177 protein-coding genes, 1 tRNA gene, 2 pseudogenes and 2 riboswitches (1 of these 182 only partly in view) are annotated in these 179,765 nt (G+C 72.5%); of the genes and pseudogenes, 97 read left to right on the top strand and 83 right to left on the bottom strand.

Features of this window, described 5'->3' with window-relative positions:
- Positions 1 to 171: 171 nt before the first annotated feature.
- Entirely contained in the window at positions 172 to 915 is a 744-nt protein-coding gene (locus JL106_RS02700; protein WP_205259138.1) for a DedA family protein, read from the top strand.
- Here JL106_RS02700 and JL106_RS02695 read toward each other — a convergent pair whose 3' ends face one another.
- The gene (locus JL106_RS02695; protein ID WP_205259137.1) at positions 916 to 1,167 is read right to left on the bottom strand and encodes an SCO4848 family membrane protein; all 252 of its coding nucleotides are present in this window, start codon (positions 1,165 to 1,167) and stop codon (positions 916 to 918) included.
- Between the two features lie 152 nt (positions 1,168 to 1,319).
- On the opposite strand from JL106_RS02695, the gene JL106_RS02690 reads away from it, so the two are divergent.
- The 6 genes from JL106_RS02690 (at position 1,320) to JL106_RS02665 (ending at position 9,363) form a co-directional block, all read left to right on the top strand.
- Positions 1,320 to 3,812: a Tex family protein gene (locus JL106_RS02690; RefSeq protein ID WP_205259157.1), complete on the top strand. Its 2,493-nt coding sequence runs from the start codon at positions 1,320 to 1,322 to the stop codon at positions 3,810 to 3,812.
- Positions 3,813 to 3,890: 78 nt separating this feature from the next.
- Complete coding sequence (locus JL106_RS02685; protein ID WP_236006527.1) at positions 3,891 to 5,141, top strand: cation:proton antiporter; 1,251 nt, start codon at positions 3,891 to 3,893, stop codon at positions 5,139 to 5,141.
- An 11-nt stretch (positions 5,142 to 5,152) separates the two neighbouring features.
- Positions 5,153 to 6,790 carry an ABC-F family ATP-binding cassette domain-containing protein gene (locus JL106_RS02680; protein ID WP_205259135.1) on the top strand — a complete coding sequence of 546 codons (1,638 nt, stop codon included), beginning with the start codon at positions 5,153 to 5,155 and terminating at the stop codon, positions 6,788 to 6,790.
- A gap of 198 nt (positions 6,791 to 6,988) precedes the next feature.
- Positions 6,989 to 7,255, top strand: a complete 267-nt coding sequence (locus tag JL106_RS02675; protein ID WP_236006525.1) for a helix-turn-helix domain-containing protein — start codon at positions 6,989 to 6,991, stop codon at positions 7,253 to 7,255.
- 217 nt (positions 7,256 to 7,472) lie between these two features.
- Positions 7,473 to 7,913, top strand: coding sequence for a hypothetical protein (locus JL106_RS02670; protein WP_205259134.1), 441 nt, complete (start codon positions 7,473 to 7,475; stop codon positions 7,911 to 7,913).
- A 130-nt stretch (positions 7,914 to 8,043) separates the two neighbouring features.
- Complete coding sequence (locus JL106_RS02665) at positions 8,044 to 9,363, top strand: ABC transporter substrate-binding protein (RefSeq protein ID WP_205259133.1); 1,320 nt, start codon at positions 8,044 to 8,046, stop codon at positions 9,361 to 9,363.
- Positions 9,364 to 9,372: 9 nt separating this feature from the next.
- Here JL106_RS02665 and JL106_RS02660 read toward each other — a convergent pair whose 3' ends face one another.
- The 4 genes from JL106_RS02660 to JL106_RS02645 form a co-directional block, all read right to left on the bottom strand.
- Positions 9,373 to 9,936 (bottom strand): TetR/AcrR family transcriptional regulator, encoded by a 564-nt coding sequence (locus tag JL106_RS02660; RefSeq protein ID WP_205259132.1) that lies wholly within the window; start codon positions 9,934 to 9,936, stop codon positions 9,373 to 9,375.
- 103 nt (positions 9,937 to 10,039) lie between these two features.
- Positions 10,040 to 12,913 (bottom strand): aconitate hydratase, encoded by a 2,874-nt coding sequence (locus JL106_RS02655; protein WP_205259131.1) that lies wholly within the window; start codon positions 12,911 to 12,913, stop codon positions 10,040 to 10,042.
- Positions 12,914 to 13,122: 209 nt separating this feature from the next.
- Positions 13,123 to 14,838 carry a hypothetical protein gene (locus JL106_RS02650; protein ID WP_205259130.1) on the bottom strand — a complete coding sequence of 572 codons (1,716 nt, stop codon included), beginning with the start codon at positions 14,836 to 14,838 and terminating at the stop codon, positions 13,123 to 13,125.
- Between the two features lie 152 nt (positions 14,839 to 14,990).
- On the bottom strand, positions 14,991 to 15,524 hold the full coding sequence (locus JL106_RS02645) for a hypothetical protein (RefSeq protein ID WP_205259129.1): 534 nt from the start codon (positions 15,522 to 15,524) through the stop codon (positions 14,991 to 14,993).
- A 473-nt stretch (positions 15,525 to 15,997) separates the two neighbouring features.
- On the opposite strand from JL106_RS02645, the gene JL106_RS02640 reads away from it, so the two are divergent.
- The 8 genes from JL106_RS02640 (at position 15,998) to JL106_RS02605 (ending at position 24,199) form a co-directional block, all read left to right on the top strand.
- Positions 15,998 to 17,689 (top strand): C40 family peptidase, encoded by a 1,692-nt coding sequence (locus tag JL106_RS02640; RefSeq protein ID WP_205259128.1) that lies wholly within the window; start codon positions 15,998 to 16,000, stop codon positions 17,687 to 17,689.
- Between the two features lie 47 nt (positions 17,690 to 17,736).
- A complete protein-coding gene (locus JL106_RS02635; RefSeq protein WP_205259127.1) occupies positions 17,737 to 18,351 on the top strand; it encodes an NTP transferase domain-containing protein in 615 nt (204 codons plus the stop codon).
- 170 nt (positions 18,352 to 18,521) lie between these two features.
- On the top strand, positions 18,522 to 19,601 hold the full coding sequence (locus JL106_RS02630) for an AAA family ATPase (protein WP_328841076.1): 1,080 nt from the start codon (positions 18,522 to 18,524) through the stop codon (positions 19,599 to 19,601).
- 68 nt (positions 19,602 to 19,669) lie between these two features.
- On the top strand, positions 19,670 to 20,677 hold the full coding sequence (locus tag JL106_RS02625; protein WP_268927952.1) for a DUF58 domain-containing protein: 1,008 nt from the start codon (positions 19,670 to 19,672) through the stop codon (positions 20,675 to 20,677).
- Positions 20,674 to 21,741: a VWA domain-containing protein gene (locus JL106_RS02620; protein WP_205259125.1), complete on the top strand. Its 1,068-nt coding sequence runs from the start codon at positions 20,674 to 20,676 to the stop codon at positions 21,739 to 21,741. The genes JL106_RS02625 and JL106_RS02620 overlap by 4 nt, the downstream gene beginning before the upstream one ends.
- 90 nt (positions 21,742 to 21,831) lie before the next feature.
- Positions 21,832 to 22,563: a beta-ketoacyl-ACP reductase gene (gene fabG / locus JL106_RS02615; protein WP_205259124.1), complete on the top strand. Its 732-nt coding sequence runs from the start codon at positions 21,832 to 21,834 to the stop codon at positions 22,561 to 22,563.
- 129 nt (positions 22,564 to 22,692) lie between these two features.
- Positions 22,693 to 23,508, top strand: a complete 816-nt coding sequence (gene fabI / locus JL106_RS02610) for an enoyl-ACP reductase FabI (protein WP_205259123.1) — start codon at positions 22,693 to 22,695, stop codon at positions 23,506 to 23,508.
- 7 nt (positions 23,509 to 23,515) lie between these two features.
- Entirely contained in the window at positions 23,516 to 24,199 is a 684-nt protein-coding gene (locus tag JL106_RS02605) for a sirohydrochlorin chelatase (RefSeq protein ID WP_205259122.1), read from the top strand.
- Between the two features lie 12 nt (positions 24,200 to 24,211).
- Here JL106_RS02605 and JL106_RS02600 read toward each other — a convergent pair whose 3' ends face one another.
- Positions 24,212 to 24,979: a hypothetical protein gene (locus tag JL106_RS02600; RefSeq protein WP_205259121.1), complete on the bottom strand. Its 768-nt coding sequence runs from the start codon at positions 24,977 to 24,979 to the stop codon at positions 24,212 to 24,214.
- 88 nt (positions 24,980 to 25,067) lie between these two features.
- Here JL106_RS02600 and JL106_RS02595 point away from each other — a divergent pair, with 88 nt between their 5' ends.
- The 9 genes from JL106_RS02595 (at position 25,068) to JL106_RS02555 (ending at position 34,642) form a co-directional block, all read left to right on the top strand.
- Complete coding sequence (locus JL106_RS02595) at positions 25,068 to 25,925, top strand: DUF3097 domain-containing protein (RefSeq protein ID WP_205259120.1); 858 nt, start codon at positions 25,068 to 25,070, stop codon at positions 25,923 to 25,925.
- A 119-nt stretch (positions 25,926 to 26,044) separates the two neighbouring features.
- Positions 26,045 to 26,473, top strand: coding sequence for an NfeD family protein (locus JL106_RS02590; protein ID WP_205259119.1), 429 nt, complete (start codon positions 26,045 to 26,047; stop codon positions 26,471 to 26,473).
- Positions 26,474 to 26,507: 34 nt separating this feature from the next.
- Positions 26,508 to 27,797 carry an SPFH domain-containing protein gene (locus JL106_RS02585; RefSeq protein WP_205259118.1) on the top strand — a complete coding sequence of 430 codons (1,290 nt, stop codon included), beginning with the start codon at positions 26,508 to 26,510 and terminating at the stop codon, positions 27,795 to 27,797.
- Positions 27,798 to 28,165: 368 nt separating this feature from the next.
- Positions 28,166 to 29,698, top strand: a complete 1,533-nt coding sequence (locus tag JL106_RS02580; protein ID WP_205259117.1) for an ABC transporter substrate-binding protein — start codon at positions 28,166 to 28,168, stop codon at positions 29,696 to 29,698.
- Positions 29,699 to 29,756: 58 nt separating this feature from the next.
- Complete coding sequence (locus JL106_RS02575; protein ID WP_205259154.1) at positions 29,757 to 30,707, top strand: ABC transporter permease; 951 nt, start codon at positions 29,757 to 29,759, stop codon at positions 30,705 to 30,707.
- Entirely contained in the window at positions 30,704 to 31,564 is an 861-nt protein-coding gene (locus JL106_RS02570; protein ID WP_205259116.1) for an ABC transporter permease, read from the top strand. Before JL106_RS02575 ends, JL106_RS02570 begins: the two co-directional genes overlap by 4 nt.
- Positions 31,561 to 32,418, top strand: coding sequence for an ABC transporter ATP-binding protein (locus JL106_RS02565; protein WP_328841072.1), 858 nt, complete (start codon positions 31,561 to 31,563; stop codon positions 32,416 to 32,418). Before JL106_RS02570 ends, JL106_RS02565 begins: the two co-directional genes overlap by 4 nt.
- Positions 32,415 to 33,326 (top strand): ABC transporter ATP-binding protein, encoded by a 912-nt coding sequence (locus tag JL106_RS02560; RefSeq protein ID WP_205259115.1) that lies wholly within the window; start codon positions 32,415 to 32,417, stop codon positions 33,324 to 33,326. The genes JL106_RS02565 and JL106_RS02560 overlap by 4 nt, the downstream gene beginning before the upstream one ends.
- Positions 33,323 to 34,642 (top strand): P1 family peptidase, encoded by a 1,320-nt coding sequence (locus JL106_RS02555; protein ID WP_205259114.1) that lies wholly within the window; start codon positions 33,323 to 33,325, stop codon positions 34,640 to 34,642. The genes JL106_RS02560 and JL106_RS02555 overlap by 4 nt, the downstream gene beginning before the upstream one ends.
- A 78-nt stretch (positions 34,643 to 34,720) precedes the next feature.
- On the opposite strand, the gene JL106_RS02550 is transcribed toward JL106_RS02555, so the two are convergent.
- Positions 34,721 to 35,917 (bottom strand): TerC family protein, encoded by a 1,197-nt coding sequence (locus tag JL106_RS02550; protein ID WP_205259113.1) that lies wholly within the window; start codon positions 35,915 to 35,917, stop codon positions 34,721 to 34,723.
- Positions 35,918 to 36,101: 184 nt separating this feature from the next.
- Between JL106_RS02550 and JL106_RS02545 the strand changes: the two genes are divergently transcribed.
- The 9 genes from JL106_RS02545 to JL106_RS02505 all read left to right on the top strand — a co-directional run bounded on the left by JL106_RS02545 (position 36,102) and on the right by JL106_RS02505 (position 42,668).
- Positions 36,102 to 36,377 carry a DUF2277 domain-containing protein gene (locus tag JL106_RS02545; RefSeq protein ID WP_205259112.1) on the top strand — a complete coding sequence of 92 codons (276 nt, stop codon included), beginning with the start codon at positions 36,102 to 36,104 and terminating at the stop codon, positions 36,375 to 36,377.
- The gene (locus tag JL106_RS02540) at positions 36,374 to 37,021 is read left to right on the top strand and encodes a nucleotidyltransferase domain-containing protein (protein WP_205259111.1); all 648 of its coding nucleotides are present in this window, start codon (positions 36,374 to 36,376) and stop codon (positions 37,019 to 37,021) included. Before JL106_RS02545 ends, JL106_RS02540 begins: the two co-directional genes overlap by 4 nt.
- 60 nt (positions 37,022 to 37,081) lie before the next feature.
- Positions 37,082 to 37,807, top strand: coding sequence for a DUF998 domain-containing protein (locus tag JL106_RS02535; protein ID WP_205259110.1), 726 nt, complete (start codon positions 37,082 to 37,084; stop codon positions 37,805 to 37,807).
- 127 nt (positions 37,808 to 37,934) lie between these two features.
- A complete protein-coding gene (locus tag JL106_RS02530) occupies positions 37,935 to 38,198 on the top strand; it encodes a hypothetical protein (protein ID WP_205259109.1) in 264 nt (87 codons plus the stop codon).
- Positions 38,199 to 38,562: 364 nt separating this feature from the next.
- Entirely contained in the window at positions 38,563 to 39,894 is a 1,332-nt protein-coding gene (locus JL106_RS02525; protein WP_236006522.1) for an NAD(P)/FAD-dependent oxidoreductase, read from the top strand.
- 142 nt (positions 39,895 to 40,036) lie between these two features.
- On the top strand, positions 40,037 to 40,573 hold the full coding sequence (locus JL106_RS02520) for a MarR family winged helix-turn-helix transcriptional regulator (RefSeq protein ID WP_205259107.1): 537 nt from the start codon (positions 40,037 to 40,039) through the stop codon (positions 40,571 to 40,573).
- Positions 40,574 to 40,578: 5 nt separating this feature from the next.
- Positions 40,579 to 41,337, top strand: coding sequence for a hypothetical protein (locus JL106_RS02515; RefSeq protein WP_205259106.1), 759 nt, complete (start codon positions 40,579 to 40,581; stop codon positions 41,335 to 41,337).
- 67 nt (positions 41,338 to 41,404) lie between these two features.
- On the top strand, positions 41,405 to 41,863 hold the full coding sequence (locus tag JL106_RS21890) for a DUF5709 domain-containing protein (RefSeq protein WP_205259105.1): 459 nt from the start codon (positions 41,405 to 41,407) through the stop codon (positions 41,861 to 41,863).
- Positions 41,864 to 41,906: 43 nt separating this feature from the next.
- Entirely contained in the window at positions 41,907 to 42,668 is a 762-nt protein-coding gene (locus JL106_RS02505; protein WP_205259104.1) for a sulfite exporter TauE/SafE family protein, read from the top strand.
- A gap of 111 nt (positions 42,669 to 42,779) precedes the next feature.
- Here JL106_RS02505 and JL106_RS02500 read toward each other — a convergent pair whose 3' ends face one another.
- The 6 genes from JL106_RS02500 to JL106_RS02475 all read right to left on the bottom strand — a co-directional run bounded on the left by JL106_RS02500 (position 42,780) and on the right by JL106_RS02475 (position 47,875).
- Positions 42,780 to 43,115 carry an antibiotic biosynthesis monooxygenase family protein gene (locus tag JL106_RS02500; RefSeq protein ID WP_205259103.1) on the bottom strand — a complete coding sequence of 112 codons (336 nt, stop codon included), beginning with the start codon at positions 43,113 to 43,115 and terminating at the stop codon, positions 42,780 to 42,782.
- Between the two features lie 49 nt (positions 43,116 to 43,164).
- A complete protein-coding gene (locus tag JL106_RS02495; protein WP_205259102.1) occupies positions 43,165 to 43,494 on the bottom strand; it encodes an NHLP leader peptide family RiPP precursor in 330 nt (109 codons plus the stop codon).
- Between the two features lie 89 nt (positions 43,495 to 43,583).
- Positions 43,584 to 43,898 (bottom strand): hypothetical protein, encoded by a 315-nt coding sequence (locus JL106_RS02490; protein ID WP_205259101.1) that lies wholly within the window; start codon positions 43,896 to 43,898, stop codon positions 43,584 to 43,586.
- A gap of 19 nt (positions 43,899 to 43,917) precedes the next feature.
- Positions 43,918 to 44,265, bottom strand: a complete 348-nt coding sequence (locus JL106_RS02485; RefSeq protein ID WP_205259100.1) for an NHLP leader peptide family RiPP precursor — start codon at positions 44,263 to 44,265, stop codon at positions 43,918 to 43,920.
- Positions 44,266 to 44,326: 61 nt separating this feature from the next.
- Positions 44,327 to 44,665 (bottom strand): NHLP leader peptide family RiPP precursor, encoded by a 339-nt coding sequence (locus JL106_RS02480; RefSeq protein WP_205259099.1) that lies wholly within the window; start codon positions 44,663 to 44,665, stop codon positions 44,327 to 44,329.
- Positions 44,666 to 44,923: 258 nt separating this feature from the next.
- A complete protein-coding gene (locus JL106_RS02475) occupies positions 44,924 to 47,875 on the bottom strand; it encodes a DUF4135 domain-containing protein (protein WP_205259098.1) in 2,952 nt (983 codons plus the stop codon).
- 128 nt (positions 47,876 to 48,003) lie between these two features.
- Here JL106_RS02475 and JL106_RS02470 point away from each other — a divergent pair, with 128 nt between their 5' ends.
- The 3 genes from JL106_RS02470 to JL106_RS20610 are packed head-to-tail and all read left to right on the top strand — an operon-like array spanning position 48,004 to position 53,898.
- Complete coding sequence (locus tag JL106_RS02470; RefSeq protein WP_205259097.1) at positions 48,004 to 48,876, top strand: hypothetical protein; 873 nt, start codon at positions 48,004 to 48,006, stop codon at positions 48,874 to 48,876.
- Positions 48,877 to 48,880: 4 nt separating this feature from the next.
- Complete coding sequence (locus JL106_RS02465) at positions 48,881 to 51,154, top strand: cysteine peptidase family C39 domain-containing protein (protein ID WP_205259096.1); 2,274 nt, start codon at positions 48,881 to 48,883, stop codon at positions 51,152 to 51,154.
- Entirely contained in the window at positions 51,151 to 53,898 is a 2,748-nt protein-coding gene (locus JL106_RS20610; protein ID WP_205259095.1) for an ATP-binding cassette domain-containing protein, read from the top strand. The genes JL106_RS02465 and JL106_RS20610 overlap by 4 nt, the downstream gene beginning before the upstream one ends.
- Before the next feature lie 62 nt (positions 53,899 to 53,960).
- On the opposite strand, the gene purU is transcribed toward JL106_RS20610, so the two are convergent.
- Entirely contained in the window at positions 53,961 to 54,902 is a 942-nt protein-coding gene (gene purU, locus JL106_RS02455; protein WP_236006518.1) for a formyltetrahydrofolate deformylase, read from the bottom strand.
- A gap of 168 nt (positions 54,903 to 55,070) precedes the next feature.
- Here purU and JL106_RS02450 point away from each other — a divergent pair, with 168 nt between their 5' ends.
- Entirely contained in the window at positions 55,071 to 55,751 is a 681-nt protein-coding gene (locus JL106_RS02450; protein WP_205259093.1) for a lysophospholipid acyltransferase family protein, read from the top strand.
- Between the two features lie 6 nt (positions 55,752 to 55,757).
- Here JL106_RS02450 and JL106_RS02445 read toward each other — a convergent pair whose 3' ends face one another.
- The 3 genes from JL106_RS02445 to JL106_RS02435 all read right to left on the bottom strand — a co-directional run bounded on the left by JL106_RS02445 (position 55,758) and on the right by JL106_RS02435 (position 58,811).
- Positions 55,758 to 56,744, bottom strand: a complete 987-nt coding sequence (locus JL106_RS02445) for a sugar phosphate nucleotidyltransferase (RefSeq protein ID WP_205259092.1) — start codon at positions 56,742 to 56,744, stop codon at positions 55,758 to 55,760.
- Positions 56,745 to 56,852: 108 nt separating this feature from the next.
- A complete protein-coding gene (gene glpX, locus JL106_RS02440; protein ID WP_205259091.1) occupies positions 56,853 to 57,851 on the bottom strand; it encodes a class II fructose-bisphosphatase in 999 nt (332 codons plus the stop codon).
- A 180-nt stretch (positions 57,852 to 58,031) separates the two neighbouring features.
- Positions 58,032 to 58,811, bottom strand: coding sequence for an enoyl-CoA hydratase-related protein (locus tag JL106_RS02435; protein WP_205259090.1), 780 nt, complete (start codon positions 58,809 to 58,811; stop codon positions 58,032 to 58,034).
- Positions 58,812 to 59,011: 200 nt separating this feature from the next.
- Between JL106_RS02435 and pgi the strand changes: the two genes are divergently transcribed.
- Complete coding sequence (pgi, locus tag JL106_RS02430) at positions 59,012 to 60,727, top strand: glucose-6-phosphate isomerase (protein ID WP_328841059.1); 1,716 nt, start codon at positions 59,012 to 59,014, stop codon at positions 60,725 to 60,727.
- A gap of 83 nt (positions 60,728 to 60,810) precedes the next feature.
- On the opposite strand, the gene JL106_RS02425 is transcribed toward pgi, so the two are convergent.
- Positions 60,811 to 61,353 (bottom strand): glutathione peroxidase, encoded by a 543-nt coding sequence (locus JL106_RS02425; protein WP_205259088.1) that lies wholly within the window; start codon positions 61,351 to 61,353, stop codon positions 60,811 to 60,813.
- Between the two features lie 447 nt (positions 61,354 to 61,800).
- Positions 61,801 to 62,000, top strand: a riboswitch (cyclic di-AMP (ydaO/yuaA leader).
- A gap of 3 nt (positions 62,001 to 62,003) precedes the next feature.
- Between JL106_RS02425 and JL106_RS21885 the strand changes: the two genes are divergently transcribed.
- Complete coding sequence (locus JL106_RS21885) at positions 62,004 to 62,735, top strand: transglycosylase family protein (RefSeq protein ID WP_205259087.1); 732 nt, start codon at positions 62,004 to 62,006, stop codon at positions 62,733 to 62,735.
- A 168-nt stretch (positions 62,736 to 62,903) separates the two neighbouring features.
- Here JL106_RS21885 and malQ read toward each other — a convergent pair whose 3' ends face one another.
- Complete coding sequence (gene malQ / locus JL106_RS02415; RefSeq protein WP_328841056.1) at positions 62,904 to 65,096, bottom strand: 4-alpha-glucanotransferase; 2,193 nt, start codon at positions 65,094 to 65,096, stop codon at positions 62,904 to 62,906.
- A 133-nt stretch (positions 65,097 to 65,229) separates the two neighbouring features.
- On the opposite strand from malQ, the gene JL106_RS02410 reads away from it, so the two are divergent.
- Complete coding sequence (locus tag JL106_RS02410; RefSeq protein ID WP_205259086.1) at positions 65,230 to 65,520, top strand: hypothetical protein; 291 nt, start codon at positions 65,230 to 65,232, stop codon at positions 65,518 to 65,520.
- Positions 65,521 to 65,529: 9 nt separating this feature from the next.
- Here JL106_RS02410 and JL106_RS02405 read toward each other — a convergent pair whose 3' ends face one another.
- The 4 genes from JL106_RS02405 to JL106_RS02390 all read right to left on the bottom strand — a co-directional run bounded on the left by JL106_RS02405 (position 65,530) and on the right by JL106_RS02390 (position 68,237).
- Entirely contained in the window at positions 65,530 to 66,489 is a 960-nt protein-coding gene (locus tag JL106_RS02405; protein WP_205259085.1) for an alpha/beta fold hydrolase, read from the bottom strand.
- Positions 66,474 to 67,223, bottom strand: coding sequence for an SDR family oxidoreductase (locus tag JL106_RS02400; RefSeq protein WP_407940071.1), 750 nt, complete (start codon positions 67,221 to 67,223; stop codon positions 66,474 to 66,476). Before JL106_RS02400 ends, JL106_RS02405 begins: the two co-directional genes overlap by 16 nt.
- A 79-nt stretch (positions 67,224 to 67,302) precedes the next feature.
- On the bottom strand, positions 67,303 to 67,467 hold the full coding sequence (locus JL106_RS02395; protein WP_205259083.1) for a hypothetical protein: 165 nt from the start codon (positions 67,465 to 67,467) through the stop codon (positions 67,303 to 67,305).
- A 167-nt stretch (positions 67,468 to 67,634) separates the two neighbouring features.
- Positions 67,635 to 68,237, bottom strand: a complete 603-nt coding sequence (locus JL106_RS02390) for a YceI family protein (RefSeq protein ID WP_205259082.1) — start codon at positions 68,235 to 68,237, stop codon at positions 67,635 to 67,637.
- Positions 68,238 to 68,359: 122 nt separating this feature from the next.
- Here JL106_RS02390 and JL106_RS02385 point away from each other — a divergent pair, with 122 nt between their 5' ends.
- From JL106_RS02385 to JL106_RS02370, 4 genes are all read left to right on the top strand, one after another.
- Positions 68,360 to 68,710 carry an HNH endonuclease gene (locus JL106_RS02385; protein WP_407940070.1) on the top strand — a complete coding sequence of 117 codons (351 nt, stop codon included), beginning with the start codon at positions 68,360 to 68,362 and terminating at the stop codon, positions 68,708 to 68,710.
- A gap of 173 nt (positions 68,711 to 68,883) precedes the next feature.
- Entirely contained in the window at positions 68,884 to 69,216 is a 333-nt protein-coding gene (locus JL106_RS02380; protein ID WP_205259080.1) for a PASTA domain-containing protein, read from the top strand.
- 126 nt (positions 69,217 to 69,342) lie between these two features.
- Positions 69,343 to 70,335, top strand: a complete 993-nt coding sequence (locus JL106_RS02375; RefSeq protein WP_205259079.1) for an IS481 family transposase — start codon at positions 69,343 to 69,345, stop codon at positions 70,333 to 70,335.
- Positions 70,336 to 70,409: 74 nt separating this feature from the next.
- Complete coding sequence (locus tag JL106_RS02370; protein ID WP_205259078.1) at positions 70,410 to 71,330, top strand: RluA family pseudouridine synthase; 921 nt, start codon at positions 70,410 to 70,412, stop codon at positions 71,328 to 71,330.
- Between the two features lie 17 nt (positions 71,331 to 71,347).
- On the opposite strand, the gene JL106_RS02365 is transcribed toward JL106_RS02370, so the two are convergent.
- A complete protein-coding gene (locus JL106_RS02365; RefSeq protein ID WP_236006514.1) occupies positions 71,348 to 71,695 on the bottom strand; it encodes a DNA polymerase ligase N-terminal domain-containing protein in 348 nt (115 codons plus the stop codon).
- Positions 71,692 to 71,955, bottom strand: a complete 264-nt coding sequence (locus JL106_RS21880; protein ID WP_205259076.1) for a DUF2316 family protein — start codon at positions 71,953 to 71,955, stop codon at positions 71,692 to 71,694. The genes JL106_RS02365 and JL106_RS21880 overlap by 4 nt, the downstream gene beginning before the upstream one ends.
- Positions 71,956 to 72,192: 237 nt before the next feature.
- Here JL106_RS21880 and trxA point away from each other — a divergent pair, with 237 nt between their 5' ends.
- Both trxA and JL106_RS02350 read left to right on the top strand, forming a co-directional pair.
- Complete coding sequence (trxA, locus tag JL106_RS02355; RefSeq protein ID WP_205259075.1) at positions 72,193 to 72,561, top strand: thioredoxin; 369 nt, start codon at positions 72,193 to 72,195, stop codon at positions 72,559 to 72,561.
- A 43-nt stretch (positions 72,562 to 72,604) separates the two neighbouring features.
- Complete coding sequence (locus tag JL106_RS02350; protein WP_205259074.1) at positions 72,605 to 73,162, top strand: hypothetical protein; 558 nt, start codon at positions 72,605 to 72,607, stop codon at positions 73,160 to 73,162.
- Positions 73,163 to 73,182: 20 nt separating this feature from the next.
- Here JL106_RS02350 and eutC read toward each other — a convergent pair whose 3' ends face one another.
- From eutC to JL106_RS02295, 11 genes are all read right to left on the bottom strand, one after another.
- Entirely contained in the window at positions 73,183 to 73,995 is an 813-nt protein-coding gene (gene eutC, locus JL106_RS02345) for an ethanolamine ammonia-lyase subunit EutC (protein WP_205259073.1), read from the bottom strand.
- Positions 73,992 to 75,395 carry an ethanolamine ammonia-lyase subunit EutB gene (locus JL106_RS02340; RefSeq protein WP_205259072.1) on the bottom strand — a complete coding sequence of 468 codons (1,404 nt, stop codon included), beginning with the start codon at positions 75,393 to 75,395 and terminating at the stop codon, positions 73,992 to 73,994. The genes eutC and JL106_RS02340 overlap by 4 nt, the downstream gene beginning before the upstream one ends.
- A gap of 26 nt (positions 75,396 to 75,421) precedes the next feature.
- Complete coding sequence (locus JL106_RS02335) at positions 75,422 to 77,770, bottom strand: penicillin acylase family protein (RefSeq protein ID WP_205259071.1); 2,349 nt, start codon at positions 77,768 to 77,770, stop codon at positions 75,422 to 75,424.
- A 60-nt stretch (positions 77,771 to 77,830) separates the two neighbouring features.
- A complete protein-coding gene (locus tag JL106_RS02330; protein WP_205259070.1) occupies positions 77,831 to 78,874 on the bottom strand; it encodes an ABC transporter permease in 1,044 nt (347 codons plus the stop codon).
- Positions 78,871 to 80,391, bottom strand: a complete 1,521-nt coding sequence (locus JL106_RS02325; protein ID WP_205259069.1) for a sugar ABC transporter ATP-binding protein — start codon at positions 80,389 to 80,391, stop codon at positions 78,871 to 78,873. The genes JL106_RS02330 and JL106_RS02325 overlap by 4 nt, the downstream gene beginning before the upstream one ends.
- A 96-nt stretch (positions 80,392 to 80,487) precedes the next feature.
- Positions 80,488 to 81,558: a sugar ABC transporter substrate-binding protein gene (locus JL106_RS02320; protein ID WP_205259068.1), complete on the bottom strand. Its 1,071-nt coding sequence runs from the start codon at positions 81,556 to 81,558 to the stop codon at positions 80,488 to 80,490.
- A 76-nt stretch (positions 81,559 to 81,634) separates the two neighbouring features.
- Entirely contained in the window at positions 81,635 to 82,477 is an 843-nt protein-coding gene (locus tag JL106_RS02315; protein WP_205259067.1) for a polysaccharide deacetylase family protein, read from the bottom strand.
- A gap of 53 nt (positions 82,478 to 82,530) precedes the next feature.
- Positions 82,531 to 83,268, bottom strand: a complete 738-nt coding sequence (locus JL106_RS02310; protein ID WP_205259066.1) for an SDR family NAD(P)-dependent oxidoreductase — start codon at positions 83,266 to 83,268, stop codon at positions 82,531 to 82,533.
- Positions 83,265 to 83,984, bottom strand: coding sequence for an SDR family NAD(P)-dependent oxidoreductase (locus JL106_RS02305; protein ID WP_205259065.1), 720 nt, complete (start codon positions 83,982 to 83,984; stop codon positions 83,265 to 83,267). The genes JL106_RS02310 and JL106_RS02305 overlap by 4 nt, the downstream gene beginning before the upstream one ends.
- Before the next feature lie 126 nt (positions 83,985 to 84,110).
- A complete protein-coding gene (locus JL106_RS02300) occupies positions 84,111 to 85,907 on the bottom strand; it encodes an ABC transporter substrate-binding protein (protein ID WP_205259064.1) in 1,797 nt (598 codons plus the stop codon).
- 248 nt (positions 85,908 to 86,155) lie between these two features.
- On the bottom strand, positions 86,156 to 86,953 hold the full coding sequence (locus tag JL106_RS02295) for an SDR family oxidoreductase (RefSeq protein WP_205259063.1): 798 nt from the start codon (positions 86,951 to 86,953) through the stop codon (positions 86,156 to 86,158).
- An 83-nt stretch (positions 86,954 to 87,036) separates the two neighbouring features.
- Positions 87,037 to 87,147, top strand: a riboswitch (SAM riboswitch).
- Positions 87,148 to 87,373: 226 nt separating this feature from the next.
- Between JL106_RS02295 and JL106_RS02290 the strand changes: the two genes are divergently transcribed.
- Genes JL106_RS02290 through JL106_RS02280 form a run of 3 tightly spaced genes read left to right on the top strand, consistent with a single transcriptional unit; the run spans position 87,374 to position 90,658 of the window.
- Positions 87,374 to 88,216 carry a DUF1684 domain-containing protein gene (locus JL106_RS02290; RefSeq protein WP_205259062.1) on the top strand — a complete coding sequence of 281 codons (843 nt, stop codon included), beginning with the start codon at positions 87,374 to 87,376 and terminating at the stop codon, positions 88,214 to 88,216.
- A 10-nt stretch (positions 88,217 to 88,226) separates the two neighbouring features.
- On the top strand, positions 88,227 to 89,609 hold the full coding sequence (locus JL106_RS02285) for a M20 family metallopeptidase (RefSeq protein WP_205259061.1): 1,383 nt from the start codon (positions 88,227 to 88,229) through the stop codon (positions 89,607 to 89,609).
- Positions 89,606 to 90,658 carry an ATP-grasp domain-containing protein gene (locus JL106_RS02280; RefSeq protein WP_205259060.1) on the top strand — a complete coding sequence of 351 codons (1,053 nt, stop codon included), beginning with the start codon at positions 89,606 to 89,608 and terminating at the stop codon, positions 90,656 to 90,658. Before JL106_RS02285 ends, JL106_RS02280 begins: the two co-directional genes overlap by 4 nt.
- Here JL106_RS02280 and JL106_RS02275 read toward each other — a convergent pair.
- Complete coding sequence (locus tag JL106_RS02275; protein ID WP_205259059.1) at positions 90,633 to 92,270, bottom strand: flavin-containing monooxygenase; 1,638 nt, start codon at positions 92,268 to 92,270, stop codon at positions 90,633 to 90,635. The two genes, JL106_RS02280 and JL106_RS02275, sit on opposite strands and share 26 nt — an antisense overlap.
- A 206-nt stretch (positions 92,271 to 92,476) precedes the next feature.
- On the opposite strand from JL106_RS02275, the gene JL106_RS02270 reads away from it, so the two are divergent.
- Positions 92,477 to 94,264, top strand: a complete 1,788-nt coding sequence (locus JL106_RS02270; protein ID WP_205259058.1) for a thiamine pyrophosphate-requiring protein — start codon at positions 92,477 to 92,479, stop codon at positions 94,262 to 94,264.
- Between the two features lie 52 nt (positions 94,265 to 94,316).
- Here JL106_RS02270 and JL106_RS02265 read toward each other — a convergent pair whose 3' ends face one another.
- On the bottom strand, positions 94,317 to 95,573 hold the full coding sequence (locus JL106_RS02265) for a serine hydrolase domain-containing protein (RefSeq protein ID WP_205259057.1): 1,257 nt from the start codon (positions 95,571 to 95,573) through the stop codon (positions 94,317 to 94,319).
- A gap of 97 nt (positions 95,574 to 95,670) precedes the next feature.
- On the opposite strand from JL106_RS02265, the gene JL106_RS02260 reads away from it, so the two are divergent.
- From JL106_RS02260 to JL106_RS02245, 4 genes and pseudogenes are all read left to right on the top strand, one after another.
- Entirely contained in the window at positions 95,671 to 95,916 is a 246-nt protein-coding gene (locus tag JL106_RS02260) for a hypothetical protein (RefSeq protein WP_205259056.1), read from the top strand.
- Positions 95,917 to 96,194: 278 nt separating this feature from the next.
- Positions 96,195 to 96,557, top strand: coding sequence for a DUF6907 domain-containing protein (locus JL106_RS02255; RefSeq protein WP_205259055.1), 363 nt, complete (start codon positions 96,195 to 96,197; stop codon positions 96,555 to 96,557).
- 95 nt (positions 96,558 to 96,652) lie between these two features.
- Positions 96,653 to 96,841 (top strand): annotated as a pseudogene (locus tag JL106_RS02250) (response regulator transcription factor); the annotation flags it as partial.
- 76 nt (positions 96,842 to 96,917) lie between these two features.
- Positions 96,918 to 97,277: a hypothetical protein gene (locus tag JL106_RS02245; protein ID WP_205259054.1), complete on the top strand. Its 360-nt coding sequence runs from the start codon at positions 96,918 to 96,920 to the stop codon at positions 97,275 to 97,277.
- A gap of 8 nt (positions 97,278 to 97,285) precedes the next feature.
- Here the strand turns inward: JL106_RS02245 and JL106_RS02240 are convergent, their stop codons facing one another.
- The 14 genes from JL106_RS02240 to JL106_RS02175 form a co-directional block, all read right to left on the bottom strand.
- Positions 97,286 to 97,474, bottom strand: coding sequence for a hypothetical protein (locus tag JL106_RS02240; RefSeq protein WP_205259053.1), 189 nt, complete (start codon positions 97,472 to 97,474; stop codon positions 97,286 to 97,288).
- Between the two features lie 110 nt (positions 97,475 to 97,584).
- Positions 97,585 to 98,205, bottom strand: coding sequence for a hypothetical protein (locus tag JL106_RS02235; protein ID WP_205259052.1), 621 nt, complete (start codon positions 98,203 to 98,205; stop codon positions 97,585 to 97,587).
- Positions 98,202 to 98,363: a hypothetical protein gene (locus JL106_RS02230; RefSeq protein ID WP_205259051.1), complete on the bottom strand. Its 162-nt coding sequence runs from the start codon at positions 98,361 to 98,363 to the stop codon at positions 98,202 to 98,204. The genes JL106_RS02235 and JL106_RS02230 overlap by 4 nt, the downstream gene beginning before the upstream one ends.
- Positions 98,360 to 98,650 (bottom strand): hypothetical protein, encoded by a 291-nt coding sequence (locus JL106_RS02225; protein WP_205259050.1) that lies wholly within the window; start codon positions 98,648 to 98,650, stop codon positions 98,360 to 98,362. The genes JL106_RS02230 and JL106_RS02225 overlap by 4 nt, the downstream gene beginning before the upstream one ends.
- 37 nt (positions 98,651 to 98,687) lie before the next feature.
- Entirely contained in the window at positions 98,688 to 99,161 is a 474-nt protein-coding gene (locus JL106_RS02220) for a DUF7426 family protein (protein ID WP_205259049.1), read from the bottom strand.
- A 1,497-nt stretch (positions 99,162 to 100,658) separates the two neighbouring features.
- Positions 100,659 to 102,287, bottom strand: a complete 1,629-nt coding sequence (locus JL106_RS21875; protein WP_205259048.1) for a phage tail tape measure protein — start codon at positions 102,285 to 102,287, stop codon at positions 100,659 to 100,661.
- 40 nt (positions 102,288 to 102,327) lie between these two features.
- Positions 102,328 to 103,062 (bottom strand): hypothetical protein, encoded by a 735-nt coding sequence (locus JL106_RS02210; protein ID WP_205259047.1) that lies wholly within the window; start codon positions 103,060 to 103,062, stop codon positions 102,328 to 102,330.
- Complete coding sequence (locus tag JL106_RS02205; RefSeq protein ID WP_205259046.1) at positions 103,059 to 103,838, bottom strand: terminase large subunit domain-containing protein; 780 nt, start codon at positions 103,836 to 103,838, stop codon at positions 103,059 to 103,061. Before JL106_RS02205 ends, JL106_RS02210 begins: the two co-directional genes overlap by 4 nt.
- Complete coding sequence (locus JL106_RS02200; protein ID WP_205259045.1) at positions 103,835 to 104,368, bottom strand: hypothetical protein; 534 nt, start codon at positions 104,366 to 104,368, stop codon at positions 103,835 to 103,837. The genes JL106_RS02205 and JL106_RS02200 overlap by 4 nt, the downstream gene beginning before the upstream one ends.
- A gap of 3 nt (positions 104,369 to 104,371) precedes the next feature.
- Positions 104,372 to 104,554 (bottom strand): hypothetical protein, encoded by a 183-nt coding sequence (locus JL106_RS02195; RefSeq protein WP_205259044.1) that lies wholly within the window; start codon positions 104,552 to 104,554, stop codon positions 104,372 to 104,374.
- A 3-nt stretch (positions 104,555 to 104,557) separates the two neighbouring features.
- Complete coding sequence (locus JL106_RS02190) at positions 104,558 to 104,788, bottom strand: hypothetical protein (protein WP_205259043.1); 231 nt, start codon at positions 104,786 to 104,788, stop codon at positions 104,558 to 104,560.
- A 475-nt stretch (positions 104,789 to 105,263) separates the two neighbouring features.
- Positions 105,264 to 106,292: an AAA family ATPase gene (locus tag JL106_RS02185; protein ID WP_328841041.1), complete on the bottom strand. Its 1,029-nt coding sequence runs from the start codon at positions 106,290 to 106,292 to the stop codon at positions 105,264 to 105,266.
- Positions 106,289 to 106,654, bottom strand: coding sequence for a hypothetical protein (locus tag JL106_RS02180; RefSeq protein ID WP_205259041.1), 366 nt, complete (start codon positions 106,652 to 106,654; stop codon positions 106,289 to 106,291). Before JL106_RS02180 ends, JL106_RS02185 begins: the two co-directional genes overlap by 4 nt.
- An 18-nt stretch (positions 106,655 to 106,672) precedes the next feature.
- Positions 106,673 to 106,870 carry a helix-turn-helix domain-containing protein gene (locus JL106_RS02175; RefSeq protein ID WP_205259040.1) on the bottom strand — a complete coding sequence of 66 codons (198 nt, stop codon included), beginning with the start codon at positions 106,868 to 106,870 and terminating at the stop codon, positions 106,673 to 106,675.
- Positions 106,871 to 107,031: 161 nt separating this feature from the next.
- Here JL106_RS02175 and JL106_RS02170 point away from each other — a divergent pair, with 161 nt between their 5' ends.
- The 3 genes from JL106_RS02170 to JL106_RS02160 are packed head-to-tail and all read left to right on the top strand — an operon-like array spanning position 107,032 to position 109,063.
- Positions 107,032 to 107,589 (top strand): helix-turn-helix domain-containing protein, encoded by a 558-nt coding sequence (locus JL106_RS02170; protein ID WP_205259039.1) that lies wholly within the window; start codon positions 107,032 to 107,034, stop codon positions 107,587 to 107,589.
- Positions 107,586 to 108,830: a tyrosine-type recombinase/integrase gene (locus tag JL106_RS21870; RefSeq protein WP_205259038.1), complete on the top strand. Its 1,245-nt coding sequence runs from the start codon at positions 107,586 to 107,588 to the stop codon at positions 108,828 to 108,830. The genes JL106_RS02170 and JL106_RS21870 overlap by 4 nt, the downstream gene beginning before the upstream one ends.
- A gap of 2 nt (positions 108,831 to 108,832) precedes the next feature.
- On the top strand, positions 108,833 to 109,063 hold the full coding sequence (locus tag JL106_RS02160) for a hypothetical protein (RefSeq protein WP_205259037.1): 231 nt from the start codon (positions 108,833 to 108,835) through the stop codon (positions 109,061 to 109,063).
- An 86-nt stretch (positions 109,064 to 109,149) separates the two neighbouring features.
- On the opposite strand, the gene JL106_RS02155 is transcribed toward JL106_RS02160, so the two are convergent.
- A tRNA-Leu gene (locus JL106_RS02155) sits at positions 109,150 to 109,232 on the bottom strand.
- Positions 109,233 to 109,382: 150 nt separating this feature from the next.
- Here JL106_RS02155 and JL106_RS02150 point away from each other — a divergent pair.
- A complete protein-coding gene (locus tag JL106_RS02150) occupies positions 109,383 to 110,720 on the top strand; it encodes a M20/M25/M40 family metallo-hydrolase (protein WP_205259036.1) in 1,338 nt (445 codons plus the stop codon).
- A gap of 369 nt (positions 110,721 to 111,089) precedes the next feature.
- Here JL106_RS02150 and JL106_RS02145 read toward each other — a convergent pair whose 3' ends face one another.
- A complete protein-coding gene (locus JL106_RS02145; protein ID WP_205259035.1) occupies positions 111,090 to 111,404 on the bottom strand; it encodes an AzlD domain-containing protein in 315 nt (104 codons plus the stop codon).
- Positions 111,401 to 112,177, bottom strand: a complete 777-nt coding sequence (locus tag JL106_RS02140; protein ID WP_328841036.1) for an AzlC family ABC transporter permease — start codon at positions 112,175 to 112,177, stop codon at positions 111,401 to 111,403. The genes JL106_RS02145 and JL106_RS02140 overlap by 4 nt, the downstream gene beginning before the upstream one ends.
- A gap of 138 nt (positions 112,178 to 112,315) precedes the next feature.
- Between JL106_RS02140 and JL106_RS21465 the strand changes: the two genes are divergently transcribed.
- The 3 genes from JL106_RS21465 (at position 112,316) to JL106_RS02125 (ending at position 114,385) form a co-directional block, all read left to right on the top strand.
- Positions 112,316 to 112,633, top strand: coding sequence for a DUF5703 family protein (locus JL106_RS21465; RefSeq protein ID WP_205259158.1), 318 nt, complete (start codon positions 112,316 to 112,318; stop codon positions 112,631 to 112,633).
- 50 nt (positions 112,634 to 112,683) lie between these two features.
- Positions 112,684 to 113,988 (top strand): cytochrome P450, encoded by a 1,305-nt coding sequence (locus JL106_RS02130; protein ID WP_205259034.1) that lies wholly within the window; start codon positions 112,684 to 112,686, stop codon positions 113,986 to 113,988.
- Between the two features lie 67 nt (positions 113,989 to 114,055).
- On the top strand, positions 114,056 to 114,385 hold the full coding sequence (locus JL106_RS02125; protein ID WP_205259033.1) for a DUF3349 domain-containing protein: 330 nt from the start codon (positions 114,056 to 114,058) through the stop codon (positions 114,383 to 114,385).
- Between the two features lie 11 nt (positions 114,386 to 114,396).
- On the opposite strand, the gene JL106_RS02120 is transcribed toward JL106_RS02125, so the two are convergent.
- The 4 genes from JL106_RS02120 to JL106_RS02105 form a co-directional block, all read right to left on the bottom strand.
- On the bottom strand, positions 114,397 to 116,391 hold the full coding sequence (locus JL106_RS02120) for an AAA family ATPase (protein WP_205259032.1): 1,995 nt from the start codon (positions 116,389 to 116,391) through the stop codon (positions 114,397 to 114,399).
- Positions 116,388 to 117,440: an alcohol dehydrogenase catalytic domain-containing protein gene (locus tag JL106_RS02115; protein WP_205259031.1), complete on the bottom strand. Its 1,053-nt coding sequence runs from the start codon at positions 117,438 to 117,440 to the stop codon at positions 116,388 to 116,390. Before JL106_RS02115 ends, JL106_RS02120 begins: the two co-directional genes overlap by 4 nt.
- A 7-nt stretch (positions 117,441 to 117,447) precedes the next feature.
- Positions 117,448 to 118,500: a zinc-binding dehydrogenase gene (locus JL106_RS02110; RefSeq protein WP_205259030.1), complete on the bottom strand. Its 1,053-nt coding sequence runs from the start codon at positions 118,498 to 118,500 to the stop codon at positions 117,448 to 117,450.
- Positions 118,501 to 118,591: 91 nt separating this feature from the next.
- Entirely contained in the window at positions 118,592 to 119,518 is a 927-nt protein-coding gene (locus JL106_RS02105; protein ID WP_205259029.1) for an aldo/keto reductase, read from the bottom strand.
- Positions 119,519 to 119,660: 142 nt separating this feature from the next.
- Here JL106_RS02105 and JL106_RS02100 point away from each other — a divergent pair, with 142 nt between their 5' ends.
- The 7 genes from JL106_RS02100 to JL106_RS02070 all read left to right on the top strand — a co-directional run bounded on the left by JL106_RS02100 (position 119,661) and on the right by JL106_RS02070 (position 125,957).
- Positions 119,661 to 120,488: an undecaprenyl-diphosphate phosphatase gene (locus JL106_RS02100; protein WP_205259028.1), complete on the top strand. Its 828-nt coding sequence runs from the start codon at positions 119,661 to 119,663 to the stop codon at positions 120,486 to 120,488.
- Positions 120,489 to 120,691: 203 nt separating this feature from the next.
- The gene (locus JL106_RS02095) at positions 120,692 to 121,471 is read left to right on the top strand and encodes a histidine phosphatase family protein (RefSeq protein WP_205259149.1); all 780 of its coding nucleotides are present in this window, start codon (positions 120,692 to 120,694) and stop codon (positions 121,469 to 121,471) included.
- 55 nt (positions 121,472 to 121,526) lie between these two features.
- Positions 121,527 to 122,096: a DUF3090 domain-containing protein gene (locus JL106_RS02090; RefSeq protein WP_205259027.1), complete on the top strand. Its 570-nt coding sequence runs from the start codon at positions 121,527 to 121,529 to the stop codon at positions 122,094 to 122,096.
- Between the two features lie 46 nt (positions 122,097 to 122,142).
- On the top strand, positions 122,143 to 122,940 hold the full coding sequence (locus tag JL106_RS02085) for an SCO1664 family protein (protein WP_205259148.1): 798 nt from the start codon (positions 122,143 to 122,145) through the stop codon (positions 122,938 to 122,940).
- Positions 122,937 to 123,698, top strand: a complete 762-nt coding sequence (locus tag JL106_RS21865; protein ID WP_205259026.1) for a matrixin family metalloprotease — start codon at positions 122,937 to 122,939, stop codon at positions 123,696 to 123,698. The genes JL106_RS02085 and JL106_RS21865 overlap by 4 nt, the downstream gene beginning before the upstream one ends.
- 33 nt (positions 123,699 to 123,731) lie before the next feature.
- Positions 123,732 to 124,946, top strand: a complete 1,215-nt coding sequence (gene mshC, locus JL106_RS02075; RefSeq protein WP_205259025.1) for a cysteine--1-D-myo-inosityl 2-amino-2-deoxy-alpha-D-glucopyranoside ligase — start codon at positions 123,732 to 123,734, stop codon at positions 124,944 to 124,946.
- Between the two features lie 54 nt (positions 124,947 to 125,000).
- Positions 125,001 to 125,957 (top strand): TIGR03560 family F420-dependent LLM class oxidoreductase, encoded by a 957-nt coding sequence (locus tag JL106_RS02070; RefSeq protein WP_205259024.1) that lies wholly within the window; start codon positions 125,001 to 125,003, stop codon positions 125,955 to 125,957.
- A 73-nt stretch (positions 125,958 to 126,030) separates the two neighbouring features.
- Here the strand turns inward: JL106_RS02070 and JL106_RS02065 are convergent, their stop codons facing one another.
- Positions 126,031 to 126,852 carry a PAC2 family protein gene (locus JL106_RS02065; protein ID WP_236006584.1) on the bottom strand — a complete coding sequence of 274 codons (822 nt, stop codon included), beginning with the start codon at positions 126,850 to 126,852 and terminating at the stop codon, positions 126,031 to 126,033.
- Positions 126,853 to 126,924: 72 nt separating this feature from the next.
- Between JL106_RS02065 and metH the strand changes: the two genes are divergently transcribed.
- Genes metH through JL106_RS02045 form a run of 4 tightly spaced genes read left to right on the top strand, consistent with a single transcriptional unit; the run spans position 126,925 to position 132,081 of the window.
- Positions 126,925 to 130,533 carry a methionine synthase gene (gene metH / locus JL106_RS02060; protein ID WP_205259022.1) on the top strand — a complete coding sequence of 1,203 codons (3,609 nt, stop codon included), beginning with the start codon at positions 126,925 to 126,927 and terminating at the stop codon, positions 130,531 to 130,533.
- Positions 130,520 to 131,230 (top strand): HAD family hydrolase, encoded by a 711-nt coding sequence (locus JL106_RS02055; RefSeq protein WP_236006508.1) that lies wholly within the window; start codon positions 130,520 to 130,522, stop codon positions 131,228 to 131,230. Before metH ends, JL106_RS02055 begins: the two co-directional genes overlap by 14 nt.
- A gap of 18 nt (positions 131,231 to 131,248) precedes the next feature.
- Positions 131,249 to 131,653: an SRPBCC family protein gene (locus tag JL106_RS02050; RefSeq protein ID WP_205259021.1), complete on the top strand. Its 405-nt coding sequence runs from the start codon at positions 131,249 to 131,251 to the stop codon at positions 131,651 to 131,653.
- Positions 131,654 to 131,697: 44 nt separating this feature from the next.
- On the top strand, positions 131,698 to 132,081 hold the full coding sequence (locus JL106_RS02045; protein ID WP_205259020.1) for a hypothetical protein: 384 nt from the start codon (positions 131,698 to 131,700) through the stop codon (positions 132,079 to 132,081).
- 137 nt (positions 132,082 to 132,218) lie between these two features.
- On the opposite strand, the gene JL106_RS02040 is transcribed toward JL106_RS02045, so the two are convergent.
- The 6 genes from JL106_RS02040 to glgX all read right to left on the bottom strand — a co-directional run bounded on the left by JL106_RS02040 (position 132,219) and on the right by glgX (position 142,497).
- Positions 132,219 to 133,598, bottom strand: a complete 1,380-nt coding sequence (locus JL106_RS02040) for an HNH endonuclease (RefSeq protein ID WP_205259019.1) — start codon at positions 133,596 to 133,598, stop codon at positions 132,219 to 132,221.
- Between the two features lie 461 nt (positions 133,599 to 134,059).
- Positions 134,060 to 134,314: a hypothetical protein gene (locus JL106_RS02035; RefSeq protein WP_205259018.1), complete on the bottom strand. Its 255-nt coding sequence runs from the start codon at positions 134,312 to 134,314 to the stop codon at positions 134,060 to 134,062.
- A 61-nt stretch (positions 134,315 to 134,375) separates the two neighbouring features.
- Positions 134,376 to 135,920, bottom strand: coding sequence for a cryptochrome/photolyase family protein (locus tag JL106_RS02030; protein ID WP_328841015.1), 1,545 nt, complete (start codon positions 135,918 to 135,920; stop codon positions 134,376 to 134,378).
- Between the two features lie 13 nt (positions 135,921 to 135,933).
- Positions 135,934 to 137,733, bottom strand: a complete 1,800-nt coding sequence (gene treZ, locus JL106_RS02025) for a malto-oligosyltrehalose trehalohydrolase (RefSeq protein WP_205259017.1) — start codon at positions 137,731 to 137,733, stop codon at positions 135,934 to 135,936.
- Between the two features lie 32 nt (positions 137,734 to 137,765).
- Entirely contained in the window at positions 137,766 to 140,084 is a 2,319-nt protein-coding gene (treY, locus tag JL106_RS02020) for a malto-oligosyltrehalose synthase (protein WP_205259016.1), read from the bottom strand.
- Positions 140,085 to 140,175: 91 nt separating this feature from the next.
- Positions 140,176 to 142,497 carry a glycogen debranching protein GlgX gene (glgX, locus tag JL106_RS02015; protein WP_205259015.1) on the bottom strand — a complete coding sequence of 774 codons (2,322 nt, stop codon included), beginning with the start codon at positions 142,495 to 142,497 and terminating at the stop codon, positions 140,176 to 140,178.
- Positions 142,498 to 142,696: 199 nt separating this feature from the next.
- Here glgX and uvrC point away from each other — a divergent pair, with 199 nt between their 5' ends.
- The 9 genes from uvrC to JL106_RS01970 all read left to right on the top strand — a co-directional run bounded on the left by uvrC (position 142,697) and on the right by JL106_RS01970 (position 152,119).
- Positions 142,697 to 144,994 carry an excinuclease ABC subunit UvrC gene (gene uvrC / locus JL106_RS02010; protein ID WP_205259014.1) on the top strand — a complete coding sequence of 766 codons (2,298 nt, stop codon included), beginning with the start codon at positions 142,697 to 142,699 and terminating at the stop codon, positions 144,992 to 144,994.
- Between the two features lie 8 nt (positions 144,995 to 145,002).
- The gene (rapZ, locus tag JL106_RS02005) at positions 145,003 to 145,935 is read left to right on the top strand and encodes an RNase adapter RapZ (protein WP_236006507.1); all 933 of its coding nucleotides are present in this window, start codon (positions 145,003 to 145,005) and stop codon (positions 145,933 to 145,935) included.
- Positions 145,932 to 146,912 carry a gluconeogenesis factor YvcK family protein gene (locus tag JL106_RS02000; protein ID WP_205259013.1) on the top strand — a complete coding sequence of 327 codons (981 nt, stop codon included), beginning with the start codon at positions 145,932 to 145,934 and terminating at the stop codon, positions 146,910 to 146,912. Before rapZ ends, JL106_RS02000 begins: the two co-directional genes overlap by 4 nt.
- A 260-nt stretch (positions 146,913 to 147,172) precedes the next feature.
- Entirely contained in the window at positions 147,173 to 148,153 is a 981-nt protein-coding gene (gene whiA / locus JL106_RS01995; protein ID WP_205259012.1) for a DNA-binding protein WhiA, read from the top strand.
- Positions 148,154 to 148,297: 144 nt separating this feature from the next.
- Complete coding sequence (gap, locus tag JL106_RS01990; protein ID WP_205259011.1) at positions 148,298 to 149,305, top strand: type I glyceraldehyde-3-phosphate dehydrogenase; 1,008 nt, start codon at positions 148,298 to 148,300, stop codon at positions 149,303 to 149,305.
- Between the two features lie 109 nt (positions 149,306 to 149,414).
- Positions 149,415 to 150,620, top strand: a complete 1,206-nt coding sequence (locus JL106_RS01985; RefSeq protein ID WP_205259010.1) for a phosphoglycerate kinase — start codon at positions 149,415 to 149,417, stop codon at positions 150,618 to 150,620.
- Between the two features lie 3 nt (positions 150,621 to 150,623).
- The gene (tpiA, locus tag JL106_RS01980) at positions 150,624 to 151,415 is read left to right on the top strand and encodes a triose-phosphate isomerase (protein WP_205259009.1); all 792 of its coding nucleotides are present in this window, start codon (positions 150,624 to 150,626) and stop codon (positions 151,413 to 151,415) included.
- 91 nt (positions 151,416 to 151,506) lie between these two features.
- Entirely contained in the window at positions 151,507 to 151,746 is a 240-nt protein-coding gene (gene secG, locus JL106_RS01975; protein WP_205259008.1) for a preprotein translocase subunit SecG, read from the top strand.
- Between the two features lie 25 nt (positions 151,747 to 151,771).
- Entirely contained in the window at positions 151,772 to 152,119 is a 348-nt protein-coding gene (locus tag JL106_RS01970) for an RNA polymerase-binding protein RbpA (RefSeq protein WP_205259007.1), read from the top strand.
- A gap of 9 nt (positions 152,120 to 152,128) precedes the next feature.
- On the opposite strand, the gene JL106_RS01965 is transcribed toward JL106_RS01970, so the two are convergent.
- A complete protein-coding gene (locus JL106_RS01965; RefSeq protein WP_407940069.1) occupies positions 152,129 to 152,746 on the bottom strand; it encodes an amino-acid N-acetyltransferase in 618 nt (205 codons plus the stop codon).
- 110 nt (positions 152,747 to 152,856) lie between these two features.
- Here JL106_RS01965 and rimO point away from each other — a divergent pair, with 110 nt between their 5' ends.
- The 4 genes from rimO to JL106_RS21860 all read left to right on the top strand — a co-directional run bounded on the left by rimO (position 152,857) and on the right by JL106_RS21860 (position 156,193).
- On the top strand, positions 152,857 to 154,374 hold the full coding sequence (rimO, locus tag JL106_RS01960) for a 30S ribosomal protein S12 methylthiotransferase RimO (RefSeq protein ID WP_205259006.1): 1,518 nt from the start codon (positions 152,857 to 152,859) through the stop codon (positions 154,372 to 154,374).
- Complete coding sequence (gene pgsA, locus JL106_RS01955) at positions 154,374 to 155,000, top strand: CDP-diacylglycerol--glycerol-3-phosphate 3-phosphatidyltransferase (RefSeq protein ID WP_205259005.1); 627 nt, start codon at positions 154,374 to 154,376, stop codon at positions 154,998 to 155,000. The genes rimO and pgsA overlap by 1 nt, the downstream gene beginning before the upstream one ends.
- Before the next feature lie 26 nt (positions 155,001 to 155,026).
- On the top strand, positions 155,027 to 155,536 hold the full coding sequence (locus JL106_RS01950) for a CinA family protein (RefSeq protein WP_407940068.1): 510 nt from the start codon (positions 155,027 to 155,029) through the stop codon (positions 155,534 to 155,536).
- A gap of 249 nt (positions 155,537 to 155,785) precedes the next feature.
- Complete coding sequence (locus tag JL106_RS21860; RefSeq protein WP_205259003.1) at positions 155,786 to 156,193, top strand: helix-turn-helix domain-containing protein; 408 nt, start codon at positions 155,786 to 155,788, stop codon at positions 156,191 to 156,193.
- Between the two features lie 73 nt (positions 156,194 to 156,266).
- Here JL106_RS21860 and JL106_RS01940 read toward each other — a convergent pair whose 3' ends face one another.
- The 4 genes from JL106_RS01940 to JL106_RS01925 are packed head-to-tail and all read right to left on the bottom strand — an operon-like array spanning position 156,267 to position 160,139.
- Positions 156,267 to 156,794 carry a dihydrofolate reductase gene (locus JL106_RS01940; protein WP_205259002.1) on the bottom strand — a complete coding sequence of 176 codons (528 nt, stop codon included), beginning with the start codon at positions 156,792 to 156,794 and terminating at the stop codon, positions 156,267 to 156,269.
- A gap of 40 nt (positions 156,795 to 156,834) precedes the next feature.
- Positions 156,835 to 157,629 carry a thymidylate synthase gene (locus JL106_RS01935; RefSeq protein ID WP_205259001.1) on the bottom strand — a complete coding sequence of 265 codons (795 nt, stop codon included), beginning with the start codon at positions 157,627 to 157,629 and terminating at the stop codon, positions 156,835 to 156,837.
- A gap of 9 nt (positions 157,630 to 157,638) precedes the next feature.
- A complete protein-coding gene (locus JL106_RS01930; protein WP_205259000.1) occupies positions 157,639 to 159,378 on the bottom strand; it encodes an alkaline phosphatase D family protein in 1,740 nt (579 codons plus the stop codon).
- Positions 159,375 to 160,139 carry an SAP domain-containing protein gene (locus JL106_RS01925; RefSeq protein WP_205258999.1) on the bottom strand — a complete coding sequence of 255 codons (765 nt, stop codon included), beginning with the start codon at positions 160,137 to 160,139 and terminating at the stop codon, positions 159,375 to 159,377. Before JL106_RS01925 ends, JL106_RS01930 begins: the two co-directional genes overlap by 4 nt.
- A gap of 426 nt (positions 160,140 to 160,565) precedes the next feature.
- Here JL106_RS01925 and JL106_RS01920 point away from each other — a divergent pair, with 426 nt between their 5' ends.
- From JL106_RS01920 to JL106_RS22340, 3 genes and pseudogenes are all read left to right on the top strand, one after another.
- Positions 160,566 to 161,069, top strand: coding sequence for a DnaJ family domain-containing protein (locus JL106_RS01920; protein WP_205258998.1), 504 nt, complete (start codon positions 160,566 to 160,568; stop codon positions 161,067 to 161,069).
- A 60-nt stretch (positions 161,070 to 161,129) separates the two neighbouring features.
- Entirely contained in the window at positions 161,130 to 162,002 is an 873-nt protein-coding gene (locus JL106_RS01915; RefSeq protein WP_205258997.1) for an LLM class F420-dependent oxidoreductase, read from the top strand.
- Between the two features lie 68 nt (positions 162,003 to 162,070).
- Positions 162,071 to 162,880, top strand: a pseudogene (locus JL106_RS22340) (cation diffusion facilitator family transporter); the annotation flags it as partial.
- A gap of 132 nt (positions 162,881 to 163,012) precedes the next feature.
- Here JL106_RS22340 and JL106_RS22335 read toward each other — a convergent pair.
- On the bottom strand, positions 163,013 to 163,537 hold the full coding sequence (locus JL106_RS22335; protein ID WP_407940067.1) for a helix-turn-helix transcriptional regulator: 525 nt from the start codon (positions 163,535 to 163,537) through the stop codon (positions 163,013 to 163,015).
- 1,033 nt (positions 163,538 to 164,570) lie between these two features.
- On the opposite strand from JL106_RS22335, the gene JL106_RS01900 reads away from it, so the two are divergent.
- The 4 genes from JL106_RS01900 (at position 164,571) to JL106_RS01885 (ending at position 169,347) form a co-directional block, all read left to right on the top strand.
- Positions 164,571 to 165,227 carry a SipW-dependent-type signal peptide-containing protein gene (locus tag JL106_RS01900; protein ID WP_205258995.1) on the top strand — a complete coding sequence of 219 codons (657 nt, stop codon included), beginning with the start codon at positions 164,571 to 164,573 and terminating at the stop codon, positions 165,225 to 165,227.
- A 652-nt stretch (positions 165,228 to 165,879) separates the two neighbouring features.
- Positions 165,880 to 166,812, top strand: coding sequence for a hypothetical protein (locus JL106_RS01895; protein ID WP_205258994.1), 933 nt, complete (start codon positions 165,880 to 165,882; stop codon positions 166,810 to 166,812).
- A gap of 13 nt (positions 166,813 to 166,825) precedes the next feature.
- Positions 166,826 to 168,589 (top strand): choice-of-anchor G family protein, encoded by a 1,764-nt coding sequence (locus JL106_RS01890; RefSeq protein WP_205258993.1) that lies wholly within the window; start codon positions 166,826 to 166,828, stop codon positions 168,587 to 168,589.
- 74 nt (positions 168,590 to 168,663) lie between these two features.
- Positions 168,664 to 169,347, top strand: coding sequence for a class I SAM-dependent methyltransferase (locus tag JL106_RS01885; protein ID WP_205258992.1), 684 nt, complete (start codon positions 168,664 to 168,666; stop codon positions 169,345 to 169,347).
- Between the two features lie 44 nt (positions 169,348 to 169,391).
- Here the strand turns inward: JL106_RS01885 and JL106_RS01880 are convergent, their stop codons facing one another.
- Complete coding sequence (locus JL106_RS01880; RefSeq protein ID WP_205258991.1) at positions 169,392 to 169,823, bottom strand: VOC family protein; 432 nt, start codon at positions 169,821 to 169,823, stop codon at positions 169,392 to 169,394.
- A 312-nt stretch (positions 169,824 to 170,135) separates the two neighbouring features.
- Between JL106_RS01880 and JL106_RS01875 the strand changes: the two genes are divergently transcribed.
- The 3 genes from JL106_RS01875 to JL106_RS01865 all read left to right on the top strand — a co-directional run bounded on the left by JL106_RS01875 (position 170,136) and on the right by JL106_RS01865 (position 172,617).
- The gene (locus JL106_RS01875) at positions 170,136 to 171,119 is read left to right on the top strand and encodes an aldo/keto reductase (protein ID WP_205258989.1); all 984 of its coding nucleotides are present in this window, start codon (positions 170,136 to 170,138) and stop codon (positions 171,117 to 171,119) included.
- Between the two features lie 107 nt (positions 171,120 to 171,226).
- Positions 171,227 to 172,177: an AEC family transporter gene (locus tag JL106_RS21855; protein ID WP_205258988.1), complete on the top strand. Its 951-nt coding sequence runs from the start codon at positions 171,227 to 171,229 to the stop codon at positions 172,175 to 172,177.
- Positions 172,174 to 172,617, top strand: a complete 444-nt coding sequence (locus JL106_RS01865; RefSeq protein WP_205258987.1) for a PPOX class F420-dependent oxidoreductase — start codon at positions 172,174 to 172,176, stop codon at positions 172,615 to 172,617. Before JL106_RS21855 ends, JL106_RS01865 begins: the two co-directional genes overlap by 4 nt.
- Before the next feature lie 20 nt (positions 172,618 to 172,637).
- Here the strand turns inward: JL106_RS01865 and JL106_RS01860 are convergent, their stop codons facing one another.
- The 3 genes from JL106_RS01860 to JL106_RS01850 form a co-directional block, all read right to left on the bottom strand.
- Complete coding sequence (locus tag JL106_RS01860; protein ID WP_205258986.1) at positions 172,638 to 172,979, bottom strand: hypothetical protein; 342 nt, start codon at positions 172,977 to 172,979, stop codon at positions 172,638 to 172,640.
- Between the two features lie 9 nt (positions 172,980 to 172,988).
- A complete protein-coding gene (locus tag JL106_RS01855) occupies positions 172,989 to 173,468 on the bottom strand; it encodes a potassium channel family protein (protein WP_205258985.1) in 480 nt (159 codons plus the stop codon).
- Positions 173,469 to 173,577: 109 nt separating this feature from the next.
- Complete coding sequence (locus JL106_RS01850; protein WP_205258984.1) at positions 173,578 to 174,627, bottom strand: intradiol ring-cleavage dioxygenase; 1,050 nt, start codon at positions 174,625 to 174,627, stop codon at positions 173,578 to 173,580.
- Between the two features lie 58 nt (positions 174,628 to 174,685).
- Here JL106_RS01850 and JL106_RS21450 point away from each other — a divergent pair, with 58 nt between their 5' ends.
- A complete protein-coding gene (locus tag JL106_RS21450; protein ID WP_268927921.1) occupies positions 174,686 to 174,817 on the top strand; it encodes a hypothetical protein in 132 nt (43 codons plus the stop codon).
- 39 nt (positions 174,818 to 174,856) lie between these two features.
- Complete coding sequence (locus tag JL106_RS01845) at positions 174,857 to 175,087, top strand: hypothetical protein (protein WP_205258983.1); 231 nt, start codon at positions 174,857 to 174,859, stop codon at positions 175,085 to 175,087.
- 117 nt (positions 175,088 to 175,204) lie between these two features.
- On the opposite strand, the gene JL106_RS21445 is transcribed toward JL106_RS01845, so the two are convergent.
- The 7 genes from JL106_RS21445 to JL106_RS01815 all read right to left on the bottom strand — a co-directional run.
- Positions 175,205 to 175,336, bottom strand: a complete 132-nt coding sequence (locus tag JL106_RS21445; RefSeq protein ID WP_268927920.1) for a hypothetical protein — start codon at positions 175,334 to 175,336, stop codon at positions 175,205 to 175,207.
- Between the two features lie 77 nt (positions 175,337 to 175,413).
- A complete protein-coding gene (locus JL106_RS01840; protein WP_205258982.1) occupies positions 175,414 to 176,397 on the bottom strand; it encodes an SIMPL domain-containing protein in 984 nt (327 codons plus the stop codon).
- A 270-nt stretch (positions 176,398 to 176,667) separates the two neighbouring features.
- Positions 176,668 to 177,141 carry a class I SAM-dependent methyltransferase gene (locus JL106_RS01835; protein ID WP_236006558.1) on the bottom strand — a complete coding sequence of 158 codons (474 nt, stop codon included), beginning with the start codon at positions 177,139 to 177,141 and terminating at the stop codon, positions 176,668 to 176,670.
- 129 nt (positions 177,142 to 177,270) lie between these two features.
- Positions 177,271 to 178,155: an RNA polymerase sigma-70 factor gene (locus JL106_RS01830; protein WP_205258980.1), complete on the bottom strand. Its 885-nt coding sequence runs from the start codon at positions 178,153 to 178,155 to the stop codon at positions 177,271 to 177,273.
- The gene (locus JL106_RS01825; protein ID WP_205258978.1) at positions 178,152 to 178,769 is read right to left on the bottom strand and encodes a carboxymuconolactone decarboxylase family protein; all 618 of its coding nucleotides are present in this window, start codon (positions 178,767 to 178,769) and stop codon (positions 178,152 to 178,154) included. The genes JL106_RS01830 and JL106_RS01825 overlap by 4 nt, the downstream gene beginning before the upstream one ends.
- A gap of 164 nt (positions 178,770 to 178,933) precedes the next feature.
- Positions 178,934 to 179,605 carry a class I SAM-dependent methyltransferase gene (locus tag JL106_RS01820; RefSeq protein ID WP_205258977.1) on the bottom strand — a complete coding sequence of 224 codons (672 nt, stop codon included), beginning with the start codon at positions 179,603 to 179,605 and terminating at the stop codon, positions 178,934 to 178,936.
- On the bottom strand, positions 179,602 to 179,765 hold the end of the coding sequence (locus tag JL106_RS01815) for an NAD(P)/FAD-dependent oxidoreductase (protein WP_205258976.1). The gene runs 850 nt beyond the window's last position; the window shows 164 of its 1,014 coding nt (coding positions 851-1,014); its start codon lies beyond the right edge, outside the window; its stop codon occupies positions 179,602 to 179,604. The genes JL106_RS01820 and JL106_RS01815 overlap by 4 nt, the downstream gene beginning before the upstream one ends.

The raw sequence follows: 179,765 nt of genomic DNA, 5'->3' as shown, positions 1-179,765 counted from the left end.
CCCCCCCGCCCCCCGCCCCCCCCCCCCCCCCGCGCCCCCCCCGGGGGCCCCCCCCGGGGGGGGGGGGGGGCGCCCCCGTCCCGGGTCATCCCTGACGAACCCCCGAGATCACCCTGGACGTCGTACGGACATCACTCGTGCTGGACATTGCGGCCCGTACCGTGGACGGCAATGTCTGCCATCGCGTTGCTGTCGACCGCCCGGCCCCTCGCCGCACCCGCGACGGGCTCGGCGGACGTCGGCGGCATCGCCGGGTGGGCCGTCGACCTGATGGAACAGCTCGGGGTCCTCGGCGCCGGGCTGGCCATCGCCCTGGAGAACCTGTTCCCGCCGCTGCCCAGCGAGGTCATCCTGCCGCTGGCCGGGTTCACCGCCAGCCTGGGCACCTTCTCGCTGGTCTGGGTCATCGTCGCCACCACGCTCGGATCGCTGGTGGGCGCGCTCGCCCTCTACACCCTCGGCCGCACCGTCGGTCAGGCGCGGCTACGGGCCATCGCCGAGCGCCTGCCGCTGATGGACGGCGACGACGTCGACAAGACGGTCGCCTGGTTCCACCGGCACGGCAGCGCTGCGGTGTTCTTCGGACGGTTCATCCCGCTGTTCCGCAGTCTCATCTCCATCCCGGCCGGGGTGGAGCGGATGCACGTGGTCAAGTTCACCCTGCTCACCACGGCCGGCAGCCTCATCTGGAACACCGTCTTCGTGCTCGCGGGCTACCTCCTCGGCCAGAACTGGCACTTCGTCGAGGGCTGGTCGGGCGTGCTGCAGTGGGTCGTCATCGGGCTCGTCGCCGTCGCGCTGACCGTGTTCGTGATCAGGCGGGTCCGCCGCAACCAGGCCCGCGCCCGGGAGATCGACGAGGTCACCGCGGACCTCACCGAGAACGTCGCCGGACCCGACCGCGGCCCGGCCTGATCAGACGCCGGCGGTCCGGCGGGACCGCACCAGGGTGAGTCCGCCGAGCACGCCCACCCCGAGGCCGATGGCCATCGCCGACACGATGAGCACGGCATGCACCCAGAGGAAACCGGTCGGGCTGGACGACCCGATCGGTCCGGACCAGGCCCGCTCGTCGTTCCAGATCGCCACGCCGAACCGCGGCCAGATGGCCACATTGAACACCCCGGCCAGCACCAGGAACACCGACCACCCGCGCGGAAGCTTCACCGGTCCAGTATCGCCGGGCCGGCTCCCCGCTCGGGCCCCCCGGTTCCGCCGATCGAGCACCCCGCCGGGGCATGATGTCGCGCGTGATGCAGCCGTCCAGCCCGCCCGGTGTCCCCGCTCCCGCCCGTCCGACCGTGCCCACCCCGCCGGTGATGCCGACCGTTCCGCCGGTCGCCGAACGCATCGCACAGGAGCTGGCCGTCGCCGCCCGGCAGGTGCAGGCCGCGGTCGACCTGCTGGACGGCGGGTCGACGGTGCCGTTCGTCGCCCGGTACCGCAAGGAGGCCACCGGCGGTCTGGACGACGCCCAGCTGCGGACCCTGCAGGAGCGGCTCACCTACCTGCGTGAGCTCGACCAACGACGTACCGCCGTGCTCGAGTCGATCACGGCCCAGGGCAAACTCACCGCCGAGCTGGCCGCCGCGCTGGGCGCGGCCGACACCAAGGCCCGCGTCGAGGACATCTACCTGCCGTTCAAGCCGCGCCGCCGGACCAAGGCCCAGCTGGCTCGCGAGGCGGGTCTGGGACCGCTGGCCGAGCGGCTGCTCGCCGACCCCGGACTCGACCCGCGGCAGGCCGCGGAGGCGTTCGTGACCGGGCCGGGCGACGACGACACCCCCGGCGTCGCCGACGTGGACGCGGCCCTGGCCGGCGCGCGGGCCATCCTGACCGACACCTTCGCCGAGGACGCCGACCTGGTCGGCGAACTGCGCGAGCTGTACTGGCGGCAGGGCCGCATGGTCAGCCGACCCGCCGGCGGCGCCACCACCGGGGCTCCGGGCGACGCTGCGGACAAGTTCCGCGACTACCTGGAGTTCCAGCAGCCGCTGCGCGACCTACCGTCCCACCGCGTGCTGGCGCTGCTGCGCGGTGAGCAGGAGGGCGCGCTCGCCCTCACCGTCGACCCCGAACCCGACGACAGCGCTGCCGCCGCGTCCGGACCGTCCGCGATGCCGAGCCGGTACGAGGGCCGGATCGCCGCCCGGTTCGGCATCGCCGACCGCGGCCGGCCGGGGGACCGCTGGCTGGGCGAGACCGTCCGTTGGGCGTGGCGCACCCGCATCTCCGTCACCCTCGGCCTGGACTGCCGAGCCCGGCTGCGTGAGCAGGCCGAGCAGGACGCCGCCGCGGTCTTCGCGGCCAACCTCAAGGACCTGCTGCTGGCCGCGCCGGCCGGGGCGCGCACCACCATGGGACTCGACCCGGGACTGCGCACCGGCGTCAAGGTCGCCGTCGTCAGCCCAACCGGCAAGGTGCTGGCCACCGACACCGTGTACCCGCACGTCCCGGTGCGTCGCCGGGCGGAGGCGCTGGCCACGCTGGAGCGGCTGGTGCGCCGGCACCGGGTCGAGCTGATCGCCATCGGCAACGGCACCGCGTCCCGGGAGACCGACGAGCTGGCCCGCGAACTGGCCCGGACGGTGCGCGCCGGCGCGGACACCGTCGACGTGACGCCGGTGGTCGTCTCGGAGGCGGGCGCCTCGGTCTACTCGGCGTCAGCGCTGGCCGGTGCGGAACTGCCCGGCATGGACGTCTCGCTCCGGGGCGCCGTGTCGATCGCGCGCCGGCTGCAGGACCCGCTGGCCGAACTGGTGAAGATCGATCCGAAGTCGATCGGGGTCGGGCAGTACCAGCACGACGTCACCCCGTCGCTGCTGGCCCGGACCCTGGACGCCACCGTCGAGGACTGCGTGAACGCGGTCGGGGTCGACGTGAACACCGCATCGGCCCCGCTGCTGGCCCGGGTGTCGGGCATCGGCACCACGCTGGCCGAGAACATCGTCACGCACCGGGACACGTCGGGCGCCTTCGCCTCCCGGCAGGACCTGCTCGCCGTGCCGCGACTGGGTCGCAAGGCGTTCGAGCAGTGCGCCGGCTTCCTGCGGATCACCGGCGGCACCGACCCGCTGGACGCGTCCGGTGTGCATCCGGAGTCCTATCCGGTGGTCCGCCGCATCCTGCAGCGCGTCGGCAGTACCCCTGGCAGCACCCCCGGCAGCACCCCCGGCAGCAGCAGCACCGGCCCGGCCGCGATCGACATCCGTTGGCTGCTGGGCAACACCGCGGTGCTGTCCCGGCTGCGCCCGCAGGAGTTCACCGACGACCGGTTCGGTCTGCCCACGGTGACCGACATCCTGGCCGAGCTGGACAAACCCGGCCGGGACCCACGACCCGAGTTCGTCACCGCCGTGTTCGACGCGGCCGTGCAGACGGTCGGTGATCTGCGACCGGGCATGGTGCTGGAGGGGATCGTCACCAACGTGGCCGCCTTCGGCGCCTTCGTCGACGTCGGCGTGCACCAGGACGGCCTGGTGCACGTGTCCGCGCTGGCGGACACGTTCGTGCGGGATCCCCGCGAGGTGGTGCGGTCCGGTCAGGTCGTCCGGGTCAAGGTCCTGCAGGTCGACGTCGATCGCAAGCGGATCGGACTGACCATGCGGCTGGACGACCCGGTCGAGGGTGGGTCGGGACAGGACCGAGGTCGCGGGCAGAGCCAGGACCGGAGCGGCAACCAGGGCCGCGGCCAGGGCCAGGGTCGGGACCGCGGGCGGGGTCGGGACCGCGGGCAGGGTCGGCCGGAGCGCCCGGCCGGCGGAGCGCTGGCCGACGCGCTGCGATCAGCGGGGTGGACCTCCCAGGAATGATCGTCCGGATGCGATGATCCGCTCGGCCGGCCGGAGGGGTCCGGGGCGTCGGCCGACGGGGGAACGCGGGGGACTGTCATGGACGTGACCGGGGTCGACCTCGTGCTGGTGGTCGGCGCGGTCGCGGTCGCGCCCGTCCTGGCCCGGCTGGTGGGACGGGTCATCGAACTCCCGCTCATCGTCGTCGAACTGCTGCTGGGCGTGCTGATCGGCCCGGCGGTGCTGGGCTGGGTCGATCCCAGCCAACTGCTCGACTTCCTGGCCGAGTTCGGCGTGGTGATGCTGTTCTTCCTGGCTGGGTACGAGATCGACTTCGGTCGGATCCGCGGGCGGCCGCTGCGCAGGTCGGTGCTCGGCTGGCTGCTGTCCCTGGTGCTGGGCGTCGGCGGCGCGCTGCTGCTGGCCCCGGACCCGGCGACCGGCGTCTTCGTCGGCATCGCGCTGACCAGCACCGCGCTCGGCGCGCTGGTGCCGATCATGCGGGACGCCGGGTTGCTGGGGGCACCGTTCGGGTCCGCCGTGATGGCGGTGGGCGCCGTCGGTGAGTTCGGCCCGCTGGTGGCGATCGCACTGTTCCTGTCCGGTCGGAACCCGGGCACCGCCGCCGTGGTGCTCATCGGCTTCGTGGTCCTCGCGGCGGCCGCCATCCTGCTTGCCGCCCGGGGGACCCACCTGCGGCTGCACCGGCTCATCGCCGCCACCCTGGACACCAGCGGCCAGTTCGCCGTGCGCATCGTGCTGTTCGTGGTCGCCGTGCTGGTGGCGGTCAGCATGGTGCTCGGGCTCGACCTGCTCATCGGCGCCTTCACCGCCGGCGTGCTGGTCAAGATCATCTTCAACGGAGCGCCGCTGGACCACGTCCACCGGGTCGAGTCCAAGCTCGACGCGGTCGGGTTCGGGTTCCTGGTACCGCTGTTCTTCCTGAACACCGGGCTGACCTTCGATCTGCGCGCGTTGCTCGCCGACGGCGGCGCCATGCTGCTGGTCCCAGGCCTGCTGGTGGCATTGCTGTTGGTCCGCGGGCTCCCGGCGCTGCTCAGCGCGCCGGTCGGGTCGTCGCCCGGCGACCGCGGCGCGCTGGTGCTGCTCGGTGCGACCGGCCTGCCGATCGTGATCGCGGTGACCCAGATGGGGCTGGACGAGCAGGTGCTGACGCCGAGCCTGGCGGCGGCCCTCGTCGCCGCCGGGTTGCTGTCGGTGCTCATCTACCCGCTGGCGGGACTGGCGCTGCGCCGGCGGCTCGCAGGCTCCCGGTCCACGACCGCGGCACAGCCAGCGAGTCCGGAATCACCCGGCGACGCAGCCGGTCAGCCGCCGGTCGGCCGGTAGACTCGATCCACGTGATCACCGCAACCGGCCTGGAACTGCGGGCCGGGACCCGGATCCTGCTCGCCGACACCACGCTGCGCGTCCAAGCGGGCGACCGCATCGGCCTGGTCGGCCGCAACGGCGCCGGCAAGACCACCACCATGCGGGTGCTGTCCGGAGACGGCGCGCCCTACGCCGGCGCCGTGACCAGCTCCGGACCGGTGGGCTACCTGCCGCAGGACCCCCGCGAGGGCGACCTGGAGATGTCGGCGCGCGACCGGGTGCTGTCCGCCCGCGGCCTGGACGTGCTGCACGCCGAGCTGGCCAAGGTGCACATCCAGATGGCCGAGCTGACCGGCAAGGCGCTCGACGACGTCACCGCGAAGTACGGCCGACTCGAGGAGCGGTTCTCCGCCCTCGGTGGGTACGCCGCGGAGGCCGAGGCGGCGCGGATCTGCTCGAACCTGGGCCTTCCCGAGCGGGTGCTCGTGCAGCCGATGAAGACGCTGTCCGGTGGTCAGCGCCGCCGGGTCGAGCTCGCCCGGATCCTGTTCGCGGCCGCGACCGACGACGGCAGCAGCGGGGCCGCCGGGGTGGGCGCCACCCAGCTGCTGCTGGACGAGCCGACCAACCACCTGGACGCCGACTCGATCACCTGGCTGCGGGACTTCCTGAAGTCGTTCCAGGGCGGCCTGGTGATCATCTCGCACGACGTCGAGCTGCTCGAGGCCGTGGTCAACAAGGTCTGGTTCCTGGACGCCGTCCGGGGCGAACTCGACGTCTACAACATGGGCTGGAAGCGGTACCTGGACGCGCGGGCCACCGACGAGCAGCGTCGCCGGCGGGAGCGGGCGAACGCCGAGAAGAAGGCGTCCGCGTTGATCAGCCAGGCGGCCAAGCTGGGCGCCAAGGCGACCAAGGCCGCCGCCGCCCACCAGATGGTGCGGCGCGCCGAGCAGATGCTGTCCTCGCTGGACGAGGTGCGGGTGGCCGACAAGGTCGCCAAGATCCGCTTCCCGGCCCCGGCCGCCTGTGGGCGCACGCCGCTGACCGCGGCCAACCTGTCGAAGTCGTACGGCTCGTTGGAGATCTTCACGGGGGTCGACCTGGCCATCGACCGGGGCAGTCGGGTGGTCGTCCTGGGCCTGAACGGCGCGGGCAAGACGACCTTGCTCAAATTGCTCGGCGGCATCGAACGGGCCGACACCGGCGGGGTCGAGGCCGGGCACGGGCTCAAGCTCGGGTACTTCGCGCAGGAGCACGACACCATCGATCCGGACGCCACCGTGTGGGAGAACATCCGGCACGCGGCGCCGGACACCGGCGCCCAGGAACTGCGGAACCTGTTGGGCACCTTCCTGTTCACCGGTGAGCAGCTCGATCAGCCGGCCGGGACGCTGTCCGGCGGCGAGAAGACGCGGCTGGCCCTGGCCGGACTCGTGTCGTCCGCGGCGAACGTGCTGTTGCTGGACGAGCCGACCAACAACCTGGACCCCGCCAGCCGCGAGCAGGTGCTGGACGCGTTGCGCCGGTACGCGGGCGCCGTGGTGCTGGTGACGCACGATCCCGGCGCGGTCACCGCGCTGCAGCCGGAGCGGGTCATCCTGCTGCCGGACGGGACGGAGGACCACTGGTCCGCCGACTATCTCGACCTGGTCGAACTGGCCTGATCCGCGCGAGGACCGTGGATCGCGCCGATCTCCGGCGGCCGATCAACTCCGTGCGCTCCACGTCGTGTCTCGGGTGGCGCCCGGCGCGCCGGTGGCCAATCATGAACTGCAAGCAGACGTCGGTCAGCGCTGTCGCCGAGTGAACACCATTCGCCGCCGCGCCCGGATGCCGACGGACGGCTCGGAAAGGGCGGGAACATGGCCGCGGAGACCGGACCCAACGGGGCAGGCAAGCCCGGACGGAACAGCACGAAGACGGCGCCGCTGAAGAAGGGCGCTCGGATCACCGGGGTGGCGCGCGAGAAGCTCGCGGCGGAGCTGAGCAAGAAGTACGAGAAGGGGCAGAGCATCCGGTCACTCGCCGAGGCGACCGGCCGCTCCTACGGATTCGTGCATCGACTGCTGCTGGACTCCGACGTGACCCTGCGCGGACGGGGTGGCGCGACCCGGTCGAAGAAGAAGTAGGTCGATCAACACCGACGTCGGCGGCGGTTGTCACGCATCGTGTGTCGATGGCGACTGCGTCGAACCGGGGGCGGTCGAACCGGGGGGTCGATCACGGGACCGAGTTCGCGGGTCCGGGGGGCTTGACCGGGCGGCGACGGGGTATCTGTTTCACTGGGAGTCCGTCGCTCGTCCGTCAGCACCCCGGGTCTCCGGGGTCGATCCGTGGGAGGTCCTCGTGTCCTTCGCCGCCAAGCTCCGCCGTGCGCCGCTGCGCCTGACCGCCGGGGCGTACATCCTCAACTCCGGCATCGGCAAGCTGAAGGCCGACGAGCAGACCGCCGGCTACCTGCACCACGAGGCCGTCAAGACCGTCCCCGCGGTCAGCAAGGTCAAGCCCGCGGTCTTCACCAAGGGACTGACGTACGCCGAGATCGCCGTGGGCGGCGCGTTGCTGGCTCCGTTCGTGCCGGCCGGTCTGGCCGGGTTGGCGCTGACCGCGTTCGCCGGCAGCCTGGTGGCGTACTACGTGCGGTCTCCCGAGGCGCACGACGACAAGTACCGCCCGGTCGGTCAGGGTGTCGCGCTGGCCAAGGACGTCTTCCTGCTCGGCATCGGCACCGCCCTCGTGGTCGACGCTGCACTCAGCGAGTCACCGATCACCAACACGGAGTCATGAGAGTCGCTGAACGGCACCGTCACCCGACTCCGCTGACGATGATCATGCTTTGATGGGTGACCGGAGCGACGCCGGGTCCAGCTCGGCGCCGCTCCGGTCCCATCGGTCGAACAGCAGCCTCGGGGTGATCATGACGGATCGTCGTGCGCGCTCGCGTGCCGCGATCGGTCGGCGCACCCTGCTCACCGGCGCCGGAGCCGCTTGGCTGCTGACTGCGTGTGACGCCGGGATCGCCGCGGACGCCCCCGTCACCAGGCCCACCACCCGGGCCTCCGACGGACGTCCCCTGTTGTCGCAGTGGTACCACGAGTACGGCGAGGTCGGGACGGAGGCCGCTGCCCGCTGGTACGCCGAACAGTTCCCGGACGCCGCCGTGACCGTCGACTGGCGGACCGGTGACTACGAGAACGCCGTGACCACCGCGCTCGCCGCCGGCGACGGACCGGACGTCTTCGAGTACGCCAACGGGCCGACCGTCGAGCTGATCCGGTCCGGCCAGGTCGTGGAGCTGACCGATCTGATCGCCGATGTCCGCACCGATTTCAACGCCGCCATCCTCGACCGGATGACCTTCGAGGGGAAGCTCTACGCGATCCCGCAGGTGATCGACACCCAAGTGCTGGTCTACCGGCCGAGCATGCTGCGCGCCGCCGGTCTGGCGCCACCGAAGACCACCCTCGATCTGGTCCAGGCCGCGATCGCGCTGACCACGCAGGATCGGGCCGGGATCTTCGTCGGCAGCGACGGTGGGGTGGAGACTCTGATCGGGCCCACCCTGTGGTCGGTGGGGTGTGACTACCTCACCTCGGACACCGCGCCGGACGGTCCGGGCGTCGGCTTCACCGATCCTGCGGTGGCGGCGGCATTCGGTGCGCTGCGCGAGCTCTACCTCAGCGGGGCGATGCTGCTCGACGCGCCCGCCCACTGGGCGGAGCCGTCGGCGCTGGTCCAAGGACGCTGCGCCATGCAGTGGACCGGGTTGTGGACCTTCCCGACGCTGACCGCCGCGCTCGGCGACGACTTCGGCGTGCTGCCCTGGCCCCGGTTCAGCGACACCACCGGGGCCCCGTCCGTGCCGATCGGTGCCTACGGCGCGGTGGTGAACGCGGCCGGTGCCGACGTCGACCTGGCCCGTGAGTACGTGCGGTGGTTGTGGGTCGCCCAGACCGACCTGCAGTTGGACTGGGCGCAGTCCTACGGGTTCCACATCCCGGCCCGGCACAGCCTCAGCGCCGACGCCGACGCGCTGGCCGCCGAGCAGCCGGCGGAGGTCGTCGAACTGGTCGGGCTCTACGGGCATCCGCAGACGCCGTTGTGGTGGACGGCCGGGTGCGGCACCGCGTTGCGGGCGGCGGCGAGCCGGATCATCACCGCCGGAGCCGACGCGTCGACCGAACTGGCCGCCGCGGCCTCCGAGGTGACCGCCGAACTCGACCGCGTCCGCGGCTGATCCCCGGGATCAGCCGTGCGCCCGGACGGCGCCCTCCACCACATCCAGTACCGGGGTGATCCGGTCGGCGGGCAGGCCGGCGGCCAGGTGCGACATCAGGCCTTCCAGCACGAGTTCCAGGAACGCGGCCAGCACCTCGAGGTCCACGTCGGTGCGCAGCGCGCCACTGTCGAGCTGTCGGCGCAGCCGCCGGCGGACCGCGGCGGAGACCGCCTCGGTCCGGGACTGCCACCCGGCCCGGAAGGTCGGGTCGGTGCGTACCCGGCGGGAGATCTCCAACTGGGTGCCCAGCCAGCCCGGATCCGGGTCCGCGATGAGGTCCCGCATCACCTGCACCAGGCCCTGTTCCGCCACGGTGTCGGCCATCCGCTCGGCGTCCTCGACAGCGAGCGCGATGAACAGCGCCTCCTTGTCGGGGAAGTGGTGGAAGATCGCCCCGCGGGACAGGCCGATCTCCTCCTCGAGGACACGCACGGTGGCACCCTCGTACCCGAACCGCGCGAAGGCGGCCCGTGCGCCGTCCAGGATCTGCCGTCGGCGCGCCAGCAGGCGGTCGGGGCTCACCTTGGGCACGAGGACACCTCGAACCTCACCGCGGGCCGCCCCGACGCGGACGCCGCCCGGCGCGGGAGTGCGCACACTCCCGGCCGGGCGGACGTCGCGTCATCGGGCTCGATCAGTTGGTGCCGGCCAGCAGGTTCCGCAGCACGTACTGCATGATGCCGCCGTTGCGGTAGTAGTCGGCCTCGCCGGGGGTGTCGATGCGGACCACCGCATCGAATTCAACGACAGCACGAGACCCCGCCGAATCCTCCTTGGTCGCGGTCACGTGCACGGTCCGCGGCGTGCGGCCCTCGTTCAGCTCGGTGATGCCGCTGATGTCGAAGGTCTCGGTGCCGTCCAGGCCGAGCGACTCGGCGTTCTCGCCCGCCGGGAACTGCAGCGGGATGACGCCCATGCCGATCAGGTTCGACCGGTGGATGCGCTCGAACGACTCGGTGATGACGGCCTTGACGCCCAGCAGCGCGGTGCCCTTGGCCGCCCAGTCACGCGAGGACCCCGAGCCGTACTCCTTGCCGCCCAGCACCACCAGCGGCACGCCGGCCTCGGCGTAGTGCTGGCAGGCGTCGTAGATGAAGGCCTGCGGGCCTCCCTCGGCGGTGAAGTCACGGGTGTATCCGCCGGAGACGCCACCCGGCACGACCGCGTCGAGCAGCCGGTTCCGCAACCGGATGTTGGCGAAGGTGCCGCGGATCATCACCTCGTGGTTGCCGCGCCGGGACCCGTAGGAGTTGAAGTCCTTGCGCTCGATGCCGTGCTCGGTCAGGTACTGCCCGGCGGGGGAGTCCGCCTTGATGGAGCCGGCCGGCGAGATGTGGTCGGTGGTCACGCTGTCGCCCAGCAGCGCCATCACCCGCGCGCCCGAGATGTCCTGCACCGGCTCGGGAGTCGCCGGCATGTTCTCGAAGTACGGGGGCTTGCGGACGTAGGTCGACTCCGGGTCCCACTCGAAGGTGGTGCCCTCCGGGGTGGGCAGTGACTTCCACCGCTCACCGCCGTCGAAGACGTCCTTGTAGCTGGCCGCGAACATCTCCTGGTTGATCGCCGAGCCGATCGTCTGCTGGATCTCCTGCGGCGACGGCCAGATGTCCTTCAGGTAGACGTCCTGACCCTGCTCATCGGTGCCCAGCGGCTGGGTCTCGAAGTCGAAGTCCATGGTGCCGGCCAGTGCGTAGGCGATGACCAGCGGCGGGGACGCCAGGTAGTTCATCTTGACGTCCGGGTTGATCCGGCCCTCGAAGTTGCGGTTGCCCGAGAGCACCGAGACCACCGTCAGGTCCGCCTCGTTCACCGCGGCCGAGATCTCGTCCGGTAGCGGGCCGGAGTTGCCGATGCAGGTGGTGCAGCCGTAGCCGACCAGGTTGTAGCCCAGCTTGTCGAGATACGGCCACAGACCGGCCTTCTCGTAGTAGTCGGTGACGACCTGCGAACCGGGCGCCATGGTCGTCTTGACCCAGGGCTTGACCGACAGACCCCTGTTCACCGCGTTGCGGGCCAGCAGTGCGGCGCCGAGCATGACCGACGGGTTCGAGGTGTTGGTGCAGGAGGTGATCGCGGCGATCACCACGGCGCCGTGGTCCAGGTCGAAGGTGCCGTACTCGGCGGACTCGACCCGGGTCGGCTTGGACGGCCGGCCTTGGGCCCCGACCGCGGCGGAGTGCACGACCTGGGGCTCCAGCTCGTCGGCGTGACCGTTGGACACCGAGATCGGGTCGGAGGCCGGGAAGGTCTCCTCGACCGCCTCGTCCAGGCGGGTGGTGCCCTCCTCCGCGTCATCGGTGCCGACGTAGTCGACTACGGCGGCGCGGAACGCGTGCTTGGCCGCGGACAGCTCGATGCGGTCCTGCGGGCGCTTCGGGCCGGCGATCGACGGCACCACGGTGGACAGGTCCAGCTCGAGGTACTCGGAGAACTCCGGCTCGCGGGACGGGTCGTGCCACAGCCCCTGCGCCTTGGCGTACTGCTCGACCAGCGCGACCTGGGCGGCGGACCGGCCGGTCAGCTTCAGGTAGCCGATGGTCTCGTCGTCGATCGGGAACATGGCGGCGGTGGAGCCGAACTCGGGGCTCATGTTGCCGATGGTGGCCCGGTTGGCCAGCGGGACCTTGCCGACGCTCTCGCCGTAGAACTCGACGAACTTGCCGACCACCCCGTGCTTGCGCAGCATCTCGGTGATGGTCAGTACCACGTCTGTGGCGGTGGTGCCGGCGGGGATCTCGCCGGTCAGCTTGAAGCCGACGACGCGCGGGATGAGCATCGACACCGGCTGGCCCAGCATGGCCGCCTCGGCCTCGATGCCGCCGACGCCCCAGCCGAGCACGCCGATGCCGTTGACCATGGTGGTGTGCGAGTCGGTGCCGACGCACGAGTCGGGGTACGCGATCCCGTTGCGCAGCATGACGGTGCGGGCCAGGTGCTCGATGTTGACCTGGTGCACGATGCCGGTGCCCGGCGGAACGACCTTGAACTCGTCGAACGCGGTCTGGCCCCAGCGCAGGAACTGGTAGCGCTCGCGGTTGCGCTCGTACTCCAGCTCGACGTTGCGCTCGAAGGCGTCCGCGCGGCCGAAGACGTCGGCGATGACCGAGTGGTCGATGACCATCTCGGCCGGCGCCAGCGGGTTGATCCGGTCGGGGTTGCCGCCCAGCTCCACCATGGCTTCGCGCATGGTGGCCAGGTCGACGACGCAGGGCACGCCGGTGAAGTCCTGCATGATCACCCGGGCCGGGGTGAACTGGATCTCTGTGTCGGGCTCAGCGTCCGGCTTCCAATTGGCCAGGGCCAGGATGTGGTCCTTGGTGATGTTCGCGCCGTCCTCGGTGCGGATCAGGTTCTCGAGCAGGACCTTGAGCGAGTACGGCAGTCGGTCGGCGCGTTCCAGGCCGGCCACGCCGGTGATCTTGTAGATCTCCACCTGCTGGGTGGACCCGTCGTCAGCGGTGACGGTCAGGTTCTCGTGGGCCTTGAAGCTGTCCAGACTGGCTGGCACGGCACTCTCCTTCGTTGGCGGCGCGGCGGTGGGTGGTGCAGTCGGCGGGGCGGCCGGCGGGGTGGACCGGTGCTCAGAAATAACAGTACGCGTGTCCTGTTAGGCGGGCAATCCAAGGGTCGGCGCGGCGCGCGAGCGGTCCCGGACGCGCACCGCCCCGGTCCGGACGAAGCCGGACCGGGGCGGTGTGGGGGTCGCTCCGGAATGCGTCAGTTGCCCTGCAGCATCTCCAGGAAGAAGTCGATGTCGGCCGGCTCCATGCCGCGCATCAGCTGCAGCAGCACGTCGCCGCCGGAGCGCAGCGGCGACACGTACCACTCACCGTCGACCTCGACAGTGACGAACCCGATGCCCAGCAGCTGCTTGAACTCCCGCTTGATCAGATCCTGCAGCTGCGCCGGCAGCTCCTCGCCCTCGGCCAGCTCCGCGATGAAGGTGTCGATCGACGCGTCGTCCAGGGTGATGGTCGGCTGGCCGGGGATGCCGCTGATCTGCAGCGTCTCCGCCTCGACGTCGCGGCGCAGGCTCAGCGTGTCGCCGGCCCGGCTGATGTCGGCGGAGACCAGGGTCACCTTGCGGCCACCGGTCACGTCGACCACGTCCCATTCGGTGTTGGTGATGGCGAAGCCCTCGAGCTCGTCCAGGTCCTCCTCGGCACCGGCCCGCTGGGCCTCACGCAAGATGAGTCGGCCGTAGTCGTGCAGCACGCCCATCTCGTCCGGCGGCAGGATCGAGATCGCGCCCTCCCAGTCGCCCTTCTCCAGTGCGATCAGGAGCGCATCGACCGCCTCGGTCTCCGAGCCCGCACCGCGCGCCGGGATGATGTCCGCCGCGGTCGGATCCGGCAGGCGTGCGGCCTGGGTGGCCAGACCGGCCAGCGTGTAGAACATGCTCGCGTACCACTCGCCGTCCCGGTTCACCACGCCGACGCGGAGCGGCTGACCGAGCTGCTGGGTGATCTCCGCGACCTGCACGGTCTGGGTGACCGGCTCCTGGGTGGTCAGTCCGCCCATCGTGGCGTTCAGCGCGTCATTGATCTTGTCCGTGTACGGCACGCTCGACGGGTCGCTGGTGATCGTGATGGTGCCGCCGGTCAGCTGCACGAAGGCCAGGTGGCCCGGCATGGTCTCGGTGACCGAGCCGTAGGTGATGTCGGACATGGTGATCCGGCTGCCGGTGACGGCGTTCGGGTCGACGTCCGGCTTGATGATCTCCAGCCGCTCCAGCTCGCTGAGCAGGTCGTCGCTGAAGTCCTGGTACAGCGCCGCCTCGGCCGGATCCAGGGTGCTGGCCGCGCCGACCGGATCGGAGTCGTTCAGCGCCGACACCAGCGAGACCACGGCCTCCTGTGGGCTCGCCTGCCCCGAGGCGGTGCTCGTCTCGCGATCGGCCAGGAACCACACCAGGCCACCGGCCACCAGCAGGACGACCACGGCGGCCGCGGTGATCAGCAGGGGAGCCGAGCGCTTGCGCGCCGGGGTGTCGCCCGGCGGCGGACCACCGGGAACCGCGAACTGGGCGGTGCCGGACGGGCTGAACTGCTGGGGAGCGCCCTGGGGGTGCCCCCACGGCTGCGGCTGGCCCGGCGGCTGCCCCCACTGCTGCTGCGGCGGCTGCCCCCACTGCTGCGGCTGTTGCTGGCCCCACTGCTGGGGCTGGCCGTACTGCTGGGGCGGGCCGTACTCCGGCTGACCGTGCGGTGGCTGACCGTGCGGTAGCTGCTGGTTCCACGGCTGGGGCTGGCCGTACTGGGGCTGGCCCTGCGGCTGGCCGGGCGCGGCGTACCACTGACCGCCGACCACCTGCTGCGGGCCGGTCGGGGCGTCGGACCCACCCGGGGTCCCCCCGGACCGGTGCGCTCCGGTCGGCGGTGTGGGTCCGGGGCGGGCGCCCGGCTGGTTCGGGTCGCCCCCGTGCTCGGTCATCGACTCCTCCATCGTGGTCAGGGCTGTCGTCCGGGCTGTCGCGTGAGCCCGGCAGGTCGGCGGCGCTGGTCGGCGGCCGGCGATGGCTGCTGTGGGGAAATGGCTGCTGTGGGGAAGCTGTCAGCACCGAGCCTGCCACAGCAGACGGATCTTCAGCGGTGCCCGGTTGCCCGATCCGGGTGAACTTCGGCTGTCCGGTTCGACCGGATGGCGCCCCGCCGGCGGAGGGTGAGGACACCGGCCGTGACCATGATCGTCCCGACGACGGCCAGCAGCACGGGTCCCGGCAGTGCGACCCGTACACCGAACACCGACCGTCCCGCCAGGGCGAGCACGCCGACGGACGTCCCGAGATGCAGGACGCCGAGCGCGACGGCGGCGACCGCCGCGCTGCTCACCCGGCCCAGTACGACCAGCAGCACCGGCACCACCGACGCCGCGACCAGGACCGGCCACGCGGTGGCGACGACCTCGGGCCACGCCTGCAGCGGCCGGAGCCGGACGATGCCACGGATGGCTCGGTAGCTGTTGCGGTCGACCTCACCCGACGACAGCCAGGGCAGGAAGGACGCCAGCACGACCAGGGCCGCGGTCGCCGTGGTGGTCATGCCGAGGGCGAGCCGGGCGGTGCAGGACCGGTCGGCGGACAGGCGCAGCGGTTCGGTCACGGGATCGGGGCCGGTCACGCCGACCAGTGTCCCGCGCGGCCCGGGCGCCCCGGCGGCCAGCCGTGCAGGAGGACCGGCGTTCGTTCACGCCGACCCGCAGCGGCGCGCCAGGAGGACGCCTGGTTGCGCGGCGGAGCCGGCTGTGATCGCGGTCGTTCGATCGAGTGATGTGACCGGTACTACGGAGCGAAATCGGACGATCACGTCCGGTATGCCCGATTTGGTGTCTGTGTGACGGCAGAGGCGTCTGGTCAATCTGTGACGGCGGTGGCATGGTGCTCGCGGTGGTGACGCCGTCGGGCGTCGGCGCAGCTGGGGACGCAAACGTGATCGGGGGCCGGCCAGGCCGGCCGGCGAGCGAGGGGACGGATGCGGTGACGGGGGACGAGCACACGCGCGGGTCCGGGGCGACGGCCCGACGGCCGGTCGTCCACGGCGGACCGCGTCCGCGGCGGTGGACGCGGTCGGGTCGCGCCGTCCGGCGGGCCTCCGTGCGGCCGCTGGGCACACTGCTGATCGCCGTGCTCGCCGCCGGCGTCGCCCTGGTCGGTGTCCCGGCCGCAGCGGTCCCGCCGCCGCCGGACAACCCGTCCGACCAGGAGATCGCTGACAGTCAGAGCGAGGCCCAGTCGGCGGCCGCCGAGGTCGGCCGGATCGACGGTCTGGTCACCCGGACCGAGGGGGACATCGAACGGCTCCAGCAGAACCTGGAGATCAAGGCCGAGCTGGCCAACAAGGCACGGGTCGACCTGGACGTCGCCGAGGCCGATGCGCAGGCCGCCCAGTCGGCCGCCGACCAGGCCCAGCGCGACGCCCAGCAGGCCGGCAGTGACATCGACGACGCGCGAGCCGCGGCCCAGAGGTTCGCCGCGGCGTCCTTCCGGCAGGGCTCGGTGCTCGGATCGGTCTCCGCGTTCCTGGATGCGCAGAGTGCCACCGACCTGCTGCAACGCGACCAGCTCCTGCAGCAGGTGTCGTCCAAGCAGCTGAACGTGCTCGACCAGCTCGAGCGCACCCGGACCCAGAAGTCGAACCTGGATTCCGTGGCCCGGGCGTCCCTGGACGCCGCGACCGAGGCGCGGCTGCGCGCGGACGAGGCGCGGGTGGCGGCCGACCAGGCCCGGGCGGAGGCGTCGGCCGCCTTCGACGACGGTCAGGCGCAGCTGGCGTCGCTGCAGGCGCAGCTCGCCCAGCAGCAGGACGACTACCGCGCCGCCCTGGACCACGCCGCGACCCTGCAGGGTCAACGCGAGGAGTACAACCAGTGGCTCGCGGCCAAGCAGGCCGAGGAGGAGGCAGCCCGCAAGGCGGCCGAGGAGGCCGCGCGCAAGGCGGCCGAAGAGGAAGCGGCCCGGCAGGCCGCGGAGGCGGCCCGCATCGCCGCCGAGCAGGCCGCCGCCGCCGAGGCCGCGCGGGTGGCCGCTGAGCAGGCAGCCGCGCGGGCGGCCGCACAGGCAGCGGCCGACGCTGCGGCCGAGCAGGCCCGGGTGAGCGCCGCCCGGGCGGCGCAGGCCGAGCAGGCCGCGTCCGCGGCGGCCCGCACCCGGTCCGAGACGTACTACGCCAGCTGTGACGACGCCCGGGCCGCCGGCCGCGGTCCGATCGCCCGGGGCGAGGACGGTTACCGCGCCGCGCTGGACCCGAACAGCAACGGCGTCGCCTGCGAGGGTCAGGCGCAGGCCGCCGCTCCGGCGCTGACCTCGAACGAGACGGGCGCCGGATCGTCCCCGCCGAGCAGCGCCGGCTCGCAGAGCCGGGGGCAGCGTGTCGTCGACGCGGCCCTGCGCTGGGTCGGCACCCAGTACGCCTGGGGCGGCGGCAACGCCAAGGGGCCGACCCTGGGCATCCGGGACGGCGGGGTGGCCGACCAGTACGGCGACTACGCCAAGGTGGGATTCGACTGCTCCGGCCTGGCCCTGTACGCCTGGGCACAGGTCGGGGTGTCGCTGCCGCACTACTCCGCGTACCAGTACAGCGGCCAGCCGAAGGTCTCCAAGAGCAACCTGCAGCCCGGCGACCTCGTCTTCTTCGCCTACAACACATCGGACCCGACCACGATCCACCATGTGGCCATCTACATGGGGAACAACCAGATGGTCGAGGCGCCGAACTCCGGCTCGTACGTCCGGGTGGTGCCCCTGCGGACCAGCGGCTACATCGGAGCGACCCGCCCGGGCTCGTGACCGCCGGCCCTCCTCCGGCCAGGACACCCCGCGGATCGGGGGAGCGCATGGACCCACGGGTCGGCGCGGCCGTGGTGCTGGCCGGTGGCGCAGGCCGCCGGTTGGGTGGGGTGGACAAGCCGGGCCTGATCGTCGGCGGCAGCACATTGCTCGAGCGGGTGCTGGCCGCCGCCCGGGCCGCCGGCGCCACCGACCTGGTCGTGGTGGGCCCGGCGCGCCCGATCGCTGCGGACGTGCGTCAGGTGCAGGAGCGTCCCGCCGGCGCGGGGCCGGCCGCCGGGCTGGCCACCGGGCTGGCAGCCCTGGGTGCCGGCGAACACCCCGACGAGCTGGTCGCCGTGCTCGCCGCGGATCTGGTCGCACCGGCCGCTGACACCCTGCGCCGACTGGCCGCCGCCGTGCTCGACGATCCGAGCCGGGCGGACGGAGCGGTGCTGGTCGATCCGGACGGCCGCCCGCAGTGGCTCATCGGGGTGTGGCAGCGGACGACGCTGCACTCGGCCGTGCTCCGGCGCGCGGACTGGGCCGGGATGCCGGTCCGCGCCGTCCTCCCGGACGCGGTGGTCCTGGTCCCGGGTTCCGGTCCCGACGTCGCGGACATCGACCTGCCGGACGACCTGCACCGGTGGCCCGTCCGGCTGCCCGACGAACCCTCGATCTGAGGTTGAGGCTTTGCCAGGGTGACTCTCAACCAGAGGTCGAGGGTTCCGGTGCTGCAGAGGATCCGCCCCCGGTGCCTCCGGCATGATGGCAAGCGCGTTGCGCCGTCCACCGACCACCGACCGGCGACGGGCGGCCGGCGTCCGACGACCCAATCCACCAGGAGGAACGGGTGCCCGACCCGAACCACGGCCCGTACCCGGCACCGCACCAGCAGGGAGCGCCGGAGCGACCGGTTCCTCCGGCGACCGACGGAGCCCTGCTGGAGCGCACGCTGTTCGAGGTCAAGCGGGTGATCGTCGGGCAGGACCGACTGGTCGAACGGATGCTGGTCGGTCTGCTGGCTCGCGGGCACCTGCTCATCGAGGGTGTGCCGGGGGTGGCCAAGACGCTGGCCGTCGAGACCTTCGCCCGGGTGGTGGGGGGCAGCTTCTCGCGGATCCAGTTCACCCCCGACCTCGTGCCGGCCGACCTGCTCGGTACCCGCATCTACCGGGCCGGCCGCGAGCAGTTCGACACCGAGCTGGGTCCGGTCGTGGCCAACTTCGTCCTCACCGACGAGATCAACCGAGCTCCGGCCAAGGTCCAGTCGGCGCTGCTCGAGGTGATGGCCGAGCGGCACGTCTCCATCGGCGGTACGACTTTTCCGATGCCCGATCCGTTCCTGGTGCTGGCCACCCAGAACCCGATCGAGAACGAGGGCGTGTACCCGCTGCCCGAGGCGCAGCGCGACCGGTTCCTGTTCAAGCTCCAGGTCGGCTATCCGTCCCCGGACGAGGAACGGGAGATCGTCTACCGGATGGGCGGTAGCCCGCCGGTGGCCAGCCAGGTGCTGCCGTTGGCCGAGCTGGTCCGGCTGCAGCGGGTCGCGTCCGGGGTGTTCGTGCACCACTCGCTGGTCGACTACGTGGTGCGGCTGGTCTACGCGACGCGGACCCCGGCCGAGCACGGGCTGACCGACGTCGCCGCCTGGCTGGCCTACGGCGCGTCACCCCGCGCGTCGCTCGGGCTCATCGCCGCCTCCCGGGCGCTGGCCCTGGTCCGCGGTCGTGACTTCGTGGTGCCGCAGGACGTGCTGGACGTGGCGCCGGACGTGCTCCGCCACCGGCTCGTGCTGTCCTACGACGCGCTGGCCGACGCCGTGCCGGTCGAGGCCATCCTGGGCCGGCTGCTGCAGGCCGTGCCGCTGCCGCAGGTCAGCCCGTTCGCCGGGGCGGGCGCGCCTGGACCGGGTGGGGCGGGCAGTCGGTGACCACACCCGATCCGGGGACGCCGGATCCGGGGACGCCGGATCGGACCGTGGGACCGGGCACCGCGCATCTGGTGCCCGGGCACGACCTGCCGTCGACCGCGGACCCGGCGGCGCTGGACGCGGCGCTGACCACGCTGGAGCTGGTGGTGCGACGCCGGCTGGACGGCGTGCTGCAGGGCAACCACCTGGGCCTGCTGCCCGGCCCGGGGAGTGAGCCGGGGGACGCGCGGACCTACTTCCCGGGTGACGACGTGCGCCGGATGGACTGGTCGGTGACCGCCCGCACCACCGAGGCGCACATCCGGCAGACCGTGGCCGACCGGGAGCTGGAGACCTGGCTCGCCGTCGACCTGTCCGCCTCACTGGACTTCGGCACGGTGCACGGGGAGAAGCGCGACCTGGTCGTGGCCGCGGCCGCCGCCGTCGGTCATCTCACCTCCGGCGGCGGCAACCGGATCGGCGCGGTCGTCGCGGACGGCGCCGGCACCACCCGGGTGCCGGCCCGCAGCGGCCGAGCCCACCTGCGCCACCTGCTCCGCACGCTGGCGTCCAGCCCACGACGGTCACCGGCGGAGGCGACGGATGGCGGCGACCTCCCCGACACCGTCCGGGGGGACGTCGCGGCCGCGTTGGACCAGTTGCGGCGCCCGGCCCGCCGCCGCGGTCTGGTCGTGGTGCTGTCGGACTTCATCGGCCCGCTGGACTGGGAGCGGTCCCTGCGGGCGCTCGCCGGTCGGCACGAGGTGCTGGCCGTGGAGGTGCTCGACCCGCGCGACCTCGAGCTGCCCGCCGTCGGCGCCGTCACCCTGGTGGACCCGGAGACCGGGGCGAGCGCCGAGGTGCAGACCACCCGCGGCCTGCGAGCCGCTTTCGCCGACGCCGCGGCCGCCCACCGCACCCAGGTCGCGGCCGCGCTGCGCCGTTCCGGGGCCGCCCAGCTCACCCTGCGCACCGACCGGGACTGGATCGCCGATGTGGTCCGCTTCGTCGTGGCCCGCAAGCGCGGCTGGACCGGCGCTCGCGCCGACGCTCCCCGCAGCGCCGGTCCCGGTGCGGCCGTGGCGGGTGCGTCGTGACCTTCACCCATCCCTGGTGGTTCGCCGGCGGCGCCGCGGTGTTGGCCCTGGCCGTGGGCTACTGGTTCGCGCACCGGCGGCGGGTCCGGCACACGGTGCGGTTCGCCAACCTGGCGCTGCTGCGGTCGGTGGCGCCCAAGCGGCCCAGCCGGTGGCGGCACGCCCCGTTCGCCGTGATGCTGCTGGCCCTGATGGTGCTCACGGTGGCGCTGGCCGGGCCGACCGCGCAGGTGCGGGTGCCGCGCAACGAGGCCACCGTGATGCTGGCCATCGACACCTCGCTGTCCATGCAGGCCGCCGATGTCTCGCCGAACCGGCTGGTCGCGGCCCAGCAGGCGGCCACCCAGTTCGTCGACGACCTGACTCCCGGGGTCAACCTGGGCATCGTCTCGTTCGCCGGCATCGCCTCGGTGCTGGTCGCGCCGACCACCGACCGGGAGGCGGCCAAGCAGGCCATCAGCAGCCTGCAACTCGACGAACGGACCGCGACCGGGGAGGCGGTCATCTCCGCACTGCAGGCCATCGAGGTGTTCTCCCGGACGCTCGACCCCGCCGCGGCGACCGCCGGGTCCGACACCGGCACCGGCAGCGCCGGCGGGGACGTCCCCGAGCCCGGCAGCCAGGACGGCGGGCAGGACGGCAGCCAGAACGCCGATGAGCAGCAGGCCCGGTCGCGGGTGCCGGCCCGCATCGTGCTGATGACGGACGGCAAACGCACCGTCGGTCGCACCGAGGTGGAGGCGGCCGAGCGGGCGGCCCAGGCCGAGGTGCCGGTCTCGGTCATCGCCTTCGGCACCGACCACGGCTCGATCAACTTCGACGGGTCGCCGATCCCGGTGCCGCTGGACACCGCGGCCATGCAGGACATCGCCGAGATCTCCGGCGGCGACTTCCACACCGCGGCCTCGGCCGAGGAGCTGCGCGCGGTCTACTCGCAGCTCGGCGAGCAGATCGGGTACGAGACCAAGGACGAGGACGTGTCCCGGCCGTGGGTCATCGCCGGGACCGTGCTGCTGCTGGTCGGCGCGGCGGGCGCGCTCGCGTTCGGCGGTCGTATCCCGTGACGGGTCGTCCGGCCCGCTAGGGTCTGCTCCGGGCCGATCGGAGCGTCGGCGCCGTGCCCGACCCGTCCGCAGCCTGTGGAGGCCCCCACCGTGAGCAGTGCCAGCGTCCCCGATCAGCCGTCCCGGTCGGTGCTGGTCACCGGCGGCAACCGGGGGATCGGCCTGGCCATCGCGCGCAGCCTGGCCGCCGCCGGCCACCGGGTGACCGTCACGCACCGCAGCGGCCCGGCCCCGGACGGCCTCACCGGCGTGCCGTGCGACGTCACCGACGCCGCCTCCGTGGACGCGGCGTTCAAGCAGGTCGAGGCCGACCAGGGGCCCGTCGAGGTGCTGGTGTCCAATGCCGGCATCACCGACGACGGGCTGCTGCTGCGGATGAGCGAGGACTCGTTCGACAAGGTCGTCGACGCCAACCTCACCGGCGCCTACCGGGTGGCCAAGCGCGCGTCGTCCGGCATGCTGCGCAAGCGCTGGGGCCGGATGATCTTCATCGGTTCCGTGGTCGGGCTGACCGGTGGTGCCGGCCAGGCCAACTACGGCGCGTCCAAGGCGGGTCTGGTCGGCTTCGCCCGGGCCGTCGCGCGGGAGCTGGGCTCCCGCAACATCACCGCGAACGTGATCGCCCCCGGGTTCGTCGACACCGAGATGACCCAGGTGCTCAGCGACGAGCGCCGGGCCCAGATCGTGGGCCAGGTGCCGTTGGGTCGGTACGCCCAGCCCCAGGAGGTGGCCGCCGCTGTGGCGTTCCTGGCCTCCGACGCCGCCGGGTACATCACCGGGGCGGTGCTGCCCGTCGACGGCGGTCTCGGCATGGGCCACTGAACCCCTGCCCCGTCCGTCATCCGTCCCTGCCCAGTCCGTGATCCGTCCCTGATCAGTCCACACCCGGTCCCCGGCGATCCGGTCCGCTCGTTCCCGCAGTCCATCTCGTCCCCTCGGAGGCATCCGTCCATGTCCGGACAACTCGGCCGCGACCTGCTCGCCGGCAAGCACATCCTCGTCACCGGCGTGATCACCGAGGCCTCGATGGCCTTCCACACCGCGCGGCTGGCCCAGGAGCAGGGCGCGCAGCTCGTGCTCACCGGCTACGGGCGGCTGTCGCTGGTGGAACGGATCGCCAAGCGGCTGCCGCAGGAGGCGCCGGTGGTCGAGCTGGACGTCACCGACCAGGCCCAGCTGAACTCGCTGGCCGACCGGGTGAGTGCGCTGGGCCTACCGAAGCTGGACGGGGTGCTGCATTCCATCGGATTCGCTCCGGCCACCGCCCTCGGCGGCGTCTTCCTGGACACGCCGTGGGAGGACGTGGCCACCACGGTGCACACCTCGGCGTACTCGCTGAAGTCCCTGGCCATGGCGGCGCTGCCGCTGATGACCGACGGCGGCAGCATCGTCGGCCTGGACTTCGACGCCCGCCAGGCATGGCCCGCCTACGACTGGATGGGGGTGGCCAAGGCGGCCCTGGAGTCCACCTCCCGCTACCTCGCCCGCGACCTCGGCCCCAAGGGCATCCGGGTCAATCTCGTCTCGGCCGGCCCGATCCGGACCATGGCGGCCAAGTCGATCCCCGGCTTCGGCGCGCTGGAGGACGCCTGGTCGACCCGCGCGCCCCTGGGCTGGGACACCTCCGACCCGACCCCGGTCGCCCGCGGCTGCGTCGCGCTGCTGTCCGATCTGTTCCCGGCCACGTCGGGATCGATGGTGATGGTCGACGGCGGGTTCTCCGCGGTCGGGTTCGGCACCGGCGAGATCGCCCAGCCGGGGCAGTGACCCGGGCGTGAGCCGCGACCCGCTGGTGCTGACCGTCGCGCACGGCACCCGCCGGGCGGACGACAACCGGGTCGCCGCCCGGGTCACCGAGCTGGCCGGACACCGGCTCGGGCTCGAGACCCGCTGCTCGTACGTCGAGCTCGCCCAGCCGCTGTTCGCCGACGTGGTGGCGTCGCTGGACGGACGTGCCGGCGGCCCGGTCGTGGCCGTGCCGTTGCTGCTGTCCACCGGCTTCCACGTGCGGCACGACCTGCCCGCGATGATCGGCGACCGCGCTGTGGCATTGGGCCAGGCGCTCGGGCCGGACGCGCTGCTGGCCGCCGCCCAGGTGGCGCGCCTCGTCGAGGCGGGCGCCCAGCCCGGGCAGCCGCTGGTGATGATCGCGGCCGGCTCCAACGACCCGGCGGCGACCGCCGACCTGGAGGACGCGAGCGGGCTGCTGGTGCAGGCATGGTCGGGCCCGGTCCGATGGGCCACGCTGACCGGGCTGGGGGAGCGACCGGAGCTCGTCGTCCGGCCCGGCGACGCGGTGTCGCCGTACCTGCTGGCGCCGGGCTTCTTCGCGGACCGGGCGGCCGGTCTGGCCCGGGACGCCGGGGCGACGGTGGTGGCCGACGTGCTCGGTCCGCATCCGGACGTGGTCGAGCTGGTCGTCCGGCGTGCCACCGCGCTGCTCGATCCGGCGGCCTGAGCCAGGCCCGGGTCAGGAGCGGGAACCGACCCCTGAGCCGGTCAACTGCGCCACCGCGGCACCCACCGCGGCCCGCCGGCCGTGTCGGACGGCGGAACCCAGCGGCCGCAGCGCGTCGTCGACGGCGGCCAGTTCGAAGTTGTTCACCGCGGACGTCTCGTGGCCGTCGGCCACCGCCAGCACGGCCTGCAACGAGATGGCCTTGGCCAGCAGCGCCGACGCGGCCGCGGGCGTGCCGGGCGGACAGTCCACCGCCTCGGCCAGCATCAGCTGCCGGATCTGCTCCCGGACCTCGGGCGCGGACCGGGCCACGTCCAGGCGGGTCAGTTCCGCGGTGGCCAGTTCCATCGCCTCGGTGAGTTCCCACTGCGCCTGCCGCAGCGACGGCACCGGGTTGCCACCCGGACAGAAGTGCGCCCGCCACTGCCCGTCCACCGGGACCAGACCGATCCCGCGGCCGGGCAGCACGACCACGGCACCGGCGTCCAGCGCGGGCAGCACCACCGCGCCGCGCACCGGCAGCCCGCGCAGGTCACCGGGGGTGGGCATCAGCAGTTCGACCGGGCCTGGCCGCAACAGCGGCAACAGGGCGGCCGACCCGGCGCTGGAGGAGCCCGGTCCGGGCAGACCGGTCGCCTCGGCAACCTCCTCGGAGGCGGCCCGCACGCCGGCCCGGTAGCCGGTCCCGTCCAGCGCGGTCAACACGTCGTCGGCGTTGCAGCCACCCTGGAAGGCGGCACCCCACAACGCCAACGTGGTGGCGGCCCGGACGCTCGACATGGCCGCCACCGTACGTGACCCCGGGGGCCACGCCCGGGCCCCGCGTGGCGGCTTCGCCGGGGCGGGCGGCACCCGTAGCGTCCGGCCGGTGAGCACGCGACCCGGATCGTCCCGTCCCGCCGACCCGTACGGCCGGGACGTGCTGGCCGGGCGCGGATCGGACGGGCGGCGCGCCCGCCCGGCCCCGCAGCGGGTGGCAGCCACGGCCGAGGTGGTCGCCGAGGACCCGTTGTCCGGGTTCGTCGGCGCGGTCGTCGCCTGCACCTCCAGCGCGGTCACCCTGGAGGACCGGCACGGCCGGCGCCGGGTGTTCCCGCTGGACGACGGCGCGTTCCTGGTGGACGGGCAGCCGGCCACGCTGGTGCGCCCGACCGCCGCGCCGGCCGGCCCACAGCGGTCCGCGTCCGGCTCCGTGCACGTGACCGGCCTGAAGGCCCGCACCGCCCGTGCCTCGCGGATCTGGGTCGAGGGCATCCACGACGCTGCCCTGGTGGAACGGGTGTGGGGGCACGACCTGCGCGTCGAGGGCGTGGTGGTGGAGCCGCTGGACGGGCTGGACCTGCTGCCCGACGCGCTGGCCGAGTTCGGCCCCGGGCCGGGGCAGCGGGTCGGCGTGCTGGCCGACCACCTGGTGCCCGGGTCCAAGGAACAGCGGATCGCCGACGCCGTCGCCGCCGGACCGTGGGGCGCACACGTGCTCGTCACCGGGCACCCGTACATCGACATCTGGCAGGCGGTGCGACCGGCCGCGGTCGGGATCCGGGCCTGGCCGGTGGTGCCGCGCGGTCAGGACTGGAAGACCGGCGTGTGCCGCGCGCTCGGAGTGAGCGATCCCCGGACCATGTGGGGACGGATCAACGGAGCGGTGAGCAGCTACCGCGACCTGGACACACCGCTCATCACCGCGGTGGAACGGCTCATCGATTTCGTCACCGAGAGTTCCTGACTTCCGGGTCGGCGCGGCGCCGAGCATCCCTCCGTATGCGTGTCACGACTCGGTCACGAGGCCGCGCGGATGCCGTCGACCACGCACCGTGACGAAATCCCTCTGGCAGGATGGCAGTCATGGCTGCCTGGATCTGGCTGAGCGGAGCGGTCCTGCTCTCCGTCGCCGAGGCTCTGGGCGCCGAGTTCGTGTTGCTGATGCTCGGGGGCGGCGCGCTGGCCGCGGCGCTCAGTGCCGTCTTCACCGACTCGCTGATCATCCAGCTGGTGGTCTTCGCGCTGACCTCGGTCGCGCTGGTGGTCGGGCTGCGGCCGCACCTGCTGCGCCGGTTCAACCAGCGGCCGTCCATCGCCACCGGCATCGACGCTCTGATCGGCAGCCGGGCCACGGTGATCTCCACCGTGGACGCGACCGGGGGTCAGGTGAAGATCGGTGGCGAGGTGTGGTCGGCGGTCGGCGTGGACGGGCACCGCCCGATGCCGCCGGGCACGTCGGTGACCGTGGTGGAGGTCCGCGGCGCCACTGCCGTGGTGATCTGGGGACCGTGACGGCCGCAACGGCCGGGACAGGACAGGACGGGGTATGGAGTTCGACTACGCGTTACTGATCGTGGCGGTCCTGGTCGTGGTGCTGGTGGTGACGCTGATCGTCCGCTCGGTCAAGGTCATCCCGCAGGCGCAGGCCGCCGTGGTGGAGCGGCTGGGCCGGTTCAGCAAGACCAGCAACGCCGGCCTGCTCTGGCTGGTGCCGTTCATCGACCGCATCCGGGCCCGCGTCGACCTGCGCGAGCAGGTGGTGTCCTTCCCGCCGCAGCCGGTGATCACCGAGGACAACCTGACCGTGTCCATCGACACCGTCGTGTACTTCCAGGTCACCGACCCGCGGGCGGCGGTCTACGAGATCGCCAACTACATCGTGGCCGTCGAGCAGCTGACCACCACCACGCTGCGCAACGTGGTCGGCGGGATGAACCTGGAACAGACGCTGACCAGCCGCGACGCCATCAACGGCCAGCTGCGCGGCGTGCTCGACGAGGCCACCGGCAAGTGGGGGATCCGGGTGGCCCGGGTGGAGCTCAAGGCCATCGACCCGCCGCCGTCCATCCAGGACTCGATGGAGAAGCAGATGCGCGCCGACCGGGACAAGCGCGCCATGATCCTGACCGCCGAGGGCACCCGGGAGTCCGCCATCAAGACGGCCGAGGGCAACAAGCAGGCCGCGGTGCTCACCGCCGAAGGCGCCAAGCAGGCGTCCATCCTGGCCGCCGAGGGCGAGCGCCAGTCCCGCATCCTGCGCGCTCAGGGCGACCGGGCCGCCCGGTACCTGCAGGCCCAGGGCCAGGCCAAGGCCATCGAGAAGATCTTCGCCGCGGTGAAGGCGGGCAAGCCCACCCCGGAGCTGCTGGCCTACCAGTACCTGCAGACCCTGCCGCAGCTCGCCCAGGGTGACGCGAACAAGGTCTGGATGATCCCGAGCGAGTTCTCGAACTCGCTGGAGGGCTTCGCCAAGATGCTCGGCGCCAAGGGCGAGGACGGCGTCTTCCGGTACGAGCCGCCGAAGCCGGACCCGGCCGACGCCGCGGTGCGGCCGGGCGCCGACGATGAGGACGTGGCCGACTGGTTCGGCGGCACCTCCGCCGAGGAGGTCGCCCAGGCGGTGCGAGCCGCGGAGCAGGAGGCCGCGCTGACGGTGGCCGACCAGGACGCCGAGCGCGCGGCCCAGGTGCGGGCCGAGGTGGAGGCGCGGATGCAGTTCCCGCCGCAGCCCGGCATCGGCGCCCTGCCGCCCGGCGTGCAGGCTGCGGTCGACGACCCGGCGGTGCTGGATCCGGCCCGGCTCGACCCGGGCCCGCCGCCGCCGGCCGGGCCCTGAGCCCGGCCGAGCGGCACCCCGGGGCAGCGGCAGACCGGGGGCACGGCGACCCGCACGATCCGGAACACCGCCGGACATCCGGCGACATCGAGGTGAACAGCAGTCGACGCGCCGGTGTGAGTTCGATCGCCCCCGGCGCCCGGAAGGCCGGTCGACGGGCTCCGGTCGGGCAGGCTGTGCAGCGGCCTGACCAGCGGGCCGCAGGATGAGGCCGCGTGCGCCGTCCAGGCGTGCCCGGACCGTCCGGCGAAGATCACCGACCGGGTCGGCGCGGCCCGGGTACGAGAGGACCGACGCTCGAGATGACTGCGCAGGGCACGACGACGCACCGACGGGTCGTCCGGGCCGGCTCCCGGCGGAGCGGACGGATGCTGACCGGGATCGCCGCGATCACCGCGGGCGTGCTGCTGGCCGGCTGCTCGGCCGGGGCCTCGACGCAGAGCTCCACCACCGCGACGTCGGGCGCCACCACCAGCACCGGCGCGGGGACCGGCAGCGGCACCGACTCACTGGCCATCGGGTTCGTGCTGGAGCCGGTCAGTCTCGACTTCACCCAGGCCGACGGGGCCGCCATCCCGCAGGTGCTGCTGGACAACGTCTACGAGACGCTGGTGACACTGGACGACGACGGCGCGCTGGTGCCCGCGCTGGCCTCGTCCTGGGAGGTCAGCGCGGACGGGCTCACCTACACGTTCACGCTGCGGGACGGGGTGACCTTCTCCGACGGTGCGCCGTTCACCGCCGAGGATGCCGCCTTCTCGATCGACCGGGTGAAGACCGCCTGGAAGCCGTCGATCAAGGCCGGCATGGACGTGGTCGGGTCCGCGACCGCCACCGATCCGACCACGCTGACCGTGACGCTGAACCGGCCGAGCAACTCGTGGCTGTACGCGATGACCGGCCGGATCGGCGCGATGTTCTCGCGGACGGGCGTCGACGACCTGGCCAACACGCCGATCGGGACCGGCCCGTACACGTTCGCCGACTGGACCCGCGGGAACTCGATCACCCTTGAGCGCAATCCCGAGTACTGGGGTGAGGCACCGGCGTTGGCCTCGGTGACCTACCGGTACTTCCAGGACCCGACGGCGATGAACAACGCGCTGCTCACCGGCGGTATCCAGGTGATCTCCACCGTGCAGACCCCCGAGACGTTGGGCCAGTTCTCCGATTCCGCGAAGTACCAGATCGTGGAGGGGACGACCAACGCCGAGGTGATGATGGCGCTGAACAACAGCCGGGCGCCGTTGGACGATGTCCGGGTCCGGCAGGCGATCAACTCCGCCCTGGACAAGCAGGCCATCCTGGACGGCGCCTGGGACGGGTACGGCACCGTCATCGGCTCGCACGAGGCGCCCACCGATCCCTGGTTCGTCGACCTGTCCGGCGAGTACCCGCACGACGTGGATCGGGCGAAGGCGTTGCTGGCCGAGGCCGGACAGCCGAACCCCACGCTGACCCTGACCCTGCCGCCCGTGCCGTACGCGCAGGCCGCGGCGCCGATCATCGTCTCCCAACTGGCCGAGGCCGGCATCACGGTGAACGCCACCACGGTGACGTTCGATGTGTGGCTGGACCAGGTCTTCGGCAACGCCGACTACGACATGACGATCATCGCCCACGTCGAGCCGCGGGACCTGGCCACCATCTGGGGCAATCCCGGCTACTACACCCGCTACGACAACCCACAAGTGCAGCAGTTGCTGGCCGAGGGCGATGCCGGCACCCCCGAGGAGTTCGTGGCCGACTACCGCGAGGTCGTCGAGCTGCTGGCCCAGGACGCCGCGGCGGTCTGGTTGTGGTCGCTGCCGAACCTGCTGGTGGCCGACGCCGACGTGCACGGGCTGCCGCAGAACTACCTGGGTGAGTCCTTCGACCTGGCCGACCTGTCGGTGGAGTGACCTCCGACGGAACGTCCGTCCCCGGTGGTGACGGCTCGGCATGACGGCGGGAGGCGCGATGGCCTGGCAGGTGCTGCGTCGCTGCGGCATCTTCCTGCTCAGCGCGCTGGCCGCATCGGTCGTCGTGTTCCTCCTGCTGTCGGTGCTCGGCGACCCGGCCCGGACCGCCCTGGGCACCGGGGCCACCGACGAAGCGGTCGCGGCGCTGCGGGTGCAGATGGGCCTGGATCGGTCGCTGCTCGTGCAGTACCTGGACTGGATCGGCGGCGCGCTGCACGGCGATTTCGGGACCTCGTACGTCACCCGCGCCCCCATCGGCCCGCAACTGGCCGACCGGCTGTCGGTGACGCTGTGGCTGGTCGTCGGGGCGATGGTGCTGGCTGTGCTCATCGCGGTGCCGCTCGGCGTGCTGGCCGCGGTGAAGGCCGGCCGGCCGGCCGGGAACGTGCTGTCCGCGGTCAGCCAGCTGGGTGTGGCGGTCCCGGCCTTCCTGGCCGGCCTGCTGCTGGTCAGCGTGTTCGCGGTCGGGCTGGGCTGGCTGCCCGCGAACGGCTACGTGGTGCCCGCGGACGACCCGGGCGGCTTCCTGGCCCACATGCTGCTGCCCTGGGTCTCCCTCGGCGCCATCCAGGGCGCAGTGCTGACCCGGTACGTGCGCAGCGCTGTGCTCGACGAGCTCGGCAAGGACTACCTGCGCACCGTCCGGGCCAAGGGGCTGACCCGGACGCAGGCCGTGCTCCGGCACGGGCTCCGCAACGCGGCGGTGCCGGTGCTGACCGTCCTGGGCGTGCAACTGGTGACCATCCTGATCGGTGCGGTCGTGGTCGAGTGGGTGTTCGTCATCCCGGGCGTCGGCTCCTGGCTGGCCGACTCGGTGAGCCGCCGGGACCTGCTGGCCGTGCAGGCCATCGTGCTGACCGTGGTGGTGCTGGCGCTGCTGGTCTCGTTCGTCGTCGACGTGCTGGCCAGCGTCGTCGACCCGCGGCTGCGGACGGACCGGACGGCATGACCGGCCCGGGAGCCCTGACCGCGTTGCCGGCGGTGCAGCCGCGGCGCGTGCCCGCGACGGTGTGGATCGGCGGCGCGGTGGTCGCCGTCATCGTGGCCGCGGCACTGGGCTCGTTCGTCTGGACGCCGTGGTCGCCGCTCTACACCGACGTCGCGCACCGCTCCGTCGGGCTGTTCACCGCCGGCCACGTGCTGGGCACCGATCTGCGCGGACGGGACGTCCTGACCCTGCTCATGGTCGGCGCCCGGACCACCCTGTGGGTCGGCGTCGTCGCCGTCGGTATCGCCGCGGTCGTCGGGACGCCGCTGGGCATCCTGGCCGGGATGGCCCGCCGTGGGCCGGCCGAGTTCCTGATGCGGGTCACCGACCTGTGGCTGGCCTTCCCGGCGTTGCTGATGGCGCTGATCCTGGCCGCCGTGTTCGGCGGCTCGGTGACCACCTCCATGGTGGCGATCGGCGTGGCCACGGTGCCGGCCTTCGTCCGGGTGGTGCGGGCCGGGACGCGCCAGGTGATGACGAGCGAGTTCGTCGCCGCGGCGCGGGTGGCCGGCCGGTCCGGCCCGGCCATCGCGGTGCGGCACGTGCTGCCGAACGTGGCGCCGCTGGTCATCGTCCAGGCGTCGGTGGCGTATGCGATCGCCATCCTGGCCGAGGCGTCCCTGTCCTTCCTCGGGCTCGGCGCCGGCCCGACCACTCCGTCCTGGGGCCGCATGCTCTACGAGGCCCAGCCGGCGCTGAGCTTCCAACCGTGGATGATGCTGTGGCCGGGCCTGGCCGTGCTGGCCGCCGTGCTCGCGTTCAACCTGCTCGGCGACGGGCTGCGCGACCGCCTCGATCCCCGGTTGGCCGGCCGGTGAGCGACCCGGAACAGCACCCGGTGCTGCGGGTCGAGGACCTGACGATCCGGACGGGGGACCGCGCCGGCGAGCGGGACCTGGTCCGGGGCGTCAGCTTCGCCGTCGGGACGGGGGAGCGGGTCGGGATCATCGGCGAATCAGGGTCGGGCAAGACGCTGACCTGCCTGGCCGCGGCCGGGTTGCTGCCGGACGGCCTGACCATGACCGGCTCGATCGCCGTGCGGGGGTCCGACCGCGATCTGGTCAGCGCCGGCGAGCGGGAGCTGGCCCGGCTGCGCGGCGAGCTGGTCGGCATGGTGTTCCAGGAGCCGATGACCGCGCTCGACCCGACCATGCGGGTGGGCCGGCAGGTGGCCGAAGCGATCCGGTTGCACGCCCGCCGCACCTCGGCTGCCGGCGGGACACGTCGGGTCCGGGGCGCCGATCCGCGGGTGCTGGCACTGTTGGCCGAGACCGGCCTGGACGATCCGGACCGGGTGGCCCGCGCCCACCCGCACCAGCTGTCCGGCGGGCAGCGGCAACGGGTGGTGCTGGCCATGGCGCTGGCCGGCCGTCCCGGTCTGCTGGTGTGCGACGAGCCGACCACCGCCTTGGACGTCACCGTGCAGGCCCGGGTGCTCGATCTCATCGACCGGCGGGCGAGGGAGGTGGGCGCCGCGGTGCTGTTCATCTCCCACGACCTGGCCGTGGTCGCTTCGTTGTGCGACCGGGTGCTGGTGCTGTACCGCGGGGAGCTGGTCGAGCAGGGACCGACCGTGCAGGTGCTCACCGATCCCCAGCACGACCACACCCGGCGGCTGCTGGCCGATTCCGACCTCACCGGCCCGATGCTGGACGGCGGGCCGGTTCGATGAGCGTGCCCGAGCCGGTACCGGCCATCGAGGTGCGGGACGTCTGGCGGCGGTTCCCGCAACGCCGGACGTCGCTGCGGGGCGGGCGTCCGGCCCCGGTCGACGCGCTGGCCGGGGTGAGTCTCACCGTGCCCCGCGGCGGCCGGTTCGGCATCGTCGGCGAGTCTGGCTCCGGCAAGAGCACGCTGCTGCGCATCCTGGCCGGGCTGGACCGGCCGACGTCCGGGACGGTGCTGTTCGACGGCTCCCCGACCGGCTCCCCGACCGGTGACGCAGCGCGCGGCCCGGTCGGCCGGGTGCAGATGGTCTTCCAGGACCCCATGGGCTCGCTGGACCCCCGGATGCGGATCGACGCGGTGGTGGCCGAGCCGTTGCTGGCCCAGGGGCGCCGCGACGTGGCCGAGCCGGTCGCGGCCGCGCTGGCGGCGGTCGGCCTGGACGCCGACGCCGGCCGCCGGTACCCGCACCAGTTCTCCGGCGGTCAGCGGCAACGGATCTCGCTGGCCCGGGCTATCGTCGGCGACCCTGCCGTGCTGCTGGCCGACGAGGCCGTCTCGGCCCTGGACGTCACCGTCCGCGCGTCGGTGCTGGCGCTGCTCGACCGGCTGGTGACCGAGCGCGGACTGACCCTCGTGTTCGTCTCGCACGACCTGTCGGTGGTCCGGCGGGTGTGTCAGGAGGTGATGGTGCTGCGGTCCGGCGAGGTCGTCGAACACGGTCCCACCGACCGCGTCTGGGCCGATCCCCAGCACCCGTACACCCGGGAACTGCTCGCCGCGGTGCCCACTCTGGCCCGGTCCCTGGAGCTGGCCCGAGACCGCGCCGACCGGCAGGCCCGGGCCGGCAGCCGCGCCGATACCCGCGTCGATACCCGCGCCGATATTGATCACCAGCAGGAGGAACGCGAGTGAGCGAGACCAGCACCGGAGCCGAACGGCAGGTGGCAGATCGGGCGTCGCGACCCGGGCCGACCAACTCGCTGGCCGACGTGGCCGGCATCCGGGTCGGGCACGCCACGCTCGTCGGCGACGGCCACCTCACCGGCACCACCGTCGTGCTCGCCCCACCGCCGGCCGACCCGGCCGATCCGCGACCGGTCGGCGGCATGGTCGCCGGCGTCGACGTCCGGGGTGGCGCTCCCGGCACCGTCGAGACGGATCTGCTCGACCCGAGCGCCTTGGTCGAGCAGGTGCAGGCCATCACCCTGACCGGTGGCAGCGCCTACGGACTGGCCGCCGCGGCCGGGGTGGTCGGGGCGCTGGCCGAGCGGGGCTGCGGGCTGTCGGTGGGGACCGCGCCGGACGAGGTGGTGCCCATCGCCCCCGGCGCCGTGCTGTTCGACCTGGGTCGCGGCGGCCGGTTCACCGCCCGGCCGGTGGCCGCCGCCGGCGCCGAGGCCGTGGCCGCCGCCCTGCGGGACACCGATCCCGTCCTGGGTGCGGTCGGCGCCGGCACCGGCGCAGTGGCCGGCGGGCTCAAGGGTGGCGTCGGACAGGCGTCGACCGTGGTGGAACTGCCGGACGGTCCGGTCACCGTGGCCGCGCTGGTCGTCGTCAACGCAGCCGGCTCGCTCGTCGCGTCGGAGACCGGGGCACTGTGGGGGGCGCCGCTGCTGCAGCCCGGTGACGTGCCGGGCCTGGTCGGCCCCCCGTCCACGGCGGACCGGGACCGGTTGCTGCGCCTGGCCTCCGGGGCCATGGAGCCGACCGACGACCCCGCCGATCCCGATCCGGTGCACCCGGCCGGGGCCGATCTCGGCCACTCGGCGCGGCCGCTGCCCCGGGTGGGTCCGCAGGACCGTGGTCCGGGGATCCCAGCCGGTCCGGATCCGAACGCACCCCGGCACACCACGCTGGCGGTGCTGGTGACCGACGCCGCGCTGACCAAGGCCCAGTGCCACCGTCTGGCCACGCTCGGCCACGACGGGATGGCCCGGGCGGTGAACCCGGTGCACACCCTGTTCGACGGCGACGTGGTCTTCGCCGCGGCCACCGGAACGAGGACGCTGTCCGGGCGGGCCCGGGCGCTGCCCGGCAGCCGGGCCGGTGACCCGGCCGAGACGCACCCGGCCGACCCGATGAGCTGGCACCGGCTGCTCACCGCGGCGGGCGACACGGTCACCCGGGCCACCGTGCGCGGGGTGACCGAGACCGAGGGCGTCACCACCGCGGCGGGACGCTGGTGGTCCTACCGGCAGGCCGCGCCCAGCGCGTTCCGCGCTGACTGACCCGGCACCCACGCGGTCCGACCCGGCCGACCCACGGAGCGGGTCGAGCGGGCCGGATCAGGCTGGGGCGGTCGGGCGTCAGCCGGCGGCGACGGCCTCGTCGTGCCGGCGCCGGGCCTCGGCGATCTGCTGCTCCAGGCCGGGCTCGTCCTTGACCAGGACGTGGTACTTGGCGTCCATGGAGTGCAGCTGATCGGTCTCGATCTGCATGCGGCGGAAGACCCGCTCCCGCTCGGCCAGGTCGGCGGTGTACTCCAGGTCCAGGTACTCGTGGGTGTGCCGGCGCAGGTTGGCGATGGTGGTCCTGGCCTTGCCCTTGGGGCTGATCAGCGACGCGACCACGGTCACCAGCAGCACGCCCATGATGACGCCCAGCGAGAGTCCGGTGCTGATCTCGGGGACCGTGACGTGCTCCCCGCCGTTGATGAACGGCAGCGTGTTCTCGTGCAGCGCGTGCAGGACCAGCTTGACCCCGATGAACCCGAGGATGACCGCCAGCCCCCACGACAGGTAGATCAGCCGCTCCAGGAGCCCGTCGATCAGGAAGTACAGCTGCCGCAGGCCCATGAGCGAGAACGCCGTGGCGGTGAAGACGATGAACGTCTCCTGGGTCAGCCCGAAGATGGCCGGGATCGAGTCCAGGGCGAAGAGGATGTCGGTGCCTGCGATGGCCACCATGACCAGCAGCATCGGGGTGAGCACCCGCGTGCCGTTCTCGATGGTGAACAGCTTGTCGCCGTCGTAGTGCTCGGAGGTGTTGAACCACCGGCGGGCCAGTCGGACCACGAAGTTCTCGCCGTCGTCGTGCCCGCCGCCGGAGAGTTGGCCCTTGACCAGGTTCGCCGCGGTCAGGATCAGGATCAGCCCGAACAGGTAGAACACCCAGGCGAAGGAGTTGATCAGGGTCGCGCCGACGAAGATGAACGCGGTCCGGGCGAACAGCGAGAACACGATGCCGAACAGCAGCACCTTCTGCTGGTCCTCCCGGGGCACCGCGAAGCTGCTCATGATGATCAGGAAGACGAACAGGTTGTCGACGCTGAGCGCTTTCTCGGTGACATAGCCGGCGAAGTACTCGCCGCCGAAGGTCGGGCCCGCGAAGACCAGCACGCCCAGCCCGAACAGGATCGCGATCCCGACGTAGACGGCGGACCAGACGGCCGCCTCACGCAACGTCGGAACGTGGGCCTTGCGGACGTGGAAGACGAAATCGAAGATCAACAGCAGTACGATCCCGGCCACGGTGACCAGCCACACCCAGGTGGAGACGTTCACCAGTGCTCCTTGCGACTCGGCGCGGACTCGGACGACGGGGTCGGTCGACGAGTGACACCGGTCGCCACCCCGTGAGGTGTACGAACGATGCCACCGGATGGTTCCGGCCGGTCCGGACGCGATCACTGGCAGTGATGGTCCGGATCCGCCCGCGTTGGTCACGGAACTGTGCCAGGCTGGCCTCATGTGTCGGAACATTCGTGTGCTGCACAACTTCGACCCGCCCGCCACGGACGACGAGGTCCACGCGGCTGCTCTCCAGTACGTCCGCAAGGTGGCCGGGACGGCCAGGCCGTCCGCAGCCAACCAGCAGGCGTTCGACGCCGCCGTGCACGAGATCGCCCACATCACGAGACATCTGCTCGAGGATCTGGTGACCGCGGCGCCGCCCAAGGACCGGGAGGTGGAGGCGGCCAAGGCCCGCGCCCGCAGCGCGGCCCGGTACGCCGGCATCCGATGAGCAGCGACGGCACTGCCCAGCGCCGGGCGGACCATGCGGGACCGGCGGCCGACCAGGACCACCGGCTCACCGCCGAGGACGTGGTCGAGCTGGTCGGCTGGTGGCAACGGGCCGACGTCCGTTTCTGGCTGGACGGCGGCTGGGGCGTCGACGCCCTGCTCGGCCGGCAGAGCCGACCGCACACCGACATCGATGTGGTGGTCGAGCACCAGGACCTGGCCGCGTTCGCGCAGGTGATGGTCGAGCACGGCTTCCGCCGGGTCGGCGACGACGACGCCTTCACCCACCGGCTGTGCGACGGCACCGGCCGACGGGTGGTGGTCGCCCTCGTCGACCTGGAGGTGCCCGTGCTGCAGGAGCCGGACGGCACCCGGGTGTACGGCGGCAACGGCCTGGCCTACGAGGAGGGCTCGCTGGCCGGCACCGGCACCGTCCTCGGCGTCACCGTGCCCTGCACCACGCCCGAATTCCAGATCCGCGCCCGGACCGATGCCGCCCGCGTCGATCTCGGCCGGCTGGCCCGGGTCGACCCGACCGGCGCGGTCGATCGATCCGAGCGGGCCGAGGCCGTCTCGGCCGCGTCGCGCTCCGACATCGCCCTGCTCGCGACGCGCTTCGGGCTGGCCCTGCCGACCGGACTGTGACCCACCGCCGGATCGGCGGCCCGGAGCCGACGGGGTGACGCCGCCGGGGAGAATGAGCGGGTGCTGCCGATCAACGACTCGCCAGGAGCGACCGTCCGGTCCGGTGCCCGCCGCCGCTGGGTGGTCGCGTCGCGGGTGTGCACCGCGGCGATCTGGGTCGGCTGGCTGATCATGCAGCTGGTCTCGGGGGACTGGCTGACCCCGGAGATCTCCATGTCGCAGTACGGCGTCGGGTCGGCGGGCTGGATCTTCTCGGTGTGGTCGGCCGCCCTCGGCATCACCGTGATCGTCCTGGTGCGCGCCAGTCCGGGCGTCTCCCGGATGACCCGGGTCGTGGCGTGGCTGGGGCTCGCCGGAGCCCTGGTGATGGCCGTGGTGCGCACCGATCCCGGCGGCGCCCAGGACTCGCTGCAGGCCAAGGTGCACGCGGTCGGTGCCACCGTGGCGTTGGTCGCGCTGCTCGTCGCCTGTGTGCTGTCGCTGGACCGGACGCGACAGCCGTGGCGCGCGGCCGGCTGGACCCTGGGACTCGTCTCGCTGGCGGCGGTCGCCTTCGTCGGGGTGACCGCGTTCGGCGTCGACCTGTTCGGCCAGGACTCGCACGCAGCCTGGGCGTTCTGGCAGGGCGTCTCGGTGATCGTCGACCTCGTGCTGATGGTGATCTGGGCGACCGCGGTCGGCCGGCCCGACCGGTGGCGGACGTTCGCGACGTCGCGCGCCGGCCGGGCGGACCGGTTGGGTCGCACCGGTCCGCCGGAGCGAGATCACACCGCGCTGCCCTCCTGACCGCGGCCGGGTCCCGCTGCTCGCACGGTGAACTCGTCCACCGGACGATGCGGCGACGTCCGCGGCCTGCGCCGCACGGCGCGGGGCGTCCGGCCACCAGCGACCCGCCAGCGCCCGAGGACCAGCCGTGACCCGCCCCGACCGTTCGACCAGCCGCACCGTGGTGCTCGGCCTGGTCGTGGTCACCGTCCTCATGGCGCTGTTCCCGCTGGCCGTGCGGACCCCGGTGACCGCGGCGCTGGCGGTGCTGTGCATCGGGGCGGTGTCGGCGGCGATCGTCCCGGCGCTGCAGGCCCGCTGCTGGACGTGGGTGGCCTGGTCATCACCACCGGGCTTGGCTGTTCCGGGACCGGCGTGGTCGGCGGGGTGCTGGCCGCGATGGGACTGGTGATCGCGGTGATCTCGTTCCGCCGGCCGGTTCCGGCTCCGGGCGCGTGCGACGTCGCGATCGCGGCCGGGACGGCCTCCACCCGGGAGTAGGCTTCGCGGGCCGGACGACGCCGTCCGACCGGACCGGCCGCGAGCCGGTACCGATTCCGGAGCGCCGGCGTCCTGCGCCTGCGGTCGCGAACCCGGCAGACCCACGCTGAGCATGGGCTGCGCATGTTTCCGGCCGGTTGCACGGGGCCGTCGGGATGCGACTACCGTTCGTGTTCGAGTGCCGCGTCAGATCCGGAACCGGTTCCGTCGTCCCGGTCCGATCGATGTGGGTACCCCATCCTCTGGCAGCAGTCCGATGTGAGTGAAGGATGACGATGAGCCAAACCAGCCCCGCCGTGCCGAGCACCTCGCCGGCCACCGCCCGTCGACGGCCGCACGTGGTCATCCTGGGTGGAGGATTCGCGGGTCTGTCCGCCCTGCGCGCGCTGCAGAAGTCGGACGTGGACATCACCTTGGTCGACCGGCACACCTACAACGCCTTCCAGCCGCTGCTCTACCAGGTGGCGACGGCCGGCCTGAACCCCGGCGACGTCACCTACTTCCTGCGGGCCGCCCGGATGCACCAGCGGAACGTCAGCTTCCGCCAGGGCCTGGTCGTGGACGTCGACCCGAACGAGCAGGTCGTCTCGTTCCAGGACGGCGAGCGCATGCGCTTCGACTACCTGATCATCGCCGCCGGTGCCACCACGAACTACTTCGGTACCAAGGGCGCGGAGGCCAACTCGCTGGCCATCTACACCCGGGCCCAGGCGCTGACCCTGCGCGACAAGATCTTCACCAACCTCGAGCACGCCGCCGCCTCGAACACCGGCGAGGACGTCGCCGTGGTCGTGGTCGGGGCCGGCCCGACCGGCGTCGAGATGGCCGGGGCGCTGGCCGAGCTGCGCAACGACGCCATGGCCGCGATCTATCCCGAGCTGGATCCGCGGCGCACCCACATCGTGCTGGTCGAGATGACCGACAAGGTGCTGGGCCCGTTCGCGCCGCCGCTGCGCGAGTACGCGGCCAAGGCGCTGCGCGAGCGCGGGGTCGAGCTGCGGCTGAACACCTCGGTGGCCGAGGTCCGCGAGGACGGCGTGCTGTTCGGCGACGGCAACTTCCTCAAGGCCGGCGTGGTCATCTGGGCCACCGGTGTGGCCGTGCCGAAGATCGTCGGCGACTGGGGCCTGCCGCAGGGCCGGGGCGGCCGGATCACGGTCGACGCCGATCTGCGGGTCACCGGCTTCCAGAACATCTTCGCCGTCGGCGACGTGGCGCTGACCCCGGAGCCGTTGCCGCAGCTGGCCCAGCCCGCGCTCCAGGAGGGCAAGCACGCCGCCCTGCAGATCGCGGCCCTGGTCACTGGGCGCGGCACCACGCCGTTCCACTACAAGGACAAGGGCACGATGGCCACCATCGGCCGGCGCTCCGCGGTGTGTGACATCGCCCTGCCCAAGGGCCGGTCGCTGAAGCTGACCGGCACGCTGGCCTGGCTGGTGTGGCTGTTCATCCACATCATCATGTTGCTGGGCAACCGGAACCGGCTGGCCACCTTCGTGAACCTGCTGACCAAGTACCTGGCGCCGTCGCGCCGGACCAACCCGATCGTGGGCGACGTGCCGGTGTTCGAACACCAGCGGGTGGACCAGCGGCCGCTGGACCGCTGACGTCCGACAAAGCTGACGTCCGACAGAGCTCAGGCCCGACAGAGCTGACGTCCGACAGAGCTGAGGCCCGACGTGTCGGGCGCCGCCGGTGGCCACACCGAAGCGCCTGACACGTCAACCATTCCCTGGGTAGGATGGACGCGTGACCGACGCGCAGACTCCCTGGCTGACCCCCGAGCAGTTGCGTGCCTGGCGGAACCTGCAGTACCTGCGGGGGCCGTTGGCCGCCGTGCTGAACCGACAGCTGACCCAGGACAGCGGCCTGTCCACGGCCGATTACGAAGTGCTGGTGGTGCTCTCGGAGTCCGACGAGGGCATGCTCCGGGCCGGTGAGCTGGGCCGGTTGACCGGCTGGGAGAAGAGTCGGCTGTCCCACCACATCAAACGGATGCAGACGCGCGGCCTGGTCAGGCGCCGCGAGTGTCCGACCGACGGCCGCGGCGCCTTCGTCGAGCTGACCCCGCAGGGCCGGGAGACGATCGAGGCGGCGGCCCCCGGGCACGTCCGGGCTGTCCGTCGGCACGTCATCGACCGGCTCACCCCTGAGGAGCTGCGGGTGCTCGGCGACATCGGCGAGAAGGTGGCTGCCGGGCTGGAGTCCGAGTGCACGGCCGCGTGCCAGGAGATGGACGCAGACGAGGTCACCGATCGACGCGTCCCCGTGCCGACTGCCGGCTGACCGCCGTGACCGACCGACCGGATCCGTCGCGGCCCGCCGCCGGGGGGCTGAGCGGCGATCACACCCCGGAGGCAGGGCTCGAGATCCCCGGCGCGCCGCCGCGGTCGCGCATCGGCCGCGCGGTCGACGCGGTGGCCGCCGGACGCGACCGGTCGGCCGAGGCGCTGGCCCGGGTGCTGGCCCCCACGGTGCGACTGGCCGGCAGGGCCCTGGCCGGGCTGGTCCTCGTGCACCTTGTGCTGCTGATCGGCCTGCTGGTGGTGGCCGCGCTGCCCGGTGGCTTCGGCTGGTTCGCGCTGCTGCTGGCCGGGCCCGCGCTGGTGCCGGTGCTGGCCCTGGTCGGGCAACGCCGTCAGTTGGTGCGCCGGTCCGGTGACGCCGCAGCGCTGCGCGCCGACCTGATCGCCCTGACCAGCGGGGCGCGGCTGTGGCGGGAACTGCGCGGCAACCTGCAGCTCGCGGCGACCGCGGCGACCTCCGACGCCACCACGGACGTCCCCTCGACCGTGACGCCCGAGCCGTCGGGCGGCGGCCGGGTGGGCGCCGTCCGGGCCTGGCGGCTGCTGCGCGGGCTGTGGACCGGCGTCGGGGCCGGCACGGCCCTGCTGGAGGCGTTCGCGGAGCGCCCCGCGCTGGCCCCGCTGCTGCCCGGCCGGTTGCGGTTGCTCGGGCTCACCGTCGTCGTCACCGCGATCGTGGCCGGGGTGCTGCTGGTCGCCGACGTGCTCGGACTGCTGGCCGTGCTGTCCTCGGCCGTGCTCTGACCGGCTCGACCGGGTCCTAGGGTGGTCGGTGAGCCCCTGCCAGGTGTTCGGAACCGAGAGGACTGACGTGAGCAGCAGCAATCCGTTGGAGCAGCCGGAGCAGATCGACGAGACCGTGCCCGGCACCGAGTACCACGGCGCGGACGGGGTCGCCGAACAGCTCACCGAGGGCGACACCCTCAACCCGAGCGGTCTGGACGACCAGCTGGACGAGGGCTACAACCCGCCCGACCGTGAGCCGCGGATCGACGTGCCCACCGAGGCCGAGGAGGCCCGCGGGGCGAGCATCGAGACGCTGCTGGCGGCCGAGACCCCCGAGGTGTGGGACGAGGACGAGCGGCAGTCGTTGTTCGACGAGACCGGCAACGAGGTCGGCGGCCGGCGGTCCGGTCGGCTGGTCGATCCGGACTACGGCGACGGCGAGGACACCGAGAGCGAGCTCCTGGCCGAGGACGTCGGCATCGACGGCGCCGGCGCCAGCGCGGAGGAGGCCGCCGTCCACATCGTGGACGAGGAGGACGTCTGACGCGGAGCACCGTCGGTCGGCCGGTCGCTGATCGGCGCCGTCGGTGAGTGGCTGGGACTTCGTCCTGCTGGTCGTGGCCGGCGTCGGTGGCGGTCTGACCGGCAGCATCGCCGGGTTGGCGTCGTTGTGCACCTACCCGGCGCTGCTGGCGGTCGGCCTGCCGCCGGTCACCGCCAACATGGCCAACACCGTGGCACTGCTGTTCGGTGGGATCAGCGCGACCGCGAGTTCCCGGCCCGAGCTTGCCGGCCAGGGACCCCGGTTGCGGCGCTGGTGCGCCCTCGGGCTCCTCGGCGGTGTGGTCGGCGCCGTGCTGCTGCTGCTCACCCCGGCGCAGGGGTTCGAGCGGCTGGTGCCGTTCCTGATCGCGTCGGCCTCGCTGACCATCCTGATCCCGCGCCGCCGGCCGGTGGGGGACGAGGCGCTGGCGGCTCGCCCCCGCCGGACCACCGTGCTGGTGTCGGTGGGCGTGTTCGCGGTCGCCGTGTACGGCGGGTACTTCGGCGCCGCCGCGGGCGTGCTGATGCTGGCCATGCTGCTGTTCATCGACGGCGACACGCTGCCCCGGGCCAACGCGGCCAAGAACGCGATCCTGTTGTGCGCCAACGGGATCGCCGCGGTGTGGTTCATGGTCGCGGGCGACGTGCAGTGGAGCGCGGTGCTCCCGCTGGCCATCGGTGCGATGACGGGGTCGTGGATCGGCCCCAAGGTGGTCCGGCGGGTGCCGGCGAAGCCGCTGCGTGCCGTCATCGGCGTGCTCGGCATGTTGCTGGCCGTGCGGCTGGGCGTCCAGGCCTTCGGCTGAGCGGGCTTCGGCGGAGCGGCGTGCAGCGGGGCGGCGCCGACGCCGGACGCCCCGCCGGTCCGGTCGGACCGACGGGGCGTCGGGGGTGGAACGATGTCGGATCGGGCGGTCTCAGACCCGGTTGCCGGCCGAACCACCGGCCGGCACGTAGGACCACAGCTCGCTGGACACCCCGACGTGGGCCTGCGGGGCACCACCGGACCGCTCGCTCTCGGACCGGTGTCCGTGGGAGAACGCCGGCGAGCTGACCCAGGCCTGGAACGACTCCTCGTCCCGCCAGCGGGTGACCACCAGCCAGGTGGTGCGCTCGTCGGTGGGCTGCAGCAACTCGAATCCCTCGAAACCGTCCTGGTCGTCGACCGCGCCGGCCCGCGCGGCGAACCGCTTGGCCAGCTCGTCGCCGCTGTCCGAGGGCACGGTGATGGCGTTGATCTTGACGATGCTCATGGCCCGATTCTGCCCGACGTGCCGCGGGCCGGGCACCTGTCCGGGCGACTCAGATGTGCTTGACCAGCTCGAAACCGCCGACGATGCCACCGGCGGCGGCCACCCCGGAACCCAGACCCCACAGCAGGGTGGGAATGAGCAGCGGGCCGGTGCCGGCCGACGCCTGGGCCAGCGCGTCGTCGTCCAGTTCCAGGTCCTCGGGCAGGGCCGGCGGGACGGCCAGCACGAACTCGGTGGGAGTGGACTCCTCGATGCGCACCTCGACGTCGTCGGGCAGCGTGATCCCGTGTTCGGTCAGGACGGCCTTGGGGTCGGCCAGCAGCGCGGCGCGGAAGGCGGGATCGGTCGCGCTGCGGATGATGATCTCGTTGGTGTCCACGAGGGGCCTCTCGGCTGGGGCCGACCCGGACGGGCCGGCGGGTGGGGATGGACTCGGAACGGGCGTGGGCGGACCGGGGGCCGCTCGGATCAGAAGATCTTGCCGAGGACGAAGCCGACGCCCACCGCGGCCGACGCCCCGAGCGGGACGATGCTGGTGAACGTCACCGGCGTGGTGCCGCCGGAGGCGGCGGCCAGCGCGTCGTCGTCCAGCGGCACGTCGTCGGGAACGACGGGTGGGATCGCCAGCACGAATTCGGTGGGGGTGGACTCCTCGACGGTGATGGTGATCCCGTCGGGGACCTCGACACCGAGCCCGGCGAACACCGCGCGCGGATCGTCGAGCAGGGCAGCGCGGAAGGCCGGGTCCGTGGCGGACCGGATCTGGATGTCGCTCAGGTTCATGGCGGGCTCGTTCCCGGACTCAGAGGATGTTGGTCAGCTTGGCTGCGCCGAAGCCGAGGCCGACGCAGGAGCCGTAGAAGATGATCGGCAGCACCGGGGTGGTCCCCCCGGAGGCGTCGGCCAGGGCGTCCTCGCTCAGCTCGACGTCATCGGGGAGCGCCGGCGGCAGCGCGATCCGCAGGTCGGTGACGGTCGACTCGACGACCCGGACGGAGACCTCGGCGGGCAGCTCGAGGCCGAGCTCGGCCAGCACCCTCCTGGGGTCGGCGAGCAGCGCGGCTCTGAACTCCGGGTCGGTCGCAGCCCGCAGGTTGAGGTCCTCCAGCGTCGCGACGGGCGGGGTGGCGGCCGGTGTGTGGTCGGTCATCGGGTACCTCCGGGCAGCGGGCGGATCGGTGGGTCGGTCGGGCGGAGGCGCAGCGCGGGAGTCACTTGGCCCAGCGGTCGTAGGCGCCGTAGCCGGCGCCGCCGAGGATGCCCAGGCCGCCGGCGATGCCGAGCCACTGCAGCCCGAGGGCGACGGGGAACGCCGGGGTGGTGCCGCCGGAAGCTCCGGCCAGTGCGTCCTCCCCGAGCTCGACGTCCTCGGACACCGGGGCCGGGATGGACAGCACGACCTGCTGGGGGGTGCTCTCGACCACGCGGACGGTGAGGTCGTCGGGCAGCTGGATGCCCTCCGCGGCCAGGGCGGCCCGCGGATCGGCGAAGAGAGCGGCCCGGAACTCCGGGTCGGTGGCGGCCTTGACCTGCAGATCGGTGACGTTCACGTGCGGGTGCCCTTCGGACGGGGACGGACTGGGACGGGCCGGCTCCGGTGGACCGGATCGGAGCCGGACCGCCGGGTCGGTCAACGGTGGTGCCGGACCGTGGTTGTCGCGGACGCGGATGCTGGCCGGTGGCGATCGGGATGCGGCGCCGGAGACTGCGGGCGACCCCCCATCGGCAACGGTAGGACTCAATACTCTGCGTGCGCAATCACTACGAAGAGTGATCAAGTGCACCGGTCGGCGGTCGCCCTCCGTCGCTCAGTGATCACCCGCAGGACGCGGCCGCGGTGGCTGCGCCGGGTCCAGCAGCGGACCCACCACGTCCGGTAGGGAGTCACCCAGCAGGACGAGCCCGACGCCGGCCAGCCCGTCGCCCAGGCCGCAGACCAGCCACGGCGCCACCTGCGGACCGATCAACCGCAGCCGGTCGACCGGGGTGAGCAGCATCGCGGTCAGGTCGTGGACCGGTGCCGGGGCCGATCCGCTCCCGGTTCCGGACGGGTGATGGGTCGCCGTGGTGCGGGCCAGGTCGAGCCAGCCGGCCACACCCCGCCGCAGGCCGTGCTCGGCGGGGGCGGCCGGCTGCCCGGACGCGACAGCTCCGGGTGGGGCGGTGTGCAGGGCCCGGGCCGCGTGGCCGACGGTGACCAGCGCCCGGGCGGTGTCCAGGTCCGGGACTGCTCCGGCCGACCGCGCGGGTGTCGATCCCCACCGTGTCGCGGAACCCGCCACGACAGCGGTGATCTCGTCCCGCAGGCCGGGTGTGACCTCCGCGGCTCCGGCGAGCGCCCGGAGGATGCCGGCCTCGTCGACGAGCGACCCGGGCCGGGACGTGCGGTCATCGCCGTCGGCGCCGCGGCTCAGCAGCGCCCGGGTCAGCGTGTCGACCAGCGCGGCGATCCCGGAGTCGGCGGCAGAGCCGGTCGCGGGGGTCGGCCCGTCCGCGGCGACGGCGAGGGCGGTGGTGCGGGCGAGCTCGGTCAAGCCGGTGATCAGGCCGGCGATGCCGCCGGCCGCGTCGGCGCGGACCCGGCTCAGGTCGGTCCGGACCACCGCGGCGGCCGCCAGGTCGGCGGCGGCTCCGACGAGCCGGTGTCCGTCGGCGGTGTCCAGGCGTCGGGCGATGCGGGCCAGGGTCCACACCACGCCGCCGATGCCGTCGTCCAGGCCGAGGTCGATCGGCGCCCCGGTGTCCGGTGCGGACGGACCGAGCAGGAACCGCGTCCCGTCGAGCACGGCGGTGATCGCGCCGTCGCGGCGGTCGTGCCATCGTTCGGTGCGCAGTGCGTGCCCGGCCTCGGTCAGGAACAGGGCGATCCCGGCGCCACCGTCGAGCAGTCCGCAGCCGGCGGGACCGGCCGCGGTGGTGGAGGTCAGCGGGTCCCGGCGCACGGCCAGCCACGCCGTGCGGCCGGCCGCGGTCACGCCGGCGCCGTCGATGACGTCGGCGAGATCGGCGACCCGACCGTCGATCTCCGCGGCCGTGCGATGACCGGGCCGCGCCGCGACCACCGGGAGGGCGCCGGTCCACGGGGCTGTCAGGGTCGCGCGCAGCAGCTCGGTCTGCCGGATCAGGTGTCGGTCGTCCCAGTCCTCCAGCCGGTTCCTGGACACGGCCGCGGGCGCTGCGGTCAGCTGCACCGCGGCGGGCTCGTGGCCGGGGTCCGCAGCCCCGGTCCCGTGCGCCGTGTCCACCGCCGTCCGTTCGGGGTCCGCCGTGAACAGTGGAACGTCCAGCTGCTGCAGCGCGTCCAGCTCGGCCGTCCGCAGCGCTGCGGACGCCGGTGCCGCATCCAGGCCGAGACGGTCCTGCAGACCGGCGGTGCGGACCGCGCCGGAGCGCAGGAACCGGCGGCCGGTGGTCCGCCGGAGCGCCGCGGCGTAGGTGGCGGTGTTGCGGGGCACCACCCGCACCCGGGTGGCCCGCAGCTCCGCCAGCACCCCACCGGCGGACTCCCAGGCGTTCCGGTGCCGCAGCAGGGCGGCCGCCGCCGCCCGGAATCCGTCCTCGACCTGCTCGCGGGCTTCGTCGGCGGTGTGCACCCGATCGTCGAGTACCGGCAGGTTGCCACCCCGGGCTCGTCGGACGGCGACCACCTCCCGCCGCAGCGTGGCGCCGCTGCCGGTCCAGGCCAGTCCGGGCTGGGTCCCGAGGTCGATCGGGCCTAGCCCGCCGAGCTGGACGACGTGACCGGACCGCTCGAGCCGTTGGCGGTGCACCGGGATCCAGCGGGGGAGCAGCCCGGTGCCCAGCACGGTGGCCGGGTAGGCCTCGGCCGCCGGATCGAGCCCGGCCCCGGGCCGGCCGAGACAGACCGCCGGCAGGAGGGTCTCGGCGTCGATGACCACGGGCCGGTCGCGCCGCGCGATCACGTTCTCGGAGTGCAGGTCGTCCATCCCGATCGCGTGCGCCGTGGCCAGCAGCATGCCGGCGCGGCGGAAGAAGCGGTCGACGTCGGCCGGTGCGGTCGCCGGCAGGGCCTCGACGAACTCCATCCAGCCGGCGTCGGCGAGGTTGCCGGTGTCCAGCGCGACGACCGGGTCCCAGCCCGGATCGCCGGCGGCCAGGGCGACCGCGTGCAGCAGCGCCTCGAGCACTCGTTCCGGCCGGACGGAGCGGGGCTTGGCCACCACCCGGCGGCCCGAGCCGAAGGTCAGCAGCACCACGGTGCGGCCGCCGCGGTGGCTGTCGCCCGCGCCGGCCCGCAGGTCCACCAGGGGGTCGTCGGCGGCGATGCCGAAGCCGGCCGCCAGCTGCGGCCGCGCCGAAGCCAGGCGCTCGTGCAGCTCGACGGCCGCGGCCGCCGCGTGCCCGGCCAGGACGCCGACCAGTCGGGCCGCCTCGGGGTACCGGCGAGTCAGCCACGCCGGGTCGTCGGTGAGCACGTGCGCGGTGAACCCCGCCAGCAGGCGGGTCTCGGCGGCCGGGCCGGTCCCGGCGAACGGGCCCCGGACGGCGCACCAGGCGGTGAACTCACCGGCCAGCACCTCCTGGAGCAGGTCGTGGACACGGCCGGCCAGCAGATCGGCCCACCCGCGGACGGCGGCGTCCGCCCCGGCCGGGTCCAGGTCGTGCAACCGCGGCGCCAGCCGTCGCGCGGTCGGCTCGACCAGGGCGGCCAGGACCGGTGCGAACGGCGGCATCGTCGGGTCGGCCGGAGGTGCGGTGGCGGGATCAGCGCGCTCGCCGGAGGGCTCGGATACGATCACTTGCGTACTCACCGTGACGAAGACTAAACGCTGTGTCACGATCTTGCCGAGGCCCTCCCGCCGCGCTCGTCGCGCTGAGGGAGTGTGCCGTTCCGACCTCCCCGTGCCCGGCCACCGAAGAGGAACCCATGTCGACCCCCACCACGTCGCCCGGACCGACCGGTCCGGCCCCCGGCGGGCTCTTCCGGCCGGAGGCCGTCGCGCAACTGGACGCGCAACGACGGCTGGACAGCAGTCTGACCGTGGCGCCGCCGCGGTCCTGGCTCGCCCTGATCGTGGTCGGTCTGGTCGCGGTGGCCGCGGTGGTCTGGGCAGTGTTCGGCCGGGCCCCCGTCACGGTCGCCGGGGCCGGGATCCTGCTCCCACCGGAGGGTCTGGTCGCCGTGACCGCTGCCGCGGGCGGCGTGGTGGCCGACGTCCCCGCCATCGACGACGCCGACCCGACCATGCCCGGCGTGACCGTGCAGGCCGGTCAGCGGCTGCTGACCGTCCGGACCCCCGACGGGGGCACCAGCGACGTCACCGCCCAGGTCGATGGCGTCCTGGTCGCCCGGACCCCGCTCGCCGTCGGCACCCCGCTGACCGCCGGTGCCGTCGTCGGACAGCTGCTGTCCTCGGCCGAGCGGTCGGTGGCGTTGCTGTTCATCGATCCATCCGCCGGGTCCAGGGTGCTCCCTGGCATGCCGGTGCGGCTCACCCCGTCGACCGTGTCCGCCAGCGCCTGGGGGGAGCTGCGCGGCACGGTGCGCTCGGTCGACCCGTTGCCGTACGACCGGGCCGACTTCGTCCAGCTGGCCGGGGGCAACACCCAGCTGGCCGCCTCGTTGGGCGGTGTCGGGTCCGTCCGGGTGGTGGTGGACCTGATCCGCGCCGACACAGCGTCCGGCTACGCCTGGACCTCGGACGACGGGCCGCCGTTCGCCGTCGCGCCGACGACCTCGCTGACCGGATCGATCGAACTCGGCACGCGCGAACCGCTCAGCTACCTGCTGGGCGGCTGAGGCGATGACGCGAGCCGCGACCGTGCCCCGCGGGACGCCCGTCGGCGACGCACCGGCGTCGACACCGGCCGAGCCGGCGGTGCCGGAGCGGATCCGCGTCCGGTGTCCCACCGTGCTGCAGATGGAGGCCGTCGAGTGCGGCGCCGCTGCCCTGGGCATCGTGCTGGCCCACTTCGGGCGCTGGGTGGGCCTGGAGGAACTGCGGGACGCCGTGGGCGTCTCGCGCGACGGCAGCAACGCCCGCTCGGTGCTGCGGGCCGGACGGGCGTACGGGCTGCAGGTCAAGGCGTTCCGGCGCACGCCGCGCACGGTGCGACGCACCACGGTGCCGTTCATCGTGTTCTGGCGGATGGACCACTTCCTGGTCGTCGAGGGCTGGAAGCGCGGCACCTGGTACCTCAACGACCCGGCGTCCGGTCCGCGGGAGGTCGACGACGCCGAGTTCGACCGGTCGTTCTCCGGCATCGTCCTGGAGTGCACGCCGGGCCCGGAGTTCGAGCCGGGCGGCCGACGTCCCGGGCTGCGCCGGGCCCTGCTGAGTCGGTTGCAGCCGTTCCGGTGGGCCCTGCTGCACGTGGTGCTGGCCAGCCTGGTCCTGCTGGTGCCGGGACTCGCGGTGCCGGCCCTGTCGCGGGCCTTCGTCGACGGCTTCCTGGTCGGGGGGCGCACCGGCTACCTCCCGGTCATCCTCGGGGGCATGGCCGCCGCGGCGGTCGTCCAGCTGACCATGACGTGGTGGCAGCAACGGGTCATCAACGGGCTCCGGACCGCGCTGACCAGCGGCATCTTCGCCGCCCAGACCCAGCGCATCCTGAGGCTGTCGATGCGGTTCTTCGGGCAGCGCGCCGCCAGCGACGTCGCCTACCGTGCGGGCCTGGGCACGGCGGTGGCCGGACTGCTGTCGGGGCCCCTGGTCTCGGCGCTGCTGAGCACCACCGTGGCGGTGGTCTACCTGGTGGTCATCGTCGTCATCAGCCCGGTCCTGGGCGGCATCGTGCTGCTGGCCGCCGCGGCCGTGCTGCTGCTGCTGCGCTGGACGGGGCGACGGCAGCGGGACCTGAGCACCCGGCAGATGCGCGACCAGATCGACGCCGCGGTGGTGCAGTCCGGATCGCTCAACCTGATCGAGTCGATCAAGGCCCAGGGTGGCGAGGAACAGGCGGTGCTGACCATCAGCGCGGCCCGGAGCCGGCTGCTGGCCGTCCGGCAGCGGCAGGACCTCGCGCTGCTGCCGCTCACCGTCATCCCCACCGCGCTCACCAGTCTCGGCACGCTGGCCCTGTTGTCCGTCGGTGCGGTACTGGTCATGCAGACCGACCTGTCGCTGGGCGGGCTGCTGGCCGTCCAGGTGCTGATGGGCAGTGTGCTGGCCCCGCTCAGCCTGCTGGCCGCGCTCGGTGGTCAACTGGAGGCGCTGTCGGCCACCGCGGTGCGGTTGCAGGACGTCGACCGGGCCGCGGTCGACCCGGAGATCGCAGCGTCGCTGGCCCGCTCCGCCGGTGGGGCCACCGTCCGGGACCGGTGCGAGCGGAACAGTTCCGAGCCGGACCGGGTCGAGCCGGTGCGTGGCCGGATCACGCTTCAGCAAGTCGATTTCGGGTACGCCCCGTTGGAACCGCCGCTCATCCGGGACCTGGACCTCGACCTGGCCCCGGGGTCGCGGGTCGCCGTGGTCGGGGCCAGCGGCAGCGGCAAGTCCACCGTCGCCCGGCTGGTCGCCGGACTGCAGCAGCCGACCGCGGGTCGGGTGCTGGTGGACGGCCGCCCGCGGTCGGACTGGGACCGTCGGCTGCTCACCGACGGCATCGGGTTCGTGGACCAGGACGTGTGCCTGTTCGAGGCGAGCATCCGCGACAACATCACGCTGTGGGATCCGACCGTGCCGGACGAGGCCGTGGTCCGGGCCGTGGCCGACGCCGGTCTCACCGAGGTCGTCACCGCCCGACCCGGTGGGTACGACAGCCTGCTGGGCCCGAGCGGTCTGGGGCTGTCCGGCGGTCAGCGGCAGCGGGTGGAGATCGCCCGGGCGCTGGTCCGGGATCCGGCGGTGATGGTGCTCGACGAGGCGACCAGCGCGCTGGACACCGTGACCGAGCAGCGCATCGACCTGGCCCTGCGCCGGCGCAACTGCACCTGTCTGATCGTGGCCCACCGGCTCAGCACGGTGCGCGACGCCGACGAGATCGTGGTGCTGGACGCGGGTGTCGTGGTGGAACGCGGCGCCCACGGCGAGCTGCTGGCGCTCGACGGCGCCTACGCCCGGCTGGTGCGCTCGTGACCGCCGTGTTGCCCGCCGGCCACGCCGGAGGCCGTGGCACCAGGACGGTGGCCGCCGGCTCGGCGTGGCTGCTGGTCACCGGCGGCCAGGCGTTGGTCCGGTTGGCGCCTCCGGAGGTCCCGGTCGGCGCACCGCCTGAAGCAGCGCTGGACCGACCGGCCGACCGGCCCGCGGTGGCCGTGCTGGACGCCGGGGACCTGCTGGTGCCGCCGACCGGCCGGGCACTGGTCGTGGACCCGGTCGGGACTGTGCGACTGACCCCGTTGCCGGACCCGGACCCAGGGGATCCGGCCACCGCGGCCGCCCTGGAGCGCTGGTTCGCCGCCCTGGCCGAGGCGGCCGACCTGGTGATCGACCCGACCGAGCCGACCGACCCGACCGAGCCGACCGAGCCAGCGGCGTCGGGCGGGACGACGGGGTCCGTCGAACGGGTCCGCCGGCACACCGACGAACTCATCGAGGCCGTGGTCGAGCGACAGGCCGGGCGGGCCGAGCTGCGGCGCCGGCCCCCTGCGCTCCCCCCGGGGGGCACCGCGGTGGTGGACGCCGAGGCCATCGACGAACTGGCCGCGGCGGTGCCCCGGTTGCGTGCCCGGACCGGCGCGGCGGTCGTGGACCCGGTGCGGGCCGTGCTGGCCCGGATCGGTGCACCCGTGCCCGCGCTGGACCCGGCGCCGGTCGGCCCGGCTCCGGTCGGGACCGATCCGCCGACGGCGGGCGCGGTCCCGGCGCACACCGACCTGACTGCCCGGGCCCGGGCCGCCGGTCACCTGGTGCGCACGGTCGACCTCGGCCCGGATTGCCGGCGGAACCTGCTCGGTCCGGTCGCGGCCGAGCTGGCCGGCCGCCCGGTCGCGCTGGTCCCGCGCCTGCGCGGCACGCTGTTGATCGATCCCACCGCCGCGGTCGAGCGGCGACTCACCCACGAGGATCTGGCCGGGCTGGCGCCCACCGCGGTCGGCGTGATCGCGGAACTGCCGGAGCGCGCCGGCTGGCGCGCGCTGGGGCGGCTGGCGGTCCGCGGGGTCCGGCCGGACCTGGGCCTGCTCGGGCTGATCGCCCTGGTCGCGGGCCTGGCGTCGCTGCTGCTGCCGTTGGCCGGGGAGGCGATCTTCGGCTCGATCGTGCCGGGCAACCAGCCGGACCGGCTGGCCGCTCTCGTCGCGGCCCTGACCGGTGTCATCGCGGCCACCGCGGTGCTGACCCTGCTGCAGGGACGGATCGCGGCCCGGGTGCGCACCCGGCTCGACGCCGCGGTCGGCGACGCCGTGTGGGCCCGGCTGCTGCGCCTGCCCGCCGCGTTCTTCAACCGGCACGGCAGCGGCGAGCTGCTCATGCGGGCCTCGGTCGTCGACACGCTCCGGCAGGTGGTGGCCGACTCGCTGGTCTCGGCCACGGTGGCCGGGGTGAGCGTGCTGGTCAGCCTGGTGCTCATCCTGCTGCAGAGCTGGCAGGCCGGCCTGCTCACCCTGCTGGTGGTGGCGGTGCAGGCCGCGGCGTTCTGGTGGGTGGTGCGCCGGTGGCGGCCGCTGGTGCAGCAGCAGGTCACCGAGCAGCAGCAGCTGGCCGACCTGACGCTGCAGACGATGCAGGGCATCGCCCGGATCCGCGCCTTCGGGGCGGAGGAGCGGGCCATGCGGCAGCTCACGGCCCGGTTCGCGCCGTTGACCGACACTTCGTTCCGGTCGGCGACCTGGTCGTCGGTGCTGAGCACCGGGTTGGCCGCCTGGCAGACCCTGGGCACGCTGGCCATCACGGCCGGTGTGGTGCTGGCCGGTGGGGACACCCTGTCCGGGACCGGCCCCGGCACCGCCGCACAGTACGTCCTGCTCACCACGGCCCTGGGCCAGGTGCTGGGCGGGACGTCGTCGCTGGTCACCACGGCGGCCCAGCTGGTCGGCGTCGGTCCGCAGCTGCGGCAGCTGACGCCGATCCTGGAGGCGGTCCCGGAGAGCGTGCACGACCGGGCGGGTGGACGACCGGGGGCGGGCGGCGCGTCGGGGGCAGGGCTGCGGCTCCGGGGCGCGGTCGACCTGTCCTCGGTCACCTTCCGGTACACGCCGGACGGCCCCGACGTGCTGCGCGGTGTCTCGCTGACCGTTCGTCCCGGTGAGTTCGTCGCGGTGGTCGGGCCGTCCGGGTCGGGCAAGTCGACGCTGGTGCGACTGCTGCTGGGGTTCGAGCGGCCACAGCAGGGCGTCGTCGCCTACGACGGGGTCAGCCTCGACCGGTTGGACGTGCGGGAGGTGCGCCGCCGGATCGGCACCGTGCTGCAGTCGTCACCGCTGTTCCCGGGCAACCTGGCCGACAACATCCGCGGCTCCCGCCCGATGACCCAGCAGCAGGTCTGGCGGGCGGCCGAGGCGGCCGCGGTGGCCGACGACATCCGGCGCATGCCGATGGGACTGCAGACCGTGGTGGTGGAGGGGGCCAGCACGCTCTCCGGCGGGCAGCGGCAACGGATCGTGCTGGCCCGGGCGCTGGCCGCGGAGCCGGCCGTCCTGCTGCTCGACGAAGCCACCTCCGCCCTGGACAACGTGTCCCAGGCTCAGGTGGCGGCCTCGCTCGACCGGCTTCGGGTGACCAGGATCGTGGTGGCGCACCGGCTCTCGACCATCCGGCACGCGGACCGCATCGTGGTGCTGGACGCGGGCCGGGTGGTGCAGCAGGGCAGCTACGACGAGCTGATCGCCGAGCCGGGCCTGTTCGCCGACCTGGTCGGCCGGCAGCTGCTGGACCGATGAGGGCTCGGCGCCCGTCCAGAGGTCGAGCACGAGCGCGCTCGCCGGACATCCGGGGACTCCGTTCAGGTGAACACGACCGTCTTGACCCCGTACCGCAGCACCCGGTGCTCGCTGTGCCAGGTGACGGCGCGGGCCAGGGCGAGGGCCTCCAGGTCGCGGCCGCGGGCGGCCAGGTCAGCCGGGTCGTGGGAGTGGTCGACCCGGACGAAGTCCTGCTCGATGATCGGGCCCTCGTCCAGCTCGGCCGTCACGTAGTGCGCCGTCGCGCCGATGACCTTGACGCCACGGTCGTAGGCCTGCGCGTAGGGCCGGGCACCCTTGAAGCTGGGCAGCAGGCTGTGGTGGATGTTGATGATGCGGCCCTCGTGCTCGCGGCACAGCCGGTCGGAGAGCACCTGCATGTACCGGGCCAGCACGATGGTGTCGGCGCGGTACTCGGTGAGCACCTCCCGCAGCGCGTCCTCGGCCTGCGGCTTGGTGTCGGCGGTGACCGGGATGTGGTGGAACGGCACACCGTGCCACTCGGCCAGGTCGCGGAAGTCGGGATGGTTGGACACCACCGCGGCGATGGTGGCCGGCAGCGTCCCGGACCGGGCCCGGAACAGCAGGTCGTTGAGGCAGTGGCCCTGCTGGGACACCATCACCACCAGCCGGTCGGGCACCGCCGTGTCGTGCAGTTGCCAGGTCATCCCGAACTCGCGGGCCAGCGGCTCGACGACGGCCTCCAACTCACCGAGGGGGATGGGGCCGATCTCCCGGCGGACGTGCACCCGCATGAAGAACTGCCCGGTCGAGGCGTCCCCGAACTGCTGGGAATCCACGATGCTGCAGCCCGCCTCGGCCAGCAAACCGGACACTGACCAGACGATGCCGCGCCGGTCGGCGCAGGACAGTGTGAGCACGAAGGAGTGGCCGGGTGCACCCAGGTCACGCTGCTGGCCCGGCAACCGACCGGCCGCCGGGGTCGGGGAGCCGGGTTGACGGGCGGCGGGGGACGTGCTCAACGCGGGGCGCTCCAGCGGTCGGGACGGGCGGCTTGTCATGATCGTCCTGCCTGCCCGGGGACGGAACGGACGAGCCCGATCACCGGGCCACGCTACCCGCCGTCCGCCCCCGGTCGGCGCAGCCGGGCGCGCTGGTCCGGTGTGAGGCAGCGGCTGGGAGGCACGTCAGTGGAACGTCCGGTCCGGACCGTCGTCGGCGCCGCCGTCGTGGTGGTGGCAGGCACCGTGGTGCACCGGTTGCGGTACGCGCGCAGCCCGGTCGTCCCGCGCCGCGGCCCGGCCGTGCTGGTGGTGAACCACCTGGCCACCACCGAGACGCTGGCCGTGGCGCGGATGGTGGTGACCCACCGCCGGTTCCCGCACTTCCTGATCATGGATCGGGCGTTCGCCTGGCCCGTGGTGGGTCGGTTGCTGCGGATCGCCCGGCAGATCCCGGTGCAGCGGGGGAGCGCCGCGGCGGCGGCGGCGGTGGAGGCGGCGGCCGCCGAGCTGGGTCGCGGTCACCTGGTCGTGCTGTACCCGGAGGGCCGGATCACCCGCGACCCGGACCTGTGGCCGGGCCCCGGCCGCAGTGGTGCCGCGCGGCTGGCGCTGCGGTTCCCGGCTGCGCCGTTGATCCCGGTCGGGCAGTGGGGTGCCCGACCCGGCGCCCGGCACCTGTGGCACCGGCACACCGTCAAGCTGGTGGTCGGGGCGCCCATCGACCGGACGCGGTGGGCCGGGCGGACGGACACCGCCGCGGCCCGGGAGCTCACCGACGTGATCATGGACGAGATCCGCGCGCTGGTCGGCCGGCTGCGCGGTGTCACACCCCCGGACCCCGGGACCACCGTCGACCGGGAGGGCTGACGCCGGTCAGTCGTGATCCCGGGTCGGCCGCCGGGGCCGCTCGGCCGGATCCAGCTGGGCGCCGGCGTCGACCCGGGCCTGCGCGTCCACCCGGTGGCCGGTGCCGACCAGGACCGGATCCGCGGTGGTACCCGCCAGCCGGGCATCCCGCCCGACGACCACCTGCTCGGCCAGCACCGACCGCACCACCCGCGCCCCGGGCTCGACGACCGCGTCGGCCATCAGCACGCTGTCCCGGACCTCCGCCCCGGCCGCCACCCGGGCGCCCGGTCCGACGATCGAGTTGATCACGGTGCCGGCGACCGCAGCGCCCGGTGACACCCAGGTCCTGTCCAGCTCGGCGGTGCGCTCGATCCGGGCCGGAGCGCGCACCGGCATCGAGGTGAGCACCGGCCACCGCGGGTCGTCCAGCCGCAGCGGCGGGGGATCGGCGAGCAGCGCCAGCTGACCGTCCAGATAGGCCTCCGGCGTGCCCAGATCCCGCCAGTGACCGTCGTGCCGGACGGCGCGGACGGAGGCGTCGGCGACCAGCGCCGGGATGAGCCGGTCGCCGTGGTCGCCGAGATCTTCGTCCTGACCGACCAGCTCGTGCAGGACCGCGCCGAGCCGGTCGGGCCGGTACAGGAAGATCTCGGTGCCGACGACGTGCCCGGCCGGGTGCTCCGGCTTGTCGTCCACCGCGGTGCCCCGCCCGTCGGTGTCCTGCACCACCATGGCCCGCGCGGCGTCGGCGTCCGTCGTCACCTCGGTGGTCACCACGGTGGCATCGGCCCCGGTGTCCAGGTGTTCGGCGATGACCGGCCGATGGTCGATCAGCACCAGGTGGTCGGCGCTGCACACCAGCACCCAGACGTCCGACAGCCCGCTGTGGGCCGCGTTGGACAGGGCGATGTCGATCAGCCGGTGGTGCCCGCCCACCGGCAGGGACGGCTTGGCCCGGCCGTCGGTCAGCGGGCCGAGCCGGCGCCGGATCCACCGGCCAGGACGATGCACAACACGGTGGGAGGGGGCATCGGTCCATCCTGCCCGCTCCCACCGTGCACCGGACGACACCGCGTACCGGACGACACCGTGCACCGGACGACACCGTGCACCGGACGATCAGTTGCCGGACGGCCGCACGATCAGGTTGGACCGCTCGAGGTTGTGCCGGGTGTCGACCAGCCGGCGGGCCCGGGATCGGGACCGCATGGACAGCGACTGCGTCCACACCTCGCCCTTGCGGTACTGCACGCCCTTGAGCAGCTCACCGTCGGTGACGCCGGTGGCGGCGAAGAAGACGTTGTCGCCGGCGACGAGATCGTCGATGGTGAGCACTTTGTCGACGTCGTAGCCCGCGTCGACGGCGCGCTGGCGCATGTCGTCGTCGTCGGGCTTGAGCCGGCCGAAGATGGCCCCGCCCATGCACTTGAGCGCGCAGGCGGCGATGACGCCCTCCGGCGTGCCGCCGACGCCGACGAGCAGGTCGACGTCGTGGTCCGGGTCGGCGGCCAGGATGGCGCCGGCCACGTCGCCGTCCAGGATGAACTTGATGCGCGAGCCGGCCTTGCGGATCCGGTCGACCAGGTCGGCGTGCCGCGGGCGGTCCAGGATGCACACGGCGAGGTCCTCGACGGCCACGCCCTTGGCCTTGGCGATCCACTTGAGGTTGCGCTCGATCGGCGCCTCGAAGTCGACCGCGTCGGCGAAATCACCGCTGACGGCCAGCTTCTCCATGTAGAAGACCGGGCCCGGGTCCAGCATCGAGCCGCGCTCGGCCAGGGCGACCACGGCCAGCGCGTTCGGCATCGCCTTGGCCGTCAGCGTGGTGCCGTCGACCGGGTCGACCGCGATGTCGACCTCCGGGCCGGTGCCGTTGCCGACCTGCTCGCCGTTGAAGAGCATGGGGGCGTCGTCCTTCTCGCCCTCGCCGATGACGACGGTGCCACGCATGGAGACGCCGCCCAGGATGGGGCGCATCGCGTCCACCGCCGCGCCGTCGACCAGGTTCTTGTCCCCGCGGCCCAGGTGCCGCACGGCGGCGATGGCGGCGGCCTCGGTCGCCCGGACGAGGTCCAGGGCCAGGTTCCGCTCCGGATCGAGATTCACGGCGGACTGCATGATCGAACTCCCTGGACGAGGCGGGCGGGTCCGGATCGACGACCCTCGGGCGCCGAACTCCGTGCCCATCCGCGGCCGGACGGCGGGACCGGCCGGCGATCGGGGGCCGACAGGACGACGTCGGCGCCTGGCCAGGATATCGGCCGGGTGTGCGCCGCACCCGGCTGGGGTCCAGTCGGTTCAGCGCTCGAAGGCCGGGCGTTCCTTGGCCAGGAACGCGCGCACGCCCTCGGTGAAGTCGGCCCCGGCGTAGGCCTGGCGCACCAGCTCGTGGTCCTGCTCGGCATCAACGGTGAGCGCGGTCAGCCGCTGGGCCTGGGTGAGCAGTTGCGCCTTGGTCGCCCGGATGGTGGCGCCGGACAGCGGCTCCAGGTCGGCCAGCAGCGAGGCCAGGGCCTCCTCCAGTGCCGTCGCGTCGTCCACCAGGTCGGTGAGCGCGCCGACCCCGTGCGCGCGGTCGGCCGGGACCAGCCGGGCGGTGAGCAGCATCTCCCGGGTCAGTGGCTCGCCGAACACGGCGGCGCAGCGGGCCAGCAGGGCGGTGGGCAGCGCGTTGCCCAGGGTCCGGGCCACCGGGTAGCCGAACCGCGAGCGGCGGGTGGCCAGTCGCAGGTCGCAGTGGGAGGCCAGGGCCAGGCCACCCCCGGCGCACACCCCGTCCACCGCGGCCACCGTCACCTGGGGCAGCGCGAACAGGGCCTGCACCAGGGCGCCGGTCCGGTCCTGGTGGGCGACCGGTTCGTGCTCCAGGAAGTCGGCGATGTCGTTGCCGGCCGCGAACGCCCGACCGCCGGCCCCGCGCAGCACCAGCACCCGGGCGGTGCGGTCCGCGGCGAGGTCGGTGATCAGCTCGTGCAGCTCGGCGACCATGGCGTGGGTGAGGGCGTTGTGCCGGTGGGGCCGGTTCAGGACCACCTGCACGATCCCGTCGGTGTGGGTCACCAGCAACTCGTCCGACACGGGGAAGCAGCCTAGTGCGGGCCTGGTGCGCGCTCGGTGAGCGACGGCCCGGAGCGGCCCCGGCGTGCGCCGCGCCGGGGAGGGCGCCCACACTGGGGCGTCACCGAGCGTGTCGGAGGATGCACCGGCGCGTCCGCGGTGCGACTCCCGTCGCACCGGACCGACCGATCGGACCCACCGAGCCAGCCAGGAGGCCAGCCGTGAACCCCAGTCCCGTGCCGGCGGTGTTCGACACCGCCGGTTCGCCGCAGTGGTCGGCGCTGCAGCAGCACTTCGCCGAGGTCGAGGGACTGCACCTGCGTGAGTTGTTCGCCCAGGACCCGGACCGCGGATCCGAACTGGTCGTCCAGGCGGCCGACCTGACCGTCGACTACGCCAAGCACCGCATCACCCGGCAGACCGTGTCGCTGCTGCTGGACCTGGCCGAGGCGGCCGGCCTGCGGGAGCGGATCGACGCCATGTTCGCCGGTGCGCACATCAACGTCACCGAGGACCGGGCCGTGCTGCACACCGCGCTGCGATTGCCGCGCACCGCCGAGTTGACCGTCGACGGCCAGGACGTGGTGGCCGAGGTGCACGAGGTGCTCGACCGCATGGGTGCCTTCGCCGACGCGGTCCGCACCGGCCGCTGGACCGGTGCCACCGGCAAGCGCATCCGTGCTGTCGTCAACATCGGCATCGGTGGCTCGGACCTCGGTCCGGTCATGGCTCACGAGGCCCTCAAGCAGTACGCCATGAGAGAGCTGGAGTGCCGCTTCGTCTCCAACATCGACCCGACCGACATCTTCGAGAAAACGCGCGATCTCGACCCCGCGTCGACGCTCTTCATCGTTGCGTCCAAGACGTTCTCCACCCTGGAGACGCTGACCAATGCGCGCCTGGCCCGGACCTGGCTGACCGAAGGGCTGCGCACCGGTGCTGGTCTCGACGATCCGGCCGCCGCCGATGCGGTGGCCAAGCACTTCGTGGCCGTGTCCACCAACGCCGACCTGGTGTCCGAGTTCGGCATCGACACCGACAACATGTTCGGGTTCTGGGACTGGGTCGGGGGGCGGTACTCGTTCGACTCCGCGGTGGGCCTGTCGCTGATGCTGGCCATCGGACCGGACCAGTACGGCGAGATGCTGGCCGGCTTCCGCGCCATGGACGAGCACTTCCGCACCGAGCCGTTCGCCGGGAACGCGCCGGTGCTGCTCGGGCTGCTCAACGTCTGGTACGTCGACTTCTTCGGGGCGCAGAGCCATGCGGTGCTGCCGTACTCGCAGTACCTGCTGCGCTTCCCGGCCTACCTGCAGCAGCTGACCATGGAGAGCAACGGGAAGTCGGTGCGGTTGGACGGCTCACCGGTGCAGGTGCCCACCGGTGAGGTGTTCTGGGGGGAGCCCGGCACCAACGGACAGCACGCCTTCTACCAGCTGATCCACCAGGGCACCCGGATCATCCCGGCCGACTTCATCGGGTTCATCGAGCCCAACCACGAGCTGACCGATGCCGATGCGCCCGGTGCGACCACGCCGGTCGACGTGCACGACCTGTTCATGTCGAACTACTTCGCGCAGAGCGCGGCGCTGGCCTTCGGCAAGACGGCCGACGAGATCGCGGCCGAGGGCGTGGCCGCGGCGGTGGTGCCGCACAAGGTGATGCCGGGGAACCGGCCGTCCACCTCGATGCTGGCCCAACGGTTGACCCCGTCGGTGCTCGGCCAGCTGGTGGCGCTCTACGAGCACATCACCTTCGTGCAGGGCGTCATCTGGGGCATCAACAGCTTCGACCAGTGGGGCGTCGAGCTGGGCAAGGCCATGGCCAAGCAGCTGGCGCCGATGCTCACCGGCGAGGAGAGCACCAGCGGCCAGGACAGCAGCACGGCCACCCTGGTGTCGCGGTACCTGCAGGGTCGCGGCCGCACCCAGGCCTGAGCCGGGACGCACCCGGACACAGCACGGCGGGCCGCACCGGTGATCGGTGCGACCCGCCGTCCGCGCTGCTGACGTCGCCCGGTTCAGCCGGCCAGCGCGTCCTGCACGGCGCCCTTGATCGCCTCGGGCGTCACCGTCGGCTCGAACCGGGTGATGACGCGACCGTCCCGCCCGATCAGGAACTTGGTGAAGTTCCACTTGATCTCGTCGGTGCCGATCGCCTCGGGCCGGGTGTTCTGGATGTGCGGATAGAGCGGGTCGTCCGGGCCGAAGTCGCCGGGAGCCTCCGAGCGGAGGTACTGGTACAGCGGGTCGGCGTCCGCGCCGTTGACGTCGATCTTGGCGAAGATCGGGAACGTGACGTCGAAGGTCCGGGTGCAGAACTCCTGGATCTCGTCGTCGGTGCCGGGCTCCTGGCCGCCGAACTGGTTGCACGGGAACCCGAGGATCTGCAGGCCCTGGTCGGCGAACTCCCGGTGCAGTGCCTCCAGTCCCTGGTACTGCGGCGTCAGGCCGCACTTGCTGGCCACGTTGACGATCAGCAGCACCTGGCCGGCGTAGTCGGCGAGTTGCTGCGGTCGGCCGTCGGCGGTGGTCGCGGCGAACGAGTGGGTGGTCTGACTCATCGGTGAGGGCCTTCCTTCGGCCGCGCAGGGCGGGTCGGGGCGTCCTGGGGCTGGTCGCTGTGGTCATCCTGCTCGGCGCGGCCCGTCGAGGATCGCCGCGGGGATGAGACGCGCGCCACACCGACGATCTGGGCGTCCCAGAGTGCGCGATCGGGCGCCGTTCCCACAGGAACCGTCCAGACAGGCTCCGCCGATCGGGTGAAGTTACCCCCGGATTTTTGAACGGTCACGATCTCTCGACGTTGATAACGGAACCGCAACGGAGCTGCAGGAATGGGACATCCGAAGCGCTCTCGACCCGTCGTGACACGCCTGTGACCTGTGATCCGGCGCTCTTGCGGTTCCCGGGCCGTTCCGTAGTGTCGCCGTCGGTCAGGGCACCGCCCCGACCGCGAGCAGAACCTCGGAGCACCGCGCCGAACGCTGTCCACGGCTCCGAGACCCGACCGAAACGAACAGCTCAGGACAGTGGCGGGGAACCCAGGTTCCTCGGGACCCACCATGCCCGGATCCACGGGTTGCGGCAGGTCCCTCGGGGTGAAGCCGGCGACAGCCGGCCGGGCGCTCACGATCCCCAGGCACGGGCCGATGGTCCGCGCCGGCGTCCGAACCCGACAGCTCACCTCGTAGGCGCAGCTAGGGGAAGACACATGTTCAACCACAAGGGTCGCCACCGCGCGCCGTCGAAGTTCCGTTCCGTGGCTCTCAAGGGCTCCGCGGTCGTCGCCGTGGCCGGCGCCGCCGCGCTGGGTGCCGGTGCCGGCACCGCCTCCGCCGCCCCCATCTCCACCTGGGACGCCGTGGCGCAGTGCGAGAGCTCGGGCAACTGGTCCATCAACACCGGCAACGGCTACTACGGCGGGCTGCAGTTCTCGCAGTCCACCTGGAACGCCTTCGGTGGGCAGGAGTACGCCTCCCGCGCCGACCTGGCGACCAAGGAGCAGCAGATCGCCATCGCCGAGAAGACCCTCGCGGGTCAGGGCTGGGGCGCCTGGGCGTGCGCCTACGCCGGTGGCGGCGAGGGCCCGACCTCGCGGTCCGCCGCTCCGTCGTCGAGCTCCAGCAGCAGCGAGGCCAGCAGCTCCTCCAGCCGCTCGACCTCCAGCAGCAACTCCAGCAACTCGGAGCAGCAGGCCTCCCGGTCGCGCTCGTCCGAGTCGTCCGAGAGCAGCGCCCCGCGCAGCTCCTCGCGTGCCGCCGCTCCGGTGGCCGCCCCGGCCAGCGCGGCCGACGGCACCTACACCGTCAAGTCCGGCGATGCGCTGTACAAGATCGCCGCGGCCAACGGTCTGTCCGGCTGGGAGGCTCTGTACGAGCTGAACAAGGACATCATCCCGAACCCTGACCTGATCTACCCGGGCCAGGTCCTGCGTCTGTCCTGACGCCGGCGCCGGGCCCAGGCCCGGCCGCGACGAGGCGCCCCGCTGCTGATCCGTGGTCGGGGGACCGGAGGCAGCGGCGCCTGCGACGTCGCGCAGCAGTGCACCCCGCAACGGCGGGCACCCTCGGTGCCCGCCGTTGCGGCGTCCCGGCCCAGTGCTCAGCCCGAGTCAGCCGGCGAAGAGCCCGGCCAGCCGGGCCGCCCGCGGGTCGGTGAAGATCTCCTCCAACCAGATCGGCCGGCCGTCGGGGCCGGCGAGCGGCACCCGCCAGTTCGGGTACTCGTCGCTGGTGCCCGGCTGGTTCTGCGTGCGGACATCGCCGACCAGGTCGGGTAGCGCCACCCCGAGCAGCCGGGACGGCGTGGCCAGCAGGAAGCGGTGCAGCGCGACGACGAGCTCCTCGGAGTCGGGTTCCCGGTCGTCGGGCAACAGCCCGCGCTCACGCAGCACCGCCACCCAGGACGCCCGCTCCGCCTCGCCCTCGGCGCGTTCGTCCTCGACCGGCCGGGTCAGCAGGCCCAGTTCGTCGCGCAACCGGATGTGCTCCCCGGCCAGGTAGCCGGCCGTGGGCGGCAGGTCGTGGGTGGTCACCGTGGCCAGGCAGTACTCCCGCCAGGTCTCCGCGGGCAGCGGTGCGCCGTCCCCCGCGTAGTCGCGCTCGAAGAACAGGATCGATGTGCCCAGCAGCCCGAGTTCGGCCAGCATCCGCTGCACCCGCGGCTCCACTGTGCCGAGGTCCTCGCCGACCACCAGCGCCCCGGCCCGGGAGGCCTCCAGCGCGAGCACACCGAGCATCGCCTCGGCGTCGTAGCGCACGTAGGTGCCCTCGGTGGGCGGACGGCCCTCCGGGATCCACCACAACCGGAACAGCCCGAGGATGTGGTCGACGCGCAGGCCGCCGGCGTGCCGCAGCATGGTGGCCACCATGTCGCGCAGCGGTGCGTAGGCCAGCTCGGCCAGGGCGTCGGGCCGCCACGGCGGCTGCCCCCAGTCCTGCCCGGCCTGGTTGTAGCTGTCCGGGGGAGCGCCGACCGTGACCCCGCCGGCGAAGGCGTCCTGCAACGCCCACGCGTCCGCTCCGCCCGGGTCGACGCCCACGGCCAGGTCGTGCAGCACGCCGAGACTCATCCCGGCCCGCCGCGCGGCGCTCTGGGTGTCGTCGAGCTGTTCGTCGAGCTGCCACTGCAGCCAGCGGTGTAGATCGACGAGGGTTGCGTGCTGGTCGGCGTAGGCGGCGACGGCCGGGGAGTCCGGTCGCTGCAACGGTTCCGGCCACTGCCGCCAGTCGGGCCCGTGCTGCTGGGCAATGGCCGACCAGGTGGCGAAGTCCTGCAGCCCCCGGCCCTGCTGCCGCAGGTACGCGCGGTACGCGAGATCCCGTCCGGGACTGCGCGACACCGCGTGCACCAGGGCCAGGGCGGCCAGCTTGGCCGCCCAGGCGGTGTCGCGGTCGATGCGCCGGGACGGCCGATCCGCGCCGTCGGGTACCCCGGCGTCCCGGCCCCGGGCCTGCTCGGCCAGGTCGGCGACGTGCTGCCGGTCGGCCTCCGACAGGCCGGCGAACTCCGGGAGGCGCTCCGGCCGGAGATAGATGGGACTGGCGAACCGCCGGCTGGTCGGCAGGTACGGGGACGGTGTCAGGGGCGGCACCGGCTGGGCCGCGTGCAGCGGATTCACCAGGACCCAGTCGGCTCCGTGCTCGGCGGCCGACCACGCGGCCAGGTCCGTTAGGTCGACCAGATCCCCGGTGCCCCAGCTCTGCCGGGACCGGACGCTGTACAGCTGGGTGGCCAGCCCCCAGGCCCGCGCCCCGGTCCTCTCAGGCGTTCCCACCCAGTCCGGCGTGACGATCACCGTCGTCTCGCCGCGCCGTCCACCCGCTTCGGCGATCAGCCGGTGGTACCCGAGCGGCAGATCGGCCGGCAGTGGCACGGTGTGCTCCAGCACCACGCCGTCGGGGCCGTCGAACGACGCCGGTTCCCCGGATGCGACGGCGAGATCGGTGATCACACCGCCGCGCTCGAGCTCGATCGAGAGGGTGACCGGGACGTCCGGCGCCGCGTGCACCCAGCCGCTGCCCGGCCGGCCGGGCCGGGACACCAGGCACGGCGGCAGCATCCGCGCCCACCGCGCGGCGGTGCGGGTGACCAGGGCCTGCTCGGCCCGCTCGGGCGTGGACGCGTCGACCCCCAGGACGCCCAGCACGGTGCGGACCGTGTCGGCCTGCACCGTCACTCTCCGCTGGCGCTGGTCCTGGTACTCGACCGAGACCCCGCAGGAGTCGGCCAGTTCGCGCAGCACCGGATCGAGGCCGTCCGGGTGTCGCTGAGGTCCTGCGTCGACCACGTCGGCCGTCACCACCTTCCATCCGCCGGTGCACGTCCCCGGACGCCCGGCGCGCGCGGGCGGAGTCTTGCATCCCTCTGCAGGCGCGGTTCCCGCGGGACGCACCCGGCAACCGGGCACTGGACGTGGTCCTGCCTACGATCGGTGCATGAGCTGGTGGGTGTGGACGCTGCTGCTGGTCGTCATCGTCGTCGTGGTGGTGGTGCTCGTCGGCCGCCGCGCGGTGCGGACACTGGCCCGACCGGGCGTCGATCCCACCGAACTCAGCATCGATCCCGAGCTGATCGCCGAGATCCGCCGGCTGGGTGCGGCCGGTCAGAAGCTGCAGGCGATCAAGGTGCTGCGGGAGCGCACCGGCGTCGGGCTGGCCGACGCGGTGCGGTTGGTGGAACGCTGGACGGCGCCGAGACCGGATGGCAGCGCCGGACTCTCGTCCTGATCGCACAGATCAGCCGGTGCGCAGGCCGATCTGCCCGCGCAGCGCCTCGGCGACGGCGGTGGCGCCGGCATCGGTCATGACCACCGTGTAGTGGTTGGTGTGGTCGACCTCCCGGACGTCCAGACCGGGCAGCGCCTCGGCCAGGGCGGGCACCAGCTCCGGCGGGTACAGCCCACCGGCGCGGTCCAGCAGGTCCCGCGGCGCCCGCAGGAACAGCACCGGCACGGCGGCCCGGACCACCGCGTCGAGCACCGCCGTCTGCTCGGGACTGCGGTACAGGTCGGCGGCGTCGCGCAGCATCGTCTCCGGCCGGCAGGACGGCCGCAGGTCGGGTTCGACGCCGTCCAGGTCGTGGTCGAAGAAGGCGAGCAGCCGGGGATCGTCCCGGTGCCCGGCGAACGCCGGGTGGTCCCGCCAGAACGCCTGGTACGCCTCACGACTGGGGAAGGTGCGGGTCAGCCGTTCGGCCGCCGGGCCGAGCGTGGCGTCGATCGCCTGCGCCACGGTCGTCTCCGGCGGCAGCGGGAAGGGCAGGCCCCCGTCGACCAGCAGCAGCGATGCGACCAGGTCGGGCCGGTGGGCGGTGAGCGCGGTGGCGACGAAGCCGCCCATCGAGTGACCGACCACCGGCACCGGGCCGGGGGCGGCGCCGAACGGACCGCCGGCGGCGGCGATCAGGGCGGCCAGGTCCTCGGCGTGCCGGGCCATCCCGGTGGGCCCGGGCAGGTCGCCGGACCGGCCGCGACCGCGCAGGTCGGGCGCGACGATCCGGATCCCGGGCAGGGCGTCGGCCAGCCACTGCCAGGCCAGGTGCGATGCGGTGATGCCGTGCACAGCCAGCACGGTGGGCGTCGGCCCGGTCTCCGGCTCCGTGAGGTCAGGGCGGTCCGGCTCCCAGACCCCGCCGTGCAGCATCCCCCCGGCGACCGGGACGGCGAAGGTCCGGTACTGGGTCACCGGGCCAGCCACCCGCCGTCCATCGTGTAGGACGCGCCGTTCACCATGGCCGCGTCCGGGCCGGCCAGCCAGCCGACCAGCGAGGCGACCTGATCGGGCTCGACCAGCTGTTTGATGGCCGACTCGGCCAGCAGCACCTCGGCCACCACCCGGGACTCGTCGATGCCGTGCGCCTTGGCCTGGTCGGCGATCTGCCCTTCGACCAGCGGGGTGCGGACGTACCCGGGGTTCACGCAGTTGCTGGTGACGCCGTGCGCGCCGCCCTCCAGGGCGGTCACCTTGTTGAGTCCCTCGAGGGCATGCTTGGCCACCACGTAGGCGACCTTGTTCGGCGAGGCGATGAGCCCGTGCACCGAGGACAGGTTGATGATCCGGCCCCAGCCCTGTTCGATCATGTGCGGCAGCGCGGCCCGGACCAGCAGGAAGGGCGCCTCCACCATCAGCGTCTGGATGCGCCGGAACACGGCGGGGTCGAACTCGACGATGGGCGCGACCTTCTGGAAACCGGCGTTGTTGACCAGGACGTCGACGTCCAGGGTGAGCTCGTCCAGCGCGGCCGTGTCGGTGAGGTCGACCGCCCAGGCGGTGCCGCCGATCGGTTCGGCGACCGCGACGGCCGCGTCACCGTCGAGGTCGGCGACGGTGACCCGGGCGCCCAGGGCGGCGAGGCGGCGGGCGCAAGCCGCGCCGATGCCGCTGGCGCCTCCGGTGACCAGTGCGTGTCGGCCCTGCAGGGTCGTACCGATCTCGTCCACCGATGCTCCGTTCGTCCAGTGCGCTCCCGGCTGGCCGGGCGGGTCCCGGTGGCCGGGACCCGCCCGGCATTCAACCAAGGATCCGGCGGGTCAGTGCTCGACGAGGGTGCGCTCGGGGCTCGGGGCGGTCGGTGACGGGCCGGTCGGGGGTGGGGCGTCGGCCGAGGACGGCGGCCACGGCGCACAGCACGCCCAGGAACAGCAGCACGGCGAGGATGGCGGTCAGGGACGTCACGGGTACTCCCTTCGCAGGTCGCGCCGGTGCTGGCACCGGCAGGACCTCCATGGGACTCCCCGTGTCTGGCGATCCGCCGAGCGGATGACGAGAGCCGTCAGAGCGCCGTCTGAGCAGTTCCTGAGAACGCGGGGCGACGTCCTTGAGTCCCACCATCGGGTGGCTCGTCACGCGGCCGGCGCGGCCTCGATCGCCAGATCGACGGCCATCGAACGGCCGATGAGCTTCTCGAACCCAGGTTGCGACAGCAGCCGCACGGCGTCGCGGGAGCCGACCGACCCGGTGGCCCGCAAGGTGATGCGCTCGGTGCTGGCCTCCGTGCAGCACAGCGCGAACCGGACGGCCAGCGTGCCGCGCCCCGTGAGCAGCGTGCCGTCCAGCTCCCAGCGTCGCGCCGCCCATCCGGTCGCCGAGCCGGCCCGCAGCGCGGTCGAGGTGAAGGCGATCTGCGGGTTGGTCCGGACGTCCACCAGGCCGGCGTGGGTGAGCACCGCGTCCCAGTGGCTGCTGCCGCTGGTCAGCGAGGCGGTGGCGACCCGGGCGCTGATCTGCGTCCGCTCGGGGTCGGCGGTGAGTTCGACGGTGCCGGCCAGCTCGGCGAAGCGGCCCTGCACGGGCACCAGCCCACCCACCTTGACCCCGACCCGCAGGTCCGAGCGGTGCGGGTCGATGACCCACCGACCCGGTCGGGGGGTGGCAGCGGCCCGGGTGGGGCCCAGGCTGTCGGCCGGGGTGTCGGTCGGCCGGGTGGGGACGGCGGTACGGCTCATGGACGCGCTCCTCGCGGGCGGGCGATCGGGACCTCAGGGGAGCGGAGCGGGCCACCGTGCCCCTGATACCCGTCCCGGCGGCGCACCGGCACCATCGAGGAATGGGGGGACCCGGGGTGCAGCTGGATCGGGCCGGTCGGCTGGCGCTGGCCGTGGCGCGTGACGGCGACCACTGCCTGTGGTGCGGCCGCACCTTCACCCGGCTGGTGCCGCCGACCACCGACCATCTGGTGCCCCGGGTCAAGGGCGGCCCGTCCTGGGCCGAGAACGAGATCGCCGCCTGCCGTCGGTGCAACGCTCACCGCGGGCACCAGGCCCCGGCGGCGTGGCGGGACGAGTGCCTGCGCCGCGGCTGGCAGCCCGACGTCGCCGCGTTGACGGCTGCGGTGCACCGGCTGGCCGCGGCGGTCGATCGGCGGGGCGGCCAGCGCCGGGCCGCGCAGTACCTGGCCGGCCAGTTGCGCCGCTGGTGAGACGTTCTGCCCCTGGAGAACCGGCCTGGTCGCGGACCGGTCGTCGCCCTACCGTCGGACCCGGACCCGACGAAGGGTGTCGCCGGGCCGGACGGGCGGAGGTGGCTGCCGTGGCGAGCGGACGAGCACACAGGAACGCGTCGAGACCGGGTGCCGTGCCACCCCGGATCACCGTGCCGGACCTGATCGGGTTGATCCCGCAGGCGGTGCTGCGCATCGCGGACTCCGGGGGATTCACCCTGGCCATCAGCTCACCGGAGCTGCCGATCGAGCAGTTGACGTCGTCGGCGCGCTGGCAGGTCACCGGTCAGGACCCCGAGGCAGGCGCCGGGCGGTTCCGCGGCGACACGGTCGCCGTGACGTTCCGCCACGAGCGTGGGCCGGACGCCGGGGACCGGGAGCCGAGCGGACCGCCGCCGCCGCGACGCCGTCGGGCGGTGCTGCTCGACCCGGACGACGAGGCCGACGGTCCGGACCGGCCGGCCCTGCGGTCCGTGGACCACTAGGTGTACTGCTCGGGGACGTTGGTTGAACGCGTGTGACGACGCGATCTGATTGATCTTGTTCGGGAGGACCTCCGGGCGTGGAGTGGAGCTGCTGAAGGCGACCACTGACACCACCCGGAGGTCCTCGTGTCCCACGCTAATGCCGCTCTGACGCCACGCCACCGTCTCAAGCTGGCCCGCGCCGTGGTCGAGGACGGCTGGACCATCCGGTACGCGGCCGCGGTGTTCAACGTCTCCTGGCCCACGGCCAAGCGGTGGGCCGACCGCTACCGCCAGGGCGGCCCGGACGCGATGGACGATCGCAGCTCCCGGCCGCACCGCTGCCCGCGGCGGACCCCACGCCCGGTCGTGCGCAGGATCGTGCATCTGCGGTGGCGCAAGCGGCTGGGCCCGGTGCAGATCGCCGACCGCCTGGGCCTGGCGCCCTCGACGGTGCACGCGGTGTTGGTCCGGTGCCGGCTGAACCGGCTCTCCCACATCGACCGGGTCACCGGCGAACCGATCCGCCGGTACGAGCACGACCGGCCCGGCGCGTTGCTGCACGTGGACGTCAAGAAGCTCGGCAACATCCCCGACGGCGGCGGCTGGCGCTACGTCGGCCGCCCCCAGGGCCGCAAGAACCGGGCCGCGACCCCCGGCAAGCCGCGCAACGCCCACCACCATCCCAAGATCGGGACGGCGTTCGTGCACACCGTGCTCGATGACCACAGCCGCGTGGCCTACGCCGAGATCCACGACGACGAGACCGCCGCCACCGCGATCGGCGTGCTGCGCCGCGCCGTCGCCTGGTTCGCGACCCGCGGTGTCACCGTCCACCGCGTGCTCTCGGACAAGGGCTCGGCCTACCGCTCGCACGCCTGGCGCGATGCCTGCCGGGAGCTGGGCATCACCCCGAAACGGACCCGGCCCTACCGTCCGCAGACCAACGGCAAGATCGAACGGTTCCACCGCACCATGGCCGACGGGTGGGCCTTCGCCCGCATGTACCTCAGCGAGTCAGCCCGCCGCCGCGCCCTCCCGGGCTGGCTGCACGAGTACAACCATCACCGGCCCCACACCGCGATCGGCAACCAGCCCCCGATCACCCGCTTGACCAACCTGTCCGAGCAGTACAACTAGGGCAGTCGCCGCAGCGAGGGAACGATCGACGCGGCGGCCGGGCCGCCACGCCCGACCGGCTACCGTCGCGACCCGTGGTCAAGTCACCCCTGCCGGTCCGCGACGGGCTCAACCCGAGCCGGATCCGGCTGCCGGTGACCGGACCGTGGGCGACCGTGGCCGAACACCTGCTCGAACGGTTCGCCGACGACCGGGTCCGGGTTGCGGAGAAGATCGCACTCGGTGAGGTCGTCGACGTCGACGGGTCGGTCATCACCGCGAGCACGCCGTACCAGCCGGACGCGTTCGTGTTCCTCTACCGGGATCCGGCGCCGGAGCGCCGGGTGCCGTTCGAGATCGAGATCCTGCACCGGGACGACGATCTGCTGGTCATCGACAAGCCGCACTTCCTGGCGACCATGCCGCGCGGGTTCTACATCGTGGAGTCCGCCCTGGTCCGCCTCCGACGCGACCTGGGCATCCCGGAGCTGTCACCGGCCCATCGGCTGGACCGGGTGACCGCCGGGGTCGTGGTGTTCACCCTGCGTCCCGAGGTCCGCGGCGCCTACCAGCAGCTGTTCGCGCACCGGCAGGTGGTCAAGGAGTACGAGGCCGTCGCCGCGGTGGACCCGCGGCTGGAGTTCCCGCTCACCGTGCGCAGCCGCATCCTCAAGGAGCGGGGCACGCCGACGGCGCGGGAGATCCCTGGCGAACCGAACGCGGAGAGCTGGATCGACCTGCTCGACGTGCGTCCCGACACCGACGGGACCGGTGCGATCGGCCGCTACCGGCTGCGCCCGCACACCGGCAAGACCCACCAGCTGCGGGTGCACATGAACTCGCTGGGGGTGCCCATCCGCAACGACCACTTCTACCCGGAGCTGGTCGAGGTCGACCCCTACGACTACTCCACGCCGTTGCAGCTGGTCGCCCGATCCATCGAGTTCACCGACCCGCTGTCGGGCCGACCGCGGCGGTTCGAGACCCAGCGGCGGTTGTCCTGTTGGACGGCGTGAGTGCGGAGCGGCCGGACTCAGCCGTCCTGATCGCTCATCAGGTGCAGCAGCCAGCCCTGCGGCGTGCGGATCATCGCGTACCGCCGGTCGTCCGTCCGGCCGTGCAGGGTGAACACGAACCGCCGCTCGGTGCGGTCCTCCTCGGTCCAGGTGCCGATGTCGGCGATCGACTTGTCCTCGTCGGAGTACGTCAGGTGGTCGAGGTCGTGATCGGGAACCGAGATGGCGAGCCGATTCTCGTCCGGGTCGACGGGGAGTCCCTTGGGGACGGCCCAGGACCGCAGCACCCCGTCCTGCTCCAGTCGCAGGTCGAAGTGCGGACGGGGCTTGCGGTGGTCGTGCAGGACGAACGCGGCCACGCTCATCCTTCCGGCCGCGCCGACTCGGTGAGGACGGTGTACGGCACCGGGTTGCCGCCGCCGTCGCGGACGGTCCGGTCCAGCCAGTCCCGCAGCTCCCAGACGTCTGCGGGGTCGGCACCGGTGGCCATCTCGACCGTGTGGTGCAGGCGGTCCTCGGTCCAGCCGAGGGCGGCTGCGACCTCCGGGAGTCCGCGCCGGGACTTGTCCAGATTGGCCGACAGCTCACGTGCGGTCTGCGCCTTCTCCGAGCGGGTGAGCGACACGCGTGACCCCCTGACGTCCGGTCGGGCGCGGCACCCCCGTGGTGCCACCGTCCGGCCGGGGCTCCCACCAGTGTGCGACGTGCGGGTGTCGGCTGGCGGTATCGCCCCGGAATATCCCGGTCGCGGAATTGGCTGAACCAGCCAGCGCCGGCGTGTCTGCGAGCCCAGGCTCAGCACCCGGCCCCGGACGCCCACCATCCGTGCGGTCCGGCCGAGCACCTGATCCGGGAGCGATCCATGAGCACGCAGACCCTGACCGCGGGCAACTTCGAGCAGACGGTGACCCAGGACGGCATCGTCCTGGTCGACTTCTGGGCGTCGTGGTGCGGGCCGTGCCGCCAGTTCGCACCGACCTTCGAGAAGGCGTCCGAGACGCACCAGGACATCACCTTCGGCAAGGTCGACACGGAGGCCGAGCAGGCGCTGGCCGCGGCCGCGCAGATCCGCTCCATCCCGACTCTGATGGCCTTCCGCGACGGCATCCTGGTCTTCTCCCAGCCCGGTGCCCTGCCCGCCCCGGCGCTCGAGGAGGTCATCGGCGCGGTCCGTGGCCTGGACATGGACGAGGTCCGTTCGAAGATCGAGGCGGCGACCCCGCAGGCCTGAGCCTGACCGGGCCGGCCGGCTCGCGTTCGCTACCGTCGGGCGAGTGACATCGTCGTCCCCGGTCCGGACCGACCGCCGCACCCTCGCCAGTGCCGCCGCGGTCGAAGGCTTCTTCGCCGTCCTGTGGTGCAGCTGGGGGTCGCCCGACCCACCGCGATGGCTGGGCACGGCGACCCTGGTGGGCGCGCTGCTCGGGCTGGTGATCGGCGTGGGCGGGCTCCTCGCCGGCCGGCGACTGCGCGGCAGTGCCAGCACCATGACCCGGCCGGTCACCCGCCGCGGCTACCTGCGGGTGGTGGCCATCGAGTTCGCGCTGCTGATCGTGATCGGTGTGATGCTGGGGCTGACCGTCGGTGGGGAGTGGGCCGCCGTGTGGATCTGCGCCGTCGTCGGCGTGCACTTCTTCCCGCTCGCCAGGGTGCTGCCGGGGCTCATGCTCACCGTGCTCGGCGCCGCGATCACCGCGGTCGCCCTGATCGCCCTCGTCCTCGGCCTGGCCACGGACGTCGCGGCCACCGCGGTGATCGGCCCGGGCACCGGGTTGGCCCTGTTGGTCGCCGCGGCATGGTCGCTGGCGCAGGCGGTCCGCCGCACGGCCTGAATCCTGCGGCCGCGCCTGGGTCAGTCCCGCCCCAGCGGCGCATCCAGCACGCTCGGCCCGTTCCCCGGCAGCGCGTCCAGCCCGACGTCGGCCTTGAGGTCGACGCCGGACCGCCCCAGCTGCCGGGCGCACAGCGCCAGCCGCACCACCGTCTCCGCCGCCACGGCGTACTCCAGTCCCTCCGGCGGATGGATGTTGGACACGCAGTTGCGGTCGGCGTCGGTGGTCCCGAGTCCCGGGGCGTGGGTCAGGTAGGCCCCGAGGCTGTCGCTGGTGGTCAGGCCGGGCCGCTCGCCGATCAGCACGACCACGGCCGGCGTCCCCAGCAGCTCGGCCACCCGATCACCCAGCGCGACCCGGGCCTGCAGGGCGATCACCGGGGTGGCCAGCCGCAGCCGGCCCGCCGCCGCGCGGCGCAGCGCCCCCAGCAGCGGGGCACCGTGCCGCTGCAGCGCGGTGGGCGACAACCCGTCGGCCAGCACCACCGCGAGATCGGCGTCCTGCCGGGGCAACACGGTGTCCGGGGCCAGCCGCCGGCCCAGGTCCGGCCGGCGCAGGTACTCGCCCCGCGATCCGGCCGCGCTGTGCACCACCGGCGCGGCACCGCCGCCGCTGTCGGTCTGCAGGTCGGCCTGCAACCGCGGTACGTCCAGCACCGTGTGCACGGCGTCCCGGGCAGCGGCGTGGTCGGTGCGCAACTCGAGCACCCGGCGGGTGGGCAAGGCGTCCCCGGAACGCCCCAGCCCGATGCGGGCGCGGGTCGTCCGGCTCAACGCGCTCCAGAAGTCGGAGACCGCGGGCAGCGCTCCGTCATCCGGCCGGTCCGGGTTCATGCGGTCAGCTCCGACAGACCGGAGCGGCGCGGGTCGATCTCCAGCACCGAGCCGTCCTCGGCCAGCAGACCCATCCGCAGCAGCCAACGCTCGAACTCCGGCGCCGGGCGCAGGCCGAGCGAGCGCCGCAGGAACAGCGCGTCGTGGAACGACAGGCTCTGGTACCCGAGCATCACGTCGTCGCCGCCGGGCACGGTGATGACGAAGTCCGTCCCGGCCACCGCCAGCAGCACGGCCAGGTCGTCCATGTCGTCGGCATCGGCGTCCGCGTGGTTGGTGTAGCAGACGTCCACGCCCATGGGCAGGCCGAGCAGCTTCCCGCAGCAGTTGTCCTCCAGCCCGGCCCGGGTGATCTGCTTGGCGTCGGCCAGGTACTCGGGGCCGATGAACCCGACCACGGTGTTCACCAGCAGCGGGTCGAAGGCCCGGGCCACTGCGTAGGCCCGCGTCTCCAGCGTCTGCTGGTCCACCGGCCGGCCGCCCACGCCCAGGTGAGCGCCGGCCGACAGGGCCGAGCCCTGCCCGGTCTCGAAGTACATGACGTGCTGTCCGACGGTGCCGCGGCCCAGCGACCGGCCCGCATCGTGCGCCTCGGCCAGGAGGGCCAGGTCGATGCCGAAACTCCGGTTCGCGGCCTGGGTCCCGGCGATCGACTGGAACACCAGGTCCACCGGGGCACCCTGCTCGATCAGCTGCAGCGTGGTGGTGACGTGGGTGAGGACGCAGGTCTGGCAGGGGATGTCGTACCGGGTGCGGACCTGGTCGAGCAGCTCGAGCAGCCGCCGGGTGGTGGCGGGGGAGTCCGACGCCGGGTTGATGCCGATCACCGCGTCCCCGCAGCCGAGCAGCAGCCCGTCCAGCACGGCGGCGGCGACCCCCGTGGCGTCGTCGGTGACGTGGTTCGGTTGCAGCCGGGTGGCCAGCCGACCGGCGCCGCCGATGGTGGTGCGGAACGCGGTGGTCATCTGCACCGCTCGGGACACGGCGATCAGGTCCTGGTTGCGCATCAGCTTGCTGACCGCGGCCACCATCTCCGGCGTCAGCCCGGGCGCGAGCCCCGCGAGGGTCCCGGCCGCATCCGGCCGAGTGGCGGTGGCCAGCAACCAGTCCCGGAACCCGCCCACGGTGAGCGAGGAGACCGGGGCGAACGCGGCCCGGTCATGACCGTCCAGGATCAGCCGGGTCACCTCGTCGGTGTCGGACGGCACCACGTCCTCGGTGAGGAAGTCGGCCAGCGGCACGTCGGCCAGCGCCCACTGCGCCGCGGTGCGTTCGGTCTCGGACACCGCCGCACACCCGGCCAGTTCGTCGCCCGAGCGGCGGGGTGACGCCTTGGCCAGCAACTCCACCAGCCCGTCGAACTCGTGGGACTGCCCCCGGATGATGCTCGAGTAGCGCACGCCTGCTCCCGTCCTGTTCGTGCGGATCAGTCGTGGGGGACCAGCCGGATGCGGGTGGCCGCGTGGGCCGCCACCGCCTCCTGGCTGTACACCAGCGGGAAACTACCGCCCGCAGCCCAGGTGTCGAACAGGTCGGTGTAGTGCGGCGACCGTGGGTCGCCGGACTGTCCCGGGGCGTTCACCGCCCGGCTGGCGTCCCAGTTCCCCACGTCCAGCACCATCCGGAAGGTGGAGCCGATGGTCTGCCGGAAGTCCGGCCCGTAGCCGGTCATGCCGACGGTGTCGCCGCTGCCCGCCCGGGGCGCGGGACCGACCTGCACCCAGGCCGGGTCGACGCCGTCCGTGCCGTCCCGGCCAGCCAGCGCGGTGTTCACCAGTCGGGTGTGGTGCAGCGCGCCCCAGCGCCAGCCGGTGCGGTCGGTGCCGAGCCGCTGCTCGATCTCGCCCAGGGCGGACCGCAGTGAGCCGTCGACGATGGCGGTCAGGTCGGTCACCTCGGCGGCCGACCCGGCGTCGAACGAGGCCAGCATGCGCAGGTCGCCGCGCAGGTCCGAGTCCATCGACTCGTCACGCAGCAGCATCGCGGTGGCCCGCTCGCGCAGCTCGGTCGGCACGCCCTCGCGGTCCAGCAACCGGGCCACCAGCGCGGGGCGCAGGTGCCGCCGCAGCCAGATCTCGAAGACCAGCGCCTCGGTCGAGTCGACCGTCTCGACACCGTCCCAGGCGCGCAGCGCGGCGAGCACGTCGGCGTCCCGGACACCGTCGGCCGGCACGGCGGCCAGCGCCGCGATGATCCGTAGCGCGTGCACGCTGACGCAGTCCCACTGCATGCGGAGGCTGTCCTGGACGCTGATCGGGTCGCCGGCGCCCAGCCAGGCGGCCAGCCGCTCGTACCGGGCGGAGGAGTACCAGTCGTAGGTGACCGGGAGCCCCGGATCGCGATCCTCGGGCAGGTTCATCTGGTTGGCCGAGGCGAACCAGCCGCACGCCGGGTTCCGCACCCCGGGCAGCTCGTCGAGCTGGGCGAACCCGTCCCAGTCGAACCGCCCGTCGCCCGGCACCGGCACGCTGCTGTCGTAGCCGACCCGGCGGGGGATGAGGGCGCTGGCCTGCCAGCCGATGTCCCCGTCCACCGTGGCGTAGACCTGGTTCACCCCCGGCGCGCCCCAGCGGCTCAGCGCCTGGACGAAACCGTCCGCGTCGGCGGCATCCTGGTACTCGAGGCTGGCCAGGTACGGCGACATGCCGGGCTGCAGCCACACCGCCCGCAACGCCACCGCGATGCCGCGCTCGGCGTCCCGGAACAACACCGGGCCGAGCACGGAGTACTCGAGCTCGACGTCGGTCGGGTCCGCGCCGGCGACGTCGATGGTGGCCGTCTCGCGTTCGAAGGACACCCAGTCGCCCCGGTACCGGTAGCGGCCCGGGTCGGCCGGGTCCAGCTCGTGCACGACCAGGTCCTCGTGGTCGGCCGACCAGATGGTCAGGCCGAACGCGACCCGTTCGTTGTGACCGATCGAGATGCCCGGCAGGCCGGGCTCACCGGCGCCGATCACATCCAGGCCCGGCGCCCGCAGGTGGGCCAGGTACCGCAGCGACGGCAACCCGACGGCTCGGTGCGGGTCGTTGGCCAGGATCGGTCGGCCGGTGGTGGTCCGGTCTCCGGCGATCACCCAGTTGTTGCTGCCGGAGAGCTGCTGCTGCGGCTCACCGGGCCGCGGGCCTGCGCCGGTGAAGTCGACCGGGGAGAAGGCCAGTCGGTACACCCGGAGCACCTCGTCCGAGAGTCCGACGAGCGCCTGCGCGTCCGGCAGCACGAACGGGTCGGCCGGTTCCCGCACGTGCCGGACCTCGGCCACCTCCTCGCCGAAGTCCCGGACGGCCAGGCCGCGGGCCAGTTCGTGCTCGGCGTTGGAGAACAGGCCGTGGGTGCGGAACCGCACGACGTCCTCTGGCGCCCAGAACGCCGGCCGGTGGCCGTGGACCCCGAACTCCGGCGGCATCGCCTCCGGGTGGTCCAGCACCCACCGCACGTACGCGTTCACCCCGGTGGTGAAGGCGGTGACGATGCGGCGGGTGGCGGTGCCGTAGGCCAGCCACTCCGCACGCAGGTCGCCGCGGTACCGCAGCAGCCGGCTGGCCCGGTCCTGCTCGACGAAGGCGGGTCCGAACACCTCGCTGAGCAGGCCGTTGCCGCGCCGTCGCCACAGGTCGATCTGGAAGAGCCGGTCCCGCGCCGCGTTGAACCCCTGCGCGACGTAGACGTCCTGCTGGCTGGCCGCGGTGATGTGCGGGACACCCCAGGTGTCCACCACGATCTCCACCTCGGCGGTGAGCCCGGCGACCGGGTACTCGAGGTCGTACTCCTGCGGCACGGCGCCGCTCCTTCCTGGACTGCCGGTGCTGGACTGCCGGTGCTGGACGGCCGGTGTGGGTCAGCCGCGCTTGCGGTGCCGGATGATCGCGTCGACCGCCACCGCGGCCACCACGATGCAGCCCTTGGCGATCAACTGCCAGTGTTGCGAGACGTTGAGGCTGTAGAACACGTTGGTGAGCGTGGCCAGGATGAGCAGGCCGACCGCGGACCGCCAGATCGCGCCCTCACCGCCGAGCAGCGAGGTGCCGCCGACGACCACGATGGCGATCGCGTCCAGGGCCATCGACCCGCCCACGTCAGCCTGGCCGACGCCGAGCCGGGAGGCGTCCATCATCCCGGCCAGCGCGGCCAGCACCCCGGTGAGCACGTAGACGCTCGCGTTGAGGCCCTTCACCCGCAGGCCGGACAGCCAGGCCGCCTCGTAGTTGCCGCCGACCGCGTAGATGTTGCGCCCGAACGTGGTCCGGGCCAGCAGCAGCGCCGCGACGATGAAGGCGATGACCAGGATCCAGATGGGCAGCCGCACCCCGGCGATGGTGGAGAGGGCCAGGTCCTGGAACTGCGGATCGTCGTTCACGATGAACGGCGAGGAGTCCGAGTAGATGTAGGCGATACCGCTGACCACCGACGAGGTGCCCAGGGTGGCCACGAACGGATTCACGTTCAACCGGGAGACGATCACGCCGTTGATCAGGCCGACGACGACACCCGCCGCGATGGCACCGATCCCGGCCACCACGATGGATCCGGTCTGGATGGTCAGACCGGCGAACAGCACGGCGCCCAGGGCGTAGGTGGCGCCGACGGACAGGTCGAACCCACCGCTGATGATCACGAAGGTCATCCCGATGGCGATGATCCCGACCGCGGAGTTCTGGGTGAGGATGTTGCCGATGTTGGCCGGGTTCAGGAAGCCCGGGTAGAGGATCGTCGCGACGATGATGAGGACGACCAGGACGCCGACCATGCTGTACCGGGTGGCGTACTGACCGATGCCCGGCCGGGTCGCGGCGCCGTCCGACATCCGCGGCGTTGCCCCCGGTCCCGACGGCGTGGGGGTCTGCGGGACGGTGCCCGTCCCGCCCTGCGGGGTGGTGCTCATGCTGCTGCCTCACTCTCTCCGAACCCGAACCTGACGATCTCCTCGACCGACACGTCGCCGTCCCGGGTGTCCAGCTCGTGGACGACCCGGCCGTGCGAGAACACGAGGAGCCGGTCGCAGATGGCCAGGACCTCCTCGAGTTCGGAAGAGGTCACGATGATGGTGGCGCCCTCACGCGCCAGATTGACCAGTGACGCCAGCACCTCGGCCTTGGCACCGACATCGATGCCGCGGGTGGGCTCGTCGATGAGGAACACCTTGGGGCGGTAGCCGGCCCACTTGGCCAGCAGCACCTTCTGCTGATTGCCGCCGGACAGGGTGCGGACGGCCTCGGTGACCCGCTTGGTGTTGAAGCCGAAGAACGCCGAGTCGCGCACGACGTCGCCCCGCTCCTTGCGGAACGAGAGCAGGCCACGGGTGCGGCTGCGCCGGCCGAGCCAGTAGTTGGACACTGCGTCCATGCCCATGACCAGGGCGTGCCGGCGGCTCTCCGGGACCATGACCACCCCGGAGGAGACCGCGGTGCGCATCGACCGGGGCCACGGCACCGGTCGGCCGGCCAGGGTCAGCTCGCCCCGGGACCGGTGCTCCAGCCCGCACAGCGATCGGAAGAAGCTGGTCCGGCCGGAACCGACCAGGCCCCACAGGCCGACGATCTCGCCGGCCCGGGCGGTCACCGAGATGCCGTCGAGCACGCCGGGCCAGGTCACGTCGCGCACCGCGATGGACTCCTCGCCGAGCGGGTGCCGCTCGGTGCGCTTCTCGATGACCACCGCCTTGCCGACCATGCGCTGCACGATCGACTGCTTGGTCCACTCGCTGCGCGGCGCGGACACCACCACCTGGCTGTCCCGCATCACGGTGATGTGGTCCGAGAGCTGGAGCACCTCGTCCAGGTTGTGGCTGACGAAGACGATGGTCGTGCCACCCGCCCTGAGCTGGTCCAGGATGCGGTAGAGGATCTCCCGCTCGTGCTCGGCCAGCGCGGCACTGGGCTCGTCGAGCATCAGCACCCGGCTGTCGGCCTGGACGCCGCGCATGATCTCGACGATCTGCTGCTGCGAGACCGACAGGTCGCGGGCCGGGACGTCGGGGTCGATGGCGACGTCGAACTGCCGGCACAGCTCGAGGTAGCGCTGCCGCATCGCCCGGTCCAGGGTCATCCCACCGCGCGAGTCGAGCTGACCCAGGAAGACGTTCTGCGCCGCGGTGAAGGCCGGCACCATGGTCAACTCCTGGTACACGACGACCAGCCCGTGCCGGCGGGCGTCGCGTGGGCTCGAGGAGTGCAACTGGTCGCCGAACACGCGGATGACGCCCTCGTCGGCGGCCAGCCGGCCGCTGATCATGCCGAGCAGCGTCGACTTGCCGGCACCGTTCTCACCGACCAGTGCGTGGATGGTGCCGGGCTCGACGACCAGGTCGGCGCCGTGCACGGCGTACTTGCCGGCGAACTTCTTGGACGCGCCCACGCACTGGATGGCAGGCGGGACGGACGGATCTGCGGGGTGAGCCACGGCTCCTCCTCACGACTGGGGGGACGGCCCGGGCGGTCGGCGAGCGGTCGTGGCTCGGCCGACCGCCCGGGGTCATGGGGGATCAGGAGGTGCGGATCAGTACTCGGCGGTGTACTCGCCGACGTTCTCCGGCGTGACGAACGGGGTACCGTTCGGCAGCACGTCGGACTCGGCCAGGTTCACGAAGCGCTCCGGCTGCTCGCCCTCGACCAGGTCGACGACGGCCTGCAGCGCGTCCCGTGTCTCCTGCCGCGGCAGCATGATGATCGTGCCGGCCAGCGCACCCGACTGCACGTTGTCCAGCGCCCACTGGTCGCCGCCGAAGTCGTGCACGGCGATGTCGGTACCGGCGGTGGCCTGCACCACCCCGCGGGTCATGCCCGAGAAGTTGGACATCAGGATGTCCAGGTCGGGGTTGGCCTGCACGATGGTCTGTGCGGCCTGGAACGCCTGTGGGGTGGTGTAGTCGGTCGTCTGCTGGGCGACGATCTCGAAGCCGTTGTCCTCCAATTTCTTCGCGGCGTCGAAGAAGCAGATGGAGTTGGCGTTCAGGTCGGGACCGGAGATCAGGGCGACCTTGCCGCCGTCCGGGTAGGCCTCGATGATCTGGTCCATCCAGGCCTGGTAGACGTCCAGCGTCTGGCCGCCCACGTAGGTGACGGTGCCCGGCTGCCAGGTCTCCTCGCCCAGGTTGGTGGCCCGGCCGCAGATGGGCAGGTTGAACACGCTGACCATGACCCCGGCGGCCGGCGCGTCCCGGGTCAGCAGGTTGCAGACCAGGTTGCCGTCGTTCGGCTCGACCACGAAAGTGTTGTACTTGCCACTGGTCAGAGCGGTCTGCATCTGGTCGAACTGGACCTGGGCGTCGAACTGGCCGTCGAAGACGTCCAGCTGCACGCCGGTCTCGCCGGCGAAGGTCTTGGCCTCGTCGATCGCGGCCTGAAGGTACTGGTTGCTGCTGCCGGCCGAGAAGTACGCGATCTTCAGGTCGCTCACCGCGTCGACGGTGGGCTCCGGCTGCGCCGCCGCGGCGGCGCTGCTGCTGCCTCCGGACGCCGCGGCCGAGGACGAGCTCTGTTGCTGGGAACTGGCGGTGCTGCACGCGGTGAGGGTCAGGGCCGAGACCGCGGCGACGGCGGCGACGGTGGTGCGGACGGTGCGCTTCATGAGCAGTGCCTCTCTGGGCAGATGCGCTGGGGGAGTCGCAGGACGGAGATGGGGCGTCGGGCCCGGTACGAGGACCTCAGTCCTCGCCCCAGGTGTCGTAGATGTCCGACAGCGGTGCGAACCAGGTGCCGGGGAAGCCGGCCATGTAGTCGATGAGCCGCTCGAACCCGAGCATGTGGTGCGCCCGGCCGATGGTCTGCGGGTGCACGGTGATCGACAGCACGCCGCCCGGGACGTGCTGGTAGGCGTAGTCGAAGTGGTCCTTGAACCGCTGGAACATGACTTCGCTGGAGCCCAGGCCCGGGTTCACACCGGGGATGTACTCGGCGACCGGGAAGTCGTCCAGGAACCAGGAGACGGGGAACTCGAGGATCGGGCTGGCCGGCCCGAAGGTGCTGCCCTCCTCCCAGCCGACGTTCACCGGACGCGGGTGGTAGGGCTCGAAATCGCGCCCCATCAGCGAGGAGTCCCACTCGAACCCGAACTCCTCGAGCAGGCCCAGGGTCTCCTCGGTGAAGTCCCAGGCGGGGGAGCGGTAGCCACGCGGGCGCTTGCCGACGTACTTCTGGTGCAGCTCCAGCGTCTTCTCCATGAGCCGCCGCTCCGCGTCACCCTCCAGCTTCGGCACCGGCTCGTGCCAGCAGCCGTGCGCGGCGATCTCGTGGCCACCCTCGAGGATCGAGTTGAACCGGTCGGTGAAGGTGATCATGGTGTGGGCGGGGGTGCACCACGTGGTGCGGATGTCGTAGCGGGAGAACAGCTCCAGCAGGCGGGGCACGCCCACCTCCGCGCCGAACTCGCCGCGGGACAGGTAGCTGGGGCTGGACAGCCCGAAGGTGCCCATCCACACGCTGTGCGCGTCGAAGTCGGCGCCGATGCTGACGGCGAGCGTCTTCCCGTCGGGGAGTTGCAGGGTCATGATGTCCTCTTCCAGGATGCGGTCGTGCGAGGCGGTGTCGGTGTGGGTGGCCGTCAGGTGGCCAGGAACCCGCCGTCGACGACGAAGTCGGTGCCGGTGACGAAGCGGGACTCGTCCGAGGCGAGATAGACGCATGCGGCCGCGATGTCGGACGGACTGCCACCGTGGCCGACCGGCGTGGAGCCGATGACCCGAGCATTGGCGTCGGCGGGCTGCCGGTCGGTGAGCGGGGTGCTGATCCATCCGGGCACCATCGCGTTGACCCGGACGCCCTGGGCCGCGTACGTCACCGCCGCGTTGCGTGACATCGACCCGACGGCGCCCTTGGCCGCGTTGTAGGCGGTGACGCCGACGCCGCCGACGACGCCCCAGTCGGACGAGAAGTTGATGATCGACCCGGACCCGGCTGCCAGCATCGCGGGCAGCATCGCCCGCATCCCGAGGAAGACACCGGTCTGGTCGACCCGGATGATGCGCTGCCACTCGGCCAGGTCCAGGTCGGCGATGGCGTCGTAGCCGATGACCCCGGCCACGTTGGCCAGCACGTCGACCCGGCCGTAGCGGGCCGCGAGGTGGTCGGCCAGCTCGGCCCAGGCGTGCTCGTCGCCGACGTCCAGCCGGCGCTGCTCGACCAGGGGATAGGGTCGACCGAACGGGGCGACGTCGGCGGCGATCACCCAGGCACCCTCGTCGGCGAACGCCCGGACCACGGCGTGCCCGATCCCCATGGCCGCACCGGTGACGACGGCGACCTTGCCCTGCAACCGCTGCGTGCTGCGGATCCCGTTCATCGGGCCAGGTACCCCCCGTCGACCGGCAGGTCCACGCCCGTCACGAACGACGCTTCGTCCGAGGCGAGATAGACCGCTGCCCAGGCGACGTCGTCCGGATTCCCGGCCCGGGGGATCGGCGTGTTGTCGATGTACCGGGCGTTCACCTCGTCGGTCTGGTCCACGGTCATCGGCGTGCGGATCCAGCCGGGCAGGATCGCGTTGGCCCGGATGCCGTCGGTGGCGTACGTGACCGCGGCGTTCTTGGTCAGCGTGCGGACGGCGCCCTTGGCGGCGTGGTAGGCGGTGATGCCCGGGACCGCCACGGCACCCACGATCGACGAGATGTTCACGATGGAGCCGCCGCCGGTGCGCTGCATCGACGGGATGACCGCCTTCATGCCCAGGAAGACGCCGGTCTGGTCGATGTCGATGACCCGTTCCCAGGCCTGCAGGCTGGTCTCGTGCACGACGTCGTAGTCCGCGACACCCGCGTTGTTGACCAGGATGTCGACCGCGCCGTGGTCGGCGACGACCTGCTCGACCAGTGCGGTCCAGCCGGGCTCGTCGGTGACGTCCAGGTGCACCGACGCCGCCAGCGCGGAGTCGCCCTCGAACGGCAGGACATCGGCGCCGATGACGGTGGCGCCCTCGGTGGCCATGAGCTCCGCGATGCCGCGGCCGATGCCGCGGGCGGCCCCGGTGACGATGGCGGTCTTGCCCTGCAGGCGTGGCATCGGGCCTCCCTTCCTGGTCCCGCAGCCGGGGTGGTCCCGGCTGGTGTGGGAGCAGGTTAGGAACGGCGCAGGGTCGCGGGGATCGTCGAGATTACGTATGCCGTGTAACGCCTGGGAGAGCGCCGGTCAGGACGCCGCGAGCCGGGTCCCGGCCGTCCGGGTCAGCCACGGCTGCGGACGGAACACGGTGTCCGCGTACGGCGTCGGGCTCAGGATGCGCTGCCGGCCGTCCTGGATCTGGAACACCAGGTGCGCCTGGGCCAGCGATGGATCCATGGTCCGGTTGGTGTACGACAGCGCCGTCTGTGAGTCGTTGTCGAACCAGTACGCGCCGTTGACCCCGCGCACCGCGCTGTGTCGCAGCTCGATCGCCACCGCGCCCCGGTCGCGCGGGTTGGCCACCTGTGACCACGCACTGGCGGCCAGCCGCACCCGGTCGTAGGCGATCCCGGCGTGCGACCGTCCGGGCTTCACGCCGAACCGCGAGGTGTACTTGGCCACGAAGGCCCGGGCCAGCGGATCGGAGTAGGTACCGGTCACCGTCGCCCAGAGCAGCCCTTCGGCCCGGGCGCCCAGTTGCTCGCGGAAGGCCGGCACGCTGGGCGCGTAGATGGAGTAGACCAGCGTGTCCGACGGCGCCCGGTGGAACGCCTCCAGGAACGCCGCGGTGCCGTCCACCAGGTAGTGCCCGAGCATCACCGCGGCCGGCTCGCTGTGCACGATCCGCTCCGCGACGCCGGCCCAGGTGGTGATGCTGTGGTCCATCGGCTGCACCAGTTCGAGCGCCCAGCCGTGCCGCTCGGCCAGCCGGGCGGCCTCGGCCACGCCCAGGTCGGTCGGGCTGGCCTGCAGGTCCATGGCCCACGGGCTCATCACCACGGCGAGCCGGTCCGAGCTGGGTACCCACTCACCGCGGTCCCGCAGCGCGGTCATCTCCTCCACGAACCGGGGCGCGTAGTGCCGGTCGCTGGGGCAGACCTGGAAGATGCGGGCGTGCCGGACCGGGTCGTCCAGCACCCGGCGCTCCATGGCGGCCATGGTCGCGGCGTGCAGGTACGGGATGCCGCTGTCGGCCACGATGTCGTGGGCGACGTCCTGGTACGGGACGTAGCCGGACGTGATCACGTCGACGTCCCGCTCGGTGAGCTCGGTGAACGTCCGCCGGACGCTGTCCACGTCCATGATGTCGACGTCCATGATCTCCATGGACAGCAACCGGCCGTCGATGCCGCCGCGGGCGTTGATCTCCTCCACCGCGAGCTGGGTGGCCCGGGCCATCTCGATGCCGTCCGCGGCGGCCCACCCGCGCAGCGGCAGGGCCGCCCCGACCACCAGGGGCGTCCGGGTGAGCCGCGGCCAGCTGATCACCTCGGTGGCCGGGCCCGGCGCCGCGTCGCGCCCGCTGAGCTGCCGGCCCAGGCGCAGCGCGTCGAAGCCGTCCTCCCCGCCGGGGAACGGCAACCGGATCAACCCTTCCTCGGCGGCGATGACCGCGGCTGAGGTGCGGTGGGAGACACCGAGTTTGCGCATGATGCGGTCGACGTGCGTGGTCACCGTGCGGGTGCTCAGGAACAGCCGCCCGGCGATCTCGGTGTTGGTGGCGCCGATGGCGACCAGCGACAGCACGTCCAGTTCGCGGACGGTGATGCCGAACGGCAACTGGAAGGCCTGGCGGCCGGAGACGTCCGCGGTACGACGCGGACCGCTGCCGTGGACGTCGACGGTGACCAGGTACCGCTCCGAGGCCGCGTCACCGACCCAGACGAACCGGGCCTGGGTGTCGCCGTGCCCGGTCGCGGCGAGCCGCCCGGCCGCCTCGAGCACGCCGTCCGGCACGGCGTCCGGGCGTCCGGCCTCCACCGATGTGATGCTGCCGCGGGCACCGACCAGCACGGCGAAGTCGTCGTGGTCGTCGTGCTTCATCGCGCGCCGGCGAGGGACGACCGGTGCGCAGCGTGGGACATGCGATTCCTCCCGGGACGGCGGCGCGCGCGGGCGCGCAGATCGCGGGGGAGTCTACGGAGACGGCCGCCGTTCCGACAGCGTTCGGCCGATGTTGACGTCAACCCCTGTGAGTACCACGGTCACCGGTCCTCCCGACCCGCCGGTCGGTGTGCCGTGCCGCACACCCGAGATGACCGACACATCACTGACCTTCGACGACACACCGGTCACCGCCCGCCACTCACGTCGACGAAGGTGCCGGTGACGTAGGAGGCATCCGGCGACAGCAGCCAGGCGACGGCCGCCGCCACCTCCTCGGGCTCCCCGGCCCGACCCATCGGCACCGCGGGGCCGAGCCGGTCGGCCCGGCCGGGCTCGCCGCCGAGGGCGTGGATCTCGGTGCGGATGATGGCGGGCCGGACCGCGTTGACCCGGATGCCGTCGGCGGCCACCTCCCTGGCCAGCCCGACGGTCATCGCGTCCACCGCGGCCTTGGACGCCGCGTAGTCGATGTACTCACCGGGCGCGCCGAGCACGGCCGCCCGGGAGGACACGGTGACGATGGCACCGCCGGGTCCACCGGACCGGGTGGACATGGCCCGGACCGCCTGCCGGGCGCACAGCAGTGCGCCGAACGTGTTGACCGCCAGGGTGCGGGCGATCCGGTCGGCGTCGAAGTCCTCCAGCCGCGACTGCCGTCCGAGGATCCCGGCGTTGTTGACGAGTCCGGTGACCGGCCCGAGCTCGGCGGCCGTCGCGAACAGGGCGATGATGTCGGCCTCGACGGCGACGTCCGCGGCGACGACCGCGGTGCGCGCACCCAGCTCCCGGCAGTCGGCGGCCACCTGCTCGGCCCGGTCCCGGTTCCTGACCCAGGACAGGGCGACGTCCCAGCCGTCCCGGGCCAGCCGCAGGCAGGTGGCCGCGCCGATGCCCCGGCCGCCACCGGTCACCACGCACACCCCGCGACCGGGCACCCCGTGACCGGGTTGGGCGGACTGGGAGGCGGCGGGGATGTCGGTCATCGTGGCTCCTGTCGCGTCGTCGCGGGTCACGCTGCAGTGGATCACCCGGGCCGCGTCACCCGTCAGCTGCTATCGTCGGCCCCGGTCACGAGATCCAGCGTCAAGCCCTGGCTTGCTGGACGGCAACCCTCCGGTGCGGGCGGGGTGCTCCAGGTGACGACCCGGCGGAGGCAGCCTCTCCGCAAGCCGTGGACGCCGATGATCCGGCGGAGTGCATCGGAGGTCGACCGTGGGTCGTCCGGGTTCCTGCCCTGATCAGGCGGCCGTGCTCGTCTCGCGCCGGCACATCGATCTCGCGCTCACCTGCAGCGCGCTCTGTCGCTGAGCGATCCCACCTCGCCCGACCGCCCGACCGCCCGACCGCCCGACCGCTCGCACGGCCGGCCGATCCGCCGTCCCCGATCCCGCTCTGGAGCGTCCATGACCAGCACACCGACCGTCCCGACCGACCCCGGCGCCGACCGATCAGCGTTCGCTGCTGAGTGGCGAGCCTGGCACCGCGACCACGAGACCCGGCTGGCCGACCCGCACGGGTTCCTGGCCGTCACCTCCCTGCACTGGCTGACCGACGAGCCGCAGCGGTTCCCGGATGCGCCCGGGACCTGGACCACCGGCCCGGACGGCCCGGTCGTGGTGCTGGACGAGGGCGAGGCCATCACCGTCGACGGGGCCCGGGTCACCGGCGAGCACCGGTTCGGGGTGATCGTCGAGCGCGGCGGCGTGCTGGCCGGCTGGCGGGACAGCGTGCTCGAGGTGGCCAAGCGCGGTGGACACGACATCCTGCGACCGCGGCATCCCGACCACCCCCTGCGGACGGCCTTCACCGGCACTCCGGCCTACGCCCCGGATCCGCGCTGGGCGGTGCCGGCCCGGTACGTGCCGTTCGACGCACCCCGGCCGACCACCGTCGGCGCGGCGGTGGAGGGCCTGGAGCACGTGTACGACGCCCCGGGACGGGTCGAGTTCGAGTTCGAGGGCGAGCCGCTGGCGCTCACCGCGTTCCCCGGCTCCCGGCCGGGCTCGCTGATGATCCTGTTCACCGACGCCACTTCGGGCGTCACCACCTACGCCGCCAACCGGGTGCTCTCGCTGGACCCGCCGGCCGCGGACGGGAGTGTCCGGCTCGACTTCAACCGGGCGACCAACCTGCCCTGCGCCTACACCGACCTGGCCACCTGCCCGCTGCCGCCGACCGAGAACCGGCTGGCCATCGCGGTCGAGGCCGGCGAGCAGCTGCCGCGCGAGCGCAGCGGTGCTCGATGAACGGACCGGCATGACGCAGCCGGATGCCGAACATCCCCGACCGGTCGACCCGGCCTTCTCGCGAGCGCTGCAGCGCCGCACCCAGCGCAAGCAGGCGGCGTTCACCCCGCTGCACTCGCCGTTCGTCGGTGCCGATGCCGCGGCCGCGCAGCTGGTGCGGGACGGCGCGGCCGCGGCCGACGCCGACGTGGTGGCGCTCAGCCGGCGCATCCACGCGCATCCCGAAGAGGCCTGGCAGGAGCACGGTTCGGTGGCCGCGATCGCGGATCTGCTGGGGCGACACGGTGTCCGGCCGACCGTCGGCTGGTCCGACGTGGCCACCGCCTTCCGGGCCGGCCTGACCGCGCACGGAGTCGACGACGGGGCGTCGGACCCGGACCGTGCCGTGCCGGCGGGACCGACCATCGCCGTGCTGGCCGAGTACGACGCCCTGCCCGGGGTGGGGCACGCCTGTGGGCACAACATCATCGCCGCGTCCGTGGTGGGGGCGTTCCTGGCCCTGGTCGCGACGGTGCGGGGTGGTGCCCGGTTCCCCGGTCGGGTGCTGCTGCTGGGCACCCCGGCCGAGGAGGGCAACTCCGGCAAGGAGGTGCTGGCGCGCACCGGCTTCTTCGCCGGCGTGGACGCCGCGATCATGGTGCACCCGTTCGGCTACGACGTGGTCGACCAGCCGTTCCTGGGCCGCCGGCAGCTCCGGGTGACGTACCACGGCGTGGCCGCGCACGCTTCGGCCAGCCCGTTCCTGGGTCGCAATGCGCTGGACGCGGTGGTGCTGAACTACCAGGCGGTGGGGCTGCTGCGGCAGTACCTGCCGCCCAGCGACCGGGTGCACGGCGTGGTGGTGGACGGCGGGACCCGGCCGAGCGTGGTCACCGAGCGGGCCACGGTCGAGTACTACGTCCGCTCGGCCGATCCCGAGACGCTGCGCGACCTGTCCGACCGGCTGGCCGATCTCGCCCGCGGGGTGGCGCTGGCCACCGGGACCCGCGCCGAGCTGTCCTGGGATCCGTTGCCGTTCACCCTGCCGGTCCGGACCAACGGCCCGCTGGCCGCCCGCTGGGCGCAGCACCAGGCCGACCGGGGCCGGACCGCGACGGCCGGCGGGGTGGTGCCCGAGATCCTGGCCGCCTCCACCGATTTCGGGAACATCAGCCAGCGCATCCCGGGCATCCACCCGATGATCGCGGTGGGCCCGCCCGACGTCGCCCTGCACACCCGGGAGTTCACCGGGTTCGCGGGCGGACCGGCGGGGGATGCCGCCGCCCGCGACGCCGCGGTGGGCCTGGCCCTGACCGCGCTGGACTGGCTGAGCGACCCCGCGCTGCGTGAGGCGGTCCAACGGGACTTCGACGAGGCCGGCGGAGTGATCGACGTGGAGGGGTACTTCGGATGAGCAGCGTGATCGGGACCGGGATCGAGCAGCGGGCGGCCGGCGAGCTGCCCCGGGCGGACCGTCCCGCGGTCTACGCCATCCACGAGAACCCCGACTGGTTCGGTCCGTTCGCCGCGGCGTTCGCGCGCGAGGGCGTGCCGGTGGTGGAGTGGCTGCTGGTGGGCGGCAGCCTCGACCTGACCGAGCCGCCGCCGGACGGCGTCTTCTGGTCCCGGTTCTCGGCGTCCAGCCACACCCGCGGTCACCTGGGGTCCAAGGACCAGACCCGGTCGGTGCTGTCCTGGCTGGAGGCCGCCGGGCGGCGGACGGTGAACGGCCGGGCCGTGCTGGAGTTCGAGGTGAGCAAGGTGGCGCAGTTGTCCGCGCTGCGCGCGGCCGGGATCGACACCCCCGTCACCACCGCGGTCTTCGGCACTGACGCCCTGGTGCCGGCCGCCCGGCGGTTCGCCGCCGCCCGACCGGGCCAGCCGTTCCTGATCAAGCACAACCAGGGCGGCAAGGGGCTCGGGGTGCAGCGTTTCGACTCGGTCGCCGAGCTGGAGGTACACGTGGCGTCGGCGGCGTTCGAGGAGCCGGTGGACGGCGTGACCCTGCTACAGGAGTACGTACCGTCGGCCGACGGCAGCATCACCCGGCTCGAGTTCGTCGCCGGTGAGCTGGTCTACGCGATTCGCGCCGACACCGTGATCGGCGGCTTCCAGCTGTGCCCGGCCGACGCGTGTGCGATCGGCCCGGACGGCGCGCCGATCGCCCCGCCCGGGGCGCTGCGGGCGCCGGCGCCAGGGGAGCAGGTGTTCAGCCTGCGCGAGGACGTCACCGGCTTGCCGGTCGAGGCGATCCGCCGGTTCCTGGCCGGCGCCGGCATCGAGATCGCCGGAGTGGAACTGATCCGGACCGCCGACGGCCGCGTCGTCGTGTACGACGTCAACACGAACACCAACTACAACCCGGTGGTCGAGGCGGTGGCCCCGGCCTCCGGCCCAGGGGCCATCGCCCGGTACCTGGGTCAGCTGCTGGCCGCGGTCACACCGAAGCCCGGGCGGGCGTGAGGACGAATCCCTCGTACCCGTCCTGCGCGACCTGCTCGCATCGGCTGGTGTAGCGGTCGAACCCGCCGATGTAGATCATGAACTGCCGGGGCTTGCCCGGGATGTTCGCGCCGACGTACCAGGAGTCGGCGTACTGGTAGAGCGTGTGCTCGGCCATCTCGTCCATCTCGGCGCCCCAGCCCTGCTCGGCCTCGGGTGTGGTGTCGATGCGGCTGATCCCGCGTTCCCGGAGCTCCCGGATCAGCCGGGTGACCCACTCGACCTGCCATTCCCCGCTGCTGATCATCTGGGACAGCACGCCGGGACTCCCGGGGCCGTGGATCATGAACAGGTTGGGGAACCCGGCCACCATCAGGCCCAGGTAGTTGGTGGCGCGGTGCTGCCACTTCTCGCGCAGGGTGATCCCGTCCACCCCGGTCACGTCCAGCCGTAGGAACGAGCCGGTCACCCCGTCGAAGCCGGTGGCCAGCACGACCACGTCCAGGTCGTGGTCGCGATCGGCGGTGCGGATGCCGTGCTCGGTGAACGCCACGATCGGGGTCTCGCGCAGGTCCACCAGTTCGACGTTCGGGCGGTTGAACGTCTCGTAGTAGCCGGTGTCCATGCAGATCCGCTTCGATCCCACGGGATAGGTCCGGGGGCTCAGTCGCTCGGCCACCACCGGGTCGGTCACGGTCTCGCGGATCTTCTGCCGGATGAACTCCGCCACCACCTCGTTGGCCTCGAGTGAGGTCATGGTGTCGGTGAAGGTGGTCAGGAACAGCAGCCCGTTGCGCATCGACCAGGCCTGTTCGAGGATCTCCCGTTGCTGCTCGGGGGTGTGGTCGAACACGCTGCCGTGGTTGACCTCCGACGTCCGGTAGGACGCCGCCGTGTTGGTGCGCATCTCGGCGCGCCGCTGCCGGTAGTTGGTCTTCCAGTCCTGCTCGTGGGCCTCGTCCAACGGACGGTTGAACGCGGGCAGGGTGTAGGCCGGCGTCCGCTGGAACACGGTGAGATGGTCGGCCGCCGCGGCGATGACCGGGATCGACTGGATGCCGGTGGATCCGGTGCCGATGACCCCGACGCGCTTGCCGGTGAAGTCGACGCCGTCGCGCGGCCACGCCGACGTGTGGTGCCACTCGCCCTGGTACCGCTCGAAGCCGGGGAAGTCAGGGACGTTGCGGGCGTTCAGCGCACCGGTCGCGGCGATCACGGAGCGGGCGGTGACCGGGGCGCCGCCGGCGACGGAGACGTGCCAACGGTCGGTCGCCTCGTCGAACCGCAGACCGTCCACCCGGGTGGAGAACCGGATCCGCTCCCGCAACCCGAACCGGTCGGCCACGTGGTTGGCGTAGGCCTCGAGATCGGCCTGTGGAGAGAAGTACTCGGGCCAGCGCCACTCCTGCTGCAGGTCGTCGTCGAACGAGTAGGAGTACTGCATGCTCTCGATGTCGACCCGGGCGCCGGGATAGCGGTTCCAGTACCAGGTCCCGCCCACGCCATCACCCGCCTCGAAGCAGACGACGTCCAGGTCCCGCAGGGTGTGCAGCGCGTACATCCCGGTGAAGCCGGCACCGATGACCACGACATCGTGATCGACCGGCTGCGCAGAACTCGCAGTGCTCGCCATGGCGACTCCTGTCTCCGTTGACAGTGATCACGCGAGTCTCCCGGGCGAGGTGACGGCAGTCACCCGCCAGCTGGCCGCGGGTGATCGCTGCATCGAGCCAGGTGGCGAGCGTCCGTGCTGGGTCGCGGTGCGCGAGGCGCAAGCAGGCTCGTGACGGGGAACAGGGTCCAGGACCGATGACCCCGCTGCACGGACGGAGCCCCGCCATGGCTGACACGCTCGTCGCCGACCTCATCGTCGAGCGGCTGGAACGCTGGGGCGTGGACCGGGTCTTCGGGTACAGCGGCGACGGGGTCAATGCACTCATGGGGGCGCTGCGCCGGGCCGCCGACCGGATCGAGTTCGTGCAGGCCCGCCACGAGGAGAACGCCGCGTTCATGGCCGTCGGGCACGCCAAGTACACCGGCCGGGTCGGCGTGGTGACCTCCACCCAGGGACCGGGCGCGGTCCACCTGCTGAACGGGCTCTACGACGCCAAGCTCGACGGCGTGCCGGTGGTCGCGATCGTCGGGCAGCAGAACACCAGTGTGCTGGGCTCGGCGTACATGCAGGAGATCGATCTGCTGGGTCTGGTCAAGGACGTCGCCGCGCAGTTCGCCCAGCAGGTCAGCACGGCCGAGCAGCTGCCGATGGTGCTGGACCGGGCTTTCCGCGCCGCGCTGGCCACTGGGTCACCGGCGGTGGTGATCGTGCCGCACGACGTGCAGCAGCAGCCGGCGCCGGAGCCGGCCCAGGAGCACGGCGTGGTGACCACCGCCCCCGAGTGGCGGCGGTCGCAGGTGCTCCCGTTCGACGCCGACCTGCAGGCCGCGGCGGACGTGCTGGACGCGGGGGAGCGGGTGGCGCTGCTGGTGGGTCAGGGTGCTCGGCACGCCCGGGATGAGGTGATCGCGGTGGCCGAGCGGCTCGGGGCAGGCATCGCCACCAGCCTGCTCGGCAAGCCGTTCGTGGACGAGTCGCTGCCGTTCGTGGTCGGCACCATGGGTCATCTCGGCACCACGGCCAGCGCCCACCTGCTGGGGCACTGCGACACCCTGCTCATCGTCGGATCGAACGATCCGTGGACCGAGTTCTACCCGCCGCCCGGTGCCGCCCGCGCCGTGCAGATCGACCTGGACGGTCGGAACGTCGGCAACCGGTACCCGATCGAAGTGGGTCTGGTCGGGGACGCCGCGGCGACGCTGGCCGCCCTGCTGCCGCGGTTGCGGGAACGCACCGACCGGGGCTGGCGCGACGATGTGGAGCGGCACGTCCGCGACTGGCATGCGCTCGTCGAGATCCGCGCCCTGACCCCCGCCGATCCCGTGAACCCGGAGCGGGTGGTGTGGGAACTGAACCGCCGGCTGCCCGCCGACGCGCAGGTGGCGGTCGACGTCGGCAGTTGCGTCTACTGGTACGCCCGGCAGTTGCAGCTGCCGGCCGGGGTGCCGGCCCACCTCTCCGGAACGCTGGCCAGCATGGGCTGTTCGGTGCCGTACGGCATCGCGGCCAAGCTGCACCGCCCGGACCGGCCACTGGTCGCGCTGACCGGGGACGGCGCGATGCAGATGACCGGGCTGGCGGAACTGGTGACGGTGGCGCGGATGTGGCCGCGCTGGTCGGACCCTCGGTTCGTGGTGTGCGTGCTGCACAACGGCGACCTGGCCGAGGTGTCGTGGGAGCAGCGGGAGATGGAGGGCGACCCGCGGTTCGCCGACAGCCAGGACCTGCCGGCCTTCCCGTACGCGGCGTACGCAGACCTGCTGGGGCTGCGCGGGATCCGGGTCGACGATCCCGAGCGGCTCGGCGCCGCCTGGGACGCGGCACTCACCGCGGACCGGCCCGTCGTCCTGGAGGTGCTCACCGACCCGGCCGTGCCGCTGCTGCCCCCGTTCCCGGCGGGGGCGGCGAAGCTGGAGCAGATGCGGACCGGACTGCAGCAGGAGGGCGCGGCCGGGCGGCATGCGGCGGAGCTGCTGGAGACCTACGCCGCGCAGGAGGGTGCCGGGCGGTGAGGGACCCGCGGGCGGCGCGGTCGAGCACCCGCCGCCGCCCGCGGACCGGCGGTCAGTCCTCGATCGAGGAGTACACGACCGCCCGGAAGTCCTGCTCCGGCAGGTCGAAGCCGATCATGTACTGCGTCATCAGCACGCCGACGACCTCCTCGACCGGGTCGACCCAGTAGTAGGTCTTGGCCGCCCCGGCCCAGCCGAACTCGCCCGGGGAGCCGGCCTGCCCACTCTGACCGATGTCCATCGCGACGCGGGAACCCAGCCCGAACCCGTAGCCCAGCGTCGGTGCGCCGCCCGTGGCGTAGGGCAGCAGCGCCGGCGCGAGGTGGTTGGTGTGCATCAGTTCGAGGGTCTTGCGGCCGATGATCCGCGTGCCGTCCGGCGCCGTGCCGGTGAGCAGCATGTTCGCGAAGCGGAGATAGTCCGTCGCCGTGCCGAACAGGCCGATGCCGCCGCGCTGGAACACGTCCGCCGCGTCGCTCGGGTACGTGGGATCCACGTCGCGGCGGCCGATGTCGCCGGCGGCGAAGGCGGCCGCCAGGGTGCCGAACGACATGTTCTCGGCGAACAGGTCCGGCAACCCGTACATGGCCGAGATGCGGTGACGCTCGGATTCCGGGACGCCGAAGGCGGTGTCCGTCATGCCCAGCGGTCCGAAGAGGCGCTCCTGCAGGAAGTCGCCGAGCGACTGGCCCGAGATCACCTCGACGAGGCGGGCCGTGACGTCCGTGCCGAGGCTGTAGGCCCACCTGGTCCCGGGCGCGAAGGCCAGCGGGATGGTCGCGAGCTCGTCGACGAGCTTCTCCAGGGTGCGCGTCGGGTCGTGCATGAGCTGCTTGGCGCGGTACTGCTCCGCGACCGGGAAATCGTCCAGGAAGTCGTAGGTGAGGCCGCTGGTGTGGCTCATGACGTCCCGGACCTGCATCGGGCGCAACGGCGACTGCTCCTCCAGCGTGCCGCCCGGCCCGGCGATCTTCGTGGCCGCGAAGGCCGGGATCCACTTGGCGACCGGGTCGGTGAGCTGGAACCGGCCCTCCTCGAAGAGCGTCATCAGCGCGGTGCAGATGATCGGCTTGGTCATCGAGTAGAAGCGGTAGATGGTGTCCTCCGCGACGGGGACGCCGGCTTCCCGGTCCTGGTAGCCGACCCGGGTGGCGTGGACGAGCTGGCCGCGGCGGGCGACGAGGGCGGTGAAGCCCGGATAGCCGCGTTCGTCGACGTACTTCTGCAGCGCGGGCGCGATCCGCTCGAGCCGGTCGGCGCTCATCCCGACCTGATCGGGTGACGTCAGCCGCGTTTCGACCTGAGTCATGCACGAACTCCTTCGTTCGAGAGGGCGACAGCCTACGAGCCGAGCGCGTCGGGGGCGCGTCGGGGTCTCGCCGGGCGTCCGTGGATGGCCTGACCAGGTGTCGACGCCGCCGCGGAAGGACCTGCCGATCAGCACCATCACCCACACCGCCACGGTGACCCGGAGGGGTGGGTGGTGGGTGGTGTCGATCCCCGCGCTCGACGTCGTGACCCTGACGGCCCGGGCCGCGGACATCGAGGGGGCGGCTCGCGAGGCCGTCGCTGCGCATCTGGAGGTCCCGCTCGCCACCGTCAGGGTGCAGGTGATCGGCGGCGTCGATCCGGGCAACGAGCCGGCGGACTGAGTCCCGCGGTGATCGCGAGTCGTGGAGCGCAGTGTCCGAGGGGGGACTTGAACGCATCGGCCGCCATGGTCGATGCGCGTCGATTCGGGTCGAAACTGCACGTCGGCGCCGGTGAGCGGGGGCCGCCGCAGCCTCCCGACGTCGCTTCCGGTCGATTGTGGTCGCCCGCGCCGGTATCACGCGCGGTATCGCGGCCAACGAAGGAGGCCGGCCCGGGTTGCCCCCCGGACCGGCCAGCAGGTCCCCACTCCCATGGCTGAAAGACAGGACCCACTCCCATGTTCGCACGCACCGTCCCTGCCCTGCCCGTTCAGCGCCCGGCGCTGCCCACCTGCCCCCAGGGCGTCCCGTGGTGCACCAGCCACACGATCACCCGCGACGTCGTGGGTGACGTGCTCACCCACGAGCACAGCTCCAGCACTCTGTGCCTCCTGACTGCGAGCGACAGCCACGAGATGGTGTCGGTGCAGGCGCTCCAGTACGAAGGCATGGAGAGCTATGCACTGCTGGAGATGAAGGTCGATGGCCGGTTCGTGGCCGAGCTGCAGGCCAGCGAGGCCCGGGCCGTCGCGGCCAGCCTGCTGCACCTGGCCGACGTGCTCGACCAGGACGCCACTGAGGGCGTCGAGGTGTCCCGGTGACCGCCCGGGTCGGTCGAGTGCTGTGCCCGACGCGGCGGCGGGCGATGACCCTGCGGCCGGCCGCGGTGACCGGCGCGCACGCCGTGACGATGGGCCTGACCCCGCGCGAGCGGGAGGTGCTGCAGCTGATGTCCGACGGGCTCAGCAACCGGGAGATCGGCCGTGCCCTGTTCCTGGCCGAGGACACCGTCAAGACGCACACGCGGCGGCTGTACGCCAAGCTCAGCGCCTCGGACCGGGCACACGCGGTGGCCATCGGGTTCCGCAAGGGCGTGCTGCGGTAGGCCCCCCGGAGAGCAGTCGGCTCCCGCAAGGCACACCGTGCTGCGCGGGAGCCGACTGTCCACGTACGTTCCGTCCATGACATCTGACGATCTGATGGGGCGCACCAACTGGTCAGTGCAGTCGTGGCCGGACGAGTGGCCGACGACGAAGAACGGACAGGCTCTGTGCGCAGCGGTGGGGGTGTTCCCCGACCAGCCGGCCGTGGTGGTCTACCTGAACGAGGCCAGCCGCGAGTGTGACCTCCGGCACCTGCCGGAAGCCGTCGACCGCTTCGTGCAGGACTACGTCGACCACGGCCCTGACGCCGGCTGGGACGCGCTGCCCGGCGGTGGCCATGTCACCGGGGTTGCTCCGGCGCCCGACGCCCATCCGACGCGAGGGCAGCGGATGAGCCCGGTGGAGCTGCAGGCGGAACTCCTGATCGCGCGTCGGTGATTCTCGGATCAGGCGTTCTTGGAGCCCTTGGTGACCAGGTTCATCACCACGGGCGCACCTTCCATGAAGGCCACCGCGACCCACTCACCCATCGCAGGACGACCGAGGTTCGCCACCTCCGTCTCGAACGTGGCGAACCAGTCGCAGTCCGCGAGGGAGTCGCTGGCGAACAGGCGGACCTGCAGCCGTCCGGGCACACCGGCTGAGGGCGGGGACCAGGCCTCGACCGTCGCCCACTGCAACGGGCCGGCGGACCCGCGCGGGCGCGTCCGTGCTCGCGCGCGGCGACCAGCCGCGACCCACGCGCTCACCGGTCACCGGTCCACCAGGGACGAGCCGGAGAGCTCGCCGTGATCCAGGCGGCGCGCTTGGACGGCTCGATCGTGGCCAGCTCGGCGGCCTGCTTGGTCGCGGTGTCCAGCCACTGCTTGCCGGTGGCGACGCCCGAGTAGTGAGCGCCGGCCACCGTGACCGACTGAACTTCGTTGCCCTGGCTGAAGTCGACGTGGTTCGCCGGGTCCAGGTCTGCGGGCTCTTCGTCGATGTGGGCCCAGGTGCGGACGGTCCACCCGGCCCGACGCATCGCGACGCCCTGACGCTGGACTGCCTGACGGTGAGCCTCGGCGCCCTCGAAGAGGGCCACCAGTGCATCGAGGGCGGCGTCGAACAGCTCGGGGACGGCGGCCTTGAGTGGTGCCAGCTCGGCGGTTGCGGCGGCCCGCGCATCCGCGAGCGTCTGCAAGGCCTGCTGGCGGTTCGCTTCCTGCTGGCGCTCGGTCTCGCCCTGCTCGGCGAGGGCGGCGACACGGTCGGCGGCCCCGACGGCGGCGAGTGCCAGCGCCATCTCCTGGGCGTCGACCGGGTCACCCGCTCGGGCCTTGGCCTCCAGTGCCTCCAGGGCTGCACGGGGATCGGTGGCTGTGGTCATCTGTTGTTCCTCCGTTCCTGGCGGGCGATGCGCGCCGCGCCGATGGGGTCGTTCGGGTCTGGTGCGCCGGCTCGCCGTGCGCGCTGGGCGGCCCGGATCTCGTCGACGCTCCGCTCGGCCGGCTGGTCGGACGGTGGGGTGGTGGGCTGGTCGCTCACTGATCGCTCCTGGGTGGTTGGAAGCCCATGGACGCCATGGTCTTGACGTAGCCGTAGAGGGCCGGGTGCTCACGGTGATAGGCCCAGGCGGCGCGGCCGGCGGCGAGGACGGTGGGGATCGAGACCCCGTCGCGGCGCGTCGCCTCGACCGTCCGCGCTCCGAGGCTGACGCTGTGGTGCACCGCGTCGGGCACGAAGACCTGGCAGAGCAGCAGCCCGACGGTCCAGGACTCGGTGTCGGTCAGCTCGACGAGGTAGTCCCGTGCCCGGTCGGTCCGGTCGGGCACCTGGAGGGTGAGCTGATCGAACAGCTCGGGTGTGGTCTCACGCGTCAGTGGTGGGAACCTCGGCATCGGTGGTGGGCACCTCCTCCGCTGTGGCTTCGGTGGGCTGGTCGGGTTCGGCCGGCTGGATGCGGAGGGTGGGCGTCCAGGTCCAGGCCGACAGGGCGACCTCGTGGTTGCACCCGCTGGCCTGCCACAGCACGGCGGTGGCCTGGGCGCGAGCCAGGTCGTGAGCCGAGATGCCGTCGGCGACCATCTGCAGGTAGGTCTCGGTGCCGAGGCAGACCTGGCGGGCCACCTCCTCGCGTCCGGTCAGTTGCTCGAGCAGCGCGTAGTGCTCGTCGGCCACCTTGGTGCCGAACATCTGTGATGCGCGCACGGCGCCGAGGGCGGCGATCAGGTCCAGGTGCTCGGCGGACGCCGGCTGGACGGTGTACTCCCGGATCTCGCCGTCGGCGCCCCGGATGGGCAGCACCAGGGGGTCGACCTCGGGCAGGACGGTCAGGGTGGTCACGGTTGGTCTCCTCGGTGGTGGTGGTGGTTGGTGGGTCACGACATCCCCGGTCCGTCCCAGCCCTCGGAGAAGTCGACGGCCGCGCGGTCGATCTCGATGTTGGCGATCCGGGTGATGCGCTGATCCAGTGGTGCGCTGTCGTAGCGCACGGTGACGGTCATGTGGCGGGGGCTGCTGGCCGCCGGCATCAGGACAGCCGGGGCACTGCTGGCGGTGCGGTCGCCGACGGCGTAGCCGGCGACCCGATTGAGGTAGGCGGCGGCGCCGGCCAGCCCGCCGGAGTCCAGGGCGGCACGGAAGGCGTAGACCTGGGCCTGGCCGCCGAAGGCGTCGACGTTGCCGACGGTGAGCATGTGCTCACCGGGCGCCGACGGAGTGAGCACCGAGTCGATGCCCCTGGGACCAGGCCCGTAGATGGCACCGCCCCCGGCTCGTGGTGGGCCGAGGTTGGCAGCGAGGTTGTTGACCGCGGCGGCCGCGCTGGCCGCTCCGGTCACCACGGCGTTGAACCGGACGGTCCGGGGCTGGCCAAGGGCGTCGAGTTCCTGCTTGGCCACGTACGTGTCGGCCTCGGCGCGGATCGTGGTCTCCACGTTGGCCGGGATCAGGTCGTACTCGTCGGCCAGGGCGACGGCGGCGTCGCGTGCCATGCCGCTGGCGACCTGGGCCTCGATGAACTGCGACCGGAGTTCGGCCATGCGCTGGGCGCCGGCCTGCGCGGCGGCGTTGAGGTCACCGTTCGCGCCGGCCGCCCGAGCAGCAGCAGCGGCCTGCTGAGCGGCGGCGCCGGTGACGCTGTTCAACGTGTCGGCCTGCCGGTCCCCGGCGTCGGCGGCCTTGGCGATGGCCTCGGTCTCGGCCCGCTTGGCCGCGGTGTACTCCTCGCCGGTGGTGATGCCCTGCTCGGTCAGCCGGTTGACCGCCTCCGTGGCCGCCTGCTGGGCCGCGTCGGCGTCGACCTTGTCCCGGGCCGCCGCGGCGGCATCCCGGATGGCGGCAGCAGCCGCGCGCTGCGCCACCTCGGCATCCACGTTCCGGCCGGACATGGTGGCCAGCGACAGCTGGAGCAGCTGGGCGGCGGTGTCCAGCTCGCTGGCGGCGGTCTTGCTGTCCTCCAGGGCCTGCTGCATCGGGCTCAGCGACTCGGTGACACCCTCGGCTGCGGTGGCGGTGTCCTCCAGGGCCGGCGGGGCGATCACGCCCAGCTGGCGGTATCCCTCCGCCACGTCCTTGGCGTGCCCGCTGGCGACCAGCAGCTCAGCGTTCGCGGTGTCCTGGGTGGTGGCGACCCGGCCGTTCGCGGCGGCGACCGCATCGGCGTTCGTGGCCGCGACGGCCTGCTCCTGGTTGTACTTCCGCTGCGCGTCGGCGCCGCGCTCGGCCTCGCCGCGGACGTTGGCCAGCGCGGCGGCCTGCCGCATCAGCCCGGTGCCGTCGAGTGAGTCGCCCAGGCTCGACCAGGCATCGGAGCGGGCCAGTTCCTCGAACGCTCCGAGGTCACCGGTGAGGGCGCGCATGGTGAGGCCCCAGTCGGCGCCGGCCGCGATCAGCGCCTTGAACGCCTCGGAGTTGCGGACGGAGGCCTGCTGCTGCTCCTCCGCGGCCTTGGTCCACGCTCCGCCGGAGTCCACCAGGGAGGTAGTGAGCTGGTCGGCCGACTGCCGGGCGACGTCCATCCGGGCCGACATCTTGGCCACGTCCGAGGTGATCGCCGAGATGATCAGCCCGACCCCGACCAGGCCGGCGCCACCGGCGACGGTCTTGAGCAGCCCACCCCACCGAGCCGAGGCGGTTGCGGCCGCCGCGCCCATCGTGCCGAGCGACTGCCCGGACGACGTGGCCAGCGCCTGCTGGAGGCGCATCTCGTCGCGGAACCCGCGGATGTTGTCCTTGAGTCCGGAGAAGACCGGGGACAGGGCCTTGAGACCGAGGAACGCGCCGATCACGAGGGGGACCTCGATCCGGGATGTCGCCGAGCAGGCCGAGCACCGGGCCGAGCGCGTCGACCAGACCACCGAGGATCGAGATCCCGCCCTGCAAGGCAGGTGTCAGATCCTCGGCCACCCCGGCGCCGAAGGACTTCACCTTGCCGAGCAGGGTGTCCAGGCTGGACTGCAGCCCACCGGACACGGTCTCGTCGAACTCCTTGGCCGAGCCGTTGATCGGACCGAACGCGGCCTCGAACTCGGCCGCCGCCGACCGGGGATCCAGCGACGAAAGCGCCGCCTGGGCATCCTCGGCTAGGGAGCCGAACAGCTGCACCGCGATGCCGTTCTTCTCCACCGACGGCGGCAGCGCGGTGAACGCGTCGAGCAGCTGGCCCGTGGCCGTCTTGGCCTGCTCCCCGCCGGCCGCCATCGCCCGCTGCAGCGCACCGAAGTCCAGGCCCAGCTTGGAGATCGCGTCCCGGGAGTCACCGGACTGGACGCCGAGCAGCATCTCCTTGAGCGCATCGGCCACCTGGTCGGCGTCGCGGGCACCACCCTGGAGCCCCCGCTGCAGCAGACCGAGCGCGTCCTCACCCTCCAGGCCGAGCGTCCGGAAGATCGTCGAGTACTCGTTGAAGGTGTCCAGCAGGTCACCGGCGGCATTCACCGGGGACTGGAGCCCGGCGGTGACCAGGTCCAGCGCCTCCTGGGCGTCCTTGGCCATCCCGGTCTTCATCATCACGCCGACGGTCCGGGCGACCTCGCCGAGGTCTTCACCCATCGTGGTGGCGAGCGAGATCACCTGACCCGTAATGGATTTCAGGTCGTCCTCGCTGGCGTCGCGCATCCCGCCGATGTTGCGGACCACGGCGGCGATGCCCTCGTTGACGTCCTCCAGGCCGGAGCCGTACCCGGACGCGAGCAGCTCGCCGCCGAGCTTGCCGAACCTGGCCGCCTCGTCCTTGGTCAGGCCGAGCTGCGCGGTGAGCTTGCGGTTCGCGGCGTCGGTGTTGATCGCCGAGGCCACCGCGGCACCGAGGGCCAGGCCGATGCCGGCGCCGGCCGCCGTGGCCCACTTGCTCATGCCGCCTTCGAAGCGGGACATCTTGCCCTCGGCCTCGTCGAACGACTTGTCCATGCCGGACAGGTCGAAGTCGACGTACCCGACCAGGGTGCCGACATCAAGAGTTCCCGACACTGCTCACCTCCACTTCCGAGTCGTCTACATGCGCCGGATTCTACTCGAAAGATGCTGATTTGTAACGCATGTCGTTACGTTGGTCGCGGCCATCTGGTGCCGCGTCGACGGGGAGTGGCGGGCCGTCCACCAGGCGGATCAGGTCGCGGCCCGGGACCCAGTCGTTCCAGAACAGGCCGACCATGAGCGCGGACGCCAGGTCGCCGTGACCGTCCTCGGTGCGAGGGATGTCGTAGCTCGTCGAGCCCGACGGTCGGATGTTCTGCTGGAACCGCAGCAGCTCCGAGCGCAGCGCGTCGCCGAGTGGCAGGCCGGCAGCGATCTGCAGGCGGCCCTGCTCGAAGGCCAGCATCGTGGTCGAGACCATGTCCGCCTTGGACTGCTGGGTGATCGTGACCGGCGTCGGCGGGTACAGCGAGATCCGCGAGTGCTCGCGGTACTCCTGGTACAGCAGGTCGCCGACGCCACGGCCCACGCCGGTGGCGTCGTACAGCAGCGACGAGCGGCCCCGCAGTGCGGGGGAAGCCAGCACGGCCGAGACATCCTTGGCCACAACGGTGTACGGCGTGCCGAGCGGCCAGCGCTTGAGCGACCGGACCTGGAACACCCGCACTGCGTCGGCCAGCGCGCTGACCAGGTGGACCCGGTGCGCGTGACTGGTCATCCCGGGCGGCAGCTGGGCGACGTGCTCGATCACGCACAGCGCCGAGAAGTCGGCGGCCTGGCCGAGGTCCAGCCCGACGGTGAAGGCGCCGGGGACAGTGCGGTCGATCATGGAATCTCCAGGGGCAGAACGTCGGAAGTGAAAGCCCGGTCAACCATCTCGGTCGAGAACAGCTGCGAGGTGGTGTCGCCGAAGACGCATTCGTAGTCCGATGACCAGGCGAACGACCCGATGGACGCCCGCACTCGAGCCCGGCGGGCCTCTGGCCATCGCGCCGACTCGTAGACGGTGGTTCGGTGCCGCTCCCATGCGTCCGTCTGATCGAGCTCGGCCAGCTCGTAGAAGAAGCCCCGGCGACCCCACGGAGTGCTCATCATCATGAACTGCCCGCCGGTGGCCACCATCGGCACGACCGCAGCCAGCAGGTCGTCGGACGCTCGGGACGCCTCGTCCAGGATGAGCAGTCGGGCGGCCGAGAAGCTGCGGACGCCGGACTCCGAGCCAGGCAACGACACGATGCGAGAGCCGTTGGTCAGCTCCAACTCCGACTCGTTGTTCTTGACCGGGACGTCGTCGTTCCTGACCGGTCGACCCGCGTGGCCGGTCAGCGCCCGGTAGTAGGTCCGCACCTTGCGGAGCAGCTCATCCGACTGTCGCTGTCGCGGGGAGAAGATCAGGCACAGCGAGCCCGGCTCGTAGGTGGCGACGTGCAGCGCCTTGAGCGCCACCGTGCTGGACTTGCCCACCTGCCGGGCGGCCACGACGAGCACCTGCTCGGCCTGGGTCCGGAGCAGGTTCTCCTGCCACTCCTCGGCTACGAAGCCGAGACCGCGCGCGAACAGCACCGGGTCCAGCGCGGCGGCCAGCGTGCCCGCCACGGCGCTCACGGGATCAGTTCCGGCGGATGACCCTGCCCCTGGCCCACCCCGGCCAGGGCGGCAGCGACGGCCTGAGCGGCTTCGGGATAGGGGCGGAGAGCGGCCATCATCGCGGACTGCGCGGCCAGGAACTCCGGGCTGGTGGCGACGTTGAGCACCTGGACGGTGGGCCGCTCGTCCAGCTCACCGGTGATCTTGGCCAGCAGCTCCAGCGTGGACCGCATCTCCTTGGCGGCGCCCAGCACCGTGCGGTCGTCCTGGGCGGTCTCGGCCCGGTCCAGGACTCCGCGGATGCTGGCCAGCACGGTGCGGACCTCGTCGATGACCTTGCGGGCACCGGCGGTTTCCCGTTTCGTCAGCTGGGCCTTGAGCGCCGGGGACAGGTGGGCCTTGCGGTGGCGGGCGAGGCTGGCCCGGTCGATGCCGTACTGGTCGCCGAGCTGGCGGAGGGACGGCTGCCCGGAGGCGAGACCGGCGGCGAGAGCTTGGTCGATGGCCACGAGGTCGGGGTGGGTGCAGGTTGCGCAGGGCGGGGCCATGGGTCAGGCCTCCGTCCGGATGGGGGTGGGGCGGTGGTGCTGCTGCTTGCGGTGGCGGACGAGCGCGTTCCAGTTGAGGCCGTAGGCGTCGCCGAGCTGGCGTTCGGTGGGTGCGCCGGCCGTGAGGGCCTGGTCGATGGCGGGGCGCTGGCTGTGAACGCAGACGGGGCAGCGAGTCAGGGTCATGGGTCAGGTCTCCCTGGAGAGTTGGTGGAGCAGGGCAAGGACGGCGTCGGCGTGCTGGTCCTGGGCCAGGTGCCGGGCCGCCTTGCGGTAGCGGGCGACCTCGTGGCGGAGTCGGCGGATCTCCCGCTCGACGACGTCGGCGTCCCGGGTGTCGAACGCTCGGAGGTTGGCCAGTGCGTCGACCAGCAGGCGGCGGGGTGGTGGGCGGCGGAGCGCGCCGGTGTGGCGGGTCATGGTTGGCCAACCGAGCCGGCGCGAGCGGTGGCGGAGGACAATCGGTCCCACGCCTCAGCAGCGCATCGCTGCACGTCAGCGGCGGGATCGGTCAGCTCACCGGCCGTCGTGATACCGGAGCTGATACCAACGAGCGCCGACGCGCCTGCGGATTCCGGGAGATGGCGCGGAAGGACAGCCGGGCCGCCGCAGCGGCATGAGCACCGGCTGTCAGGTCGGCTGTGCAGGCATCCGGAGGTGCAGGAGCCGAGGAGCCGGACCATCCCCGGACTGAGCACTTCATGCCCGAGCACGCGTCGCCCCCCTCTTTCAGAGGGGGTGGCGATCGTGACTGCTCCGCGCGTGACTGCCGTGACTGCAGGCGTGAACTGCCTGACCTGCGGCAATGCGCCGTCCGTGACTGCGCCGTGAGTGTCGTGACCGGTCACGGCCGACAGGGGTGCGTGACTGGATTCCGTGACTGCTCGGCGGGTGCTCACGCGGCCTTGTCCGGAATCACGTAGACCGACTCGGGAGTGCCGCCGGAGGTGTGAGACGGGTCGGGCACCTTGACCGCGGCGCCGGCCCGGACGAGGGCGTCGAGCTTGCGGCGGGCCTTCTCGATGGCGTTGCGGTCGGGGGTGCCGAACAGCGCCTCGGCGAGCGTCTTGGCCGTGACTCCTCGGGCGCCGGACGCCCGGAGCAGGGTGCGCGGGTCGGTGTCGCCGACGACGGTGGTGGAACCGTGGGCCGCGTCGTGCTGCAGGGTCAGGGGGCCGACGACCTCGGCGGGCTGCTTGAGGTGATGCATGGACACCACGGGGTCGCCGGCATCGCCGATCAGCATCAGCACCGAGCCGGCGCCGGCGGTGATCCATGCCGAGCCGTAGACGTCGGCCAGGGCGGTGGGCTTGGCGCCGTTCGGTCCGCGCTTGGTGGTGTGGTGCAGCTCGAGCACCTGCACTCCGGCGGCAAGGGCGACCTGTCGGGCGCGGTTGTACGCGGCGCCGACGATGTCCTCGGTCAGACCGACCGCAGCGTCCTTGAGGGAGTCGACGACGACGGTGTCAGCGCCGTGGATCTCGGCCAAGCGCAGGAGTGCACCGTCGTCCTGGGCGAGGTCGACGGGCGGCGGGCCCTTCCAGATCACAAGGCGGTCGGCGAGGACGCGCTCGTCGGTGTGGTGGAACTGGCGGCGCAGCGAGCGCACCACCTGCCCGGGTCGGTCCATCGCGAGGTACAGCACGCGGCTGCTGGTGGCTCGGATCGGGTACCCGAGAAGGTCGTCGGACAGTCCGAGTCGACCGCGGAGCAGCTGGCCGGCGAGAGTGGTCTTGCCAACGCCGGGGGTGCCGACCAGGAGCAGCGACTCTCCCTCGGCCCAAAGCACTTCGCCGCGGTGTCCCCACATGGCCGGTGGTTGCTCGGGTGTGGAGAAGATGATCGAGCCGGGGTGAGCACCGGCCCGCCAGGGGTCCGGTCGCCGGGCAGCGGGAGTGGGAACCGCTGCGACAGCCGCGGTCACGCGGTGAGCGCCGGGTCGAGCTCAGGGACCAGGCAGGCCGGCATGGACCAGATCCGGACGGCGGCCCGCAGCTCATCGCACGCGGCCTTGACCGCGCGGGCATCCGCGGTTCCGGTGACCTTGTAGCTCAGGCGGTCCGGGTGCTGAGCGAAGTCGGCGAACGCCTGCAGGAAGACGCCGGCCGGCAGCCGCGCGGCCTGTGGCAGTCGGATGCTGACGTCGGCCCGGGCCGGGGCGAAGGCGAGAGGGGAGAAGCGGCGGGCGATCTCGCCGGGGCAGTCCGGTGTCCGCCAGCTGAGGTCGGAAAGGTCGACCTCCAGCTGTCCACGGACCTCGCCCGCCTGGGGCAACTGCTTGGGCACGGTGGCCCTCCTATCGGGTCAGGCGGCCGAGTTGGTCGCGGGAAGGCCGGCCAGCTCGCGGACCTTGGCGACGGGGATCCGCCACCGGGCGCCGATACGGACGGCGGGGATGTCGCCGGAGGCGCAGGCGTTGCGCACGGCCCGGCCGGTCAGGTTGAGCAGTGGGGCAAGTTCGTCGGGGCTCATCCAGAGGCGGTCAGTCAAGTCGACGGTCACGTCGGCCTCCCATTCCGGTCGGTGGTGGTCACCGAGGTAGGAAGATTGTCGCGGACGGTCACTTGCGGAAGCAAGCCAAAACGGGGCAGACTGTCCACCGTTGTAGGAAGCGGATGGGCAACTGGTGCCGCTGGAATGGGTGGATTAGGAGGGGTGGACGGGTGCCACGACCGAACAAGCCGCGGAGCATCTCGGCTGAGCGCAACCTAGCCGCGCGGATCGCCACGGAGCGCGAAAAGCGCGGCTGGAACTACGAAGTCCTCGCCGATCACATGGCCCGAGTTGGGTGCGCGATGCACCCGTCGGCGCTTTACAAGATTGAGAAGGGCACTCCGGCGCGACGAATCACCGTCGACGAGCTGGTCGGCTTCTCGAAGGTGTTCGACAACTTCGATCTCAATCAGATGGTGGCTCTGGAACCGGACCTGGTCCGCGCGAGCGACCTGGTGCAGCTTCTGGCCTTGGCGTGGTCGCTCATGGACGACGCGCTCGAGGAGGCCGAGAAGGCGCGAGTCAAAGGCGTCGAGGTGGCCGAGGACCTGTTCAACCACATCCGGGACCACGACATCGACCCTGAGAGCGTCCTGGTCGAGCTGCGACGGATGGTCGGGCAACTGTTCTTCGCTGGCTTGTTGGCGGATCAGGCTGGGACGCCGAAGCCTGCGGTCCAACGGCTGATCGATCGTCTGGAAGCACTGAAGGGCGGCGAGCCGTCGTGACCGGCTCGCGTCGTCGACAAGCCGGTGAGGGCACCATCTCGGAGTACCGCACGGCGGCCGGTACCCGGTACCTGATCAAGGTGACCGTCACCATGGCCGACGGCACTCGGAAGCCTGTGCTGCGTCGCGGGTTCACGACGCGAAAGGCGGCGGCAGCGGGCATCCGGGACCTGCTGGCCAAGGGCGAAGCCCCAGGCGGCTACTCGGAGCCGTCAAAGATCACTGTCGGTCAGTATCTGGCCGAGTGGCTGGACGGTCTCCGGCTGGCGCCGTCGACGATGGCCAGCTATCGCAAGAACGCCCGGCTGCACCTGGAGCCGCGCATCGGCACGGTCCGGCTGGCCGCGCTCACCGGCTCCCGGCTGTCGGCGCTGTACCGGTCGCTGGAGGCCGACGGCCGCGCGGACGGGTCCGGGGGACTGTCGGCCCGGACGGTCCGCTACGTGGCGATGATCGTGCATAAGGCGATGAAGGACGCGGTCCGTCAGGGCCTCATCCCGGTGAACCCCGCCGACGTGGCCGACCCGCCCAGCGCCAAGGACGCCCGGCCACCGGAGATGGTGACCTGGTCGGCCGCCGAGCTGGGCACCTTCCTCGGATGGGCAGAGCAGCACGCAGACCCGGAGCAGCGGACCGCGTGGCTGGTGCTGGTGGCCACCGGGATGCGCCGCGGGGAGCTGCTGGCGTTGCGCTGGCGCGACGTCGACCTGGATGCCGGGGCGATCAGCGTCCGCCGGTCGGTCGGCACCATCAAGGTGAAGGGCCAGCCTCAGCAGCAGGTAGAGGGGCCGACGAAGACTGGCCGCGCCCGGGTGGTCGACATCGACCCGGCAACCGCCGCCCTGCTCCGATCGCACCGCACCCGGCGCGCCGGCCTGGCGTTCCAGCTCGGCGCCCAGGACGCGCTGGCGTTCGGCGACCTGGAGGGTCGGCACCGGCTGCCGGAGTCGGTGTCCCGGTCCTTCCGGGAGTCGGTCGCTCGGTGCATCCGGTGGCAGCTTGCGGAGGCCGCCAAGTCGGTCGCTCCGACCCAGGTGCACACCCTGCCGGTGATCCACCTGCACTCACTGCGGCACACGTCGGCCACGCTCCAGCTGGTGGCCGGCGTCCACCCGAAGATCGTCCAAGAGCGACTGGGCCACCAGACCATCAGCATCACGCTCGACACCTACTCGCACGCCCTGCCCACCATGCAGCGCGAGGCCGCGACGGCCCTCGGCGCACTGATCCACGGAGGATGACCTTGACCGAGTTCCGACCCGTCCCGTTCGACCCGGAAGAGAACGCAGCGGCGCTGGTGCGCAACGCTGCCGAGCAGCCCCAGCGGCTCCGCGAGCTGGCCGACCGGTTCGACCTGCTCGACGTCAGCAACGAGCTGGACGACATCCTCAAGGGCATCGCGGAGGGCGACCGATCGCCGGAGGCTCTGGCGCTCGGCCACGCCCTGGTGGCGTTCCTGCGCACGGTCCGGTGACCACCGGAGTATCACCGCGGTATCACCGGGCTCATTCTGCGCCCGCCGGCTCGATGTCTTCGCAGGTCACGCAGTGTCATGCTGAGTGTCCGAGGGGGGACTTGAACCCCCACGCCCTTGCGGGCACTAGCACCTCAAGCTAGCGCGTCTGCCATTCCGCCACCCGGACCGGTGTCCGCCGGGCTGATGGAACTCCGAGCCCGGCGACGCATCACTCTACTCGATCCGGCACGCCGATCTCACCACTCGGCGGCGTCCGATCGAGCGTTCGGTGGCGCCCGGGTGCAGGAGGCGATCGGAGCCGGTGTAGGAACGGCACATGTCTGACATCTCCCTCCCGCCGGCCGAGCAACTGTCCATCGCCGAGCAGGAGGTGGTGCAGCTGTGCAGCGAGCTCATCCAGATCGAGTCGGTGAACACCGGCGACCCGGCCACCGTCGGCGACGGTGAGGCTCGCGCCGCCCGGTACATCCAGGCCAAGCTGGAGGAGGTCGGGTACGAGACCACCTACGTCGAGTCCGCCCCCGGCCGCGGCAATCTGGTCGCCCGGCTGGCCGGCGCCGACCCGTCCCGCGGTGCGCTGCTGGTGCACGGGCACGTCGACGTGGTCCCGGCTGATCCGGCCGAGTGGACGGTGCACCCGTTCTCCGGCGCCGTCCAGGACGGCTACGTCTGGGGCCGCGGCGCGGTCGACATGAAGGACATGGTCGCCATGACCATCGCCGTGGCTCGCGAGTTCAAGCGCTCCGGCGTCGTGCCGCCGCGGGACCTGATCTTCGCGTTCATGTCCGACGAGGAGGCCGGTGGGCTCGTCGGCTCGCAGTGGCTGGTCGACCACCATCCGGAGCTCTTCGACGGCGCCACCGAGGCGATCTCCGAGGTCGGTGGATTCTCCGTCTCGCTCGACGAGACCCGTCGCGCCTACCTGGTCGCCGCGGCCGAGAAGGGCGTCGGCTGGGCCACCCTGCGGGCCCGCGGCACGGCCGGACACGGCTCCATGCGGCATGACGACAATGCGGTCACCCGGGTGGCCGCGGCGGTGGCCCGCCTCGGCGCGCACCGGTTCCCGATCACCCGCACCGCCACGGTCGACGCGTTGCTGGCCTCGATCACCGAGCTGACCGGGTTTGAGTTCCCCGACGAGGACCTCGAGGGTGCGGTGGCCAAGCTCGGCCCGATCGCCCGCATGATCAACGCCACCCTGCGCAACACCGCCAACCCGACCATGCTCAAGGCCGGGTACAAGGCGAACGTCATCCCGTCCACCGCTGAAGCCGTCGTCGACTGCCGGGTGCTGCCCGGTTCGGAGGACGGTTTCCGCGAGCAGGTGGCGGAGCTGGCCGGCGACGACATCGACATCGAGTGGGTGTGGCTGCCGCCGCTGGAGTTCCCGTTCGAGGGTGACCTGGTCGGCGCCATGCAGGCCGCGGTCCGGGCCGAGGACGAGGGCGGCGTCACCGTTCCGTACATGCTCTCCGGCGCCACCGACAACAAGGCCTTCGCCCGGCTCGGCGTGGCCGGGTACGGCTTCGCTCCCTTGCGGCTACCGGCCGACCTGGACTTCTCCGGGCTCTTCCACGGCGTGGACGAGCGGGTCCCGGTCGACTCGCTGCAGTTCGGCGTCCGGGTGTTGGACCGGCTGCTGCGCACCTGCTGACGTCAGCTGCGCACCTGCGGGACATGGCGGCGAGGGCGCGGCGGTGCATCTGAGGCGGACGCGCCCAGATCTGCGCCCGGAACGTGCATTCGCGCCTTCAATTGACGGCGCAGATGCACAACCACGGCGCAGGTGTGCCGCAGACCCGCGTCAGCTGCGCACCTGCAACCGCACGCGCCATGGACCGGGCGCAGCCGCGGCGCGGACGCACATTCACGGCGCAGCTGTGACGACCCCGTCCCAGGTGCGCCCGGGATGCGCACCCGCGCCCGGAATTCGCGGCGCGGATGCGCACGCCGGGCGCGGCTGAGCGGAACGCGGCCGCGCTGCGCCCGCACTGTGCACCTGCGCCCTCGATCGAGCCCCGCCTCAGCTGCCCGGCCACACCAACCGGACCAGCGCGGTGGTCGCGGCGGCGAGCACCAGCACCACCAGGAACGGCCACCGCCGCCACACCGCGAACCCGGCCACGGCGACGCCGGCGATCCGGGCGTCGAACACCAGCCGCCCGCCGTCGGTGATGGTCTGCACCGCGACCAGCGCGGCGAGCAGCACCACCGGGAGCAGCGCGGCGATGCGCTGCACCCGGACGTTGGCCAGCACGGACGCCGGCAGCGACAGTCCGGCCAACTTCAGCAGGTAGCAGCCGATCGAGCCGACCAGCACGCCGATCCAGAGGGTCATCGGAGGGCATCCTGTCCGGCGAGCCGGTTAGGCACCCAGCCCACGACCACGCCGACCAGCGCGGCCAGCAACACCGGGATGCCGACGGGGACGAACGGGCTGGCCGCCACCGCTACCGCGGCGGCCAGCAGCGCCACCACCACCGGCCCGCCGTGGCGCAACCGGGGCGCCAGCAGGGCCAGGAAGGCGGCGGGCACGGCGGCGTCCAGGCCCAGCACGGTCGGGGCGGGCAGCCACTCCGCGCCCAGCGCCCCGATCAGCGTGCCCAGGTTCCACAGCGTGAACAGTGCGATCCCGGTGGCGAAGAACCCGAACCGGCCGGCCCGGTCGGCCAGCTCGGGGCGTCCGGCGTCCACGGCCTCCTGCTGACCGGCCAGCGCCATCGCGGTGGTCTCGTCGATGACCAACTGGGCGACGGCGGGTCGTCGCCAGCCGCCGGCCCGCAGCAGCGGCGCCATCCGCAGGCCGTACAGACCGTTCCGGACGCCGAGCAGCACGGCGGTGAGCGCCCCGGCCAGCGGGGCACCGCCGCCGGCGACCACGCCGACCAGCCCGAACTGACTGCCACCACTGAACATCACCGCGGACAGCGCCACGGTCTGCCAGACGTCCAGGCCGCTGGCCACCGAGATGGCGCCGAACGACACCGCGTAGGCGCCGGTGGCCAGAGCGATGCCGAACGCGTCCCGTCGCAGCCGGGTGCGGATCGGCGACCAGGCTGCCAGCGCGGCGGACGGGGGTCGCGGATCGGAGGAGGCGTCGTCGCTGGGCACGGCAGCAGACCGTAGTCCGGGTGCACGATCGACAGGCACAATCAACCCGGTCCGTGATCGGCCGCGTCGCCCGAGCGTTCCTCGGCTGCGCCCTGCACGGCCCGTCCTTGCCCCGTCGACCGGAGGTGATCCGCCCTCGTGCTGTCCTCGCGCCCCGGTGCCCAGCCCCGCTCAACCTCCCTGACCGCCGTTCCCGGGCCGAGCGCCTCGGCTGCCGGCGCCTGGCCGCCCGCCCGCGGGCGCATCCACGACACCCCGGCGGACGGGTACGAGTACCAGCCGTTGCGGATCGCGGCCGACATGTCCCGCTCCGCAGCCGCCGGGATGCTCGCCCTGCGCGCCGAGTTCACCGGCTGGGAGCTGGCCCGTGTGCTGCGCTACCCGGACGGCAGCCGGCAGGTGTGGCTGCGGCGCAAGCCCAGTCCCGGAGGTCTGCTGCCCGACGTCACACCCTGACCGGCGGGCGCGCGGGTTCGGCGGCCGACCGGTCGGGAACTGTCGTCGGCATGACCGAGTCCGTGCTGCCGCAGACCCGTCTGCCCGAGACCCGGTCCGCCTGCCCGGTCGACCACACCGCGCTGCTGCTCCGGTCCGGCTACGACTTCGCCGATCGCATCGGTTCGCGACCGGAGGTCACCGCGGTGCCGATCCGGTTGCTCGGTCGTCGAGCCGTGGTCGTCGGCGGTCCGGGTGGTGTCGAGCTGTTCTACGACGGTGACCGGGTCCGCCGGACCGGCGCCACCCCGCAGCCGATCCGGGGCACCCTGTTCGGTCGCGGCGCGGTGCACGGCCTGGACGACGAGCCGCACCGGCACCGCAAGTCGCTCTTCGTGCAGGCGGTCGAACCGGACCGGGTCGACGCGCTGGCCGGTCTGGTCAGCCGCAGCTGGGCCGAGGCGCTGACCGCCGGGGGCCGGGTCACGGTCTACGACACCGCGGTCGAGGTGTTCGGCGTCGCGGTGCAGCGGTGGGCAGGGTTGCCGTTCGCCGAGGCGCGGCTGCGCGCGCACGCCCGCGACATGGCGATCGTGGTCGACGGTTTCGGTTCGATCGGGCCCCGTGGGGCGCGCGCGTACGCGGCCCGCCGGCGCAGCGACCGGTGGGCGCGCTCGGCGGTGCGGGCGGCTCGTGCCGGCCGGTTCCCGGTCCCGGACGGCAGTGCGCTGGCCACGGTGCTGGACCATCGGGACGGGCAGGAACGGCCGCTGCCGGAACGCACCGCCGCGGTCGAGCTGCTCAACATCATGCGGCCGACGGTGGCGGTCGCCTGGTACGCCGCGGCGGCCGTCGTGCAGTTGGACCGCCACCCGGACTGGCGCACCCGGATCGCCGACGAGGCCCGCGCCGCCGGGCCTGCCGACGCGTCGCGGGCGCTGCCCGGTCCGGTGGTGACCGCCTTCGCGCACGAGATCCGGCGCACCACCCCGTTCGTCCCGGTCCTGGCCGCCCGGACCCGGCGGCGGATGCAGGTCGGGCCGGTCACCGTCCCGGCCGGCCGGCGGATCATCCTGGACGTCTGGGGCACCCACATCAGTCGGGACGGCTGGGCGGATCCGGAGCGCTTCGACCCGGCGCGCTTCTTGAGCTTCCCGACCCGCAGCCAGTCCGGCTGGTTCGTGCCCCAGGGCGGCGACGCAATGCTCACCGGGCACCGGTGCCCCGGGGAGGGCATCACCGGGGCGCTGATCAGCCGGACCGCGATCGAGCTGGCCACCCGGAGCTGGGGGCTCCCGCCTCAGGACCTGACCGTCGATCACCGTCGGATGCCCACCCGTCCGCGCGATGGCGTGATCCTCCAGGTGACGGCATGACCGGCCGGTACAGTGAACGCCAGGTGAACAACAGGTGTGTGTTCGGGGAACGGAGGGGAGTCGGTCGATGGGTGCCACCGCACGTCCGGCGCTGCTGCTCCGACCGCTGCCGTCCTGGCTGCACCGCATCGTGGCCTGGTTCCGGGACGGTTACCCCGCTGCGGCGCCCCGCACCGGCTTCGTCCCGGCGCTGGCGTTGCTGCCGCGGCGGATGAGCGACGATCAGGCCGACGGGATCGCCGCAGCCGCACGAGCTTCCGGTCGCGAGGAGTTCAGCAGCGTCGACGTCGGGGTGCTGATCACCCGGCAGATCCAGGAGCTGCCCACCCCTGCCGACCTGCAGTGCGCATCGGACCGCTTGCGACACAGTGGCTTCCGCGTCAGCACCACGGTCTGACGCCCGTCCGGTCAGTCCGCGTCCAGGTCGTCGGCGCCGGCCTCCTGATCCCGTAGCAGTGCCGCCAACCGGGTCCGCCTGGGCACCGAGCCCACCTGCTGGACCGCCCGGGAGACCGCCGGTCCGGCCGCGTGCACGATCGACAGGTGCCGGCGGGCCCGGGTCAGCGCGGTGTAGACCAGTGGGCGGGACAGCATGGCGGACGCCTCGGGCGGCAGCACCGCCACCACGGCGTCCCACTCCGAACCCTGGGCCCGGTGCACGGTGATCGCCCAGCCGTGCAGCAGGTCGTTCAGCGCCTTGCCGGGCACCTCGGATTCGCCGCCGGTGAACGCGACCCGGACGACGTTGTCACCGGTGGCCACGACCGTGCCGACCTCGCCGTTGGCGTAGCCGGTCGGTTCCGCGTCGAGGTGGTTGGCCGTGGCCACCACCCGGTCACCGACCTGGAATCCCCGGACGGCGTGGCCGGCCTCGGCCGGCGGGTTCAGCCGCGCCTTGAGAGCCGCGTTCAGCGCCTGGGTCCCGGCCGGGCCCCGGTGCACCGGGGTGACCACCTGCAGCGCGTCGCCCGACGCGTCGAACACCCGGGGGATGGAGTCGGTGACCAGCTGCGTGACCCGGTGCGCCGCCTCGGCGGAGCCGGAGGTCGGCACCACCACGACCTCGTGGGTGGGGTCGTCGACCTTGGGCAGCACCCCGTCGCGGATCTCCGCGGCGAGCCGGGCGATGGCGCCGCCCTCGGTCTGCCGGTACAGCGTGCGCAGCTCGGTGACCGGCACGGCATCGCTGTCCAGCAGGTCGCCCAGCACCCGGCCCGGACCGATCGACGGCAGCTGCGCCGGATCGCCGACCAGCAGCAGATGAGTGCCGTCCCGCAGCGCGGACAGCAGCGCGGCCGCGATCTCCACGTCGAGCATGGACGCCTCGTCCACCACGACCAGGTCGGCCTCCACCGGGTTGTCCGCGTCGTGTTCGAACCCGGCTGCGCCGGAACGGTCGTCGCCCTCGTCGTCCCGGAACGACCGGCGGGCGCCGAGGAGTCGGTGCACCGTGCTGGCCTCGGCGCCGGTGAGCTCCTCCAGCCGCTTGGCGGCCCGACCGGTCGGCGCGGCCAGCGCGAACGACACGTCCACCTTGCGGCACAGGGCGACCACCGCGGCGACGGTCCGGCTCTTGCCGGTGCCCGGCCCGCCGGTGAGCACGCTGACCCCGTGGCCGGCCACCTGCCCGACCGCGCCGGCCTGCACCTCGTCCAGGTCGCCGGTGACGGCCTTGACGGCCCGGGCGCCGGCCAGGGATCGCGCGGTGCGGATGAGCCGCCGCACGCCGTCGGCCACGTCGGACTCGGCCCGGGCCAGCAGCGTGCGGGACAGCCAGGGTTCCCCGGCTCCCGCGCCGGTCGGGTCGGCCACCGGCGTGACCAGCTCGTCGGCGACGGCCGCCTCGACCGCGGCGACCGGATCCACACCGAACGGCCGGATGGCTGCCTCCACCTGCGACTGCGAGGTGACGGTGTGCCCGTCCCGGGTGAAGCGGGCCAGGGTCCAGTCGACCAGTGCGCGCCCCCGCCGCGGGTCGGTGCGCCGCACGTCGGCGTCCAGTGCCCGGGCCACCCGATCGGCCTGGGCGACCGTCGCCTCCGGCAGGGTCAGCAACCGCCACGGGTCGGCCCGCAACTCGGCAGCGGCGTCGTCGCCCAGGGCGTCGACCAGCCGCAGCGACCAGCGCGGCGGCAGCTCGTGGGGGATGAGGAGCTGGGCGACGGCCCAGAGGTGACCGGCGCCGACCCAGCTGTTGAGGAGTCGGTTGGCGCGCCGCTCGGTCATCTTCGGCAGTGCCGCGAGCCGGCCCGCGGACACCGTGCCGGGGCTGGTGACGCCCACCCCGGCCAGCTGGCCGGCCAGCGCCGGGCCGACGCCCGGCCACAGTCCGGCCGCGCAGAACTCGGCGAACACGTCCGCCGCGGAAGCAGGTCGACCGTCCGCCTGCGGACCGGACGTCACGGCACCAGCACGGTCAGGCCGGCCACGTCCGGTCGGCCGCCCAGCGCGGCCAGTGCCGTCGGCGCCTCCGTCAACGGCGCGACCGTGCCGACCAGCAGGGTGGGATCGAGGCTGCCGTCGGCGATCTCGGCCAGCATGGCCGGATAGTCGCCGGCGGCCATGCCGTGTGACCCGAACAGCTGCAGCTCCCAGGCGATGACGCGGTCCATCGGCACCGCCGGGGCGGCGTGCTCGCCGAGCAGCAGCCCGGCCTGCACGTGCCGGCCGCGGCGGCCCAGCGACAGCACCGAGGCGGCGAGCACGTCCGGCCGGCCGATCGCGTCGACGGCCACTGCCACACCGTCGCCACCGGCGAGACTGCGCACCTGCTCAGCGATCTCGTGCGCCCTGCCCAGTCGGCCCGGATCGACCGCGGCGATCGCGCCGAAGCGGACGGCGGCCTCCCGGGCCACCGGCGCGGGATCGACGGCGATCACCGTCGCACCCGCCGCGACGGCGATCATCACGGCGGACAGGCCGAGGCCGCCGCAGCCGTACACCGCCACGGTGTCGCCCGCCCGGACGGCTCCGTGGTGCCGGACGGCGCGGTGAGCAGTGGCGAACCGGCAGCCCAAGGCCGCCGCCGCGGTGTCGGCGATGCCGTCGGGCACCGGCACCAGGTTGACGTCGGCGTGGTGCACGACGACCCGGTCGGCGAACGACCCCCAGTGCGTGAACCCCGGCTGCGTCTGCCGTCGGCACACCTGCTGCTGGCCGGTCCGGCACGCCGGGCACGACCCGCACGCGTACACGAACGGCGCCGTGACCCGGTCGCCGACCACCCAGCCGGTGACCTGCTCGCCGAGTTGCACCAGCACACCGGCGAACTCGTGGCCGGGCACGTGCGGCAGCCGCACATCGCGGTCGTGCCCCAGCCAGGCGTGCCAGTCCGATCGGCACACGCCGGTCGCCGTCACCTCGACGACCGCCCCGTCCGGCGGACACTCCGGTTCGGGGACCTCCGCCACCCGCGGCAGCTCCCCGTACTCCTCGATCAGGATCGCGCGCACGGCTGGATCAGGCCCGCAGCAGGGCCTTGATCGACCGACGCTCGTGCATGGCCGAGTACCCGTCGGCCACCTGGGCCAGCGGCAGTTCCAGGTCGAACACCGGGGAAGGATCCAGCGAGCCGTCGAGCGTCTCGGCCAGCAGGTCGGGCAGGTAGGCGCGGACCGGCGCGATGCCGCCGGCCACGGTGACGTTCTTGTTGAACAGCGGCCGCACCGGCAGACCCTCGGTCACGCCGGTGGGGACGCCGACGTAGCCGATGGTGCCGCCCGGCCGGACGATGTCCATGGCCGTGCGCCACGCGGCCTGCTCGCCGACGCACTCGGCCACCGAGGCGAAGCCGTTGCCGCCGGTGAGCTCGGCGGCCTGCTCGGTGGCCGCGTCGCCGCGCTCGCGGATGACGTCGGTGACACCGAACGTCCTGGCCACCGCGATGCGGTCCTCGTGCCGGCCGAACAGCACGATCCGCTCGGCGCCCAGCCGCTTGGCCGCCAGCACCGCCGACAGGCCGACGGCACCGTCGCCGATGACCGCGACGGTCGATCCGGCGCCCACGCCGGCCTTGACGACCGCGTGGTGCCCGGTGCCCATCACATCGCTGAGGGTGAGCAGCGCCGGCAGCAGCTCGGAGTGCTCTTCGACCGGCGCCGCGACCAGCGTGCCGTCGGCCTGCGGCACCCGGACGTACTCGCCCTGGCCGCCGTCGACCAGACCGCCGTCGCCCTGGGCTCCCCACCCGCCGCCGTGCCGGCAGGAGGTCTGCAGGCCCGCGGCGCAGAAGTCGCAGCTGCCGTCGCTCCAGACGAACGGTGCGATGACCAGCTGGCCGGGCTTGATCGAGCCGACCGCCGATCCCACCTCCTCGACCACGCCGACGAACTCGTGACCGATCCGGGTCGGGCCGGACGGCGGGGGAGTGGTGGCCCGGTAGCGCCACAGGTCACTGCCGCAGACGCAGGCGACGACCACCCGGACGAGTGCGTCGGAGGGGGCGATCAGCACCGGGTCGGGGACCTCCTCGAATCGGACGTCCTCGGGGCCGTGCCAGACCGTCGCGCGCATGCGGACTCCTTCTTCTCGCTCGCTCTTGTTGCTCGCTCTGCCTCGCCGGGCTGCGGGATGCCAGCCGTGCAGTCTGCCGTGCCGGCGCGGGTCAGTGCGCCGGACCCCCGCTGACCTCGTCGAGCGCGGCGACGATCTCCGGTGGCAGCACGGTGGCGTCGGCGGCGAGCACCGCGTCGAGCTGGGGGGCGGTACGGGCGCCGGCGATGGCCGTGGCCACCCCCGGACGGTCCCGAGCCCAGGCCAGGGCCACGGTGAGCGGGGCCAGGCCCAGACCCTGGGCCGCGGTGACGACCGCGTCCACCACCCGGTCGGCGCCCGGCGCGCGGTGCCGGTTCACGTACCGGGCGAACGATGACGAGGCGCCGCGGGAGTCGGCCGGTGTGCCGTGCCGGTACTTGCCGGTGAGCACGCCACGGCCGAGCGGTGCCCAGGCCAGCACGCCCAGCCCGAGGGCGGCCGCCGCCGGCAGCACCGACTCCTCCGGGCTCCGTTCCAGCAGCGAGTACTCCACCTCGGCGCTGACCAGCGGACCGCCCTGGGCGCCCGCCCAGCCGGCCACCGCGGCCAGCTCCCACCCGGTGCACCCGGAGATGCCGACATAGCCGGCTCGGCCGGTCCGGACCGCCAGCTCGAGCGCTGACACTGTCTCCTCCAGCGGCGTGCCGGTGTCGAAGCCGTGCACCTGCCAGAGGTCGACCGAGTCGGTGCCCAGCCGGCGCAGCGACTCGTCCAGGGCGGTGATGAGCGCGCGTCGTCCGCCACCCACGCCGACGGTGGTCGCGGCGAGCACCACCTGGGCCCGCCGGGCCACGTCGGGCAGCAGCGTGCCGAGCATCCGCTCGGCGTCCCCGTCGCCGTACACGTTGGCCGTGTCCACCAGGGTGCCGCCCGCGGCCACGAAGGCGGCCAGCTGGGCGGCGGCGTCATCGGTGTCGGTGCCCCGGCCCCAGCCCATGGTGCCCAGGCCGAGCCGGGACACGATCAATCCGCTGCGTCCCACCCGCCGTGCCTCCATGAGCTGCGACCCTACGGGCCGGCGGCGCCTCGCCCGTCCCGGACCCGCGGGCGAGTAGCGTGACGCCCCGGTCACCCTCTGTCGGGTCGGTTCCGCGGGCCGCAGGTGCGTCGGACCGGGAACGAAAGGTCCTCACGCACGCATGACCCTGCTGCAGGCGATCATCCTGGGCGTCGTGGAGGGACTCACCGAGTTCCTCCCGGTCTCCTCCACCGGTCACCAGACCATCGTCGCCAAGATGATGGGACTGACCATCGACGACCCGTCGATCACCTCGTTCATCGCGGTCATCCAGGTCGGCGCGATCGCCGCGTTGATCATCTACCTGCGCAAGGACATCATCCGGCTGGCCCGGGCCTGGTTCCGCGGTCTGTTCCGGGCCGAGCACCGCGCCGACATCGACCACCGGCTGGCCTGGCTGACCATCGCCGGCTCGGTGCCGATCGTGCTGGCCGGGGTGCTGGGCCGGGACCTGATCAAGGGGCCGCTGCGTTCGCTGTGGGTCGTGGCCATCGGGTTGATCGTCTGGGGCATCGTCATGTGGATCGCCGAGGGCGTGGCCAAGCAGACCCGGGCCGAGCGTGATCTGACCCTGCGAGACGTGCTGATCATCGGCGCCGCGCAGGCGCTGGCCCTGATCCCCGGGGTGTCCCGGTCCGGGGCGACCATCTCGGCCGGCCTCATGCTCGGCTACCGCCGGGCCGAAGTGACCCGGCTGGGCTTCCTGCTCGGGATCCCGGCGCTGGCCGGCGCCGCGGTGCTGGAGACCCCGGACGCCCTCTCCGGCGGGGTCGGTTGGGTGCCCACGCTGGTCGGCACGGTGGTCAGTTTCGTGGTGGCGTACTTCTCGGTGGCGTGGATGCTCCGGTTCGTCGCCCGGCACACGATCCGGGTCTTCGTCTGGTACCGCTGGGCACTGGGCGTCGGGCTCGTCGTCGCGTTGTCAGCCGGCTGGCTGAGCGCCACCTGAGCGGTCCTGCCCGACCGCCGCACGCGGATGGCGGACCCACCGCCGGACCTCCGCTGCCCGCTGCGGTGATCGACGGGCAGACTGGACGCCGACGCGCCGCGGCCGCCGGGCCTCAGGCGACGCGACGAGAGGACGGGTGGAGCAGCGTGAGCAGTCGACCGGAGGAGAACGGGCGGGCTGCGGCCGTACCGACGCCCGTGCCGGTGACCACCGTCCTGTTGCTGCGACACGGCCGGTCCACCGCGAACACGGCCGGGGTGCTGGCCGGACGGACACCCGGTGTGGACCTGGACGACGTCGGCCGCGAGCAGGCGGCCCGGGTGGTGACGCGGCTGGCGAGCGTGCCGCTGCACGCGCTGGTGACCTCGCCGCTGCAGCGCTGCCGGCAGACCATCGCCCCGCTGGCCGAGGCCACCGGCCTGCCCATCACGGTCGACGAGCGCCTGGCCGAGGTCGACTACGGCTCCTGGTCCGGACGGCCGCTCAAGGACCTGGTCAAGGAGGAGATGTGGCGCACGGTGCAGCAGCACCCGTCGGCCGCGGTCTTTCCCGGCGGCGAGGGCCTGGCCGAGGTGTCCAGCCGAGCGGTCCGCGCGGTGCGCCAGTGGGCGGGCGGACCCGGCACCGAGCCCGACGCGCTGCCGGTGACCTCGTCCACGGCCGACCGGGACGCCGAGGCGGGACACACCATCGTGCTGTGCTCGCACGGCGACGTGATCAAGGCGATCCTGGCCGATGCGCTCGGCATGCACCTGGACTGCTTCCAGCGGATCGTGGTCGGACCGGCCTCCATCTCGGTGATCCGCTACACGCCGCTGCGGCCGTTCGTCGAGCGGATCAACGACACCGGCGACCTGGCCGCCGAGCTGCGTCCGGCTCCGGCCACCGCGCCGCCGGGAGCCGGCGGTGCCGACGGGCAGACCCCGACGCTCGATCCGGCGACCGCGGCCTCCGAGGCGGTGCCCGGCGGCGTCACCCGGTGAGCCGGGGTCGTTCCTCGATGAGCACGTACTGATGCACGACTAGGGTGGGGCGGTCATGGCTCGTCAGATCCACATCTTCAGGTCGCCCGAGCGGTTCCTCGCCGGGACGATCGGTCAACCCGGCGAACGGGAGTTCTACCTGCAGGTCGTCGACGGCCGTCGGGTGCTGTCCGTCTCGTGCGAGAAGCAACAGGTCGCGGTGCTGGCCGACCGGCTCGGCTCGCTGATCACCGAGGTGGAGCGCCGCTTCGGCGCCGCTCCGACGCCCGCCCCGGTCGAGACCCCCGGTCCTGATCTGGGCACTCTGACCACCCCGGTCGACGCCGAGTTCCGGGTCGGCACCATGGGGCTGGCCTGGGACGGCGAAGGTGCCCAGGTGATCGTCGAGCTGTTGGCCCTCTCCGAGGAGGAGGTCGGCGAGGACATCGTCCTGGAGGACCGGGAGGACGGGCCGGACGCGCTGCGAGTCTTCCTGTCGCTGGACGAGGCGCTGCAGTTCGCCCGGCACGCCGAGCGGATCGTCGCCGCGGGTCGTCCGCCGTGTCCGTTGTGCGGCAACCCGCTGGACCCCGACGGACACGTCTGTCCGCGACTGAACGGGTACCACCGCGGACTCGGTGGCTGACCGGGTGCCCGGCGGGAACACCGACGGGCGGCAGCGGTTCGACCGGGTGCCGGAGGCGCCGTCCGAGGACGTCCGCCGCCTGCTCACCGAGGGCGACCTGGACATCACCGGGCGGCTGTCCGACGCCTCGAACGTCACGCTGCTGGCCACCGCGTCGCTGGACGGGCAGAGCGTCCAGTGCATCTACAAACCGGTGCGCGGCGAGCGGCCGCTGTGGGACTTCCCGGACGGGACGCTGGCCGAGCGTGAGTACGCCTCGTACCTGCTGTCCGAGGCGGCCGGCTGGCACTGTGTGCCGCTCACCCTGCTGCGGCCCGGACCGCTCGGGGCGGGCATGGTCCAGGTGTGGATCGAGGACGCCGATCCCGACCTGGTGGTCGACCTCCTGCCGGTCAAGCGGGTGCCGGCCGACTGGATCTCGGTGTTCCGGGCCGTCGACTACTCCGGGGACGACGTCGCCGTGGCGCACGCCGACGAGCCGCGACTCGCCGTGCTGGCCGGGTTCGACGCCGTGGCCAACAACGCCGACCGCAAGGGCTCGCACATCCTGCCCACCGCGGACGGTCGCATCTACGGCGTCGACCACGGCCTGTGCCTGCACCAGGAGGACAAGCTGCGGACCATCCTGTGGGGGTTCGCCGGACGGAAGCTGCCCGCCGCGGTCGCCGACGGACTGGAGCGCCTCTCGACGGAGCTGGACGGAACGCTGGGGGAGCAGCTCGACGAGCTGATCACCACCGCGGAACGGCGGGCGCTCGACCGACGCCTGCACCAGCTGCTGCAGACGCGCCGGTTCCCGAAGCCGCCGGGGCACCGGAACCCGATCCCGTGGCCGCCGCTGTGAGCGGTCCGGGTGGCCTGGGACGCCGGGTCACCGGCGCGCTGAGTGGACTCACCCGGGCGCTGACCCACACCAGCGCGGCGCTGGCCGCCGATCTGGGCAGCGCGCTCGCCCGGGCCGGAGAGGCCGTCGGTGAGCTGGCCGGCCGCGACCGGGAACCGGGAGTGCTGCGCCTGCGGGTGCTCATCCTGTCCGACGAGCGCGGCCGGCCGCTGACCAGTGAGGCGAAGGTCCGGCCCGCTCTGGACCGGGCCGAGACGGTGCTGCGCGCGGAAGCCGGGATCCGCACCCGGGTGCTGTCGGTGGACACCATCACCGAGCCGGCGCCGGCCGAGGCGCTGGACCCGCACGCCAACCGCCGGCTGCTGCTGGACGACGTGCTGCTGGGACGGACCGCCTGGTACCACCGGCACCTGGACGAGTACGCGGACCCGGACACGGTCGGGGCGCCGGTGACGGTGATCGTGGTCCGGCAGATCACCGGGCGGACCACCGGGTGTTCGCTCGGCGTCAACGCCGACTGGGTCATCGTGCAGGCGTCGCTGTTCGACCGGGCCCGGGACCACACGTACGACGAGACGGTGCTGGTCCATGAGCTGGGCCACGCGCTGAACCTGCCGCACACCCGGGACCGGGAGAACCTGATGTTCCCCTCGTCCTCACCACCGCGGGACGTCCGCGGCACCCGCCTGCAGCGGTGGCAGGCCGCGGTCGTGCAGTCGAACCGGCACGTGGTGCCGGGGCGTCCGGTGCGCGGGTGAAGGCGCCGGAGATCGCCCAGTAGGCTCCCGCAGGTGCAGGCCTGGAACTCCGTCACCGTCCCCTCCCTGCCCGGCCCGGGCGTCCCGTTGCGGTTGTACGACCACGCGGCCGACGAGGTGCGGCCGACCCGTCCGGGTCCGGTGGCGACCATGTACGTCTGCGGGATCACCCCGTACGACGCGACCCACCTGGGCCACGCCGCGACCTACCTGACGTTCGACCTGGTGCACCGGCAGTGGCTGGACAACGGCCACGAGGTCCACTTCGTCCAGAACATCACCGACATCGACGACCCGTTGCTGGAACGCGCCCACCGCGACGGCGTGGACTGGCGGGTGCTGGCGGCCCGCGAGATCCAGTTGTTCCGCGAGGACATGACCGCGCTGCGGGTGCTGCCGCCCCGCGACTACATCGGCGCGGTCGAGGCGATGGACGAGATCACCGTCGCGGTGGCCGATCTGGTGGAGCGGGGAGTCGCTTACCGGGTGGACGACGAGTTCCCCGACGTGTACTTCGATCTCACCGCGGCCAAGGGCTTCGGGAGTGAGTCCCGATACGACACCGCCACCATGCTGGCGCTGTCGGCGCAGCGTGGTGGCGACCCGGACCGGCCCGGCAAGCGGGATCCCCTCGATCCGCTGCTGTGGCGGGTGGAACGGGACGGCGAGCCGGCTTGGCCGTCCCCGATGGGGCCGGGGCGTCCCGGGTGGCACATCGAGTGTGCCGTCATCGCCGGCAACCGGATCGGCCCGACTGTCGACGTGCAGGGCGGCGGCAGCGATCTCGTCTTCCCGCACCACGAGTGCTCGGCCGCCCACGCCGAGGTGCTGTCCGGCGTCAGCCCGTTCGCCCGGTCCTACACGCACGCGGCGATGATCGGCCTGGACGGCGAGAAGATGTCCAAGTCGCGCGGCAACCTGGTGTTCGTCTCGCGGCTGCGGCAGCAGCGGATCGACCCGATGGCGCTGCGGCTGGCGCTGCTGGCCGGCCACTACCGCACCGACCGCGACTGGTCGGACGCGCTGCTCACCGCGGCGCAGGACCGGCTGGCCCGCTGGCGCGCCGCGGCCCGGCGCACCGGGGCGGACGCGACCGCGACCGTGCAGGCGGTGCGGACCGCGCTGGCCGACGACCTGGACACGCCGACCGCGATCGCGTCGCTGGACGCGTGGGCGGCCGACGACACCCTCGACGGGACGGCCGTGGCCACCGCGGTCGACGCCCTGCTGGGTGCGGATCTGCGCTGAGCTGCGCGGACGGGTGAACCCGGCCGTCCGGTGACCGACCGTTAGGTTGAGCGGATGGACCTCCGCATCTTCACCGAACCGCAGCAGGGTGCCTCGTACGCCGACCTGCTCGCCGTCGCCACCGCCACCCGCGACGCCGGCTTCTCGGCCTTCTTCCGCTCCGACCACATCCTCAAGATGGGTGGGGTCAGCGGCGACCCGGGACCGTCCGACGCCTGGGTCACCCTCGGCGCCATCGCCGCCCAGGTCCCGGACATCCGCCTCGGCACGCTGGTCACCTCGGCCACCTTCCGCCATCCGTCGATGCTGGCCATCGCAGTGGCGAACGTGGACGACATCTCCGGCGGTCGGGTGGAACTCGGCCTCGGGTCGGGGTGGTACGCCGACGAGCACACCGCCTACGGCTTGCCGTTCGGCGAGTCGTTCGGACAGCGCTTCGGCTGGCTGACCGAGCAGCTGGAGATCATCACCGGTCTGTGGGACACCCCGATCGGTGCGACGTTCGACCACGCAGGGGAGACCTACCGACTGGCGGGCGCACCGGGCCTGCCGAAGCCGGTGCAGACCGGCCGGACCGGCACGCCCCGGGTGCCGATCATCATCGGCGGGCACGGCCCGAAGAAGACGCCGGCGCTGGCCGCCCGGTTCGCCGACGAGTTCAACGTCGCGTTCTCCTCGTTGGACGTCACCACCACCCAGTTCGGCCGGGTCCGAGCCGCCGCGGAGGCGGCCGGTCGCGCACCGGGGGAACTGGTGTACTCGGCCGCCCAGGTGCTGTGCGTCGGCCGCGACGAGGCCGAGGTCGCCCGGCGGGCCGCCGCGATCGGTCGCGAGGTTCAGGAGCTGCGCGAGAACGGTGCGGCCGGCTCGGTGGCCGAGGTCACCGACAAGCTCGGTCGGTGGGCCGAGGCCGGGGTGGAACGGGTCTACCTGCAGGTGCTCGACCTGGCCGACCTGGACCACCTGGCGCTGGTCGGCGAGCAGGTGCTGCCGGCCCTGCGCACCGCCTGAACCGTCCTGGTCGCTGGCCCGCGGCCGCTGCCGCTGACCCGCGGGCGCTGACCCGGGCGGCGAGGGGATCGGGTCAGCGGCCGCCGCCGGGGCGGGGGCCGCGACGGCGCAGGTAGCGCTCGAACTCGGCGGCCAGCGCCTCGCCGGACTGCATCTTCAGCGGCTCGTCGGCCTCCTCGCGCTCCTCGAGCGCGCGGATGTACTCGGAGATCTCCTCGTCGTCGGCCGCGATCTGGCTGACCTCGGTCTCCCACTCGGCGGCCTGCTCGGGCAGCGCGCCCAGCGGCACCTCGATGTCGAGCATCTCCTCGACCCGGTGCAGCAGCGCCAGCGTCGCCTTGGGTGACGGTGCCTGCGAGACGTAGTGCGGGACGGACGCCCAGAACGACACGGCCGGGATCCCGGCCCGCACGCAGCTGTCCTGGAAGACGCCGGCGATGCCGGTGGGGCCCTCGTAGCGCGAGGTGATGAGACCGAGCCGCTGCGCGGTGGCCTCGTCGGCGGCCGAGCCGGTGACCTGGATGGGCCGGGTGTGGGGGACGTCGGCCAGCAGGGCGCCGAGACCGATCACCGTCTCCACCTGCTGCTGCATGACGACGTCGAGCAACTCCTGGCAGAACGCCCGCCAGCGGAAGTTCGGTTCGATGCCGTGCACCAGGATGATGTCCCGGTCGGCCCCGGTCGGGCGGCAGACGGTCAGGCGGGTGGTCGGCCATTCCACCGTGCGGGTCACCCCGTCGACGAGTTTGACGGTGGGGCGGGTCACCTGGAAGTCGTAGAACCCCTCCGGGTCCAGCTCGGTCAGCGGCTTCGCGTCCCAGGTGAGGCTCAGATGCTCGACGGCAGCGGTGGCGGCGTCGCCGGCGTCGTTCCATCCCTCGAAGGCGGCGATCATCACCGGATCGCGCAGACGGCTCGGCTCGGTCACCGAACAAGCCTACGTCCGCGGCCCCGAGCGGACGCGAGCATGCGCGCTCGCGCCGCCGACTACCCTGGTCCGGTGACTCGGACGCCCTCGGATCCCCTACTCGCGGCGCTGGCCTCCCGCGTCCTGGTGGCGGACGGTGCGATGGGCACGATGCTGCAGGCGCACGACCCGACGCTGGAGGACTACGCGGGGCTCGAGGGCTGCAACGAGATCCTCAACGTGACCAGGCCGGACATCGTCCGGCAGGTGCACGCGGAGTACCTCGACGCCGGCGTCGACCTGGTCGAGACCAACACGTTCGGGGCGAACCTGGCCAACCTGGCCGAGTACGACATCGCCGACCGGATCCGTGAGCTGGCCGAGGCCGGCGCCCGGCTGGCCCGGGTGGAGGCGGACGCGGCCGGCACCGCCGAGCAGCCACGGTTCGTGCTCGGGTCGGTCGGCCCGGGCACCAAGCTGCCCTCGCTGGGGCACGCGCCGTTCGGCGCGCTGCACGACGCCTACACCGAACAGGTCGTCGGCATGCTCGACGGCGGCATCGATGCGGTGATGGTGGAGACCGCGCAGGACCTGCTGCAGGCCAAGGCCGCGGTGCTGGGCGCGCAGCGGGCCATGGACCTGGCCGGCCGCCGGGTGCCGATCCTGACCCACGTGACCGTGGAGACCACCGGCACCATGCTGCTGGGATCGGAGATCGGCGCGGCGCTGACCGCGCTGGAGCCGCTGGGGATCGACCTGATCGGGCTGAACTGCGCGACCGGCCCGGCCGAGATGAGCGAGCACCTGCGGTACCTGTCCGAGCATGCGCGGATCGGCGTGTCGGTGATGCCGAACGCGGGGCTGCCGGAGCTCGGACCGCACGGCGCGGTGTATCCGCTGACGCCGGACGAGCTGGCCGAGGCGCTGTCCGGATTCATCCGCGAGTTCGGCGTCGGGCTGGTCGGCGGCTGCTGCGGAACCACGCCGGAGCACATGCGGCGGGTCATCGCGGCGGTGCGGCAGGCGGAACGAGCCGACCGCCGACCGACGGTGGAGCCCGGGTTGTCGTCGCTGTACCAGGCCGTGCCGTTCCGGCAGGAGTCGTCGGTGCTGGTGATCGGCGAGCGGACCAACGCCAACGGCTCCAAGGCGTTCCGCGAGGCCATGCTGGAGGGCCGGTTCGAGGACTGCCTGGAGATCGCCCGCGGGCAGATCCGCGACGGTGCCCACGTGCTGGACCTGAACATCGACTACGTGGGACGCGACGGCGCCGCCGACATGCGCGAGCTGGCGTCCCGGTTGGCGACCGCGTCGACGCTGCCGATCATGATCGATTCGACCGAGCCGGAGGTCATCGGCGCCGGGCTGGCCGCCCTGGGGGGTCGGTCCATCGTCAACTCGGTCAACTTCGAGGACGGCGACGGACCGCAGTCCCGGTACGCGCGGATCATGCCCCAAGTCATCGAGCACGGCGCCGCGGTGGTCGCGCTGACCATCGACGAGGAGGGCCAGGCCCGGACCCGCGAGACGAAACTGGCCATCGCCGAACGACTGATCGCGGACCTGACGGGTCGCTGGGGCATGGCCGAGTCCGACATCATGGTCGACTGCCTGACCTTCCCGATCGCCACCGGCCAGGAGGAGACCCGCCGCGACGGCATCGAGACCATCGAGGCCATCCGGGAACTCACCCGGCGGCACCCGGACGTGCAGACGACGCTGGGTGTGTCGAACGTGTCGTTCGGGTTGAATGCCGCGGCCCGGCAGGTGCTGAACTCGGTGTTCCTGGCCGAGTGTCAGGCCGCCGGGCTGAGTTCGGCCATCGTGCACGCCTCGAAGATCTTGCCGATGAGCCGGATCCCCGACGAACAGCGGCAGGTGGCGCTCGACCTGGTCTACGACCGGCGGCGGGAGGGCTACGACCCGCTGACCCGGATGCTCGAGCTCTTCGAGGGCGCCACCGCGGCAGCCGGGCGGGCCGGCCGGGCGGCCGAACTGGCCGCGCTGCCGCTGGACGAGCGGCTGCAGCGGCGGATCGTCGACGGCGAGCGCAACGGCCTGGAGGCCGATCTCGACGAGGCACTGCAGACCCGGTCGGCGTTGTCGATCATCAACGAGACGCTGCTGGCCGGCATGAAGACGGTGGGCGAGCTGTTCGGCTCGGGGGCCATGCAGCTGCCGTTCGTGCTCACCTCGGCCGAGGTGATGAAGACCGCGGTGGCCCACCTGGAGCCGCACATCGAGCAGGAGACCGAGGGCGGGCCGAGCAACAAGGGCACCATCGTGCTGGCCACCGTCAAGGGCGACGTCCACGACATCGGCAAGAACCTGGTCGACATCATCCTGTCCAACAACGGGTACTCCGTGGTGAATCTCGGCATCAAGCAGCCGATCTCCACCATCCTGTCGGCCGCGCAGGATTCCGGCGCCGACGCCATCGGCATGTCCGGGCTGCTGGTGAAGTCGACCGTGGTGATGAAGGACAACCTGGCCGAGATGAATGCCCGCGGCCTCGCCGAGAAGTACCCGGTGCTGCTGGGTGGCGCGGCGCTGACCCGCTCGTACGTCGAGCAGGACCTGGCCGAGATGTTCGAGGGCGATGTGCGGTACGCGCGGGACGCGTTCGAGGGACTGCGCCTGATGGACGGGCTGATGGCCCGCAAGCGGGGCACTGTCGACCCGGCCGAGCTGGCCGCCCAGGACCAGGCAGCGGCCGAGCGCAAGGCGCGGCACGAACGATCCAAGCGCATCGCCGAGCAGCGCCGGGCCGCAGCCGAGCAGGCCGAGCCGGAGCCGGTGGTGTCGCGCTCCGATGTGGCGATCGACAACCCGGTGCCGACGCCGCCGTTCTGGGGTTCGCGGGTGATCAAAGGCATCCCGGTGGCGGAGTACGCCGGCATGCTCGACGAGCGGGCCACCTTCATGGGGCAGTGGGGCCTGCGCGGTGCCCGGGGTGCGGACGGCGGCCCGAGCTACGAGGAGCTGGTGGAGACCGAGGGCCGGCCCCGGTTGCGGGCCTGGCTGGACCGGCTGGCCCGCGAGCAGGTGCTGCACGCCGCGGTGGTCTACGGCTACTTCCCGTGCGTGTCCGAGGGCGATGACGTCGTGGTGCTCGCCGAGCCGCAGCCGGACGCCCCGGAGCGCCTGCGGTTCAGCTTCCCGCGGCAGCGGCGTGATCGTCACCTGTGCCTCGCCGACTTCTACCGGCCGCGCGAGCAGGCGATCGCCGAGGGGGTGGTCGACGTGCTACCGCTGACGGTGGTGACGATGGGCCAGCGCATCGCCGACTACGCCAACGAGCTGTTCGCGGCGAACAGCTACCGCGACTACCTCGAGGTGCACGGACTGTCGGTGCAGTTGACCGAGGCGCTGGCCGAGTACTGGCACTCGCGGATCCGGCGGGAGCTGCGGTTCGCGGACGGGACGGACGCGGGTGCACAGGACGCCGCCGACGTCGAACGGTTCTTCGACCTCGACTACCGCGGGGCGCGGTACTCGTTCGGGTACCCGGCCTGCCCGGACCTGACCGAACAGACCAAGCTCGTCGAGCTGCTGGATCCGTCCCGGATCGGGGTGGAGCTGTCCGAGGAGTTCCAGCTGCACCCTGAGCAGTCGACGTCCGCGATCGTCGCCCACCATCCGGAGGCCAAGTACTTTGCCGCCCGCTGACGCCCGCCCCGAGATCACCGTGCCGCTGCGGGCCGTGCTGTTCGACATGGACGGCACGCTGACCGACTCCGAGAAGCTCTGGACGGTCGCGCTGGAGCGGCTGGCCGAGGAACTGGGTGGCTCGCTGTCCGAGGCGGCCCGCGCCGCCATGGTCGGCCAGGCGATCGAGGCGTCGATCCGGTTGCTGTTCGACGATCTCGGCATCGACGGCGACCACGCTGCCGCGACCCGACGGTTGCTGGACCTGACCGAACAGATCTTCGGTGAGGGACTGCCGTGGCGGCCGGGCGCGCGGGAGTTGCTGCATGCGGTGCGGGAAGCGGGGCTGCGGACCGCGCTGGTGACGGCGACCCACCGGCGCCTGGTGGAGACCGCGCTCGAGACGTTGGGCCGGGACCGGTTCGACGCCGTGGTGTGCGGCGACGAGGTGTCCCGCGGCAAGCCCGATCCGGAGCCGTACCGACGGGCGATGGAGCTGCTCGGGGTCGGACCGCAGGACTGCCTGGCCGTGGAGGACTCGCCGACCGGGACGCGGGCGGCGGCCGACGCCGGCGCCGTGGTGCTGGTGGTCCCGAGCGAGGTGGCGGTGCCGCAGGGCCCGGGCCGGGTGTTCGAGAGCACCTTGGAGACGGTTGATGTCGCCCGCCTGCGGGAGATCCACGCGACGGGACGGGCGTTGTCGCCGGTCCGGGCCTGACGACGGGGGAGAGCAGCGATGCGCAGCGTGCTGACCGCAACGGGCCCGGTGCCGGTCGAGGTGACGTGGCTGCGGTACGTGGAACCGGCCCGCTGGCCGGGTTGGTCGCCGCAGATGCGCCGGGTCGACTGTTCGGATCCGGTGATCCGGGCGGGCAGCACCGGCCGGGTGCACACCATCGTTGGCCTGGCGCTGGACTTCACCGTGCTGTCGGTCGACCCGGTGCGTCGGCGGTGGTCGTGGCGGGTGCAGGCTCCGCTGGGCATCGAGATGACGCTGGACCACCTGGTCGTCGCGGCGCCGGTGGACGAATTCCCGGACGGGGGTTCGTGCACCGCGTTGCGGGTGACCGGGCCGGCGCCGCTGGTGCTCGGGTACGGACCGATCGCGAAGTCGGCGCTGCGCAAGCTGGTCGACGCCTGAGAGTTCGGTTCCCGGCGCGTCGCCCGGCTTCGTACGGTCGGGGCATGAGTGATCCACAGATCTGGCTGATCACCGGGGCCGGCCGCGGACTCGGGCGGGCACTGACCGGGGCCGCGCTGGACGCCGGGCTCGAGGGGTTCAGTGAGGCGATGGCCGCCGAGGACCAGCGGTTCGGGATCCGGGTCACAGTGGCCGAGGTCGGGGGCCTGGACACCGAGTGGGCGACGTCGAGCATGCAGTTCAGCCGGCCCGACCCGGCCGACGACGACCTGCGCGAGGCAGCGCACTCCATCGTGCCGCACGTCGCCGACTCGGACGACGACCGGCTGCGGCTGCTGGTCGGTGATGATGCGCCGGGTCAGGTGGCTGCGGCGCTGGGGGCGCGGATCGCCGACGACCGCCGGGATCAGCGGTTCTCGCTGGAGTGAGGAGCGGCCCAGTCGTGCTCCTCGATGAGTGGGGGGACGGCGCCCGAGCGCTGCAGGTCGCGCAGGACCGGCCGGAGTGCCTGCTGCATCGCCTGGTGCACCGACGCAGCCTTCCAGACGGATCGCGAGCCGCTCGGTCACGTCGCGCTCACCGGTCCAGCCTGCTGATCGAGTGGACTGCCCCCGGGGGCCGACATGGGTGGCTCGGGTGGCACGCTGCGGTAGCGGTGGCCGGTGGGAGTGGTGACGACGGTGGTCGGGCCGGTACCGGTGGTGCGCCACCCGTCGTCGTCCTTGGTCAGGTTGCAGCGGGCGCAGAGGCCTTGGCCGTTGTCGAGCAGGGTCGGGCCGTCGGCGGCGTGGGGGTGGATGTGGTCGGCGTGGCGGATGGGGGCGTCGCACCAGGGCGTTCGGCACGTCTGGTCGCGGGCGATGAGGAACTGCCGATCCAGGTGACCGAAGCGGCGCCTCCGTGGGTCCGCGTGCGTGAGTCCGCCGGTCGTCGGGTCGGTGAACAGACGCCGGACGAAGATCCGCGCTGTTTCGGGGGCCTCACGGATGATGTGCCGGGCGAGGCGGGCCGGGATGGGGCCGTGACCCACCACGACGGCCGGCTCGGTGTCGCCGTCGAGCAGGGTGCGGTCGGTCATGACCAGGTTGATGGTGAGGTCGACGCCGGTCGGCACGGTGGGCAGTTCGCTCACGTCAGCGTCGTCGCTGGTTTCGGCGGGGGCGGCGCCGGCGGTGACGCGGGCGACGAGTTCGTCGGCCATCACCTGCCCACGGCCACGCTCGTCACCGGCGGCGAACACGGTGTCGGCGTGCCGTTGCAGGGCCGCGAACACCGCGACGCCCTGCATGACGGGCAGCAGCGCGGTCAGGTAGGTCATGCAGTCCGGCGCCGGGCGGAGGCTGACCCGCCGATCGTGGTGGGCCTTGGCGTCCCGGGCCACTGCCTGCTTGGGGTCGAGTCGGTAGGCGATCCGGGTCGCGGCGGCGGCCAAGGCGCGGTCGCCGAGGCCGGCGTACTGGTCGGCGAGTTCTCGGTCGGCGGCGCGGCGGAGCTCAGGGTTGAGGCAGGCGGTCTCGCGGGCGACCAGGGTGGCCTTCCATTCGCTGACCGCCCCGCGGCGCAGCGCCGCGCCCAGCTCGGGCAGTTCGTCGCGGAGGGCGACGGCCAGACCGAGGTGCCGGCCGCCCTGGTGCGGGGACACTCGGCGAGCCAACGCGACCTGCGCCCCGACCGACCGGCGCACCGCCGCCCGGCGGCGCTTGGCCACGTCGCCGGACTCGTCGGCGGAGGCCGACGCGTCGGAGATGGTGAGTTGACGGTCCAGCAGGGCGGTGGTGGCACTCGCCTGGACCGCGGCGCCGGCGGCCTTGAGCCGCTCGATCGCGGTGATCAGTTCGACCAGGGCGTGTGCGTCCAGGCGAGACGCGTCGGCGTCGCCGAGCTGGTCGACCCATGACGCGACCACGGACGGCAGGGCCGGCGTGGTGGTCGTGGTGCTGGACATGCGTACGAGGATACCGCCGCCAGCATCGGTGATCGAGGTGAACGTCGGGCGCGGACGAGTGGTCGATCGACGTCGCAGCGAAGCCCGGGCGCGCAATTGCGGCGCGTTCTCAGCGCGTTCCCAGACTCGAGACCCGTTCGCAAGCAGTCGATGTCGAGGCGACGAAACGACCGGAACCCCTGCGTTGCGGGGCTCGGCACGTCGCAATGTGCACGTACCAGAGGACGGCGATGACCACTGCGCTCGCCGCCCGAGATTCCGATCCCGCTCAGCCTCGGGCGGACGACACTCGTTGACCGCAGCCCGGTGTCGGCATGGCTGATCAGCACAGCGACGGCCGGACTCGAACGGTCGGCCCTTCGCTGACGCGCGGTCGAAGGTCATGCCGCCGCCGGTCACTCAGCGGGCCCCGGCCACCCGACCGGCATCGTGACCCGGCCGCGCCGATCAGCGCGACGCCCTCACCAACCACCCGGCCCGGGCAGCGTCACGACCTGCCCGCCGGTCGGGACGGTGGGCACCATCGCGTCGCACAGGATGCACCGCACGCACAGGCTCGACGTCACCCATTGATGTTCGTGGGCGTCGGTCGGCACCGGACCGTACAGGTCCTCGGCGATGCGGTCGGCCTCCTCCCACTGCGACGCGGCCGACGCGCGGGCAGCATCGCTGCTTGGCGCGGTCGTTCCCTGGGCGTGACTCCGTTCGGCGTCCATCGCACACCCCCATGCCGGTCGTCCTCGACCCGCCGATTGTCGCACCGGCGCCCCGCGGGCACTACGGCCCGCGGGAGCCGCGGTGTTCCTCCTGCTCGACCAGCGCCTCCAGATCCCGCAGCCGGTCCAACCCGCGGATGGCCTGCCGCATCCGGTGGTTCCCGGCGAACCGGTCGCGGTGCCGGTGCACGAACCACCAGTACCCGGCCGCGAACGGGCACGCCTGCTCACCGACCCGGACGGTCGGGGAGTAGGGGCACTGCCCGCAGTAGTCGCTCATCCGGTTGATGTACGCCCCGCCGCCGGCGTAGGGCTTGGTCACCATCCGGCCGCCGTCGGCGTACTGCGACATGCCCACCACGTTGGTCAGCATCACCCAGTCGTAGCCGTCCACGAACGACCGGTGGAACCAGTCGGTCAGCTGGTCGGGCCGCCAGCCGCGCTGCAGCGCATAGTTGCCCAGCACCATCAGCCGCGGGATGTGGTGGACCCACCCGTGGTCGCGCAGATCGCCCAGCACGTCCGACAGGCACCTGGCCTGCACGGCGTCCGCGTCGAGTTCGACGAACCACTTGGGCAGCGGCTTCGTCGCCCGCAACTCGTTGAGGTGCCGGTACTCCGGCCCGAACCACCAGTACAACTGCCACATGTACTCGCGCCAGCCGATGACCTGGCGGACGAACCCCTCGACGGCGGCCAGGCTGTACTGGTCCGGCCGGTCCCGGTACGCCGACTCCGCGGCGTGGACCACCTCGACCGGATCGAGCAGGCCCAGGTTGATCGTGGCGGACAACAACGAGTGGGCCATCCACGGATCGCCCGACATCATGGCGTCCTCGTAGCGTCCGAAGGCCCGCAGCCGGTGGTCCAGGAAGTGCCGGAGCGCGGTCAGCGCCTCAGTCCGGGTGGCCGGGAACTGACGCGGCCCGTCCCGCCCCACGAACGTGACGTCACCGTCGGCCTCCCACCGGTCCAGGTCGGCGCGCACCTGCTCGTCGATCTCGTCCTCGTCCGGCCACCACGGACCCGGCACACCGAGCACCGACCGCTGGTCCGGGTCGGTCAGTTCGGGCCGGGCCTTCGGCTTGGGCGGGGGTTCGCGATTCTCCGCGTCGTAGTTCCACCGCCCACCCAACGGCTCGTCGCCGTCCATCAACAGATCGAGCCGCCGCCGGGTGCCGCGGTAGAAGTCCTCCATCCGTAGCTGATGCCCGCGCCGCCCCGCCGCCCAGCGGGCGAACTCGTCCATCTCGGTGGCGTACCCGCGCGCCGGCAGCATCTGCACCCGGTCCAGCGACTGGACGAAGTCTCTGGCCGCGAAGGTGGTCGGGTGGCTCACCGTCAGCGGCCCACGCACCGCCCGCGGCCGGTGGTCGAATACGTCGCGGTACCGGTCCGCCTGCCGGAAGGTGCACCGCTCGCCCAGCTCCGCCGCGCGGTGCCGCATCGCCGACAGCACCAGGTGCGCCTTCTGCCGGTGGAACCGTCGGCGTGCGAACACCCGCCGCGACTCGACGAGCAGCACCCGCTGGTCGTCTCCGTCCAGGAAGTGCGGGCCCAGTTGGTCGGCGAACAACCAGCGGACGTCGTTGCCCTCGGTCGGCACCAGCGGTCCCGGCTCAGAGCTCGGACGCCGGCCCGAGCACGACGGCCGACGCCGCCGGCAGCGTCACCGACGCATCGCCGGGCTGGACCGTCACCGCGCCGGCCGCCTGCGTCGCCAGCAACACCGGTCCGCCGCCGGCGGCCAGCGGTACCATCCGGGCCTGGTCGGAGAGGTTGGCGACGATCCGGACCCCGCCGCGGTCGATGGCGATCCAGCGTTCCGTATCGTCGAACTCCGCGGTGATCTCACGGAAGCGCGGATCGGTCAGCTCGAGCCGCTCCCGACGCAGCCGGGCCAGCCCGCGATACAGATCCAGCACGGCGCGGTGCTCGGGTGCCTCGACCTCGGACCAGTCCAGCTTCGACCGCTGGAACGTCTGCGGGTCCTGCGGATCAGGGACCACGGCCGGGTCCCAGCCCATCCGGGCGAACTCCGCGATGCGGCCCTTGGCGGTCGCCTCACCCAGCTCCGGCTCGGGATGGGAGGTGAAGAACTGCCACGGCGTGGACGCCGCCCACTCCTCACCCATGAACAGCATCGGGGTGAACGGTCCAGTCATCATCAGCACCACGCCCACGGCCAGCAGCTCGGGCGAGAGGTCGTCGCTGATCCGGTCGCCGGTCGCCCGGTTGCCGATCTGGTCGTGGTCCTGCAGGTACCCGACGAAGGCCCACGTGGGCACGGTCCGAGTGTCCAGCGGGCGGCCGTGCGGCCGACCGCGGAAGCTCGACCAGGTGCCGTTGTGGAAGAAACCCTCGGTCACCACCTTGGCGATGGCGCTCATCGAGCCGAAATCCGCGTAGTAGCCGGTGGTCTCGCCGGTCAGCGCAACGTGCAGGACATGGTGGAAGTCGTCGTTCCACTGGGCGGTGAGCCCGTACCCACCGCCCTGTGGCGACGTGATCAGCTTGGGGTCGTTGAGGTCGGATTCGGCGATGAGGAACAGCGGGCGGCCCACGTGCGCCGACCACGTGGCGGTCCGCTGCGCCATCTCCTCCAGCAGGTGCACGGCGCTGTGGTCGGCCAGGGCGTGCACGGCATCCAGCCGCAGACCGTCGACGTGGAAGTCGAGGAACCACATCCGGAGGTTGTCCAGGATGTACTCGCGGACCGGGGTGGAATCCGGTCCGTCCAGGTTCAACGAGTCACCCCAGGTGTTCGCCTTGCCCTGGGAGTTGAGGTACGGCCCGAACTCCGGCAGGTAGTTCCCGCTCGGTCCGAGGTGGTTGTAGACGACGTCCTGGATGACGCCGAGCCCGCGGGCGTGGCACGCGTCCACGAACCGCTGGTACCCGGCCGGCCCGCCGTACGGCTCGTGCACCGCGTACCAGAGCACGCCGTCGTACCCCCAGTTGTGCACGCCGTTCACCGCGTTCACCGGCAACACCTCGACGTGGGTGACGCCCAGGTCGACGAGGTGGTCGAGCCGTTCCACCGCGGCGTCGAACGTTCCCTCCGGGGTGAAGGTTCCGATGTGCAGCTCGTAGATCAACCCACCGGGCAGCTGCCGGCCGGTCCAGTCCGGGGTCTGCCAGGTGTGCCGGGTGGGGTCGAAGCTGCGCGACCGCTCGTGCACGCCGGCGGGTTGCCGGCGCGACCGCGGATCGGGCAGGACCCGCTCGCCGCCGTCGAGCCGGAACCCGTAGTCGACCTCGACCTCGGCCAGGTCGGCCGGCGCCGAGGTCGACCACCACCCGTCCGCACCGGCGGTCATGGCCAGCTCGGTCGCTTCGTCCACGGTCCCACCGGCCGGGCCGATCACCAGAGCCACCCGCTCGGCTTCCGGGGCCCACACCGAGAACGACTGCGCCATGACGGATCTCCTTCTGCGGGGACGGACGCGGGTCAGGACGCCGGGGCCAGCAGGGCGACCGGGTATCGCTCCAGGACGTCAGCCAGCCGGACGGATCCACCGTCGTGTTCCCGCCCGGTCAGCTGATCAACCCAGCGACCCTCGGGCAGGGTCACGGTGGTGTCCGCCCAGCCGCCGCGGCGGGCCAGGCCGACGGGCAGCCGGGTGGCCAGGGTGATGGCGCCGCCGCGGTCGAACCCGACCAGGTGCTCGGCGGCGGACCCGTCGCCCGACAGCGGGGTGTACCCGGTGAACAGGTCCGGTCGGTCGCGCCGCAACCGCAGCGCGTGGGAGACCACCAGCAGCTTGGCCGCCCCGGAGTCGTCGATGTCCGGCTGCCATCCGTCGTCGAGCCGGGCCAGCAGGTCGGCGCGCCGGCGGTAGTCGACCGGCCGGCGGTTGTCCGGGTCGACCAGCGACAGGTCCCAGAGCTCGCTGCCCTGGTAGACGTCCGGCACGCCGGGCGCAGTGAGCTGGATCAGCTTCTCGGACAGCGAGTTGGACCGGCCCGGGCCGGTCACCCGGTCGGCGAACGCGCGCACCGACACGTGCAGCTCGTCGTCGTCGAACACCGCGTCGACCAGCGCGTGCATGCGCTGTTCGAACGCCTCGTCCGAGTCCGTCCACTGCGTCGAGGTGCCGGCCTCCCGGGACGCCTTCTCGGCGTAGGCGTGCAGCCGCTCCCGCTCGATCGGCCAGGCGCCGACGGCGGCCTGCCACAGCAGGTTGGCCAGCGGTCCGTCGTCCAGCGGGGCCCAGCGGTTCCAGCGCCGCACTGCGGCGGTCCACTCGTCGGGCACCTCGGCCAGCACCGAGATGCGGGACCGCACGTCCTCGGCCCGCTTGGTGTCGTGGGTCGACAGGGTCGTCATGGCCACGGGGGAGCGCTCCTGGCGCTCCGCCTGCAGGACGTGGAACTGCTCGACCGGGATGGAGAACTGGGCCGGTTCGGCGCCCACCTCGGTGAGCGAGGTCAGCCGGGTCCACCGGTAGAACGCGCAGTCCTCGACGCCCTTGGCCATGACCATGCCGGAGGTCTGCTGGAACCGGCGGGAGAACTCGGTGCCCGTGTCCCGCAGCCGGCGGGACAGCTCGGCCAGCAGCTCGGTGAGCTCCGGCCGGTTCACCGTGGCCCGCTGGACGGCGTGGTCGAGATGCTCAGCGCCGTCCGGAAGGTAGGTCCGGTAGACGTCGAACGAGGCCAGCAGCTCGGCGATGCCGTCGTCCGCCTGCGGCAGGTCGGGGACGAGTCGGGCCAGTCGCAACACCTCGGCCCGCAGGATGCCGTCGGCGACGGCGCGCTTGGTGAACCGGACCATGGCCGGCCACTCGACCGACATGCCGCCGCGCAGCGCGGTGTCCAGTGCGTCGAGCCCTGCCTCGCCGGCCGGGTCGATCAGCACCCGGTCGAACCAGGCCAGGGCGTCGTATCCGGTGGTGCCGGCCGTCCGCCAGGACGACGGCAGGCGCTCGTCGCCCTCGATGATCTTCTCGACCAGGACGTAGCGACCGTCGAGCAGCTCGGCCAGCTGGTCCAGGTACCCCTTCGGGTCGGCCAGGCCGTCCGGATGGTCGATGCGCAGCCCGTCGACCCAGCCGCGCTGCACCCAGCGGCCGACCTCGGCATGCGAGGCGTCGAACACCTCCGGCAGTTCCACCCGGACGCCGGCCAGGGTGCTGACGGCGAAGAACCGGCGGTAGTTGAGCTCGGCGTCGCCGCGGCGCCAGTTGATCAGCTCGTAGTGCTGCCGGTCGTGCACCTGCCGCGGCGTGCCGCCCCCGGTGCCCTCGGCGATGGGGAAGCGATGGTCGTAGTACCGCAGCTCGCCGTCGCTGACCTCGAGCTGGTCCAGCTCGTCGGGACCGTCGCCCAGGACGGGCAGCCGGATGCGGCCACCCGAGACCTCCCAATCGACGTCGAACGCGTCGGCGTGCGGCGACTGCCGGCCTTTGGCCAGCACGTCCCAGAACCACACCGACTCGGCGGGCGTGGCCACCCCGACGTGGTTGGGCACGATGTCGACCAGGACCCCGAGACCGGCGGCGTGCGCCCGGTCGGCCACCGCGGCCAGCCCGGCCTCACCGCCGCGGGAGGAGTCGGTGCGGCCGTGGTCCACGACGTCGTAGCCGTGGGCCGAGCCGGGCTCGGCCTGCAGGATCGGGGACAGGTAGACCCAGCCGGCGCCCAGCCGCTGCAGGTAGTCCACCTGGTCGGCGGCCGCGGTGAGCGGCCACTCCGGAGTCACCTGGAAGCGGTAGGTGGACGCCGGGACCTCGGTCACGGGACGGGCGGCGTCGGGCACTGAGGACATCGCGGACATCGCGGCCTCGCGGGGCGGGGGGGGGGGGGGCCCCGGGCCCCGGGGCCGGCGGCCGGCCCGCGGCCCGCCCCGCGGCCGGTGATCACTCCGCGGAACCGCCGTTGGTGTCGGCGTCCAGCTGGGCGTCGACGGCGGCCTGCGAAGGATGCAGGTCGGCGTCCTCGGGCTGCGACACGGTGGACGTCCCGGTGGGCGGATCCGCCGCGATGGCATGCTGCATCGGCACCGGCGTCGGGGCCACGGCCGGGACGACCGCCGCCGGGGCCACCACGTGCCCGGTCGGCTCCGCCTCCTCGACCGCAGCCACCGCCTGGAGCACGACCAGGCCCTTGTCGGCCACGGTCACCGATCCGGCCGCCGGGATGTGCTCGAGATGCTCCGGCACGCCGGAGGTGTCGATCACGAGTTGCCAGGCGGTGCCGTACTCCTCGTGCGGCAGCTGGAAGTCCAGCGGTTCGTCGTGCGCGTTGAACAGCATCAGGAAGGAGTCGTCGACGACCCGGGTGCCGCGACGGTCCATGCCCCGGATCCCGTTGCCGTTCAAGAACACTCCGACGGACCGGCCGAACCCGGAGTCCCAGTCCTCCGGCGTCATCACCTCGCCGCTCGGGGTGATCCAGACGATGTCGGGCAACGGCTCGCCCTCGCCGCGGGTCACCGGGCGACCGTCGAAGAAGCGGCGCCGGCGGAACGTCGGATGCTGCGCGCGCAGCCGGTTGACGGCCGCCACGAACTCGACCAGCGGTTCGTCGGCCTCCTGCCAGTTGACCCAGGACAGTTCAGAGTCCTGGCAGTAGACGTTGTTGTTGCCCCGCTGGGTGCGACCGAGCTCGTCGCCGTGGGCGATCATCGGCACGCCCTGGGACAGCAGCAGGGTGGCCAGGAAGTTCCGCTGCTGCCGGGCCCGCAGCGTCAGGACCGCGTCGTCGTCCGTCGGCCCTTCGACACCGCAGTTCCAGGACCGGTTGTGGCTCTCGCCGTCGTTGTTGTCCTCACCGTTGGCCTCGTTGTGCTTCTCGTTGTAGGAGACCAGGTCGGCCAGGGTGAAACCGTCGTGTGCGGTGATGAAGTTGATCGACGCGACCGGACGGCGACCCGAGTACTCGTAGAGATCGGCCGAGCCGGTGAGCCGGGACGCGAACTCGCCCAGGGTGGCCGGCTCTCCCCGCCAGAAATCCCGGACCGTGTCGCGGTACTTGCCGTTCCACTCGGTCCACTGCGGCGGGAAGTTGCCGACCTGGTAACCGCCCGGGCCGATGTCCCACGGCTCGGCGATCAGCTTGACCTGGCTGACCACCGGGTCCTGCTGCACGAGTTCGAAGAAGGTGGAGAGGCGGTCCACGTCGTAGAACTCGCGGGCCAGGGTGGCGGCCAGGTCGAACCGGAAGCCGTCGACGTGCATCTCGGTGACCCAGTACCGCAGCGAGTCCATGAGCAGCTGCAGCGAGTGCGGATGCCGCACGTTGAGCGAGTTCCCGGTGCCGGTGTAGTCCATGTAGAACTGCTTGTCGTCCTCGACCAACCGGTAGTAGGCCTGGTTGTCGATGCCGCGGAAGCTGATGGTGGGCCCGAGGTGGTTGCCCTCCGCGGTGTGGTTGTAGACCACGTCGAGGATGACCTCGATGCCCGCGGCGTGCAGCGCTTTGACCATCGCCTTGAACTCCTGGACCTGCTGGCCCTGGTCGCCGAAGGCGCTGTACGTGTTCTGTGGTGCGAAGAAGCCGATGGTGTTGTAGCCCCAGTAGTTCGACAGACCCTTGTCCATCAGCGTGCTGTCGTTGACGAACTGGTGCACCGGCATGAGCTCGAGCGCGGTGACGCCGATCCGGGTCAGGTGCTCGATGACCGCAGGGTGCGTCACGCCGGCGTAGGTGCCGCGCTGGGTCTCCGGGATCTCCGGGTGCAGTTCGGTGAGACCCTTGACATGCGCCTCGTAGATGACGGTCTCGTGGTAGGGCGTGCGTGGACGACGATCACCGGTCCAGTCGAAGAACGGATTGATCACGACGCCGTACATCATGTGCGGGCCGCTGTCCTCGTTGTTGTACGAGTCCGGATTGCCCAGGTCGTAGGCGAACAGTGAGGGATCCCAGTCGATCTGGCCGGAGACGGCCTTAGCGTACGGATCCAGCAGCAGCTTGTTCGGGTTGCACCGCACACCGTTGGTCCGGTCGTCGGGACCGTGCACGCGGTACCCGTACCGCTGCCCCGGTCCGACGACGGGCAGGTACCCGTGCCACACGTACCCGTCCACCTCGGGCAGATCCACCCGTGTCTCCGTGCCGTCGTCGTCGATCAGGCACAGCTCGACCCGCTCGGCCACCTCGCTGAAGAGAGCGAAGTTCGTGCCGGTGCCGTCATACGTCGCCCCCAGTGGGTAGGCGGTTCCCGGCCAGACCTCCATCGACGCGCTCCTTCATCCTGTGCTCGTACCCGCCCGGCCGGCGCCGAGCGGCGCCACCCTATCCGGGGACCCCGACGGTTCCCTCCCGGCAGCCGGGCCAACCGATGGCGGGCCACGTCACACCTGGTCGGATCCGGGTCGGCGGTGGGAGGGCGCCCGATGGCCGGGGGCTGTCGCCGGTCGCGACTACCCTGCTCGTGTGGCTGATCCGACGACCTACCGACCGGCGCCGGGGACCATCCCGGAGTCGCCGGGGGTCTACCGGTTCAGCGATCCGGACGGCCGGGTCATCTACGTCGGCAAGGCCATCAACCTGCGCCAACGGCTCAATTCGTACTTCGCCGACCTGTCCGGTCTGCACCCGCGCACCCGGCAGATGGTCACCACGGCCGCCGGCGTGCAGTGGACGGTGGTGCGCACCGAGGTCGAGGCGCTCCAGCTCGAGTACAACTGGATCAAGGAGTTCGATCCTCGGTTCAACGTCCGCTACCGGGACGACAAGTCCTATCCCGAGCTGGCCGTCACGGTGGGCGAGGAGTACCCCCGGCTGCAGGTCATGCGTGGGCCACATCGCAAGGGCGTCAGGTACTTCGGTCCGTACGCCCACGCCTGGGCCATCCGCGAGACGCTGGACCTGCTGCTTCGGGTCTTCCCGGCCCGGACCTGCTCGACCGGCGTCTTCAAGCGGTCCCAGCAGATCGGCCGCCCCTGCCTGCTCGGGTACATCGGCAAGTGTTCGGCGCCGTGCACCGGGCGCGTCACCGCCGGTGAGCACCGGGAGATCGTCGAGGCCTTCTGCGACTTCATGGCCGGGCGGGCCGATCCGCTGATGCGGCGGTTGGAGCGCGAGATGAGCGAGGCTTCCGGCGATCTCGACTTCGAGCGGGCCGCCCGGCTGCGCGACGACCTGGGGGCACTGCGCCGCGCGGTCGAGAAGCAGGCCGTGGTGCTGCGGGACGGCACGGACGCCGACGTGGTCGGGATCGTGGCCGACGAGCTGCTGGCCTCGGTGCAGGTCTTCCACGTCCGCGGCGGGCGGGTCCGCGGGCAGCGCGGCTGGATCGTGGATGTGCTGGACGACGACTCCCCGGGGAACCGCGCGGGCGCGGCGCCGACCGCGGACGACACGTCCGACGGGGGAGACGGCGACGAGGAACAGATCCGGCAGCGACGGCTGGCCGGGCTGGTGGAGAACTTCCTCGTCCAGTTCTACGGACGCCGGGCCGACGACGACGGCAACGCCGCGGTACCCAAGGAGATCCTGGTGCCGGTGCTGCCGGCCTCGGGAGGTGCGCGACTGGCGACCGCCATCGAGCCCGACCTCGCCGAGGAGGACGACGAGACCCCGGACCTCGCGGCCGGCCCGGGTGATCGCGACCTGGTGGAGTGGCTGTCCGGTCTGCGTAGTTCGCGGGTCTCGCTGCGGGTCCCGCGCCGTGGTGACAAACGTGCGCTCGCCGAGACCGTGACCCGCAACGCGGCCGAGGCGCTCGCCCAGCACCGGCTCAAGCGGGCCTCCGACCTGACCGCGCGCTCGGCCGCGCTCACCGAGCTGGCCGAGATGCTGCAGATGGACCAGGCGCCGCTGCGCATCGAGTGCATCGACATCTCGCACGTGCAGGGCACCGACGTGGTCGCGTCCCTGGTGGTGTTCGAGGACGGCCTGGCCAAGCGCAGCGACTACCGGCGGTTCGCCATCCGCGACCGTCCGGGGGACGACGTGGCGAGCATCGCCGAGGTGGTGCGGCGCCGCTTCAGCCGTGGCCGCGCCGAGGCGGCGGGCTCCGACGGCGGCGTCGAGCCGGTGGCCGACCTGGACCCGGCACCCGAGGAGCCGTCGGCCTCCGGTCCGGTGCCGCCGGGCATCGACCCGACGACCGGGCGGCCCCGGCGGTTCGCGTACCCGCCGCAGTTGCTCGTGGTCGACGGCGGCGCCCCGCAGGTGAACGCGGCGGCGGCCCAGCTGGCCGAGCTCGGGGTCGTCGACGTGACGGTGTGCGGGCTGGCCAAGCGGCTGGAGGAGGTCTGGGTCCCGGACCAGGAGTTCCCGGTGATCTTCCCGCGGACCAGCGAGGCGCTGTACCTGCTGCAGCGGCTGCGCGACGAGGCCCACCGCTTCGCGATCACCTACCACCGCAGCAAGCGGTCGAAGTCCATGACGGTCTCGGCGCTCGACGACGTCCCGGGACTCGGCGAGACCCGGCGCCGGACCCTCATCCGTCACTTCGGGTCGGTGGCCGCACTGCGCACGGCGTCGCTCGACGAGGTGATGGAGGTCCCGGGCATCGGCCGCAAGACCGCTGAGGCGGTGCTCAGTGCGCTGTCGCCGGCGGGCGGGTCCCCGGGCGACGCCGGCGACGACGGGCCGGGCGTGACCGAATCAGTACGAACCGTTACCGTCTCGTCCGACACGCCGGACGCCACGACGACGGACGTGTCGAACGGATCCACCGAGTCGACCAGCGCGCCCGTTCCCGTCCCGTTGCAGGAGGGCTGACCATCCTGATGAGCGACCCGCCGAAGGCTCCGACGAACGACCGGGCGGATCCGGCCGACCCGGCCACGGGGGGTTCCGCGCCGGGCGGCATCGAGGTGGCGATCGTCTCGGGTCTTTCCGGCGCCGGCCGCTCCACCGCGGCGAAGTGTCTCGAGGACCTGGGCTGGTTCGTCGTCGACAACCTGCCGCCCGAGCTGATCACGACCATGGTCGACCTGGGCTCGAGGGCCAGTGGCGACGTCACCCGGATCGCGGTGGTGCTCGACGTCCGGTCCCGGGCGTTCACCCACGACCTCGCGGCGGTCATCCGGGACCTCGACCACCGCGGATACCGCCCGCGGGTGCTGTTCCTCGAGGCCAGCGACGCCGCACTGATCCGTCGCTACGAGGCCAACCGGCGGGCACATCCGTTGCAGGGCTCCGGTCGGCTGATCGACGGGGTCGAGGCCGAACGGGCGTTGCTCGGGCCGCTGCGCGACGAGGCGGACCTGGTGATCGACACCTCGGACCTGTCAGTGCACCAGCTGCGGGCCGAGGTGGAACGCGGTTTCACCATGGCCGTCCCGAAGCCCTCGCTCACCGTGGTGTCCTTCGGTTACAAGTACGGCCTGCCCATCGACGCCGATCTGGTCATCGACATGCGGTTCCTGCCCAATCCGCACTGGATCCCGGAGCTGCGGGACCACACGGGGCTCGAGCCCGCGGTGTCCGACTATGTGCTGTCCCAGGAGGGTGCGTCGGAGTTCCTCGACCGGTACGTCGCCCTCATCGACCTGGTCAACGGCGGCTACCAGCGCGAGGGCAAGCGGTACCTGACGTTGGCCGTGGGCTGCACCGGCGGCAAGCACCGCAGCGTCGCCGTGGCCGAGGAGTTGCGGCGCCGGCTGACCGGTGACCGGTTGACCGTGCACGTCCAGCACCGTGACCTGGGGCGCGAGTGACAGCCCCCGACCGGGCCGAGCCGGAGCGACCGCGGCCGCGCGTGGTGGCGCTGGGCGGTGGTCACGGCCTGGCCGTGATCCTGCAGGCGCTGACCACGCTCGACGTGGACGTCACCGCCGTCGTGACGGTGGCGGACGACGGGGGCTCGTCCGGTCGGTTGCGCCGTGAGTTCCCCGGGCTGCTGCCACCCGGCGACCTGCGGATGGCGCTGGCCGCGATGAGTGGCCCGCAGGCGTCCGAGCAGACCTGGAGCACCGTGTTCCAGCACCGGTTCTCCGGCACCGGCGCCCTGACCGGTCATCCGGTGGGCAACCTGCTGCTGACCGGCCTCACCGAGGTGCTGCACGACCCGGTCACCGTGCTGCGGGTGGCCGGCGAGCTGGTCGGTGCCCGCGGGCGCGTGCTGCCGATGAGCTGCGTCCCGCTGGAGATCGTCGCGGACGTCACCGGGCTGGACACCGATCCCGACGCCGTCCGGCAGATCCGCGGCCAGGTCGCGGTGGCCGCCACGCCTGGCACGGTGCAGGCGGTGGGCATCGACCCGCCTGACGCCCCAGCCTGTCCGGAGGCGCTGGAGGCACTGGCCGGTGCGGACCTGATCACGCTGGGGCCCGGCTCCTGGTTCACCAGCGTGCTGGTCCACCTGCTGCTGCCCGAGCTGGCCACCGCCATCACCACCAGTCCCGCCCGCCGGGTGCTGGTCCTGAACCTGGCCGAGCAGGCCGGCGAGACCGAGGGCTTCTCGCCGGAACAGCATCTCGAGGTGATCGCCGATCACGCGCCGGACCTGCGGGTGTCCACCGTGCTGGCCGACACTTCCGCGGTCCCGCTGCCCGGCCGGCTCGACGAGGCGGCGCACCGGCTCGGCGCCCGACTCGTGCTCGACGACGTGGCGATGCCCGGGGAACCTCGGCACCGGGTCGACGCGTTGGCAGCGGCACTGGCCCGCGAGCTCGACGGCGCGGAACCGCACTGACCGCAGTCGATCCTCCGGAGCCGATCCGCGCCGCCGATCCACGCAGCCGATCCACGCAGCCGGTCCGCGGCGCCGGACGGGCGGACGCAGAATGGCGCGACGCCTCGGACCCGGGTCCGCCGCGCCCGGTGCGCAGTTCCGCCCAGGGCCGGAGCCGGCCGGCCCCGCACCACGAGCCCGACGACCATGACCGATCAACCCACCTCCGACCGATCACCGGATCCGGCCGGAGCCGAACGAGACAACCAGGGGAGCGCCTCATGGCGATGACGGCGTCGGTGAAGGACGAACTCAGCCGGGTGTCGGTGAGCAAGGTCTCGGCGCGCAAGGCCGAGGTGTCCGCGCTGCTGCGGTTCGCCGGTGGACTGCACATCGTCGCCGGGCGGGTGGTGGTGGAGGCCGAGCTGGACACCGGCGCCGTCGCCCGCCGGCTCCGCAAGGAGATCGGGGAGCTCTACGCCCAAGCCGCAGAGGTCCAGGTGCTGGCGCCGTCCGGGCTGCGCAAGGGCACCCGGTACGTGGTGCGGGTGGTGCAGGGCGGCGACGCCCTGGCTCGGCAGACCGGCCTGATCGACCAGCGCGGCCGTCCGGTCCGCGGCCTGCCCCCGCAGATCATCTCCGGGTCGGTGGGCGACGCCGAGGCGGCCTGGCGTGGCGCCTTCCTGGCCCACGGCTCGCTCACCGAACCGGGACGCAGCGCCTCGCTCGAGGTGACCTGCCCCGGGCCTGAGGCCGCGCTGGCTCTGGTCGGTGCGGCGCGGCGGATGGGCATCACGGCCAAGGCCCGCGAGGTCCGCGGCGCCGATCGGGTCCTGGTGCGCGACGGCGACGCCATCGCCGCGCTGTTGACCCGGCTCGGGGCACACAGCTGCGTGCTGGCCTGGGAGGAGCGGCGGATGCGCCGCGAGGTGCGGGCCACCGCCAACCGGCTGGCCAACTTCGATGACGCCAACCTGCGGCGGTCGGCCCGGGCCGCGGTCGCGGCGGCCGCCCGGGTGGAGCGGGCGTTGCAGATCCTGGGCCCGGAGGCGCCGGACCACCTGACCCAGGCCGGTCGGCTCCGCATCGCGCACGGGCAGGCGTCCCTGGAGGAACTCGGTCAGCTCGCCGATCCGCCCATGACCAAGGACGCCGTCGCCGGCCGCATCCGGCGGTTGCTGACCATGGCCGACAAGCGCGCCCAGGAGCTCGGGATCCCGGACACCGAGTCGGCCGTCACCGCAGACATGCTCGATGGCTGAGGCGGCTGCGGGCGGGCTCGACCGGCCCGATAGAGTAACGGCGCGACGCCCCCGCCGACGTGGGCGGTGTCACTTGATCGATCCTGTCGCCGCGCCATCTGGGTTCGCTGACGGGAACCATCCAGTAGGGAAGGGCTGACAGACGTGACTGTGCGCGTCGGAATCAACGGCTTCGGTCGTATCGGACGGAACTTCTGGCGGGCGGTGGATTCGCTGGACCACGACGTCGAGATCGTCGCGGTCAACGATCTGACCAACACCAAGACCCTGGCCCACCTGCTCAAGTACGACTCCGTGCTGGGCAAGCTGCCATACGACGTCTCCGCCGGCGAGGGTGTCATCACCATCAACGGCAAGGACCTCAAGGTCCTCTCGGACCGCGACCCGGGCTCGCTGCCCTGGGGGGACCTGGGCGTCGACGTGGTCGTCGAGTCCACCGGCTTCTTCACCAAGGCCGACGCCGCCGGCAAGCACCTGGCCGCCGGGGCCAAGAAGGTCATCATCTCCGCGCCGGCCACCGACGAGGACCTGACCGTCGTCATGGGCGTGAACGACGACGCCTACGACGGCAGCCAGAACATCCTGTCGAACGCTTCCTGCACCACCAACTGCGTGGCCCCCATGGCCAAGGTGTTGCACGAGAACTTCGGCATCGTCAAGGGCCTGATGACCACGGTGCACGCCTACACCAACGACCAGGTCATCCTCGACTACCCGCACTCGGACCTGCGCCGGGCACGGGCCGCCGCCGTCAACATCATCCCGACCAACACCGGTGCGGCGAAGGCCACCGCGCTCGTCCTGCCGGAGCTCAAGGGCAAGCTGCACGGCTACGCCCTGCGCGTGCCGGTGCCGGACGGCTCGGTCACCGATCTGACCGTCGAGCTGTCCAAGTCGGTCTCGGTCGACGACGTCAACGCCGCCTTCCAGGCGGCTGCGGCCGAAGGCCCGCTGGCCGGCAAGCTCGTGTACTCCACCGATCCGATCGTGTCCTCGGACATCGTCGGGTCGCCGGCGTCGTGCACCTTCGACGCCCCGCTGACCCTGGCCCTCGAAGGCAACCTGATCAAGGTCGTCGGCTGGTACGACAACGAGTGGGGCTACTCGAACCGTCTCGCGGACTTCGCCGCGCTGGTCGGTTCGAAGCTCTGATCGCCCGCTGATCCTGGGTGACGCGCCCGGCGGATCCACGACCCGCCGGGCGCGTTCCCGTGCCCGTCACCCGGTCGTGGTGTCCGGTAGTGCCGACAAGGAGTGCGCTGTGAAGGATCTCGACGACCTGCTGGCCGAGGGCGTGGACGGTCGGACCGTCCTGGTCCGGGCCGACCTGAACGTGCCGCTGGACGGCAGCACCATCACCGACGACGGCCGTATCCGCGCGTCGCTGCCCACCCTGCAGGCGCTCACCGGCGCCGGCGCCAAGGTGGTCGTCACCGCCCACCTGGGCCGTCCGAAAGGTGAGCCCGAGGCCAAGTACTCACTGGCCCCGGTGACCGCCCGGCTGGGCGAGTTGCTGGACGCGCCGGTCACCATGGCGCAGGACCTGGTCGGTCCGTCCGCCGCAGACGCGGTCGCCGCTGCCGGCAGCGGGTCGGTCGTGCTGTTGGAGAACGTGCGGTTCGACCCGCGCGAGACCAGCAAGGACGACACCGAGCGCGCCGCGCTGGCCCAGGACCTGGTCGACCTGGTCTCCGGTGGGGACCAGCCACCGGCCTTCGTGTCCGACGGTTTCGGAGTCGTGCACCGCAAGCAGGCGTCCGTCTACGACGTCGCGGCGAAGCTGCCGCACTACGGCGGCACGCTGGTGGCGGCCGAGACCGAGGTGCTGCGCCGGCTGACCGGCACACCGGAGCGCCCGTACGTGGTCATCCTGGGCGGGTCCAAGGTCTCCGACAAGCTCGGTGTCATCACGGCGCTGCTGCCGCAGGTCGACGCGCTGCTCATCGGTGGCGGGATGGCCTACACGTTCCTGGCCGCTCAGGGGCACCCGGTGGGCAACTCGCTGCTGCAGGCCGACCAGATCGAGACCACCAAGGCGCTGCTCGACCAGTACGGCGACAAGATCGTGTTGCCCAGCGACGTGGTCGTCGCCGACGCCTTCGCGGCGGACGCCGACAGCCAGGTCGTCGACGCCGGCGGCATCCCCGACGGCTGGATGGGGCTGGACATCGGCCCGAACACCCAGGAGGCGTTCTCCCGGGTCGTCGCGCAGGCCCGCACCATCTTCTGGAACGGCCCGCTGGGCGTGTTCGAGATGCCCGCGTTCGCCGCGGGCACCCGCGCCGTGGCCGAGGCCATCGCGGCGTCCGACGCGTTCTCGGTCGTCGGCGGCGGCGACTCGGCCGCGGCGGTGCGGACCCTCGGCGTCGACGAGGCCGCGTTCGGCCACATCTCCACCGGCGGCGGCGCGTCGCTGGAATTCCTCGAAGGTGCCGACCTGCCCGGTCTGGCCGTACTGGAGGCCTGATCCATGAGCACCGCCGTCCGCAAGCCGCTCATCGCCGGCAACTGGAAGATGAACCTCAACCACCTCGAGGGCATCGCTCTGGTGCAGAAGCTCGCCTTCACGTTGCCGGAGAAGTACTACGCCCACGTCGAGGTGGCGGTGGTCCCGCCGTTCACCGCGCTCCGCTCGGTGCAGACCCTGATCGACGGTGACCGGCTCAGCGTCGTGCTGGGCGCGCAGGACCTGGCCGCTGAGGACGCGGGCGCCTACACCGGCGACGTGTCCGGCACCATGCTGGCCAAGCTCGGCGTCACGTACGTCCTGGTCGGGCACTCCGAGCGCCGGCAGTACCACCACGAGACCGACGAGATCCTGGCGGCCAAGGTCGTCGCGGCCTACCGCAACGGTCTGGTGCCGATCCTGTGCGTGGGCGAGGGGCTGGAGGTCCGCGAGGCCGGCAACCAGGTCGAGCACGCCGTCGCCCAGTTGCGTTCCGCGCTCACCGGGATCACGGCGGAGCAGGCGGCCAGCCTGGTGCTGGCCTACGAGCCGATCTGGGCGATCGGTACCGGCCGGGTGGCCACGCCGGCCGATGCGCAGGAGGTCTGCGGGGCGCTGCGCGTGGCGCTGGCCGACCTGTTCGGCCCCGAGGTCGCCGGCGGCGTTCGGATCCTGTACGGCGGTTCGGTCAAGTCGTCCAACGTGTCGGAGATCGTCGAGCAGCCCGACGTCGACGGCGCCCTGGTGGGCGGCGCCTCGCTGGACGGCACCGAGTTCGCCACGCTGGCGGCCAATGCCGTGGGCGTGCTCGCCTGACCGCGGCTAGACTGCGCCCGACCGTGCTCATCAGCGGTGCACGTCCCGGGGCACCACGCCCCGGGACGGCACGGCCTGGACCAAGGCGATCATGAAGCTCTTCCTCGAGATCCTGCTGGTCATCACCAGCCTCGCCTTGATGGCGCTGATCCTGCTGCACCGGGCCAAGGGCGGTGGCCTGTCCTCGCTGTTCGGCGGCAGCATGCAGTCGTCGTTGTCCGGGTCCTCGGTGGTCGAGCGCAACCTCGACCGGCTCACCCTGTTCGTGGCGGCGATCTGGATCATCTCGGTGGTCGGGATCGGTCTGCTGCTCAAGGTCGGCGCCGGCTGACCCCGAGCGCCGGGAGGAGTTCGTCATGGCCGGAGGGAATCCGATCCGCGGTTCTCGGATCGGCGCCGGACGGATGGGCGAGGCTGAACGGGGCGAGTCAGCGCCCCGTCGCCTCGTCACCTACTACTGCGCCCACGACCACGTCACGCCGGTCCGGTTCGCCGAGGACGTGTCGCCGCCCGAGACCTGGGACTGCCCGCGCTGCGGGCTCCCCGCCGGTCAGAACGCCGCCGCGCCGCCGCCGATCCCGCGGTCCGAGCCGTACAAGACGCACCTGGCCTACGTCCGGGAGCGGCGGTCCGACGCCGAGGGCAACGCGCTGCTGGACGAGGCGCTGGCGCGCATCAACGAACGGCGCACCGCCGCGGACTGACCGGCCCGGTCACAGCCACTTGATCATCCGGGTGTTGCCCAGGGTGTTCGGCTTCACGAACGGCAGGTCGAGGAACTCCGCGACGCCGGCGTCATAAGAGCTCTGCAGTTCGGCGTACGCCTCGGCGGACAGGTCGAGCTCGCCGATCGGCTCGAACCCGAGCGAGCCGAAGAACCGCACCTCGAAGGTCAGGACGAACAGCCGCCGCAGACCCAGGTCCCGGGCCTGCTGGATGAGGTGCTCGCACACCGCCCGGCCCACGCCGTGCCCCTGGGCCACCGGATCGGTGGCGACCGTGCGGATCTCGCCCAGGTCCTCCCACAGCACGTGCAGGGCGCCGCAGCCGGCCACGGTGCCCGGACCCAGCTCGGCCGGCCAGGCCCGTTCCGCGGCCGGGTCGCGGCCGGGAGCCTGCTCGACGACGGACTCGGGCTCCGTGACCCGGGCCACCCAGAACTCGGTCACGTCCTCGAACAGGTTGGCCAGCGTCTTCTCCAGCAGCACGGGCCCGGCGAAGCAGTCCACCAGCTCCTTGATCCGACGCACGTCCGAGACCTTGGCCCGTTGCACCGCGATGCCCCTGGTGCCGGCCGGACGGTGGGCGAAGACGGGTCCGGTCACAGCGATCCAGCCTAGTCCGACCGACCGGGCGGCCGTACGCCCGACGACCGGCCGGCCTCGGGTGGCGTGCGTCCCTCCGGGCGATCGCCGACCCGTCCGGCGACTACAGTGTCCGGGTGCCCGCCGCGTCCGGTCCGTCCCGCGCCGCCCGCGTCAGCGTGTTGACGTTGGGCTGCGCCCGCAACGAGGTCGACTCCTCCGAGTTGGCCGGACGGCTGCACGCCGGCGGCTACGAGCTCGTCGCCGAGGATGCCCCGGCCGACGTCGTCGTGGTGAACACCTGTGCGTTCGTGGCCAGCGCCAAGAAGGACTCCATCGACACGCTGCTGGCCGCCGCCGACACCGGGGCCAAGGTCGTCGCGGTGGGCTGCATGGCCGAGCGGTACGGCCAGGAACTGGCCGACGCGCTGCCCGAGGCCGACGCGGTGCTCGGCTTCGACACCTACCCCGAGCTGGCCGGACTCGTCCAGCAGGTCCTTGACGGCGCGACGCCCGAGTCGCATCAGCCCACCGACCGGCGGCTGCGGCTGCCGCTGTCCCCGGTGCAGCGGCCCGCCGCCGCGGACACCGTGGTGGTGCCGGGGCACACCTTGCCGCTGGCCGACGGCCGCACCGGGCCCACCCTGCTGCGGCGCCTGCTGCACGCCGGGCCGGTGGCGCCGCTGAAGATCGCGTCCGGCTGCGACCGGCGGTGCACGTTCTGTGCCATCCCGTCCTTCCGTGGCGCCTTCGTCTCCCGCCCGCTCGACGACATCGTGGCCGAGGCGGCCTGGCTGGCCGAGCAGGGTGTGCGCGAGGTCGTCCTGGTCAGCGAGAACTCGACGTCGTTCGGCAAGGATCTGCCCGGCGACCGGCATCTGGAGCGCCTGCTGCACCACCTGGACGGGGTGCCCGGGCTGCACCGGGTGCGGCTGTCGTACCTGCAGCCGGCCGAGACCCGCCCGTGGCTGCTGGAGGCCATCGCGGCGACACCGACCGTGGCGGACTACTACGACATGTCGTTCCAGCACGCGGACGCCGCGTTGCTGCGGCGCATGCGCCGATTCGGCTCACGCGAGTCGTTCCTGGCGTTGATCGACCAGATCCGGACGGCCGCTCCCGAAGCGGGCATCCGGTCGAACGTGATCGTGGGTTTCCCGGGCGAGACCGAGCAGGAACTGGCCGAGCTCACCGAGTTCCTCATCTCGGCCCGGATGGACACCGTCGGTGTCTTCGGGTACTCGGACGAGGACGGTACCGCGGCCGCCGACCTGCCCGGCAAGCTGCCCCAGCACGTGGTGGACGAGCGGGTCGAGGCGGTGAGCTCGCTGGTCGAGGAGCTCACCGGGCAACGTGCGGAGGACCGGATCGGGACCGACGTCGACGTGTTCGTCGACGCCACCGACGACCCGGGCGTCGACGACGACCGGTCCGCGACCGGGTGGCGTCGCGTCGCCGGCCGGGCCCACCACCAGGCTCCCGAGGTCGACGGCATCACCTGGCTGCGGCTGCCGGTCGACGGGCCCGGGCCCACGCCGGGTGAGCTGATCCGCGCGCGGGTGGTCGCCGCGGAGGGCGTCGACCTCGTCGCCGAGCCGCTGGTCGCGGTGGGGGCCGGATCGGCGACTGCCGTCGTGGGCGCCGGGCGGTCGTGATGGCGCCCACCCCGCCGGTGCCGCTGGTGAACCTGCCGAACGCCCTGACCGTGCTGCGCCTGATCCTGGTGCCGGTGTTCCTGCTGGCGCTGTTCGCCGGCGGTGGTCACGACGCAGCCTGGCGGTGGACGGCTACGGCGATCTTCGCGGTCGCCGCCATCACCGACCGGTACGACGGGCACATCGCGCGCAAGCGCGGGCTGGTCACCGACTTCGGCAAGATCGCCGATCCGATCGCCGACAAGGCCCTCACCGGGTCCGCGCTCATCGGGTTGTCGATGCTGTCCGATCTGGCCTGGTGGGTGACCCTCGTCATCCTGATCCGCGAGGTCGGCATCACGCTGTTGCGGCTGGCGGTGCTGCGGTACGGCGTCATCGCGGCCACCCCGGGTGGCAAGGCCAAGACCCTGGCGCAGGTGGTGGCGATCGGATTGTTCCTGATGCCGCTGCCCAACGCGATCAGCTGGTTGCCGATCGGCATGATGGCGCTCGCGCTCATCCTGACCGTGGCCACCGGTGTCGACTACCTGATCCGGGCCATGGCGCTGATCAGCCACGGACCGGCCAACCGCAGGCCCCGGACCTCCCGGCCGCCGACCGCCTCGTCGCCGGGGGACCGGCCGTGACCGCGCCCGGCGGCGGGCTGGCCGCCCTGCTCGGCGTGGACCCGGGGCTGGTGACCGGGACGGTGGCGGCGCTGCGGGCCCGGTCGTGGACGGTGGCCACCGCGGAATCGCTCACCGCCGGGCTGCTCACCGCGGTGCTCACCGAGGTCCCCGGGGCCAGCGCGGTGGTGCGCGGTGGCCTGGTCGTGTACGCCACCGATCTCAAGCACAGCCTGGCCGGCGTCGACCGGCACCTGTTGGACCGGGTGGGCGCCGTGCATCCTCAGGTGGCAGAGCAACTGGCCGCCGGGGCACGCAGCCGGTGCGGCGCGACGATCGGAGTGGGTCTGACCGGTGTCGCCGGGCCGGACCCGCAGGACGGCATCGAGGTCGGCACCTGGTTCTGCGCGCTGTCCGGACCGACCGGCACGCCCACATCCGTCCACGGATCGCCGGCCGAGTTGCCCACGGGGTCAGCTACCGCCGTGCGTGCCGCCGTGCGTGCCGCCGCGGTCACCGGCGCCCTCGAGCTGCTGTACCGCGTCGTCACCGGCTGATCGGCTCCGCAACGGGGCCGGAACGCGACCGTGATCCCGTCATCATCCGAGCCGTGGAACATCGCCGGGAACGGTGACGTTGGATCGGTCGGAACCTCTGATCACGGTGGTGGTCTCGTCCCGGTCCCCGGGACGGCCAGGACGGTGCAGCTGCCGTCGTGTGGGAGGACTCGGCACCGGGCTCCGCAACCGGATGTCAGGGTGGACCGGTACCTTGGGTCATCATCGGCGGACGAGAGGAGGTGCGACGTGCTCTTGCGAGACGCATTGGGTGAAACGCTCCGGGACGCCAGAACTCGGCAGAACCGGACGCTGCGCGATGTCTCGACGGCGGCCAACGTGTCGCTGGGGTATCTGTCTGAGGTCGAGCGCGGACGCAAGGAAGCCTCCAGTGAGCTGCTGGCCTCGATCTGTGAGGCCCTGGACCTCGAGCTGGCCGAGGTGCTCGACACGGTGAGCCGCACCATCCGGACCGATGCGGTGGCTGGTCTGGGCAAGCGCGAGGTCACCGCCAACTCCAGCAAGGCCGCGGCTCCGGCCGCTGCCGCCGTCAAGGCCAACGGTGCCGTCAAGGCTTCTGTCCGGGCCGCCATCGATCCGTCCCTGCGGATCGTGCTGCCCTACGGCCGCAACCGGCCGAGCCCGTCGGTGCGCTGACCGGCGACGATCGCCCCGGCAGAGCCCGTCCTCCCGCTCCGGGAGGGCGGGCTCTGCCTGTTCGGCGGCCGGATCAGGCCCGGGCGTAGGTGAGGTACGTGCAGCCGTCGCCCGTCCGGCGGGCAGCCTCGCGCCACCGGTCCGGGTCGATGGGCGGGAACACGGTGTCTCCGGCCACCTCTTGATCGACCTCGGTGATCTCCAGCCGGTCGGCCAGGTCGATGGTCTGACGGTAGATCTGTCCGCCGCCGACCACCATCACCGGGCGCGGGTGCCCCGCGGGATCGAGCTGCGGCCGAGCGGCGACGCGGCCCAGCGCGTCGTCGATCGATCCGGCCACCTCGACCCCGGTCGGGCAGAACGACCGGTCGCGGGTGACCACGACGGTGCGCCGACCGGGCAGTGGCCGGCCGATCGATCCGAAGGTGCGGCGGCCCATGACCAGGGCATGGCCGAGGGTCATCGCCCTGAATCGCCGCAGATCCTCCGGCAGGTGCCACGGCATGCCGCCGTCGGCACCGATGATCCCGCCGCGGGCGACCGCGGCGACGAGCACGATCTCCATCCCCGCCTGCACTTCCGTCTGCATCTCCTTCTGCACTTCGGTCTGCCTTCCGGTCTGCCTTCCGGTCTGCACGGCCTCAGACCGCGACCGGGGCCTTGATGGCCGGATGCGGGTCGTAGCCGAGGATGGTGATGTCCTCGACGTCGAAGGCGTCCAGCTCGGTGACGGCCGGGTTGAGCTGCAGGGTCGGCAGCGGGCGCGGCGTCCGGGTCAACTGCGATCGGGCCTGCTCGAAGTGGTTCGAGTACAGGTGCGCATCGCCCATGGTGTGGACGAAGTCGCCCGGCCGGAGGCCGACGACCTGCGCGACCATGGCGGTGAGCAACGCGTACGACGCGATGTTGAACGGCACGCCCAGGAACACGTCCGCGGACCGCTGGTAGAGCTGACAGGACAGCCGGCCGTCCGCGACGTAGAACTGGAACATCGTGTGACACGGCGGGAGGGCCATGTCCTTGACCTCGGCCACGTTCCACGCCGAGACGATGTGCCGACGCGAGTCGGGGTTGGCCCGCAGCGAGGACACCACCGCGGCGATCTGGTCGATCGAGCCGCCGTCGGGGGTGGGCCAGGACCGCCACTGGTGGCCGTACACCGGTCCCAGCTCACCCTCGGGGTCGGCCCACTCGTCCCAGATGGAGACGCCGCGCTCCTGCAACCAGCGGACGTTGGTGGAGCCGCGCAGGAACCACAGCAGCTCCACCACGACGGACCGCAGGTGCACCTTCTTGGTCGTCACCACCGGCAGGCCGTCGGCCAGATCGAAGCGCATCTGGTGACCGAAGATGCTCCGGGTCCCGGTGCCGGTGCGGTCCGACTTGTCGATGCCCGTGTCCAGGATCCGCTGCATGAGGTCGAGGTACTGCTGCATCCGGCCAGCCTAGGGTCGTGGCGAGGGAGCGCTCGGCTGCCTCGCGGGGGTCGGGGACGTGAGCTCCAGCCGGGCGGTCGGGGTGAGGCCGGCCGCCTCGCGGCGTCGACTGGCGCGGTTCACCTGGATCGAGGCCCGGCGGCCGTCGATGGTGAGTTCGGCCAGCAGGTCGCCGAAGAACGGGCCAGCCGTGCGCTCCCAGGACACCGACGGCTCCGGCACGGGCCCGAGCACCCGGAGCAGCCGGCGGACCACCCGCTCCGCCGCCCGGCTCCAGGCCAGCCGGAACGCCAGCTTCATGGGCCACGGGACAGAGTTGTGCAGCGGGGAGCAGGTCAGCTGGAACACCGCGGCATGCTCCGGTGCTCGCTCGGCGTCGCGGCCGCCCGGGCCCGACGCGTCGTCATCGGCCCACCAGGCGCGGGACAGGTACGCGTGGTGCACGTCCCCGGACAGCACTGCGACGGTGGCCGGCGTGCGGCCCTGCGCGCCCGGTCCGACGCGGCCCTCGGCGACGTCCCGGATCAGTGAGGTGAGCCGTTCGAAGGAGTCGCGGAACGACGCCCAGTGCTCGAGATCGGCCGCTCGGCGGAGTGTTTCGGCCACTCGGGCCGGCCGACGACCGCGTCGACCGGCAGCCAGCTGCTCGTCCCAGGCCTCGACGTCGTGCATGGCGCGGGGGAGCAGCCAGGGCAGGGACGTGCCGATCAGCAGATGGTCGTAGTCACCGGGCAGCTGGTCGGTGATCCAGTTGAACTCGGTGTCGCTGATCATGCTGCGCTCGTCGTCGGTGAGGATCCGTCCACACCGCGAGTCGATCATCAGCAGCCGGGTGCGGCCCAGGTCGCGGCGGTAGGACCAGCGCGCTGGCTTCCCGCCGTCGGCCTCCTGGTCGGCGGCCGACGCGAACTCCCGCAGCAGCGGCTCGGCGTCACCGGCGTGCGTGCGGAGCTGCTGGTACAGGTCGAGCTCGTCCAGCTCGGCGGGGGAGAGGTTGCCCAGGTGCTGGTACACCCAGTAGGAGCTCAACGCCCCGGTGATGCGCTCGGCCCACCAGGAGGTGGCCTGCATGTCCTGGCGCCACGTCTGGGAGGTGTTCCAGTCGTCGTGCACGTCGTGGTCGTCGAAGATCATCGACACCGGGACGGTGGCCAGCAGCCAGGCCACGTGCGGATCGGTCCAGGACTCCTCGTAGAGCCAGGTGTACTCCTCGTAGTCGGCGACCTCGACGCCCGGCCCCGTGTCGTCGTCGGGGTCGCGGCGCTGGCGGATCCGCTGCTGGGTCCGCTCGGACGTCTCGTCGGCGTAGACCTGGTCGCCGAGCAGGAGCAACGCGTGCGGCCACTGCTCGGGCGGCGATTGCGCGAGCTGCCGGGCGTAGCAGTCCAGGGCGTCGTCGTCGTAGCCGGCGTCACCCACCACCGCGGCGCCGTTGGCGTAGCGGCAAGAGCCGAACGCGAGCCGGATCTGCTCGGCATCCGCCGGCAGCGTCCGGATCGTCGGCCGGGGCAGCGACGAGTCCGGGCGCGGCCAGACCTGCTGCCCGTCCAGCCGGACGTCGTACGCCACCGCGGCGCGCGGCGTCAGCCCGGTCACGGTGACCAGTGCGTAGTGGTGCCCGGCCACCGTCCAGGTGTGCTCGCGGTGGCCGAGCACCTCGACCTCACACGGGGTGTCGGTCTCCACCCAGACGGTGGCGTCGGTCGGTCCGATGTGCCTGAGCAGCGGTCCGATCCGCAGCCCCGTCACGACTGCTGGTCGTCGGCGATGAGTCGCTCACGCATCTGCGCCATGGTGCCCCCAGCGGGCAGGTCGCGACGGCGCAGCTCTGCCTGCAGATCGGCCCGGGTGCGGCCGCCGTACTCCTTGGCGGGCTGCGGGGTGGTGTCGGTAGCGGTGGCCGTCTCGGCGGCGGTAGCCGTGGCGGCGTCCGGGACCGGCTCGGTGCGGGTGGTCCCGGTCGTGGTCGGTGCCTCGGCGTGCGGCAGCGGGTCGACGTGGTGCGGGGCCGGGGTGGCCGGGGTGGCCACACCGTCGGCGTCGCTCGGGTCACCGATCTCGAGGTGGTCCGCCGTCGCCTCGGTCTCCTCCGATCCCGCGGCCCGTTCGGTCGGGCCGGGCTCGTCGGACTCGGCGCCGGTGCGACCGCGGAGCGTCTGCTCGATCGCGTGCGCGACCGATCCGGCCTGCTCGCGCAGAGCCATGAGCTGGTCGGTGACCGAGTCGACCACCTCACGCAGGGTGTGGCCGGCGGACTCGAGGTACGGCCGCACGCGCTCGTTGACCGCGTCGGTGCTCTCGTCGAGCCGGTCGGAGACCTGGGCGCCGACCGAGCCCTCGCCGAACAGCTGACGGCGGACCGCCGCCGCCTGGTGCCGGACCGCCTCGAGGGTGGCCGCAGGCAGAGCGGTCGGGTGGCTGAGCTGCTCGCGGACCTGGTCGCGCAGCGTGCGGCCCACCTCACCGGCCTCGGACGCGAGCGAGCCGGCGAGCCGGCCGGGATCGGTCATCACGTGCTCGACGAGCGTCCGCAGCTGGGTCTGGAGGTCAGGCTGACCGCCGGCCTCTGCGTCCGCGGTCGACGGCTCATCGCCGGGTGCCTGCTCCTCTGAAGGGCGGGATCCGGCACCTCCGGTCGCGTCCGCCGTGGCTCCACCGACCTGCTCGTCGGCTCCGGGAACAGTCCCACCGTGGTCGGGCATGTCCACTCCCTCCTGACGGTCGCGCCGGTCTGGGCGCCGTCGGGTCGCGGGTCGGCCATGACGACGTCCCGGGATCCGGGGAACACGCCGTCCGGTGGGTCAGCGTAGTCCGGGTGCCGTGCTCGGCTCGGATCAGACCTGAGCGGCTGAGCGGCGGGATCGGCGCGCCCGGGTCGCCGCGACGTCCGGCAGCATGGATGGGACGGGATCACCGGGACGGGATGGGGTGAGGCGGTGTCCGGGCATCCGCACCGTGCGCGCCGGGCCGACGAACTGATCGCCGAGGCCCAGGCCCGTGGGGACTTCGACGAGCTGCCCGGCGCCGGCCGACCGCTGCGGGCGGCCGATGCGGCCGTGCGCGACGAGTACTGGTGGATCAAGCAGTACGCCGAGCGGGAGAACGTACCTGGCAGCGAGTTCCTGCCCGAGCCGCTCAAGCTGCGCAAGGAGCTCGAGACGCTGCGCCACCGGGTGGTGCTGATGTCCAGACAGAGCGCCGTCCGGGCCGAGGCCGAGGCGCTCAACGCCAGGATCCGCGCGGAGATCCGCACTCCGACCTCGTCGATCCCGGTGGCGCGCAGCCCGGTCGACGTGGACGAGGTGGTCCGGAGGTGGGAGCTCGACCGGGAGGTGCGACGATCGAGATCGGCACTGGCCGCGAGACCTTCGGTGCCCGCTGTCGCCGATCGGCGGGTTCGCAGCGGCAGCTGGTGGCGGTGGTTCTTCACCGGTCGGTGACCGGCCGCCGGCCCCCGGTCGGGGTCACTCGCGGTGACCACACGAGAGGGAGATCGCTCCATGAGACTCGGACTGCACGTTCCCAACTTCACCTACGCCGGAGGTCCGCAGACCCTGGCCCGGGACCTGACCCGGATCGCCGAGACGGCCGAGGAACAGGGCTTCGCCCGGCTCAGCGTGATGGACCACGTCTGGCAGATCGGCGTGGTCGGCCCGCCGGAGCTGGACATGCTCGAGGCGTACACCGCCCTGGGCTACCTGGCCGCCCGCACCTCGGAGATCGAGCTGCTGGCCTGGGTCACCGCCGTCGTCTACCGCGAGCCCGGGTTGCTGGCCAAGGCGGTCACCACGCTGGACGTGCTGTCCGAGGGCCGGGCGATGCTCGGCATCGGCGCCGCCTGGAACGAGGAGGAGTCGCTCGGGCTCGGCCTGCCGTTCCCGTCCACCAAGGAGCGCTTCGAGCGGCTCGAGGAGGCGCTGCAGATCTGTCTGCAGATGTGGAGTGACGACGAGTCGCCGTACCAGGGCAAGCACTACACCTTGGCGCGCACGCTGAACTCGCCGCAGTCGCTGCGCCGCCCGCACCCGCCGATCCTCATCGGCGGCGCGGGGGAGAAGAAGACGCTGCGGATGGTCGCCCAGTACGCGCAGGCGTGCAATCTGTTCGACACCCCGGAGCTGGAGCACAAGCTCGAGGTGCTGCGCGGTCACTGCGACGCGGTCGGCCGGAACTACGACGACATCGAGAAGACGGTGATGACCGGCCTGGACCCGGGTCCGGACGGCGAGAAGATCGACGCGCTGCTCGGCAAGCTCCGCAGGTTCGCCGACCTCGGCATCCAGCAGGTGCACGGCTCGCTGCCCGAGGTCGCCACGCTGCGGCCGCTGGAGCTGCTGGGCCGGCGGGTCGTACCGGAGATCAGCGCCTGGTGACCGACCCCGGACCGCCGGACGGGGCATCCGTCCTCGATCTCCCGGCCGCAGGGCGGTCCGAGAGCACGATGACCGTGCTGATCGCGTTCGGTGCGAACCTGCTGGTGGCCGTGGCCAAGTCGGTCGCCGCCGGGATCACCGCGTCGGCGTCGCTGGTGGCCGAGGCGGCGCATTCCTGGGCGGACACCGGCAACGAGATCTTCCTGCTCATCGCCGACCGCCGGTCCCGGCGGCCTCCTGACCGGGCCCACCCGCTGGGCACCGGGCGGGAGGCCTACGTCTGGTCGCTGTTCGCGGCGCTCGGATTGTTCGTCGCGGGTGCGGCGGTCTCCATCACGCACGGGATCCAGGAGCTCATCGATCCGGAACCGGCCACCGACTACCTGGTGGGCTACCCGGTGCTGGCCGTGGCCTTCGTGCTCGAGGGCATCTCGTTCCTGCAGTCGGTCCGCCAGGCCCGCCGCGAGGCCGCCGAGGTGCAGGAGGACCTGCTGGACCACGTGTTGGCGACCTCGGACCCGACGCTGCGCGCGGTGTTCGCCGAGGACGCCGCGGCGCTGGTCGGGTTGCTCATCGCGGCAGCGGGCCTGGGCCTGCACCAGCTCACCGGCTCGCCGGTGCCGGACGCCATCGGGTCGATCGGGGTGGGCCTGGTGCTGGCCGTCGTGGCGGCCGTGCTCATCAACCGCAACCGCCAGTTCCTGGTCGGGCAGGAGGTCACCCCGCGGATGCGGGACGCCGCCCTCGCGGCGCTGCTCGACCTGCCCGATGTGGACCGGGTGACCGCCCTGCGGATGGTGTTCGTGGGACCCCGGCAGATCTACCTGATCGCCGATGTCGACCTGACGGGCGACGACACCGAGACCCACCTGGCCGTGCGGCTGCGGGCCCTCGAGGACCGGATCCGCCGGGCTCCCTCGGTGGTCGAGTGCACGTTGACCTCGCCGCGCCCAATGAGCTCGGCCTGCGACCCGATGGCGTCTGACGCCGCGCCGTGTTCGGCGGTGCGATCAACGAGATCCCGCGTACCTGGCGCGGTAGTCCCGCGGTGTCGTTCCGTACTGGAGGCGGAACGCCCGCGAGAACTGGTCGCGGCCGTGGAATCCGACGCGCATGGCGATGTCGGAGAGTGGGAGATCCGGGCGGTCCTCCCGGAGCAGTCGTGCGGCCTGGTCCAATCGGGCCGACCGGATGTAGGTCGAGACGGTCAACTCCTCCGCCTCGAACAGTCGATGGACATACCGTCGGCTGATCCCCAGGCCGGTCGCGATGACGGCTACGTCCAGGTCGGGATCGTGCAGGCGCTCGTGCACGAACTGTCGCACGCGTTCCCGGTTCCCGGGCTCCTCGCGGAAGTCGTGCGCAGTCCGCTCGAGACCCGCCCACACGACCGCGGACAACAGTTCGCCCAACGTCCGTCCCAGATGGGACTCGAGACTCGGGTGCAGTGAGGCGGACAGGTCGTCGGTGAGGGCGCTGAGGAAACTGACGGCCGCGCGGACCACCGAGGTGGTGGGGAGCGGGCGACCGATCATCTGCCCGACCATGGCGTCGGCCACATCCAGATGGACGAGCGGCCGGCTGACGACGACGTGGCGTCCGGGATCATCAGCGTGCAGCGTGAAGGGCCGGTCGAGGCGGATCACGGTGGGCACCCCCGGTGGGCGGCGAGCTCGGCGGCCGTCCTGACGCATCACCGCTGCCGACGACATGGACACGTGCAGCGCCAAGGTCGCCGGCGAGGACACCGCGCCAGTGGGCACCGTCAGCGTGAACGGGGTCGAATCGAAGATGTGCACCGCCGTACCGTCGATCTCCAGCCACGTCCCGTGGCCGACGTACTGGTCGGAATCGGTGGTACTCAGACGCATCCGGTGTGACTGCCGGAACGCGTCGAGGCCGGCCTTGCCAACGATGCTCGTCGTACAACGCGGGACCACACCGCCGTGCGGCGGGGAAGAACCGACACGAGCGGTGCTCTCGTCGATCGTGACGTGCTGATCGTCTCGATGCTGACCCACGGCAGTCCCCGTCCAGAGCTGGGCCGGCCGCATGACTGTTCAGCGTCCCCTGGCGGAACCATACGTCCCGCTGCCCCGCTCGGCTGCCCCATTCGGAGATGACACGGTGGAGTGTGCGCGATGGGTCGGATGAGCGACCCCAGCATCGCGCGGCCCGCAGCGTTCCGGCGCGTCCCGCCGACCTGCGCCGGTCGAGCGCCCGGCAAGACGACGAATCGCGCCACGTGGGTCGACGACGACCGGGACCGAGAGTGACGGTTCGTCCGGTCTGAGCGCCGGTCGAATCGCCCGGATCGGCAATGGTCCGGCGCGAGGCGCGGCCGTAACTTCCTTCTCGTGATCCTCACCACCGCTCCACACGAGGGCGCCGGGGAATTCACGAGCCGCGGTACCACCGGGTGTCCTCGCCGCTCGCACAGCGGTGGAGATCCTCAGCGACATCAGCACGATCGAATTCCGCAGGGTCGGACGGAATCCTGGCCGGAATCGTGTCAGGCGGTCGTTGCACCGGCAGCACCGCACCATTTCCCGTTGGGTGGAGGCCCAGATGACTCAAGTGCAGGACGCCACCCGCTCGACGCGTCGTCAGCGCCGCGGAAAGGTCCGTGCCGTGCTCGCCGGCTGCGCGGCATTGGGCGTCGGTGCCGCCGTGACCCTGGCGGCGTGGACCGACACGGAGTGGGTCTTCGGTGGAGGCCAGGGTGACGGCGACACCGTGGGGACCTCGACGTTCAATGTCCAGCAGAACGTCTTCGACGGTGTCGGATTCACCGATCGATCGGCGACACCCGGGGGCCAGCTGCGGTTCGCCCCGGGCGCCACGTCCATCACCCCGGGCGACGTGATCACCGCACCGATGCAGCTGCAGACGGAGGCCGGCTCCGACGCCGGCACCGTGACTCTCGAGCCGGCGGCGCTCAACGGCTCCGATCAGGCGCTGTTCGATGCCGTCACCTACGCGGCGTACACCGGACTCACCGCCGCCGAGTGCTCGGCGGCGGATCTGGCCGGTGGAACCGCCCTGGTGCCCGACAATTCGGGACTGGCCACGGGTTCGGCGGACGATGCGATCGCGCTGGATGCCGACCAGGGCAATGTCGTCGACGTCTGCTTCGTGATCACCTTGCCGGACGACGCGCCGAACACGTTGCAGGGACTCACCATCGCGCCCGCCTGGGAGTTCTCCGCGGAATCGGTCGAGTGACCAGGGTCGGCGGTCGGTCGCGGGACCGCCGACCCGAACCACAGCCTCGGTCGTGGGCGGATCGATGCCGTGGGGTGTTGCTGACGGTCCTGGCTGGGCTCGGGGTGATCAGTCTTGTCGCGGTGACAGCGGCGCTGACCATGCACCTGTCACTGATCGTCTTCAAGACCGGATCGATGAGCCCGACCATCCCCCCCGGTGCGTTGGCCGTCGTGCGGGAGACCTCGGCCGTGTCGCTGGCGGTCGGTGACGTGGTCACGGTCCAACGCGACCGGTACCGACTGCCGGTGACCCACCGGATCGTCGAGATCGACGAAGGAGTCGGCAGTTCGGACCGAGTGCTCACGCTCAAGGGCGATGCCAACCCATCGGTGGACCCGGTGACCTACCCGGTCACTTCGGTCCGTCGGGTGCTCTGGTCGGTTCCCGAGCTCGGTCGGTGGGTGATGTGGCTCCGGGCTCCGTGGGTGCTGCTGACCCTGTCGTTGCTGGTGACGAGCCTGGTGACGTGGACCTTCTGGCCCACCCCGGCGGCGAACGGGACGTCGGGGTCCCGGGACGGCCACGGCAGGGATCGGCGACCGTTGTCCGACCTCAGCCCACACCAGCGGCGGAGACTGCAGAGCCGTGGGAACGCCACGAGAGGATGGACATGGTCACGGAGTTCGAGCCCGTCGGCGCTTCGTCGGGCACGGACGACGACGGTCCCGACGACCGACGGAACACCTTCGGGACACGACGCGTCGCCGGAGCGCTGGCCATCACGATGACGCTCGCCCTGGGGATCGCGGACCCGGCCGCAGCGGATGCGGTGTTCGTCCCGATCCCGGAGACGGGCGCGGACGGTGAGCTCATGCTGGGCTCATCGCTGTACCCCTTGGACATCCCGTCGCTGTCGCCCGGTCAGTCGTTCAGTTGGCAGATCCGGGCCAGTGTGTCGGACGAGGTGGACATCGGCTCGCTGGAGATGGAAGTGGACGCCAGCGGTTCGCGTGCGGTGGACGACGACGGATACTTCCTGACCCTGGAGGTCTGCGACCAGCCCTGGCTCTCGGTCGACGGATTGAACGCCACGCCGGCTTGCCCGGGAGCCCGAACCGAGGCGGTCCGCCGGGTGTCGTTGGCCGAACACACCGGTGAGGACGGCGTCGACCTGCCCCCGGTCGCGCCCGATCGGCCCGCGTACGTCGCATTCGTCCTGGATCTGCCCGGCGACAGCGCCCAGCGTCCTGACGAGGGCAAGCTCGACCTGTCGATCCGGGTCACCGCGGAGGGAGACGATCCGCAGGACACCGGGTCGCCCGATCCGTCCAGCCTGCCGTCGGACGGCGGCGGGGCGGGTCGCTCAGGCCGGCCGTCCGGGTGGTCCGGATCCGTCGACGAGAACGGCGTGTCGACCGTCACCGGCGGTGCCCGGTCGGATGGGCCGGTGACCGCTCCGGGCCAGGGCGGACGTGCCGACGGTCGGTTGAGTTGGACGGGATTCGAGCTGGTCCGGTATCTGGCCATGGGACTCGGTGCGGTGGCGATCGGAGTGGTCCTCGCCCTGGTGGCCAGGCGTCGGGCGTGGCGGCCGAGAGCATGAGAGACCCGAGAGCATGAGACACACTGCCGGTCCGTCGAGATCGCTCGCGCCTGGGACCACCCAGCTGGGATGGCGCGTCGTCCTGGTCGTCCTGGTCGTCCTGGTCGTCCTGGTCGTGGGCGCCTCGATGGTGGTCCGGCCCACCCGGGCCGCATGGACCGACGCGGAGTGGGTCAACGGGGCGATGTCGGTCCGCGTCCCGCGCGACTGCGACACGCCCGGGCGGTTCAGCACCGAGGCCGGGGGTCGGATGCTGAGCGGGCGCCTGCTCGGGACGGATCTGGACGCCCTTGCCGCCCTCCGGGGCATCACCGTCGTCAACGACGGCACCGGCTCGGAGTCCGATCCCGACCGACCGGCCGTGGCCGAGGACACCCATGCGAACCCGCTCGAGGCGCAAGCGCTGGGAGCCTTGAACGCCGAGCTGGGCGACACGTTCCAGTTCGGCCTTCTCGCCGGTCAGGCTGGGGCCGACAACCAGTGGGGGCAGGCGCACAGCACCGGTCGATCGGCCGGCGCGGCCGGGCTGGTGTCGGACTCGGGGGCGATCGGGCTGACCAGGACAGCAGCGGACGAATCGCTGCCCACCACGGCGACCTTGGCGCTCGGCGAGCTCCTGCCCGCAGCCGCGGCCGTGGCGGATGTCCGGCTGGAGGTCGGCGCGGTGGCGTCGTCCACCGCGCTGGCCTGGTGCGAAACGCTCGAATCGCTCGCGGCCGACCCCGGCTCGGCGCCGGTCGTCGACCGTGACTACGCGGTGGCCGGCCTCGATGTGGTCACCGACTCGCCCACGGTCGCCGCGGTCCGAACCGCCGCACGTGCGTCGATCGACACCACCGCCGGTGCCGTGACCGGCCTGGCCGGGCCGACCGGGCTGATCTCCCGGACGCTCCGCAACGGCGTGGTCAGCGCACTGACCGGTGCGATCGGCTCACTGAGCCTGGGGCAGGTGAGTACCGCCGCCACCGTCACCGTGGACCTCGCGCCGGTCACCGCACTGCTCGATCGACCGATGGACGACGGGGTGGTGTCGATCGATCTCCCGGCCGGCATCGTCCGCGTCGATCTCGCGGCATTGCTCAACGGACCGGAGGGCCTCAACGGACTGGCCCCGAACACCGAACTGGTCGTCGATGCCCCGGTGGTCAACGCGTTGACCGCCCGGGTCGGCGCGCTGCTCGACACCAGGACCCGGCAATTGGGCGAGGCCATGAGTGCGGCGATCGCCGCCGCTCGGGTGACCGCGACCGTCGACGTCAGGCTCCGCGGCAGTGTTCCCCTGGTCGGGGCTGCGGACGTGGCGAACCTCCGCCTCACTCTGGACGACACGCTGGCCGCGGTGCTCAGCGGCGACGCCGACCTGGCGCTGGGAACGTCGCTGCTGGTTCCGGCGGTCGGCGCAGTGGTCAATCCGATCCTGAACACCATCACCGGCGTCGCCCTGAACTCGGCGGTCCGTCGAGGTCTCGTGACGACGGTGGCCGGCGCGGTCGCCCCGGTCGTCACCGCTGCGACGACGTCTCTTGGATCCGGGCTCGCCACGGCCACTGCGCCGCTGGTCACCTTGCTCGGAGCCATCGGATCGACGCTGAGCACGGCGCTGTCCGTGACGGTCAACGTGCAGCCGGATCACACGGGCGCGCCCCCCGCCTCGGTGGCGGAGCCGGGCGCGTTCCAGGTCGACGCACTGCGTCTGGGCGTGCTGGACGGCGTGGCGACGGTCGCTGCGGTGTCCCTCGCCCGCTCGTGGGCGGGCCCGAACACCGAACTGCGATGAGTCGAACCGGTCCCCGGGGTCAGTGCCCCCGACGCGGCCTACCATCACCGCACCGTTCGAGGTCGGGAGGTTCCATGTCCAGCGATCCGAGTTCCGGCTCGGGCCCGGCGGTGGCGTCGATCGCCACGACCGCGGACCCGTCCACCGCCGCCTACTGGGACGCGCGCTATGGCGCCGCTGGCCGGCTGTGGAGCGGCCGCCCGAACGTGCGTGTGGTGGAGCACATCTCGGCGTTGTCGCCCGGTTCCGCCCTTGACGTCGGCGCGGGGGAGGGTGGCGACGCACTCTGGCTGGCAGCACGCGGCTGGCGAGTCACCGGTCTCGACATCTCGGCGGTGGCCCTGCTGCGGGCCGCGGAACAGGCGGCTGCGCAGGGGCTTCCGAACATCGACTGGCAGTGTCGGGACGTGCTGGGCTGGACGCCGCCGGCCGCCGCGTTCGACCTGGTCTCCGTGCAGTACCTGCACCTGTCGGAGCCGGCGCAGCGTGACCTGCACCGGCTGCTGACCCGGGCCGTGCGCGTGGGCGGTCGCCTGCTGGTGGTCGGCCACCACCCGGACGAGGTGCCTGCCGCCCGTCGGTTCGACCCGGCGCGCTGGTACCCGACGGCCGAGCAGATGGCCGAGTCGCTGCCGTGCACCACCGACGGGCAGTGGCGCGTCGAGGTCGCCGACGCCCCTGCGCAGACGGTCGCCGACCCGCACGGTACGGCGCTGACCATCCGGGACGCGGTCCTGCTGGCCATCCGCACGGCCTGATCCGGGGCAGCCGGGGCGCGGGTGCTCGGCCGCCCCGGAACACCTCACTGCGGCTGGCCGGCGCCGCCGATGTTGACCAGCCACGCGATGCCGAACCGGTCGGTGCACATCCCGAAACTGTCGCCCCACGGTGCCACCTCGAGCGGCACGGTGACCGATCCGCCCTCGCCGGTGAGCGTGTCCCAGTACCCGCGCAGCTCGGCGTCGTCCTCCGATCCGCCGCTGAGGGACACCGAGATGTTGGTGCCTGGGGTGAAGGGCATCGTCGACGGCGTGTCCGCCGCCATCAGGGTGAGCCCCCTCGGCGTGATCAGCTGTCCGTGCATGGTCTTGTTCGCCTCGGAGGGGTCCTGGGCCATCCCGTAGTCACCGAAGCTGCTGGTGGTCGGCTCCCCGCCGAACACACTCGCGTAGAAGGCGAGCGCCTCAGCGGCGTTGTCGCGGAAGTTGAGGTAGGGGTTCAGGGTCACGGCCATGGGGATCTGCTCCTCGGGTCAGTCGGACAGCTGCGGATCGCCGGTCACGCAAGCCTGGCAGTGCTCCGGAGCCGGCGCTCGGTGGCGCGGGCGGATGTCGTGCGTGCCCCTCGCACGACACGGACGATCGGTCGACCGGGGCGACCTGCGGAAGTCATCGGATCGGGTGCCGACCGTGCTGTCGCCCGGGTGACCGACGCCTGGGCGTGGGTGCGGTCCGGGTCACCCCGGTGCACGACCGCCCGGACGGTCAGGTGCACGATGATGGCGGCCGCGCGCCGCGCGCAGGTCCGTCCAACGAGGGAGATCGCCGTGGAGTACGTCCGGCTCGGATCGTCCGGTCTGCAGGTGTCCAGAATCTGTCTGGGGTGCATGAGCTACGGCGCACCCGATCGCGGACCCCACCCGTGGAGCCTCGACGAGGAGACCAGCCGTCCGTTCCTGCGGCGGGCGCTGGACGCCGGCATCAACTTCTTCGACACCGCGAACGTCTACTCCGATGGCACCAGCGAGGAGTACCTGGGCCGCGCGCTGCGGGACTTCGCCTCCCGGGACGACGTGGTGATCGCGACCAAGCTCAACGGCCGGATGCGGCCGGGTCCCAACGGTGCCGGGCAGTCCCGCAAGGCCATCATGACCGAGGTGGATCACAGCCTGCGTCGGTTGGGCACCGACTACATCGACCTGTACCAGATCCACCGTTGGGACCACGAGACCCCCATCGAGGAGACGATGGAGGCGCTGCACGACGTGGTCAAGGCGGGCAAGGTCCGCTACATCGGCGCCTCCTCGATGTGGGCGTGGGAGTTCGCCAAGGCCCAGTACGTGGCCGCGGCGAACGGCTGGACGCGGTTCATCTCGATGCAGAACCACTACAACCTGCTCTACCGCGAGGAGGAGCGGGAGATGATCCCGCTGTGCCTCGACCAGGGAGTCGGGCTGATCCCGTGGAGCCCGATGGCCCGCGGCCGGCTGACCCGGGACTGGGAGCAGGGCAGCCGCCGGCAGGAGACCGACGAGTTCGGGTCGACGCTCTACCTGGACGAGGACCGGGTGATCGTCGACGCCGTCGCCGCGATCGCCGACGAGCGCGACGTGCCCCGGGCGCAGATCGCGTTGGCCTGGGTCGCCTCCCGGCCCGGCGTCAGCGCACCGATCGTCGGGGCGACCGCCGAGTCGCACATCGACGACGCGGTGGCCGCGCTGTCGATCGAGTTGACGGCGGACGAGGTCGAGCGTCTGGAACAGCCGTACCAGCCGCACCCGGTGGTGGGCATCGCGGTGCCCAAGCGTTGACCGGCCGATCGTTCCCTCCCTGTCGGTGTCGAGCGACTCACCGTCGCCGGAACCATCCGGGCGTGTCGGCGGGACCGGTCGGCGGCCGATCGCTGCGAAGCTGATCCGTGCTCTCCGTCCTCGCCGGCATCGCGTCCCTGGCGATCGTGATCGCGATCGGGTTCCTGCTGGCCCGGTTCCGGGTGATGCCGGAGCGGACCCCGGAGGTGCTGTCCCGCCTGGTGTTCCTGGTGGCCACCCCGGTGCTGCTGGTGCGCACCCTGGCCGGCACCGACGTGGCCACCGTCCTGTCGACGCCGCTGGCGGTCACAGGTGTCTCGACGTCGGTCACCGGGCTGACCTGTGGGCTGATCGCGCGGCTCGCTCTGCGTCGCTCGACGGCCGAGAGCACGATCGCCGGCGTCGCCTCCTGCTACGTGAACGCGGTGAACCTGGGCGTGCCCCTCACCGTCCAGGTGTTCGGGACCGCGGAACACGTGGTGCCGGTGCTCTTCTGGCAGATCGTGGTGCTGGCGCCGATCACGTTCGTCCTGCTGGACACGGCGCGGTCCGGGATCGGCGGAGACGGCCGGGTCGCCGCACTCCGGGCGGCCGGACGGGTGGTGGCCCGCACCGCACGCAATCCGCTGCTCATCGCGACGGCGCTGGGGTTGGTGCTGTCGCTGCTGGACTGGCGCCTCCCATCGGTGATCGACGAACCGCTCGCGCTGATCGGCGGCCTGGCTGTGCCGGGCGCGCTGCTGGCCTTCGGCATGTCGCTGGTCGGCGGTGTGCCCGGGGAGCGGTCGGCCCGGCCGGCCGACGTCGCGCTGACCCTGACGGGCAAGTTGGCCCTGCTGCCGGTGGTGACCTGGGTGGTCGCGCAGTTCGGCTTCGGACTGACCGGCGCCGACCTGCTGGCCGTGACGGTGTGCGCTGCGCTGCCGACCGCGCAGAACGTGTTCGTCTTCGCCATGCAGTACCGCGCGGCGGTACCGTTGGCCCGCGCCGCCGTCGCCCTCAGTACGGTGGGCTGTGTGCCGGTGTTCCTGCTGATCCTGGCCCTGCTGGGTCCATGACCGTCCCTGCCGCCGCGGGCGGTTCCGACCTCTCGGCGCTGGCCGGTCAACGGTTCATCGCCCTGACCACCTTCCGCGCCGATGGCACCCCGGTGACCACGCCGGTCTGGGTGGTGCGAGCCGGCCGCGGGGCGACCGGTGGCCATGCCCTGGTCGTCACCACGCCGTCCGGCACGGCGAAACTGCGTCGGATCCGGCACGGCGCGGGCGTGGTGCTGCGGCCGTGCACGCGGTTCGGCCGCATCCCGCCGGGTGCCCGGACGGTGGTCGGCGAGGCCGTCATCGTCGGGGACGACGGGCAGCATCCCGCGCTGGTGGACCGGTTCCGGGCGAAGTACGGCCTGGAGTATCGCCTGTTCATGGCGGTGGAGCGCTTGTCCCGCCGCACCGAGCAGGGTCGGACGCTGATCTGGATCGTCCCGGAGGGCGCCGCGGCCTGAGTCCGCGGTCGCATGCGAAGTCACCGGTCCAGCGGGCGCAGCCACCCGTTGACCAGTCCGGCCACCGGCAGCAGTGACCCGACCAGGATGATCGCGGCCCAGGCGAACTGCCACCGGCGGGTCGTCGTGATCGAGTCCATGCTCAACGCCCACAGAACGATGGACCCGAGCCCACCGCCCAGCAGGCAGGCGACGGCAGTCAGAGACAGCACCGGGTCGTCGGTGTCGGCCCCGCCGGCCGCCATCATCATCAGGACGATCCCCACCGGCGGCAGCAGCACCAGCAGCACGATGCCGGACACGATCGGCGGAAGGGCCCGATTCTCGGCAGGTCGCTGCGAAGGATCGGACGATGGCGGCATGACTGCTCCTCACGGACCTGCGGCGGGCGCCGCGGTGAGGATCAGAACTCGTCGTCTGCGGTGGGCGCATCCGTCGGTGCCACGGTGTGGACAACTCGGCTCGTCAGGACGGCTCCGACCTGGGACACGTCCGGCGGGACTGGATGGCCCGGTGCGCCCCGCCACCACGCGGAACACCACCCCGAGCACCACCAGGTTCAGCAGCATCTGCACGCTGACCAGCAGCCGTATGGCGCCCGACTCCGGGGTCATGTCGCCGAAGCCCACGGTGGCGAAGACGGTGACGCTGAAGTACAGCGCGCCGACGACGACCACGAAGATGCCCAGCGCCGGCAGCAGCCACGGCAGATCGCCCGAGCGAGGGTGCCGGACCGGGACCAGCCAGTACCCGGCCAGCAGCGCGGCGATGCCGACGAGCAACCGGACGGCGGTCCCGACGGTCGCCTGCCACGGCGGCACCAGCGGCGGCGGTCCGTCTGTTCCGGTCATCGACCCCCAGCCGATCTCGGTGACCCGACCGCCGCCGCCCAGCGGCGGTCGGCCGGGGCAGTGGGTCCGCCGAGCCACACGGGAGGCGCCGGGCGTCGACGGGACCCGGTCAGGCGTCGGCGTCCTGACCGGTGCCACCGCTCGGCGGGGTGCCGGTGGGCGGGGTGCCGGTGGGCGGGGTGCCACCCGGCGCCCGGCCGCCTGAGCTGCCAGGACCGGAGCCTCCGGGACCGCCTGGGCCCCCGGACCCGCCCGGGGCGCCGCCGCCCATGGTCGCGCCGCCCGGCGTGGTCGTGGTGTCGACCGGCACGGTCAGCGACACTGCATAGCCCGCTGCCACGCTGCCGGTCACGGTGCCCAGTTGGCTGGCCCCACCGTCGTCCCCGAAGACGTTGTCCCCCTCCAGGGTGACCCGGGACAGGTTGGAGACCGACGCTTCGTAGCCGGCCTCGGCGTAGACGACCTCGCACACGTCCTGCGGCAGCGCGACCTGGGAGGTGGCGATCGCGGTGGTCGAGTCGGTGATGCTGGCCTCGTCGGGGTAGACCTCGAAGTGGATGTGCGGCCACCGGCCGTCGTAGCAGGCCGGGAAGATGCTGGTGTACCGCACGACTCCGGCGGCGTCGGTGATCTGGACGCCCCGCAGGAAGTTCTCGTCCTCGACCCCCTCGGAGTACATCGAGTAGCCGCCCTCGCGGGTGCAGTGCCAGACGTAGACCGCCACCCCGGCGAAGGGCGCGCCGCCGTTCGCCAGATCGGTGACGGTCAGCTCCAGGGTCATCGGGACGCCCTCGGCCGTGCCCGTCGCACCACCGAAGCTGGTGCGCAGGTCGCTGCGCACGATCCCGCTCTGCTCCAGGACGTCCGGCCCGTTGGACCCGTCGCCCGGGTACGGCCCGGCGGTCTCCTCGGGGATCTCCGCGGTCGCGGACGCCGCCGCCGTCGAGCTGCTGCCGGTCGCGGCGGTGCCGTGAGCGTCGATCGTCGAGCTCCCGCACGCGGCCAGCCCGACGGTCGCCGCGCCGAGCCCCAGCGCGCGCAGCATCCGGCGCCGGGTGATCAGCGTGCTCACGTCGAAACCGAGTCCCTGGTCGACGATCTCGTCGTCCGGTCGGGGCAGTGGGCGACCCTGGTAGCTGGGTCGGGTGCGGTGCGTCATGGTGCTCCTCGCGGGCGGCGGATCTGGCGGTGTGCCGGTCGACCGGGGGTGGTCGGTCGTGACCAGCCTGCGCAAGGGACCCGGCGATGCGCTGTTCGCCGGCTGTGCCGTCGCTGTGCACGCGTGGTCGGATCGGTCCGGCAACGCCGCGGTGGCCCTTGACCCGGTGATCATCACCGTCGCACCCTGACGGCAGGTCCGACGACGGCTCGTCCCGGAGGTGGTTCCGGTGGTGGCAGCGATCGTGGTGCTGGTCCTGGCCCTGATCGGCGTGGTGGTCTTCGCGGTGATGGCGCAGGACCGCCGAGCTCCGCGGACCGGCGCCGTCCGCACCCGGTCGGGCGGCGCGGACTCCTCGGGCTCCTTCGACGGGTTCGGCATCGGCGGAGACGGCTGCGGCGGGGCCGACGGTGGTGGGTCCGACGGCGGTGGGTCGGACGGGGGCGGCGGCGGGGACTGAACGCGGTCGGCCGGGTCGGAACGGACCGGAGGCCGTCCCGACCCGGCCGATGCGTCGGGTCGATGTCTCGTCGTCGGACCCGACGCTGAGGTCAGGAGCTGGGGTCAGGAGCTGGGGTCAGGAGCTGGGGTCGGCGAACCGCGACACCGCGGCCACCTCGTCGGTGATGTGCTCCGCGGCCGAGACGACGTCTCGCGCCACCGGCGCCACGACCGACCGCGTATGCCCGGAGACCAGCCAGACGGTCACCACGGGTCGTGGACGCCTGGTCTCGGATCAGTTCCCCGTCACACCGGCGGCCGAACGGGCTCGGCGCCCCACTCCGGTCAGCCGATCTCGAAGGAGACCTGCACCTGGACCGCCACCTGCGCCGAGCCCGGCACGATCGGCATCGCGGCTTCGGCCGAGGCCGCCATGGCGACCTCCCGCGGCCAGGAACCACCGGTGGCACCCTCGGTGACCGCATGCACGGCACCCAGGGTGACGCCCGCCGCCTCGGCGAGCTGCTCGGCCTGGGTGCGGGCCTGCGCCACGGCGTCGGCCCGGGCCTGGGCGCGGAGCTGGGTGTCGTCGTCGATGGACAGGCCGATGCCGTGGACGCGGACCGCGTCACCGGCCGAACGGGTCACGGCGTCCAGCAGGGCGCCGGTCGATGACAGCGGCCGGACGGTCGCGGTGACCATGTTGGTCACCTGGTAGCCGGTGATGGCGTCGCCGTTCTGGTCGTAGGTCGGGCTCACCGACACCTGCGAGGTCTGCACGTCCGCCGGAGCCACACCCTGGTCCCGCAGTACCGCGAGCAGGTCGGTGGCGCGCTGGTTGTTGTCGTCCAGCGCGGCCTGGGCGGACGCGGCTGTGGTCTGCACCCCGAGGGAGACGGTGGCGATGTCCGGGGTGCCGGACGCCGTGCCCGTGGCCACGGCGGTGATGAGTCCACCGCTCGCGGTCGCCGCGGGCGCCGGGGCGGGCTCGCTGGTCGGTTCGGCGGCGACCATCGCGGCCGGCCGGTCCGCCTCCGGCGGCGGACCGATCGCGACATCGCCTGCGACACCGCTGGAACCGGACCCTGATCCGGCGCCGGGTGCGCCGGCCTCGAGTTCGGCTGCGGCGGCGCTGGTCGACGCCGCCGAGCTGGGCGACGCCGCGTCACCACCGGACGAACAGCTGGCGGTCAGCACCAGGGCGACGACCGCGACCCCCGCGGCGAGCGTCCGGGGCAGGATGCGCCGGTGTCCGGCGGTGGTGGTGCGGGGGTGGTCGGTCCACGGCTGGGTGCTCATCTCGTCCTCCCGGGTCCATGACGTGGTCACGGGTCAGACGGAATTCCTCGCCCACCGGGTTGCACGTGCGGTTGCCCGGTGCTGCCCCGCGCGTCACCGATCGAGCACGGGCACCGCCTCCACGGTCAGTTGCAGGAACCGGAACGACCCCGAGCTGCGGCACGATGCGTTCGCACGCGGTCACCACGTCCACCCAGCCGGCCGCGTCCGACTCGTGCAACCGGGCCGTCCGATCGGCGAGCCCGAGGGTGCACCACCGGGCGAAGTCCTCACGGCTGCCGAAATCCCAGTGCTCGTCGGTCACCTCCGCGGTCGACACCTCGAGACCCCTGGTCCGGACCCGATCCTGGAACCGTTCGAGATCGGGATGCACGAAGGGAGCGGTGAAGTCGGCGACGGCGCCGCGCGCCCGCGGCGACGTGCAGGTCTCCGTGGCGGTGCGCTCCAGGCTGGGCCGGGGACCGCCGCAGACGAACCGGAGCAGGAGCCGCCGCCAGACCGCGCAGCGCGGTTCCCTGGTCGCCGACCCGGTGCAGAGCTCGAACGAGAACACCAGGTTGAACATGTCGCCCTCGGCGAACCGGCTCTCGGCACCGCCGGTGCCGGGGCCGACCGGGCGGCCTGGATCATCCACGGTGACGGGTCGATGCCCAGCACGGCACCGTGCGGCAGCGCCGCGGCCACCAGTCGGCTGATGAACCCGTCACCGCATCCGACGTCGAGCGCGCGCTCGTCGCCGCGCAACGTCAGGACGGCCAGGGCGCGCCGGGCCATCGACCGCTGCAGTGCGCTGATCTGCTCGTACCCGGCGCCGTCCCAGTCGACCACTGCGTGCTCCGCTGATGTCCCAGCTGCGCCGGATCCGGTGCAGCGTCTGCAGTGCCGCGGGTGGGGACCTGTCGATCACCGGGTCAGGGTGTGCGCACGCTGCAGCCCCGCGTGCTTGTCCGGGTTGCGCATCAGGTAGATGGCGGCGATCCGCCCGTCGGGGTGGACGTCCATGACGGCGGCCTGGTCGAGCTCACCGTCGATCCGCACCACGGCGCCGACCTGCCCGTTGATCAGCACCGGTTCGACGGCGACCTCGCCGACCTCGGCGGCCACGGCGAGCAGGAACCGCGCCACCTTGTCCGACCCGACGATGGTCCGCAGGTTGAGCTTGCGCCGGCCGCCGCCGTCACCGATCAGGGCCACGTCCGGGGCCAGCACGTCCAGCAACGGTTGCAGCCGCCCGGTGCCGACCGCGGCCATGAACCGCTGGGTCGCGGCGGTGACCGTCTCGGGTGAGCCCGCGAACCGGGGGCGGCGGGCCTGGACGTGACCGCGGGCGCGGTGCGCGATCTGCCGGACCGCGGCGGGGGTGCGGTCCAGTGCCCGGGCGATCTCCTCGTGGTCGAACGCGAACACCTCGCGCATCACGAACACCACCCGCTCGTCGGGGGACAACGTCTCCAGGACGAGCATCATGGCGATCGACACCGAGTCGGTGAGTTCGACGTCGGAGGCGACATCCGGTGCGGTGAGCAGTGGTTCAGGCAGCCATGAGCCGACGTAGTCCTCGCGGCGGCGCTGCCGGGTGCGCAGTCGGTTGAGCGACTGCCGAGTCGCGATGCGAGCCAGGTAGGCCCGCGGCTGGTCGATCCGGGCGTGGTCGACCCCCGACCAGCGCAGCCAGGTCTCCTGCATGACGTCTTCGGCGTCCGCGGCGGAGCCGGTGATCTCGTACGCGACCGTGAACAGCAGATCCCGGTGCGCGGTGAAGGCGCCGAGCGGATCCGTGGCGGTCACGGCGAGGCCTCTCCGGGCACGCGGCACGCCTCGGCGAAGCCCTGGGACTGCAGGCCGAGCGCGGCGTTGAAGCGCGAGCGCAGGTTCTCCACGGCCACCATCATGGTCAGCTCCACCACGGCCGCATCTCCGAGCTCGGCCCGGAGCGACTCGGTCATGTCGTCGGTGACCTCGGGCGGGGTGGCGGTGGCCGCCTCCGCGTACTCCAGCACCAGCCGCTCGAGCGGGGTGAACAGCGTCGCAGTCCGCCACTGCGGCACCGCGCGCAGCTTGGCCAGGTCGACGCCGCGCCGGTGCCCCTCGAAGTAGCCGAAGTCCAGGCACCATCCGCACTCGATGCGGACCGCCACCGCCAGCTCGGCCAGCAGCTTGAGCTGGGGATCCAGGGCACGCCAGCGGGCGACGCCCAGCTCGAACACGCCCCAGCTCAGCAGCATCGCGCGGTTGCCGCTCATCGCCGTGGCGGTGTCCATGGGCTGGCCGTACATCCATCCCCCGGCGGCGTTCATCAGGCGGCCGAACCACCCGGACGGTCGGCGCAGGGGGACGCGGGCCCGGGAGGCGCGGACCTCCGGGGCGACGGGCGCAGCGGGCACGGACAGGACGGTCGACATGACGCACTCCAGCGGGACGAGCGGTCCGGTCCGACGGGTGGGACGCCCGCGGCCGGGACGGGCCGGTGGCCCGTCCAGCACAGGACACCGCCGGTCCGCTGGATGTGACAGCGGATCGGCGGTGCGCCCGGACTCCACCCGTCCGGGTGACCGGGAGCTCGGGATCAGCCGGCCGGGTCGTTCCGGCGCAGCACCAGCACCCCGTCGAGGAACTCGCTGGTGGTGCCGTCGGCGCGGGTCCCGGTGCGTGTCCGTTGCTCCACCGCGACCGTGGTCCACTGCGCCGGGTCCAGCTGCAGCTCGACGAGCGTCTCCTGCGGGGTGGGGAAGACCACGTCGTGGTGCGTGGAGCCGGACGGTGCTGCCGCGTGGTCGATGATCAGCACGGTGCCGCCCGCGGTCACCTGGGCGGCCAGCCGGCGCAGCGCACCGGCCCGGTCGAACGCGTACGGCGTCTGCAGGAAGCAGGCGCTGACCAGATCGAACCGGCCGGCCGGCGTGCTCTCGGCCAGATCGTGCCGCTCGGTGGTGACACGCTCGGCCACCCCGGCGCGGGCGGCCGCCGCCTCGGTGCGGGCCAGCGCGTTCCGCGAGATGTCGACGGCCGTCACCGTCCATCCGCGGGCGGCCAGCCAGACCGCGTCACCCCCCTCGCCGCAGCCCAGGTCCAGCGCGTGCCCCGCCGGCAGGTCGGTGACCTCGTCGACCAGGGCCGCGTTGGGACGGCCGGTCCAGATCTGCTCCGCCCCGGCGTACCGGTCCTCCCAGAACTCCACCGCCGTGGCGGGAGTGTCGGCCTCGGACGGGTGGTCCCCGGTCCGCTCGGTGTGGCTCATCGGGCCACCGCCGCGGCGGTGGGAGTGGCGCCGGCGCGGAGCCGGGCCACGGCCAGACCGGCGTCCTCCGCGGCCATGTCGGCGTTGGCCACCGCCCCGGCCATCAGGCCCTGTCCGGCCGCCGTGACCACCTGAGCCATCGGCTCGGTGATGTTGCCGG

Origin of the sequence: Nakamurella leprariae, assembly GCF_016918035.1 — a bacterium.
Lineage (GTDB): Bacteria > Actinomycetota > Actinomycetes > Mycobacteriales > Nakamurellaceae > Nakamurella > Nakamurella leprariae.
Note: the sequence above shows the minus strand (reverse complement) of the source record. Positions and strands in the feature narration are given on the sequence as shown.

What these genes read in the sequence shown, in the direction of transcription:
- JL106_RS02490 (WP_205259101.1), bottom strand. Translation starts at nt 43,898, where the DNA reads ATGAACCTGAGCGACATCCAGATCCGGTCCGCCACGGACCCGGCCTTC.
- glgX (WP_205259015.1), bottom strand. Translation starts at nt 142,497, where the DNA reads ATGGAGGTCTGGCCGGGAACCGCCTACCCACTGGGGGCGACGTATGAC.
- JL106_RS01860 (WP_205258986.1), bottom strand. Translation starts at nt 172,979, where the DNA reads ATGCCGCCATCGTCCGATCCTTCGCAGCGACCTGCCGAGAATCGGGCC.
- JL106_RS02125 (WP_205259033.1), top strand. Translation starts at nt 114,056, where the DNA reads ATGGGTGCCACCGCACGTCCGGCGCTGCTGCTCCGACCGCTGCCGTCC.
- JL106_RS02570 (WP_205259116.1), top strand. Translation starts at nt 30,704, where the DNA reads ATGACCGGCCCGGGAGCCCTGACCGCGTTGCCGGCGGTGCAGCCGCGG.
- JL106_RS01895 (WP_205258994.1), top strand. Translation starts at nt 165,880, where the DNA reads ATGGTCACGGAGTTCGAGCCCGTCGGCGCTTCGTCGGGCACGGACGAC.
- JL106_RS02540 (WP_205259111.1), top strand. Translation starts at nt 36,374, where the DNA reads ATGAGCAGCGACGGCACTGCCCAGCGCCGGGCGGACCATGCGGGACCG.
- JL106_RS02305 (WP_205259065.1), bottom strand. Translation starts at nt 83,984, where the DNA reads ATGCCACGCCTGCAGGGCAAGACCGCCATCGTCACCGGGGCCGCCCGC.
- trxA (WP_205259075.1), top strand. Translation starts at nt 72,193, where the DNA reads ATGAGCACGCAGACCCTGACCGCGGGCAACTTCGAGCAGACGGTGACC.
- JL106_RS22335 (WP_407940067.1), bottom strand. Translation starts at nt 163,537, where the DNA reads ATGATCGGTCGCCCGCTCCCCACCACCTCGGTGGTCCGCGCGGCCGTC.
- JL106_RS02485 (WP_205259100.1), bottom strand. Translation starts at nt 44,265, where the DNA reads ATGACCGACCACACACCGGCCGCCACCCCGCCCGTCGCGACGCTGGAG.
- JL106_RS02245 (WP_205259054.1), top strand. Translation starts at nt 96,918, where the DNA reads ATGACATCTGACGATCTGATGGGGCGCACCAACTGGTCAGTGCAGTCG.
- JL106_RS02500 (WP_205259103.1), bottom strand. Translation starts at nt 43,115, where the DNA reads ATGAGCATCGTCAAGATCAACGCCATCACCGTGCCCTCGGACAGCGGC.
- JL106_RS02585 (WP_205259118.1), top strand. Translation starts at nt 26,508, where the DNA reads ATGGAGTTCGACTACGCGTTACTGATCGTGGCGGTCCTGGTCGTGGTG.
- JL106_RS21885 (WP_205259087.1), top strand. Translation starts at nt 62,004, where the DNA reads ATGTTCAACCACAAGGGTCGCCACCGCGCGCCGTCGAAGTTCCGTTCC.
- secG (WP_205259008.1), top strand. Translation starts at nt 151,507, where the DNA reads ATGAAGCTCTTCCTCGAGATCCTGCTGGTCATCACCAGCCTCGCCTTG.
- JL106_RS02255 (WP_205259055.1), top strand. Translation starts at nt 96,195, where the DNA reads ATGTTCGCACGCACCGTCCCTGCCCTGCCCGTTCAGCGCCCGGCGCTG.
- JL106_RS02070 (WP_205259024.1), top strand. Translation starts at nt 125,001, where the DNA reads ATGGACCTCCGCATCTTCACCGAACCGCAGCAGGGTGCCTCGTACGCC.
- JL106_RS02685 (WP_236006527.1), top strand. Translation starts at nt 3,891, where the DNA reads ATGGACGTGACCGGGGTCGACCTCGTGCTGGTGGTCGGCGCGGTCGCG.
- JL106_RS02200 (WP_205259045.1), bottom strand. Translation starts at nt 104,368, where the DNA reads ATGGCCCCGCCCTGCGCAACCTGCACCCACCCCGACCTCGTGGCCATC.
- JL106_RS02310 (WP_205259066.1), bottom strand. Translation starts at nt 83,268, where the DNA reads ATGAACGGGATCCGCAGCACGCAGCGGTTGCAGGGCAAGGTCGCCGTC.
- JL106_RS02050 (WP_205259021.1), top strand. Translation starts at nt 131,249, where the DNA reads ATGCGCAGCGTGCTGACCGCAACGGGCCCGGTGCCGGTCGAGGTGACG.
- JL106_RS02235 (WP_205259052.1), bottom strand. Translation starts at nt 98,205, where the DNA reads ATGACCACAGCCACCGATCCCCGTGCAGCCCTGGAGGCACTGGAGGCC.
- JL106_RS02285 (WP_205259061.1), top strand. Translation starts at nt 88,227, where the DNA reads ATGACGCAGCCGGATGCCGAACATCCCCGACCGGTCGACCCGGCCTTC.
- JL106_RS01850 (WP_205258984.1), bottom strand. Translation starts at nt 174,627, where the DNA reads ATGACGCACCGCACCCGACCCAGCTACCAGGGTCGCCCACTGCCCCGA.
- JL106_RS02690 (WP_205259157.1), top strand. Translation starts at nt 1,320, where the DNA reads ATGCCGACCGTTCCGCCGGTCGCCGAACGCATCGCACAGGAGCTGGCC.
- tpiA (WP_205259009.1), top strand. Translation starts at nt 150,624, where the DNA reads ATGAGCACCGCCGTCCGCAAGCCGCTCATCGCCGGCAACTGGAAGATG.
- JL106_RS02035 (WP_205259018.1), bottom strand. Translation starts at nt 134,314, where the DNA reads ATGGACGCCGAACGGAGTCACGCCCAGGGAACGACCGCGCCAAGCAGC.
- JL106_RS01880 (WP_205258991.1), bottom strand. Translation starts at nt 169,823, where the DNA reads ATGGCCGTGACCCTGAACCCCTACCTCAACTTCCGCGACAACGCCGCT.
- JL106_RS02580 (WP_205259117.1), top strand. Translation starts at nt 28,166, where the DNA reads ATGCTGACCGGGATCGCCGCGATCACCGCGGGCGTGCTGCTGGCCGGC.
- JL106_RS02635 (WP_205259127.1), top strand. Translation starts at nt 17,737, where the DNA reads ATGGACCCACGGGTCGGCGCGGCCGTGGTGCTGGCCGGTGGCGCAGGC.
- JL106_RS01970 (WP_205259007.1), top strand. Translation starts at nt 151,772, where the DNA reads ATGGCCGGAGGGAATCCGATCCGCGGTTCTCGGATCGGCGCCGGACGG.
- JL106_RS01900 (WP_205258995.1), top strand. Translation starts at nt 164,571, where the DNA reads ATGACTCAAGTGCAGGACGCCACCCGCTCGACGCGTCGTCAGCGCCGC.
- JL106_RS02545 (WP_205259112.1), top strand. Translation starts at nt 36,102, where the DNA reads ATGTGTCGGAACATTCGTGTGCTGCACAACTTCGACCCGCCCGCCACG.
- JL106_RS02300 (WP_205259064.1), bottom strand. Translation starts at nt 85,907, where the DNA reads ATGAAGCACGACGACCACGACGACTTCGCCGTGCTGGTCGGTGCCCGC.
- JL106_RS02560 (WP_205259115.1), top strand. Translation starts at nt 32,415, where the DNA reads ATGAGCGTGCCCGAGCCGGTACCGGCCATCGAGGTGCGGGACGTCTGG.
- JL106_RS02210 (WP_205259047.1), bottom strand. Translation starts at nt 103,062, where the DNA reads ATGATCGACCGCACTGTCCCCGGCGCCTTCACCGTCGGGCTGGACCTC.
- JL106_RS02650 (WP_205259130.1), bottom strand. Translation starts at nt 14,838, where the DNA reads ATGACCGAGCACGGGGGCGACCCGAACCAGCCGGGCGCCCGCCCCGGA.
- JL106_RS02525 (WP_236006522.1), top strand. Translation starts at nt 38,563, where the DNA reads ATGAGCCAAACCAGCCCCGCCGTGCCGAGCACCTCGCCGGCCACCGCC.
- JL106_RS02100 (WP_205259028.1), top strand. Translation starts at nt 119,661, where the DNA reads ATGACCCTGCTGCAGGCGATCATCCTGGGCGTCGTGGAGGGACTCACC.
- JL106_RS01885 (WP_205258992.1), top strand. Translation starts at nt 168,664, where the DNA reads ATGTCCAGCGATCCGAGTTCCGGCTCGGGCCCGGCGGTGGCGTCGATC.
- JL106_RS02145 (WP_205259035.1), bottom strand. Translation starts at nt 111,404, where the DNA reads ATGACCCTCTGGATCGGCGTGCTGGTCGGCTCGATCGGCTGCTACCTG.
- JL106_RS02275 (WP_205259059.1), bottom strand. Translation starts at nt 92,270, where the DNA reads ATGGCGAGCACTGCGAGTTCTGCGCAGCCGGTCGATCACGATGTCGTG.
- JL106_RS01890 (WP_205258993.1), top strand. Translation starts at nt 166,826, where the DNA reads ATGAGACACACTGCCGGTCCGTCGAGATCGCTCGCGCCTGGGACCACC.
- JL106_RS01935 (WP_205259001.1), bottom strand. Translation starts at nt 157,629, where the DNA reads ATGCAGCAGTACCTCGACCTCATGCAGCGGATCCTGGACACGGGCATC.
- JL106_RS02280 (WP_205259060.1), top strand. Translation starts at nt 89,606, where the DNA reads ATGAGCAGCGTGATCGGGACCGGGATCGAGCAGCGGGCGGCCGGCGAG.
- rapZ (WP_236006507.1), top strand. Translation starts at nt 145,003, where the DNA reads ATGAGCGACCCGCCGAAGGCTCCGACGAACGACCGGGCGGATCCGGCC.
- treY (WP_205259016.1), bottom strand. Translation starts at nt 140,084, where the DNA reads ATGTCCTCAGTGCCCGACGCCGCCCGTCCCGTGACCGAGGTCCCGGCG.
- JL106_RS02320 (WP_205259068.1), bottom strand. Translation starts at nt 81,558, where the DNA reads ATGAAGCGCACCGTCCGCACCACCGTCGCCGCCGTCGCCGCGGTCTCG.
- glpX (WP_205259091.1), bottom strand. Translation starts at nt 57,851, where the DNA reads ATGCAGTCCGCCGTGAATCTCGATCCGGAGCGGAACCTGGCCCTGGAC.
- JL106_RS02390 (WP_205259082.1), bottom strand. Translation starts at nt 68,237, where the DNA reads ATGAGCCGTACCGCCGTCCCCACCCGGCCGACCGACACCCCGGCCGAC.
- JL106_RS02110 (WP_205259030.1), bottom strand. Translation starts at nt 118,500, where the DNA reads ATGCGCGCGACGGTCTGGCACGGCCCCGAGGACGTCCGATTCGAGGAG.
- JL106_RS02675 (WP_236006525.1), top strand. Translation starts at nt 6,989, where the DNA reads ATGGCCGCGGAGACCGGACCCAACGGGGCAGGCAAGCCCGGACGGAAC.
- JL106_RS02425 (WP_205259088.1), bottom strand. Translation starts at nt 61,353, where the DNA reads ATGAGTCAGACCACCCACTCGTTCGCCGCGACCACCGCCGACGGCCGA.
- JL106_RS01825 (WP_205258978.1), bottom strand. Translation starts at nt 178,769, where the DNA reads ATGTCGACCGTCCTGTCCGTGCCCGCTGCGCCCGTCGCCCCGGAGGTC.
- JL106_RS01855 (WP_205258985.1), bottom strand. Translation starts at nt 173,468, where the DNA reads ATGACCGGAACAGACGGACCGCCGCCGCTGGTGCCGCCGTGGCAGGCG.
- JL106_RS02130 (WP_205259034.1), top strand. Translation starts at nt 112,684, where the DNA reads ATGACCGAGTCCGTGCTGCCGCAGACCCGTCTGCCCGAGACCCGGTCC.
- JL106_RS01915 (WP_205258997.1), top strand. Translation starts at nt 161,130, where the DNA reads ATGAGACTCGGACTGCACGTTCCCAACTTCACCTACGCCGGAGGTCCG.
- JL106_RS01835 (WP_236006558.1), bottom strand. Translation starts at nt 177,141, where the DNA reads ATGGCCCGGCGCGCCCTGGCCGTCCTGACGTTGCGCGGCGACGAGCGC.
- JL106_RS02045 (WP_205259020.1), top strand. Translation starts at nt 131,698, where the DNA reads ATGAGTGATCCACAGATCTGGCTGATCACCGGGGCCGGCCGCGGACTC.
- JL106_RS02290 (WP_205259062.1), top strand. Translation starts at nt 87,374, where the DNA reads ATGACCAGCACACCGACCGTCCCGACCGACCCCGGCGCCGACCGATCA.
- JL106_RS02315 (WP_205259067.1), bottom strand. Translation starts at nt 82,477, where the DNA reads ATGACCCTGCAACTCCCCGACGGGAAGACGCTCGCCGTCAGCATCGGC.
- JL106_RS02190 (WP_205259043.1), bottom strand. Translation starts at nt 104,788, where the DNA reads ATGACCCGCCACACCGGCGCGCTCCGCCGCCCACCACCCCGCCGCCTG.
- JL106_RS02195 (WP_205259044.1), bottom strand. Translation starts at nt 104,554, where the DNA reads ATGACCCTGACTCGCTGCCCCGTCTGCGTTCACAGCCAGCGCCCCGCC.
- JL106_RS02105 (WP_205259029.1), bottom strand. Translation starts at nt 119,518, where the DNA reads ATGGAGGCACGGCGGGTGGGACGCAGCGGATTGATCGTGTCCCGGCTC.
- JL106_RS02410 (WP_205259086.1), top strand. Translation starts at nt 65,230, where the DNA reads ATGAGCTGGTGGGTGTGGACGCTGCTGCTGGTCGTCATCGTCGTCGTG.
- treZ (WP_205259017.1), bottom strand. Translation starts at nt 137,733, where the DNA reads ATGGCGCAGTCGTTCTCGGTGTGGGCCCCGGAAGCCGAGCGGGTGGCT.
- JL106_RS02575 (WP_205259154.1), top strand. Translation starts at nt 29,757, where the DNA reads ATGGCCTGGCAGGTGCTGCGTCGCTGCGGCATCTTCCTGCTCAGCGCG.
- JL106_RS01865 (WP_205258987.1), top strand. Translation starts at nt 172,174, where the DNA reads ATGACCGTCCCTGCCGCCGCGGGCGGTTCCGACCTCTCGGCGCTGGCC.
- JL106_RS02065 (WP_236006584.1), bottom strand. Translation starts at nt 126,852, where the DNA reads ATGATCGCCGCCTTCGAGGGATGGAACGACGCCGGCGACGCCGCCACC.
- JL106_RS02040 (WP_205259019.1), bottom strand. Translation starts at nt 133,598, where the DNA reads ATGTCCAGCACCACGACCACCACGCCGGCCCTGCCGTCCGTGGTCGCG.
- JL106_RS01925 (WP_205258999.1), bottom strand. Translation starts at nt 160,139, where the DNA reads ATGACCGATCCCGGCCGGCTCGCCGGCTCGCTCGCGTCCGAGGCCGGT.
- pgsA (WP_205259005.1), top strand. Translation starts at nt 154,374, where the DNA reads ATGGCGCCCACCCCGCCGGTGCCGCTGGTGAACCTGCCGAACGCCCTG.
- JL106_RS02295 (WP_205259063.1), bottom strand. Translation starts at nt 86,953, where the DNA reads ATGACCGACATCCCCGCCGCCTCCCAGTCCGCCCAACCCGGTCACGGG.
- JL106_RS02665 (WP_205259133.1), top strand. Translation starts at nt 8,044, where the DNA reads ATGACGGATCGTCGTGCGCGCTCGCGTGCCGCGATCGGTCGGCGCACC.
- JL106_RS02590 (WP_205259119.1), top strand. Translation starts at nt 26,045, where the DNA reads ATGGCTGCCTGGATCTGGCTGAGCGGAGCGGTCCTGCTCTCCGTCGCC.
- metH (WP_205259022.1), top strand. Translation starts at nt 126,925, where the DNA reads ATGCGCGCTCGCGCCGCCGACTACCCTGGTCCGGTGACTCGGACGCCC.
- whiA (WP_205259012.1), top strand. Translation starts at nt 147,173, where the DNA reads ATGGCGATGACGGCGTCGGTGAAGGACGAACTCAGCCGGGTGTCGGTG.
- JL106_RS02330 (WP_205259070.1), bottom strand. Translation starts at nt 78,874, where the DNA reads ATGAGCACCACCCCGCAGGGCGGGACGGGCACCGTCCCGCAGACCCCC.
- fabI (WP_205259123.1), top strand. Translation starts at nt 22,693, where the DNA reads ATGTCCGGACAACTCGGCCGCGACCTGCTCGCCGGCAAGCACATCCTC.
- JL106_RS02265 (WP_205259057.1), bottom strand. Translation starts at nt 95,573, where the DNA reads ATGACTCAGGTCGAAACGCGGCTGACGTCACCCGATCAGGTCGGGATG.
- JL106_RS02465 (WP_205259096.1), top strand. Translation starts at nt 48,881, where the DNA reads ATGACGCGAGCCGCGACCGTGCCCCGCGGGACGCCCGTCGGCGACGCA.
- JL106_RS02090 (WP_205259027.1), top strand. Translation starts at nt 121,527, where the DNA reads ATGGCTCGTCAGATCCACATCTTCAGGTCGCCCGAGCGGTTCCTCGCC.
- JL106_RS02700 (WP_205259138.1), top strand. Translation starts at nt 172, where the DNA reads ATGTCTGCCATCGCGTTGCTGTCGACCGCCCGGCCCCTCGCCGCACCC.
- JL106_RS02150 (WP_205259036.1), top strand. Translation starts at nt 109,383, where the DNA reads ATGTCTGACATCTCCCTCCCGCCGGCCGAGCAACTGTCCATCGCCGAG.
- JL106_RS02270 (WP_205259058.1), top strand. Translation starts at nt 92,477, where the DNA reads ATGGCTGACACGCTCGTCGCCGACCTCATCGTCGAGCGGCTGGAACGC.
- JL106_RS02600 (WP_205259121.1), bottom strand. Translation starts at nt 24,979, where the DNA reads ATGTCGAGCGTCCGGGCCGCCACCACGTTGGCGTTGTGGGGTGCCGCC.
- JL106_RS01820 (WP_205258977.1), bottom strand. Translation starts at nt 179,605, where the DNA reads ATGAGCCACACCGAGCGGACCGGGGACCACCCGTCCGAGGCCGACACT.
- JL106_RS02470 (WP_205259097.1), top strand. Translation starts at nt 48,004, where the DNA reads ATGTCGACCCCCACCACGTCGCCCGGACCGACCGGTCCGGCCCCCGGC.
- JL106_RS02365 (WP_236006514.1), bottom strand. Translation starts at nt 71,695, where the DNA reads ATGAGCGTGGCCGCGTTCGTCCTGCACGACCACCGCAAGCCCCGTCCG.
- eutC (WP_205259073.1), bottom strand. Translation starts at nt 73,995, where the DNA reads ATGAACCCGGACCGGCCGGATGACGGAGCGCTGCCCGCGGTCTCCGAC.